Raw genomic sequence first — 230,686 nt, forward strand, 5'->3', positions numbered from 1 at the left:
GCTGTGCGACAAGCATGGCGTGGTGCTGATTTTCGACGAAGTGATGACCGGTTTCCGCGTTGCCCTCGGCGGTGCTCAGGCGTATTACGGGGTCAATCCAGACCTGACCACCTTCGGCAAGATCATCGGTGGCGGCATGCCGGTCGGCTGCTTCGGCGGCAAGCGTGAAATCATGCAGCGTATTGCGCCGCTGGGCCCGGTGTATCAGGCCGGCACGCTGTCGGGTAATCCGTTGGCCATGGCCGCCGGTTTGACCACGCTACGTTTGATCAGCCGTCCGGGTTTCCACGCCGAGCTGACCGACTACACCACGCGCCTGCTCGATGGCCTGCAACAACGCGCCGATGCTGCTGGCATTCCGTTCGTGACCACGCAGGCTGGCGGCATGTTCGGTCTGTACTTCAGCGGCGCCGACGACATCGTCACCTTTGAAGATGTGATGGCCAGCGACGCTGCCCTGTTCGGTCGCTTCTTCCACCTGATGCTGGAAGGTGGCGTGTACCTGGCGCCGAGCGCCTTCGAAGCCGGGTTTACCTCGATCGCCCACGGCGAAGCCGAGTTGAAACTGACACTGGACGCTGCCGAGCGCGCCTTCGCCGCACTGAAATAACTGCCGTACCGCTGACGTTGGCTATCGCCAGCGTCAGCATTCACCTACATCGACGCTGTTTTTCCGATGCTCCTGCTAAAAATCTCCCCTAAAGTGGGCGATATATTCCCCGCGCAGCAGAAAAACGAGTAAAGACTTTGTAAGGTTGGCCCTGCTTATTTCATAATGCGCGCTTATTGGATCCCTCGATGGGTCCGCGTGCCCTTCAGAGGTAAGTCGATTCCCATGAACCGCACCGGCCGCACCCTTGCCTTGGGCTGCCTGTTGCTCCTTCAGCCCCTGCTCGCGCATGCACAAGCAGGCGGCAACTCGTTGTTGATCCCGGCGATGGGTCGTTGCACCCTCAATACTCAGCCGCAAGACGTCACGCAGGCACTGGCCGCCTGCCAGAAAGCGGCGGACGAAGGGGATGCGCAAGCGCAATACGAGTTGGGTGAGTTCTACTACGACGGCAAGAATGCGCCGCGCGACCTCAATCAAGCCTTGAGCTATTTCGAAAAAGCCTCGCTGCAAGGCCACGCTCAGGCTCAGTTCAAGCTCGGCACCATGTTCTTCCACGGTGAAGGCGTGCAGGCCAACAATATTCAGGCGTACATCGTGCTGAAGATGGCCGCGGTCAACGGCGCTGAAGACGCGCTGGACACGGCCGACGAAGTCTCCGAAAAAATGTCTCGCGAAGACCTCGAAACCGCGACCCAGGTGCTCGGGCAAATTTTCCGTAAATACCTGATGGAACTGCAGAGCGCCGATGGGCGTACGCCGTTCTCGCCTCTTCCCTGATTTTTGCGCCGACCTTTCCGGCCCCTTCGCGAGCAAGCTCGCTCCCACAGTAGATCTCCAGTGTTCAGAAGATCCCCTGTGGGAGCGACGGTGCGACGATTCGACTTGCTCGCGAATGAGGGCGACGCGGTCTTGTGTTTTACTTCTCAGGCATCGGCATCGGAAACGGCATCACATTGCCGACCGCGCCGCGGGCTTCGCTGATTTTCGGGGTGCCCAGACGTTCCACTTCATCGATGCGCACAATCGAATGCATCGGCACAAAGCTGCGCACCACGCCTTCGAACTGCGCCTTGAGCTTTTCTTCGCTCGGATCGACGACCACTTGCGTGCGCTCGCCAAAGACGAACTCTTCCACTTCCAGAAAGCCCCACAGATCACTTTGATAGATCTGCTTGGCGTACATTTCGAACACCTGGCCCTGGTTGAGGAAAATCACCTTATAGATTGGAGCTTCGCGTTTGGTCATGGCGGGGGGATAACATCGGGGATAAAAATGAGGGCGCAAACTATAGCATAGCCACCGGACGCGCAGCGGTAGGAACCTGAAGGCTTGTTCCCTATAATGCGCGGTTCTTTGAATCACGTGATGACCCTAATCCATGGCCAAGAAGCTTTACATCGAAACCCACGGTTGCCAGATGAACGAGTACGACAGCTCGCGCATGGTCGATCTGCTGGGTGAACATCAGGCCCTGGAAGTCACCGCGCGTGCCGAAGATGCCGACGTAATTCTGCTCAACACCTGCTCGATCCGCGAGCGCGCCCAGGATCGCGTGTATTCGCAGCTCGGCCGCTGGCGCGAACTGAAACTGGCCAACCCGGAAATGGTGATCGCTGTCGGCGGTTGCGTGGCCAGTCAGGAAGGCGCGGCGATTCGTGATCGCGCGCCGTACGTCGACGTGGTCTTCGGCCCGCAGACCCTGCACCGCCTGCCAGAAATGATCGACGCCGCGCGCATCACCAAAATGCCGCAAGTCGACGTGTCGTTCCCGGAAATCGAAAAATTCGACCACCTGCCCGAGCCGCGTATCGACGGTCCGAGCGCCTATGTGTCAGTAATGGAAGGCTGCAGCAAGTACTGCACGTTCTGCGTGGTGCCTTACACCCGAGGTGAAGAAGTCAGCCGGCCGTTCGATGACGTGGTCGCCGAAGTCATTCACCTCGCCGAAAACGGCGTGCGTGAAGTGACGCTGCTGGGGCAGAACGTCAACGGCTATCGCGGTACGACCCATGACGGTCGTCTGGCTGATCTCGCCGAGCTGATCCGCGTCGTCGCCGCCATCGACGGCATCGACCGCATTCGCTACACCACTTCGCACCCGCTGGAATTCTCCGACAGCCTGATCCAGGCCCACGCCGACGTCCCGGAACTGGTCAAGCATCTGCATTTGCCGGTGCAGTCGGGTTCCGACCGGATTCTCGCGGCGATGAAGCGCAACCACACGGCGCTGGAGTACAAATCCAAGCTGCGCAAACTGCGTGCGGCGGTGCCGGGCATCTGTATCAGTTCGGACTTCATCGTCGGCTTCCCCGGCGAGACAGAGAAAGACTTCGAACAGACGATGAAGCTGATTGCCGATGTCGGTTTCGACTTCTCCTACTCGTTCGTTTACAGCCAGCGCCCAGGTACCCCGGCGGCCGATCTGGCCGACGAGACCCCGGAAGAGTTGAAAAAGGAACGCCTGAACGCCCTGCAACATCGCCTGAATCAGCAAGGCTTTGAGATCAGCCGACAAATGGTCGGCTCGATCCAGCGCATTCTGGTTACCGACTATTCGAAGAAAGACCCGGGCGAGCTGCAAGGGCGCACCGAGAATAATCGAATCGTCAACTTCCGCTGCGACAATCCGACCCTGATCGGCCAGTTCGCCGATGTGCACATCGACGCGGCGCAACCGCACTCGCTGCGCGGCTCGCTGGTCCAGTAACACTGCATTTCCCTGTGGGAGCGAGCCTGCTCGCGAAGGCTGCGACACATTAAACATTCATGTGTCTGACAGACCGCCTTCGCGAGCAGGCTCGCTCCCACATGAACCGTGGTGATTTAAGAGCTTTCGCACCCAGGCCTCTGGCGTTATCCTTGATTTCATCTTAATTGCCCCAGGGCGGCTAAATACGACCTTGAACGCACCCATAGAACCACATCGTTTTATCCTCGAGCCTTTTGAGGCTCGCCGCTTCGCCAATCTGTGCGGGCAATTCGACGAGCATTTGCGCTTGATCGAACAGCGCCTGACCATCGAGATCCGCAACCGCGGAAACCAGTTCGAGTTGATCGGCGACCCCAAGCACACCACGTCTGCGGAAAACCTGCTGCGCCGCCTGTACCGGGAAACCAAAGGTACCGAGCTGTCGCCGGACCTCGTGCACCTGTTCCTCCAGGAATCGGCCGTGGTCGAGCTGGACAATCACGCCCCCGCCGAAGCCTCTGTCGCCCTGCGCACCAAGAAAGGCATGATTCGCCCACGCGGCTTGAATCAGTTGCGCTACGTGAAGGAAATCCTCGGTAACGACATCAACTTCGGCATTGGCCCGGCCGGTACCGGCAAGACCTATCTGGCCGTGGCCTGCGCTGTCGATGCCCTGGAGCGCGAGCAGATCCGTCGCATCCTGCTGGTGCGTCCGGCGGTTGAAGCGGGTGAAAAACTCGGCTTCCTGCCCGGCGACCTGTCGCAGAAGATCGACCCGTACCTGCGCCCGCTCTACGACGCGCTCTACGAGATGCTCGGCTTTGAATACGTGGCCAAGCTGATCGAGCGTCAGGTGATTGAAGTTGCGCCGCTGGCCTACATGCGCGGTCGCACGCTGAATAACAGCTTCATCATTCTCGACGAAAGCCAGAACACCACCGTCGAACAGATGAAGATGTTCCTGACCCGGATCGGCTTTGGCTCCACCGCAGTCATCACCGGTGATATCACCCAGGTCGACCTGCCGCGTGGCACCAAGTCCGGCCTGCATCATGTGATCGAAGTGCTCAAAGACGTGCAGGGCATCAGCTTCACGCACTTCCAGCCTAAAGACGTCGTGCGCCATCCTTTGGTACAGCGGATCGTCGAAGCCTACGAGCGCTTCGAAAACCGTGACGATGCCCCCAAGGACACCTCGCGAAATGCTTGAGCTAGACCTGCAAATCGCGACTGACGCGAACGCGCCGAGTGAGGCCGACTTCCGCCTGTGGTGCGAACTGGCCCTGCGCCAGCGCACCGCCGACTCGGAAATGACCATTCGTCTGGTCGACGAGGAAGAAGGCCGCGAGCTCAATCACACCTGGCGCCACAAGGATTACGCGACCAACGTCCTGTCGTTCCCGGCTGAAGTGCCTGACGAGTTTCTCGACATCCCGCTGCTCGGCGATCTGGTGATCTGCGTGGCCGTGGTCGAGCGCGAAGCCGCCGAACAAGGCAAGGAACTAAAGGCCCACTGGGCACATCTGGTCATTCACGGCTGCTTGCATCTGCTTGGTTACGACCATATAGATGACGAAGAAGCCGAAGAAATGGAAGCACTGGAACGCGAGTTGCTTGCTGAACTGGGCTATCCCGATCCGTACGCGGACGACGAACCCGAAACATCCCCTATCGTTACAACAAAGGATTCAGAGTAATCGCTATGAGCGAAGATCGATCGAGCAACGGGCAGAAGTCATGGCTGGGTAAACTGACCCAGGCTTTTGCCCACGAGCCGAAGAACCGTCAGGAGCTCCTCGAGCTGCTGCGTGATGCACATCAGAACAAACTGCTGGACAGCGAAGCGCTGGCCATCGTCGAAGGCGCCATTCAGGTGGCTGACCTGCAAGTACGCGACATCATGGTGCCGCGTTCGCAGATGATCAGCATCAAGGCGACCCAGACACCCCGTGAATTCCTCCCGGCCGTGGTCGATTCGGCCCACTCGCGCTATCCGGTGATCGGCGAAAGCCATGACGACGTGATGGGCGTGCTGCTGGCCAAGGATTTGTTGCCGCTGATCCTCAAGGAGAACGGCGACAGCTTCAACATCAAGGATCTGCTGCGCCCGGCCACCTTCGTGCCGGAGTCCAAGCGCCTGAACGTGTTGCTGCGAGAATTCCGCGCCAACCACAACCACATGGCCATCGTCATCGACGAATACGGCGGCGTGGCCGGTCTGGTAACGATTGAAGACGTGCTGGAACAGATCGTCGGCGACATCGAAGACGAACACGACGTCGAAGAAGACAGCTACATCAAGCCGCTGCCCAGCGGTGACTTCCTGATCAAGGCCCTGACCCCAATCGAGAACTTCAACGAGTTCTTCGACAGCGAGTTCTCCGATGACGAGTTCGACACTGTCGGCGGCCTGGTGATGAGCGCGTTCGGGCACTTGCCAAAACGCAACGAAATCACTGAAATCGGCGCCTATCGTTTCCGCATCCTGAACGCCGACAGCCGTCGGATTCATTTGCTGCGACTGACCCCTATCGCCCGGTAAGAAATCTAAGGACTGAAATGCGCTGGACAACCCGCCCCGGCTGGCCCGGTAACCTGCTGGCCGTGGCGGCCGGTGCAATCACCACTTTCGCTCTGGCACCGTTCAACATCTGGCCGCTGGCTTTGCTGGCGGTCGGCTTGTTCTATGCCGGTTTGCGCGAGCTGAGTCCGCGTCAGGCACTGGGCCGTGGCTGGTGCTTCGGTTTCGGCCTGTTTGGTGCCGGCACCAGTTGGATCTATTACAGCATCCACCATTTCGGCGGCGCTTCGGTGCTGTTGGCCGGATTCCTGATGCTGCTGTTTACCGCGGCGATCGCCTGGTTCTTTGCCCTGCCGGCCTGGCTGTGGGCGCGCTGGTTGCGCCGTAACGAAGCACCTGTGGCTGATGCCTTGGCGTTCGCTGCCTTGTGGGTCGGCCAGGAAGCGTTTCGCGGCTGGTTCCTCACTGGTTTCCCGTGGTTGTACTCGGGTTACAGCCAGCTCGATGGCCCATTGGCCGGACTCGCTCCAGTGGGTGGCATGTGGCTGGTGTCGTTTGTTCTGGCACTGACCGCAGCACTGATCTACAACGCCCCACGCCTGCTGCAAACCGGCCGCAAAGGTTTTGTTGCCGCAGGTTTGGTGCTGCTGGTTGGCCCTTGGGTGGCCGGCATTGCACTCAAGGGCCATGCCTGGACCAGCCCCTCCGGCGCGCCGCTGAGTGTTGCCGCGATTCAGGGCAACGTCGCGCAAAGCATGAAATGGGATCCGGCCGAGCTCAACGCGCAGTTGGCTTTGTATCGCGATTTGAGCTTCCGCTCGAAACCGGTGGACTTGCTGATCTGGCCGGAAACCGCCGTGCCAGTATTGAAGGAGTCCGCCGAGGGCTACCTGACCATGATGGGTACCTTCGCCGCCGAGCGTAAATCGGCGCTGATCACTGGCGTACCGATCCGCGAAACCGTTCGTCACGAAAAACGCTTCTTCAATGGCATCACCGTGGTGGGCGAAGGCGATGGCACCTACCTGAAGCAGAAACTGGTGCCCTTCGGCGAATACGTGCCACTGCAGGATGTATTGCGCGGGCTGATCGCCTTCTTCGACCTGCCAATGTCCGACTTTGCCCGTGGCCCGGCCGATCAGGCGTTGTTGCAGGCCAAGGGTTATCAGATCGCACCGTTCATCTGCTACGAGGTGGTCTATCCGGAATTCGCCGCCAGCCTGTCGGCGCGCAGTGATTTGCTGCTGACGATCAGCAACGACACCTGGTTCGGCACCTCGATTGGCCCGCTGCAGCATTTGCAGATGGCGCAGATGCGTGCGCTTGAGGCTGGGCGCTGGATGATTCGTGCAACCAACAACGGTGTGACCGGACTGATCAACCCGTTCGGGCAGATCACCGAGCAGATTCCGCAGTTTGAACAGGGCATCCTCTACGGCGAAGTGGTGCCGATGCACAACCTGACGCCGTATCTGCAATGGCGCTCGTGGCCATTGATCATCCTGTGCGTTCTGCTGTTTGGCTGGGCACTGATGGCCAGCCGGATGTCGAAAACGCTTTAAAGCAAAGATCGCAGCCTGCGGCAGCTCCTACACGGGATTTGTATTTTCCCAAGGAGCTGCCGCAGGCTGCGATCTTTTGATCTTCAGCGGTAAAACAGCGAATACCCCACCTGCCCTACCGCTTCATTCAACAACTGCCCGCTCTGCCAGATCGACTTGAACTCCGGCAGCCAGCCACCAAACGGTCTCGCGTTATCGGTTCCGAGAAATCCGACCGGGGCCGGCACCACTTCAAAACCCGCCTGTTGAAAACTCCATACCGATCGCGGCATGTGCCAGGCCTGCGTCACCACGACCACGCGCTTGATCCCCTGCGGCAACAAGATATCGGCCGTGAACTTCGCATTTTCCCACGTAGTGCGGCTCTCGCCTTCCTGCCAGCGCACGGTCACGCCAAAATCGTCGCGCAATGAATCCGCCATCAACTTCGCCTCGGTCGGCGGCGTACCGTAATGCAGGCCACCCGTGGTCAAAATCGGCAAACCGGATGCCTTCGCCAGTCGAGCCGCATACCGCTGACGCTCAAGGCCCACGCCGGTCGGCTGATCCTCTCCCCAGGCCAGATCACCGCGCTCGCGGCCGGAACCCAGCACCACAATCGCGTCAGCGCGCTGCGCCAACGTCGCCCACTCTTCACGGGCCAGCGGTGGCTCGCGTTCCAGAGCTTTCGCGCCCCACTGCACGACCACCGGCAGGCTCATCAGCCACATTCCGCCAAAGCCAATGGCAAAACACAATCCAGCCAGGCGCGGCCGTGAGCGGCGCAGCCACCAAGCGGCCAGCAACAGCAGCAAAAGAATGCCGGGTGGTAACAAAAGTTGTTTGATGAAATAACGAAAAGGCATCGAGCATCTCCACAGATGCCCGAAGCCTAAGAGTGTTAATAAAGCGTTACAACCAATAGGTGGGATCCTGTTGAAAAAGATCCGGTTCTTGACCTGCCATGCGCTTACTTGGCCTGTACAGAGCGAACCTTGACGGTGTCTCTGCCGGGCGCCTTGTCCTTGAGCCAGATGACCTTGGCCGAATGTGCTGCATCGAGCTGCTTCACTGCCTGTGACAAGCATCCGTGCGTTTCACGTTCACTGCGATCCAGATAGGCCTTGACCAGTTTGAACTCGGCGGGGCTCAAGCCACGCAATTCCAGTTCCAGGGGCGCTCGTCGCGCAGCCGGTCAGCGGTTTTTAATGCGTCCAGGGCCATACCAAGACGATCGATCAATCTTTCGTACAACTCGGGTTTCGTCACGTTTTTTTGCCGTTGCTCCACCATCCCTCACCTCATTGAAGATAAGACTCACTCCCCAGTTAGAGCTTAGCTTCGCTGCACAAACCGGCTGCACGCCGCGACCAACGGCCCTCGCCACGGATTTGCCGGGACAAACAGCTGTAATCAGGGTTTCCCTAGGCCGAGCGCGGTCATGTATGCTACGGCGCTTCCTGTAATTCCACTTCCAGCTCGTCCGGGCCAACCCCGGCACCTGCGTTGAAGAGGATTAGGCCCCCCTATCCAGTACAAAAGTAGCCATGCACGAACAATATCAGCCCCGTGAAATCGAAGCCGCCGCCCAGTCGTTCTGGGACGAGCAAAAGTCCTTTGAAGTCAGTGAACAGCCAGGCAAGGAAACCTACTACTGCCTGTCGATGTTCCCTTACCCCAGCGGCAAGCTACACATGGGGCACGTGCGCAACTACACCATCGGCGACGTGATCTCCCGCTACCAGCGCATGCTCGGCAAGAACGTTCTGCAACCTATGGGTTGGGACGCGTTCGGCATGCCGGCAGAAAACGCCGCGATGAAGAACAACGTCGCGCCGGCCAAGTGGACCTACGAAAACATCGCCTACATGAAAACCCAGCTGCGCAGCCTGGGTCTGGCGGTCGACTGGTCGCGCGAAGTCACCACCTGCAAACCGGATTACTACCGCTGGGAACAATGGCTGTTCACTCGCCTGTTCGAAAAAGGCGTGATCTACCGTAAAAACGGCACCGTGAACTGGGACCCGATCGACCAGACCGTTCTCGCTAACGAACAGGTGATCGACGGTCGCGGCTGGCGTTCCGGCGCGCTGATCGAAAAGCGCGAAATCCCGATGTACTACTTCAAGATCACCGCCTACGCGGATGAGCTGCTGGAGAGCCTCGACGAACTGACTGGCTGGCCTGAACAGGTCAAGACCATGCAGCGCAACTGGATCGGCAAATCCCGCGGCATGGAAGTGCAGTTCCCGTACAACGTCGACTCGATTGGCGAAGCCGGCACCCTGAAAGTCTTCACTACCCGTCCGGACACCCTGATGGGCGCGACCTATGTCGCCGTGGCTGCCGAGCATCCACTGGCGACCCAGGCAGCGCAGAACAACCCTGAGCTGCAAGCGTTCATCGCTGAATGCAAGGGCGGCAGCGTCGCTGAAGCCGACGTCGCCACGCAAGAAAAGAAAGGCCTGCCGACCGGCCTGTTCGTCGAGCACCCGCTGACCGGTGAAAAACTCCCGGTCTGGGTCGCCAACTACGTGCTGATGCACTACGGCGACGGCGCAGTCATGGCTGTACCGGCGCACGACGAGCGCGATTTCGAATTCGCTCACAAGTACAACCTGCCGGTGAAATCGGTAGTGCGTACCAGCTCTGGCGACAGTAACCCGGCCCCGTGGCAAGACGCCTATGGCGAGCACGGTACGCTGATCAACTCTGGCGAATTCGACGGCCTCGACTTCGCTGGCGCGTTCGACGCCATTGAAGTGGCCCTGATCAAGAAAGAACTGGGCGCCTCGCGCACCCAGTTCCGCCTGCGCGACTGGGGCATCAGCCGCCAGCGCTACTGGGGCTGCCCGATCCCGATCATCCACTGCGATGCATGCGGTGACGTGCCGGTGCCGGAAGATCAACTGCCTGTGGTACTGCCGGAAGATGTGGTTCCAGACGGCGCCGGTTCGCCGCTGGCGCGCATGCCTGAGTTTTACGAGTGCAGCTGCCCGAAATGCGGCCAGCCTGCCAAGCGTGAAACCGACACCATGGATACGTTCGTCGAGTCGTCGTGGTACTACGCCCGTTACGCCTCGCCGCACTTTGAAGGTGGCCTGGTGGAAAAATCCGCAGCCGACCACTGGTTGCCTGTCGATCAGTACATCGGTGGTATCGAACACGCCATTCTGCACCTGCTTTACGCGCGCTTCTTCCACAAGCTGATGCGTGACGAAGGCCTGGTCAGCTCCAACGAGCCGTTCAAGAACCTGCTGACCCAAGGCATGGTGATCGCCGAAACCTACTACCGTCGCGAAGCCAATGGTGCTTACACCTGGTTCAACCCGGCAGACGTAGAACTCGAGCGTGACAGCAAAGCCAAGGTCATCAGTGCCAAGCTGAAATCCGACGGTCTGCCGGTGGAAATCGGCGGCACCGAGAAGATGGCCAAGTCGAAGAACAACGGCGTTGACCCACAGTCGATGATCGATCAGTTCGGCGCCGACACCTGCCGCCTGTTCATGATGTTCGCTTCGCCACCTGACATGAGCGCCGAATGGTCCGACTCCGGCGTCGAAGGTTCGCACCGTTTCCTCAAGCGCGTCTGGCGTCTGGCGCAAGCCCACGTCACTCAGGGCTTGCCGGGCAAGCTGGACATCGCCAGCCTGAATGACGAACAGAAGGCCGTGCGCCGCGCCATTCACGTGGCCATCAAGCAGGCCAGCCACGACGTCGGCCAGAACCACAAATTCAACACCGCCATCGCCCAGGTAATGACGCTGATGAACGTGCTGGAAAAAGCCGCGCAAAGCACCGAGCAGGATCGCGCGCTGATTCACGAAGGTCTGGAAGCCGTGACGCTGTTGCTGGCACCAATCACGCCGCACATCAGCCACGAACTGTGGAACCAGCTGGGTCACGCCGATGCAGTCATCGACGCCGGCTGGCCGGCAGTGGATGAAAGCGCTTTGGTGCAGGACAGCCTGACCCTGGTCATCCAGGTCAACGGCAAACTGCGCGGCCAGATCGAAATGCCGGCCAGCGCGACCCGCGAAGAAGTTGAAGCAGCAGCCCGCGCCAACGAAAACGTACTGCGTTTCGTCGACGGCCTGACTATTCGTAAAGTGATCGTTGTGCCGGGGAAACTGGTCAACATCGTCGCCAGCTAATTGGATCGGGCGTCAGGCTCGCCTGGCGCCAAGTAAAACCTTTCGGGCCGTACAGTCGGCCCACGTGGTTTCAAGGGGAGCAACACAATGATCAAACGCAATCTGCTGGTGATGGGCCTCGCCGTTCTGTTGAGCGCCTGCGGTTTCCAGCTGCGCGGTACCGGCACCAACGAACTGTCGATCAAGGAACTCGACCTGAGCGCCCGTAACGCCTACGGCGAGACGGTCACGCAACTGCGCCAGGTGCTGGAGTCGAGCGGCGTCAAGGTTTACAGCGGTGCTCCGTACAAGCTGTTCCTGGCTGACCAGCAAGAGAGCCAGCGCATCCTCAGCTACGCCGGTGCCGGTCGTACGGGCGAGTATCAAGTCAGTACTGTTCTGAACTACGAGATCCGTGGCGACAAGAACCTGCAACTGTTGAGCGACAAGCTTGAAGTTCAGAAAGTGTTTATTCACGACGGTAACAACCTCGTGGGCTCCGATCAGGAAGCCAACGACGCCCGTCGCGAAACCACTCGCGAACTGGTCCAACGCATGATGTTGCGTCTGCAGCAACTGACCCCGGGTCAACTGCAGCAGCTGCAGCAAGCCGCCAATGACCGCGCCAAGGCAGAAGCCGATGCGCTGCAAGCGGCACAAAAGGCTGAAGCGGAAACCCCGCGCCAGTCGCCGCTCGAAATACCGCAGCAGTAAGACGTTCGGGGCGCTCAGGCGCCCCGTTCGGCATTTCTTATGAAGCTCGCTCCCGCCCAACTCGGTAAACACCTGCAAGGTGCTTTGGCGCCTGTCTACATCATCAGCGGCGATGACCCGCTGCTGTGCCAGGAAGCCGCCGACGCCATCCGCAGCGCTGCGCGTCAGCAAGGTTTTGATGAACGCCAGGTCTTCGCCGCCGACGCCAATTTCGATTGGGGCACGTTGTTGCAGGCCGGCGCCAGCATGTCGTTGTTCGCCGAAAAGCGCCTGCTGGAACTGCGCCTGCCCTCGGGCAAACCCGGTGACAAAGGCGCCGCTGCATTCATCGAATACTGCTCGCGTCCCGCTGAAGACACGGTGCTGCTGATCAGCCTGCCGAAGATGGATGGCAGCGCGCAGAAGACCAAGTGGGGCAAGGCACTGGTGGAAGGCCAGCAGACCCAGTTCATCCAGATCTGGCCGGTGGACGCCAATCAGTTGCCGAGCTGGATTCGTCAGCGCTTGTCTCAGGCTGGTTTATCGGCCAGCCAGGACGCGGTCGAACTGATTGCTGCACGCGTCGAAGGCAACTTGCTCGCTGCCGCGCAGGAAATCGAAAAGCTCAAATTGATGGCCGAAGGTGGGCAGATCACCGTTGAAACCGTGCAGGCCGCCGTGGCCGACAGTGCGCGGTTCGACGTGTTCGGCCTGACCGATGCCGTGCTCAACGGCGAACCGGCTCACGCTTTGCGCATGCTTGAAGGCTTGCGCGGTGAAGGTGTCGAACCGCCGGTGATTCTCTGGGCGCTGGCGCGGGAGCTGCGCTTGCTGGCTAATATTTCGTTGCAATACAGCCAGGGTACGCCGCTGGACAAGTGTTTCAGCCAGGCGAAGCCGCCGGTCTGGGACAAGCGCAAACCTTTGATGAGCAAAGCCCTGCAACGCTACTCGGCGCAACGCTGGGCGCAGTTGTTGCTTGAGGCGCAGCGTATCGATGCGCAGATCAAAGGTCAGGCTGCCGGCTCACCGTGGATGAGCCTGAGCCGCTTGGCGTTGTTGATGGCTGGCCAGCGTCTGACACTCCCCGCCGAATAACCTGCTCTACCGCATAACGGCCATTCGCGAGCAAGCTCGCTCCCACATTGGAATGTATTCCAAATGTGGGAACGAGCTTGCTCGCGAAAGCGCCAGAACATTCCTACACAACAGAGACTGGACAGACGCCTGACATCGGCAGATTATTTCCCCCGCAAAACCCACCCAATCGAGAGAACCCTCATGAGCAAAAAGCCATCGAAACATGGCCCCAACAAGGCCAAATCCATCGTCGCCCAGCCCCTGTTCCGCAGTCGTCAGGAACGACCAACCAAGGGTAAAGGCAGCTACCGCCGCGAAGCCTTCCAGTCTGACAGCTGGGAGGCTTCTTACTTTCTGGCTGCCTGAAATTCACCCTTTTCCCTCCTCCCTTCCCTCGTTCCGGCTTCTTGTCTTCTGTTATTGAGTCTGGTCTGTCGCCTTAAAGATAAATGACGCTGATTGCTCAAGTGTTTGTGGCAGCGGGATGTAAATGATCGGAATTGTCACCCCTGTCAGTGCCCGGAAACGCCGCTGGTAAAGTTGTGCCCCCGCCAGACCAGTTGGCTTGGTGTAAAAAAAGGCTTCAATCGGCAATTGGCCCGGGATGTTCTGCGCCCAGGTTTTAAGCTTCGTGTCGTTGGGTGTGTTGAATGCATCTGGAGAAACCAGCCGGCCAGCACGCATACCTTCCAGAAACCGTCCAGCTGCTTGGTTATTGACAGAGTCACGCACATTAAATGAACACATTGACTCAAATTTATTGCCGCTAGCAGCGTCGTTTCGATACTTGCTCGCCCACTTGGCTGCCGTGTCAATTATCGGATTCTGTTCCTCGCAGCTTTTACTGGCTACCGGGTATCTGGGATGAGCCGCACAACCTCCATTGGGACGAGCATTTGATGAACCATCAACCGGAAAGAAACACAAAATCTCTATGAGCTGTTTGCCCGGTGGCGTGCTCAGGATGGGATAAAAGATCAATCCACTGTCATATGTATAAGCGAGGCGTTTGACTTTGTAATCCGATCGCAAATAGGTGAACGATACTCCACCGTTGGCAACTGACGTCGGGCTCGGGTTCCAGGCATCGAACTGCGTGGATGGCTCCGTGCCACGCACCAGCAACCCGGAACACAGGAAAGCAGGTTTCGACGCGGCGCCACAATTGTCACGTGTATCTCGATAACGTTTTTCCAACTCCACTGCCAACTGTGCTCCACTGACAGCATTGGCCGAGGCGCCAACCTCCACTGCGGCGCCATCAGAATGCTCATGCTGTTTTTCAAGGGTATTGGAGGAGGAGCATCCGGCCATCAATGCGAGCAACAGTATTGTTGAGAACCTTTTCATTTGAGCACCTGCATCCTAGAGAGATGAGACGCGCGACGGCTGAAGATGCGCGATACCAGGAGGATTAAACGCTTGAAAATATCCATAGAACAGCTGTTAGAACTGACAGTTGAGTGGGCAAGAAAAAGGGGCTACGATTCTCAGTCCGGCTGTGCGTGACAATGCAATTTCTGGCTGGGCAGCCGATTCATTCAGCAGGCATGTTAAGGTCTGCACCTGATTCGTTTTCCTGGAACTGTGCATGCCCCCAAGTCTTTCCCGTCGTTGGCCTGTTCGCCAACTGATCGCTGCCTCCAGCTTCATTCTGCTTGTCGCCTGCGCGGAAAAACCGACCGCCGCCGACGCGCAACCCCTTCAAGCCGCGCCTGTCGCAACGGCCCCAGCGATCATCCCGCCGGTAGTGCCGTCCGCCGACCCTCTCGACCTGCAACCGACTCAAACCTTCGCTGAATGGCAGGCCGGTTTCCGCAAGGATGCCCTGGCCGCCGGAATTCGCGCGGAGCTGTTCGATCGCGCGTTCGCCAATGTCAGCTTCGACGCCAGCGTGATTCGGGCCGACCGCAGTCAACCGGAGTTCTCCCGGCCAGTGTGGGAATACCTCGATGGCGCCCTCTCGCCACTGCGCGTGCGTAAAGGTCAGGCACTGATCAGTCAGTACGCCGACATCCTGCAAAGCATCGAACAGCATTATGGCGTTGACCGTCAGGCGCTGGTGTCGGTGTGGGGCATGGAAAGCAACTTCGGCCAGTTTCAGGGCAGCAAGTCGGTGATCAACTCGCTGGCCACCCTCGCTTACGAAGGCCGTCGGCCGGGCTTTGCTCATGCGCAATTGATCGCTGCGCTGCAGATCCTGCAACAGGGTGACATCACGCCAGAGAAGATGCTCGGCTCGTGGGCTGGCGCCATGGGGCAGACCCAGTTCATTCCGACCACTTACAACACTCACGCAGTGGATTTCGACGGTGACGGTCGCCGCGATATCTGGGGCAGTCCTGCCGATGCGCTGGCCTCAACTGCGCATTACCTGCAAAGCTCCGGCTGGCAACGTGGCCAGCCGTGGGGGTTTGAAGTGCAGCTGCCGAGCAGCTTCAACTACACCCTGGCTGATGGCGCGATTCGCAAGAGTGTCGCCGAATGGCGTCAGTTGGGCGTGACTCTGCCGAATGGCGGTCAGGTGCCAGCAGGCTCTGAACAGCTGTCTGCCGCCCTGCTGCTGCCGGCTGGTTATCGTGGGCCGGCGTTCCTGATCCTCGACAACTTCCGTGCGATTCTCAAGTACAACAACTCCTCGTCGTACGCGCTGGCAGTGAGCCTGTTGTCCGAGCGTTTCAGCGGTGGCGGCTTGATCAACGGCAGTTGGCCAAAAGATGACCTGCCGCTGAGCCGCACCGAGCGTATGGAGTTGCAGACCCTGCTGAGTGCGCGCAATTACGATGCCGGCACGGCGGACGGGATTATTGGCGCCAATACGCGCAAGGCGATTCGCAGTGCCCAGCAGTCATTTGGCTGGCCGGCGGACGGGTATCCGACGCATAAACTGCTGGAAAGCCTGCGTTCCCAGTAGTGGTCAGTTTGTATGGCTGATGGCGCCTTCGCGAGCAAGCTCGCTCCCACATTGGATATCTGTCATTCACAGAACCCTGTGGGAGCGAGCTTGCTCGCGAAGACTGACTGTCAGGCAACCGACTTCTAAGCCTTGATCACCACATCCTGCTCCAGCATCAATTCCTGCTTCCCGGCATCCAGCCGCACCAGCGCCCCCATCGGCAGTGTCAGGTTCGGATCGCAATGCCCGCTACGCCACCCCGATAACACCGGAATCCGCAATGGCTCGAAGGTCTGCTTGAGCAAGCGGTTCAGCGCTTCGACATCCACGCCAGCAATATCCCCAACCAACACCCCGCGCAACTTGGCCAACTTGCCGGCCAGACGCATCTGGGTCAGCAACCGGTCAATACGATATAGCGGCTCGTTGATGTCCTCGATCAGCAGAATCACCCCTTCGACATCAATTTCGTATGGCGTGCCCAGGGTTGCGGCGATCATCGCCAGATTACCGCCGAGCAAGCGCCCATGCGCGATGCCAGGTTCGACGGTAGTCAACGGATACGCCACCGGATGGCTCAACACACTCCCCGCCTTCAATTGCCCACGCAGCATGGCGAAGAACGAAGTCACCGTCGGTGGCTCCTTGTCGCCCAACAAGTCGGCGTTGAGCAGCGGCCCGTGGAAGGTCACGAATCCTGCGTAACGACTGATGGCCAGGTGCAGCGCGGTGATATCGCTGTAGCCAACGAATGGCTTGGCATGGCGGCTCAGCAGGTCGTAATCGATCCGGTCGAGCAAGCGCGGCGTGCCGTAGCCGCCGCGCAGGCAAATGATGGCATCGACCTCGGGATCAGCGAACGCCGCGTGCAGATCGCGCAAACGCACATCGTCACTGCCGGCCAGATAGCCGTCCTTTTCATAGACACCGGGAAACACCTTCAGCCCATAGCCACGGGCGCGCATCCATTGCACCGCCTTGTCGGTGTCCAGAGCACCGGGACCGGCAGGTGCAATAACACCGACCAGCCCCTCTGAAGGCAGTGCGGGCACGGCTCTGTGTGGACAAAGTGTGTGAGTCGGTCGAACGGTCATCCTTGGATCTCCCTGTGAAGTCATGCACACACAGTAGTCAGGTACGGCGGCAAACAGAAGAGGGTCAGCCACGCCGTGGATTGAAGGAAAAATCAGCAGCGAAGGTAATCCGGGCAAAAAAATGCCCGCCGGGCGTTAAAACCTCGGCGGGCATTTTTTCATTCAGCGCCGGATCAGGAACCCAGCAGCTCCGCCTTGACCAGCTTCGCTTGCTCGTCGGCGTGGTATGAAGAACGCACCAGCGGCCCCGAGGCAACGTTTTTGAAGCCCATCTTGTAACCTTCCTCGGCGAACCAGGCGAAGGTGTCCGGGTGCACAAAGCGCTGCACCGGCAAGTGACTACGGGACGGTTGCAGGTACTGGCCAAGGGTCAGCATGTCGATGTCATGTTCGCGCATGCGCTTCATGACTTCGATGACTTCCTCGTCGGTCTCACCCAGACCCAGCATCAAGCCGGATTTGGTCGGAATATGCGGCATCATCTGCTTGAAGCGTTGCAGCAAGGTCAGCGACCACTGGTAATCCGAACCCGGACGCGCAGCCTTGTACAGGCGTGGCACGGTTTCCAGGTTGTGGTTGAACACATCCGGCGGCTCGGCCGCGGTGATTTCCAGCGCGACGTCCATGCGGCCACGGTAGTCCGGAACCAGGGTTTCCAGCTGCACGTTCGGCGACAGTTTGCGGATTTCGCGGATGCAGTCGGCAAAGTGCTGGGCACCGCCGTCACGCAGGTCGTCGCGGTCAACCGAGGTGATCACCACGTACTTGAGCTTGAGGTCGGCAATGGCGATGGCCAGGCTTTGCGGCTCGTTGACGTCCAGTGGCTTCGGACGACCGTGGCCGACGTCGCAGAACGGGCAACGACGGGTGCAGATGTCACCCATGATCATGAAGGTCGCGGTGCCGCCGGAGAAGCACTCGCCGAGGTTCGGGCAAGACGCTTCTTCGCAGACGCTGTGCAGCTTGTGTTTGCGCAGCAGGCTCTTGATCCGGTCGACTTCCGGCGAAACCGGGATGCGCACGCGAATCCAGTCAGGTTTCTTCGGCAGTTCGGTGGTCGGAATGATCTTTACCGGGATGCGTGCAACCTTCTCGGCGCCGCGCAGCTTGACGCCGGCTTCTACCTTGGGACGCGGGGCCGGGCGCTCGGTCACGTCGAGCGTCGGGATCATGGTTTGCACTGCATCAGTAGTCATATCAGTCGATTCCGCCCGTCAGGGTCGTCTGCTCAGCATAGTCGAGGTGTTTGACGAGCTGCGCGCGCAGCCGGGCACTTACCTCGGCAAATTCAATCGATCCTGCGTGGTCGCTCAGCTGGGTCATCGCCAGCCCGGCATAGCCGCAGGGATTAATCCGTCGAAACGGTTCCAGGTTCATATCCACGTTCAGGGCCAGGCCATGAAAGGAACAACCGTGGCGAATCCGCAAACCCAGAGAAGCGATTTTCGCTCCATCGACATAGACGCCGGGAGCATCTGGCTTGGCGGCAGCGATTACGCCGTAGCTGGCCAGCAGTTCAATCAGGCAAAGCTCCATGCGGCTGACCAGATCGCGCACGCCGAAACCCAGCTTGCGTACATCCAGCAGCAGATAGGCCACTAACTGGCCGGGGCCATGATAAGTCACCTGCCCGCCGCGATCGACCTGCACCACCGGAATATCTCCCGGAAGCAACAAGTGTTCGGCCTTGCCGGCCTGGCCTTGAGTGAACACCGGTGGGTGCTCGACGAGCCAGATTTCGTCGGCGGCATCGCTGCCGCGTTCGTTGGTGAAGCGTTGCATGGCATGCCAGACCGGCTCGTACGCCATCTGGCCGAGCTCACGAAAGCCCAGCGTGCCCGGCATCACAACACCATGTGCACGAAGCCGGTCGCCCGCAGTTCGCTGTTGATGTCGTACAGCTGTTCCTGGGTTTTGGCAACGATGTGCAACTGAATGGTGGTGTATTTGCCGTTGCTGCTTTGACGCTCGTCGATGCGCTCATCATTGATGGTCGCGTGTTTCTTGACGATGTCGATGATCTTGTCTTTGTTGCCCACACCGGTATCGCTGATCACCTTAACGGGATAATCCGTGACAGGGAATTCGATCTTTGGCGCCTTTACTTCGGTATCGGTCATGGCGTAACGGCCTCTTGAGCGCAAGCCGTGATAACGCGCATGGCCCCGCACCAGATCGGGGCGGGGCCATGCAGGTCAACACAAATCAGTTGAACAAGCCGTAGAAGAATAGACGGATGCTATCCCACATGCGGCGGAAGATACCACCCTCCTCGACGCCATCCAGAGCGATCAGGTCAGCGCTGTGCACGACCTTGTCTTCCAGTTTGACTTCGACTTTACCGATCACGTCGCCCTTGGCGATTGGCGCGGTCAGTTGCGGGTTCATGGTCATGCTCGCAGCAAGCTTCTTCAGCTGGCCTTTTGGCAGGGTCATGGTCAGGTCTTCAGCCAGGCCGGCCTTGACTTGATTGGTGGTGCCTTTCCACACCGGGGCCTGAGCCAGTTCGGTGCCCTTCTGATAGAAGGTCTGGGTTTCGAAGAAGCGGAAGCCGTAAGTCAGCAGCTTCTGGGTCTCAGCGGCGCGAGCCACTTCGCTGTTGGTGCCGAACACCACGGCGATCAGACGCTGGCCGTCACGTACAGCCGAGGACACCATGCAGTAGCCGGCTTCGTCGGTGTGACCGGTTTTCAGACCGTCAACGGTCTTGTCGCGCCACAGCAGCAGGTTGCGGTTAGGCTGCTTGATGCCATTCCAGAAGAACTCTTTCTGCGAGTAGATCGCGTAGTGAGCCGGGTCTTCGTGGATGATCGCACGGGCCAGGATCGCCATGTCGTGAGCCGACGAGTAGTGCTCCGGGTTTGGCAGACCGGTCGGGTTCATGAAGTGGGAATTGGTCATGCCCAGATCAGTCACAGTCTTGTTCATCAGGTCGGCGAACGCGTCTTCGCTGCCGGCGATGTGCTCGGACAGCGCCACGCTGGCGTCGTTGCCGGACTGGATGATGATGCCGTGCAGCAGGTCGCTGACAGTCACCTGCGAGCCGACTTTGATGAACATCCGCGAACCGCCGGTGCGCCAGGCGTTTTCGCTGACGGTCACCGGATCGTTTTCACCGATCTGGCCGCGACGGATTTCCAGAGTCGCGATGTAAGCGGTCATCAGCTTGGTCAGGCTGGCCGGTGGCAGACGCTGGTCGCCATTGTTCTCGACCAGTACGTTGCCGCTGCTGGCATCCATCAGAACGTAGGCTTTGGCAGCCAGTTGCGGTGGCGACGGCATCATCTCGGCCGCGAAGGCGGCTGGCGAGAGGAGCAGCGGGACTAGCAGACACAGGCGTTTGGCAAAGGTGGTGATGTTCATCCGTCTCTCGAAATCGCTAATGGAAACTGTCCTTGCGGACAAAATTTAATCAGATGACTTTCTAACGAGTCATCGCGTGTTCAGTTGCTCACTCCAGTCACCCTTGCCGGGCTTTTGTTCTTCGACGAGCCAACAACCTGGTTCACCCCCCGATACCGCAAGTGAACCGTCAATCAAGTTCTACGTATTACTCGGTGACCACACTTGGCGAACCAAGGTTGGCCAGGCGCACGCTGTTCTGCACCTGGGCAATTTCACCCGGCGAGCCGATCGGCCCCAGGCGAACCCGGTGCAGGGTCTGTTGATTGCGCACGATCGAGCTGATGAACACCGGAGCGCTCACCATCCCGCTGAGCTTCGACCTCAGCAGTTCTGCAGCGTCCGGGTTGGCGAACGCGCCCACCTGCAGATACTGGCCAGACGCTGGTGCAGAAGCGTTTTTTTTTGCACTCATCGGCACAGGGACGGTGTCGGAGGCATGTTGCTGCGGTGGTGGCGTCCATTGCTCGACGGTGCCGGCCGAGGCCGTGATCACCGGGGCGCTATTCTGCGCGACTTGCGGCTCGTTGAGCATCAAAGGCGCCGGACGGCCCTTGGCGGCCCACCATTGCTGAGGATCGATGCCTTCGACCTTGACCCGCGCGGTGCCGATTTCGGCATAACCGAGCTTCTTCGCCGCAGCATAGGACAGGTCGATGATACGGTCGGAATAGAACGGCCCACGGTCGTTGACCCGCAGGATCACGCTCTTGTTGTTGTCCAGGTTGGTCACCCGAACGTAACTTGGCAGTGGCAATGTCTTGTGGGCGGCACTCATGCCGTAAAGGTCGTAGACCTCGCCGTTGGCCGTGTTCTGACCGTGAAACTTGGTGCCGTACCAGGACGCCGTGCCCGAAGCCACGTAGGTCTTCGATTCCTGCAGCGGGAAGTAGGTCTTGCCCAGCACCGTGTACGGGTTGGCCTTGTACGGACCGGTGTGCAGGGTCGGCGTGGCGTCCGGGATGCGCGACACATCGACGTCCCACCACGGCGCGCCATCTTTATGCGCACGGTTGATGTCCAGGCCCGGCTGGGCACGCACAGCGGTCGTGGTGGTTTTCTGAGTCGGCGAACGGCTGGTCGAGCAACTGGCGACCAGCACCGCCAACGCAGCGAATGCCACCAGCTTCAGGGGTTTATTGTTAGGCAATGCCCGCATTACTTGACGCCCCGTGCTTGTACCAGCTGTTCAGACAGTTGATGTACGGCCATGGCGTACATCACGCTGCGGTTATAACGCGTGATCGCGTAGAAATTCTTCAGGCCCATCCAGTATTCAGGGCCGTTGTCGCCTTCGAGGCGAAATGCAGTAACCGGCATATCATCGCGCAGCGCATCATGACTTGACCAGCCCAGCGCCCGCAACTCTCCAACGGTTTTCGTCGGCTCAATGCCGGTGGTCAGGCCTTCATCGACCTGCTCGCCGCGGACATCGGCACGGCTGACCACCGGCTCACCGGCGACCCAGCCGTGACGCTTGAAATAGCTCGCGACGCTGCCGATCGCATCATCCGGGTTGTTCCAGATATTGATGTGGCCGTCACCGTCGAAATCCACCGCGTAAGCGCGAAAGCTGCTCGGCATGAACTGCGGCAGGCCCATGGCCCCGGCGTACGAGCCTTTGAGGGTCAATGGATCGACCTGCTCTTCACGCGCCAGCAGCAGGAACTCACGCAGTTCCTTGCGGAAAAATTCGGCACGGGGAGGATAGTCGAAACCGAGCGTCGACAAGGCATCGATCACCCGGTAATTACCGGTATTACGTCCGAAAAAGGTTTCAACGCCGATGATCGACACGATGACTTGTGCCGGCACGCCGTATTCCTGCTCGGCCCGGGCCAGGGTGGCCTCGTGCTGACGCCAGAAGTCCACACCACGGGCGATACGCGCGTCGGTGATGAACATCGGACGGTATTCTTTCCACTGCTTGACCCGCTCGGCAGGCCTGGAAATGGCGTCGAGAATCGCCTGCTTGCGCTGAGCTTCGCGGAACACCGCCATCAGCTGCTCACCAGCAAAACCGTAGTCGCGGGTCATTTCACCGACGAACTCGGCCACCTGCGGCGAGCCTTCGTATTCGCCGGCCAGCGCTTCCTGCACGCTGCCCAGCAGGCCCATCAGGCCTACCAATGGCGCGCATCGAGTCGCCCAGCCACGCATAACTTGCATTGAACTCTTCACCTTATTCAAACCTGTGCGATCCACTTGCGATGGGTATGGATCGACATCAAAACCCCAAACGCTGACAGCAGCGTCACCAGCGAAGTTCCTCCGTAGCTAATGAACGGCAACGGCACCCCTACAACCGGCAACAGGCCACTGACCATACCGATGTTGACGAAAACGTAAACAAAAAACGTCATGGTCAACGCGCCGGCGAGCAATTTGCCGAACAGCGTCTGGGCTTGAGCGGTAATCACCAGCCCCCGGCCAATCAGCAACAGATAGATCAGCAACAGCGCGCAGATACCGACCAGACCGAACTCTTCGCCGAGTACGGCAATGATGAAGTCGGTGTGGCTTTCCGGCAGGAAGTCCAGGTGCGACTGAGTGCCGAGCAGCCAGCCCTTGCCGAACACGCCGCCGGAACCGATCGCGGCTTTCGACTGAATGATGTTCCAGCCGGTGCCGAGCGGATCGCTTTCCGGGTCGAGGAAGGTCAGGATTCGCTGCTTCTGGTAGTCGTGCATGATGAAAAACCACATCGCCACCGACACCGGGATCGCCGCCGCCAGCACGCTGAGAATCCAGCGCCAGCGCAACCCGCCCATGAACAGCACGAACGCACCACCGGCGAGAATCAGCAGCGAAGTGCCGAGGTCAGGCTGACGGACGATCAGGATGAACGGCACACCGATCAGCATCAGGCTGATGCCGACATGCTTGAGTTGCGGCGGCAACGTGCGCTTGGACAGATACCAGGCGATGGTCGCCGGCATCAGGATCTTCATGAACTCCGAAGGCTGGAAGCGGATCACCCCGGGGATGTTGATCCAGCGCGTCGCGCCCATGGCGTTGTGGCCCATGATGTCCACCACCATCAGCAGCACCACGCCAATCACATAACCGAGCGGTACCCAACGGGCCATGAAACGCGGTTCGAACTGGGCGATGACGATCATCGACACCAGACCGATACCGAACGAAGTGGCCTGTTTGGCCAGCAGATCCCAGCTTTTGCCACTGGCCGAATACAGCACGAACAGGCTGCCGGCGGCGAGGATCAGCAGCAGGATCAACAACGGGCCATCGATATGCAGTCTTTGCAGCAGCGTCGCGCGGCGACGCATCACATCCTCACTGGAGAGCATGCGATCAAAGTTATTCATCACGGGCCGTAGCCTCCGCACTGATTGGGCTGGCGTATTCGGCCTTCAAACGTCCGTCCTGATCGAGCAGCCAGGCATCCATGACCTGGCGCACCACCGGCGCGGCAACGCCGGAACCGGACTCACCGTTCTCGACCATCACCGATACGACGATGCGTGGATCGTCGGCCGGAGCAAAACCGACGAACAAGGCGTGGTCGCGGTGGCGCTCCTGAACCTTGGAACGGTCGTACTTCTCGCCCTGTTTGATCGCCACGACCTGCGCGGTACCCGACTTGCCGGCGATGCGGTATTGCGCGCCGATCGCCGCTTTGCGCGCGGTACCACGGGCACCGTGCATGACCTGCTGCATGCCGTGGTTGACCTTGGTCCAGTCCGACGGATCACGCAGGACAATGTCCGGCATCGGGTTTTCATCCACCGGCTTCACCCCTTCGAGGGATTTGGCCAGGTGCGGACGGTTCCACACGCCTTTGTTGGCCACCAGCGCTGTGGCTTGTGCCAACTGCAGCGGAGTCGATTGCATGTAGCCCTGGCCGATCCCGAGGATCAGGGTTTCGCCGGGGAACCACGCCTGCTTGCGCGTCGCCCGCTTCCACTCGCGGGACGGCATCAGACCTGGGGATTCTTCGAACATGTCCAGCGAGACCTTCTGGCCGATGCCGAACTTGTTCATGTAAGCCGACAGCCGATCGATGCCGAGCTTGTGGGCCAGGTCATAGAAGTAGGTGTCGTTGGACCGCATGATCGCCGTGTCGAGGTCGACGAAACCGTCACCGGTACGGTTCCAGTTACGGTACTTGTGGTCATAGTTGGGCAGCATGTAGTAGCCAGGGTCGAATACCCGGCTCGACGCAGTGACCACACCGGAATCAAGGCCAGCAATTGCCACCGCCGGTTTGATCGTCGAGCCCGGCGGGTACAGACCGCGCAACACGCGGTTGAAGAGCGGCCGGTCGATGGAATCACGCAACTCGGCATAGGCCTTGAAGCTGATCCCGGTGACGAACAGGTTCGGGTCGAAACTCGGCTGACTGACCATCGCCAGCACTTCGCCGGTCTTCGGATCGAGCGCAACTACCGCACCACGACGTCCACCGAGCGCAGCCTCCGCGGCTTCCTGCAACTTGATGTCCAGGCTCAGAACAATGTCCTTGCCGGGAATCGGATCAGTGCGCTTGAGCACGCGCAAGACGCGGCCGCGGGCGTTGGTTTCGACTTCTTCGTAACCGACCTGACCGTGCAATTCCGGCTCGTAGAAACGCTCGATGCCGGTCTTGCCAATGTGGTGGGTGCCGCTGTAGTTGACCGGATCGAGGGTCTTCAGCTCTTTCTCGTTGATCCGCCCCATGTAGCCGACCGAGTGCGCAAAGTGCGCGCCCTGCGGATAGTGACGAACCAGCTGCGCCACCACTTCTACGCCGGGCAGCCGGAACTGGTTCACCGCAATCCGGGCGATCTGCTCCTCGGTCAGCTCGAACAGGATCGGCACCGGCTCGAACGGTCGGCGCCCCTGACGCATGCGTTTCTCGAAGATCACCCGGTCCTCAGGCGTCAGCTCCAGCACTTCGACGATGACGTCGAGCACTTGCTGCCAGTCGCCGGAGCGCTCGCGGGTCATGCTCAGGCTGAAGCTTGGACGGTTGTCCGCCACCACCACGCCGTTGCGGTCGAAAATCAACCCACGGGTCGGTGGAATTGGCTGCACATGGACACGGTTGTTTTCCGAGAGCGTCGAGTGGTACTCGTACTGGATCACCTGCAAGTAATACAGCCGCGCGATCAACACGCCGATCAGCAACATGATCGCAATGGCCCCGAACACGACGCGGCTACGCACCAGGCGTGCGTCCTTTTCGTGGTCCTTGATGCGGATCGGCTGAGACATGTGGGCTGGATTACTTGTGGTAAGGGTGACCGGACAACACGGTCCAGGCACGATACAACTGTTCGCCGATCAGGATCCGCACCAACGGGTGCGGCAACGTCAGCGGCGACAACGACCAGCGCTGATCGGCACGGGCGCAGACTTCAGGCGCCAGCCCTTCCGGGCCACCGACCATGAAATTGACCGTGCGCGAATCCAGCCGCCAACGGTCGAGTTCGACCGCCAACTGCTCGGTGCTCCAGGGTTTGCCGTGGACTTCCAGCGTGACGATCCGCTCGTTCGGCCCGACCTTGGCCAGCATGGCTTCGCCTTCCTGGCGGATGAATCGGGCCACGTCGGCATTCTTGCCACGGGTATTGAGCGGTATTTCCACCAGTTCCAGCGCCAGCTCGGACGGAAGACGCTTGGCATATTCATGCCAGCCTTCTTCCACCCACTTGGGCATGCGTGAACCGACGGCGATCAGGCGCAGTCGCACAGCAATCCCTTACAGCTGGTCTTTGTTGAGCTTGGTGAAATGCTCGTGGGTGTTTTCCGGGCTGTGATGCTTGGCGTCGGCCGCGCGGCTTTGCTCGGCACCGGCCCACAGGCGTTCCAGGTCGTAGAACTGACGTGCCGAGGCGGTCATCATGTGCACGATCACCAGATCCAGGTCGAGCAGCACCCAGTCACTGTCGCCCTTGCCTTCTTCGCCCAGCGGCTTGGCGCCCTGCTTTTTGACTTCTTCGCGAACCTTGTCGAGCATCGCGTTGATCTGGCGGTTGGAAGTACCGGTGGCGATGATCATGTAGTCAGTGATGCTCTGCTTGTCGCGAACATCGATGATCTGGATGTCTTGTGCCTTGACGTCTTCCAGGGCAGCCACGGCCAGTTTGACCAACTCGTCGCCTTTCAGCGGCTCATTGGTGTTGACCGGTTCTGGCAGCGGGGCGCTCTTGAATGTGCCTTTGCGCTTTACTTTGGTTTGGTCTTTGTCAGTCATATAAAACTCGTTTTGCTCGTATATTCGGCGGCTTGGCGACACGTGGATTCGTATCAGTGAAGCACGCCTTGTTCAGTTCGACGCACGGTACAGACCGTGCGCATCGATGTAGGCCAGGACCGCGTCGGGCACCAGGAAACGTACCGACTTACCGCTGGCCAGCAGTTGACGGATCTGGGTGGCGGAAACCGCGAGCGGTGTCTGCCAGACGAATGCAATCTGTCCGCTCGGCCCTTTCAGGGCCAGCGGGTCGCTCACCGAACGCGCTGCCAGCAGGTTGCGCAAGGCATCCGGCGGTTCGCTGTCGGCGTCCGGGCGCTGTAGCACCAGGATATGGCAATGCTGGAGCAACTCTTCCCAGCGGTGCCAAGTGGGCAGGCCGCAAAATGCGTCCCAGCCCAAAAGCAGAAAAACCTGGGTCTCGGCGGGCATTTCAGCGCGCATCGACTCCAGGGTATCAATGGTCCAGGACGGTTTGTCCCGCTGCAATTCGCGGGCGTCCACCACCAGCGGCGGCAATCCGGCCACCGCACATTCGACCATCGCCAGTCGATCCTGCGCCGAGACCTGCGGCGTACCGCGATGAGGCGGCCGCGCGTTCGGCATCAGGCGCAACTCATCGAGCGCCAGCGCTTCGGCGACTTCCAGCCCACCGCGCAAATGGCCGATGTGCACCGGGTCGAACGTGCCGCCCAGGACGCCAATGCGCCGGGGGCGGGACTCGTTGCCGGTTTGCGGCGCTGTCAGGTCGAGGCCGGTCAAGTCAAACCGTCGCCTGGCCGCGCAACTGGCCATCACCGACCACAACGTACTTCTCGCAGGTCAGTCCTTCGAGACCCACCGGGCCGCGGGCGTGCAGCTTATCAGTAGAAATGCCGATCTCGGCACCCAATCCGTATTCAAATCCATCGGCAAAGCACGTCGGCGTGTTGATCATCACCGAGGCCGAGTCGACTTCCGCCACAAAGCGGCGGGTATCGGCGAGGTTTTCGCTGACAATCGAATCGGTGTGATGGGAGCCGTAATGGTTGATGTGTTCGATAGCCTGATCCAGACCGTCGACGACGCGAATCGACAGAATCGGCGCCAGGTACTCGGTGTTCCAGTCGTCTTCGCTGGCGGCAACGGCTTCGATGATCGCCCGGGTGCGCTCGCAGCCGCGCAGTTCGACGCCTTTTTCGCGGAACTGGGCGGCCATCGACGGCAGGAAATCCTTGGCAACAGTTTGATCGACCAGCAAGGTTTCCATCGCACCGCAGATGCCGTAGCGATAAGTCTTGGCGTTGAAAGCAATGCGTTGAGCTTTCGGCAGATCGGCGTGGGCACTGACGTAAACGTGGCAGATACCGTCCAGGTGCTTGATCACCGGCACGCGCGCGTCGCGGCTGATGCGCTCGATCAGGCCACGGCCACCGCGCGGCACGATCACGTCGACGTACTCGGGCATGGTGATCATCGCGCCAACGGCGGCACGGTCTGTGGTTTCAACCACTTGCACCACGGCAGCCGGCAATTCGGCCTCGGCCAGACCGCGCTGAATGCAGACGGCAATCGCCCGGTTGGAATGAATCGCTTCAGAGCCACCGCGCAGGATGGTCGCGTTGCCGGACTTCAGGCACAGGCTGGCAGCATCGATGGTCACGTTGGGTCGGGATTCGTAGATGATTCCGATCACGCCCAGCGGCACGCGCATCTTGCCGACCTGAATGCCCGACGGACGGAAGCTCATATCACGGATCGCACCGACCGGATCCGGCAATGCAGCGACCTGCCGCAAACCGACGATCATGCCGTCGATGCGCGCCGGGGTCAGCTCCAGACGCTCCAGCAGTGCCGGTTCCAGACCATTGGCGCGACCGGCAGCCAGATCCTGCTCATTGGCGGCGGCAAGCTCGGCGCGCGCGGCGTCCAAGGCATTGGCAGCAGCCTGCAAGGCGCGGTTTTTCTGCGCGGTGCTGGCACGGCCGATGACCCGGGAGGCTTCGCGGGCGGCGCGACCCAATCGGGTCATGTAGTCAAGAACGGACTCAGTCATGGTCTGCTGGGGTCTTGGCAAAGAGGAAAGCGGCAGATTATAGCTGTCGCGTCCCGGGACTAACAGCGGTGACGGGCGGATGGTCGAAATGAACGCGGATTCGCCGGCGTTCAGGCCCAATTAAGCCGCGCGTTGTTATCATCACGACCTCCTGAGCCTGGATAAACATTGCCTGCCATGTCCAACCTGACCGTTCGCAACCGCGCCGAACGCCTGCCGCTAGGGCTGCCGGACGCCTTTTTCGACCGTGATGCGCAAGTGCTGGCGCAGGATCTGCTCGGCAAAGTCATTCGTCACCGGGTCGGCGATCTGTGGCTGAGCGCGCGAATCATCGAAACCGAAGCCTATTACTGCGCAGAAAAAGGCAGCCACGCCTCGTTGGGCTACACAGAAAAGCGTAAGGCTTTGTTTCTGGATGGCGGCCACATCTATATGTATTACGCCCGTGGCGGTGATTCGCTGAATTTCAGTGCGCAGGGGCCGGGCAATGCGGTACTGATCAAATCCGCCTATCCGTGGGTCGATGAAATCAGCGGTCCGGCGAGTCTGGCGCAGATGCTGCTGAACAATCCCGACGCGCAGGGACGTGCGCGGCTTTCGCAAAAGCTCTGCGCCGGGCAAACACTGCTGTGCAAAGCGCTGGGTCTGAAGGTGCCGGTGTGGGATGCCAAGCGTTTTGATCATGAAGTCCTTCTGGTAGAAGACACCGGGCCGGCACCTTCGCACATCATTCAAACCACCCGCCTGGGCATCCCCCATGGCCGTGACGAGCACCTGATGTACCGCTTTGTCGACGCCAACTATGCGCAATGGTGCACGCGGAACCCGTTGCGACGGGGTCAGGTCGAAGGCCGGGATTATTTTCTGCTGTAACCACACACTCCTGTAGGAGCTGCCGAAGGCTGCTCCTACAGGAGGCCATTAATGATTTGGAGTTTTTCTGTATGGGCCCATGGCTCGATAGCATTACCGGGTGGCTGGCAGCCAATCCACAATGGCTGGCGGCTGCTGTTTTCATTGTGGCCTTTGTGGAATGCCTGGCGATTGCCGGTTTGATCGTGCCGGGCACCGTGCTGCTGTTTGCCGTCGCCGTGCTGGCCGGCAGCGGCGCCCTGTCATTGAGCGAGACTTTGTTGCTGGGCTTCCTTGGCGGGATTCTCGGCGATGCCGTTTCGTACTTCCTCGGTCGCCATTTCCACCAGAACATTCGGCGCCTGCCGGGGCTACGGCATCATCCGGAATGGATGGCCGGTGCCGAGTCGTATTTCCAGCGCTACGGCATCGCCAGTCTGCTGGTCGGTCGTTTCATCGGGCCATTGCGACCGATGCTGCCCATGGTCGCCGGCATGTGCGACATGCCTTTCCCGCGTTTCGCCGCTGTCAGCCTGCTGGCGGCCGCCGGCTGGAGTCTCGCCTATCTGCTGCCGGGCTGGGCCACCGGCGCGGCCTTCCGCCTGCCATTGCCTGAAGGGTTCTGGCTGGAGGCCGGCATTGTCGCTGGCAGCATCGCCGCAATGGTCGGTCTCAGCGTGAACAGCAGCCTGCGTCGCCACCGTCGCGCGACCATCTGGATCAGCAGCATGAGCCTGTTGATTCTGATTGGTCTGTTCATCGGCTATCCGTACCTGACAGCGCTCGATCAAGGGGTGATGACACTGGTGCAGGAACATCGCCAGCCAATGCTGGATGAAATTGCGGTCACACTGACCCTGATCGGTGAGTTCCGCAACATGCTGCTGTTCAGCGTCCTGCTGACCGGCCTGTTGCTGGTGTGCCGGCAATGGCGTCATGCGATCTTCGTTGGCGGTACGCTGCTGGTGACCGCATTGGCCAACACCGGGACCAAATACTTCTTCGCCCGGGTGCGTCCGGAAGTGCTGACCGACCCACTGACCACTTACAGCATGCCCAGTGGTCATGCCTCAGGTTCGTTTGCACTGTTTCTGACCCTGGCGGTACTCGCCGGCCGTGGCCAGCCGCCACGCATGCGCCTGACCTGGTTGCTGATCGCCTGTATTCCGGCCCTCTCCATCGCCCTGTCGCGGGTCTATCTGGGCGCTCATTGGCCAACCGACGTGCTGGCCGGCGCCATGCTTGCCGCCTGTGTCTGCGCTGCCGCCCTGTGGCTGAGCCAGCGTAAAACCCCACTCAATCCCATGCCGTTCAAGATCTGGTGGTTGATCCTGCCGGCAATGTTGGCGCTGTTCGGATTTTTCGTCCTGCGGCACTTGCCTCATACCTTGTTGCGTTACGCCTATTGAATCTGGCGATACACAAGCCTTAATCCTTCTGCGCTGCTCTTTTAGGAATTCTCCGACAAGAGCAGCGCTGTTCTCTTATTCAAACTTACTCGCCCACGGTAAGAATCCTTATTTACCAAACCGCAACTTCGCACACTTCAAACTAAAAACAACCGAAGTTACATATCAATTACGAACCCTCACGCCAGCGCCTTCCATAACTTGAAAAACCGGTTAGATTAAATCCACATATTTGAAACCCTTCGGCACATTCTCACCCATTAAAGTGAGACCGCCTGCACTTGCCTGCCCAACAATCAATTCAACTGACGAAGCGAGGGTTTCAATACATCAACTGATTTCGAGTACGCCATGAGTCCAAAGACACCGCGCAAACCACCCCAGACCTCAACGCAACAACCTGAAGCGAGCACATTCCCGCCCCTGCGTACCGAGACACCGTTCACTCCAGGTGGCCCTTCGATTTTCCGGCTACCGGGTTTGCCGAGTGGCCAGAATCCCGTTCACATCGCTGGCGGCCGGCCGGTCGCGGATGGACCCCCGCCTGCCGTGGTCATCCAACCGATGCAGGCGACGAACCCTGCCCGCCTCGCAAACGATAATTCCCCCGACACCTACTGGCTGCGTGACGACTTCCTGCGTGGAATGAAACCGGCGGAGGATGACGGTTTTCGCTGGATCGTCGGACGACAGTTTGTCGACGTCGAATATGAAGGCGACTTGCGCACCACCCATGTCGGCCAGGATGCCGATGGGGTTTATCGCTGCAAGATGGTCACCGAGCGGTCCGCGTCCGGACCGGCGCTGTACCGGAATGAAGGCCGGTTGACCTGGCGCCTGACGGAGCATCCGGCACCCGCCATGGCCTCGACAAAACGACCTGCGCCGCTACCGGGCGATCAACCGGGGATCAACCCCGGCGCGAAACGGCCTCGACCCGCCCACCTCGATTCGAATCTGTACAAGGCATCGCTGCGTTCACCGGATGCCCAAGGCTATTACGAACTGGCCCCCGCATTCGGGGCGAACAACGCGATCACGCAATTTGCCTTTATGGACGCTTTTGGTCACTGGATCCCGGTCGATCCGCCCGCAGACGGATTCGGTGCCCAGCCCACGCTCTTGAAGCATTGGACAGACCATGAGATCTGGCAGGTGTACAACATCCATGGCCAGGATCTCGTGCGTTTTCGCACCGAAGCCCAAGCCAGCGGCAAGAGTCCGCAATGGGCGATTCCCGAAGTCACGAACCCGCACCGCGACTTGCTACGCGACACCCTGCGCTGGCTGCACCCAAGCATGAATCCTGCACAGCGCGAAGCATTTCTGCAGTCCTATAACCTGCTGCCCAGCCAGCTGGCCCGCTTGCAACAGGACCTGAAGACCGAACTGAAAATGCCGCAATGGGCGCAGGCACACAAACACCTGATCGACGATCTCGACCATCCGCAGCGCCTCGAGCAACTGAGCCGCGAGGCTGTCGAGGAACTTAACCTCAAGCGTGATGCCCGGCATGACTGGTACAGCCCGGAATCCAGCATGACCGCGCCGGTGCGCGAAGCGCTGCTGGGCAAACTCGGGTATCTGCGCAACAAGAACAATTGCCTGTACCGCACCGACGTGCCGGCGCTGTTCCGTGGCGATGAACGCACACCGTTCGAGCTTGCCAATGACGGCTTCATGCTACCGCGCTACCAGCATAAACCGGGCGCCACCACGCATAAGCCGATGAGCGCAACCTTCAGCCTCAAAGAAGGCCTGGTGTACGCAAGGGAGCCTGACCCCGAGTACTTGCGGTTCAACAGCCAGACGAGCAAATACCCGGGGCGGGATGCTGACGATAGCGCCTCGGGCAGCGATGTCAGTGATACCGAGAGCAGCTCATCGTCCGAATGGTCCGACGCCACAAGCCCGGTGCCGTGGGATCGTGATCGCCGCTATGAATCAACACGCACACGTCAGCGGGAAATGTTTCTGTATGTGCTCGACACCCGCGAACTGGAAGTGGTGCCTCATGAAGAAAACATGAGTTTCAATTCAGCGGCCCGCGACACACCCCCCACCTGGTTTCCCTCCGATGACTTCGAAGGGCTGATATCAGTCAGCCGCAGAGGACTGGATGCCGAGCGTATCTGGCTGCTGAATTCGCACCTGAGCAAAGCCGTGAGGGTCGATGACCTCAAGGAACAGGCAGGCGCGAACGCTGAGCGCATCGAAGCCGCCACCCATGCCGGACACGAGAACAAATTCGCCTACGACCAGTTGATCGACAACGCCGAAGCCGCCGGCAAACCTGTGCTCAGTCTGTCGGGCAATGGCGACGAATTCGCCTACGCCATCCACTGGCCCGAGTCGACAACGCCGGCGGCTCGACATCAGTGACACACCGGTAGGAACACCGCTCAGGCGTTTTCATTAAAGGATTAATGACATGTCAAAACTTATCGCTCCGCCACTTCAAATCGCCAATAGCAGCGTCGTTCAGGTCAATCCCGTCAGCGTCTCGGCCAACCCCCATGCGCCGCCGGCGGGCACGCTCAACGCAGTGTTGCCAGACGACGCTGACGCCCCTTATCGACGCACACTCAAGTCCCTCGACAAACATTTCGGCCCCTTGCGCATCGGCGAAATACTCACCAGCCGCGTCGAACTCCTGGCCTTGGGCGCGACCGTGCACGGCCAAGCCATCAGCCCGGCGAATGCCGGCATGCAGCGCGTGGATCAACACTTTCTCGACGGACTCAATTTCGATGCAGACCGGGTGCAGGCGCGTCTGTTGTCCGTCGACAATCCGGACAGCAATGTAGCGGCGATGCTGTTTTATGAAATCGCCTGCAAGCGCTCGGTCGATGCCGGGCCGCTGTTCGTCGCCGATATAACCATTGCCACCGGCAGCGCGGTGGACCGCCTGAACCAGTTGGGCAAGGCTGCGCAAAAACTGGATATTCATCGCGCCGACGCACTGGAAAATGCCCCGGGCTGGATCAGCAAAAACAAAAGCTATTTGATGAGCGGCGCCGGGGTCGGCATGCAGGCGTTCGGCATCTACAGCGGCTACAAGGCGATGATTGATGCGATCAAGCACGGAGACACGCTGGAAGCGGTTTTCCAGGGTGGATCGATCGCCGCCGAGTTCGGCTCGCTGATCATCGAACGCGGGCTGACCAAGACCGGTGAGGCCATGCTCAGAAACGGCGGCAACGCGCTGAAGTATTTCCCGCTGACCTCGGTGGGCAAATACATGAGCCGCGGTGCCGGGATGTTCGCCAGCGCCATCACCTTGCCCTTCGACATTGTCGATGCCATCAAGTCGTTCAATGCCGCCGCCGCGGCGCAGGGCAAAGAGGCCCAGGATCATTACGTCAGCGGCGGTCTTAGCGTCGCCGGGGCGGGTATCAGCCTGGTGCTGGGCGTCGCCGCACTGGCCGGGTTTGGCAGCGTCGCCGGGCCGGTCGGACTGGTCGCCGCCGGACTGCTTATCGCCGCCTCGATGATCTACCAGGCCGCCCGAGTGGTGGACGACATCGATGACTACATCGAACTGACGTTTGAAGAACGCATGCGCTCGGGCTGGTTCGCCTTCACCAACAAGGAACTGGACCAGGACGTACTGGATCGCTTCAAGCTCGCCAAGGGCTATCGGGACCACCAGCGACAACTGCAGTTGTCGGCCAAGGACATGCTGGAGAACGCCTACAAACACACCATCGAACACGTGATCAACGGTGCCTTTCAGGTTGAATTGAAGCCCGTTGAAATCTGGCGCTACCAGTGGGACGAAAGCGCTGGCCAACAACCGTTCAAGCTCGACAACCAGGCCGTGGTTGTCGACGGCGATGACGTGATCGATGCCGGCAAAGGCCTGCCCGCCAACCTCAAAGGCAAAGTGTCGGGCAGTGCCGGTGATGACAAAGGCATTTTCTGGCGCTTGGGTGACGGCAATGACCGGGTTATCGGGGTCCGGGACAAGCCCAATCTGTTCACCTATCGCGCGGATCACAAGGCTTTGACCGGAGGCGACAGGGACGATGCGTTCTATCAGGACATTACCGAGCAGCAATTGAACCTCACCAGCAAACCGGCCCACCTCAATGTGCTGGACGGCGGCGCAGGTGCCGACACCCTGGCCTTCGAAGGCAGCCGCCCGCTCAGCGACACCCGCCATATCGGTCACGACATCAACCTGCACAGTGGCAGGGTGGCGCTGCGCGGTCTTGATCCTGAGGAAAATGCCGTTGACGTCGCGCAGCTCACGTCGATCGAAAACGTCTCGACCCTGCGCAGAGGCACCAGCCGCGTCAGCGGAAACGACGCGGCCAACCGGATTTCCGCCAATGGCTACGACCGCATCAGCGCCGGCGCAGGCGATGACACGATTGCCGTCTACGGAGTGGACTGCCGGGTGGACGGCGGCAGCGGCGCAGATCGTTTTTACATCGCCAGCAGCAACGCCCGCACGACCATCAACGAGGACGCTGAAGCGTCGAGTCTGATCGAGTTCGGCTGGCCGGCGGAGGTCATCCAGCGTTGGCAGATCGTCGGCACTGCGCTGGTGATCAGCTCATTGCGCGGCAAGGATGGTAACGACCCGGAACATGTACTGACACTCGAAAATGTCTACCAGTGGGTCGATGGCAAACGCCTGTTGAACAATGACCGTTTCCGTTTCAAGACCGAGGATGGCTATGAGCTGCTGGTCCAGCTACCCCAGCAGCCAGGTGAGGTGCTGCAGCAGGATATAACCCCCGTCGTTGTCGTCATCGGCCAACCCGCCGCTGCACCGCAAATCGTTAACGGCGGCATGATCGAGATCGCCGAACAGGGCTTGAAGCAGCACTTTGTTGCTCGCACCGAGCGTCCGGTGGAATTCGTTGCCCAGCGCAATACCGCCGAAACGTCCCGCACTGTTTATCTGGAATTCGACAACGCCGAAATCATCGATGTGCAGGTCAGTTATGAGGTGCAGGTGCGCAAAGGCGTCTCTGGGACGACCCACTTGTACTACACAGACTTCACCCTGTCGGTCTCCCTGCCGTCGAAATTGGTCATGTTCAAAGGTGTGGTCCAGCCCATCGCGGCAGCCACCGGTTACAGCGGCAGAAACAACCTGAAAGTCACCACCCCACGCCTGCAGCAGGATGTTGTGCTGGTGCTGCAGGACCAGGTTTCCTACCGCCTGCAAGTTCCCGCACTGGATTATGAAGACGATGTAAAAAACCCCGGCACCCGCGTACGCAGCACGCGAAGTTGCCTCAAGCAACGCAATGGCAACTATCGCTTTGTCAGACCATTGGCCAGCGTGAAACCGCTGATAACGGCAGAACCCAGTCGCATCACCATCGACACCGGTTCGCACACCGGCATCTATGTACTCGATGGCCAGAGCTCGATGTACGATGTCCATCTGGCCAGCAACACCATCATTCGCCTTTCGACGCCAGGCGCTGCAGCGAAAACCGCCGATGCGTCGACCTGGACGCTGTACACCGACAAAATGAAAGAAACGGTCACCCGCGACGACATCCAACTGGACGGCAATCGTCTGCACATCGCCAGCGTCACCGTCGAATTGCCCGATATCGAAGACGACGTCCCGGTGGAATCCATCAGCGTGGCCACTTCGGCCGGCCATATTTATGAAGTGTCGCTGTTGTTTGAAGTGCTGCAGCTTTACGTCATCGATGCACGTGGCTACGCCGATATCGAAGCTCTGTTGGCCGAGATCAATGCCCATCAACAGCGAAACGAACTGGCAGCAAGGGTTCATGTAACCCACGTCGGAATCGACGCCGGAACGATCGGTACGGTGGTTTACAACGCAGTAAGGAAACACTGGGCGCTGGCCAGCGATCCACAGATACGAATCAACCCGCAAGACCTGGTCTTTTCCAACGACAAGACCTGATCCTCGCCACGTGCCCGTATGGACCTGACGTCCACACGGGCACCCGTCCTCCTCAGCCTACGGACAGGCTGACTCGCAAAAAACGGAGTTTATTCATGCGTCAAAAACCCGGGCTACGGCCTAAATCACCTTCAGTCGAAACGCCCGCCACCTCAACACTGGCCTCCGCAGATCATTCGCCGAGCAGAGCGATAGTTGCAAACCCTGAAAACATTCCGGGGCCTATACCCGTCGAGGCGCCCTCTTCACCCAAGCGAGCTCGTCTGGAGGAACCCGGGACCTCCCAAGCAAAAACCTCACCCATCGAAGTGAGCGTCACATCGAGATCCCCCACAGACAGACAGGACTTTTCGATGATGTCGCTGGAAGATTTCGCCCATCCGTATTTCGGCGATCTGCCAGGTCCGAATGAAGCCGGTATCCGGCGTTATCTCGCCAAGGACTGGGTGGACGTGCGACTGCCAGGCTCAGAAGGCCGACACCACGTTTGTGTTCAATATGATGCCGACCTCAGGGCCTATCGGGCGATGTCCTCCTGGCGCCTGGCACCAGGCCCACCCATTTACCGGACCACGCAAGGCCATCTGTGGAGCCTGGATCGGCACCTCACCCTCCTCAACGTCGATGACTACACGTTTTCCGCGACACCGAATGCTGACGGTTACTACACCTTTCGCGCTCTCGAAACGAGCGGCGATGACGCCATCCTCGGCTATGCCATCAAGGATCCGGAGCATCACTGGATTGCCATCGATCCCGCGCAGGCAAAACGCGACAGGAAAGCCGATGCGCCACTTGCGCAATGGTCGAATCAGGACATCCAGCGCATGTACATTCTGGATGACACCCGGATTGCCGCCTTCCGCGCAGAAGCACAAGCGGCCGGTAAGCCACCGGACTGGGCTCTTCGCGCGCAGAACACCGAAGACCATCTGTTTGTCGCTGATTCTTTGAAGTGGCTGCATCCACACATGACCCTTGCCCAGCGCCTGCAATTGCAGCGCAGCTATAACCTGACCCAGAACCAACTGTGTCGGCTGCGCACAGAGTCGGGCGACGGCCAGATACCGCAATGGGCTGAACAGCACAAACGCCTGACGCTCGATGCGACCAATGAGCAGCGCTTCAAGCTGATCGGCGAGGAGCTGGAAAACTACGTTGAGGAATTACGGAGTCAAGGGCTGGCCCTCGCCCACCATTGGCCCGCCACCCGCTACAGCGACGCCTTTTTGGCCGACTACGCGACCCACCTCGGCTACCAGCGAACCCGCCACGGCATGTTATATCGCACCGACATTCCGGCGATGTTCCGCGGCGAAACCCGATTACCCTTCGAGTTGGCGCGGGATGATCGAATGATGCACCGTAAAGGCAATCCCAAGGGCACCACGAACAAGCGCGCATTGAGTGCAACGTTCGGACTGCATGACGCCACCGCCTACGCGGCGACCAAGGGCGGCTTCTATCACGAGCTGCATTACAACTCGCAGGCCAATCGCTTTCCCGGGGTGAATCCTCAAAGCTCGAAAACACGAACCGGCGAATCCTCCGACTCGGGCAGCAGTTCGGTGTCGGAGGGTAAACGAACCGGCGACGAGACCGACTCTGACAGCTCGTTCGTTTTCGATGATTCGAAAGATTATGTATCCACGCGCCGCCAGCAAACCACGTCATTCGTCTACGCCATTGATACCCGAGGCCTGGAAGTGGTGCCGGGGGCGGAAAACAAGGCATTCAACCCCGCTAACGGCACATTCCTCTTCGACGACCTGGAAGGGCATATCTCCACGCCCACACGCGGCATCAGTGCCGAGCGGATCTGGCTGGTGCGTTCCGACCTGACAAAAGCCGCCCGGGTCAAGGATGTGCTGACACAGGCGGGTGACCGGGTCGCGGCCATCGAGCAGGCCACCTGGGCGGGAACCGACAGTCGTGCTGCCGGGTATTTTGGCGCCAACGCCTATGACAGCCTTATCGATGAAATCGCCGGTTCTGGCGGCGTGATACTGGATCTGCCCAAAGGCGACAAGACGTTCGCCGACGACATTGTCTGGCCGTACCCGAGCACGACCGGCCCTGACCCTGTTCAGCCATTGGATGGCTGGCTCAACCACATGGAGTGACATTTATGCGCCAAAAACCCGGGCCGCTGCGCCCATCCCCCACACCCGAAACGCCCGGCACCTCGACCTCCCGGCCTGTGCCCTACGATCGTCCTGTCGAACTGGATTCCCGTCTACCTGGACGCATCAAACCGGACGGTTCAACCGAATCGCCGGGCATTCACTCCGACAGTCCTCACAGCAGCACCGAGAGAGTCGAGCACGGCATTACGATTACGCAAATGCCCGAAACGCAGACACCTCAACGTCGAGCAGCGACATCACCTCTGGAGCCCTATTTGCAGAATGTCGACGAGTCGTTGAGTCACAATGCCGAAGGATTGAAGGTGTACAAGGGTCGAACATTCGCTGACATCGCCAACGACGACGGGGCAGCCGCCGGACTGACGGTGATGGTGGCGTTTCACGATCTGATCAAAACCTACCGCGCCCGGTTACCCAGTGAGCGGGTGCCATCAGGACCTCCGCTTTATCGCGTGGCCGACAGTAATGTCTGGAGCCTGAACAAGCCGATCGAATACTACGACCCGATGCAATACGCCTCGTCTTATACCGTGGATGCACGGGGATACTACTCAGTTCACGAACACCGGGCGGTGGAGCACGCTGGCCCGTATGGCAAGTGGATTGAGTTCATCGTGGTGAAGCGAGAGGCAGGTTTCGCCTTTATCGATGAGCATCGACGCTTGATTCGGGTTGATCCGGACGAGGCACGGGGCGATACATCTGTCCCGCTCAAACTTGCGCATTGGAGCGATGGTGATATTTGGAGCCTATACCGCCTGAAGGGCGCGCAGGCCCTGGTCTTTCGAATCGAAGCAGAAGCCCTGGGAAAAGCACCAGACTGGGCCACGCGTTTCAACGAGCCGGATACGCGCAAATTTCTCAGCGACTCATCGAGATGGTCTTATCCACAGAAGTCCGAGACGGAACGTGCGCAAATCCTGCGCAGCTACAACTTGAGCATGGCTCAGCAAAACCGACTGCGACAAGACATGGAGCATGGGCGGTTCCCAGAATGGGCCGAACAGCACAAACGCCTGACTCAGAATCTGTCGGACGACAGCCGCTTTGAGCAGATTGCAGAAGAATTGCAGCCTCTTATTCTAAGAATGAGAGAGGGAGGCCAGACCCCTTACTTCGACTCGCATCCCGTTGAGCAGCGCTATGAAGAGAGCTTTCTGAAGAGCTATCTGGAACATGCCGGCTACCAGCGCAATCAGCATGACTACCTTTATCGAACGGACATTCCCGCCATGTTCCGCGCCGATTTGCGCACGCCCTTCGAACTGGCTCGGGACAAACGCTTGGTGAAGTTAAGGGGGAATCCCTCCGATTCCACGACCAAATCGGCCTTTAGCGCGACATTCGGTGCGGCCAATGCTTTGAGCTACACGGGATTTGATTACTACTCCAACCCTCGGCACTACAACACTCAGGCGAACCTGTATCCAGGGCATTTTTCTGACAGTGATTCCTCTAGCGGGTATCGACATAATTCGGCTGAAGAATCTGATACATCCTTTGAAATGGATCACTCGCGTGACTATCCATTGCTCCGTCGCAAACAAACATTGGGCTTTGTGTATGTCATCGACACCCGCGGCATTGAAGTGGTCCCGCGAGTCGAAAACATTTATCTGAACGACAAGGATTTTGACGGGGACAAACTGGAAGGCCGGATATCAATGCCCACACGTGGGATCAGTGCAGAGAGGATCTGGTTGGTGAACTCGGACCTGAGCCAAGCGGCAAGAGTCGAGGATATTTTGCGCGAGGCCGGGGACAACGCTGAGGCTATCGAGAAAGCCACATGGGCAGGAGCCGATTTCATGCGGTATGGCGCTACCGAATATGACCAGTTGATCAATCGAATAGCCCACGCCGATGGCGTTGTGTTGAAGCTGCCCAAAGGTGAAAACAGCTACTCCAACGATGTGACCTGGCCGGTACCCGAGCATTACCGAACCTGAAAAAAGGCGCCATTCATCCAGACATGAATGGCGCCTTTTTTATGGAGTAGCGGCTGGGCGCTATTGGATAACCTTGATCACAAATATTGCCGGTTTGTGATTGAAGGCGTTATGCCCCGTCCTGTTAGGATCGACGTCGAGGAATGTGCTCATTCCGCTGCTTATATGGCGATACAAGGGCTTGTCATCAGGTTCGCGGATCAACTCCAGATAGGCAGGACCGGATTCGATATCACTGAAGGAGGCCTTTGAAGCACCAGACTTGCTGATTGAAAAGTATTGCTCTGGCGCACGGGTACTGGCCAACAGATTATGAGTCTTGTCCTCTATGAATAACCGCGCACCATCGAATATTCCCGCGAGCACAAGGCTGATTGCATATACGTCACCCTTTGGGACGAACTTCAACAACAGTGGTGTGTCGTCATCATGGTCAGCCAGCGTTATGAAGCTGGACACGCGCGAATCCGCCAACCCCACTTCGGCATCCAGTTTTTCTGCCTTGGTTATGCGAAGGTCACGCAAAGCCTGTTGCAGACGTAGTTGATTAAGTACCACTGGCCGGCCATCAAGATAAAGATGCGCAGTGAATGTCTGGTTATTTGTTTTTGCTAAAGCCATGGGATTGCCCACCTGTAAACACCCCGCCGTCAATTAGCCACGACGACAGGCAATGCTGAAAAAGGAAATAATCAAACCGCAGTCGCAGTCACTACGCTGGTGGCGGACGCCGACATCCGTGGCACTTCGCCGCCAGGAACTTTTTCAGATTTTCGTTTACGCCGGGCTATTACCATCCGGTCCGCATAAGTGGATGCCGCCTCAATCACGTGGCTAACGTTATGATCCGTCTCGGCATGTTTCAAAATATACTTGCCGGCAATATCATCCCAAAACGCCCATTCATCTTCATAGACAGTCATGCTTTCATCCTTATTTTTATTCAAGTTATCCGCTTCCTGCGGACAACTTGAAATTAAGACAAAGACAAAAGCAAAACAATGCTGGCAGGCGCCATCAGTTAATTCAAAGTGCAACTAGGCGAACAATTCACCTTGTAGTTCGTCGAGCAGCGCATGAATTGCATCCAGCCGCTGCTGGGGATCATCGAGTTGTAACAGATCGATCTTGTCTTCTTCGGCGAAGGGCAGCAGATAGGCCAACTGATTGGCCAGCGATTGCTGACCCAGCGCTTCAGTGCCCATGTCCAGCGCTTCCACCATCGGGTGCTCGGCCAGTGCCTTGAGCAACGCCACCAGATCAGCATCCTCGTCCTGTAACGGTTGCTCGGGTTCGTCATCCAGCCAGTCGACATCGGCGAGGATCAACTGATCGCGCTGCACCTCGGTACGCAACACCGCGAACCGCCGCCCGCCCTGCACACGAATGCCGAGCAAGCCGTTGTCCTGCTGCTGAAAGTCGGTGATGCGCGCTTCGCAGCCGACCCGAGCAAAACCTTCTGGCGCGACGCCGACTTCGTGGCCATCAAGGATGCACACCACACCGAAACCGCCACCCTGCTTCATGCAGCGGCCGATCATGTCGAGATAGCGCGCCTCGAATATCTGCAAATCGAGGTTGCAGCCGGGAAACAACACGGTGTTCAGCGGGAAAAGCGGCAGACTCATAGACATTTCCTTACACCACCATCGACACCGCCAGCGGCAGGAAGACTGCCGTGGCCACGCCCATCAGACTCATCGCCAGCGCCGCAAACGCGCCGCACTCATCACTTTCCTGCAACGCCACCGACGTGCCGACCGCATGCGCGGTCATGCCCAGCGCCATGCCGCGCGCCTCGGGACTGTGCACGCCGAGGCGGGTCAACAACGCCGGGCCGAAGATCGCACCGATCACCCCGGTGATCAACACGAATACCGCCGCCAGCGCCGCAACGCCACCAATCTGCTCAGCCACCAGCATTGCGATCGGTGAGGTCACCGACTTCGGCGCCATGGTCATCAGAATCATGTGCTCGGCACCGAACCACCAGCCCAGCAACACGCCCATGCCCGTCGCGACCACCCCGCCTATCACCAGCGTAGTAAAAATCGGCCAGAACAATTGGCGAATACGCCGCAGGTTGAGATACAGCGGCACCGCCAGTGCCACGGTCGCCGGGCCAAGCAGAATGCTGAGGATCTCGGTGCTCTTGCGATATTCGGCATAGGTCAGGCCACAGCCGACCAGCACACCGATCACCAACAGCATGGAGACCAGCACCGGTTGCAGAAAGATCCAGCGGGTTTTCTCGAAAGCCGCCAGCACCAGTTGATAGGCGCCGAGGGTGATGCCGATGCCGAACAGCGGATGATGGATAACGGAGGCCCAGGCGCCCTGCCAGTCAAAGAGCATCAGGACTCCTCCGACGTGGGGGCGTGCCGTTTGACCAGGCGTTGCATCAGCACCCCGGCGAAGGCCATCGACAGGATCAACGACAGCACCAACGCACCGACAATCGCCCAGAAATCCGCGGCAATGTCGCTCGCATAAACCATCACGCCCACGGCCGGGGGCACCAGCAGCAATGGCAGATAGCGCAGCAGGCTGCCAGCAGCGAGGTTCAGCGGCTCCCCCACTTCACCGCGAACGATCAGGAAGACCAGCAACAGCAGCAGACCGATGATCGGCCCCGGCAGCACTGGCAAGAGCAAATGATTGAGCGCCGTGCCGAGCAATTGGAACAGCACCAGCAGGGTCAGGCCACGTAGCAACATCCGACATCTCCGTCTTACTTTTCACCCAGCAGGGGCTCGGCATTATAAGCACGCCTGCGCTATGGATCGGCATTCGCCAAAAGCATGGTCGGTTGACCGGAGCAAATCGCCATGATGATCTACAGTGGTTCGCAGGGCGGTCAAATCCCCCACCTGAAAAACTATAAAACCGATGAACCCAAGGAGAGTCTCAATGCCCTATGTTCCCGTTGCAGAGCTCAAAGATTATGTCGGCAAGGAACTCGGACGTTCCGAATGGCTCACCATCGATCAGGAACGCATCAACCTGTTCGCCGAAGCCACCGGTGATTATCAGTTCATTCACGTCGACCCGGTCAAAGCCGCGCAAACGCCATTTGGCAGCACCATTGCCCACGGTTTCCTGTCGTTGTCGCTGATCCCGAAATTGATGGAAGACATCCTGATTCTGCCGCAAGGCGTGAAGATGGTGGTCAATTACGGGCTGGACAGCGTGCGTTTCATCCAGCCAGTGAAGGTCAATTCCAAGGTCCGCCTCAAGGTCGATCTGGGCGAAGTGACCGAGAAAAAACCGGGCCAGTGGCTGCTCAAGGCCACCGCGACACTGGAGATAGAAGGCTCGGACAAACCGGCCTATATCGCCGAACCACTGTCGCTCTGCTTCGTCTGATGGTTCTGGATGCGAAGCAGCGCACGCTGTTTCGCGTCAACACTGTTTTTACCGGCTGCATTAGGTCACATAGCTGCGGCATACTCGGTCGCCTAATTGCCCGGATCCCGCTATGCGCTCACTCGCTCGTCTTGCACCCCTTGCCTTGACCCTGATGCTCACCGCGTGCGGCGACGGCGAATCGCTGCTGCCCCCGGATGCGCGCCTGCCCGACGGTGGACGCTATCGTGGTGAACTGGTCGATGGCTTGCTGCAAGGTCAGGGCCGCGTCGACTACCCCAACGGCAGCTGGTATGCCGGGCAGTTCGATAAGGGTCAGTGGCATGGTCAGGGCGAATGGCATGGCAGCAACGGCGAGGTCTATCGCGGACAGTTTCAGCAAGGCCTGTTCGACGGCCAAGGCAGCCTGACCACCAACGCCAGTAGTTACACCGGCGGCTTCAAACAGGGACGCCGCGAAGGCGAAGGCACCCTGAAAGAAAACGCCATGACCTACCGTGGCGAGTTCAAGGCCGATCAATATTCCGGGCTCGGCCGTCTGGAAATGGACGACGGCAGCTCCTATCAAGGCCAGTTCGCCCACGGCAAGCCCAACGGCGAGGGCCAGCGCGGCGATGCCAGCGGTAACTCGTTCAGCGGGCATTTCGTCAACGGTCAGCTGGAAGGCAAAGGCACCTTCAACAGCGCGGACGGCGATATCTACGTCGGCGGCTTCAAGAACAATCAACTGCACGGCAAAGGTCGCTACGAAAACGCCGACGGCGATGTCTGGCTCGGCCAGTTCAAGGAAGGCGCGCTGACCGGCAAGGGCGAACTGATCGGCGCCGACGGTAGCCATTACATCGGCACGTTCAGCGACTGGCGCTTCAGCGGTCAGGGCCGCTTGAACCTGTCCGATGGCAGCTTTTACATCGGCGGCTTCGACAACGACAGTTACTCCGGACGCGGCACCCTGGTGCTCACCGATGGCAGTGTGATGAGCGGCACCTGGGTCAATGGCCAGCGCGTGCGCGACGCCGACGGCAAGTTATTGCCCGATACGCTCGAACTCGGCTTGCTCGCTCAGGGCCGTCTGCTTGATGACGCGTTGGCCGCCATTCCCGCGTCGACCCCGGCGGTCGAGTTGTACACGTTGACCCTCGGCGGCGACGGCAAACAAAGCGTATTCCTGCGCGAATCCGACTACGTCGCCAACATGCTCAACACGCGCTTTGGCGCTTATGGCCAGGTCCGTCTGGTCAACCACCGTGACCACCTCGGCGACCGGCCGATGGCCACCCGCGAGAACCTGCGTCGTGCCGCGCAAACGCTGGCCGAACGCAGCGGCCCGGAAGATCTGCTGTTCATCTACCTGACCAGCCACGGCACCGCCGAGCATGAGTTGGTGCTCGACCAGCCGCGCATGGAACTGGCCGACCTGCCCGCCGATGAACTCGCCGCTGTACTGGCGCCGCTGAAAAATCGCGACAAGATCATCGTGATTTCGTCGTGCTACTCCGGCGGCTTTATCCCGGCGCTGAAAGACGAACGCACGCTGATCATGACCGCCTCGCGCGCGGATCGGGTGTCCTTCGGCTGCTCGGAAGAAGCCAACTTCACCTACTTCGGCGATGCACTGTTCGCCCAGGCGCTGAACCAGACCGATGATCTGGAGCAAGCCTTCAAACTGGCCAAGGCCACCGTCGCCGAGCGTGAACTGGCGGATAATTTCGAAGCGTCGGAGCCGCAGATCTGGGCGCCGAAAACCGTGCTGTCGCACTGGCAACTGCTGCGCAAACAGCAAGCCAGAAAAGCATTGCAGAGTGCTGCATTGAACGACGGAGCGACAAAGAGCAACTAAGCTGAACAGTATCAAGGGAGAGACACTATGTACTTGACGCCTCAGCACGTATTGCTTGCCGGAGCCACCGGTTTGACCGGTGAACATCTACTCGACCGTTTGCTCAACGAGCCGACGATTTCTCGCGTGCTCGCCCCTTCCCGTCGCCCCTTGGCCGAACATCCGCATCTTGAAAACCCGGTGGGCGATCCGCAGGTGTTTCTGCCGCAACTCAGTGGCCGCGTCGACATCGCCTATTGCTGCCTCGGCACCACCATCAAACAGGCCGGCTCTGAAGCAGCGTTTCGCGCGGTGGATCTGGACATGGTGGTGGCGTTCGCCAAACGCGCGCGGGAGATGGGCGCGCGGCATCTGATCGTGATCAGCGCAATTGGCGCGGATCCGAAATCGTCGGTTTTCTACAATAGGGTCAAAGGCGAAATGGAGCAGGCCTTGCGTGCGCAGGACTGGCCGCAATTGACCATTTGCCGGCCTTCGCTGTTGTTGGGTGAACGGACCGAACCACGTCTGGCCGAGCAACTGGCCGCGCCGTTGTCAAAGCTGATTCCGGGTAAATACCGGGGCATCGAAGCGTGCCAATTGGCGCGGGCGATGTGGCGGTTGGCGCTGGAAGAGCAGGATGGGGTGCGGGTGATCGAGTCGGATGAGCTGCGCAAGCTGGGCAAATAATCCATAGCGTCAGGAAGAAAGCTTTCGCGAGCAGGCTCGCTCCCACAATTGCACCGCTTCCCCTGTGGGAGCGAGCCTGCTCGCGAATAGAGTGCGCAGCACTCCCCTACAATCCACCAGTCGCCTGAAAACTCACGCCAATCACCGTGAGCAGTGACAACGGCAGCAACAACGTATCGAGTAATGCACTCGCCGGCAGATCCACCCCCGGATAGCTCGGCGCTTCAGCCCCGAACCGATCCATCGCGCAACACCCGCCATTCAATGCATACAAGTCCAGCCGCGTCCCGGAATACACCACCGGCGCGCCCGGTTTGGCGGCGTCGAGAGTGCGCGCAGTGGCGCAACCGGTCAGTTGCAGCGCCAGCAAAATCGCCAGCAGCTTATTCATCGCTGCTCAGATGATGCTCACCCCAACGCGGCAGCATGTCCTGGGGAATGCCGAGCAGATTGAGAATCCGCGCCACAACGAAATCGATCAGGTCATCAATGGTCTGCGGCTGATGATAGAAACCCGGTGAGGCCGGCAGAATCGTCACACCCATGTTCGACAGCTTGAGCATGTGCTCCAGATGAATACTCGAATAGGGCGCTTCGCGCGGCACCAGAATCAATTGGCGACGCTCTTTCAAAGTGACGTCGGCGGCGCGTTCGATCAGGTTGTTGCAGGCGCCGGTGGCAATCGCCGACAACGTCCCGGTGGAACATGGCACCACGACCATCGCTGCCGGTGCGCCGGAGCCCGAAGCCACCGGCGACATCCAGTCTTCCTTGCCGTACACGCGGATCTGCCCGGCGGCAGCTCCGGTGTATTCGGTCAGGAAGGCCTGCATCATTTGCGGCTTGGGCGGCAGCGTCACATCGGTCTCGGTGGCCATCACCAGTTGCGCAGCCTTGGAGATCAGGAAGTGCACCTCGCGATCTTCCCGCACCAGGCAATCGAGCAGGCGCAAGCCGTATTGCGCGCCAGACGCGCCGGTCATCGCCAGCGTGATGCGTTCGGGACCATTGCTCTCAAAACGAGTGTTCATTGCAGCGCCTCGGCGAGTTTGCCGTGCAGGCCGCCGAAGCCGCCGTTACTCATGATCACCACATGCGTACCCGGCTGCGCCTGGCTCTTCACGCGCTCGATGATGCCTTCCAGCGAGTCGCTGACGATCGACGGCACGGTGCACAACGCGGCAGTGCCGGCCAGGTCCCAGCCGAGGTTGGCCGGAGCGTACCAGATCACCTGATCGGCATCGACCACGCTGTCCGGCAAACCATCACGGTGCGCGCCGAGTTTCATCGAGTTGGAGCGCGGTTCGATGATCGCGATAAGAGGCGCGTCGCCGATGCGTTTGCGCAGGCCGTCGAGGGTGGTGGCAATGGCAGTCGGGTGGTGGGCGAAGTCGTCATAGATGGTAATGCCGCGTACTTCAGCGACCTTCTCCATGCGGCGTTTGACGTTCTTGAACGCGCTCAGGCCAGCGATGCCCATCGACGGCACCACGCCCACATGACGCGCAGCCGCCAAAGCAGCCAAGGCGTTGGCGACGTTGTGCTGACCGGTCAGCTCCCACTCGACGGTGCCTTGCGACACGCCTTCGAACATCACTTCGAACGCCGAGCCGTCTTCGCTGAGCAGTTTGACCTGCCATTGGCCGCCGGCACCGGTGGTCTGCACCGGGGTCCAGCAGCCCATTTCGATCACCCGTTGCAAGGCCGGCTCGGTGGTCGGATGGATGACCAGGCCTTCGCTCGGGATGGTCCGCACCAAGTGGTGGAATTGCCGCTCGATCGCTGGCAGATCCGGGAAGATGTCAGCGTGATCGAACTCAAGGTTATTGAGGATCGCTGTGCGCGGACGGTAGTGGACGAATTTCGAGCGCTTGTCGAAGAAGGCGCTGTCGTACTCGTCGGCCTCGATCACAAAGAACGGCGTACCGCCTAAACGCGCCGACACCGAGAAGTTCTGCGGCACGCCACCGATCAGGAAGCCCGGGCTCATGCCGGCGTGTTCCAGGACCCAGGCGAGCATGCTGCTGGTGGTGGTTTTGCCATGCGTACCGGCAACCGCCAATACCCAGCGACCTTGCAGCACATGGTCAGCCAGCCATTGCGGGCCGGACACGTACGGCAGACCTTTGTTCAGCACATATTCCACCGCCGGATTGCCGCGGGACATGGCGTTGCCGATTACCACCAGATCCGGTGCCGGATCAAGTTGCGCCGGATCGTAGCCCTGCGTCAGTTGAATGCCTTGGGCTTCCAGCTGCGTGCTCATCGGCGGATAGACGTTGGCGTCGGAGCCGGTCACGTGATGGCCCAGCTCTTTGGCCAAGACCGCCATCGAGCCCATGAAAGTCCCGCAGATACCCAGAATATGAATGTGCATAGTCGACCTCGTAAAACATGGCCGCAGGTTAGCGTAGGGAGGGGGAAATCGCACTCTTTAGGTGAGGGGCGGGACTGGTTGGCCGCAGTATCTCGGTTCGGCTGCTAATTGTCGCCCCTCACCCCAGCCCTCTCCCGAGGGAGAGGGAGCCGATCTCGGTCGCTTTCAAATCCTGAGTCCGGCTCGATATTTCAGGTCGGCGTAAATCGCCAAAACACCTCGATCAGTCACCTTTCCCCAGGGAGAGGGAGCCGATCTCGGTCGCTTTCAAATCCTGAGTTCGGCTCAATATTTCAGGTCGGCGTAAATCGCCAAAACACCTCGATCAGTCACCTTTCCCCTCGGGAGAGGGAGCCGATCTTGGTTGCCTTCAAATCCTGAGTTCGGCTCGATATGTCAGGTCGGCGTAAATCGCCAGAACACCTCGATCAGCCCCCGTTCCCCCAAGTAGAAAGAGCCAATCTCGGTCGCTTTCAAATCCTGAGTTCGGCTCAATATTTCAGGTCGGCGTAAATCGCCAAAACACCTCGATCAGCCCCCTTTCCCCCAAGTAGAAAGAGCCAATCTCGGTCGCTTTCAAATCCTGAGTTCGGCTCAATATTTCAGGTCGGCGTAAATCGCCAAAACACCTCGATCAGTCACCTTTCCCCTCGGGAGAGGGAGCCGATCTTGGTTGCCTTCAAATCCTGAGTTCGGCTCAATATTTCAGGTCGGCGTAAATCGCCAAAACACCTCGATCAGTCACCTTTCCCCTCGGGAGAGGGAGCCGATCTTGGTTGCCTTCAAATCCTGAGTTCGGCTCAATATTTCAGGTCGGCGTAGATCAGTAGACCGACTCGGTCAGTCCCCTCTCCCTCCGGGAGAGGGCTAGGGTGAGGGCCTTCTAACTGACCCGCCGCTCAATCCCATGCTTACGCAGCTTCCTGTAAAGAGTGTTGCGGCTGACACCCAGTTGCTGAGCCGTTTGGGTCATGTGCCAGCGGGTTTGCTCCAGCGTATTGAGCAGAGCCAACCGTTCGGCGTCTTCCAGCGGATGATCGGACTCCTTAACCGCTAATACTGTCGGACTCCCCTGCCTAATCATCACCGGTAAATCCTCAACCCCGATCCGCCCTTCATCACACAACGCCGCCAGCGTACGCAGCACATTGCGCAACTGCCGCACATTCCCCGGCCACTTGAAGGCCAGCAAAGCCTGACGCGCCGGCTCTTCGATCAGGATCGCTTCAGCGCCCGCCTCTTCAGCCAGCAGAAAATCCAGCAACTGCGATTTATCACTGCGCTCGCGCAAAGCCGGCAACGCCACTTCCAGGCCGTTGAGCCGATAATACAAATCCTCGCGGAAGCTGCCATCCGCAACCCGATCCAGCAGATGGCGGTGGGTGGCGCTGATGATCCGCACGTTGACCGCTTCCGGTTCGCCGCCAATCGGCACCACCTGCCGATCCTCCAGCACCCGCAACAACCGAGTCTGCAAGGCCAGTGGCATATCGCCGATTTCATCGAGGAACAACGTGCCGCCGTCGGCCTGTTGCAACTTGCCACGCATGCCGTCCTTGCGCGCACCGGTGAAGCTGCCCCCGCGATAGCCGAACAGTTCGCTCTCGATCAGGCTCTCGGGAATGGCCGCGCAATTAAGGGCAACGAAAGCTTTGCTCGAGCGTTGACTGGCCTGATGCACGGCCTTGGCGAAGGCTTCTTTGCCGGAGCCGGTTTCGCCGTTGATCAACAGTGGTACGTCGCGCTCGAAGACGCGCAAGGCTTTTCGGAAGTCAGCCTGCAACGCCTCATCACCGAGACAGATACCCGACAAGCGCGGCGCCTCAGCCACTACCGGCGTCGATAGCATCGGTACAGGTTTGCGCGATTCCCCGCGCAACACAGCAAACAAATGTCGCCCGTCACAGGTGCGCAGTGGCCAACTGGCACTGGCATTGGCACTCGCGCGGCCAAGCAACTCATTCAGTGAACAATCGAAAAACGCCTCCACCGGTTTACCCAGCAAACCACCGCGAATATGCCCGAGCAAATTCAGTGCACTCTGATTCACCGCGCTGATCCGCCCTTCCCCGTCAAACGCCAACAAGCCTTCGCTGAACAACCCGACCGATTCGGCCTGCAGATGAAAACGCAACAACCATTGGTTATCGAAACAACGCAGGAAGTAGCAACTCTCGATCATCTTCGCCGAGAGGTTGACCAGCGCCATGGTGTGAAACTGGCTCTGCCGCGAGACATCGTGACGCGCTGAAGACACGTCGAGCACCGCCAACAGTTCACCGTGCGGGTCGAACACCGGGCTCGCCGAACAGGTCAGGCCGGTGTGACGGCCGCGGAAGTGTTCGTCCTGATGGATGGTCAGGGCCTGACGCTCGACCAAGCAGGTGCCGATGCCGTTGGTGCCTTCGCAGGCCTCGCTCCAGTCAGCACCAAGCCACAGCCCGGCGCGTTCGAAGATCTTGCGTTCGGCCGGCGCGGTGACGCAGTTGAGGATCACCCCGCGCGCGTCGGTCAGCAGCACCGCGTGGCCAGCGCCGGAGAGTTGTTGATGCAGGCTGCTCATTTCATTGCCGGCGATCTGCAGCACTTGTTGCAGGCGTTCGCGGCTTTCCAGTACGCGTCCGTGTTCAAGCACGGTCGGCGCCATGCTTAGCGCCGGGTCGAGGTGATAGTCCTCAAGACAGCGCAGCCATGAACGGGCAATCGACGGATCGGCGCCGGGCCCGTGCAGGTGCGGTTTGCCCTGGGTCACGGTGAGAACCTGTTGGGCATGGCGACTCAAATGATTGTCGTGCATTTCTTATTGTTCTCCCCGAGGCTCGACGGCCCAATGCTGAGGTGATGCCCAGCATCCTCCAGCCATCGACGCATTGCAATGCTGGCAAGACTGTCCGGTCTCTGGCTGTGCCAAAAGCGGTACAAGCTGTCACCCCCGCTGTACCGAAACCGTCACAGGTGCCATCCGCCCGTCCGACAAAAACCTGCCAAACCCTTGATTTACCTGCCCTGCACGGCAGTGGCCCGACCTTTGCTCTACGCTTATAGCAAGCGCACTTGCGCGTTTCTCTAATAAGTACAAAGCCAAGGAGAACATCATCATGCGTTACGCTCACCCCGGTACTGAAGGCGCCAAAGTCTCGTTCAAAGCCAAGTACGGTAACTACATCGGCGGCGAGTTCGTCGCGCCTGTCAAAGGTCAGTACTTCACCAACACCTCGCCAGTCAATGGCCAACCGATTGCCGAATTTCCCCGTTCCACTGCCGAAGACATCGACAAGGCACTGGACGCCGCCCACGCCGCTGCCGACGCGTGGGGCGCGACCTCCGTGCAGGCGCGCTCGCTGATCCTGCTGAAAATCGCCGACCGCATCGAACAGAACCTCGAACTGCTGGCGATCACCGAAACCTGGGACAACGGCAAAGCCATTCGCGAAACCCTCAACGCCGACATCCCGCTGGCCGCTGACCATTTCCGCTACTTCGCTGGCTGCCTGCGCGCCCAGGAAGGCAGCGCTGCCGAAATCGACGGCAACACCGTGGCCTATCACATTCACGAACCGCTGGGCGTGGTCGGCCAGATCATCCCGTGGAACTTCCCGATCCTGATGGCCGCGTGGAAACTCGCGCCAGCGTTGGCCGCCGGCAACTGCGTGGTGCTCAAACCGGCCGAGCAAACCCCGCTGGGCATTACCGTGTTGCTGGAACTGATCGGTGATCTGCTGCCGCCGGGCGTGCTGAACATTGTTCAAGGCTATGGCAAAGAAGCCGGCGAAGCGCTGGCCACCAGCAAACGCATCGCCAAGATCGCCTTCACCGGCTCGACCCCGGTCGGCTCGCACATCATGAAGTGCGCCGCCGAAAACATCATTCCGTCGACCGTGGAACTGGGCGGCAAGTCGCCGAACATCTTCTTCGAAGACATCATGCAGGCCGAGCCGACCTTCATTGAGAAAGCCGCTGAAGGTCTGGTGCTGGCGTTCTTCAACCAGGGCGAAGTGTGCACCTGCCCGTCGCGTGCACTGGTACAGGAATCGATCTACGACGAGTTCATGGCTGTCGTGATGAAGAAAGTCCTGCAAATCAAACGTGGCGATCCACTGGACACCGACACCATGGTTGGCGCGCAGGCGTCCGAGCAGCAATTCGACAAGATTCTTTCGTACCTGGAAATTGCCAAGGGCGAAGGCGCTGAGCTGTTGACTGGCGGCAAGGTGGAAAAACTCGAGGGCAACCTGTCGACCGGCTATTACATCCAGCCGACCCTGCTCAAGGGCACCAACAAAATGCGCGTGTTCCAGGAAGAAATCTTCGGCCCGGTGGTGAGCATCACCACGTTCAAGGACGAAGCCGAAGCCCTGGCCATCGCCAACGACACCGAGTTCGGCCTCGGCGCCGGGCTGTGGACCCGCGACATCAACCGCGCCTACCGTATGGGCCGGGCGATCAAGGCCGGCCGCGTATGGACCAACTGCTACCACCTGTACCCGGCGCATGCCGCGTTCGGCGGGTACAAGAAGTCCGGCGTCGGCCGTGAAACCCACAAGATGATGCTCGATCACTATCAGCAGACCAAAAACCTGCTGGTGAGCTACGACATCAATCCGTTGGGCTTCTTCTAAAAACCCGGCGCAACACTGATGTTTCAGTGTTGCCCTATCGACCGCTATCGCGAGCAGGCTCACTCCTACAATTGCACCGTATTCCTCCTGTAGGAGTGAGCCTGCTCGCGATTGGCGTCCTCAATGACACAACACAAGGCCTGGCCGCTCTGGCACGGCCCTTGCGTACCCGTCATTCAGGTTTCGCACTAAAACTGCCGCTGCGTGAACAGCACTCATCCACCCAACTACTGCACCCGAAAGTCCAACAGATCGAACAATAAAAAAACAGAGAGGACTTATGACTTCCACCACACAGCTCAAACCCACACTCGGCACCCTGCATCTGTGGGGCATTGCCGTCGGCCTGGTGATTTCCGGCGAATACTTCGGCTGGAGTTACGGCTGGGGCACCGCGGGCACCCTCGGATTTCTGGTCACGGCGCTGATGGTCGCGACCATGTACACCTGCTTCATCTTCAGCTTTACCGAATTGACCACCGCCATCCCACACGCCGGGGGGCCGTTTGCCTACAGCCGTCGGGCGTTCGGCGAAAAAGGCGGATTGATCGCAGGCATCGCCACGCTGATCGAGTTCGTCTTCGCGCCACCGGCGATTGCCATGGCCATCGGCGCTTACCTGAATGTGCAATATCCGGAACTTGATCCGAAGATCGCCGCCGTCGGCGCGTATTTCGTCTTCATGACCCTGAACATCCTTGGTGTCAGCATCGCTGCGACTTTCGAACTGGTGGTCACCGTGCTCGCCGTCGCCGAATTGCTGGTGTTCATGGGCGTAGTCGCACCAGGCTTCAGCTTCAGCAATTTCGTGCTCAATGGCTGGTCGGGCGCCAACGAATTCACCTTGGGCTCGATTCCGGGGATCTTTGCGGCGATACCCTTTGCGATCTGGTTCTTCCTCGCCATCGAAGGTGCAGCCATGGCGGCCGAAGAGGCGAAAGACCCGAAACGCACGATTCCCAAGGCCTATGTCAGCGGCATTCTGACCCTGGTGTTCCTCGCCATCGGTGTGATGGTCATGGCTGGCGGTGTCGGCGACTGGCGCCAACTGTCGAACATCAACGATCCGCTGCCGCAAGCGATGAAAGCCGTGGTCGGTAATAACTCGTCGTGGATGCACATGCTGGTGTGGATCGGTCTGTTCGGGCTGGTGGCGAGTTTCCACGGGATCATCCTCGGCTACTCGCGGCAGTTCTTCGCCCTCGCCCGCGCCGGTTATCTGCCTAAAAGCCTGGCCAAGCTCTCGCGATTCCAGACGCCACATCGGGCAATTCTGGCCGGTGGCGTGATCGGCATCGCGGCGATTTACAGCGACGGCCTGGTCAATCTGCAAGGCATGACCCTGACGGCGGCGATGATCACCATGTCGGTATTCGGGGCGATCGTGATGTACATCATCAGCATGCTCAGCCTGTTCAGACTGCGTAAGACCGAACCGAATCTGGAGCGCACCTTCCGCGCCCCGGGCTATCCGGTGGTACCGGCGATTGCGCTGTTTCTGGCGGTGGTGTGCCTGATCGCGATGGCGTGGTTCAACACGCTGATCGGTTGTGTGTTCCTCGGTTTCATGGCCGCCGGTTACCTGTATTTCCAGCTGACCGCTAAGCAGCGCTCCGAAGCGCCGGCAGACGCTATGCTCGAAGGTATCTAGTTGCACCGGCACCGGGCCTTTCGCCCGGTGCCCGCTATATAGAAGTGCATGAAAATCCAATGTGGTAACGAGCCTGCTCGCGAAAGCGGAGTATCAGTCGACAATTGTTTTGAATGTCGGTCCGCTTTCGCGAGCAAGCTCGCTCCCACAGGGGACTGAGTTATCCACAGAATCAGGAGGACACCGCCCCATGGCCGCATTCGCCCATTCCGTCGGCGCCCAGACCTATCGCTTCGACAGCCTCAAGGACGTCATGGCCAAGGCCAGCCCGGCGCGTTCCGGGGACTTTCTTGCCGGCGTCGCCGCGCTCAACGACGGCGAACGCGTGGCCGCGCAAATGGCGCTGGCCGACATTCCGCTCACGCATTTCCTGCAAGAAGCGCTGATTCCCTATGAGGCCGATGAAGTCACCCGGCTGATCATCGACACACACGACAAGCAAGCCTTCGCCGTGGTCAGCCACCTCACGGTGGGCGGCTTCCGCGACTGGTTGCTCAGCGATGCTGCCGACGAAACCAGCCTGCGCGCCCTCGCCCCCGGGCTGACCCCGGAAATGGTCGCCGCCGTGTCGAAGATCATGCGCGTGCAGGATCTGGTGCTGGTGGCGCAAAAGATTCGTGTCGTGACCAAATTTCGCGGCACCCTCGGACTGCGCGGACGTTTGTCGACGCGCCTGCAACCCAATCATCCGACCGACGAACCGTCCGGCATCGCCGCGAGCATTCTCGACGGTCTGCTCTACGGCAACGGCGACGCGATGATCGGCATCAACCCGGCCACCGACAGCATCGCCTCGATCTGCGCGATGCTGGAAATGCTCGACGCGATCATCCAGCGCTACGACATTCCGACTCAGGCCTGCGTGCTGACCCACGTCACAACCTCCATCGAGGCGATCAACCGTGGCGTGCCGCTGGATCTGGTGTTCCAGTCGATTGCCGGTACCGAAGCGGCTAACGCCAGTTTCGGCATCAACTTGAACGTGTTGCAGGAAGGCTACGACGCCGGCCTGAGCCTGAATCGCGGCACGCTCGGACAGAACCTGATGTATTTCGAAACCGGTCAGGGCAGCGCCCTGTCGGCCAACGCCCACCACGGTGTCGACCAACAGACCTGCGAAACCCGGGCCTACGCCGTGGCGCGACATTTCAAGCCGTTTCTGGTGAACACCGTCGTAGGATTTATCGGCCCGGAGTACCTGTACAACGGCAAACAGATCATCCGCGCCGGCCTCGAAGATCATTTCTGCGGCAAGTTGCTCGGCGTGCCGATGGGCTGCGACATCTGCTACACCAACCACGCCGAAGCCGATCAGGACGACATGGACACCCTGCTGACCCTCTTGGGTGTCGCCGGGATCAACTTCATCATGGGCATCCCCGGCTCCGACGACATCATGCTCAACTACCAGACCACCTCGTTCCACGACGCCCTCTACGCCCGCCAGACCCTGGGCCTGAAACCGGCGCCGGAGTTTGAGCAGTGGCTGGCGAACATGGGCATCTTCACCCAAGCGGACGGCAAGGTTCGCTTCGGTAACAACTTGCCGCCGGCCTTCCGCCAGGCGCTGGCGCAACTGGGATGAGTCACATGGAAAAACCGCCCGTGGACCCGCAAAACCCTTGGCTGGAACTGCGCCGCCTGACCCCGGCACGGATCGCCCTCGGCCGTACCGGCACCAGTCTGCCGACCAGCGCGCAACTGGATTTTCAGTTTGCCCACGCGCAGGCACGCGATGCCGTGCATCTGCCATTTGATCATGCCGGACTCAGTGCGCAATTGACTGAACGCGGACGCGAAAGCCTGCTGCTGCACAGCGCCGCTACGGATCGAAACAGTTATCTGCAACGCCCGGATCTTGGGCGCAAGCTCAGCGATGAATCGGCGCAGGCCTTGCGTGAATACGCTGCGGCGCATCCGGGTGGTGTCGATCTGGCGATTGTCGTGGCCGACGGCCTGTCGGCACTGGCGGTTCATCGGCATACCCTGCCGTTTCTGACCCGACTGGAGGAGCAAATGAGCGCTGACGGCTGGTCGATGGCGCCCGTTATCCTGATGGAACAGGGTCGCGTTGCCGTCGGTGATGAAATCGGCCAATTGCTCGGTGCAAAAATGCTGGTGATGCTGATTGGCGAGCGCCCGGGCCTCAGCTCACCGGACAGTCTCGGTTTATATTTCACCTACAATCCAAAAATCGGCCTGACCGACGCCTACCGCAACTGCATCTCCAATGTGCGGCTCGAAGGCTTGAGCTACGGCATGGCGGCGCATCGCTTGCTCTATTTGATGCGCGAAGCCTGTCGGCGGCAGCTGTCAGGGGTCAACCTGAAGGACGAAGCACAGGTTCAGACGCTGGAATCGGACGCCGGTGTAGACATGAAAGGTAATTTCCTACTCGATCCGCCCACAACCTGAACCGTTTCCGCATTGCGTTTCTGCGCCGGTTTCAGGCAGGATCGATGCACGGCCGCACGGGTTTCCCATCGCCGTCAGAGCAGTTGAAGACAGCCACTTGAAGACGAGACCTATCATGCGGATTATTCAAGCGACCCTCGAACATCTGGATTTGTTGACTCCGTTGTTCGTCAAATATCGCGAGTTCTACGGTTCACTGCCTTACCCGGATTCCTCCCGTGCGTTCCTTGAAAAGCGTCTGCGCCGCAAGGAATCGGTGATCTACCTGGCCCTGGCCGACGATGACGACAAGAAGCTGATGGGCTTTTGTCAGCTCTATCCGAGCTTCTCCTCGTTGTCGCTCAAACGCGTGTGGATCCTCAACGACATCTATGTCGCCGAAGACGCGCGCCGGCAACTGGTCGCTGACAACCTGATCCGCACTGCGAAGAAAATGGCCAAGGAAACCCAAGCCGTGCGCATGCGTGTCTCCACCAGCAGCAACAATAAAGTCGCGCAGAAAACCTACGAGTCCATCGGGTTCAAGGAAGACACCGAGTTCAAGAACTACGTGTTGCCGATCAGCGAAGAGCTTTGACCGCGCATGCAGCCTGTGATGAGGGAGCCTGCTCCCTCAGCCACGTTAAATACATCCTGACAATTGTTCACACCCCGACATCCCCCGCGACAAAACCAACGCGCTTTTCATCTTTCAGACCGTATAATCCCGAGCTTTCCGGCTTGTAAGAAAAACTACACCCCGCTGTAGGCTTACACCCGAATCATCCGCACAGGCCTGCAGAGTCAGGCCGTCATACAGGTGCCCCCATGGATTTCAACCCGCTCGACCTTATCCTGCATCTCGATGTGTACCTCGATTTGCTGGTGAACAACTATGGTCCATGGATCTACGCCATCCTGTTTCTGGTGATTTTCTGTGAAACAGGTCTGGTGGTGATGCCATTCCTGCCGGGTGATTCGTTGCTGTTCATTGCCGGTGCCGTGGCCGCTGGCGGTGGCATGGATCCGGTGCTGCTGGGCGGCCTGCTGATGCTCGCGGCCATACTGGGCGACAGTACCAACTACGTGATCGGACGAACGGCGGGCGAGAAGTTGTTCAGCAACCCGAACTCGAAAATATTCCGTCGCGATTACCTGCAACAAACTCACGACTTCTACGACAAGCACGGTGGCAAAACCGTGACCCTGGCGCGTTTTCTGCCGATCATCCGCACCTTTGCACCCTTCGTCGCTGGTGTAGCGAAGATGCCCTACCCGCGTTTTTTCGGTTTCAGCGTGTTCGGTACGGTGTTGTGGGTTGGCGGTCTGGTGACATTGGGCTACTTCTTCGGCAACGTGCCGTTCATCAAGAAAAACCTGTCGTTGCTGGTCGTCGGCATCATTCTACTGTCGCTGGTACCGATGATTATCGGTGTGGTTCGCAGCCGCTTCGGCGGCACCAAAGCCCAATCGCACTAAGCCGATGTGGTCGCTGAGCGCCTGGCGTCGCCGGCGCACTCTGGCAAAGCACCCGATTGCCGACGACATGTGGCAACGGGTGCGCCATCACCTGAGCTTCCTTGACGGCATCAGCGCAGCCGAAGACCAGTGGCTGCGCGAAGCCAGCGTGCTGTTCCTTGCAGACAAACACCTGAGCACCCTGCCCGGCGTCGAACTGCATCAGGAACAACGCCTGTTGCTCGCCGCCCAGGCGCAGCTGCCGCTGCTCAATCTCGGCGATCTGAACTGGTATCAGGGTTTTCATGAAATCGTCCTCTACCCGGACGATTTCCTCAGCCCGCAACGTCATCGTGACGCCAGCGGTGTCGAGCATGAGTGGGACGGCGAACACAGCGGCGAAGCCTGGCAGCAAGGGCCGATCATTCTTGCCTGGCCGGGTGTGATGGCCAGTGGTGGCTGGGAAGGCTACAACCTGGTGATCCACGAACTGGCGCACAAACTCGACATGCTCAACGGCGACGCCAATGGCCTGCCGCCGCTGCATGCCGACATGCGTGTCAGCGACTGGGCCGACGTCATGCAAAAGGCTTACGACGACCTCAACCGTCAGCTCGACCATGATCCTGACGCCGAAACCGCCATTGATCCCTACGCCGCCGAAAACCCCGCCGAGTTCTTTGCGGTCACCAGCGAGTACTTCTTCAGCGCCCCGGATCTGCTGCACGAGGCTTATCCACAGGTCTATGCGCAGTTGCAGCTTTTCTACCGGCAGGACCCGCTGGGCAGGTTGCGGCAACTTCAGGCCACAGACCCGGTCTATCAGGCGCACGACTAAGGTCTGCACGACTTTCGGTACATGGCGTCGACGGCAGAATATGCCTATAATCGCCGCCACTTTTTGGTCAATCCGGCCAAGTGTTTTTGGTCAACTACGGGGGCAACGCCCAATGAGCTACAGCAAGATTCCGGCTGGCAAAGACCTGCCGAACGACATCTACGTCGCGATCGAGATCCCGGCCAACCACGCGCCGATCAAATACGAAATCGACAAAGACAGCGATTGCCTGTTCGTTGACCGTTTCATGGCCACCCCAATGTTCTACCCGGCCAACTACGGTTACATCCCGAACACCCTGGCTGACGACGGTGATCCGCTCGACGTACTGGTTGTGACCCCTTACCCGGTTGCCCCAGGTTCGGTAATCCGCGCGCGTCCAGTCGGCATCCTGAACATGACCGACGACGGCGGCGGCGATGCCAAAGTCATCGCAGTACCACACGACAAGCTGTCCCAGCTGTACGTCGATGTGAAGGAATACACCGACCTGCCGCCACTGCTGATCCAGCAGATCGAGCACTTCTTCGCGAACTACAAAGATCTCGAAAAAGGCAAATGGGTCAAGATCGAAGGCTGGGCCGGTGCAGACGCCGCCCGCGAAGCGATCACCAAGTCGGTTGCCGCCTACAAAGGCTAAGCAGTTGCGCTACGCGTGAGGCTTGAAGAAAACCCCGGTTGATCCGGGGTTTTTTGTGCTCGGGAAAAGCCGCCTTAAACAGAGTGTTTATGACGGACTACAGAAAAGTTTTATCTTGTGTAATTTCCCACAAGAACGTCTTACATCCCGTCGCAAAATTCAGCCCGTTTTTGAACGCCCGGTTTATTCAAACCGCTCTGGCACGGCCGTAGACTCCGTGTTTATGAGAAAGAACACTAGCGGTCCAAGATTCAAGGCACTCCTGGAAGCTGCGAACATCTCGACGACGGGTTTCGCAAAGTTCTGGGGCACGGAAGCCCAAAATGTCCACAACTGGTACACCCGGGGCGTCCCGGCGTATCGCATGGAAGAAGTCTCACGCCTGCTGTCCGTCAACAGCGAATGGCTGAAAACCGGACAAGGCACAAAAGAGCTGCCAAGCCTGACTCCGCCAGCCAGCAATGGCGACAGCTTCGACGCTCAGGATCCCCAAGGGTCCTATCGATTCATCCATCCCAACGACATCGAACTGGCCTTCTTCAAAGAAACACCCCTGACCAACGGCTCCGACAAAACCCACGTCATCCAGGACCCTGACCTGTCCATCCGCCTGCTGCGTGCACCACTGGATCAACTGGAAATCCGCCACGCCGACGCCATCTGCGCGCACATGATCGGCAACAGCATGGCCGAACGCATCGAAGACGGCTCCATCGTCGCTATCGACCGCAGCCTGACCCAGGTCGTCGACGGTGAGATCTACGCCATCGAACACGACGGCATGCTGCGCATCAAATACCTGCACCGCATGCCCGGCAACGGCCTACGCCTGCGCAGCCACAACAACGCCGAATACCCGGACGAAGTGTTCCGCCCGGCACAGATCGAGGAGCAAAGGATTCACATATTGGGCTGGGTGTTCTGGTGGTCGACCGTGAGCAAGCGGCGGCCGGTGGTGCCGTTTCTATGATCTCACGGCCTGCAAAGCCTCCTGTAGGAGTGAGCCTGCTCGCGATGAGGCCCTGATAATCGGTACAAATCTCGAATTTGTTCGACTGCGGTTGCTCTAAACCGCACTTCAGGCTGGGAATCCACAACAAAACTCAGTATCCTGCGCCCCACATTTGCGCATCGACCCGCCCCGCGGCTCAGATAGCGCCCGACGCGGCAGACCAACGTCTGACCAAGTCCCACAGCCGGACGCAGATCCGGATGTACGTTTTGAAGGCTGGCGCGGTTTACCAAAAATAAACCAAGCCAGTCCCCGAGAAGCCGGCCACAAGCCGGCTTTTTAATGCCTGAAATAAACCCGGCCTACCGTCTGAAACATAAATTCGCGCTTGTCGAACAGAAGAGCCTCTTGGTACCGTAACGACAAACGTCATTACAGGTATTTCATCATGGCCTCCATCAACATTCGCATCGACGATGATCTGAAGCAGCGCTCCTTCGCCGAACTGGAAAAGCTGGGAGTAACTCCCTCAGAGCTTTTGCGTCAGACACTCCAATACGTCGCCGAGCGAGGCAAGCTACCCTTCAAAGCAGCATTGCTCAGCGAGGAAGATGAAGTACTCATAGCCGTAGTCACCGAACGCCTCGCGGCACCTCAACGAGTCAAGGTAAGTCTGGATGACCTATAACCTTGAATTTGATCGTCGTGCTTTAAAGGAGTGGAACAAACTCGGCGATACGGTTCGCCACCAGTTCAAGAAGAAGCTCACAGAGGTATTGGAGAATCCTCGAATAGAAGCCAATCGACTTCGCGAGCTCCCGGATTGCTACAAAGTGAAGCTGAAAAGCGCTGGCTATCGCCTGATCTATCAGGTCCTTGATCAAGAGATTGTGGTGTTTGTAATCGCAATCGGGAAGCGAGAGAGAGAAGCTGCTTACGAGGTTGCGCAGGACCGTCTTTCGCTCCTGCCCTGAGTCGGTCCAATGTCTGCGACCTGAAATTGGGCAGCAACCCGCAGCCCAATTCCCTCACGGATAACTGAACGCCTTAACCAACGTCAACTCCCCCACCGCCCGCATCGGGATCAGAAACGTCTCCATCTTCTCGCTCGGCGTACCCTCTTCAGTAATCACCGTCACCTGCGCCGTGGTCAGTGCCTGTACCGCTTCATCCCCGCCCTCGTCATCCCCGCGATACCCACCGCCGTAATAATTCACATACACCAGATACTGCCCCTTGATCGGCGCCGGCATGGCGAAGATTTCCGGGCCATAACCGGTGGTGACGTCAACGTCGAGCGCGGCGCCGTTGGCGGCGCTGCGGTTGCCGTACCAGATGTGCGCGCCGTCGGGGGTGACGAGGTGCAGGTCGAGGTCGGTGCCGTCGCTGTCCCACGCCAACAGTACGCGCAGTTTTGCCGGGGTGGCGCCGCCGCTGGTGTTGAGGAATTGCGTGCGGTGGCGTTGCTGGCCGTCGGGACTGCGCACTTCGACGCTGTTGCTGCCGTTGGGGAAGGAGAACGGGCGGTCGAAGCGGCCGCTGTCGTCGATTTTCAGCGGCATGCTCACGCCGTTGACGATCAGGCGGCCGGGTTCGTTGTCCTTCCGCGCAGCTTTGATCTCGCCGCTGATGCGGGCAGTGTTGGCCTGGCCGACCGGGGTGTTGACCGATGAGGCCGGGTAATTGACGGTCTGGCGGAAGCTTTCACCCTCGCCTTCGGGGGCGCCGCTGCGCCAGCCGCCGATCGGGGTGTCGAGTTTGACGCCGTCGGCAGCGATGGCTGGCGAGAGCGCAGTCAAGGTGCAGAGCAGCAGCAAGACCTGTGGATAACGGAGTGTCATGGTCTATTCCAGCAAAAGGTGACGGGCGAGCCCTTCGATGTAGGTTTCATCCTGGCCGTTGGGGTGTGCTTCAAAGGCCAGGTGCAGATATTCGTGGGTCAGGTCGAGGCGATCCTGCAGGGTCAGTACGCCGCGTACGTAGATGCGTTGGCGTTCGCGGTCGACGAAGGGCCTACCGAAGGCCAGTTTGCACACGGCGAATGTGCTGACTTCGTTGTAGCCGGTTTCGCTTTCCAGCTTCGGGCGCCAGCCGCGTCGCTGTTTCTGCAGCCAGTCTTGCGCGGCGGGCAGTGCCTCGCAGGAGGCGACCGGATTGTCCCAGCGACTGAGGCTGGCGCGCGGATAGGCGTGCAGCAGAATGGCGTCGTAGCGCTGACCGGCATTGGCCTGCTCGACGGCTTGTTGCCAGGCGAGTTTGTCCGGGCCGGGTTGATCGGAGTGATAGGTGACGGTGCTACCGGCCAGTACCAGATCCGCCGTCCACGCCGCGATGTTGCGTGACTCGGCCGAGGCTGGACGCGGTGCGACGCGTTGGCGATTGCTGCTGTCGTCGATGCTCAGGCAATCGCCGTTGCGCGTGGCGTTTTGCAGCAGATAAGTGCGGATTGCCACGGCCAGCGCTTTGGCCGCTTCGGCGGGTTCCGGTTTGGCTTCGCGCTCAAGGACGCGAGCTACATATTCTTCGCGATCAAGCCTTGCGACGAGTTTGTCGTTGAGCAGAAACAGTTCGCCGTCACTGTGGATATCCAGCGCGTTGCCATTGGCGAATTCGACGCGGTAATCGCCCTGCAACGGGCCGGACGTCACCATCCGCTCACCATCCAAAACCCGCGTGAGCGGATAGCGCGAGAACAACCCGACTTCAACACAGCGCCCGGCTTCTGCCGGCCATGCGGCGGGCAACACCGTCGCCAGTGCCTGTCCGTAATGGCGCAAAACCATCTGACTGGTACCACGCCCACCCGCCCAGAGCGGAGATCCGTCCGCGGTCCAACCGGCGAAACCACCCTGGCGCGACTGCGGATCCTGATCGCCAAGCCAGCTCCAGGTTTTCACCCGCAAACGCCCGCCCAGTTCGCCGACGACATTACCGTCCGCCGCATTCAGCACCACATCGAGCAGCACTCGACGCGCTTGATCCTGCGCCGGCAAAGCAGCCAAGACCTTCAACAACTCGATCACGGAAACCCGTTGAGCCGGCTGCACCGACGGCAAATCCAGCAGCCACGATGGCGCCCGCCGCGCCTGCCAATACGTGCGCCAGTCGGCAGAAGAAAGCCCCAATCGCGCAGGCTCAAAGTACAACCCGCAGGATTTCACCAACGCCTGATCACGCTCGATCCTGCTACCCGCCGAGCAGCAATAAACCTCTTCCTTCGACTGTCCGCGACATTCATAAGCAGGCTCACGCGCACCGGTATCGACCAGCCATGCGTATACGAACAATTTCCACAGACTGCCCAACGGGGTATCGAGCGTCGGCGGCAAGGGCTCGCGGGCGATCAATTGCGTCTGACTCAGCGACAACAACTCGCCCTTATAGGCCACGCGCAACGGCTCATCCTGCGCCGTCGCCAGCGCAGGTATCACACACATCAGCAGCCACAGCAGCGGCCGGCTCATGTCAGTTGACCGTGACCTGACCAAGGGCGGCTTTCGCTTCCTGGGCCTGATGCTGCGGCGCGTAGACTTGCTTGAAGCGCACCGGCGGCAGGTTGAACTGGCCCTTCTGCGAGAAGCGCACCAGATGGCGCAGGCGCAACTCACCACTCAACGCATCGACCGGCACCGCGTACGCCAGTTGACCCGGTTCGAAGCGCGCCTTCTCCAGCGCGGTCGGCTCGGTGCCGTCCTTGCCCTGCAACTTGATGCCCCAAGTGGTGCGCTCGACATCGGCGCCCGGTGGTAGCGGCACTTCGAGCATGCCGTAGCGCAGCGGTTTCGGCGCTTTGCTGGTGAGGATCACTTCGTCCAGATACAGGCTGTCGCTGGACAGCGGCTTGCTGCCGATCGGCTCCAGTTTGAAGGTGAACGCTTCGTCGCCCGGCACCAGTCGCGACAGGCGACGGGTAATGGTCACGGCCATCGGATCGACTGCCGCTTGCTGGGTCTGGAAACTCAACGCCGCGCGCAGCGGACGCTCCTGCGTACCGGACACCGACAACACGCTCGGCACTGGCGTCGCGCCCTGCCACGTCCAGTACATCTCGCCGCTGGCTCCGTAGTTCTTCTTCCAGCCTTCACCCGGCGTCAGTGCAATGGTCGGCGACGCCTGGGCGATGCTGCGTTGCAGCCAGGTCAGCGCCAGCGCACGTTCGAGGGTCGATTGCTGCGGCAGCAAACGTTGCAACAACGCCGTAGCACGCGCCTGATCGAATGCTTGCAGCGACAGGTTCAGCGCCTCGGCGAACGGCTGCGAACTGACCGCCAGACGCTGTTGCGCAGCCCCCACCTGACGATTGAACGTTTCCGGCAAGGCAACCTTCGACTGCGTGGCCAACGCAGCGGTCAACACCCGCGCCGCCGCCAGACCGAGCGCCGAATCCGGGTCGCTCATCACCAGACTGTCTTCGCCGTCGTCCATCAGGGTTTCGGCGTTGCCTTCACCGGCCTTGGCCAGATCCTCCATCAAGCCGCTGAGCAAGGTGTTCACCGGCAAATGCATCTGCTTGGCGAACGACAGAATCAGCGCGCGCTGCAGCAACGGTGTGTTCGGCGCTTGCTTGGCGTAGACCTCCAGCACTCGCTGCCAATGTTCCGGCGGCAAGGTCAATTCCAGCACCTGGCTAGCGTTCCAGTCGGCGTAGTAAGCGTAAGCCGTGAGGAACGCATCCGGTTCACCGTCGTAGCCCCACCAGGTGAAGCTCGCCGACGGCCCGGCCATTTGCACCAGACGCAGACGGCTGTTCTGCATGATCAGACGCAAGCGATCACGAATCTGCGGATTCGATGCCAGCGATGGATAGGCAATGCTCAACGGCAGCAAACGGCTGGCAGTCTGCTCGACGCCGCCGTACGGATAGCTGAGCAGATCATCGAGTGCCGAGCGGAACAACGCTTGCGGGCTGTCATCCAGACGCAGGCGAATATCGGTGGCGTCGGCCGGCAGACTCAACGGTGTGTCACCGCTGGCCACGTCGAGGCTTTGAGTCTGAGTGACTTGCCAGCCGTCACCGGTCGCACTCAGGCGCACGGCGAGAGAGTCGGCGGTCTTGCCGTCCTGCACCAACTCCGCCGTCCATTCGCCGGAAGCCAATGAGAACGCCGGCAGCGGCAGATAATTGATGCCGTTGTTCAGGGTCACAGGCAGACGCTGTTCGGCGCCCGCATAGTGAGTCACCAGTTCAGCCTTGACCGGTTTCTCGGCCTGACTGAACGCAAACACGCCAAGTTGCGGCTGATCACCCTTGCGGAATTTGCTCGGCCCGCTCCACTTCAGGTACAGCGGTTTTTCCGAACGCACGAACTGCTTCTTCTGCCCGACCTGACCATCATCGGCAATTGCCCGCGCGGTGATGCGCCAGCGGGTCAGCGAGTCCGGCATCTTGAAGGTGAAACGGGTTTTGCCGTCGGCCCCGGTCAACAACTCTGGCTGCCACGCAGCGGTATCGACGTCCTCACGACGCGGCCGCTCCAGCACTTTCACCCCGCGCTCGCTGCGGTTGGCTTTGCCCGGTGCGCCGGGGCTGCCCGGCAACGCGACGTCGTAACTGATGAACGACAGGCTGGCACTGGTGCGCACGTTGTTACGGCGCGGGTGATAGAAGAACTGGTCGATGGTCGGCGCGACTTCCGGTTGCAGTGCGTAGACCATTTCGTCGACAACACTGAGGGTCAGATGCGCCGGAACCGCTTTGCCGGCGAACTGGGTGGTCAGATCAACCGTGACCGTGTCGCCCGGCAGGTACACCGCTTTGTCGGTGCTGATCGCCACGTCGATTTGCGGCGCAACCACTTTGATCCCGGCGTTCTGGAAGCTGTACTGACCGCCCTTGGTGTAGAGCACGGAGAAGGTCAGGTTCGGTGCAAAGTTGTCCTTCACCGGAATGCGCGCGCGGTATTGGGTGTCGCTGAGTTTTTCCAGTTTCAACCAGTCGCCGCCCTTGGCCAGCAGCGCGGTGGCTTCGACCTTGTCGCGTTCCAGCGAGAGCAACGCATCACTGACCGGCTCCGGGAAAGTGATCAGCGCCAGCGCTTCATCGCCGGCCTTGTACTCAGGCTTGTCGAGGACGATTTCCACAGTGCCCGGTACCGCTTTGACGCCGTCGCCAGTGACCGAATGCCCCGTGGCACCGAGGACGCGACCGTGTTGATCTTTCAAGGTCAGGTTGTAAGTGCCCGGGCGTTCGAAGGCCATGCTGAAGCCCTTGTCAGTCGCCACGAGCTTGCCTTCACCGGTGCTCTGGTCTTCCAGACGTACCCAGCCATAGGTGCTCGGCGTCACCGCTTTGCTTTGCTCGGTGCCGCCCTCGTTGGCGTAGCTGAATGCGACTTTGTCGCCGACCGCGCTGAAGCGTTGCGGCGCACTCAGACGGAAGCTCGCCGCGCCACGGTCGATAAGGATTTCCTTGGTGGTCTTGACCCGATACGCCGCGCCATCGCTGGCGAACACGGTGAGCATGTAGCGGCTCGGCTTGTCGGCGGCCGGCAGGTCGAGGCTCGCATTGCCTTTGCTGTCGGTGGTCAGTTCGGTGCTGGTCAGCTCCACCGGGAATTGCCCGAGGTATTGCAGCTCGTTGTCGACCATCGACAGTTGCTGGGCGCGCAGGCTCAGGGTCAACTTGGCGTTGACCACCGGTTTGCCGTCCGGGTACAGCAACAGCAGACTGCCTTTGACCGGCTCGCCAGTGCGGTAATCCTGCTTGGCCAGATTCAGCGAAATCTCGAAGTGCGGCTTGATGTACTCGGCCACGCGGAAAGCGCTGCTGTAAGCCTGGTCCTTATAGTTGAAACGGATCTCGTAACCACCGGCCACAGCGTTGTCCGGCAACTGGAAGCGGCCCTGAGTGCCGGCCTTCGAATCGAGCTTCAGGTCGAGGTGTTGCAACTCAGTGCCTGTGGCGTCAAGCACGCTGACCGTGACATCTGCAGCACCCGGCAACACCGAGTCCCGCGCATTCTTGAACTCACGACCAACGATTTTCAGCGACACCCAATCACCTGGGCGATACAGCGGCCGGTCGGTGAACGCGTAGAGTTTGGTGTCGTAGATTTCGCTGTCGTAATAGAAGTTCTCGGAGACGAACACCCCGCCTTCTTCGTCCTCGCCGATGACGAACGAACGCTCCGGGCTGACGTGTTTCAGGCGCAGCAAACCGTCAGTATCGGTGGCACCGCTGCTCATCACGCCGAGGCCGTCGGTCCACAGCACATTGACCTTCGGTACCGAACTGCCTTCGTGTTTGCGCGCGGCCCAGACCAGCAATTCATCACCGGCAATCTTGCTCACCGCGACGGTGTTGGAGACGAACACCATGGTGGTTGCGCGGTACTTGCCGATCAGCGCTTCGACCAGGTACAGACCCGGCTTCAGATTGCCCAACGGGATATAAACGTTACCCGGCGCGACGCTGACGAAATCGCTCGAAGACCCGGCCAGATTGACCCCTTCCGGCGGCTGAATCGGCTTGGCCTGCCACAGCGGATAACGGAACTGGCTGACCACCGGTAGACCCGGAATCAGCGCAAATTGCGGCTGCGCGTCGTACGGCGTCGGCGCTGCGATGGCGTTGCCCATCTTCAGTTCCGGCACTTCTTCGGTGACCTGTTTGCGCGATTCATAAGAGAACGCGCGCTGCATCACCCGTCGGGATTTGCGGTACCAGTTGTCCCACAGATACGCGAGGGTGTTGGACAGGCCTTCACCCTTGAACTGGCCGTCGCTGACCACGCGATGCAGATTCTTTTGACGCTTGAGGAAATCCAGCGGTTTGTCGATGCGGTACACACGAATATCCGCGCCGCCGTAAGGTTCCATGCGGAAACGACGATAGTCACGGCCCGGCGCTTCGAGACGGACCATTGCCTGTTCATCAGCAGCAAAACTGCTGTCGGCGAGCAGGAAAAAGCTTTCACCCGAGACCGGCGTGTAGCCGCTCGGCTCGACCGAATCTTCGGCGCTGACGGTAGCCACTGGCAGCAACAGCGCCAGCAGCAAAGGAATTCGGGAGCAGAGTCGCAACATGCGGGCACCGGTCATTGGGAGAGAAAGTTCAGTCGATAGACGCCGATGAAGTTGGGGTTGGCTGCGTCGGGTATCCATCGGGTGTCCTTCCATGTCATGAGTTGCTGCAGGCTTGCCGAACGCATGCCGTTGTCAGTGGGGGTGGTGGTGCCGGTGTGATAGGCGATGTAGCGGCCCATCCAGATCATCAGGTGCTGGTCGTCGCCCTGATCGAAAAACATCAAATCACCGGGCCGTGCCTGCGAGACGTCACGGCTGACCAGATGACTATTGAACTGAATCAGTTTGATCGCGTTGACGTAAGGCCCGACCTTGCCGCCGCCCTGCTGCCATTGCTGGGCGAGCTTGCGTTGCTCATCGCTGAGCGACAGCTCTGGCGGCAGGTAGCGATTGGACAGGCCATTGCTGCGCAGCCATTTGTCGTCGTGGACTTTCAGCGCTTCATTGGCGGCAAAACGCACCAGCCCGGCACAGTCCTGCTGATACCAGCGCGGACTTGGGCCTTGGCTCAACTGCTCTTGAGCGATGCGCACGAACCAGGCGCGAAACACCTGGGATTGCGCCAGATCGAGTGCGGGTGCTTCAACGGCGCGGGCGCCCGCACTGAGCAACAGCGCGAGCAGGCCGAGGCTGCGGATCAGTGTCGTCACAGCGCTTTCCATTCCAGCGGCAGCCACTGCCAGTGGCCGTCAGGCTCGCTGCCTTCAGGCAGCGTCAGCGCGTACTTGCCGTAGCCGCCGAGGGTGCGCAGCTTCGGAATCAGATAGGTTTGCGCGGCGTTGTAGAACACCGGCTCCATGTCCTGCGGCAGGCTATCGAGGGTTTCTTGCTGCATCAGCTGCGCCATCGAATCCGGGCCGAAATAGATCGGCATCAGCACGTCTTTGGGCAACACGTCGGCCATCGGCGGGAAGCGTTTGTCGAGGGTGCCGAGGGCCTTGTCGACGAGTTTGTCGTCGAGGGAAAACAGCAGCGTCGAACCGTGGCGAGCTAGGCTGACCTTCATGAAAGCCTTGCCGGAAATCGCGTCCGGGTTCTCCGCAGTTTTCGCCGCATACGGGCCGAAGTTGGAGCTGACCTGACGCTGCCAGACGTGGTTCTGGCCTTCCTGCTTCTCGACTACCGGGAACACGTTTACTTCAACGTTGGCTTCGAATGCACCGACCATCGAACCGAACAGTTTGCCAAGATCACCGTCGAGTTTGCTGCTGTCCTCGTCTTTCAGACTGGCCACCAGCAATGGCGTGTACAAACGCGAATCGGCGTACCAGCACAGGCCTGCCGCGCCGGCCACGTGTTCGGTGAGAGTTTGCGCCACGGTTTCTTCAGCGCCGAGTTTCACCAGCAATGGTTTTTGCGGTTCGGCCGCGACCGGAAGGGTCACGCAGGCACTGGCGCCCAGCGGCATTGCTTGCCAGACCGGTTTGAAATCGAAGTCGGGCTGGTTGTCCAGTTCGTCCATGGCGAGGTAGCTGTGCCAGCCCTTGTCATCCATGTCGAAGCGCAGCCCGGCGAAGTTCGGGATGAAACGTTGATAACCCATGGCCAGAACGCTGGAGTTGACCGACAGGCGTTGCTTGGTTTCCGGAGTTTTCGCCGGCAGGCCGAACGCTTCGGGGAACAGTTTTTCGCCATTGAGCAGCGCCGCCAGCGCTTGTGGCGAGACATGGCCGGATTCCTCGGAGGCGCCGCTTTCCGGGTCGTAATACTTGGCCGGGTTGGACAGCACCACCAGTTTGTCGCCGTGGGAGGCGAACAACAGGGCTTTGCTGGCGTTATAGGTCAGTTGATACAGCGGCACAGTGTCGCCGCCGACCTTGAGTTCGCTCATCTGACTGAGCTGCGTGTCATCCAGCGCAACCTTTGCCAATGGCTCGAGCAGTTTCGCCAGCCCACCACGATCCATCACCAAAAGGAAATCCTTCAAGCGCCCATCCGCGCCACGCCACAACGCAACGTCGGCCGGTTGATCGAAAAGCTGCTCGATCAGGCTGTCCTGCAACTTCAGATCATGCTCGTAAATGATCCGGCGCAGACTGCCAATCAGCCCCAGGCGGTCGGCGTGGGTTTCGTAATAAAAGACGAAATCTTCGGTGAGCGTGGCCTTGAGGAACGGCACCGTCAGCAAGTCCTTGGGCAACTGACTCAGCGAGCGGGTTTCCAGCAACGCATCCGGGCGGCTGAGGCCGAGCTTGTCACTGGCCAATTCCGCCGGCGGCGCCTTGGGCTTGAGCAGCAGCCAGCCAAAACCACCCGCTACACCGGCCACCAGGCACAACCCGGCCAGCAGCAAGGGCCAGCGCCGCGAAGGTTTGGCCGCTGGCGTGTCGGCAGCCGAAGTAACAGTGTTATCGCTCATCTTTTCGCTCATTTCCCAAAGCTCAGGATTTCATCCGTGGCGGAATGCTTAATAGTTGAAAGTCTTGACCAGCAGCAGATCACCGATCGCCCGCAGGGGCACGATGAACGTTTCGCGTTTTTCGTCGACGGTGTTTTCGTTGAGCACCAGCGTGATTTGCGAGGTGATCACCTCGTTCTGGTTGCTGGTCTCCTCGAAGTTATAGCCGCCGTTGCCGAAGTTGCCCCAATAGTTGACGTAAACCAGATAAGTGCCGTGCAGCGGCGCAGTCATGGTGAACATTTCCGGGCCGGGGCCGTCGACGCCATCCGGGTCGAGACCGCCGCCATTACTCAGCGCCGGCTGCGCCCAGAACGCATGCTGACCGTCGGGCGTGACAATGTGCAGATCGAGCTCGGCTTTTGGATCGTCCCAGCCCAAGACAAGACGAATTCGCGCCGGCGTGCGCAAATTGTTTGCTTCATAAAATTGCACGCGCTTGAGCGACTGGCCTTCGGCGCTGATCACTTCGACGCTGTTGGAGCCGGCGCCGAACGCGTAGGGCCGGGCGAAACGGCCCTGGTCGTCGGTGTACAGATTCAATGGATTGCCATTCACGGCGAGGCTGTGCGGCGGGCGCATGTGGCCGATGGCCTTGAGCTGGCCCTGGATCATCGTGCGATTGCGCTGAATGCCGCGATCAATCGGCGGCGTGGGATAGGCGACTTGCGGGTTTTCCGTGCGATCGAGCAAGCCGTGATAGCGCCAGCCGCCCACCGGTTCCGACAGTTCAGCGCTCGGCGCGGCCGACAGCGCGGGCGCGCAGGCCAGGCCGATCAGTAGCCAAAGAAATGAACGCATGTAATGCCTCCTGCCATGCCTGAACGAAACCTTGCACCCGATCCTCGGTACTTCACAGCGGTGAAAACTGCGTTTCGTCTGAAAGACCCGTGACTGTAGGGTCGTAGAAGGCGCGAAGATTAGCGATTCGGCGGTTTTTTAACAATCGGATACATGTGCAATCGCTGTAGGAAACCTGCTTTTCAAGGGGCGTGAGCCGAATAGAGAGATTATTCGGCTCACAAAATGAGCCGAATAGGTTTCAGCCATCCCGAATCGCCTCAGGAAAAAGGGCCGGTCGCACCCCGCTCATTTGCCCATAAACCCCCTATCTGCTAGTGTCGCGCCGGTTTAACGTCAACCGGAAATCGCCGCCATGGCCCGCAAAAAAGCTGCACTGGATTTCGAACAGTCCCTCGCCGACCTGCAAACATTGGTCGAGCGTCTGGAGAACGGTGAATTGTCGCTGGAAGACTCGCTGACCGCTTTTGAGCAGGGCATCGGTCTGACCCGTGATTGCCAGGCAGCGCTGGCGCAAGCCGAGCAGAAGGTGCAGGTGCTGCTGGAGCGCGATGGCGAACTCGCCGAGGAACCCTTCGACGCGGAACAGCCAGAATGATTGCGGCGTATACGGCGAGCAGCCAGACTCGGGTTAACGCGGCTCTGGAAACCCTGTTCAACGCGCCGTTACCGGAGTTGGCGCGGCTTTACGAAGCCATGCGCTACAGCGTGATGAATGGCGGCAAACGCGTGCGCCCGCTGCTCGCCTACGCGGCGTGCGAAGCGCTCGGTGGCAAGGCTGAACAAGCCAACGGTGCGGCCTGCGCGGTTGAGCTGATCCACGCTTATTCGCTGGTTCACGATGATTTGCCGGCGATGGACGACGACGATCTGCGTCGCGGCCAGCCGACCACCCACAAGAAATTCGACGAAGCCTGCGCGATTCTCGCCGGTGACGGCTTGCAGAGCCTGGCTTTCAGTGCCCTGCTCGACCCGCGCCTGAGCGATTGCAGCAGTGACATCCGCCTGCAAATGGTCACCGCGCTGGCTAATGCCGCAGGCCCGGCAGGCATGGTCGGCGGTCAAGCCATCGACCTCGGTTCGGTCGGCCTCAAACTCGATCAGAAAGCCCTTGAACAGATGCACCGGCACAAGACCGGCGCGCTGATCGAAGTCAGCGTCAAACTCGGCGCTCTGGCCAGCGGCCGTGCCGAGCAGGATGAACTGCGTGCCCTGCAGACTTATGCACAGGCCATCGGTCTGGCCTTTCAGGTGCAGGACGACATCCTCGACGTCGAAAGCGATACCGAAACCCTCGGTAAACGCCAAGGCGCCGACATCGCCCGCGACAAGCCGACCTACCCGGCGCTGCTCGGCCTCGACGCCGCCAAGGCTTATGCGCTGGAACTGCGTGATCAGGCTCTGCACGCCCTGCGACCGTTTGACGCGGCCGCCGAGCCCTTGCGCGAGCTGGCCCGGTATATCGTCGAGCGGCGCAACTGACGGCGTATCCGCCAAAAAAGACCAACGCGTGGGCAGGGGGCGATGCATCAGGTAAACTGCCGCATCTTCTATACCTATAACGATTCGCCTGATGCCCACGACGTTTCATGAGATTCCCCGCAAGCGCCCGACCACGCCCCTGCTCGACCGCGCGAACACGCCGGACGGCCTGCGCCGGTTAGGCGAAGCCGAGCTGGAAACCCTGGCCGATGAGTTGCGCCTGGAATTGCTCTACACGGTCGGTCAGACCGGTGGGCATTTCGGTGCCGGCCTGGGCGTGATCGAGCTGACCATCGCGTTGCATTACGTCTTCGACACACCGGACGACCGTCTGCTGTGGGACGTCGGGCACCAGGCGTATCCGCACAAGATCCTCACCGGTCGCCGCGAGCGCATGGGCACCCTGCGCCAGAAGGACGGCATTGCCGCGTTCCCGCGTCGCGCCGAGAGCGAGTACGACACCTTTGGCGTCGGCCACTCCAGCACTTCGATCAGCGCTGCACTGGGCATGGCCATCGCCGCCCGCCTGCAGAACAGCGATCGCAAGGCAATCGCGGTGATTGGTGACGGCGCGTTGACCGCCGGCATGGCTTTCGAGGCGCTGAACCACGCGCCGGAAGTCAACGCCAACATGCTGGTGATCCTCAACGACAACGACATGTCGATCTCGCGCAATGTCGGTGGCCTGTCGAATTATCTGGCGAAGATCCTTTCCAGCCGCACCTACGCGAGCATGCGTGAGGGCAGCAAGAAAGTCCTGTCGCGCCTGCCCGGCGCCTGGGAAATCGCCCGTCGTACTGAAGAATACGCCAAAGGCATGCTGGTCCCCGGCACCCTGTTCGAAGAGCTGGGCTGGAACTACATCGGCCCGATCGACGGCCACGACCTTCCAACCCTGATCGCCACCCTGCGCAACATGCGCGATCTGAAAGGCCCGCAGTTCCTGCACATCGTCACCAAGAAAGGCAAGGGTTTCGCCCCGGCGGAAGTCGACCCGATCGGCTACCACGCGATCACCAAACTCGAACCGGTCGATGCTCCGGCTGCTGCGCCGACAAAGGCTGGCGGTCCGAAGTATTCGGCGGTGTTCGGCGAGTGGCTGTGCGATATGGCGGCTGCTGACCCGCGTCTGGTCGGGATTACCCCGGCGATGAAGGAAGGCTCGGATCTGGTGGCGTTCAGTGAACGTTTCCCGCTGCGCTATTTCGACGTGGCGATTGCCGAGCAACACGCGGTGACATTCGCGGCCGGCATGGCCTGCGAAGGCGCAAAACCGGTAGTGGCGATCTACTCGACGTTCTTGCAGCGTGGTTACGACCAGTTGGTGCATGACGTCGCGGTGCAGAACCTCGACGTGCTGTTCGCCATCGACCGCGCCGGCCTGGTGGGCGAAGACGGCCCGACCCACGCTGGCAGCTTCGATCTGTCCTACCTGCGTTGCATCCCGGGCATGGTCATCATGACCCCGAGTGATGAAAACGAACTGCGCAAAATGCTCACCACCGGCCACCTGTACAACGGCCCGGCAGCTGTGCGCTATCCACGCGGCACCGGCCCGAACGCGACGATCGACAAAGACCTCGAGCCGATTGAAATCGGCAAAGGCATCGTCCGTCGCCAGGGCAGCAAAGTCGCTCTGCTGGTGTTCGGCGTGCAACTGGCCGAGGCGCTGAAGGTGGCTGAAAAACTCGATGCCACCGTGGTCGACATGCGTTTCGTCAAACCGCTGGATGAAGCGCTGGTGCGCGAGATTGCCGGCAGTCATGAGTTGCTGGTGACCATCGAGGAGAACGCGATCATGGGCGGCGCCGGTGGCGCGGTCAGTGAATTCCTCGCGCGGGAGAACATCCTCAAGTCGATGCTGCATCTGGGCTTGCCGGACGTCTACGTCGAACACGCCAAGCCTGCGCAGATGCTGGCCGAGTGCGGGCTGGATGAGGCAGGGATCGAAGCGTCGATTCGTGAGCGTCTGGAATTGCTCAACAAGTAATCGCAATACCTGTGCAAAACCCTGTGGGAGCGAGCTTGCTCGCGAATGCGGACTGTCAGTCGACTCACTCATGACTGACCCACCGCATTCGCGAGCAAGCTCGCTCCCACAGTGGTTTATGAACGTTCAAAATTGAATTCGCCCTACGCGTCAACGGACCACCGATGAACCTCTCGCGCCTCGCCCTGCCCTTCCTCCTGCTGCCAGCCGCCAACGCCCTCGCCGACACCTTCGAACGTGAGCAAGCCCTGAAACTGCCGGACATGCTGATCTCCGCCAACCGCCAGGTAGAAGCCCGCAACGACAGCAGCGCCGCCAACACGGTGTTCACCCGCGAAGACATCGACCGCCTGCAGCCGAGTGACGTGCCGGACCTGCTGCGTCGCGTCCCCGGTGTGCAAGTGGCGCAAGCCGGCGGACGTGGCAGTCTGCCGGGCATTTACATTCGCGGCACGCAGTCGGCGCAGAGTCTGGTGCTGGTCGACGGCCAGCGCATTGGCAGCTCCACTTCCGGCGACAGCAACCTGCAGCATCTGAACATCGAGCAGATCGAGCGGGTGGAAGTGCTGCGCGGTTCGCGTTCGGTGATTTACGGCAGCGATGCGATTGGCGGGGTGATTCAGATCTTCACCCGGCGCGGCACTGAGCAAGGTTTGCAGCCACGGATGCACGTCGGTTTCGGCAGCAACCAGACCTGGGAGCGCAGCCTCGGCTTGTCCGGGGGCGACGAGAAAACCCGCTTCAATCTCGGTGCCAGCCTTGATGAAACCGACGGAGGTGACCGTACTCACCAGTCGTACCCAAGCGATGCCGATCACGACGCCTACCGCAATCAGTCCGTTAGCCTGAGCCTCAGCCATGCGCTGAGCGATGACATCGAAGTCGGCGCCAATCTGCTGGATAACCGCGGCAAGAACGAGTTCGACAACCCGTTCGGCCGCTTCGACATGAACACCTTCGAATCGGTCCAACAGCAGCCCTACAGCGATTTCAACGTCAGCAGTGTCAGCAGTTACGTCGATGCTCGGGTCAACGAAACCTGGAAAACCCGGATCGAATTCGGCCATACCGAGAACCGCGAGAAGAGCCTCGACAAGCTCAGCGACGAACGCACGGTGTTCAACACCTACCGCGACTCGGTGAACTGGCAGAACGATCTGACGCTGGACGCACGCAACAGCCTGATTCTCGGCGGCGACTGGTACGAAGACCGGGTCAACAGCAGCACCGCATTCGACGAAGACAGCCGCTGGAACCGCGCCGCATTCATCCAGCATCGCTATCAGGCCGACAGCTTCTCCACGGAACTGGGTCTGCGTCACGACGACAACCAGCAATTCGGCAGCCAGAACACCTGGAGCGGCACGTTCACATTGCCGCTGAACCCGGACAACGACCTGTTGCTGAGCTATAGCGAAGGCTTTCGTGCGCCGACTTTCAACGATCTGTACTACCCCGACTTCAGCAACCCGGATTTGAAACCGGAAACCTCGAAAAGCTATGAGTTGCAGTGGCGCAGTCAGTTGACTGACAGCAGCCGTCTGGAGGCGTCGATCTATCGTACGGATCTGGAAGACGCGATCATTTTCGGCAGTAACTCACGCCCGGAGAACGTCGCGTCGGCGCGGATCAACGGTTTTGAAGCGGCACTGAAACAGGAACTGTTCGACTGGCAGAGCAACCTTGGCGTATCGATCATTGATCCGCGCGACCGTGATACTGGCCACACCCTGGCCCGGCGTGCGCGGCGCACGTTGAGTTGGGATCTGGATCGACAATTTGATCAAGTCAGCCTCGGCGCCAGTTGGCAGGCGGTCAGCAGCAGTTATGATGACCTGAAAAATGAAAACCCGCTGGGTGGTTATGCGTTGTTCGGCTTGCGCAGCAGTTGGGCGTTGAACCGCGAGATCAAGCTGGATCTGAAGATCGATAACGTTTTCGACAAAGGTTACAGCCGGGCGAATTACAGCTATGACGGCAGCCAGTATGGTTATCGCGAGGAAGGTCGGGTGTGGATGTTTGGGGTGACTTGGACTCCCCAGCTTTGATTTGAATCTTCGGTGATTTGACTGACCCCTTCGCGAGCAGGCTCGCTCCCACATTTGGAATGCAATCCTCCTGTGGGAGCGAGCCTGCTCGCGAAGAAGTCACCGCAATTTCAGCGGTCAGGCGCGATCAATTGGCAGAGTTTGGCGGTAGCGTTGATCATTTGGCCACTTGGGCGTTCGAGACCTTTGTCGGTGACCAACAGTAATTTTTCCTGCTTCACCGCCGCCACCTGTGGCCAGGCTTTCCACGCATTCAGTTGCGCCTGATCACTCGCCAGAATCACTTCAGGGTCGCGCTGCAACACTGCCTCAATACTCACCTGCGGCGCCGGCAGACTCAGGTCGGCGAACACATTGCGCGCCCCGCACACCTCAAGCGCATCGCTGATAATCTGCCCGCCACCGACGGTGTACAGCGGTTTGTCCCAGACCTGATAGAAGACCCGCAACGGCACGTCCCGGCGATAGCGCTGGCGCAACTCCACGAGTCGTTGGCGCAACGCCGCCGCCCGTTTCACCCCACGTTCAGGTCGCCCCAATTGCGCGGCAATGGCTTCAATCTGAGTGGCGAGTTGTTCAAGTGAATGCGGTTCGGCGACGAAGGTCGGGATGCCCAAGCGCTTCAGTTGATCACGCTGCGCCGGGCCGACACTGCCGGGCCACAGCAACAACAAATCAGGTTTGAGGCTCAGTAACCGCTCCATGTCGAGCTGACCATAGCGGCCGACAGAAGGAATGCTGGCAATCGCCGCTGGCCGCTCACCGGCATCAAGCACACCGACCAACAAATCAGCCGAATCCAGCTCAACGACAATTTCAGAAAGTGACGGCGCGAGGCTGACCACCCGCAGGCCCGCCAGCACCGGAGCCGAGACCGCTAGCAGCAGGACCGCCAGCCAGAGGCGGCGCATCAACCGAGTTGACGCGGGATACGGTAGAGATAAAACAGCACCGCCGTGGACAACGCCAGCAGCATCAACGGTACGGCTTCAAGACCGACAAACACCGCCAGTGCGCCGATCCACGCCGGCAAGGCTGCCGCGAGAAAAGCCGAACGACGACGTGCTGCAAGCGCAATCCACGCGGCCGGTTCATCCGGGGTATCGAGGGCTTTTTGCGTGGCGATCAGCGCATGTTTATAACGGCCAAAAAATTTCAGGCTGACAAACATCGATGCCACGCCGGCAATAAAGAACGGCATCGCCAGCACAGGGAGAATGCCTTCGCCCTGACCGAACAACGCGTTGAGTACGAACAGCGGCACCAGCGCCAGTGCGAGGTATTTCCACCAATCAACCGATAACCGGCGCCGCACCTGACCCCGCGTCACGCGCGATCGACCTCGCCCTGATGCTCGTTGCCCATCATGTGGTCGAGCTTGCTGGCCTTGGTCGCCAGATAGAGTTTGTTGTGGGGGTTGTGACCGGTGTGCAGCGGCACGCGCTCGGCGACAGTAATGCCCATATCGGTCAAGGCTTTGACCTTGCGCGGGTTGTTGGTCATCAGGCGCAGGGATTTCACGCCCAGATGCTCGAGCATCGGCAGGCACATGGCGTAGTCACGCTGATCAGCGGCAAAGCCCAGACGCTCGTTGGCTTCAACGGTGTCGGCGCCACCATCCTGCAACTCGTAGGCACGGATCTTGTTCAACAAGCCGATGCCACGACCTTCCTGACGCAGGTACAGCAACACACCACGACCTTCACGGGCGATGGCTTTAAGCGCGCCTTCCAGTTGCGAACCGCAGTCGCAACGCTGGCTGAACAAGGCATCGCCGGTCAGGCATTCGGAGTGCAACCGGCCGAGTACCGGGGCACCGTCGGCAATTTCACCCAGGCTCAGCACGACGTGCTCGCGGCCGGTGGCTTCATCGAGAAAACCGTGCATGGTGAATTGCGCAAAAGGCGTTGGCAGCTTGGAAGCGGCGACAAAGACGACAGGCACCGGTGTGCTCCTGATCTAAAGAGTCTGAAAATTCGCAGGCCGGCATTGTAACAGCAGGTTCCTACCGGCGCTTAGGCTGAATTATCGGGCATAACGATCAAAAAGTTTGATAACAACTGAGTTGCCTCGATCCCCTGTGGGAGCGAGCCTGCTCGCGAAGGCGTCGTGTCCATCGCCCCAATGCTGGCTGAACCACCGCTTTCGCGAGCAGGCTCGCTCCCACAGGGGTAAGTGGTCAGTTCGAGTTGAACGGATACGGCTGCTTCCACTTCTCGAAGATCGGCTTCAACTCGCCGCTCTTCACCAACTGCTCCATACGCTGGTCATACAGCGCCATCAGCGCTCGCGCCTGTGGCGTGTCGGCAAAGCCGAGAAACAGCGGCAGCTCGGCCAGGTGTGAATAGCGATACTGCGCCGGATCGGCTGCGGTTTTCACCACGGCTTCAATCTCGGTCAGCGCATCGATGTAGTAATCCGCCCGCCCCTGCTTGAGCATCGACAGGATCCCGCTACGCCGCTCGATCTGGTTGTAGCGCTTGATATTCGGCAAGAAGTTTTCGTAGCGATAACCGCGCACCCAGGCCAGGCGATACTTGCCCAGCGTCGCTTCGGTAGGCGCCGGATTACTCGCCAGGCCCAATGCGTAAATGTGGTCGGAATCGAAATTCCAGTGCGGGTACAGGACCTGCTCGGCTTCGTCACGGTAGGAGCCGACCAGCGCGTCGACTTCCTTCAATTGCACCAGCCCGACCGAGCGGGTGTAAGGCACGCTGCGAATGTCCAGCTTGACCCCGGCCGGTTCGAACACTTTGCGCAGCACGTCCCAGCCCAGGCCATGGCCGTCAGCAGCGGTGTAGTCTTCCCAGTCTTCGCTGGCCAGATGGATGACCGCCGGCGTCGGCGCAGCTTCCTGCGCACCGGCCACGGTGCTCAGTAAAGCCAAAACCACTAGCGCCAACCAGCGTCGAGCCATCCCTAGTCCCCTCACTTGACCCTGATATCCCTTGGACTCAGGCGAAAATCCACACCAGTCCCTGCATCGCCAGCCAGGCGAACACGCCGGCCAGCACGTCGTCGAGCATGATGCCGACGCCGCCATGCACGTGCCGGTCGATCCAGCGGATCGGCCATGGCTTGAGAATGTCGAAGAAACGGAATACGAGGAAACCCGCGAGCAACCAGTACCAGCCTTCCGGCACCAGCCACAAGGTGATCCACATCCCGACCATTTCGTCCCAGACGATGCCTTCGTGGTCGTGTACCCGCAGATCGTCAGCGACTTTGCCGCACAGCCAGAAGCCGAACAGCATGGTGATCCCGAGCATCAGCCAGTAACCCCAGTCGGGCAACATCTGCCATAACGGGATAAAGGGTAGCGCAACCAGCGAGCCCCACGTTCCCGGCGCCTTGGGCAGGGTGCCGGAACCAAAGCCGAACGCGAGGAAATGCCAGGGATTGCGCCAGACCGACGGCGGAACGAATTCGGCCGGAACCTGTTTCGGGTGATCTGTCACGGTGTCTCCTGAAAATGTTGATAACCCCGGATTTGCGGGGTGATGTCGTGACCTTCGCGATCCAGCAGGACCACGCCCTGACCTTCGGACACTCGACCGATCACATGGATCGGCCAGCCATTGGCCAGCAGCGCCGGCAACTCGACAGACGGCAAGGTGAACGCCAGCACGTAATCATCGCCACCGCTCAGCGCAGCACGCTCGGCGCCGCGCTGACCGAGAAACGCCACTAATGCATCCGACAGCGGTACGCGCTCGCGTTCAATCTCAAGTCGGACCTTTGAGGCCAGCGCGATATGGCCGCAGTCGGCGAGTAATCCATCGGAGATGTCCAGCGCCGAGGTGGCTTTGCCACGCAGGGCCTGGCCGAGGGCGAGTTGCGGTTGTGGCGACCAGTAATGATCAAGCAGCGGTTGGGCGACGTTCGCTTCGGCGTCACGCTGACCGAGCACCAGCGGCAAGGCGCCGGCCGCATTACCAAGTTCGCCACCGACACAGAGCAAGTCGCCCGCCTGCGCACCGCTACGAGTCAGCGCCTGACCCGCAGGCACGCGACCAAACACGGTCACCGTCAGGCTCAACGGCCCGCGCGTGGTATCGCCGCCCACCAGCGCAACGCCGCAGCTCTGCGCCATGCGGTTCAAACCGAGGGCATAGGCTTGCAGCCAATCGGCGGTCACCGTCGGTACAGTCAGGGCAAGGGTAAAGGCAACGGGCGTGGCGCCCATGGCGGCCAGATCGCTGACCGCAACGGCCAGCGAGCGCTGACCGAGCAGAAACGGATCGCAGGGGTCGGCGAAATGCACACCGGCCACCAACGTATCGGTAGAGATTGCCAACTGCTCCCCGGGGGGAACAGCGAGCAAGGCGCAGTCATCGCCGATCCCCAGCGCAACGCCTTCGCCGCCCTGCGCACAAGGCGCGGCGGCGAAGAAATTGCGGATCAGCTCAAACTCGCCCATGGCTGAGACAAAGTGTTCAAGCGCCGATCAGCGCTTGAACGCCTTCACTTCAGCTTCACGCAGGCGCGGGGCCAGCTTGTCGAGCACGCCGTTGACGAACTTGTGGCCGTCGGTCGAACCGAAGACTTTCGCCAGCTCGATACCTTCGTTGATCACCACGCGGTACGGCACGTCGACGCGCTTGAGCAGTTCCCAGGTCGACAGGCGCAGCACGGCCAGTTCAACCGGGTCCAGCTCTTCGATCGTCAGATCCAGGCAAGGCGTCAGAGCGGTGTCGATCTCGGTCTTGAACTGCGGAACCCCGTGGAGGATTTCGCGGAAGTAGGCACCGTCGACATCGGTGAAATCGTTATCAACGCGAAACTGCGCTTCGATCTCGTTCAGCGATTGCTTGGCCATGTGCCACTGGTACAGCGCTTGAGTCGCGAGCTGACGGGCTTCGCGACGCTTGACGCTTTTCGAGGGCTTGCCGGCATCCGCAGGTTTCGGATCGCGCGGGTTGAAACGATCGCTTTCGTCGCTAATCACTTGGCCTCCAACTGCGCCAGCAGGCTGACCATTTCCAGAGCGGACAGGGCAGCTTCGGCACCTTTGTTACCGGCCTTGGTGCCGGAACGTTCGATGGCTTGCTCGATGGAATCAACGGTCAGGACGCCGAAGGCAACCGGCACGCCGAACTCCATGGACACCTGGGCCAGGCCCTTGGTGCACTCGCCTGCCACGTATTCGAAGTGCGGAGTACCGCCACGAATGACCGCGCCGAGGGCGATGATGGCTGCGAATTCACCTTTCTGGGCGACTTTCTGCGCAACCAGCGGGATTTCGAAGGCGCCAGGTGCGCGGATGATGGTGATGTCGCTTTCGCTCACGCCGTGGCGAACCAGGGCATCAACTGCACCGCTGACCAGGCTTTCAACGACGAAGCTGTTGAAGCGGCCCACTACCAAAGCGTAGCGGCCTTTAGGGGCGATGAAGGTACCTTCGATGGTCTTCAGGGTCATTCGTCAGTTCTCTTAAAGAGCCGGGACGCGTCTGCTACGCGTCCCTCAGTGATTTATTTGCCGCGAATCGGAGACCGGAAACAACCGGTCATTATTCGGAGGGCACGTATTCTACAACTTCCAGATCGAAACCGGATATCGCATTAAATTTCATTGGCGCAGACATCAAACGCATTTTGCGCACACCGAGGTCACGCAGAATCTGCGAACCGGCACCGACGATGCTGTAAGTGGTCGGTTTTTTCGGCGCTGCCTGCTCACCCGTTTCACGGATATGTGCCAGCAGCACATCGCCATCGAGCGGGTGACCAAGCAACAACACGACACCGCTGCCCGCCTCGGCGACCGCAGCCATGGCGGCGCGCAGGCTCCAACGGCCCGGTTGTTTGACCATCAGCAGGTCGCGCAGCGGATCCATGTTGTGCACCCGAACCAGAGTCGGCTCTTCGGCGCAAACAGTGCCCAGCGTAAGGGCCATGTGCACATCGCCTTCCACCGAATCACGATAGGTCACCAGGTTGAATTGACCCAGTTCGCTGTCCAGTGGCTGCTCGGCAATCCGCTGAACGGTACGTTCGTGGATCATCCGGTAGTGAATCAGGTCGGCGATGGTGCCGATCTTGATGTTGTGCTCAGCAGCGAACGCTTCCAGTTCAGCGCGACGGGACATGGTGCCGTCGTCGTTCATCACTTCGCAGATCACACCACTTGGCTCGAAACCGGCCATGCGCGCGAGGTCGCAAGCCGCTTCGGTGTGGCCGGCACGAGCGAGGGTGCCGCCGGCCTGGGCCATCAGCGGGAAAATGTGGCCCGGGCTGACGATGTCTTCAGCCTTGGCGTCTTTGGCGGCCGCCGCTTGCACGGTGCGCGCACGGTCGGCGGCGGAAATGCCAGTGGTTACGCCTTCGGCGGCTTCGATCGACACGGTGAACTTGGTGCCGAAACCGGAACCGTTGCGCGGCGCCATCAGCGGCAGCTTCAACAGTTCGCAGCGCTCGCGGCTCATCGGCATGCAGATCAAACCACGGGCATGTTTGGCCATAAAGTTGATGTGCTCGGCCTGGCAGCATTCGGCGGCCATGATCAGGTCGCCTTCGTTCTCGCGGTCTTCGTCATCCATGAGGATGACCATCTTGCCTTGGCGGATGTCTTCAACCAGTTCTTCGATGCTATTGAGCGCCACAAGGCACCCCCTTCAGTCAGGATTTGAGGTAGCCGTTGGCGGCCAGAAAGCTTTCGGTGATGCCACCAGCGCTCGGCTCTGCGGCCTTGTCGCCGAGGAGCAGACGCTCCAGATACCGCGCCAGCAAGTCAACTTCCAGATTCACCCGGCGACCTGGCTTGTACGACGCCATGATGGTTTCACTCAGGGTGTGCGGAATGATCGTCAGCATGAACTCGGCGCCATCGACGGCGTTCACGGTCAGGCTGGTGCCGTCGACAGTGATCGAGCCTTTATGGGCGATGTACTTGGCCAGTTCCTTCGGCGCGCGAATGCGAAATTCCACGGCGCGGGCATTGTCGCTGCGCGAGACGATTTCGCCGACACCGTCGACGTGGCCGCTGACCAGGTGCCCGCCGAGACGGGTGGTCGGGGTCAGGGCTTTTTCCAGATTGACCGGGCTGCCGCTTTTCAGGTCGTTCATGGCGGTGCAGTCGAGGGTTTCACGGCTGACGTCGGCGGCAAAGCCGTCGCCCGGCAGCTCAACAGCGGTCAGGCAGACGCCGTTGACCGCGATGCTGTCGCCGAGTTTGACGTCGCTCAGGTCGAGCTTGCCGGTGGCGACGTGGACCCGCACATCACCGCCCTTTGGGGTCAATGCGCGGATACTGCCGATGGATTCGATGATGCCGGTAAACATGGGGTTCTCCTTGAGAACTGGGCCAGCGCTAACGCGATGGCCGGGAATTATACGCTCGCCGAAAGGACAGGGATGGCAGTGACTCGCCAGTCATCGCCCACCGCGCGAATTTCAGTGATTTTCAGCTCCGGCGCATCCTTCATATAAGCCAGCGGCCAGTCCAGCAGCGGACGCGCCGAAGAACCGAGGAACTTGCCGGCGATGAAGATCACGAATTCGTCGACCAGACCGAGCTGAGCAAAGGCACCGGCCAAGCGTGGGCCAGCCTCGACCAGCACTTCGTTGGTGCCTCGCTTGGCCAGTTCGATCAGCAATTGATGCAGATCGACCTGACCGTCATCACCCGGCACGATCAGGCACTCGGGGCCATGCGCGTATTGCTCTTCGATCGCGACACAGGTGGCAACCAATGCCGGGCCAGCCTTGAAGAACGGCGCATCCAGCGGCACCCGCAGGCGCCCGTCGATCAGCACGCGCAGCGGTGGTCGGCTCATGGCCAGCGCGGTTTGCTCGGCATCCAGACCCAACTCGTCGGCACGCACGGTCAAACGCGCGCCATCGGCCAGCACGGTGTCGGCGCCGGTCAGCACCACGGTGGCCTGAGCGCGCAAACGCTGAACGGCCGAACGTGCGGCCGGGCCGGTGATCCACTGGCTCTCGCCGCTTTCCATGGCCGTGCGCCCGTCGAGGCTCATAGCCAACTTGACCCGCACGTACGGCAAGCCGTGCTCCATGCGTTTCAGAAAACCTTGATTGAGCTGGCGCGCCTCGGCTTCGAGCACGCCGCTTTCGGTAGCAATGCCGGCATCGGCCAGGCGCTGCAGACCACGTCCGGCGACTTGCGGGTTCGGATCGCGCATCGCTGCCACCACCCGGGCAACCCCGGCATTCACCAGCGCTTCGGCACACGGCGGCGTGCGGCCATGGTGGCTGCACGGTTCCAGCGTCACATAAGCGGTCGCGCCCCGGGCCAATTCACCGGCGGCGCGCAGGGCGTGGACTTCGGCGTGCGGTTCGCCGGCGCGCTCATGCCAGCCTTCGCCGACGATCTGCCCATCACGCACCACCACGCAGCCGACCCGAGGATTGGGATGGGTGGTGTAATGACCTTTGCGCGCCAGTTCCAGCGCGCGAGCCATGAAGTGAGCGTCGAGGATGGCCTGCTCGCCGGCGCTGGTCATTCTTTCACCGGTTCGCGGGCGAGGCGGTCGATTTCTTCACGGAACTCGTTAAGGTCCTGGAAGCGTTTGTACACCGAGGCGAAGCGGATGTAGGCGACTTCATCAAGCTTTTGCAACTCAGCCATCACCAGTTCGCCGACCACGAGGGATTTGACCTCGCGCTCGCCGGTGGCGCGCAGCTTGTGCTTGATGTGAACCAGGGAGGATTCGAGGCGCTCGACGCTCACCGGACGTTTCTCCAGGGCGCGCTGCATGCCGGCGCGGAGTTTTTCTTCGTCGAACGGTTGGCGGCTGCCGTCGGTTTTGATCAGGCGCGGCAACACCAGTTCGGCCGTCTCGAACGTCGTGAAACGCTCGCCGCAGGCCAGGCATTCACGCCGGCGGCGCACCTGTTCGCCCTCGGCGACCAGACGCGAGTCGATGACCTTGGTGTCGTTGGCACCGCAGAAGGGACAGTGCATGGTGGCTGGCAACAAAAAAAGGGAGGGCCATGGTAGCGCATCCCGGTGGCAAGACAAGCCATAGGCTTTGCGGTATACAGAACGGCATGATCGTTTGATCCATGGATTTCATTTTGCTGGAGCATCCAATGCCGTTACGTCCGCTCGTTTTGCTCAGTCTTTTCAGCCTGCTGGTGGCCTGTGGCAGCGATGCACCCAAGCCCCAGCCGCCAACACCGGGACCTGCCCCGCAGCAAGCGCAGAAAAAAGCCAAAGAGGCTGCCGAACTTGGCCCGCTGCCGGCTTATCAACGGGAATTGAGCGGCACCCTGCAAGGCGTGCCGGCCGGTGCCGAAGTCGAACTGGCGCTGCTGGTGATCGACGAAAAGGATCGCCCGCAACAATTGCTCGCCAGTTCCAGCCTGATCGGCAACAACCAGATCCTGCCGTTCCGCCTGCGCTTCAACCCGGACGCGTTCCCGGCCGGCGCGCGGGTTGAGCTGCGCGGGCGCGCCAGCCAGTCCGGTCAATTGATCCTGCATCTGCCGTCGCAAACCATCAGCCAGCCGACCACCCAGGCGCTGGGCCAACTGCAATTTGTCAAAGCACCATGAATGCACCGCTCGACCTGCAACAGGCGTTAGGTGAATTGCTCGGCGACGCCAGACTCAAGGTCTGTGCGTTGCCGGACACTGATTTACAGCTATGGCTGATCGATGGCGACAACATGGATCGCGAATTCAGCCAGGAAGAAATTCAGCGAATTTTGCATGAGCCACCGTATTGGGGTTTCTGCTGGGCCAGCGGTCTGGCGGTGGCGCGTTATCTGACGGAATTTCCCGAGTGGGTGCGCGGCAAGCGTGTGCTGGATTTCGGCGCAGGTTCCGGGATTGCCGGGATCGCGGCGGTGAAGGCCGGGGCGCTGGAGGTGGTGGCGTGCGATCTCGATCCGCTGGCGATTTCCGCGTGTCGGGCGAATGCCGAGCTGAATGATGTACAGATGAGTTATTCGACGGATTTCTTTGCCGAAGCGGATCGGTTTGATCTGATTCTGGTGGCGGACGTGTTGTACGACCGGGCGAACTTGCCGTTGCTCGATGCGTTTTTAAGTCGTGGCCGTGAAGCGCTGGTGGCGGATTCGCGGGTTCGGGATTTTAGGCATCCATTGTATGAGCGCATTGAAATGCTTGAGGCGATGACCTTGCCCGATCTGGCGGAGCCGGAAGAATTCAGACATGTCAGCCTCTACCATGCGCGGCGCTAGCTAAAAGCTTCGCGAGCAGGCTCGCTCCCACATTTGGAATGCGTTTCCCTGTGGGAGCGAGCCTGCTCGCGAAGGCGTCCTGCCAGACAACACATCTCTGCCTTCCGGCCACCCCCCGCCAAGCCGTATAGTTGCCCCATTCACGCTTCTACGAGATCCCCCATGAGTGAGCAAACGCCGTACATCTTCGACGCCACGACGGCCGATTTCGACCAGTCGGTGATCGAGGCTTCCTTCAACAAACCGGTGCTGGTGGATTTCTGGGCCGAATGGTGTGCGCCGTGCAAAGCGTTGATGCCGATGCTGCAAGGCATTGCCGAGAGCTATCAGGGCGAGTTGCTGCTGGCCAAGGTCAACTGCGACATCGAGCAGGACATCGTCGCCCGCTTCGGTATTCGCAGCCTGCCGACCGTGGTGCTGTTCAAGGACGGCCAACCGGTCGACGGTTTTGCCGGTGCACAACCGGAATCCGCCGTGCGCGCCCTGCTTGAGCCGCACGTGCAGATGCCACCACCGGCCGCAGCCGATCCGTTCGAGCAGGCTCAGGCGTTGTTTGATGACGGCCGTTACGCCGACGCCGAGGCAGCGCTGGTGGGGATGCTTACTGAGGACAACACAAACGCCAAGGCACTGATCCTCTACGCGCGTTGCCTGACTGAACGCGGCGAACTGGATGAAGCGCAAACTGTGCTCGACGCGGTCAAGAGCGACGAGCACAAGGCTGCACTGGCCGGGGCCAAGGCGCAGATCAAGTTCCTCGGTCTGGCGCGTGACTTGCCGGATGCTGCCGACCTGAAAGCGCGACTGGCGAAAGATCCGCAGGACGATGAAGCGGTGTATCAACTGGCGATCCAGCAACTGGCGCGTCAGCAGTACGAAGCGGCGCTGGATGCTTTGCTCAAGCTGTTCGTCCGCAACCGCAACTATGCCGAAGGCCTGCCGCACAAGACCTTACTGCAAGTGTTCGAGCTGCTGGGCAATGATCATCCGTTGGTGACGATGTACCGCCGCAAAATGTTTGCTGCGCTTTATTAAGATCAAAAGATCGCAGCCTGCGGCAGCTCCTACATTGGGATCGTGTACACCCTTGTAGGAGATGCCGCTGGCTGCGATCTTTTGCGGTTCACTCGATCCAGCTGTAGAGCGGCGTATCCCCGCCGCTCACCACTTTCACGTCCGCACTGTGGCGCAGGCGCACCAACAAGCGTTTGCCCGCCACCGCGCTGCCGGTCAGCCCTTCCAGTTGATCAAGCAGATCCGGACCGCTGAGCTGCCCGGCCTTGCGCAACAGATCCTTGGCCAACTGCCACAAGGCATCGTCCTGATTCAGCGGTTTCGCCGCCGGGGCAGACGCGACCGCCTCAGATTGAGCAACCGGCGCCTGCCCATTCAGTGCCGAACCGAGCTTCGCCCAATCGCCGTCATCCAGCTCCACCGTCAAATCCACCGGCACGTCGCCGACGGTTCCGCGTATCCGCAACATTGAGTTCGCTCCTGCACTTTTCTGACGTGCATGCTCCCACGGGACTTGTGCAACGCCAAGCGCACGGGCAAACTCTGCGCACTTTCGTTATAAGATTACATAACAAACTCTTCACTTTACTTCCCGGAGACCGTCATGCGTCGTCTGCTGCTCGCTTTGCCGTTTGCCCTGTTGCCGCTGGCCATCGCCCATGCTGCCGATGAGCACGATCACGACCATGAACACGGCAGCCTCGGTGCGCATGAACATGGTGTTGGCCGTCTGAATGCCGCGCTCGATGGCCAGACCCTTGAGCTGGAGCTGGAAAGCCCGGCGATGAACCTCGTTGGTTTCGAACACGTTGCGACCACGGACGCCGACAAGGCCAAAGTCGCTGCAGCCCGTGCGCAACTGGAAAAGCCGCTGACCCTGTTCAGCCTGCCCACTGCTGCCGGTTGCAAAGTGGTCAGTCAGGAACTGGAAAGCCCGTTGTTCGGCGACAAGCCGGATGCCGATGACCATGACGACGATGAAGCGGACAAGGACGGTCACGAGCATCACCACGACCACAGCGAAATCCACGCGCATTACCAATTCAACTGCGCCACACCGGGTGCGTTGAAGACGCTGGATCTGGCTAACATCTTCAATACCTTCCCGGCGACGCAGAAAATTCAGGTACAACTGATCAGCGCCAGCGGCCAGCAAGGTACCGAAGTGACGGCCAAGGCTGCGTCGTTGAAATTCTAAGCCTCACCGGAATCCCCTTGTGGGAGCGAGCTTGCTCGCGAATGCGATTCGTCAGGCGCCTTTGAATTGACTGATCTGCCGCTTTCGCGAGCAGGCTCGCTCCCACAGGGGTTGTGTGTTCACCTCATGAAACTGGTGCCATGACCCAAGCACTCATCGAACTGTCCGACCTGGGCTTCAACTGGCCCGGTCATCCGCCGCTGCTGGACATTCCGGCGTTTCGTCTGGAAGCCGGTGAAACCCTGTTCCTCAAAGGCCCCAGCGGCAGCGGCAAGACCACCCTGCTCGGTCTGCTCGGCGGCGTGCAGAAACCCGGTCGCGGCAGCATTCGCTTGCTCGGCCAGGAGCTGACCGAACTCTCCGCCGGCGCTCGCGACACCTTCCGCGTCGATCACACCGGCTACATTTTCCAGCAGTTCAACCTGCTGCCGTTTCTTTCGGTACGCGAGAACGTTGAACTGCCGTGTCACTTTTCCAAGCTGCGCGCGCAACGGGCGAAACAGCGCCACGGCAGCGTCGATCAAGCCGCCGCCACCCTGCTCGCCCACCTCGGCTTAAAGGATGAAAGCATCCTCAGCCGTCGCGCTGACTCACTGTCAATCGGTCAGCAACAACGGGTCGCTGCCGCGCGTGCCTTGATCGGTCAGCCTGAGCTGGTGATCGCCGACGAACCGACCTCGGCACTGGATTACGACGCCCGGGAAAACTTCATCCGCCTGCTGTTCGCCGAATGCCGCGAGGCCGGATCGAGTCTGCTGTTCGTCAGCCACGACCAGAGCCTGGCGCCGCTGTTCGACCGTCACCTATCCCTGGCCGAACTCAATCGCGCCGCCACGTCTGCCGAGGTCTGAGATGTATCTGTTTCGTCTGGCCATGGCCAGCCTGGCCAACCGCCGCTTCACCGCTTTGCTCACGGCTTTTGCCATCGCCCTCTCGGTGTGTCTGTTGCTCGCCGTTGAGCGGGTGCGCACCGAGGCCAAAGCCAGTTTCGCCAGTACTATCAGCGGCACCGACCTCATCGTTGGTGCCCGTTCCGGCTCGGTGAACCTGTTGCTGTACTCGGTGTTCCGCATCGGCAACGCCACCAACAACATCCGCTGGGACAGCTTCGAACACTTCGCCAGCAACCCGAAAGTGAAGTGGGCGATCCCGATGTCCCTCGGCGACTCCCATCGTGGCTACCGGGTGATGGGCACTACCGAAGCCTACTTCGAGCATTACCAGTACGGTCGCCAGCAGCATCTGCAACTGGCGGACGGTCGTGCGTTTGCCACCGATCCTTTTGAAGTGGTACTCGGTGCGGAAGTGGCCGATGCGCTGCATTACAAGCTCGGTGACAAACTGGTGCTGGCCCACGGCGTGGCCGCGATCAGTCTGGTCAAGCACGACGACAAACCGTTCACCGTGGTCGGCATTCTCAAGCGCACCGGCACCCCGGTCGATCGCACATTGCACATCAGCCTCGGCGGCATGGAGGCGATTCACATCGACTGGCACAACGGTGTTCCGGCGCGTGGCAATGGGCGGATCACAGCGGATCAGGCGCGCAACATGGACCTGACGCCGCAAGCGATCACCGCATTCATGCTCGGCCTCAACAGCAAGATTTCCACCTTCGCCCTGCAACGCGAGATCAACGAATTCCGTGGCGAGCCGATGCTGGCGATTCTGCCGGGTGTAGCCTTGCAGGAGTTGTGGAGCCTGATGAGCACCGCTGAAAAAGCGCTGTTCGTGGTCTCGTTGTTTGTGGTGTTGACCGGGTTGATCGGCATGCTCACGGCGATTCTCACCAGCCTTAACGAACGGCGTCGCGAGATGGCGATCCTTCGTTCGGTCGGTGCGCGCCCTTGGCATATCGCGAGTCTGCTGGTGCTCGAGGCGTTTGCACTGGCGCTGACCGGGGTGATTGCCGGGGTGGCTTTGTTGTACATCGGCATCGCCGCCGCGCAGGGTTATGTACAGGCCAATTACGGTTTGTATCTGCCGCTGGCGTGGCCGAGCGAGTATGAATGGACGCTGCTCGGTGGCATTCTGGCGGCCGCGCTGCTGATGGGCAGCGTGCCGGCCTGGCGCGCTTATCGCCAATCCTTGGCCGATGGCCTGTCGATCCGTTTATGAGGATGTTCACCATGCCCCGCGCTGCACTCGCGCTGCTGTTGTTGATCGCCCTGCCCGTGTGGGCAGCGGCGCCGAAAGACCTGACGTGGTCGGAAATGATTCCACCGGACGCCGCGCCGGAAGTGCCGAACATGACCCCGCTGCACGACATGTCGAAGATGAGCGACGCGCTGTCCGCCGAGTCCGCGCCAGCGGCCAAGCAGGACCTGCCGAACGCGCCGGTGGTGAAGTCCCTCGACGGTCAGAACATTCGTTTGCCGGGTTATATCGTGCCGCTGGAAGTCAATGAAGAAGGACGCACCACGGACTTTTTGCTGGTGCCGTATTTCGGCGCCTGCATCCACGTGCCGCCACCGCCGTCGAACCAGATTGTGCATGTGAAAAGCGAGTTGGGCGTGAAGCTTGATGAGCTGTATCAGCCGTATTGGGTGGAGGGACCGTTGCAGGTCAAGGCGTCGAGCAGCGAACTGGCGGATGCCGGGTATCAGATGGATGCGGACAAGATTTATGTGTATGAACTGCCGGAGTAATTCCCGGTAATTTTGTGCTGTTGCAATGACCCCTTCGCGAGCAAGCTCGCTCCCACAGGTTTCGGTGGTGACCATAAATTTTGTGGTCGACTCGATCAATGTGGGAGCGAGCTTGCTCGCGAAGGGGCCTTCAAAGGTTCCACAGAAACCCGCCCCTTCACTGTTTCATTGAGCTGAGTCAAAAGACCGTATCAGTTGGCTTCGTACCATAGGACATCAGACATTTCTAACGTCCTTTCGGAGCCCCCATGAACAAGTCCTTGCTCAGCGCTTCGCTGTTTGCCCTCGCGCTCGCAGCCCCGCTCGCCCACGCCCACGAAGCCGGTGACATCCTCATCCGCGCCGGTGCGATCACCGTCAACCCGAAGGCCGACAGCTCCAGCGTCAAGGTCGATCAGGGTCCGTTGAGCGGCACCAATCTGGGCGGCAAAGCGACCATGAGCAGCGACACTCAATTGGGTCTGAACTTCGCCTACATGCTTACCGATCACGTCGGCCTCGAGTTGCTCGCGGCCACGCCATTCGAGCATGACGTCAAACTCAAGGGTACTGCCCTGCCAGCGGCCAACGGCAAGCTCGGCACCCTGAAACACTTGCCGCCGACTCTCAGCGTTGTGTACTACCCGCTGGATTCGAAGTCGCCGTTCCAGCCGTATGTCGGTGGCGGTATCAACTACACCTGGATCTATGACGAACACGTCGGCAGCGAAGCCAGCGCCAACGGTTTCAGTAACTTCAAGGCGAAAAACTCCTGGGGTCTGGCCTGGCAGGTCGGTGCCGACTACATGCTGACCGACAACATCATGCTCAACGCCCAAGTGCGTTACATCGACATCGACACCCGCGCCACCGTCGAAAACAACGCCGTTGCGCCGGGCACTCGCGCACGGGTGAATGTGGATGTGGATCCGTTCATCTACATGGTCGGTTTGGGCTATAAATTCTAAGTCGATTGACCGAACGTTCACGTGGTGGTGAATGAGGCTTGGTGGCGAGCAGGCATAGAACTGACGGCGACCGTACGCAGTTGATCGGGGGATAACATCCCCTTGCCACAGGAGTAGCGACATATTCCGGCCGTGAAAAAGGCGCCTGTCAAAGGGCGCCTTTTTCATGTCTGCCTGGAATGCGTGGTGAGTTTGTGATCTATCCCCCTCACCCCAGCCCTCTCCCTCAGGGAGAGGGGGAAAGGGAGCCGATTTGGGTGCTTTTCAAATTCGAGTTCGACTCGATATTTCAGGTCGATGTATCTCGCACAAACACCTCGGTCAGTCCCCTCTCCCCCCGGGAGAGGGTTAGGCGGGCGGCGTTCCGATGAGGGGCTCTTTTCAGGCACGCCCCAACAACCGCGCCAAACCCACGCTCATCGGCGTCTGCTGCGGCAGCTTGAAGCGCTCCAGCAAACGAGCGTTATTCGCCCGGGAATGACGGATATCACCGGAACGCGCCGGGCCATAGCTGATCGGCGGCAGTTCACCGACCACCGCTTGCAGTGCTTCAAGCATCTGCTTGAGGCTCATCGCCTGATTCCATCCAACGTTCACCGGACCGACTTCCACCTCAGGTTTTTCGATGCCCTGTACCAGCAAATCGACCAGGTCTTCGACATAGAGGAAATCGCGCGTTTGCTCACCGTCACCGAACACGGTAATTGGCAAGCCTTTCTGTGCGCGTTCGCTGAAGATGCTGATCACTCCGGAGTACGGCGAGGACGGATCCTGACGTGGGCCGAAGATATTGAAGAAGCGGAAAATCACCGGCTCCAGGCCATGCTGGCGGCGATAGAAATCGAAATAATGTTCGCCCGCCAGCTTGTCCGAAGCGTAAGGCGTCAATGGGGCTTTGGGCGTTTCTTCATCAATCGACTCGCCCTCGCCATTGTTGCCGTACACCGCCGCGCTGGAGGCGTACAACACCCGTTTGACCCCGGCCAGACGCATAGCTTCGCAGACATTCAGCGTGCCAATGAAGTTGCTCTGGTGAGTTTTCACCGGATCGTCCACCGAGGCCTGCACCGACGCCACGGCCGCCAGGTGAGCTACTGCGCTGCAGCCTTGCATGGCTCTGGCCACCAGCGCCGCATCGGCGACATCGCCAACAATCAGCTCAACCTTGGAGTTATCCAGCGGCAGGTTGCTGCGCTTGCCGGTCGACAGATCGTCGAGAATGCGCACCGAATGCCCCTTGGCAAGCAAGGCGTCGGTCAGGTGCGAGCCAATGAATCCGGCTCCGCCGGTGATTAAAACAGTCCCTTCAGCCATGACGGTAGAACCTATCCAGTAAGCCCGGGAGTGCGGCGCGCCAGGCGCGCGGTTTGATCCCGAAAGTGTGCAGAATTTTCTTGCAGGCCAGCACCGCGTGTTGCGGCTCTTCGGCAGCGTCCGGTCGCGCGGCGTGAGCCTGGGCGGTTGGTGCTTCGATCGCTAGGGCGTGCAGGCTGCGCGCTTCGGTCAGAATCGCTTGGCCCAGCGCCAGCGGTGTGGTCGCTTCGTGGCCGGCGTAGTGGTAAGTGCCCCACAGCGGCGCGGCGCAATCGAGTTGTTTGAGCACCGAAATGATCACTCGCGCGGCATCGTCGACCGGGGTCGGATTGCCACGGCGGTCATCGGCCAGCAGCAACTCTTCCGGTTGTTCGGCGCGGGCGAGGAAGCGCCCCAGAGTGCCGTCCGGGCTGTCATCGAGCAACCAGCCAAATCGTAGCAAAACGTGTTGCGGGCAAGTGGCGCGCACACTTTGTTCAATTCGCCACAACGCCTGACCGCGCAAACCCAGTGGCACCGGTTCGTCTTTTTCGCTGTACGCCGTGGCACGCGAACCGTCGAACACCCGATAACTGGAGGGCTGGACGAGGACGATGTTGTGGTGCTGGCACAGTTCGGCCAGACGTTCGATCGCACGTTCCTGCCCGGCCATGCGGCTTTCGCTGACGGTTTCGGCCTGGAACCAGTCGAAATAGTAGGCGAGATTGATCAATGCATCGGGACGGGTGTCGTCGAGCAATTGGGTCAGGCTCGCGGCATCCCAGCCGTTTTCGGGCGGGCGGGGGGCGAGGAAACCGATGTCTTCCTCTGCACCGAGGCGAATCAGCGCCTGCCCAAGGGCATTTCCGCCGCCCAGTAACATAAGGCGCATTCGCATAGAGTCAGCAGGCCCAGTCTGATTGGAACGATGGCTTTAGCGACGGCTCTTGTGAAACCGTCGTCGATAATTGCCGGAATCGTTGCATTTTGCGGGTTTAGTGCGCAACCGTCATCCGTAAAGTGCAGATCGCCGGGATTTGTGTCGTGGCCACTGGCCCCTTCGCGAGCAAGCTCGCTCCCACAAGGGATTTACGGCGCACACAAATCCACTGTGGGAGCGAGCTTGCTCGCGAAGAGGTCCGGCCAGACGCTGAAGATCCCAGCGGTACTTGCATCTTCACACCCGCGCCCGCATAACTTAAGCCATGAATCTGCCCATCCCCACGGACGCGGCCCTGGCAGGCTTTCACCCCGCCGTCAGTGCCTGGTTCAGCAACACATTCGCGACGGTCACCGCCGCCCAGGCCCGCGCATGGCCGTTGATCCGCCAGCGCCGTTCAACGCTGATCGCTGCGCCCACCGGCTCCGGCAAAACCCTCACTGCGTTTCTGGCCGTGCTCGACGACCTCGTCCACCGAGGCCTTGAAGATCCCGACGGCCTGCCCGACGAAACCCTGGTGGTCTACGTCTCGCCACTGAAGGCGCTTTCCAACGACATTCGCATCAACCTGCAAAACCCATTGGCGGGGATCACCGAACACCTGCGGCAGATGAATCTGCCTGGGCTGGCAATCACCACCGCCGTGCGCACTGGCGACACCCCGCAAAAAGAACGCGCGGCCATGCGCAAGAACGCGCCGCACATTCTGGTGACCACCCCGGAGTCGCTCTACGTGCTGCTCGGTTCGGAATCGGGACGAAAAATGCTCGGCACCACGCGCACGGTGATCATCGATGAAATCCACGCGATAGCCGCAGGCAAACGCGGCAGTCATCTGGCCCTCAGTCTTGAGCGACTGCAGGCGCTGTGCGGCGAACCGCTGACCCGCATCGGCCTGTCCGCCACGCAGAAACCGGTCGAAGCCGTGGCGCAATTTCTCGTCGGCCATGAGCGCCCCTGCGAAATTATCGACATCGGCCATGCGCGGCCACGGGATCTGGGCATCGAAGTGCCGCCCGTGCCGTTGTCGGCAGTGATGGCCAGCGATGTCTGGGAACGGGTCTACGACCGCCTCGCCGAACTTGCGCGCGAGCACCGCACCACGCTGATTTTCGTCAACACCCGGCGCCTGGCCGAACGCCTGAGCCGGCACCTCAGCGAACGCCTGGGCAAACACGCCGTAGCCGCGCACCACGGCAGCCTGGCCAAGGAGTTTCGCCTCGACGCCGAACAACGACTCAAGCGCGGCGAACTGCAGGTATTGATCGCTACCGCCTCGCTGGAACTGGGCATCGATATCGGCGAAGTCGATCTGGTCTGCCAGATTGCCTCACCGCGCTCTATCGCCGGTTTTCTGCAACGTGTTGGCCGCTCCGGGCACCAGGTGGGCGGCACACCCAAGGGCCGTTTGTTCGCCACCACCCGCGACGACTTGATCGAATGCACCGCCCTGCTCGACTGCGTGCGCCGAGGCGAACTCGACACCCTGCACATTCCTGTCGCGCCGCTGGATGTGCTCGCGCAGCAGATCATCGCCGAAGTCAGTTGTCAGGAATGGCCGGAGGACGCCTTGCTGGCGATGTTCCGCCGCGCCTCGCCCTACCGCGACCTCGACGAAAAACACTATCAAGCCCTGCTGAGCATGCTCGCCGAAGGCTACAACGGTCGCCAGGGCATCCGCAGCGCCTACCTGCACCGCGACGCCGTCAGCCGCACCTTGCGTGGCCGTCGCGGTTCACAACTGACCGCCGTGACCAGCGGCGGCACCATTCCCGATAACGCCGACTACAGCGTCATGCTCGAGCCGCAAGGCCTGAACATCGGCAGCGTCAACGAAGACTTCGCGGTGGAAAGTATTGCCGGCGACGTGTTCCAGCTCGGCAACACGTCCTATCGCATCCTGCGCGTGGAAACCGGCAAGGTCCGCGTCGAGGATGCCCACGGCCAGCCGCCGACCATTCCGTTCTGGCTCGGCGAAGCGCCGGGGCGCAGCGATGAATTGTCATCGGCTGTCGCACGTCTGCAAGCACAACTCGATGAACTGCTCAGCGCCAGCCCCGGCGATCTGCAACCGGCACTCGACTGGCTGACACAGACCCTCGGCCTCAACCTCGCCAGCGCCGAGCAACTGGTCGAGTACCTGGCCCGCGCCCGCCAAACCCTCGGCGCCCTGCCCTCGCAAGACACGCTGCTGATGGAGCGTTTTTTCGACGAATCCGGCGGCACGCAATTGATCATCCATTCGCCGTTCGGCAGCCGCATCAACCGCGCCTGGGGCCTGGCCCTGCGCAAGCGTTTCTGCCGCACCTTCAACTTCGAATTGCAGGCCGCCGCCAGCGAAGACGCGATCGTCCTGTCGCTGTCCACCAGCCACAGCTTCGAACTCGATGACGTCTGGCGTTACCTGCACAGCAACAGCGCCGAGCACATCCTGATTCAAGCCGTACTCGACGCGCCGCTGTTCGGCGTGCGCTGGCGCTGGAATGCCGGTGTGGCGTTGGCGCTGCCGCGCTTTACCGGCGGGCGCAAAGTTGCGCCGCAGTTGCAGCGGATGAAAAGCGAAGACCTGATCGCCAGCGTATTTCCCGATCAGATCGCCTGCCTGGAAAACCTTGCTGGCGAGCGCGAGATTCCCGAACATCCCCTGATTGAGCAAACCCTCGACGATTGCCTGCACGAGGCGATGGACAGCGAGGGCTGGCTCAATCTGCTACGGCGCATGGAGCGTGGCGACGTGCGCTTGATCAGCCGCGACTTGCCGGCGCCATCGCCGCTCGCTGCAGAAATTCTCAGCGCGCGGCCGTACACCTTTCTCGACGATGCACCGCTGGAAGAACGGCGCACGCAAGCGGTAATCAACCGGCGCTGGAGCGATCCGCAATCGACCGATGACCTCGGTGCGCTGGATGCGGACGCGATTGCCGCCGTGCGTGAAGAGGCGTGGCCGACGCCGAACGCTGTGGATGAAATGCATGAGGCGCTGATGAGCCTGGCGTGCATCAGCGATGAGGAGGTGCAAACGAACGAAGGCTGGCGTGCATGGCTGGAAAATCTGGCCAGCAGTGGTCGCGCCTGCCGTCTACAGATCGATGCCGAGTATGGCTTGTGGCTGGCCCGCGAACGCCTGACGTGTCTGCAAGCGCTTTATCCACAGGCCAAATTGCAAGCCGAACTGAAGGCGTTGCCGGGATTCGATGAGGCGTGGACGTTCGATGAAGCGCTGATCGAAGTGATTCGCGCGCGCCTCGGTGCCTTCGGACCGCTGCCGTTATCCGCGATTGCCGAACCGCTCGCGTTGCAGGCCACTGAAGTCCATCAAGCCCTTGCCCAACTGGAGCGCGAAGGTTACGTGCTACGCGGCCAGTTCACGCCCAAGGTCAACATTGAGGAATGGTGCGAACGGCATCTGCTCGCGCGCATTCATCGCTACACGGTCAAGCGCCTGCGCCGGGAAATCGAACCGGTCGCGCTGCAGGATTTCATGCGGTTTCTGTTCGACTGGCAGCATCTGTCGCCCACAACTCGCGGTCATGGCAGCGCCGTGTTGCCAGCGATTGTCGGCCAGTTCGAAGGCTACGCGGCGGCCGCTTCGGCGTGGGACAGCGACATTCTTCCGGCCCGCCTCAAAGACTACTCACCGAGCTGGCTGGATGATTTGTGCCGCAACGGCAAACTGGTGTGGACGCGCCTCAGTGCCCGGCAGAAAGTCAGCGGCACGGCGTTGCGCAGCACGCCGATCGTGCTGCTGCCACGTAGTCAGGTTGGTTTGTGGAGTGCGTTGGCCGAACAGACGCCGGTGAACGAACTGTCGCCAAAAACCCAGAAGGTCTTTGAAGCCTTGAGTCAACACGGCGCGCTGTTTTTTGACGAGCTGAGTCATGAAGCGCATCTGCTGCGCACCGAGCTGGAAATCGCCTTGCAGGAGCTGGTTGGCGCCGGGCTGGTAAATGCCGACAGCTTCGCCGGCCTGCGCGCCTTGATCACCCCGCCGAGCAAACGCCAGCAACGCAGCAGTCGTCGCGGGCGCGGGGCGTTTGTCGGTGGAATGGATGACGCCGGGCGCTGGGCGTTGTTGCGGCGCGGAACGGCTGTGGATAACAGCGAAACTCTGGAACACGTCGCGATGACATTGTTGCGCCGTTATGGCGTGGTGTTCTGGCGCTTGCTGGAGCGTGAGGCGGACTGGTTGCCGAGCTGGCGCGAATTGCTGCGCACGTTTCATCGGCTGGAAGCACGGGGCGAGATTCGCGGTGGACGATTTGTCAGTGGTTTGGCGGGGGAACAGTTTGCCTTGCCCGAGGCGATTCCATTGTTGCGCGAAGTGCGTCGGCGACCGCATGACGGCAGTCTGGTCGCGGTGTGCGGGGTCGATCCATTGAACCTGGCCGGGACGTTGTTGCCAGGGACGAAAGTGCCGGCGCTGGTGAGTAATCGGTTGGTCTATCGGGATGGGATTCCAGCGGCGGCGGAGATTGCCGGAAAGCAGCAGTTTTGGCTGGAGCTGGATCAGATCGGCATGGAGCAGGTGCGCGGCAAGCTGATCCGGCATTGAGGTTGGCGGGTCTGGCGCCATCGCGAGCAGGCTCACTCCTACATTTGGAATGCGTTCCCCTGTAGGAGTGAGCCTGCTCGCGATAGCGCTGGCATTCCCACCAAAAAACTACCCGTTAAGTCCGCGATTCCTGCGGCACCTCGCTCACCACCACCGCCCCTTCCTGCTGCCGCTTCGGCAACAAAACCTGCTGTGGATAAGTCTGCGCGAAATGCACCACCGGGCTGTTATCCACAAGCTTCTTCAAACGCTGATTGAACGCCCGGCTCACCGCATACTGCCCACCGGATACCGTGCGGAACTGCGCCGTCAGCACCACGCCGTTCAAATCCATCTTGTCGACACCAAACACATCCAGCGGCCCTTGCAGGTTGTACTTTAGGAACGGGTCTTCGCGGATCGAATCGCCGGTCTCGCGGATCAACTCGATGGCCTTATCCACGTCCGTGTCGTAGGTGAACTGCACCGAGAAAAACGCAAAGGCAAACTGCCGCGATTGGTTGGTCACTGCTTTGATCTGACCAAACGGCACCGAGTGCACAAAGCCCTTGCCGTCACGCAGACGCAGGGTGCGAATGGTCAGCCCTTCGACGGTGCCGGCATGGCCCGAATCGAGCACCACCCAATCGCCAATCGACAGGGTGTCTTCTATGATGATGAACAGCCCGGTGATCACGTCCTGCACCAGTTGCTGCGAACCGAAACCGATGGCCAGACCGACCACTCCGGCACCGGCCAGCAGTGGTGCAACGTTGATCCCCAGATTGGCCATAGTGGTGATTGCGCAGATCACCACGAGGATGATTTTGATCGCGTTGCGCAGCAGCGGCAGGATGGTTTTCACTCGCGTACTCGGCTGGCGCGCCGCGCGTTTGCTGAGCGGCGGTTTCAGTGCTTCCTGAATCGCCGTGTCGAGTACCACCCACAGCAACCACGTGACCAGGAAGATCAGGCCAATGCTGCTCAGCGCGTTACTGATGGCTCGTCCAACCGTGCTGCTCTGAGCGAAATCGAGCAACGAAACGCCCCAGATCCGCCCGAGAATATCGATGAAGGCGATAGCGATGACGATCCGCAGCAAGGCATGCAAGAGGCTGAGAAAACGTTCCTTGTAGGCGCTGCTGCGCTGGATCGCTTCGGCTTTTCGTGACTTGAACAAGTGCTGCAGGATCGTGCTGAGGAATACCGTGCCGATTAACAAAACCGTGGTGAACAACGCGCAACGCAGAGCTTTCTGATTGTCCTCGCCGATGCCGATCAGATTCACTGCCGAGACCAGCACCATCAGCACGATTGGCCAGTACCACAGCCCCGAGAAAATCCGCAGCGACTCCTGCAACGACGGTTGTTTCAGGCGCTGGCTCAGCGAACGATTGCGGATCAAATGCGCCACCGGGCGGCGCAGTCGAATCACCAGCAAGCCGAAAATGATCGAGGCGATCAGCCCGGTGAACACCGCGACGCTGCTGGTAATATTGCCGCCCAGTTGTCGGGCGATCTGCGGGCTGGTCAGCGCGTCGCTGAGAGCCGCGAGGAAACCGATCAGGAACAGCGGTCGTGGACAGTAGTTGCGGATGATCAGCGCCGCCGGACGTTTATGACCGACGTTGAACATCACCACCACGCACAACAACATCGAGGTGGAAAAGATGCCGCTGCTGGTGGCGTAGGCCAGACACAGCGCCAGCGCGCGGCCGACCGAAGCTTGCAGAAAATGGCTGACGTACAGCGTCAGCGGCAGGCAGATCAGCGCCGGCACGGTGTACGGCAGCAAGTAACCAATCAGATCCTGACTGCGCTGGCGGGTGCGCAACCAGCGGCCCTCGCGCAGACGCTTGGCCATCAAACTGCCGAGCACGGTCAACAACGCGAAACTGCCGAGCCAGACTCCCGACAGCGTAAGGAAGTCCCCGGTAATGCTCCAGCCCGAGCGGTTCGAGGGTTGGTTGACCAGTTTGTCGACTTCATCGGCGGCGCGATCGGCGCGCAGGCGCCAGGCGTCGACCAGGTGTTCGTTGAGATCGAGTTTGTCCTGCACATCATCGATGCTCGAACTGATCGCGCCGAGCAGACCGCCCTGCACAATCGGTTCAGGTTTTTCCGGCTCTTCGGCGGCGGCCGGGATGCCCGGCAACGCGGCGGCGTCGATTTCACTGGCGCCGAGAAACAGCAGTGCTCCCAGCACAATGGCGATCCTGAACTTGATCAAAACTCCGATCTCCCGTGGCTGAACCTGTAAGGAACTGATCGATATTTGTACGGCAAGTTCAAGAGCGCCCTCACCCCAGCCCTCCCGAAACGTCGGACCGCCCATAGGGAGAGGGAACTGACCGAGTTGTCTGCGAGAAGTACATCGACCTGAGTGTCCGGAGTCGAACTCAACCCCTGAAAACCCTGAAGATCTGCTCCCTTCCCCCTCGCCCCCTCTGGGGGAGAGGGTTGGGGTGAGGGGGAACGCTTTTGATCTTCGACTTGGACGTGACCGTCCGTAACGCCATCGAAACTTTCCCGAACCGCCCGCAGTCATCAAAGGATACCGGCAACACGAGGACTTTCGACGGAGGGCGGCATGGCAACGATCCACATCGGTATTTCCGGCTGGCGCTACGCACCGTGGCGCGGGGATTTCTACCCCAAAGGACTGGCGCAGAAACGCGAATTGCAGTTCGCTTCGCGGGCGGTCAACAGCATCGAAATCAATGGATCGTTCTACGCCCTGCAACGGCCCGAACGCTATTCGCAGTGGTACGCCGAAACGCCGGACGACTTCGTTTTCAGCGTCAAGGCGCCGCGCTTCATCACCCACATCCGCCGCTTGCGCGAGATCGAAAAGCCTCTGGCCAATTTCTTCGCCTCGGGGGTACTGGAGCTCAAGGAAAAGCTCGGGCCGATCCTTTGGCAGTTCCCGCCGAACTTCAAATTCGAGCCTGAGCGCTTTGAACATTTCCTCGCGCTACTGCCCCACGATACCGAAGCCGCCGCCACCCTCGCCCATCAACACGACTCCCACCTGCATGGCCACGCCAGCATGAAAGCCTGGCGCAAAAAGCCACTGCGCCATGCCGTGGAAATCCGCAACGATAGCTTCCTCGATCCCGACTTTGTGCGTTTGTTGAAACGCCACAACACCGCACTGGTGATCGCCGACACCGCCAATAAATGGCCGTACCGCGAAGACCTCACCAGCGACTTTGTCTACCTGCGCCTGCACGGCGCCGAAGAACTTTATGCCAGTGGCTACACCGCACCGGCACTCAAGCGCTGGGCCGAGCGCATCGACGCCTGGCACCACGGCGAGCAACCCAAAGATGCTCATCTGATCGCGCCACGCTTGAAGCCACGCGCACGCAAATCCCGCGAAGTTTTCTGCTATTTCGACAACGACATCAAAGTCCGCGCACCGTATGACGCTCGCGAGTTGCTGCATCGTTTCGAACTGGATAAAGACCTCGCCACCACCCCCGGCGAACCTGCTGGCGAAGGAGTGTTGGCATGAGCATTCCGGAACCGGTCGGTTTTACAGACGAAGGTTCGGTAGTCGCGCCATCGGTACGCACGTTCACCGTGCTGACGGTCAATACCCACAAGGGTTTCACCGCCCTCAACCGGCGTTTCATCCTGCCGGAGTTGCGCGAAGCAGTGCGCAGCGTCGCCGCGGACGTGGTGTTTCTGCAGGAAGTCCATGGCACCCACGAACAGCACCCCAAGCGCTACAACAATTGGCCGACGATGCCGCAGTACGAATTCCTCGCCGACAGCCTCTGGCCGCAGTTCGCCTATGGGCGCAACGCGGTGTACCCGGAGGGGGATCACGGCAACGCGCTGCTGTCGAAATTCCAGATCATTCGCCACGACAACCTCGACGTATCGATCAGCGGCCATGAGAACCGTGGCCTGCTGCATTGCGTCCTGCGCCTGCCCGGTGACGGCACCGAAGTGCATGCGATCTGCGTGCATCTGGGCCTGCGCGAGAGTCATCGCAACGCCCAGCTGGACTTGCTCATGCAACGCTTGGCGGAGTTGCCCGACGACGCACCAGTGATCGTCGCTGGCGATTTCAACGACTGGCGCCAGCGCGCCGATGCGCAGCTCAAACCCTGCGGCCTGCGCGAAGTATTCGCCGAGCACCAGGGCAAACCGGCGCGCAGCTTTCCCGCGCGCCTGCCAGCACTTCGGCTTGATCGTATTTACGTGCGCAACCTCAAGGCCAGCCAGCCGAAAGTCCTGGCGAACCGGCCCTGGTCGCACCTTTCCGACCACGTTCCTTTATCGGTAGAGATCGAACTATGAGCAGTGCGCCGCTGGAGAAATCCGCCGTGGAACCGATCGCCATCAACCCGCCGATACGCGAGCCCGGCCATGTTGATGTCGAGTACAGCTGGCAGGGCAACAATCGCGTTGAGTTGCTGGAGAACGGCGAGGAGTATTTCCCGCGGGTGTTCGACGCGATGCGCGCGGCGAAGAGTGAAATCCTCCTTGAGACGTTTATCGTTTTCGAAGACAAGGTCGGTGCCGAGTTGCAGGAGATTCTGATCGACGCCGCGCGACGAGGCGTGCGCACCACCGTGAGCTTCGACGGCTTCGGTTGCGGCGAGTTGAGCACCGGTTATCTCACCGCACTGAGCGAAGCCGGCGTACACCTGCAAATCTTCGATCCGGCACCGAAACGCCTGGGCATCCGCACCAACTGGTTCCGCCGCTTGCACCGCAAGATCGTGGTGGTCGACGGCCTGGTCGCGTTTATTGGCGGGATCAACTTTTCCGGCGATCACCTGGCCGATTTTGGCCCCGAAGCCAAGCAGGATTACTCGGTGCAAGTCCAGGGGCCGGTGGTCGCTGACATCCACCACTTTGCCCTGCTGCAAAGCGGTCGCCCCGGACGCGCACGCTTCTGGTGGCAACGCCGGCGCCAGCGCCGCGCGGAAATGGCGTTCAACGATCACGACGGTCAAGTACGCCTGGTATTCCGCGATAACGACCAGCACAACTCCGACATCGAAGACGTGTATCTGCAGGTGCTGCGGCGCGCCAAACGCCGGGTCGTGATCGCCAACGCCTACTTCTTCCCCGGTTATCGCCTGTTGCGGGAAATCCGCAATGCGGCACGCCGTGGAGTCGAGGTGCGCCTGATTCTGCAGGGGCAACCGGACATGCTGGTGGCCAAACTGGCGGCGCGCATGACCTACGACTACTTGCTCAAGGCCGGGGTGCAGATCCACGAATATTGCCAGCGCCCGCTGCACGGCAAAGTCGCGCTGGTCGATGAAGAATGGAGCACCGTCGGTTCGAGCAATCTCGATCCGCTGAGTCTGTCGCTGAACCTGGAAGCAAACGTGCTGATCCGCGACCGCGCGTTCAATCAGCATCTGTTCGAGCGCCTCGAAGACCTCAGCCAGAACCACTGCAAAGCCATGGACCCGAGCAAGTCCCCGCGTGGTCGGATCTGGCACATGACCGTGGGTTTTCTGGTGTTTCACTTTCTGCGGCATTTTCCGGCGATGGCCGGTTGGCTGCCGGCGCACAAACCACGGCTCAAGCCATTTCGAGGAAACACGCCATGAGCCATTCCGAAGCGCATTCGAGCAGCCATTCGGCACCAGCGACTCACTCGAAATGGAGTCGCTGGAAACGCCCGTTGAGCCTGCTGTTTTTCCTCGCACTGATCGTCTTGCTGACGCTGTTCGCCACGCGCATCGAGTGGGCCGAAGTGCTGCAAACCCTTGCCGACTTCAAGCTGCGCACACTGATCATCGCCGCCAGCCTGACACTGCTGAGTTTTCTCGTGTACGCCAGTTTTGATCTGATCGGCCGCACCTACATTCGTCAGGACCTGACCTGGAAGCAGATCCTGCCGGTGGGGATCATCAGCTATGCGTTCAACCTCAATCTCAGTGCCTGGGTCGGCGGCATTGCCATGCGCTATCGCCTGTATTCGCGACTGGGCGTGAGCAAAGGCAACATCGCCAAGATTCTCGGGCTGAGCCTGGCGACCAATTGGTTTGGCTACATGACCATTGCCGGCGTGGTGTTCAGCAGTGGATTGGTGACGATGCCGCCGGGCTGGAAAATAAGCAGCAGTGCGCTGCAAGGCATCGGCGTGCTGTTGCTACTGATCAGTGCCGGCTATCTCGCGGCGTGCCAGTTTTCCAAGCGCCGCGAGTGGTCGATTCGCGGGGTGGAAATCAATCTACCGTCGTTGCGCATGGCGGTCCTGCAACTGCTGTTGGGAGCGTTGAACTGGTCGCTGATGGCGGCGGTGATCTTCACGTTGCTGCCGAGCAAACTGGATTATCCGTTGGTGCTGGGGGTGTTGCTGATCAGCGCGATTGCCGGGGTCATTACGCATATTCCGGCGGGGCTTGGGGTGCTGGAGGCGGTGTTTGTGGCGCTGCTGCAACACGAGGCTTCGCGCGGCAGTCTGGTGGCGGGGTTGCTGGCGTATCGGGCGATTTATTTTCTGTTGCCGTTGTTGATTACGGTGGTGATGTATCTGGTGGTTGAGGCCAAGGCCAAGGCGCTTCGGATCGAGAAAAACCCCTCTTGAGTTAGTTTTTGAATTCGAAATCGCTATCGCGAGCAGGCTCACTCCTACAAGTGAACGCATTCCAAAATGTAGGAGTGAGCCTGCTCGCGATAGCGTTCGAAAGAACACTAAAAAATCATGCTGATTGAATAATGCTCAACCGCTCGCCCACCACCATCTCGGTAATCCAGTCCACCAGAATCGAGGTGTAGGCCTGCTGCGACACCGGTTCGCTCAACGCATGATCCGCGCCATCGATAATCCTGTGCGTCAGTGAATGGGTCTGCTGGCACGCCGCGCGGTAACTCATGATCGCCGCATGGGGCACGTAATCATCGGTTTCCGACTCCACCAGCAACACATCCCCGGTGAATTGTGAACAGGCATGCAGCGCGCGGTTAGTGTCCGCGCGCACCAGCGTGCTTCGATAATCACGCAAATCCGCCTTGTCCAGATCGCGCTTGGGTGTGTGCCATTGCTCATCGCGATACAGCGCCGGTACGCGCAGTGCCAGCCAGCGTACCGGGCGCAATGAGGTCAGGATGGCCGCCAGATACCCACCATAACTGGTGCCGACCACGGCGATAGCCGAAGTGTCGAGCGCCGGATGCGCGAGCAGACGATCGTACGCCGCGAGCAAATCACGCAGGTTATCTTCGCGAGTCACGCGGGTCAGCGGGATCCCGGTACCGCCGGTATGTCCGCGCAAGTCGAACGTCAGGCACACACACCCGAGACCGGCGATGCCTTTTGCCCGCTCCAGATCACGCTCCTGACTACCGCCCCAACCGTGGACAAACAACACGCCAGGCACTTTCGATTTGGGACTGAGAAAGGTCCCGCTCATCTGTTCATCATCAATGTCGATTTGAATGCTTTCGCTTCTAGCCGTCATAGGATTTGACCGTTACGTATTTGAGGAGAAATTCGCTGTTCTCAGCCGGGCCGCGATAAACCTCGATGGCATCCGCCGGCAACGGCTGATCGATGTAGGTTTCTACCGAAGACACACGGATCGCGCGCATCCCCGGATCGTTGACGAAGCTTTGCAACGCGGCAACTTCAGCACTGCTGGCACCGCCCATGCGCCACGATTGTTCGAGCACACCGCTGCGGTTTTTGCCGTTGCTGTCCAGACCTTGGGCGATGTCGTAGTTGCGCCGCGAAGCGTAAAAACGCGGATAGGCTTCATCCGCCGCACTGTCGAATACCTGTGCCTGCTCGATGGCCAGGCGAACATCGTCGGGCAATTCCAGCGCCAGCAATTCGTCGTAACCACCCTGCACTACCAGCAAGTTCGAGCCGCCGTAAACCTCTTCGCCGTGGGCGTCCTGGGTCAAGTATTGATCACCGCAGTAACTCAGCACTTTATCGCCGATGAACGACTGGCCGACGCTGTGGGTGACAACGTCGCTCAAGTCCTGCTCCAGCACCACGCCTTCGCTGAACTGCTTTGCAATGTCGGGTCGGGACAGGATTTCGTCGAAGGCATCAAGGCTCTTGATCACTTCCTGGCCTCGACCGGCGCAGGCGTGAACCGGCTTCATGCGTATCGGGCCGCTGTACAGCAGATGTTCGGCGGCGGGTCGTGCATCTTCCAGGGCAAACACGCTGAGGCCGTCGAGCACCACGTTGCGCACGCGCTCGGAAAACAATGGCGACCAGCCTCGCGGCGCGTGGGCCAGATGACTGCGCAGGCCGTGGCTGATGGCTTTGGTGCAGATGAAGTCGTGCTCGACGAAACCTCCCCACAGATCGTCCGGTCCTTTGATGCCGAGTTGCTGAGCGCTGGCCGTGCCGACAATGGTTTGCGTCGGCAGTAGATACAGCTCACGACCGCGATGTTTGTCCGGATCGTAACTGCCGCCGAATTTGCATCCGAGAATCTGCGCCAGCCAGCGCGCCAGGGCTTTATTGGTTTGCACTTCGTGCTGCGGCGCGTCAGGGCGCACCGAGTGGGCAACCACGATTTTCCTGCTGGGTGTCGGGGTCATGCGCCCCCCTTCCATCGGTTCGATAACTGTGGCGGTAAGAGGTGCAGAGATCAGGCCAACGGCTGCTCCACAAAAATCCTAGCCTAATCAGAAACTTGCCAGAATCGTACTGGCACCGCGCCTGTTTCAATCTGCACGACCGCGCGCCGATCCCCGGCAAATTGCACGATCTATGGCCCGGTGGAGTTCAATGTCGGAACGAGCCTGCTCGCGAAGGCGTAGTGCCAGCGAACAACAGTTTCGCAGATCCACCGCTTTCGCGAGCAGGCTCGCACACATTAGATATTCGTCGGCTTCGGGTTTGGGGACACACCAAACCGCGTCCGATAATCACTCGGCGCCAGCCCGGTAATCTTCTTGAATATCGCGCGAAACGCCCCCGGATCCTGATAACCCACCGTCCACGCAATGTGATCAATCGTGCCATTACTGAATTCGAGCATTTCCCGTGCCTTGCCCACCCGCAGATGCTGGCAGTACTCGGTCGGTTTCAACCCGGTTGCCGCACGGAACCGGCGCAGAAACGTGCGCTCCTCCAGGCCTGCCCGCTCGGCCATCGCCGTCAGCGAAACATCCGTCGCGCCGGTGCTTTGCAGCCAATGCTGAACCTTGAGAATCGCCGCATCGCCATGCCCGAGAATCGGCGCGAAATTACTGCCGCACTCACTGGCGCTGTCACTGTGCTCTATCACCAGAAATCGCGCGGTGCCGGTGGCAATGCTCGGCCCGAGCAACCTGTCGACCAGGCGTAATCCCAGCTCCGACCAAGCCATCAATCCGGCCGTGGTGATCAGGTCGCCGTCGTCGACAATCGGGGTATCAGCCTTGAGCTTGATCTTCGGGTAGCGCTCGGCGAAGGCCTTGGCCGAGGTCCAATGGGTGGTGGCGCTGCGGCCGTCGAGCAGACCGCTTTCGGCCAACATCAGCGAGCCTACGCAAACCCCGCCCAGCGTCGCACCGTGGGCATGTTGATCCCGTAACCATTGCATCAGGCTGGCCGGCGCTTGCGCCGCCGAGAACCCGCCGATCGATGGCGGAATCAGCACCGCCAGCAAAGCCCTGTCGTCACCCGCATGACTGGCGTAAGTGCGCGTTGGCGGCTGCTCACCTTCGACCTGCCAGTGACTGACCCGCAGCACCGGCAACTGCGCGGCCTGATGTTCGGCGGCAATCCGGTTGGCCACCGCAAACAGATCGGTCAGACCATGCACCGCCGCCATTTGCGCGCCAGGATAGATCAGCACACCCAATTCAGCGATGGCGGCACTTTCTGCGCCCATTGTCAGTTTTCCCCTGTCTATTGTCGGTGCGGCCAATCCCCGAATCGCTGATCAGCGCCAATACTGCAGCCACTTCCAGCCAATCCATCGAGGACACACCCATGGCCAAGCAAGCGCTCATCGTAGTCGATATCCAGAACGACTACTTCCCCCAAGGCAAGTGGCCGCTGGCCGGTGCCGACGCCGCTGCCGACAACGCCGCCCGGCTGATCGCCGCCTTCCGTGAGGCCGGCAATACGGTCATCCACATCCGCCACGAGTTCACCTCAGCGGACGCGCCGTTTTTCACCCCGGGCTCGGACGGCGCCAAGCTACACCCGAAAGTGCTCAATCGCGCCGATGAACCGGTAGTACTCAAGCACTTCGTCAACTCGTTCCGCGAAACCGAATTGCAAGCGATCCTCGACGAACAAGGCATCAAGGAGCTGGTGGTGGTCGGCAGCATGAGCCACATGTGCATTGACGGCATTACCCGCGCGGCGGCGGATCTGGGTTACGCCGTCACGGTGATTCATGACGCCTGCGCCAGCCGTGACCTGGCGTTCAATGGTCTGACGGTGCCGGCGGCACACGTCCATGCCGCGTTCATGTCGGCGCTCGGTTTCGCCTACGCCAGCGTGGTATCTACTGACGAATACCTCGCTGCCAAACACTGAGTCATTCTGCGAAAAACCTGGGCCCGCCTCGTAGCGGGCCTTTTTTCGTCTGTCATAAAAATCTCACGCGTGAGCCATTGATGGCACTTTGAATTGGTTGTAGTGTGGCTCACGCGTGAGATGTCCATAACCGAGCCATTGCCATGAAAAGCCGTTCCCCCACCGCGAAATCAGAGAGTCCCAAGGGGGATCGCGCAAAACCGTCTGCGAAAAAACCTTCGAGTTTCTATATGAAGCAGATGCGCGCAGGCCTGGCCGCAGCAGGTTATGTGAAACACGAAACTTGGGTGCTTCCCGAAAACCGAAGCTTGCTCAAGCAAATGGAGCAACAGCTACGCCAACCGATTCTGGCTGGCTCTTTCATGTCGGAGAATTACATGAGCGCAGGCAACAACTGGACCATCGATAGCCTCTTCAACGCCCTCAAGGCCCTCGACGAGGTGGCTTCGCAAGAAATCACGCTGTCGTTGATCCAGAGCTCCGAACCCAGCATCAAGCTGGAAATGAACGAATTCGGCGGTCTGCCGATTCACATCGCCCTGGCCGGCCAGCAGATCATCGTCGACACCGTGCTGGTGGACATCGATTCGATCAGCGACGTGCGCGCCTTCAACGATGCCGTGTTGCGCAGCCGGGAAATGTTCCCGCTGTCGTCGATCGGTATCGAGTCGATGCCGAACGGGCAGACCGTTTACAACATGTTTGGCGCCCTCAGCGCCGACTCGAGCCTGACCAACGTCGTCACCGAGGTGAAAACCCTGGTCGACAATGTGCAGCGCGCGAGCGAAGCCTTCGAACACTTCTTCAAGTAATCAACAGGGAATATCCAATGACTCAGTCCATCTGGAGCAAGTTGTTCACCGCACTGCGCGGCGGCGCCAATGAAGTCGGCGAAGCGATCGCGGACCAACAGGCCCTGCGCATCCTCGATCAGGAAATCCGCGATGCCGACAGCGCGCTGTCGAACGCCCGTCGCGAACTGGTCACCATCATGGCTAAACACAAACTGGCCGCCGACCGCGTAAGCGAGTACGACGCCAAGATCAAGGATCTGGAGGCCAAAGCCGTCTCGGCGCTGAACGCCGGCCGTGAAGACCTGGCACTGGAAGTGGCCGAAGCGATTTCGACCCTGACCAACGAGCTGGATGTTGAGAAAAAGCAGAGCGACGAATTCGGTACTTACGCCGAAAACATGCGCAAAGACATCAGCAAAGCCGAGTCGCGGATCAAGAGCCTGCGCCAGCAAGTGGACATGGCCAAGGCCCGTGAAAGCGTGCAGAAAGCTCAGGTCAGCGCTTCCATCGCCAGCGGCGGCGCCAATGGCAAACTGGAAACTGCCGTCGGTACGTTGAACCGTCTGCAGGCCAAGCAGCAGCAACGTGCGGCTGAACTCAGCGCGGCCGATGAGCTGGCTGACGCCTCGACCGGCAACGATCTGGAACGCAAACTGCGCGACGCCGGCATCACGCCGAACGAAGGCAGCGCCAATGCGATTCTTGAGCGTCTGAAGCAGAAGTCCTCGCAGTAAGCATTTGCACGAAACCTGTGGGAGCGAGCCTGCTCGCGAAGACGGAGTATCAGTCGGCATATGAGTCAGCTGACATGACGCTTTCGCGAGCAGGCTCGCTCCCACACGGTTTGTGGCGTGTCGTTGATCGCTCAGCCCGGTACACTAGCCACGCTTTTTTCGCCGACGAACACCTCCACCCGCTTCAAGGAACGTACCCATGGGATGGTTTAAAGACTTGCTGGGCACCAGCAACTGGCAGACCGCTGCGCCAACACCGACCGTTGCCAGTGGCCCACTCGGCATGGCGCAAGGCAAGGCCGTCAGGTTCGATACAACCCTGGCGCTGCTGCTCGATGGTTCGACCACGGTGCGCGTGCCCTTCGATCAGGCGATCTGGAGCCATGGCTGGGTCGACCTCGGCCAGTCCAACAAACTGCACCGCTATTACATGAACGACGAGGATTTCTGGCTGCAGATCCACGTCACCGGTGACGACCAGATCGAATCGGTCACCCTGTTCAACTACCTCAGTTACGTGACCGTCAACAGTGACGCCGAACTGCAGCGCCTGGCCGGCCCCGACAGCGCGATCGGCCTGCCGACCTACACCCACGAAGGTGTCGAATACACCCGCGAGTGGGGCACCGAACAAGGCCAGACCGAACTGGTACCGATGACCGAACAAGTGGTCAATCCGGACGAAAGCTACACCATCGAACACCACTCCATGCTTTATGCGCGCGAGACCGGCCTGACCGATCGCCGCGAATTGCTGCTGTTCTCCGTCGAACAGGACGAAGAAGGCACCGTCAGCCTGAGCACCTCGCTCGGCATCTCGCTGTATACGACAGATCTGAGCACCATTTAAAAAAGGAAGTTTTTCATGCTGGAAGTGCTGGCCGTTTCCCTGAACAAAACCGCGCTGGTCGGTTTCGTCGTCTACCTCATCGGCGCCGTGCTGCTGTTCATGCTGTTTCAATTTGTCTATACCCGCATCACGCCGCACAAAGAGTTCGAGCTGATCCGCTCCGGCAACGTTGCCGCCGCCATCGCCCTGTCCGGCGCGATCATCGGCTTCGCGATTCCGGCCAGTAACGTGATTGCGTTTTCGGTCAACGTCCTCGACTTCGTGCTCTGGGCGGTGATTGCCGCGGTGGTGCAACTGCTGGCATTCCTCGCCACGGGCCTGGTGCTCAAAGGCACATCCCAGCGCATCGCCAACGGCGAAGTGGCTTCGGGTATCTATGTCGCTGCGGTCGCGATCAGCGTCGGCATGCTCAACGCCGCGTGCATGACACCGTCCAACTGATCGGCAGGAAGCCTTAGATGAAACGCAGCAAATACGTTCAGTTGTCCCTCGCCGCCTCGGTGGCGATGGCCATTTCCGGCCAGGCGACAGCCGCAGATCAACCACGAAGTTTCCAGAATGTGGAACAGTGCGTCGACGCCGAAGTGGCCGCCGATGTCTGCTCCAACGCTTACGTCGCCGCCCTGACCGAACATCGGCGCATTGCCCCGGCGTACGACAACAAGGCCAAGTGCGACGCGGACTTTGCCGCTGACTGGTGCCAGAAGAATTCTGACGGCCGCTTCGTGCCGAGACTCGGCGGCTTCAAAGTGCCGAAAGACGGTGAGCCGGCGCAGAATCTTGACGCCATCGCCGGCGCGCAAATGCCTGCGGGTGATGCGGCGGCTGTGCAGAGTGTGCAAAACACTTCGCACACCTCCAGTGGCGGTGGCAACGGTTGGCTGACCGGCTGGCTGATCGGCAACGCGATGAGCAACAACGCCGAACGCACGGTTTACCGCGATCGCGAAACGCGCCAGCCGTACAACACCTCGACGCAGTACCGCAGAGCCGAAACCACGACGCGCAGCCAAACGGATTACGAGAGCAGCAAAAGCAAACCGGTCAACGTGGCTTCTTCGACCTCACGCGGCGGCTTCGGCAGCCAATCCAGTGCCCGTAGCGGCTGGGGTGGTTGGGGCAGCAGTTCTGGTTCTGGTCGTTCGAGCAGCTGACGATGAAGAAGATCCTCTGCGCCGAGCGCCCCGACTGGAAACAGACCGCCGAGAGCCTCGGTTTCATGTTTCACACCATCGACGATGAGCCGTACTGGGACGAAAGCGCGTACTACCAGTTCACGCTCGCGCAAATCGAAAACGATCTTGAGGACCCGACCACCGAACTGCACGAGATGTGCATGGATCTGGTCGACCGTGTAGTTAACAGCGAAGAGTTGCTGGATCGCCTGAGCATCCCGGCGGCGTACTACGACATGATCCGCACGTCCTGGCGGGAAGGTCATCCGCATCTGTATGGACGCATGGACTTTTCCTACAGCGGCAACGGCCCGGCGAAGCTGCTGGAGCTCAACTACGACACGCCGACCAGTCTTTATGAAGCGGCGGCGTTCCAGTGGGGCTGGCTGGAACAATGCATCGAGCGCGGCACGCTGCCGCGTCATGCCGACCAGTTCAACAGCATCGACACCCATCTGCATCAGGCCTTCGCCGAATTACAACTGAAGCGGCCGTTCTACTTTGCCTCGATGAAAGACTCGGTCGAGGACAAGGGCACAACGGATTATCTGCGGCTGATCGCCGAGAAAGTCGGCATCGAGTCGCGGCACATCGATATCGAAGACATCGGTTTGACGGCTGAAGGGCGCTTCGTCGACCTGGAAGATCGCTGGATCCCGCACCTGTTCAAACTGCATGCCTGGGAGTTCATCTTCCACGAGCCCTTCGGCGCGGCGATTGCCGAGTGCGATACGCAGTTTTTCGAACCGGCGTGGAAGGCGATTCTGTCGAACAAGGGTGCACTGCCATTACTGTGGGAACTGCACAAAGGGCATCCGAATCTTCTGGCGGCGCATCTCGATCCGAACCCGACCAATGCAGTGCCGAAAGGCTGGGTACGCAAGCCGTACTTTTCCCGCGAAGGGGCGAACATTGAGTTGCAAACGGCTGACGGTCTGATCGTCAAAGAGGACGGGCCCTACACGGATGCGCCATTTATCCTGCAGGAGTTTGCGCCGTTGCCGAAGTTTGGCGACAGCTACACGCTGATCGGTTCGTGGGTAGTTGGCGATCAGGCCGCAGGGATTGGGGTGCGGGAAGACAACAGTTTGATCACCAAGGATTCGAGCCGGTTTCTGCCACACCTGATCCTCGACTGACTTGCGCGGCAGAGGTCTGCCCGACACTAAAAAACCCCGCAGCGTTTGCGCGCTGCGGTTTTTTTCGTTGCTGTGCCGGGTCAGGCAATATCCACCGAGCGGGCAGGCTTTTCCACAGATGGTTTTTCTCTGGCCGTTTCGGTCGCGCTAACGCCGGCCATTCTGCGCCGGGCAATCTCTGCGCCACGGCGCCGCAACGGCGTTTCGACAAAGCGGAAATTGAGTTCACTGCATACGACCATGATCACCAGCGAGGTCAGCAGCAGCTCAACCGTGAAGGCAGCCCCCAGCTCCATGTCTCTGCTGGCGGCAACGCGCGTCCAGATCTCGGTGCTCAGATGGTAGGCAAAGATGTGCACCACGTATAACGCGTAAGAGCGCGAACCGAGCCACTGGAAAAGACCATTGAGCAGCGCCGGGCAGTAGATGTAGCCCTTCTGATAACTGGCGAGCCAGACAATGATCAACGCCGTGATCGCGATCAGACCGACGGCAATCGGCGCCATGATCATCTGACCGGCGATGGCGCCCATCATGTACAAAAGGAACAACGTGACGGCCAAACGCTTGAACCTGCTGCCGCCAAGCCCGACAGGCTCAATATCCTTGTATAACGAGGTGCGGGTAAACAGGCAAAGCAGAATCCCCCACATCATCGCGTCCAGGCGGAACGAGAAAAGCATCGGCGCGGGAGGGGCTGCGAAAGTATCGCGATTGAACGGAAATTGCGCCGCAATCAGCAAAATCAGAATCAGCACGCGCCAGCGGGTCGACGTCACCAGCAACAGAAACAACGGAAAGATGAAGTAGAACTGCTCCTCCAGCGCCAGGCTCCAATACACGGAGTTCGGCCCCAGCAACACACCGTACTGATTCGCCAGGTTGCCGGAAAACGTCGCCACCGCGGTGAAACTGCGCAAGTTTTCATACCAGGACTGGAACGCATTCGACTGGTTGAAAAAGATCGAGAACGCCAGCGGTATCAACACCCACAGCCAGGCTGTCGGCAAGAGACGGTAAGCCCGCCGAATCCAGAAAGACGTTGCCGCAAGGCCAAAGCGGTTCTGCTCGCGGTTCTTATCGAAGTAATCGAGATAGGCCTTGCTGACGACGAAACCGGAGATACAGAAGAACAGATCAACGCCGGTCCATGGCGCATACACATTGAACACCTTCAACAGGTACAGACCGAAGAACGGCAGCAACTGAGGGAGATGGGCAAAGATGGTCATGAGAATGGCCACCCCTCGCAGAAACTCAATTTCCTTGTTTTTAGTGCTGCTCATCGGTTTCTCTTGTTTTTGTGAATGAACAGGCACTGATCGTCGCGCAAACTGTTCTGGAGAAGATCGGCCGGTACTCCAGCCGCCGGCGCCGATCATGGAATGGCTTGCGATGGCGTTCAAGAGCCTTCGGCAAACTTTACCGACTCACGTGGAGACGCGAAGATTGGTTTTATGTTTCGCCAAAACGACAAAGCCCCCGCAATGCGGGGGCTTTGAACCTAAACCAGATGTCGGCTCAGGGAAAAATCAAAACGGAATATCGTCATCAAAGCTATCGAAATCCGGAGCAGGTTGCGGTGCGGCCTGCTGAGGAGCCGGGGCCGAACGCTGCTGTGGAGCCGACTGCTGCGGACGCGGAGCCTGCTGGCGTGGAGCCGGAGCCGACTGCTGGTAGTTGTTGCCACCGCCTTGTTGGTCGCCCTGTTGTGGACGGCCGCCGAGCAGTTGCATGGTGCCTTGCATGTCGACCACGATTTCAGTGGTGTAACGCTTGATACCGTCTTTTTCCCACTCGCGGGTCTGCAGCTTGCCTTCGATGTAGACCTGCGAACCTTTACGCAGGTATTCGCCGGCGATTTCCGCAACCTTGCCGAACATCGAAACACGGTGCCACTCGGTCTTCTCGACCTTCTGACCGGTTTGCTTGTCGGTCCATTGTTCGCTGGTGGCCAGACTCAGGTTGGTCACGGCGTTACCGTTAGGCAGGTAGCGAACTTCGGGATCCTGGCCGCAAGTGCCGACCAATATGACTTTGTTAACCCCACGGGCCATAACGTTCTCCTAGGCTTCGCAAGCAGCCCCGGCCGGGTTGTTCACCAGGCGTTCGAGGGTGTCGCGATCCACTAATTCTTTGTCCAGTTTGATGTAAACAGCCGCTTCATCAGCAACTATCACTGCATCGGTTACCCCTACGAGGGCCTTGAGGCGCTCGACCAGACCCGCTTCGCGGATCGCCTCGGGCGACAACGGCAAGCGCAGGCTCGTCACGTAGGGAGGTTCACGCATGGTAACAGCAAAGGCCAGCCAGATGGCAGCCAGACCCGCGCATCCGAGGAACACAACTGACAGACCGCCATGCTGAAACAGCCAGCCGCCGAGTATCCCGCCGAGTGCTGAACCGAGGAACTGACTGGTGGAATACACGCCCATGGCCGTGCCCTTCCCGCCCGCCGGTGAAACCTTGCTGATCAGCGACGGCAATGAAGCCTCCAGCAGATTGAACGCGGTGAAGAACACCACCGTACCGATCACCAGAGCCCGCAGGCTGTCACCGAACTGCCAGAAGAATAGCTCAGTCAGCATCAGCGTCATGACGGCGCCGAGCAAAACTCGTTTCATTTTGCGTTTCTTCTCGCCGTAGATGATGAACGGGATCATGGCGAAGAACGAAATCAGCAGCGCGGTGAGGTAGACCCACCAGTGCTGTTCCTTGGGCAAACCGGCTTTTTCCACCAGCGCCAACGGCAACGCAACGAAGCTCGACATCAACATGGCATGTAACACAAAGATGCCCAGATCGAGGCGCAGCAGATCCGGATGCTTGAGCGTCGGCATCAAGGCCTGACGCGCCACCCCGGACTCCCGATGCTGCAATGGCCCGGTGGAGCGCGGCACCATGAACATGATGATGGCAATACCGACCAGTGCCATGGCACCGGTGGCGAGGAACAGTCCGGACAGACCGAAAGCGCGGGTCAGCAAAGGCCCGACGACCATGGCCACGGCAAACGACAAACCGATGGTCATGCCGATCATCGCCATTGCCTTGGTGCGGTGCTGTTCGCGGGTCAGGTCGGAGAGTAGCGCCATCACCGCCGCTGAAATCGCCCCGGCGCCCTGCAGGATCCGCCCGGCGATCACGCCCCAGATCGAGTCTGCCTGAGACGCCAGCACGCTGCCGAGGGCAAAAACGATCAGCCCGAGGTAAATCACCGGACGGCGGCCAATGCGGTCGGAAATGATCCCGAACGGAATCTGGAAAATCGCCTGGGTCAGACCGTAAGCGCCAATAGCCAGCCCGATCAGGGCCGGGGTCGCTCCTGCCAGGTCCATGCCGTAGGTTGCCAATACCGGCAACACCATGAACATGCCAAGCATACGGAAGGCGAACACCAGGGCCAGACCGCTCGCTGCGCGAGTCTCGCTACCACTCATGCGTTCGCTGTGGGGATCGTGCATGGAAAAACCTCGTGTGAACCGGCGGCGATTCTACCAGTCCCATCGAAAGACGGGGTATATCGCGACGCTATGACGCGTATAGATGAAACTCTCTTCATGTAAGGTAAAAACCCTTCGCTTGATAGTGTGCATCCATCCAGTATTTGCCCGTATACTCCTACGTTTTCGACGCCCGCCGAGCGAGGCCACTTTGGACAAGATCCTGATACGTGGGGCCCGTACCCACAACCTGAAGAACATCGACCTGACCCTGCCACGGGACAAGCTGATCGTCATCACCGGCCTGTCCGGATCCGGCAAGTCGTCCCTGGCCTTCGATACGCTTTACGCCGAAGGTCAGCGCCGCTATGTCGAATCGCTGTCGGCCTACGCCCGACAGTTTCTGTCGATGATGGAAAAACCCGACGTCGACACCATCGAAGGCCTGTCGCCAGCGATCTCCATCGAACAAAAGTCGACCTCGCACAACCCGCGCTCTACGGTCGGCACCATCACCGAAATCTACGACTACCTGCGCCTGCTGTATGCACGCGTCGGTACGCCACGCTGTCCGGATCATGACATTCCGCTGGAAGCGCAGACCGTCAGCCAGATGGTCGACCTGGTGCTGGCGCAGCCGGAAGGCAGCAAACTGATGTTGCTGGCACCGGTTATTCGCGAGCGCAAAGGTGAACACCTTTCGGTCTTCGAAGAGCTGCGCGCCCAAGGTTTCGTTCGCGCCCGGGTCAACGGGCGGATCTGCGAACTGGACGAACTGCCCAAACTGGATAAACAGAAAAAGCACTCGATCGATGTGATCGTCGACCGCTTCAAGGTTCGCGCCGATCTGCAGCAACGTCTGGCCGAATCTTTCGAGACCGCGTTGAAACTGGCGGATGGCATTGCACTTGTCGCACCGATGGACGACGAACCGGGCGAAGAGATGATTTTCTCCGCGCGCTTCGCCTGCCCGATCTGCGGCCACGCGATCAGCGAACTGGAACCGAAGCTGTTCTCCTTCAACAACCCGGCCGGCGCTTGCCCGACCTGTGACGGCCTGGGGGTGAAGCAGTTCTTCGATATCAAACGGCTGGTCAATGGCGATCTGACCTTGGCCGAAGGAGCGATTCGCGGCTGGGACCGGCGTAACGTCTATTACTTCCAGATGCTCGGCTCACTCGCTTCACACTATGGTTTCAGCCTGGAAGTACCGTTCAACGAACTGCCGGCCGATCAGCAGAAATTCATCCTGCATGGCAGCGGCTCGCAGAACGTCGACTTCAAATACCTGAACGACCGTGGCGATATCGTCAAACGTTCGCACCCGTTCGAAGGCATCGTGCCGAACCTGGAGCGTCGCTACCGCGAGACCGAGTCGGCAAGCGTGCGCGAAGAGCTGGCCAAGTTTCTCAGCACCCAATCGTGCCCGGATTGTCGTGGTACCCGTCTGCGTCGCGAAGCGCGGCATGTGTGGGTTGGCGAGAAAACGCTGCCAGCGGTGACCAACCTGCCGATCGGAGACGCTTGCGAGTACTTTGGCGAGCTGAAGATGACTGGCCGTCGCGGCGAAATCGCCGACAAGATTCTCAAGGAAATTCGCGAGCGTCTGCAGTTCCTCGTCAACGTCGGTCTCGACTACCTGTCGCTGGACCGCAGTGCCGATACGCTGTCCGGTGGCGAAGCACAACGTATTCGTCTGGCCAGCCAGATCGGTGCCGGTCTCGTCGGTGTTCTGTACATCCTTGACGAACCGTCCATTGGTTTGCACCAGCGTGATAACGACCGCTTGCTCGGCACGCTCAAGCACCTGCGTGATATTGGCAACACTGTGATCGTGGTCGAACACGACGAAGACGCGATTCGTCTGGCCGATTACGTTGTGGATATCGGCCCGGGGGCTGGTGTGCATGGTGGGCAGATCGTGGCTGAGGGCACGCCGGCGGAAGTCATGGCGCACCCGGATTCCCTGACCGGTAAATACCTCTCGGGCCGCGTGAAGATTGAAGTGCCGGCCAAACGCACGCCACGCAATAAAAAGCTCAATCTGTCGCTCAAAGGGGCTCGCGGCAACAACCTGCGCAATGTCGATCTGGACATCCCGATTGGTCTGCTGACGTGCGTGACCGGCGTGTCCGGCTCGGGCAAATCGACGCTGATCAACAATACCTTGTTCCCGCTGAGCGCCACGGCCCTCAACGGCGCGACCACGCTGGAAGCGGCAGCGCACGACAGCATCAAGGGCCTGGAGCATCTCGACAAAGTGGTCGATATCGACCAGAGCCCGATCGGCCGTACACCGCGCTCCAACCCTGCTACCTATACCGGCCTGTTCACCCCGATCCGCGAGCTGTTCGCCGGCGTACCCGAGTCACGCTCCCGTGGTTACGGCCCGGGGCGTTTCTCGTTCAACGTCAAGGGTGGCCGCTGCGAAGCGTGCCAGGGCGACGGCCTGATCAAAGTGGAAATGCACTTCCTGCCAGACATCTACGTGCCATGCGATGTGTGCAAGAGCAAGCGCTACAACCGCGAAACCCTTGAGATCAAATACAAGGGCAAGAGCATCCACGAAACCCTCGAGATGACCATCGAAGAGGCCCGGGAGTTCTTTGACGCGGTGCCAGCACTGGCGCGCAAGCTACAGACATTGATGGATGTCGGCCTGTCGTACATCAAGCTCGGGCAGTCGGCGACCACGTTGTCGGGTGGTGAGGCGCAGCGAGTGAAACTGTCTCGCGAGTTGTCCAAGCGTGACACCGGCAAAACACTGTACATCCTCGATGAGCCGACCACCGGTTTGCACTTCGCGGACATCCAGCAATTGCTCGACGTGCTGCATCGCCTGCGCGACCACGGCAACACTGTGGTAGTCATCGAACACAACCTCGACGTGATCAAGACGGCTGACTGGCTGGTCGATCTCGGGCCGGAGGGCGGCTCCAAAGGTGGGCAGATCATTGCCACCGGCACGCCTGAGGATGTGGCCGAGATGAAGCAATCTCATACCGGTCATTACCTCAAGCCGCTGCTGATCCGCGATCGGGCTTAAACGCCAGGCATGAAAAAGCCCCTGTCACTTCATCAGTGACAGGGGCTTTTTGTATCGATTGCAATCAGGACGTGTGGGATTGCAGGTAGTTCTCAAGACCGATCAACTTGATCAGGCCCAACTGCTTTTCCAGCCAGTAGGTGTGATCTTCTTCAGTGTCGTTGAGCTGAATCCGAAGGATCTCACGGCTGACGTAATCCTTGTGTTGCTCGCACAACTCGATGCCTTTGCACAGCGCTGCGCGAACTTTGTATTCAAGACGCAGATCCGCTTCGAGCATCTCCGGCACAGTGGTGCCGACATCCAGATCATCCGGACGCATACGCGGCGTGCCTTCGAGCATCAGAATTCGGCGCATCAGCGCATCAGCGTGACCGGCTTCCTCTTCCATCTCATGGTTGATTCGCTCGTAGAGCTTGGTGAACCCCCAGTCCTCATACATCCGCGAATGAACGAAATATTGATCACGCGCGGCCAGTTCGCCGGTCAGCAACGTGTTGAGGTAATCGATTACGTCTGGGTGGCCTTGCATCGCCCTACATCTCCCTACTTGAAAGTCTGTAGTTTGAACCAAGCTGACCGGAAGGTCACCCGATTCGCGCAATAAAAGCGAAGATATTCTTAGAAAAGCAGCCTAAATAACGCAAAAACCGCCCAGATGAGGGCGGTTCTGCTTCTCGTTTAGACTTCGTTAAGCTGTACGTTGAGCAGCTTTGCGATTGCTTCTCCATACGCCGGATCGGCCTTGTAGAAGTGCTGCAACTGGCGATCGACGATATCAGTGGAAACGCCCGCCATGGCACCGGCGATATTGCTGACCAGCAATGCTCTCTGATCGTCGCTCATCAGGCGGAACAGCGCACCGGCGTGGCTGTAGTAATCGGTATCTTCGCGGTGATCGTAGCGATCGGCAGCACCGCTCAAGGCCAGCGCTGGTTCTGCGTAACGCGGAGCTTGTTTCGGTGCTTCGGTGTAGCTGTTCGGCTCGTAGTTAGGTGCTGCACCACCGTTACTGCCGAATGCCATCGAGCCATCACGCTGGTATGTGTTAACCGGGCTGCGTGGCGCGTTTACCGGCAGTTGCTGGTGATTGGTACCCACGCGGTAGCGGTGAGCATCAGCGTACGCAAATACGCGCCCCTGCAGCATCCGATCTGGCGACAGACCAACTCCCGGCACCATATTGCTTGGGCCGAACGCCGCTTGCTCGACTTCAGCAAAGTAGTTTTGCGGGTTGCGATTCAGCTCCAGTTCACCCACTTCGATCAGCGGAAATTCTTTCTGCGACCAGGTTTTGGTGACGTCGAAAGGGTTCTCATAGTGTGCCGCAGCCTGGGCCTCAGTCATGATCTGAATGCACACGCGCCATTTCGGGAAGTCACCGCGCTCGATGGCTTCGAACAGGTCGCGCTGGGCGTAGTCTGGATCAGTGCCCGCCAACCGTGCGGCATCGGCCGGTGCCAGATTCTTGATGCCTTGTTTGGTCTTATAGTGCCATTTCACCCAGTGACGCTCGCCTTGGGCGCTAATCAGACTATAAGTGTGGCTGCCGAAGCCGTGCATGTGACGGTAGCCGTCAGGAATACCGCGATCAGAGAACAGAATGGTGACCTGGTGCAGCGCTTCAGGCGAATGCGACCAGAAGTCCCACATCATCTGCGCGCTTTTCAGGTTGCTTTGCGGCAGGCGTTTCTGGGTGTGGATAAAGTCTGGAAATTTCAGCGGATCACGAATGAAGAACACTGGCGTGTTGTTACCCACGATGTCCCAGTTACCTTCTTCGGTGTAGAACTTCAACGCGAAACCCCGTGGATCGCGCTCGGTGTCGGCAGAACCGCGTTCGCCGCCTACCGTCGAGAAACGCAGGAACGTCGGGGTTTGCTTGCCAACAGCTTCAAACAGCTTGGCGCTGGTGTAATCCGTGATATCGCGGGTAACGGTGAATGTGCCGTAAGCTCCCGAGCCTTTGGCATGAACGCGACGTTCAGGAATGTTTTCACGGTTGAAGTGGGCGAGCTTCTCGATCAGGTGAAAGTCGTCGAGCAGCAGCGGGCCACGTGGGCCAGCGGAGCGAGAATTCTGGTTGTCAGCGACAGGTGCGCCACTGGCGGTCGTAAGCGTTTTGATCTGGCTCATACGGTCTTCTTCCTCTGTCAGTCTTGAAACTGCCGGCTAATCGGCTTGCTGGGAAGTATCGATCATCCATGTGACACCTACAAATTCATTAACTCGCAAGCTTCGATAGATAATTACTAATTATGTTTCCCGGCACATAGTGACAACAGAGACATGTCAGAAGCTTGTATGAACAGCGCATTTTCTTGCGGACACAAAAAACCGGGCACTAGGCCCGGTTTTTTGTTTCAGACTGACGTCTTACTCGGCGGATACAGCTTCGCCGGCAGTAGCACGATCAACCAACTCGACGTACGCCATAGGCGCGTTGTCGCCAGCGCGGAAACCGCACTTGAGGATGCGCAGGTAGCCACCCTCACGGGTAGCGTAACGCTTGCCCAGGTCGTTGAAGAGCTTACCAACGATAGCTTTCGAACGAGTACGGTCGAAAGCCAGACGGCGGTTAGCCAGGCTATCTGTCTTGGCCAGAGTGATCAGCGGCTCAGCAACGCGACGCAGTTCTTTGGCTTTTGGCAGAGTAGTTTTGATCAGCTCGTGCTCGAACAGCGACACCGCCATGTTTTGGAACATGGCCTTGCGGTGCGAGCTGGTGCGGCTCAGGTGACGACCACTTTTACGATGACGCATGGTTCATTCCTTACCAAACACTACGTTCGGTGATTACGACGATCAGGCAGTCGCCTTGTCGTCCTTCTTAAGACTTGCAGGCGGCCAGTTGTCGAGGCGCATGCCGAGGGACAGACCGCGGGAGGCCAGAACGTCCTTGATTTCAGTCAAGGATTTCTTGCCCAGGTTCGGAGTCTTCAACAGCTCTACTTCGGTACGCTGAATCAGGTCACCGATGTAGTAGATGTTTTCCGCCTTAAGGCAGTTAGCCGAACGTACAGTCAGTTCCAGATCGTCAACCGGGCGAAGCAGGATCGGATCGATCTCGTCTTCCTGCTCGACAACCACTGGCTCACTGTCACCTTTGAGGTCGACGAACGCAGCCAACTGCTGTTGCAGGATGGTTGCAGCGCGGCGGATAGCCTCTTCAGGATCCAGGGTACCGTTGGTTTCCAGATCAATAACCAGCTTGTCCAGGTTGGTACGCTGCTCGACACGGGCGTTTTCCACCACGTATGCGATACGGCGAACCGGGCTGAACGAAGAGTCAAGCTGCAAGCGACCGATGCTGCGGCTTTCGTCTTCATCGCTCTGACGCGAGTCGGCTGGTTCATAACCACGACCACGAGCTACGGTGAGCTTCATGTTCAGGGCGCCGTTAGACGCCAGGTTAGCGATTACGTGATCGGGATTAACGATCTCGACATCATGATCCAGCTGAATATCGGCAGCGGTAACCACCCCCGAACCCTTCTTCGACAAGGTCAGCGTAACTTCGTCACGACCGTGCAGCTTGATGGCCAGACCTTTAAGGTTCAACAGGATTTCAATTACGTCTTCCTGTACACCTTCGATGGCGCTGTACTCGTGGAGCACACCGTCAATCTCGGCCTCGACTACTGCGCAGCCGGGCATTGAGGACAACAGGATGCGTCGCAGCGCGTTGCCCAGGGTGTGGCCAAAACCACGCTCGAGAGGCTCGAGAGTGATCTTGGCGCGGGTTGGACTGACAACCTGCACATCAATGTGGCGGGGTGTCAGGAACTCATTTACCGAAATCTGCATGGATGCACCTATTTTCTAGCCCTTACTTGGAGTAGAGCTCGACAATCAGGCTTTCGTTGATGTCGGCGGACAGATCACTGCGAGCAGGAACGTTCTTGAAAACGCCCGACTTCTTCTCAGTGTCTACTTCTACCCATTCTACGCGGCCACGTTGGGCACACAGATCGAGAGCTTGGACAATGCGAAGTTGGTTTTTTGCTTTCTCGCGAACTGCAACCACGTCACCAGCACGAACCTGATACGACGGAACGTTTACGGTCTGACCGTTAACGCTGATCGACTTGTGCGATACCAGCTGACGGGATTCGGCACGAGTCGAACCAAAGCCCATACGGTATACAACGTTGTCCAGACGGCATTCGAGCAGTTGCAGCAGGTTTTCACCGGTTGCACCTTTCTTGCCAGCAGCTTCTTTGTAGTAGCCGCTGAACTGACGCTCGAGAACGCCGTAGATACGACGGACCTTCTGCTTTTCACGCAGTTGGGTGCCGTAATCGGACTGGCGACCGCGGCGTTGGCCGTGGATACCAGGTGCTGCTTCAATGTTGCACTTCGATTCGATCGCGCGCACGCCGCTCTTCAGGAAGAGATCGGTGCCTTCGCGACGAGCGAGTTTGCATTTTGGACCAATGTAACGAGCCATTCTTTACAATCTCCTGGATTACACGCGGCGCTTCTTCGGCGGACGGCACCCGTTGTGCGGGATTGGCGTCACGTCGGTGATGCTGGCGATCTTGTAGCCACAGCCGTTCAAAGCGCGGACTGCGGATTCACGACCTGGACCTGGGCCCTTGACGTTAACGTCGAGGTTTTTCAGGCCATATTCCAGCGCAGCTTGACCAGCACGTTCAGCAGCTACTTGAGCAGCAAAAGGCGTGGACTTGCGGGAACCGCGGAAACCCGAACCACCGGAGGTAGCCCAGGAAAGAGCGTTACCTTGACGGTCGGTAATGGTCACGATGGTGTTGTTAAAAGATGCATGGATGTGGGCGATGCCATCAACCACTGTCTTTTTAACTTTTTTACGAGGACGAGCAGCAGGTTTTGCCATGATTAAATTCCTGTCGATTCGCTGGGGCGATTACTTGCGGATCGGCTTACGCGGACCTTTACGGGTACGCGCGTTGGTCTTGGTACGCTGACCGCGTACTGGCAGACCACGACGATGACGCAGACCGCGATAGCAACCGAGGTCCATCAAGCGCTTGATTTTCATGTTGATTTCGCGACGCAGGTCACCTTCAGTGGTGAACTTCGCCACTTCGCCACGCAGCTGTTCAATTTGCTCGTCGCTCAGATCTTTGATCTTTGCTGCTGGGTTTACCCCAGTCACTGCACAGATCTTCTGCGCAGTAGTGCGACCAACACCATAGATGTAGGTCAGCGAGATAACAGTATGCTTGTTATCTGGAATGTTAACGCCTGCAATACGGGCCATTCAGTGGGACTCCAATTGACAGCTACCTACGCCCCGGAAGCCAAGAAATAGGGCGCGAGATAATATCGCTGTAATAACAAATAATCAACCCGGTAGCGCACTAGCTACCGGGCTTGAAGCACAATCACACTCAGCCTTGGCGCTGTTTGTGACGCGGTTCCGCGCTGCAAATTACTCGAACAACACCTTCGCGGCGAATAATCTTGCAGTTACGGCACAGCTTTTTCACCGATGCACGAACTTTCATCACCAACTCCTCGAACCTTATGGGTACTCAGCGCAACATGCCGCTGCCGTAACCCTTCAGGTTGGCTTTCTTCATCAGGGATTCGTACTGGTGCGAAACGAGGTGCGATTGTACTTGGGACATGAAGTCCATCACAACCACGACCACGATCAGCAACGAGGTCCCGCCAAGGTAGAACGGAACGTTTGCTGCAACCACCAGGAACTGGGGCAACAGACACACGGCCGTCATGTAAAGAGCACCGAACATGGTCAAGCGGGTCAGAACGCCATCAATGTAGCGCGCCGACTGCTCACCTGGACGGATGCCCGGAATAAAGGCACCGGACTTCTTCAGGTTTTCCGCTACGTCTTTCGGATTGAACATCAACGCCGTATAGAAGAAGCAGAAGAAAATAATCCCTGCACTAAACAGCAGAATATTCAACGGCTGACCAGGAGCGATCGACTGCGAGATGTCCTGCAACCAGCCCATACCTTCAGACTGACCGAACCAGGCACCCAACGAAGCCGGGAACAGCAAAATGCTGCTCGCGAAAATAGCCGGAATAACACCGGCCATGTTCACCTTCAACGGCAGGTGGCTAGTCTGCGCAGCAAAAACCTTGCGGCCCTGCTGACGCTTGGCGTAGTGAACAGCGATACGACGCTGACCACGCTCAATGAACACCACGAAACCGATAATCGCTACTGCCAGCAAACCGATGGCAACCAAGGCGAAGATGTTGATATCACCCTGACGCGCAGACTCGAAAGACTGCCCGATTGCTCTCGGAAGACCGGCGACGATACCCGAAAAAATCAACATCGAGATACCGTTACCTACACCACGCTCAGTAATCTGCTCACCCAGCCACATCATGAACATCGCACCAGCCACAAAAGTGGATACCGCGACGAAATGGAAGCCAAAGTCACCAGTGAACGCAACGCCCTGCCCCGCCAGACCAATGGACATGCCAATAGCCTGAACGAGAGCGAGGACGACGGTGCCGTAGCGGGTGTACTGGCTGATCTTGCGACGGCCAGCTTCACCTTCCTTCTTCAACTGCTCCAGCTGCGGACTGACGGCGGTCATCAGTTGCATGATGATCGATGCCGAAATGTACGGCATGATCCCCAATGCAAAGATGCTCATCCGTTCCAGCGCGCCGCCGGAGAACATGTTGAACAAGCTAAGAATGGTCCCCTCATTCTGTCGAAACAGGTCTGCGAGTCGGTCCGGGTTGATACCTGGAACCGGGATGTGTGCGCCTATTCGGTAGACGATAATCGCCAGGAACAGAAAACGCAGACGAGCCCAGAGTTCAGACATACCGCCTTTGCCGAGCGCAGAGAGAGCACCTTGCTTAGCCATTTATTCCTCGAACTTGCCGCCAGCTGCTTCGATAGCCGCACGCGCACCTTTGGTGGCGCCGATTCCCTTGCCGATAGTGACAGCGCGAGTCACTTCACCGGACAGCATGATTTTCACACGCTGTACGTTGACGTTGATCACGTTGGCATCTTTCAGGGACTGCACGGTGACGATGTCGCCTTCCACTTTAGCCAGCTCGGACAGACGCACTTCTGCGCGGTCCATGGCTTTCAGGGAAACGAAACCGAACTTCGGCAGGCGACGATGCAGCGGCTGTTGACCGCCTTCAAAGCCTGGAGCAATGGTGCCACCGGAACGGGAGGTCTGACCCTTGTGACCACGGCCACCAGTCTTACCCAAACCGCTACCGATACCACGGCCCGGACGATGCTTTTCGCGACGGGAACCCGGCGCTGGACTCAGATCATTGAGTTTCATCGATTAACCCTCGACACGCAGCATGTAGTAAGCCTTGTTGATCATCCCGCGATTCTCGGGAGTATCCTGGACTTCTACAGTGTGACCGATGCGACGCAGACCCAGACCCTTAACGCACAGTTTGTGGTTAGGGATGCGGCCGGTCATGCTTTTGATCAGCGTTACTTTAACGGTAGCCATGATCAGAAGATCTCCTTGACGCTTTTGCCACGCTTGGCGGCAATGGATTCAGGAGACTGCATAGCTTTCAAACCTTTGAAAGTGGCGTGAACCACGTTTACCGGGTTAGTCGAGCCGTAGCACTTGGCCAGAACGTTCTGAACGCCAGCAACTTCGAGGACAGCACGCATAGCGCCGCCAGCGATGATACCGGTACCTTCAGAAGCAGGCTGCATGTACACCTTCGAAGCGCCGTGAGCGGACTTCATTGCGTACTGCAGAGTGGTGCCGTTCAGATCAACTTGGATCATGTTGCGGCGAGCAGCTTCCATTGCCTTCTGGATCGCAGCAGGCACTTCACGCGACTTGCCACGGCCGAAGCCAACACGCCCTTTACCATCACCCACCACGGTCAACGCAGTGAAAGTGAAGATACGGCCGCCTTTAACGGTTTTGGCTACGCGGTTAACTTGAACCAGCTTCTCAATGTAGCCTTCGTCGCGCTTTTGGTCGTTATTTGACATAACTTAGAACTCCAGCCCAGCTTCACGAGCAGCATCAGCCAGCGCTTTAACGCGGCCGTGGTACTTGAAGCCAGAGCGGTCGAAAGCCACTTGCGAGACGCCAGCGGCCTTAGCACGCGTAGCGACCAGCTGGCCAACCTTTGTGGCCGCGTCGATGTTGCCAGTGGCGCCATCACGCAGTTCTTTATCCAAAGTCGAGGCACTTGCCAGGACTTTGTTGCCGTCGGCCGAGATGACCTGGGCGTAGATGTGCTGCGACGAGCGGAACACGCAGAGACGCACGACTTCGAGTTCGTGCATTTTCAGGCGTGCTTTGCGAGCGCGACGCAGTCGAGTAACTTTTTTGTCGGTCATTTGCTATGCCCTACTTCTTCTTGGCTTCTTTACGACGGACGACTTCGTCCGCGTAGCGCACACCTTTGCCTTTGTACGGCTCTGGTGGACGGAAGTCGCGGATCTCAGCGGCCACTTGACCTACCAGCTGCTTGTCGATGCCCTTGATCAGGATATCGGTCTGGCTAGGAGTCTCAGCGGTGATGCCTTCCGGCAGTTCGTAATCCACTGGGTGCGAGAAGCCAAGGGCCAGGTTCAAAACCGTGCCTTTTGCTTGCGCCTTGTAACCAACACCGACCAGCTGGAGCTTGCGCTCGAAGCCTTGGCTTACGCCTTGGACCATGTTGTTTACCAACGCACGCGTGGTACCGGCCATTGCGCGAGTTTGTTGATCGCCATTGCGAGCAGCGAAACGCAGCTCACCAGCTTCTTCAACGATCTCAACGGACGAATGGATGTTCAGTTCAAGAGTACCCTTGGCACCCTTCACCGAAAGCTGTTGGCCTGCGAATTTTACTTCGACACCGGCTGGCAGCTTAACGGGGTTCTTAGCGACGCGAGACATGCTTATCCCCCCTTAGAACACAGTGCAAAGAACTTCGCCGCCGACACCGGCAGCGCGCGCAGCACGATCCGTCATCACACCTTTGTTGGTGGAGACGATAGACACGCCAAGACCGCCACGAACTTTCGGCAGATCTTCAACGGACTTGTACTGACGCAGGCCTGGACGACTAACGCGCTTCACTTCTTCGATAACCGGACGGCCTTCGAAGTACTTCAGCTCGATGGACAACGACGGCTTAGCGTCGGTGGTGATCTGAAAATCCGCGATGTAACCTTCGTCCTTCAGGACTTTTGCTACAGCCACCTTCAGCGTGGAAGACGGCATGCTTACGACAGACTTTTCAGCCATCTGGGCATTACGGATTCGAGTTAGCATGTCCGCTAACGGGTCCTGCATACTCATGGGCTAGACGCTCCTAATACAGAAAAATTAGCCTTGCGGCTACTACTTGTCGCCGAGAACTTCCGGGCATGAAAAACACGGGCTCAGGCGAGCCGGTCATTCTAGACACACCCCAGAAATGAATCAAGCCCCAAAAGGGGCTTGATTCAGATTCAAGGCCACCGATGGTCAGGTTCTTGCGAACCCGAACATCGAGACTTTGACAGCAATTACCAGCTGGCTTTAACCAGACCTGGTACGTCACCACGCATTGCAGCTTCACGCAGCTTGTTACGGCCAAGGCCGAACTTGCGGTAAACGCCGTGCGGACGACCAGTCAGGCGGCAACGGTTACGCATGCGCGAAGCGCTTGCGTCACGTGGTTGCTTCTGCAGAGCTACGGTAGCTTCCCAACGCGCTTCTGGACTTGCGTTCAGATCAACGATGATAGCTTTCAGCGCTGCACGCTTGGTGGCGTACTTGGCAACGGTGAGCTGACGCTTCAGCTCACGGTTTTTCATGCTCTTCTTGGCCATTTTCCTACTCCAATCAGTTGCGGAACGGGAATTTGAAAGCACGCAGCAGAGCGCGGCCTTCATCATCGTTCTTGGCAGTGGTGGTCAGGGTAATGTCCAGACCGCGGAGAGCATCGATCTTGTCGTAGTCGATTTCCGGGAAAATGATCTGCTCTTTCACGCCCATGCTGTAGTTGCCACGACCATCGAAGGACTTGGCATTCAGGCCGCGGAAGTCGCGAACCCGAGGCAGGGAGATCGACAACAGACGATCCAGGAACTCGTACATACGCTCACGGCGCAGAGTCACCTTGACGCCGATCGGCCATCCTTCACGGACTTTAAAGCCAGCGATGGATTTACGAGCGTAGGTCACAACGACTTTTTGGCCGGTGATCTTTTCCAGGTCAGCAACAGCATGCTCGATGACTTTTTTGTCACCAACAGCTTCGCCCAGACCCATGTTCAGGGTGATTTTTGTAACGCGTGGAACTTCCATCACGTTCGAAAGCTTAAGTTCTTCCTTAAGCTTCGGTGCGATTTCCTTCCAGTAAATCTCTTTTAGTCGTGCCATGGTCTTCTACCTAGCAGTGTTCAAGCATCAACCGCTTTTTGGGTCGACTTGAAGACACGAATTTTCTTGCCGTCTTCTACTTTGAAACCAACGCGGTCAGCCTTGTTGGTTTCGCCGTTGAAAATGGCGACGTTAGAAGCGTCCAGTGGAGCTTCTTTTTCGACGATACCGCCTTGCACGCCCGACATCGGGTTAGGCTTGGTATGACGCTTTACCAGGTTCAGACCGCTGATAACCAGACGGTTATTAGCAAGAACCTTGAGCACCTTACCGCGCTTACCTTTGTCTTTGCCGGCGATCACGATGATCTCGTCGTCACGACGAATCTTTTGCATGTCGGATCTCCTTACAGCACTTCTGGGGCGAGCGAGACGATCTTCATGAACTTCTCAGTACGAAGTTCACGGGTCACTGGCCCAAAGATACGGGTGCCGATCGGCTCTTGCTTGTTGTTCAGAAGAACAGCAGCGTTGCCATCAAAGCGGATAATGGAGCCATCAGCACGACGTACGCCGTGACGAGTGCGGACTACAACAGCAGTCATCACTTGGCCTTTTTTCACTTTACCGCGAGGAATTGCTTCCTTCACGGTAACTTTGATGATGTCACCGATACCAGCGTAACGACGATGGGAGCCACCCAGCACCTTGATGCACATAACACGGCGAGCGCCGCTGTTATCGGCCACATCGAGCATGGATTGAGTCTGAATCATATAATTTCTCCGACCCCTAGTCCTTAGACTTCCACAGCGCGTTCGAGAACATCAACCAGCGCCCAAGACTTGGTCTTGGCCATAGGACGAGTTTCACGAATAGTGACTTTGTCGCCGATGTGGCACTGGTTGGTTTCGTCGTGCGCGTGCAGCTTAGTCGAACGCTTAACGTATTTACCGTAGATCGGGTGCTTTACGCGACGCTCGATCAGTACGGTGATGGTTTTGTCCATCTTGTCGCTGACAACACGGCCAGTCAGCGTACGGACAGTTTTTTCGGCTTCAGCCATGATCACTTACCTGCCTGCTGGTTGAGCACAGTCTTCACGCGAGCGATGTCACGTTTAACTTGCGAGAGCAGATGAGACTGCCCCAACTGGCCAGTTGCTTTCTGCATACGCAGATTGAACTGGTCGCGCAGCAAGCCGAGCAGTTGCTCGTTCAGCTGCTGTGCGGATTTTTCACGAAGTTCATTCGCTTTCATCACATCACCGTCCGTTTAACAAAGGCGGTGGCGAGCGGCAGCTTTGCAGCAGCCAGGGCAAAAGCCTCACGCGCCAGCTCTTCAGAAACACCCTCGATTTCATACAGGACTTTGCCTGGCTGAATCTGGGCAACCCAGTACTCCACACTACCCTTACCTTTACCCATACGAACTTCGAGGGGCTTTTTGGAAATAGGCTTGTCCGGGAATACACGGATCCAGATCTTGCCGCCACGTTTAACGTGACGGGTCAGAGCACGACGCGCTGACTCGATCTGACGAGCGGTGAGACGACCACGAGCTACAGACTTCAGCGCGAACTCGCCGAAGCTGACTTTGCTACCGCGCTGAGCCAGACCACGGTTGTGGCCTGTCATCTGCTTGCGGAACTTCGTACGCTTAGGTTGCAACATTTGGCGTACCCCTTACTTAGCAGCTTTTTTACGAGGCGCTGGTGCTTGTGGTTTCAGCTCTTCTTGGCGACCACCAATTACTTCGCCTTTGAAGATCCAAACCTTTACACCGATCACACCGTAAGTGGTGTGAGCTTCGTAGTTGGCATAGTCGATGTCGGCACGCAGGGTGTGCAATGGCACACGACCTTCGCGATACCATTCAGTACGTGCGATTTCAGCACCGCCGAGACGACCGCTCACTTGGATTTTGATGCCCTTGGCACCAATGCGCATGGCGTTCTGTACTGCGCGCTTCATAGCGCGACGGAACATTACACGACGCTCCAGCTGCTGAGCTACGCTCTGCGCAACCAGCATACCGTCGAGCTCCGGCTTGCGGATCTCTTCGATATTGATGTGCACAGGCACACCCATTTGCTTGGTCAGGTCCTGACGCAGTTTCTCAACATCTTCACCTTTCTTCCCGATAACGATACCCGGACGAGCGGTGTGGATGGTGATACGTGCAGTTTGGGCCGGACGATGGATATCGATACGGCTTACGGACGCGCTTTTTAGTTTGTCTTGGAGATACTCACGCACTTTCAGATCTGCGAACAAGTAGTCCGCATAAGTCCGACCGTCTGCGTACCAGACGGAGGTGTGCTCCTTGACGATTCCCAGGCGAATGCCAATGGGATGTACTTTCTGACCCATCTCTTCGACTCCGTTACTTGTCAGCAACCTTGACAGTGATATGGCAAGACCGCTTGACGATGCGATCAGCACGGCCTTTGGCACGTGGCATGATGCGCTTCAGCGAACGCCCTTCGTTGACGAAAACGGTGCTGACCTTCAGGTCATCAACGTCTGCGCCTTCGTTATGCTCGGCGTTGGCTACGGCCGACTCCAGCACTTTCTTCATGATCTCGGCGGCTTTCTTACTGCTGAAAGCCAACAAGTTGAGCGCTTCGCCCACCTTCTTCCCGCGGATCTGGTCGGCGACCAAGCGGGCTTTCTGGGCGGAGATTCGAGCGCCCGACAACTTAGCGGCTACTTCCATTTCCTAACCCCTTAACGCTTGGCTTTCTTGTCAGCCACGTGCCCGCGATAGTTGCGGGTACCGGCGAACTCGCCCAGTTTGTGGCCGACCATGTCTTCGTTAACGAGAACTGGGACGTGCTGACGACCGTTGTGTACTGCGATGGTCAGACCGACCATTTGTGGCAGGATCATCGAACGACGCGACCAAGTCTTAATTGGTTTGCGATCGTTCTTTTCCGCCGCCACTTCGATCTTCTTCAGTAGGTGAAGATCAATAAAAGGACCTTTTTTCAGAGAACGTGGCACTGTCGTATCCCTCTATTTACTTGCGACGACGGACGATCATTTTGTCGGTACGCTTATTACCACGAGTCTTCGCGCCCTTAGTCGGGAAGCCCCATGGCGATACCGGATGACGACCACCAGAGGTACGACCTTCACCACCACCATGTGGGTGGTCAACCGGGTTCATGGCAACACCACGAACGGTTGGGCGAACGCCACGCCAGCGCTTGGCACCAGCTTTACCCAACGAACGCAGGCTGTGCTCGGAGTTCGAGACTTCGCCCAGGGTCGCACGGCATTCAGCCAGGACTTTACGCATTTCACCGGAACGCAGACGCAGGGTAACGTAAACGCCTTCACGAGCGATCAGCTGAGCCGAAGCACCAGCGGAACGAGCGATCTGCGCGCCTTTACCTGGCTTCAGTTCGATGCCGTGTACGGTAGAACCGACTGGAATGTTGCGCAGTTGCAGAGCGTTGCCTGGCTTGATTGGAGCCAGAGCGCCTGCGATCAGCTGGTCGCCAGCACTCACGCCTTTAGGGGCGATGATGTAGCGGCGCTCGCCGTCTGCGTAGCAGAGCAGTGCGATGTGAGCAGTACGGTTTGGATCGTATTCGATACGCTCGACAGTGGCGACGATGCCATCTTTGTCGTTGCGACGGAAATCGACCATACGATAATGCTGCTTATGACCACCACCGATGTGACGCGTGGTAATACGGCCATTGTTGTTACGACCACCAGTCTTCGATTTTTTCTCGAGCAGCGGTGCGTGAGGAGCGCCTTTATGCAGCTCCTGGTTGACCACCTTGACCACAAAACGGCGGCCAGGGGAAGTCGGTTTGCATTTAACGATTGCCATGATGCACCCCTTCCTTACTCAGCACTGCTGCTGAAATCGAGATCTTGGCCTGGCTGAAGGGAGATAACTGCCTTCTTCCAGTCATTACGCTTGCCCAGACCGCGAGCAGTGCGCTTGCTCTTACCCAGAACATTCAGGGTAGTGACGCGCTCTACTTTCACGCTGAACAGGCTTTCGACGGCCTTCTTGATTTCCAGCTTGGTTGCGTCAGTAGCAACCTTGAAAACGAACTGGCCTTTCTTGTCTGCCAGAACCGTAGCCTTCTCGGAAACGTGCGGGCCAAGCAGAACTTTAAATACGCGTTCCTGGTTCATCCCAGCAGCTCCTCGAATTTCTTCACGGCCGACACGGTGATCAACACCTTGTCGTATGCGATCAGACTAACTGGATCGGAACCTTGAACGTCACGTACATCTACGTGCGGCAGGTTACGAGCAGCCAGGTACAGGTTCTGATCAACAGCGTCCGACACGATCAAAACGTCGGTCAGGCTCATGTTGTTCAGCTTGCCCAGCAGATCTTTGGTTTTCGGAGTTTCAACAGCGAAATCCTGAACCACGACCAGACGATCAGTACGCACCAGCTCAGCAAGGATGGAACGCATTGCTGCGCGATACATCTTCTTGTTCAGCTTCTGGGAGTGATCCTGTGGACGTGCTGCAAAAGTGGTACCGCCGCCACGCCAGATTGGGCTACGGATAGTACCGGCACGAGCACGGCCAGTACCTTTCTGACGCCATGGGCGCTTACCGCCACCACGAACGTCGGAACGGGTCTTCTGCTGCTTGGTACCTTGACGGCCGCCGGCCATGTAGGCCACGACTGCTTGGTGAACCAGCGTCTCGTTGAATTCGCCGCCAAATGTCAGTTCGGAAACTTCGATCGCTTGAGCGTCATTTACATTTAATTGCATGTCAGCTTCCCCTTAACCGCGAGCCTTGGCTGCTGGACGTACAACCAGGTTGCCGCCAGTAGCGCCAGGAACAGCACCCTTGACCAACAACAGATTGCGTTCAGCGTCCACGCGCACTACTTCCAGGGACTGCACGGTCACGCGCTCAGCGCCCATATGACCGGACATTTTTTTGCCCTTGAATACACGACCAGGAGTCTGGCACTGGCCGATAGAGCCTGGGACGCGGTGGGATACGGAGTTACCGTGGGTGTTATCTTGCCCGCGGAAATTCCAACGCTTGATCGTACCCTGGAAGCCTTTACCCTTGGACTGACCGGTTACATCAACCAGTTGACCAGCGGCGAAGATTTCAGCGTTGATCAGATCGCCAGCCTGGTACTCGCCTTCTTCAAGACGGAATTCCATGGTAGTGCGACCAGCGGCAACGTTCGCTTTAGCGAAGTGGCCAGCCTGAGCTGCTGTTACACGCGAAGCACGACGCTCGCCGACAGTGACTTGCACTGCACGATAGCCATCGGTCTCTTCAGTTTTGAACTGGGTGACGCGATTCGGCTCGATCTCAATGACCGTGACCGGAATGGAGACACCTTCTTCGGTGAAAATACGGGTCATACCGCATTTACGACCGACTACACCAATAGTCATGTTGTAAACCTCATGAGTGTACGGGGCTTTCACCCGCTATGGCCGCCCATTTCAGAGCGTTACACGACTAAGACCGAGTCTTAGCCGAGGCTGATCTGCACTTCCACACCGGCCGCAAGATCAAGCTTCATAAGAGCATCAACGGTTTTATCCGTTGGCTGGACAATGTCCAGAACGCGCTTATGAGTGCGGATTTCGTACTGGTCGCGCGCGTCTTTGTTGACGTGCGGAGAAACCAGAACGGTGAACCGCTCTTTACGGGTAGGCAGTGGAATTGGACCACGCACTTGAGCACCAGTACGTTTCGCGGTTTCCACGATTTCCTGGGTTGATTGGTCGATCAGGCGATGGTCGAAAGCCTTCAACCTGATACGGATTTGCTGATTTTGCATTGGATTTCAGACTCCGGCTGCTATTCCCACCGAGCGCAATACGCCCGTTAAAAGGAGGCGCAATTCTATAGACGCCCCAGATGGGTGTCAACCCAATAAAAAAGCCCCCGCTGAGCGGGGGCTTTTTTCAAAGCATCAAGCAAACTCTAAAAAAGAGAATTACTCGATGATTTTGGCTACGACGCCAGCGCCGACGGTACGACCGCCTTCACGGATAGCGAAACGCAGACCGTCTTCCATCGCGATGGTTTTGATCAGGGTAACAGTCATCTGAATGTTGTCACCTGGCATTACCATTTCAACGCCTTCTGGCAGCTCGCAGTTACCAGTCACGTCAGTAGTACGGAAGTAGAACTGTGGACGGTAGCCTTTGAAGAACGGAGTGTGACGACCGCCTTCTTCCTTGCTCAGAACGTAAACTTCTGCGGTGAACTTGGTGTGCGGCTTAACCGAACCCGGCTTAACCAGAACCTGACCACGCTCAACGTCGTCACGCTTGGTACCACGCAGCAGAACGCCGCAGTTCTCGCCAGCACGACCTTCGTCGAGCAGCTTGCGGAACATTTCAACACCGGTGCAAGTAGTAACGGTGGTGTCACGCAGACCAACGATTTCCAGCGGATCCTGAACGCGAACGATACCGCGCTCGATACGACCAGTCACAACAGTACCGCGACCCGAGATCGAGAATACGTCTTCGATTGGCATCAGGAATGGCTTGTCGATCATACGAACTGGTTCTGGGATGTAAGCATCCAGAGTCTCAACCAGTTTCTTGACGGCAGTGGTGCCCATCTCGTTGTCGTCTTTGCCTTCCAGAGCCATACGAGCCGAACCGATGATGATTGGAGTGTCATCGCCCGGGAAGTCGTAGGTGGACAGCAGGTCACGAACTTCCATCTCAACCAGTTCCAGCAGCTCTGCGTCGTCTACCAGGTCAGCCTTGTTCAGGAAAACCACGATGTACGGAACGCCTACCTGACGGGACAGCAGGATGTGCTCACGGGTTTGCGGCATCGGACCATCAGCGGCCGAGCAAACCAGAATAGCGCCGTCCATTTGAGCAGCACCGGTGATCATGTTCTTCACATAGTCAGCGTGACCTGGGCAGTCAACGTGAGCGTAGTGACGGATCTTCGAGTTGTACTCAACGTGTGCGGTGTTGATGGTGATACCGCGAGCTTTTTCTTCTGGCGCGCTGTCGATCTTGTCGAAGTCAACGATTGCGGAACCGAAAACTTCGGAGCAAACGCGAGTCAGAGCAGCAGTCAGAGTGGTTTTACCGTGGTCAACGTGACCGATGGTGCCAACGTTGACGTGCGGTAGGGAACGATCAAATTTTTCTTTAGCCACGACAATTAACTCCTAGCCTAAAGGGGCTGAATCAGCCTTGTTTTTTGGTTACGGATTCGACGATGTGCGACGGAGCCGTATCGTATTTTTTGAATTCCATAGAGTAGCTTGCGCGACCCTGGGACATGGAACGAACGTCGGTCGCATAACCGAACATCTCACCCAGTGGAACTTCGGCGCGGATAACCTTGCCGGACACTGTGTCTTCCATACCCTGGATCATGCCGCGACGACGGTTAAGGTCGCCCATTACATCACCCATATAGTCTTCAGGCGTAACAACCTCTACAGCCATGATCGGCTCAAGCAACTCACCACCGCCCTTCTGGGCCAGTTGCTTGGTCGCCATGGAGGCAGCCACTTTAAACGCCATCTCGTTGGAGTCGACGTCGTGGTAAGAACCATCGAACACGGTAGCCTTCAGGCCGATCAGCGGATAGCCGGCAACAACGCCGTTCTTCATCTGCTCTTCGATACCCTTCTGGATAGCCGGGATGTATTCCTTAGGAACCACACCACCTACAACTTCGTTCACGAATTGCAGACCTTCCTGACCTTCGTCAGCAGGAGCAAAACGGATCCAGCAGTGGCCGAACTGACCACGACCGCCGGACTGGCGAACGAACTTGCCTTCGATTTCACAGTTCTTCGTGATGCGCTCACGATACGAAACCTGAGGCTTGCCGATGTTGGCTTCGACGTTGAACTCACGGCGCATCCGGTCAACCAGGATGTCCAGGTGCAACTCGCCCATGCCGGAGATGATCGTTTGACCAGTCTCTTCATCAGTTTTAACGCGGAAAGACGGGTCTTCCTGAGCAAGCTTGCCCAGAGCGATGCCCATTTTTTCCTGGTCATCCTTGGTCTTAGGCTCTACGGCAACCGAAATAACCGGCTCCGGGAAGTCCATGCGAACCAGGATGATTGGCTTGTCAGCGTTGCAGAGGGTCTCACCAGTGGTGACGTCCTTCATGCCGATCAGGGCCGCGATGTCACCAGCGCGTACTTCCTTGATCTCTTCACGGGCGTTTGCGTGCATTTGCACCATACGACCCACGCGCTCTTTTTTACCTTTAACCGAGTTGATCACGCCGTCGCCGGAGTTCAACACGCCCGAGTAAACACGGACGAAGGTCAAGGTACCCACGAATGGGTCGGTAGCGATCTTGAACGCCAGAGCCGAGAACGGCTCCGCATCGTCTGCATGACGCTCCAGCTCGATTTCCTCGTTATCAGGGTCAGTACCCTTGATCGCAGGAATGTCGGTCGGTGCAGGCAGGAAGTCGATAACGGCGTCGAGAACCAGGGGAACACCCTTGTTCTTGAAGGAAGAACCGCAAACGGCCAAAACGATTTCGCCGGCGATAGTACGCTGACGCAAAGCAGCTTTGATCTCTTCGATCGACAGCTCTTCGCCTTCCAGGTACTTGTTCATCAGCTCTTCGTTGGCTTCAGCAGCAGCTTCAACCATGTTGTTGCGCCACTCTTCAGCCAGCTCTTGGAGCTCAGCAGGAATGTCCTTGCGAACAGGAACCATACCTTTGTCAGAGTCATTCCAGTAGACAGCTTGCATGTTGATCAGATCGATCTGACCCTGGAAGTTGTCTTCGGAACCGATGGCCAACTGGATCGGCACCGGAGTGTGACCCAGACGCTGCTTGATCTGACCGATCACGCGCAGGAAGTTGGCACCAGCACGGTCCATCTTGTTTACGTAAACAAGACGTGGAACGCCGTATTTGTTGGCTTGACGCCATACGGTTTCCGACTGAGGCTCAACACCCGAAGTACCGCAGAACACAACGACAGCACCGTCGAGTACGCGCAGGGAACGTTCAACTTCAATAGTGAAGTCAACGTGGCCCGGGGTATCGATCACGTTGAAGCGGTGCTCGTCCTTGTACTGCTTCTCGGAACCTTTCCAGAAAGCGGTGATGGCAGCAGAAGTAATGGTAATACCACGCTCCTGCTCCTGCACCATCCAGTCTGTGGTCGCGGCGCCATCATGCACCTCGCCCATTTTGTGACTTTTGCCGGTGTAAAAAAGGACGCGCTCGGTGGTGGTGGTTTTACCAGCATCCACGTGAGCGACGATACCGATGTTACGGTAGCGGCTAATCGGAGTAGTACGAGCCATAAAGCCCTCGCAAAATTAGTGAAGCTAAAATTAGAAGCGGTAGTGCGAGAAAGCTTTGTTGGCTTCAGCCATACGGTGCACGTCTTCACGCTTCTTAACAGCAGCACCTTTACCTTCAGCAGCATCCAGCAGTTCGCCAGCCAAACGCAGAGCCATAGACTTCTCGCCACGCTTACGGGCGAAGTCTACCAACCAGCGCATTGCCAGAGCGTTACGACGGGAAGGACGAACCTCGACCGGAACCTGGTAAGTAGCACCACCAACGCGGCGCGACTTCACTTCGACCAGCGGAGCGATGGCGTCGAGTGCTTTTTCGAAGAGTTCCAGGGGATCGGTGCCAGCCTTACGGGTCGCAACGGTTTCCAGGGCACCATAAACGATACGCTCGGCAACGGCTTTCTTGCCGCTTTCCATAACGTGGTTCATGAATTTGGCGAGGATCTGGCTTCCGTATTTCGGATCGTCCAGAATCTCACGCTTTGCTGCTACGCGACGTCTTGGCATGATAAGCCCTCAAGCGGTCTTCAGGTTAGCTCGGGACAGATCCAATGGATGCGTGCCCGACCTTACTCTTATCGACTCAATAAAATGAAAATCTGCAAAACGCCCGATTACTTCGGACGCTTGGTACCGTACTTCGAACGACCCTGGTTACGGCCTTTAACGCCGGAAGTATCCAAGGAGCCGCGAACGGTGTGGTAACGAACACCTGGCAAGTCTTTTACACGACCGCCGCGGATCAGTACCACGCTGTGCTCTTGCAGGTTGTGACCTTCACCACCGATGTACGAGGAAACCTCGAAACCGTTGGTCAGGCGCACACGGCATACTTTACGCAGTGCCGAGTTAGGTTTTTTCGGCGTAGTGGTGTACACACGGGTGCACACGCCACGACGTTGCGGGCAGTTCTGCAGCGCAGGTACGTCGGATTTCTCGACGATACGCTTACGCGGCTGACGTACCAGCTGGTTGATAGTTGCCATCTACTAGCTCCACTGTTGTCTTGCGACGCTATTGTCTTGCAAGAAAAGCAAAATGGCAGGAACGAATTCCCGCCAAATTTAGGGGATCAAGAGTCTAAAGAGGATCTTGCCCCCAGTCAAGGCAAGGCCCCGACCTCCCCGCCCTTCGAACCTCGACAAAATGTCTCGATTCGATGAACGGAGCGATCAGGGCCTTACGCTCATTTACCGCAGAACTCAGTTACCGCTCGAGTTCAGCGCTTCGGTCAGTGCAGCTTCCACTTCACTGGCGCTTACGCGCAACGGCTTGTCAGCATCACGGCGACGCTTGCGCTCGCTGTGATATGCCAGACCGGTACCGGCCGGGATCAGACGACCCACGACTACGTTTTCTTTCAGGCCACGCAGGTAATCGCGCTTGCCGGTGACTGCCGCTTCGGTCAGTACGCGGGTAGTTTCCTGGAAGGAAGCTGCCGAGATGAACGATTCGGTGGACAACGACGCCTTGGTGATACCCAACAGAACGCGAGTGTACTTGGAGACGAACTTGTCTTCGCCGCCCAAACGCTCGTTTTCTACCAGTACGTGAGTCAGTTCCATCTGGTCGCCCTTGATGAAACTCGAATCGCCGGATTCAGCGATTTCAACTTTACGCAGCATCTGACGCAGGATGGTCTCGATGTGCTTATCGTTGATCTTCACGCCTTGCAGACGGTAAACGTCCTGAATCTCGTTAACGATGTACTTGGCCAGCGCGCTCACACCCAACAGACGCAGGATGTCGTGCGGATCGCTTGGGCCGTCGGAGATAACTTCGCCGCGGTTTACCTGTTCGCCTTCGAACACGTTCAGGTGACGCCACTTCGGAATCAGCTCTTCGTACGGATCGCTACCGTCGTTCGGGGTAATAACCAGACGGCGCTTGCCTTTGGTCTCTTTACCGAACGCGATGGTGCCGCTGACCTCAGCCAGAATCGACGCTTCTTTCGGACGACGAGCTTCGAACAAGTCGGCAACACGCGGCAGACCACCGGTGATGTCACGGGTCTTCGAAGTTTCTTGCGGGATACGAGCGATAACATCACCGATCGCAATCTTCGCACCGTCAGCCACACCGACCAGGGCGTTGGCTGGCAGGAAGTACTGAGCGATAACGTCAGTGCCTGGCAGCAACAGATCCTTGCCGTTGTCGTCGACCATCTTCACTGCTGGACGGATTTCCTTACCGGCAGCTGGACGATCTTTCGCGTCGAGTACTTCAATGTTGGTCATACCGGTCAATTCGTCAGTTTGACGCTTGATCGTGATGCCTTCTTCCATGCCCACGTAGGTCACGGTACCTTTCATTTCGGTAACGATCGGGTGAGTGTGCGGATCCCACTTGGCCACGATTGCGCCAGCGTCGACCTTGTCACCTTCTTTAACCGAAATCACAGCACCGTACGGCAGCTTGTAACGCTCACGCTCACGACCGAAGTCATCAGCGATCGCCAGCTCACCGGAACGGGACACAGCAACCAGGTGACCATCCACTCGCTCAACATGCTTCAGGTTGTGCAGACGGACGGTACCGCCATTCTTCACCTGAACGCTGTCAGCTGCGGAAGTACGGCTAGCCGCACCACCGATGTGGAACGTACGCATCGTCAGCTGGGTACCCGGCTCACCGATGGACTGGGCAGCGATAACGCCGACCGCTTCACCGATGTTCACCTGGTGACCACGAGCCAGATCACGGCCGTAGCACTTGGCGCAAATGCCATAGCGGGTTTCGCAGCTGATCGGCGAACGCACGATCACTTCGTCGATGCTGTTCAGCTCGATGAACTCAACCCACTTCTCGTCTACCAGAGTGCCGGCAGGAACGATAACGTCCTCGGTACCTGGCTTGAATACGTCACGGGCAATAACACGACCCAATACGCGCTCACCCAACGGCTCTACAACGTCACCGCCTTCAATGTGCGGAGTCATCAACAGACCGTGTTCGGTGCCGCAATCGATCTCGGTTACAACCAGATCCTGCGCCACGTCTACCAGACGACGAGTCAGGTAACCGGAGTTCGCAGTTTTCAACGCGGTATCCGCCAGACCTTTACGAGCACCGTGAGTGGAGATGAAGTACTGAAGTACGCTCAAACCTTCACGGAAGTTCGCAGTAATCGGCGTTTCGATGATGGAACCGTCCGGCTTGGCCATCAGACCACGCATACCGGCCAGCTGACGAATCTGTGCTGCGGAACCCCGCGCACCCGAGTCGGCCATCATGTACATCGAGTTGAAAGACTCTTGATCGACTTCAACGCCGTGACGGTCGATAACCTTCTCTTTCGAGAGGTTGGCCATCATTGCCTTGGAAACTTCGTCGTTCGCTTTCGACCAAAGGTCGATCACTTTGTTGTACTTCTCGCCCTGGGTTACCAGGCCGGAGGCGTACTGGCTCTCGATCTCTTTCACTTCGTCGGTGGCAGCACCGATGATGCGGGCTTTCTCGTCAGGGATAACGAAGTCGTTAACACCGATGGAAACGCCGGAGATGGTCGAGTAAGCGAAACCGGTGTACATCAACTGGTCAGCGAAGATCACGGTCTCTTTCAGACCAACCACGCGGTAGCACTGGTTGATCAGTTTGGAGATCGCCTTTTTCTTCATCGGCAGGTTGACGACGTCGTACGACAGACCTTTTGGCACAACCTGGAACAGCAGCGCACGGCCGACAGTGGTGTCGACGATACGGGTGCCGCTTACGCTGTTGCCGTCACGGTCGTTGACGGTTTCGTTGATACGAACCTTAACCTTGGCGTGCAGTGCGGCTTCACCGGCACGGAACACACGGTCAACTTCCTGCAGATCCGCAAATACACGACCTTCGCCCTTGGCGTTGATCGCTTCACGAGTCATGTAGTACAGACCCAATACAACGTCCTGCGACGGAACGATGATTGGCTCACCGTTGGCTGGCGACAGAATGTTGTTGGTCGACATCATCAACGCACGCGCTTCGAGCTGGGCTTCCAGCGTCAGCGGTACGTGCACGGCCATTTGGTCGCCGTCGAAGTCGGCGTTGTACGCGGCGCAGACCAGAGGGTGCAGCTGGATAGCCTTACCTTCGATCAGTACCGGTTCAAACGCCTGGATACCCAGACGGTGAAGGGTCGGTGCACGGTTGAGAAGAACCGGGTGTTCGCGAATCACTTCAGCGAGAACGTCCCAAACCTCTGGCAGTTCGCGCTCGACCATTTTCTTGGCCGCTTTGATGGTGGTCGCGAGACCACGCATTTCCAGCTTGCCGAAAATGAACGGCTTGAACAGCTCGAGAGCCATCTTCTTCGGCAGACCGCACTGGTGCAGACGCAGGGTCGGGCCTACGGTAATTACCGAACGACCGGAGTAGTCAACACGCTTACCGAGCAAGTTCTGACGGAAACGACCTTGCTTACCCTTGATCATGTCAGCCAGGGATTTCAGAGGACGCTTGTTCGAACCAGTGATAGCGCGGCCACGACGACCGTTGTCGAGCAGAGCATCGACAGCTTCCTGCAACATACGCTTTTCGTTGCGCACGATGATGTCCGGAGCGGACAGATCCAGCAGGCGCTTCAAACGGTTGTTACGGTTGATCACTCGACGATACAGATCGTTGAGGTCGGAAGTCGCGAAGCGACCGCCATCCAGCGGGACCAGCGGACGCAGATCTGGCGGCAGAACCGGCAGAACGGTCAGCACCATCCACTCTGGCAGGTTGCCGGAACCCTGGAAGGCTTCCATCAACTTCAGACGCTTGGACAGCTTCTTGATCTTGGTTTCGGAGTTGGTTTGCGGAATTTCTTCACGCAGACGGCCAATCTCGTGTTCCAGGTCGATAGCGTGCAACAGTTCACGGACAGCTTCAGCACCCATGCGGGCGTCGAAGTCATCACCGAACTCTTCCAGCGCTTCGAAGTACTGCTCGTCGTTCAGCAGCTGACCTTTTTCAAGAGTGGTCATGCCTGGATCGATAACGACATAGCTCTCGAAGTAGAGAACGCGTTCGATATCACGCAGGGTCATGTCCATCAGCAAGCCGATACGGGACGGCAGCGATTTCAGGAACCAGATGTGGGCAACCGGCGAAGCCAGTTCGATGTGCGCCATGCGCTCACGACGAACCTTGGCCAGTGCAACTTCAACGCCGCACTTCTCGCAGATCACACCACGGTGCTTCAAGCGCTTGTACTTACCGCACAGGCACTCGTAATCCTTTACCGGGCCAAAGATCTTGGCGCAGAACAGGCCGTCACGCTCAGGTTTGAACGTACGGTAGTTGATGGTTTCCGGCTTTTTAACTTCACCGAACGACCATGAGCGGATCATCTCAGGCGAGGCCAATCCGATACGGATGGCGTCGAACTCTTCGACTTGACCCTGGTTTTTCAGCAAATTCAGTAGGTCTTTCAAGGCCTTTCCTCCTGGCGGAGCAGAGAGCGGGCAATCCTGCCCCGCTCTCGATTCGCGTCACGTGTTATTCGGTTTCCAGATCGATATCGATGCCGAGGGAACGAATTTCCTTGATCAACACGTTGAAGGACTCGGGCATGCCCGGCTCCATACGGTGATCGCCATCCACGATGTTTTTGTACATCTTGGTACGGCCGTTCACATCGTCCGACTTCACTGTGAGCATTTCTTGCAGAGTGTAAGCAGCACCGTATGCTTCCAGTGCCCAGACCTCCATCTCCCCGAAACGCTGACCACCGAACTGCGCCTTACCACCCAGCGGCTGCTGGGTAACCAGGCTGTACGAACCGGTAGAACGCGCGTGCATCTTGTCGTCTACCAAGTGGTTCAGCTTCAGCATGTACATGTAGCCAACGGTAACTGGACGCTCGAACTTGTTGCCGGTACGGCCATCAGTCAGCTGCATCTGGCCGCTTTCCGGCAGGTCTGCCAGTTTCAGCATGGCCTTGATTTCGCTTTCCTTGGCGCCGTCGAACACTGGAGTGGCCATTGGAACACCGCCACGCAGGTTCTTCGCCAGATCCAGGATTTCCTGATCGGAGAAGCTGTCCAGATCTTCGTTACGACCGCCGATCTGGTTGTAGATCTCGTCCAGGAAGGTGCGCAGTTCAGCGACTTTACGCTGCTCTTCGACCATCCGGTTGATCTTCTCGCCCAGACCTTTGGCCGCGAGGCCCAGGTGGGTTTCAAGGATCTGACCAACGTTCATACGCGAAGGTACGCCCAGCGGGTTGAGGACGACGTCGACCGGGGTGCCATTGGCATCGTGCGGCATATCTTCAACCGGCATGATCACGGAGACCACACCTTTGTTACCGTGACGACCGGCCATCTTGTCGCCCGGCTGGATGCGACGACGGATTGCCAGGTAAACCTTGACGATTTTCAGCACGCCTGGAGCCAGGTCATCGCCCTGCTGCAGTTTGCGCTTCTTGTCTTCGAACTTGTCGTCGAGCAGACGGCGGCGATCAACGATGTAGGCCTGAGCCTTCTCGAGCTGCTCGTTCAGAGCATCTTCAGCCATGCGCAGTTTGAACCACTGACCATGCTCAAGACCGTCGAGTACTTCGTCGGTGATGTCCTGACCCTTCTTCAGACCGGCGCCGCCTTCAGCCTTGTGGCCCACCAGAGCGGAGCGCAGACGTTCGAAGGTCGCGCCTTCAACGATACGGAACTCTTCGTTCAGATCCTTGCGGATCTCGTCCAGTTGGGACTTCTCGATCGACAGTGCACGAGCATCACGCTCAACGCCGTCACGGGTGAAGACCTGTACGTCGATGACAGTACCTTTGGTGCCGGTTGGCACGCGCAGGGAGGTGTCTTTAACGTCGCTGGCTTTTTCACCGAAGATCGCACGCAGCAGTTTTTCTTCCGGAGTCAGCTGGGTCTCGCCTTTCGGAGTGACCTTACCTACCAGGATGTCGCCAGCGCCAACTTCAGCACCTACGTAAACGATACCGGCTTCGTCCAGCTTGTTCAGCGCAGCTTCACCCACGTTAGGGATGTCCGCAGTGATTTCCTCTGGGCCAAGCTTGGTGTCACGGGCCACACAGGTCAGTTCCTGGATGTGGATCGTGGTGAAACGGTCTTCCTGAACAACACGCTCGGACAGGCAGATGGAGTCTTCGAAGTTGAAGCCGTTCCATGCCATGAACGCGATGCGCATGTTCTGACCCAGTGCCAGTTCACCCATGTCGGTGGACGGGCCGTCGGCCATGATGTCGCTACGCTGAACGCGATCACCCTTGCTCACCAGCGGACGCTGGTTGATGCAGGTGTTCTGGTTCGAGCGGGTGTATTTGGTCAGGTTGTAGATGTCGACACCAGCTTCGCCGGTTTCAACTTCATCATCAGCAACACGAACCACGATACGGCTGGCATCGACGGAATCGATTACGCCGCCACGACGAGCCACGACGCAAACGCCGGAGTCACGGGCTACGTTACGCTCCATGCCGGTACCTACCAGCGGCTTGTCAGCGCGCAGGGTTGGTACAGCTTGACGCTGCATGTTCGAACCCATCAACGCACGGTTGGCGTCGTCGTGCTCGAGGAACGGGATCAGCGACGCTGCAACCGAAACTACTTGCTTCGGCGAAACGTCCATCAAGGTGACTTCTTCAGGCGCCTTAACGGTGAATTCGTTCAGGTGACGTACGGCTACCAGTTCGTCGATCAGGACTTTCTGGTCATTCATGGTCGCCGAAGCCTGCGCGATCACGTGATCGGCTTCTTCAATAGCGGACAGGAACACGATCTCGTCGGTGACCACACCCTCTTTCACCACGCGGTACGGGCTTTCCAGGAAGCCGTACTGGTTGGTGCGAGCGTAAGCAGCCAAGGAGTTGATCAGACCGATGTTCGGACCTTCCGGCGTTTCAATCGGGCATACACGACCGTAGTGAGTCGGGTGTACGTCACGGACTTCAAAGCCTGCGCGCTCACGAGTCAGACCGCCAGGGCCGAGTGCAGAGACACGACGCTTGTGGGTGATCTCGGACAGCGGGTTGTTCTGGTCCATGAACTGCGAGAGCTGGCTGGAGCCGAAGAACTCTTTCACCGCTGCAGCCACTGGCTTGGCGTTGATCAGGTCCTGCGGCATCAGGCCTTCGCTTTCAGCCATCGACAGACGCTCTTTGACCGCACGCTCAACACGTACCAGGCCAACGCGGAACTGGTTCTCGGCCATTTCGCCTACGCAGCGAACACGACGGTTACCCAGGTGGTCGATGTCATCGACGATGCCTTTACCGTTACGGATGTCGACCAGAGTCTTCAATACCGCGACGATGTCTTCCTTGCACAGCACGCCCGAACCTTCGATCTCGGTACGACCGATACGACGGTTGAACTTCATCCGGCCGACCGCAGACAGGTCATAACGCTCAGGGCTGAAGAACAGGTTGTTGAACAGGGTTTCGGCAGCGTCTTTGGTTGGCGGCTCGCCTGGACGCATCATGCGATAGATCTCGACCAGCGCTTCCAATTGGTTGCTGGTGGAGTCGATCTTCAGCGTGTCGGAGACGAACGGACCGCAGTCGATATCGTTGGTGTACAGCGTTTCGATGCGAACAACACCAGCCTTGGCAATTTTTGCCAGGACTTCAGTGTTCAGCTCGGTGTTGCACTCTGCCAGGATTTCGCCGGTAGCCGGGTGCACGATGACCTTGGCGGTAGTACGGCCCAGGACGTAGTCCAGAGGTACTTCCAGAGTCTTGATGCCGGCTTTTTCGATCTGGTTGATGTGGCGCGCGGTAATACGGCGGCCCGCTTCAACAATGACCTTGCCCTTCTCGTCCTGAATGTCCAGAACCGCAATTTCACCACGCAGACGCGAAGCAATCAGCTCCAGGCTGAGGGTTTCGCCGCTCAGGTGGAAAACGTTGGTGGTGTAGAAAGCGTCCAGCACTTCTTCAGTGGTATAGCCGAGCGCGCGCAGCAGTACCGATGCCGGCAGCTTGCGACGACGGTCGATACGCACGAACACGCAGTCTTTCGGATCGAACTCGAAGTCCAGCCACGAACCGCGGTAAGGAATGATGCGCGCGGAGTACAGCAGTTTGCCGGAGCTATGCGTCTTGCCGCGGTCGTGGTCGAAGAACACGCCCGGGGAACGGTGCAGCTGGGAAACGATTACACGCTCGGTACCATTGATTACGAAGGTACCGTTCTCAGTCATCAGGGGGATTTCACCCATGTAGACTTCTTGCTCTTTGATGTCCTTGATCGCTTTGTTCGACGATTCTTTGTCGAAAATGATCAGGCGCACTTTTACCCGCAAAGGTACGGCGAAAGTTACACCGCGCAATACGCATTCTTTGACATCAAATGCCGGTTCGCCCAGGCGATAACCGACGTACTCCAGCGCAGCATTGCCGGAGTAGCTGATGATCGGGAAAACGGATTTGAAGGCCGCATGCAGGCCCACGTCGCGGAACTGATCTTTAGTCGCTCCCGCTTGCAAGAATTCACGATACGAATCCAGCTGGATGGCCAGGAGGTAAGGCACATCCATGACGTCCGGCAACTTGCTAAAGTCCTTGCGGATACGTTTTTTCTCAGTATATGAGTAAGCCATCAGCGTTCCCCAGCTTGGTCACCTGCTTGTTTGGCCCCTCCCGACGGGAGCAGCCAGAAAATCGTGCAAACCCCATGGTTTGCTCCACCGCATCGGGTGGTTACAGCGCCCTTATCAGCACCGACCCAGTCGGCTGCCAATAACGGAAAAAGGCCGGTGGCAAGAGCCACCAGCCATCAGCCTGTCGCTTGACGCTCGGGCTGGAGGAGCAAAGTCGATACTTATTTCAGCTCGACTTTAGCGCCTGCTTCTTCCAGCTTCTTCTTGGCGTCTTCAGCAGCTTCTTTCGAAACGCCTTCAGCTACAACCTGAGGAGCGCCGTCTACTTTCTCTTTGGCTTCTTTCAGGCCCAGACCAGTCAGTTCACGAACTGCCTTGATCACGTTAACCTTCTTCTCGCCAGCTTCCAGCAGAACAACGTTGAACTCGGTTTGCTCTTCAACAACAGCGGCAGCAGCAGCTGGACCAGCCGAAGCAGCAGCAGCGGTAACGCCGAATTTTTCTTCGAAAGCTTTGATCAGTTCAACAACTTCCATTACGGACATGTTGCCAACGGCTTCAAGGATATCGTTTTGAGAGATAGACATGAATCTAATTCCTGAATTGGGGGACGGCCTACGCGACCATCGAAAAAAACAAAAAACGCGAGAAGTTGACGAGCCTTAGGCTGCAGCAGCTTCTTTCTGGTCGCGAATTGCCGCCAGAGTACGAGCCAATTTGCTGGTAGCGCCTTGAATCACGCTCATCAGCTGAGAAATTGCTTCGTCACGGGTCGGCAGAGTTGCCAGTACGTCGATTTGGTTAGCTGCGAGGAACTTGCCCTCGAACGCAGCTGCCTTGATCTCGAACTTGTCCTGACCCTTGGCAAACTCTTTGAAGATACGGGCAGCAGCGCCCGGATGTTCGTTCGAGAATGCAATCAGGGTCGGGCCGGTGAACACGTCGTTGAGGACACTGTATTGAGTGTCAGCAACAGCGCGCTTGAGCAGGGTGTTACGTACAACACGTACGTAAACGCCAGCTTCACGAGCCTCTTTACGGAGTCCGGTCATTGCGCCTACTGTTACGCCACGTGCATCAACCACGACAGCGGACAGAGCGACTTTGGCAGCCTCGTTGACTTCAGCGACGATGGCCTTCTTGTCTTCGAGATTAATTGCCACGGGTTTAACTCCTGCTTGTTACCGTTTCATTCGATCGAAACCGAATGTCGTTTTGGTGTCTGATTCGGTAAGGAACCGGGAGCACCATCTGCGTAGGCTTATGGTTTAAGACTTGCGTCGCCTACGGTCTTGGATAGCCCCCGCCAGGCAGGGACCCCAATCTTTCGATTGGCGCGAACAATCGCGCCAACCTTTGTCTTACGCGTCCAGCGAGCTCTGATCGATAACCAGACCTGGGCCCATAGTGGTGCTCAGGGTAACGCGCTTGACATAGATACCTTTCGAAGAAGCTGGCTTGATACGCTTCAGATCAGCGATCAGGGCTTCAACGTTTTCCTTCAGCTTGACGGCGTCGAAGCCCATCTTGCCAACGGAGGTGTGAATGATGCCGTTTTTGTCGGTGCGATAACGAACCTGACCAGCTTTAGCGTTTTTAACCGCGGTAGCTACGTCTGGAGTTACGGTACCAACCTTAGGGTTAGGCATCAGACCACGTGGACCGAGGATCTGACCCAGTTGACCTACAACGCGCATTGCATCCGGGGATGCGATCACTACGTCATAGTTCAGGTCGCCGCCTTTCATTTCGGCAGCCAGGTCGTCCATACCTACACGGTCAGCGCCGGCAGCCAGAGCGGCCTCAGCAGCTGGACCCTGGGTGAACACAGCAACGCGAACGGTCTTGCCAGTGCCGTGTGGCAGCACAGTAGCGCTACGAACAACCTGGTCGGATTTACGCGGGTCTACACCCAGGTTTACAGCAACGTCGAACGACTCGCTGAACTTGACAGTCGACAGCTCAGCCAGCAGAGCAGCGGCGTCTACAATGTTGTAGGCCTTGCCTGCTTCGATTTTGCCGGCGATAGCCTTTTGACGCTTGGTCAGCTTAGCCATTACACACCCTCCACGTTAAGGCCCATGCTACGAGCAGAACCGGCGATAGTACGCACGGCTGCATCCATATCAGCTGCAGTCAGATCCGCGTTTTTGGTTTTCGCGATTTCTTCCAGCTGAGCACGGGTAACAGTGCCAACCTTAACGGTGTTCGGACGAGCGGAACCGCTGGTCAGACCGGCCGCCTTCTTCAGCAGAACCGAAGCAGGGGTGGATTTGGTTTCGAAAGTGAAACTACGGTCGCTGTAGACAGTGATGATCACTGGAGTCGGCAGACCTGCTTCAAGACCCTGAGTACGGGCGTTGAAAGCCTTGCAGAATTCCATGATGTTCACGCCGTGCTGACCCAGAGCAGGACCAACAGGTGGGCTTGGGTTAGCCTGAGCGGCCTTCACTTGCAGCTTGATGTAAGCGGTAATTTTCTTGGCCATGAGGCACTCCAATTACGGGTTCGAACGCCTCGGAAGGCTCCCCGGTTACTTGCGCGTTTATCCCAGTGACGACAAAACCCCACAGCCTAGGGCTGCGGGGTTGGGATGCTTGTCCAGTTAGACCTTTTCGACCTGACTGAACTCCAACTCTACCGGGGTAGAGCGACCGAAAATGAGCACTGCCACTTGGATCCGGCTCTTTTCGTAGTTAACTTCTTCAACAACGCCATTGAAATCAGCAAATGGACCGTCATTGACTCGCACCGTTTCACCTGGCTCGAAGAGAGTCTTCGGCTTAGGCTTGTCGCTACCATCAGCGACGCGACGCAGAATTGCTTCCGCCTCTTTATCGGTGATCGGCGCAGGCTTATCAGCGGTACCGCCGATGAAACCCATCACCCGAGGAGTATCCTTGACCAAGTGCCAAGTACCCTCGTTCATATCCATCTGAACCAGCACATAGCCTGGAAAGAACTTACGTTCGCTTTTGCGCTTCTGGCCATTGCGCATTTCAACCACTTCTTCAGTGGGAACCAGAATCTCGCCGAAGCCATCTTCCATGCCAGCCAGCTTTACGCGCTCGATCAGCGAGCGCATCACATGCTTCTCGTAACCCGAGTAAGCATGCACAACATACCAACGCTTAGCCACGGGACACCCTTAGCCGACAATCAAGGAAACAAGCCAGCCGAGCAGGGAATCAAGCCCCCACAACAGCAACGCCATAACCAGAACAACAGCCACCACAATCAGGGTGGTCTGCGTGGTTTCTTGGCGAGTTGGCCACACGACTTTACGAATCTCGGTGCGAGCTTCCTTAACGAGTACAAAGAAAGACTTGCCCTTAGCAGTCTGCAGACCTACAAAGGCAGCTACAGCAGCAATGGCAAGCAAAGCGAGTACACGGTACAGGATCGGCGAAGCAGAGTAATACTGATTGCCAACAACGCCAACAACCACCAAAGCGACAACTACAAGCCACTTGAGCAGATCGAAGCGAGAGCCTTGAGCTTCAGCTTTAGGAGTCATCTATGAAGATCCTGTGAAAAGAAAGCCAGACACACCAAGTGAATCTGGCAGGTCAGGAGGGAATCGAACCCCCAACCTACGGTTTTGGAGACCGTCGCTCTGCCAATTGAGCTACTGACCTAAAACAAAATCAGGCCGACCATTATGCCGGCCCGAAAAATACATTACAACTACTTACTCGATGATTTTAGCCACGACGCCAGCGCCGACGGTACGACCGCCTTCACGGATAGCGAAACGCAGACCGTCTTCCATCGCGATGGTTTTGATCAGGGTAACAGTCATCTGAATGTTGTCACCTGGCATTACCATTTCAACGCCTTCTGGCAGCTCGCAGTTACCAGTCACGTCAGTAGTACGGAAGTAGAACTGTGGACGGTAGCCTTTGAAGAACGGAGTGTGACGACCGCCTTCTTCCTTGCTCAGAACGTAAACTTCTGCGGTGAACTTGGTGTGCGGCTTAACCGAACCCGGCTTAACCAGAACCTGACCACGCTCAACGTCGTCACGCTTGGTACCACGCAGCAGAACGCCGCAGTTCTCGCCAGCACGACCTTCGTCGAGCAGCTTGCGGAACATTTCAACACCGGTGCAAGTAGTAACGGTGGTGTCACGCAGACCAACGATTTCCAGCGGATCCTGAACGCGAACGATACCGCGCTCGATACGACCAGTCACAACAGTACCGCGACCCGAGATCGAGAATACGTCTTCGATTGGCATCAGGAATGGCTTGTCGATCATACGAACTGGTTCTGGGATGTAAGCATCCAGAGTCTCAACCAGTTTCTTGACGGCAGTGGTGCCCATCTCGTTGTCGTCTTTGCCTTCCAGAGCCATACGAGCCGAACCGATGATGATTGGAGTGTCATCGCCCGGGAAGTCGTAGGTGGACAGCAGGTCACGAACTTCCATCTCAACCAGTTCCAGCAGCTCTGCGTCGTCTACCAGGTCAGCCTTGTTCAGGAAAACCACGATGTACGGAACGCCTACCTGACGGGACAGCAGGATGTGCTCACGGGTTTGTGGCATCGGACCATCAGCGGCCGAGCAAACCAGAATAGCGCCGTCCATCTGAGCAGCACCGGTGATCATGTTCTTCACATAGTCAGCGTGACCTGGGCAGTCAACGTGAGCGTAGTGACGGATCTTCGAGTTGTACTCAACATGTGCGGTGTTGATGGTGATACCGCGAGCTTTTTCTTCTGGTGCGCTGTCGATCTTGTCGAAGTCAACGATTGCGGAACCGAAAACTTCCGAGCAAACGCGAGTCAGAGCAGCAGTCAGAGTGGTTTTACCGTGGTCAACGTGACCAATGGTCCCAACGTTGACGTGGGGCAGGGAACGATCAAATTTTTCCTTAGCCATCGATATCACCCTCAACAGAAGAAATTAGACAAACAATATCAGCCATTAAAACAAAGGCAGATATTTTCATATCTGCCTTGTTATATGGAGCTCTTGAGCGGATTTGAACCGCTGACCTCACCCTTACCAAGGGTGTGCTCTACCAACTGAGCTACAAGAGCAAAACACTTTGCACAACCTGCAAACTTGGAGCGGGTAGCGGGAATCGAACCCGCATCATCAGCTTGGAAGGCTGAGGTTCTACCACTAAACTATACCCGCGGAGCCTGCAGCTCACGCTTAAATCTGGTGGAGGGAGAAGGATTCGAACCTTCGAAGTCGTAGACGTCAGATTTACAGTCTGATCCCTTTGGCCGCTCGGGAACCCCTCCTAATCAGGCCGGCATTCTATACTATGCCAAACCCCTGTCAAGCATTTTCTCATTTAAAAACCTGAGGTTAGCTGCGTTGACATCGCTTCATTTTGAATCCCTACTTAGGTCTTCGCTGTGGAGCGGGCGCCATTCTATGCAAACTATTCAGTAGGTGCAACCCCCTCACACAGCATTATTTTATGTTTTAACTCATTGAATTCGTTGGAAAGGTTTTGGAGCTGGGCATCCCCCAGCAAACGCTGGCCCTGAGGCGAAACAGACAACCAATAACCAGCCCCAGAAGAATCCCTCGACGAAGATTTTACATCGACTCCCATTTCAGCCAAACGCTGCTGGAGCGCCGTAATCGACTCCTGTCGAGAAAAACCACCAAGGAACAGACACTCTTGCCGACGCCCTCCCTGCCCCTCTCGAACATTGCTCGTCGTTTCACTGAGCAAGCGAATGTCTTGCTGGGAACCTCGATACAAACTAAGAGGCGTTACATCCTTCGCCCGCAAGGGCGCCTCCTGCTGATGCCAGACATAATAGAAAACATTAAGAACAAGAAGCAGGAGGAACAACCAACGCATACAAACCTCAGGAAAAAGGACACGCCATAGCCAGCCCCACAAACACCAGGTCAGGAACGACTCGGGCCTCAGGGGCGACAGCTGCAACCAATTCAGCATCCCCCCCAGTTATAAAGACTGCGAAGTCTTCTCTCCAGTAAGAGCGCGCCAGTTCCAACTGTGTCAATACGAAACCTCGCAACATCAATGAACACCCGCGCTCCACCGCCTCAGCAGTGGTCCGCCCAGGCGCATTGCTTGACAGCGCGCGCTCAGCCGCCAGATCTCCATAGCGAATCTTACGGGTATGCGTACGCAACTGATTTCGCATCAAAGGCATTCCGGGGCAAATAAAACCACCAAGATGCTTACCACCCGCAGCAATAAAATCTGCAGTCACTGCCGTACCGAAATCAAGCACCAGGCAAGCGCCGCCTGATGCGAGATGAAACCCGCCAAGCATGGCCAGCCATCGATCCAGCCCTAGACGCTCGTACTCTTCATAACCGTTTTTGACACCGGACATTTCACGTGCGGGCTTCGCGCACACCACCGAAATACCAAACTCACGCTCGATAATAGCGATCAAGGCATCAGTCTCCTCCGCAGTCCTGACACTGACCACGCGGCACTTACGAAGCTCAAGCCCATTGAGAGCTTTCAAACTGTCTAGCAATGCGAGATCAGAGTCGACAACCCCTTCGGAAAAGACAGCGCCAAGTGCAGCCTTCAGTACTCGCCACTTAATGAAGCTGTTCCCACAGTCGAGCTCAAGAATCATCACGCAACCTCAGGCTGAGCTCACCACCACTAAAGACTTTTTCCACACCATCCACCTTCAGGCGCAGCGCACCCTGACTATCGATTCCGAGCACAACACCATCTATCTGACTGGAACCCGCAATCAATGACACAGAGCGATCCTGCCACAAATGGTTCGCCTCCCATTCCGCCTGGAGAGCCGAAAAACCATCCACTTGATGGCGCCGGATATAAACACTTAACTGCTTACTAAGTTCTGCCACCAGGGAGTTACGGTCAGTACTCCTACCTGACTCAAGCCGAATCGAAGTCCATTGCTGGCCAACTTCATCAGCCACTTGCATGTTCACATTTACACCAATACCCAGCACCACATGGCAAACATCTGCCGGATCACCAACGAGTTCAAGGAGAATGCCGGCAATCTTCTTGTTACCCACCAAGACATCGTTGGGCCACTTCAATCCCGCACCTGGCACTCCAAAATTTCTCAGAGTCTGCAAGACAGCCAACCCAACAACAAGACTCAAGCCCTCGAGCTGGCGCATTCCACCATCAATACGCAGGACAAGGCTGTAATAAAGATTCTCTGCAAAGGGACTTACCCACTTGCGACCTCTTCGCCCACGACCAGAGACTTGGCGTTCCGCGAGCACCAAAAAGGGCGCCAAACTACCTTGGCCAATCGCCCGCAAGGCCTCAGCGTTTGTCGAGTCGACCGAATCCAAGACCATCACCGGCCAATCTGGCGCCATTGCCGATATTGCTCGAGAGTCGAGTAGCGTCAATGGAACAGCCAATTGATAGCCTCGTCCTCGCACTTTATGAATGGACAAGCCAAGCTCAGCCTCAAGATGCTGAAGCTGTTTCCATACCGCACTTCGACTTATTCCCAAGGCGGCGCCAAGATCCTGACCAGAATGGAATCGGCCATCTTTCAGGAGGTTCAACAACGTCAACATGCAGGTCTCGCCCTCACAATGAGGCCCGAATAATATCCATGACCCGGGCTGTTGCATAGAAATCAAGCAGATGCTTTTCCTGCGGGCAAAACAAAACCCCAACTGCTTTCGCAATTGGGGTTTCGGAATTTAATCTTGACGATGACCTACTCTCACATGGGGAAACCCCACACTACCATCGGCGATGCATCGTTTCACTGCTGAGTTCGGGATGGGATCAGGTGGTTCCAACGCTCTATGGTCGTCAAGAAATTCGGGTACTGACTCGTGACCTTGTGGCCTCGCTTCAGCAAATTGGGTATGTGACAGCTTTCGGTGTTTGTGAACATCGAACTTTCGGTTCGTTTCGTCTTCACACACCGCAATCTGGTCTCTTCGACGCAAATTGCTTGGGTGTTATATGGTCAAGCCTCACGGGCAATTAGTATTGGTTAGCTCAACGCCTCACAGCGCTTACACACCCAACCTATCAACGTCGTAGTCTTCGACGGCCCTTCAGGGAACTCAAGGTTCCAGTGAGATCTCATCTTGAGGCAAGTTTCCCGCTTAGATGCTTTCAGCGGTTATCTTTCCCGAACATAGCTACCCGGCAATGCCACTGGCGTGACAACCGGAACACCAGAGGTTCGTCCACTCCGGTCCTCTCGTACTAGGAGCAGCCCCTCTCAAATCTCAAACGTCCACGGCAGATAGGGACCGAACTGTCTCACGACGTTCTAAACCCAGCTCGCGTACCACTTTAAATGGCGAACAGCCATACCCTTGGGACCGGCTTCAGCCCCAGGATGTGATGAGCCGACATCGAGGTGCCAAACACCGCCGTCGATATGAACTCTTGGGCGGTATCAGCCTGTTATCCCCGGAGTACCTTTTATCCGTTGAGCGATGGCCCTTCCATACAGAACCACCGGATCACTAAGACCTACTTTCGTACCTGCTCGACGTGTCTGTCTCGCAGTCAAGCGCGCTTTTGCCTTTATACTCTACGACCGATTTCCGACCGGTCTGAGCGCACCTTCGTACTCCTCCGTTACTCTTTAGGAGGAGACCGCCCCAGTCAAACTACCCACCATACACTGTCCTCGATCCGGATAACGGACCTGAGTTAGAACCTCAAAGTTGCCAGGGTGGTATTTCAAGGATGGCTCCACGCGAACTGGCGTCCACGCTTCAAAGCCTCCCACCTATCCTACACAAGCAAATTCAAAGTCCAGTGCAAAGCTATAGTAAAGGTTCACGGGGTCTTTCCGTCTAGCCGCGGATACACTGCATCTTCACAGCGATTTCAATTTCACTGAGTCTCGGGTGGAGACAGCGCCGCCATCGTTACGCCATTCGTGCAGGTCGGAACTTACCCGACAAGGAATTTCGCTACCTTAGGACCGTTATAGTTACGGCCGCCGTTTACCGGGGCTTCGATCAAGAGCTTCGCGTTAGCTAACCCCATCAATTAACCTTCCGGCACCGGGCAGGCGTCACACCCTATACGTCCACTTTCGTGTTTGCAGAGTGCTGTGTTTTTAATAAACAGTCGCAGCGGCCTGGTATCTTCGACCGGCATGAGCTTACGGAGCAAGTCCTTCACCCTCACCGGCGCACCTTCTCCCGAAGTTACGGTGCCATTTTGCCTAGTTCCTTCACCCGAGTTCTCTCAAGCGCCTTGGTATTCTCTACCCAACCACCTGTGTCGGTTTGGGGTACGGTTCCTGGTTACCTGAAGCTTAGAAGCTTTTCTTGGAAGCATGGCATCAACCACTTCGTGTTCTAAAAGAACACTCGTCATCAGCTCTCGGCCTTAAGATCCCGGATTTACCTAAGATCTCAGCCTACCACCTTAAACTTGGACAACCAACGCCAAGCTGGCCTAGCCTTCTCCGTCCCTCCATCGCAATAACCAGAAGTACAGGAATATTAACCTGTTTTCCATCGACTACGCTTTTCAGCCTCGCCTTAGGGACCGACTAACCCTGCGTCGATTAACGTTGCGCAGGAAACCTTGGTCTTTCGGCGTGGGTGTTTTTCACACCCATTGTCGTTACTCATGTCAGCATTCGCACTTCTGATACCTCCAGCAAGCTTCTCAACTCACCTTCACAGGCTTACAGAACGCTCCTCTACCGCATCACCCGAAGGTGATACCCGTAGCTTCGGTGTATGGTTTGAGCCCCGTTACATCTTCCGCGCAGGCCGACTCGACTAGTGAGCTATTACGCTTTCTTTAAAGGGTGGCTGCTTCTAAGCCAACCTCCTAGCTGTCTAAGCCTTCCCACATCGTTTCCCACTTAACCATAACTTTGGGACCTTAGCTGACGGTCTGGGTTGTTTCCCTTTTCACGACGGACGTTAGCACCCGCCGTGTGTCTCCCATGCTCGGCACTTGTAGGTATTCGGAGTTTGCATCGGTTTGGTAAGTCGGGATGACCCCCTAGCCGAAACAGTGCTCTACCCCCTACAGTGATACATGAGGCGCTACCTAAATAGCTTTCGAGGAGAACCAGCTATCTCCGAGCTTGATTAGCCTTTCACTCCGATCCACAGGTCATCCGCTAACTTTTCAACGGTAGTCGGTTCGGTCCTCCAGTTAGTGTTACCCAACCTTCAACCTGCCCATGGATAGATCGCCCGGTTTCGGGTCTATTCCCAGCGACTAGACGCCCTATTAAGACTCGCTTTCGCTACGCCTCCCCTATTCGGTTAAGCTCGCCACTGAAAATAAGTCGCTGACCCATTATACAAAAGGTACGCAGTCACAGAACAAAGTCTGCTCCCACTGCTTGTACGCATACGGTTTCAGGATCTATTTCACTCCCCTCTCCGGGGTTCTTTTCGCCTTTCCCTCACGGTACTAGTTCACTATCGGTCAGTCAGTAGTATTTAGCCTTGGAGGATGGTCCCCCCATATTCAGACAAAGTTTCTCGTGCTCCGTCCTACTCGATTTCATGACTAAGAGATTTTCGCGTACAGGGCTATCACCCACTATGGCCGCACTTTCCAGAGCGTTCCGCTAATCTCAAAGCCACTTAAGGGCTAGTCCCCGTTCGCTCGCCACTACTAAGGGAATCTCGGTTGATTTCTTTTCCTCAGGGTACTTAGATGTTTCAGTTCCCCTGGTTCGCCTCTTGCACCTATGTATTCAGTACAAGATAACCATCTTATGATGGCTGGGTTCCCCCATTCAGACATCTCCGGATCAAAGTCTGTTTGCCGACTCCCCGAAGCTTTTCGCAGGCTACCACGTCTTTCATCGCCTCTGACTGCCAAGGCATCCACCGTATGCGCTTCTTCACTTGACCATATAACCCCAAGCAATCTGGTTATACTGTGAAGACGACATTCGCCGAAAATTCGAATTTCTCAATTAAGAGAACTCACAAATTTTACCTTAGCCTGATCCGTTACCAGTGAAAGTAACGTTCAGTCTATCTTTCTATCACATACCCAAATTTTTAAAGAACGAACTAGTCAAAGACTAGAAATCAACATTCACCATCATCATGATGGAATGCTCATTTCTAAGCTTTACACAAGAGAAGCAGTAGTGGTGGAGCCAAACGGGATCGAACCGTTGACCTCCTGCGTGCAAGGCAGGCGCTCTCCCAGCTGAGCTATGGCCCCGTATTTCTACAGGCGTTTCCCACACAAAATTGGTGGGTCTGGGCAGATTCGAACTGCCGACCTCACCCTTATCAGGGGTGCGCTCTAACCAACTGAGCTACAGACCCAATTTCGGGCTGCTTCTTTCGTCTTCTTCAATGAATCAAGCAATTCGTGTGGGAACTTATGGAGCAGCTGATGTCGTCGATTAAGGAGGTGATCCAGCCGCAGGTTCCCCTACGGCTACCTTGTTACGACTTCACCCCAGTCATGAATCACACCGTGGTAACCGTCCTCCCGAAGGTTAGACTAGCTACTTCTGGTGCAACCCACTCCCATGGTGTGACGGGCGGTGTGTACAAGGCCCGGGAACGTATTCACCGTGACATTCTGATTCACGATTACTAGCGATTCCGACTTCACGCAGTCGAGTTGCAGACTGCGATCCGGACTACGATCGGTTTTATGGGATTAGCTCCACCTCGCGGCTTGGCAACCCTTTGTACCGACCATTGTAGCACGTGTGTAGCCCAGGCCGTAAGGGCCATGATGACTTGACGTCATCCCCACCTTCCTCCGGTTTGTCACCGGCAGTCTCCTTAGAGTGCCCACCATAACGTGCTGGTAACTAAGGACAAGGGTTGCGCTCGTTACGGGACTTAACCCAACATCTCACGACACGAGCTGACGACAGCCATGCAGCACCTGTCTCAATGTTCCCGAAGGCACCAATCCATCTCTGGAAAGTTCATTGGATGTCAAGGCCTGGTAAGGTTCTTCGCGTTGCTTCGAATTAAACCACATGCTCCACCGCTTGTGCGGGCCCCCGTCAATTCATTTGAGTTTTAACCTTGCGGCCGTACTCCCCAGGCGGTCAACTTAATGCGTTAGCTGCGCCACTAAGAGCTCAAGGCTCCCAACGGCTAGTTGACATCGTTTACGGCGTGGACTACCAGGGTATCTAATCCTGTTTGCTCCCCACGCTTTCGCACCTCAGTGTCAGTATCAGTCCAGGTGGTCGCCTTCGCCACTGGTGTTCCTTCCTATATCTACGCATTTCACCGCTACACAGGAAATTCCACCACCCTCTACCATACTCTAGCTCGACAGTTTTGAATGCAGTTCCCAGGTTGAGCCCGGGGATTTCACATCCAACTTAACGAACCACCTACGCGCGCTTTACGCCCAGTAATTCCGATTAACGCTTGCACCCTCTGTATTACCGCGGCTGCTGGCACAGAGTTAGCCGGTGCTTATTCTGTCGGTAACGTCAAAACAGCAACGTATTAAGTTACTGCCCTTCCTCCCAACTTAAAGTGCTTTACAATCCGAAGACCTTCTTCACACACGCGGCATGGCTGGATCAGGCTTTCGCCCATTGTCCAATATTCCCCACTGCTGCCTCCCGTAGGAGTCTGGACCGTGTCTCAGTTCCAGTGTGACTGATCATCCTCTCAGACCAGTTACGGATCGTCGCCTTGGTGAGCCATTACCTCACCAACTAGCTAATCCGACCTAGGCTCATCTGATAGCGCAAGGCCCGAAGGTCCCCTGCTTTCTCCCGTAGGACGTATGCGGTATTAGCGTTCCTTTCGAAACGTTGTCCCCCACTACCAGGCAGATTCCTAGGCATTACTCACCCGTCCGCCGCTGAATCCAGGAGCAAGCTCCTCTCATCCGCTCGACTTGCATGTGTTAGGCCTGCCGCCAGCGTTCAATCTGAGCCATGATCAAACTCTTCAGTTCAAACATCTTTGGGTTTTTAAGAAACCCTAAACTTGGCTCAGCAATCGTTGGTTACATCTTTGATTTCTCGCGGAGTAACTTGTGATGCTGATAATCTTGTTGACTATCAGTCTGACTCCACAAGCACCCACACGAATTGCTTGATTCAGTTGTTAAAGAGCGGTTGGTTAAGATCTTTCGTCTCAACCGAGGCGCGCATTCTACAGCAGCCTCATTTGCTGTCAAGTGATTATTTTCAGAAGTTTTCGAAGAATTCTTCAACAACTTCAACCACTTGCGCTTCCGATCTCTCGTCAGCGGGAGGCGAATTCTACAGCGTTACACGCTGCTGTCAACACCTCTTTTTCAACTTCCTTCTGGCTTCGATGAACTGAAGCAACCTGCCGCCGAAACCTACATAACTCATTGAATCTCAAGGAGTTTTCCGTTTCGACTGCGCCGGAAGTGGGGCGAATTATAGACATCTGAAATTCGCCGTCAACACTTATTTTCAGAAATCACTCAGATTTCAGTGTGATACGCGCAAACGCCTTCTTGCCAGCCTGACAAACGTGGGTCGCGCCCAGTACATATATAAAGGAGCGATCAACGACTGCACCATCAATGCGCACACCACCAGACGCCAACAGATCACGCGCTGCCGCCGAGTTCTTCACCAACCCTGCCTTATTAAGGACAGCAGCGATCGGCATATCCTCAGTAGAGGCCAACTCGATCTCTGGCAGATCATCCGGCAACTCGCCATCTTTCATACGGTTACCCGCAGCACGATGGGCATTGGCAGCAGCCTCTTCGCCATGGAAGCGCGCAACGATCTCTTCAGCCAGTTTGATTTTGACATCGCGCGGATTAGCACCCGCCTCAACATCAGCGCGCAGTGCATTGATCTCATCCATCGAGCGAAAGCTGAGAAGCTCGAAGTAACGCCACATCAATGCATCCGGAATCGAAACCAGCTTGCTATACATGACGCCCGGCGCTTCCTGGATACCGACGTAGTTGCCCAAGGATTTGGACATCTTCTTCACGCCATCCAGACCTTCGAGCAGCGGCATGGTCAAAATGCATTGAGCCTCTTGACCATAACCACGCTGCAACTCACGCCCCATCAGCAAGTTGAACTTCTGATCGGTACCACCCAGCTCGACATCCGCCCGAAGCGCAACCGAATCGTATCCCTGCACCAGCGGATAGAGGAACTCGTGAATAGCGATTGGCTGATTGGTGGTGTAGCGCTTATCGAAGTCGTCACGCTCAAGCATACGCGCCACGGTGTACTGAGAGGTCAGGCGGATGAAGTCCGCCGGCCCCATCTGGTCCATCCAGGTGGAGTTGAACGCAACTTCGGTTTTCGCCGGATCAAGAATCTTGAACACCTGCGTCTTGTAAGTCTCGGCGTTTTCCAGAACCTGCTCGCGAGTCAACGGAGGACGCGTAGCACTCTTGCCGCTCGGATCACCGATCATTCCGGTGAAGTCACCTATAAGGAAGATAACCTGATGCCCCAGCTCCTGGAACTGGCGCAGCTTATTAATAAGCACCGTGTGACCCAAATGCAGATCAGGAGCGGTCGGATCGAAACCAGCCTTGATACGCAGCGGTTGGCCGCGCTTGAGCTTCTCGATCAGCTCGGACTCGACCAATAGTTCTTCCGCACCACGTTTAATCAGCGCTAGCTGCTCTTCAACCGACTTCATAACAGACCCGCAAGGCTCAGATTCAAAGGGAACCAACCATACAAGATCGTGCACCAATTACAAGTTTTGCCCGGCGCACGGACACCAATCCACAAACGCGGCGTCTGCAGACTTGCTTCAGAGATGATTTGGTTATATTTTATACAGTTATTTCATCTTCATCATGTCATTCATCTTTTCCAATTCATCTTTTTTCAAAGTCAAAATTACTTATGACCACAGAACCGTCTAAAGCGCCTCCGCTTTACCCGAAGACCCACCTGCTCGCCGCAAGTGGAATCGCCGCCCTTCTCAGCCTGGCACTCCTGGTATTCCCTTCCAGTGATGTTGAAGCCAAAAAGACGACCCTGAGCCTTGAACTGGAAAGTCCTGCTGAACAACTGACACAAGATCAAGACGCCGCTGACGCAGCTCAAGCCACAAATGAGCCCGTAGCTTCGCCATTTGCTCAAATCGAAAACAGTAGCGAAAACACCCCGCAAACCGCAGAGGCTGCACCTGCGCCAGCCTCCGAAAAGCCAAAAGCGCCTGGCCATCGCGAGGTCATTGTTGCCAAGGGCGATACCCTGTCGACCCTGTTCGAAAAGGTCGGCCTGCCTGCCGCCTCCGTTCACGAAGTCCTGGCCAGCGACAAACAAGCCAAACAGTTCAGCCAACTCAAGCATGGCCAGAAGCTCGAATTCGAATTGACCCCTGACGGCCAACTGACCAGTTTGCACAGCAAGGTCAGTGACGTCGAAACCATTACCCTGACCAAGAATGACAAGGGTTATGCCTTCAACCGGGTTACCGCAAAACCAACCGTTCGAACTGCTTACGTCCATGGCGTAATCAATAGCTCGCTCTCACAATCAGCAGCCCGTGCCGGTCTCTCCCATAGTCTGACCATGGATATGGCCAGCGTCTTTGGCTACGACGTCGATTTCGCTCAAGACATCCGCCAGGGTGACGAATTCGATGTGATCTACGAGCAGAAAGTGGTCAACGGCAAAGCCGTCGGCACCGGACCTATCCTGTCCGCTCGCTTTACTAACCGCGGCAAGACCTACACCGCCGTGCGTTACACCAACAAGCAAGGCAACAGCAGCTACTACACCGCTGACGGCAACAGCATGCGCAAGGCGTTCATCCGTACTCCGGTGGATTTCGCCCGCATCAGTTCGAAGTTCTCAATGGGCCGCAAGCACCCGATCCTCAACAAGATTCGCGCCCACAAAGGTGTTGATTACGCTGCGCCGCGCGGCACGCCAATCAAGGCTGCCGGTGACGGTAAAGTGTTGCTGGCCGGACGTCGTGGTGGCTACGGCAACACGGTGATCATCCAGCATGGCAACACCTACCGCACGCTGTACGGCCACATGCAAGGCTTCGCCAAAGGCGTGAAGACTGGCGGCTCCGTTAAGCAAGGCCAAGTCATCGGCTACATCGGCACCACCGGCCTCTCGACCGGCCCGCACTTGCACTATGAGTTCCAGGTCAACGGCGTTCACGTCGATCCGCTGGGACAGAAGCTGCCAATGGCTGATCCAATTGCCAAAGCCGAACGCGCTCGCTTCCTTGCACAGAGCCAGCCGCTGATGGCGCGCATGGATCAAGAGAAAGCCACCATGCTGGCTTCGAGCAAGCGCTAAGTCATGGCCCTGTATATCGGCGTGATGTCCGGAACCAGCCTCGACGGTCTGGACATTGCCCTGATCGAACAGACTTCGGCGATCAAACTGGTCGCCACCCACTACATCCCCATGCCTGAATCCCTGCGCGCCGAGCTGCTTGGCTTGTGCGCCAGCGGTCCTGACGAAATCGCCCGCTCGGCGATTGCCCAGCAGAACTGGGTGACACTCGCGGCGCAGGGCATTCATACCCTCCTCGATCAGCAGCGACTCAAACCGCAAGACATTCGGGCGATAGGCAGCCACGGCCAGACCATTCGCCATGAGCCTGCACGCGGTTTCACCGTGCAGATCGGCAACCCCGCTCTGCTGACCGAACTGACCGGTATCACCGTAGTCAGCGATTTCCGCAGTCGCGATGTGGCGGCCGGAGGCCAAGGCGCTCCGCTGGTACCTGCATTTCATGAAGCGTTATTTGAAGAGCGTACCGGTAACCAGGCCGTCTTGAATGTCGGCGGCTTCAGCAATCTGAGTCTGATTGAGCCGACCAAACCTGTAGCCGGTTTCGACTGCGGCCCCGGGAATGTGCTGATGGACGCCTGGATTCACCAGCAGCGCGGCGAAAACTATGATCGCAATGGCGACTGGGCTAAAACAGGTTCAGTCGAGCCGACACTGCTAAACGCACTCCTCAGCGATCCGTTCTTCGTCACCAAGGGGCCGAAAAGTACCGGCCGAGAAGTGTTCAACCTGCCCTGGCTGGAACAACATCTCTCGCACCTGCCAACCTTTGCTGCCGAGAACGTGCAAGCGACGCTGCTTGAGCTGACCGCGTTGACGATCATTGAATCTTTGCAAAACGCTCAAACCGATACTCAGGAACTGTTGGTCTGCGGCGGCGGCGCGCACAACGCCACGCTGATGAAGCGTCTGGCCGAGCTACTGCCGACCACCAAAGTCGCCAGCACTGCCACTCACGGCGTTGACCCGGACTGGGTCGAAGCCATGGCCTTCGCCTGGCTGGCCCATTGCTGCCTAGAAGGCATCGCCGCCAACCGCCCAAGCGTCACCGGCGCACGCGGGCTGCGGATACTTGGCGCTATCTACCCTGCTTAAAGATTAAGCACAGCAAAACGCCGCAGAACCGTGAGGCTCTGCGGCGTTTTGTTATCTGGAGCGAGGAGCGATCAGATCGAGAACGAAGACCCGCAACCACACGTCGTGGTGGCGTTCGGGTTCTTGATCACGAAACGCGAACCTTCCAGACCTTCCTGGTAGTCCACTTCAGCACCGGCCAGATACTGGAAGCTCATCGGATCCACCACCAGACTCACGCCTTCGCGCTCGACGATGGTGTCGTCCTCGGCCACATCTTCATCGAAGGTGAAACCGTATTGAAACCCTGAACAACCGCCGCCCGTAACGAATACGCGCAGCTTCAAGCGATCATTCCCCTCTTCATCGACCAGGCTCTTCACCTTGTGCGCGGCACCGTGGGTGAATTGCAAAGCCGTGGGGGTGAAGGATTCGACGCTCATGCTGACTATCTCCCGGCGTTACGCCGCCATAATGCGTGATGACGCGCATTATCCGCTTGTCCGAGAAAATCGGTCAACTATTGTTACGGTATATCAATAAACCCGACGAGCTGTTCAGAATGCAAAAAGGCCCGCTGAACGGGCCTTTTCGCTGTGCTGCTTAAAGTGTTACGGCAGCATACCGGCGTGGGACAGACCGAAACGCTCGTCCAGCCCGAACAGGATGTTCATGTTCTGCACCGCTTGACCCGACGCACCTTTGACCAGGTTGTCGATCACCGACAGCACCACCACCAGATCGCCATCCTGCGGACGATGAACGGCGATACGGCACACGTTGGCACCGCGCACGCTACGGGTTTCCGGATGGCTGCCGGCCGGCATTACATCGACGAACGGTTCGTTGGCATAGCGCTTTTCAAACAGCGCCTGCAGATCCACTGAGCGATCAACCACGGTCGCGTAGAGCGTCGAGTGAATGCCACGGATCATCGGAGTCAGGTGCGGAACGAAGGTCAGACCGACATCCTTGCCCGCTGCGCGACGCAGGCCCTGGCGAATTTCCGGCAGGTGACGGTGACCTTTCACCGCATAGGCCTTCATGCTTTCTGACGTTTCGGAGTACAGCGAGCCGACAGCCGCACCGCGACCGGCACCGCTGACGCCGGATTTGCAGTCGGCGATCAATCGCGAAGTATCCGCCAGACCAGCCTCGAGCAATGGCAGGAAACCCAGCTGCGTAGCGGTTGGGTAGCAACCCGGTACCGCGATCAGGCGAGCCTTCTTGATTTGCTCGCGATTGACTTCCGGCAGACCGTAAACCGCTTCATCCAGCAACTCCGGTGCGCCGTGCGGCTGACCGTACCACTTGGCCCACTCTTCAGCGTCTTGTAGACGGAAGTCTGCCGACAGGTCGATGACCTTGGTGCCCGCCGCGAGCAATTCACCGGCCAATGCGTGAGCCACACCGTGCGGTGTAGCGAAGAACACTACGTCGCAAGCGCCGAGGGTCTTGATGTCTGGGACGCTGAAGGCCAGGCCGTCGTAGTGTCCGCGCAGGTTCGGGTACAAGTCAGCCACGGCCAGACCGGCCTCGGATCGGGAAGTGATCACTACCACTTCTGCCTGCGGATGCTGCGCCAACAGACGCAGCAGTTCGACACCGGTGTAACCCGTGCCGCCGACGATACCGACCTTGACCATAACCTGCCCTCAAAGAACCCACTGGAAAGCCGTCGATAATAGGGGCCGCGCGGCCCTGCGACAACCGTCAAGGTGACGTGCGGACGCTCAAGCCTCTACTATCCGGCTTACCGTGAACCTGGAATAACTAAAAATGCTCTATCTATGGATCAAAGCTTTTCACATTGTCAGCATCGTTTGCTGGTTTGCCGGGCTGTTCTACTTGCCGCGTCTGTTCGTGTATCACGCGCAAAGCGAAGACACGATCAGCAAAGAGCGCTTCAGTGTCATGGAGCGCAAGCTGTATCGCGGCATCATGGGTCCGGCGATGATTGCGACGCTGATCTTCGGCGGCTGGCTGATTTACCTCAACCCGAGCATCTTCAGCATGGGCGGCTGGATTCACGCCAAACTGACCCTGGTCGTCTTGCTGATCGGCTACCACCACATGTGCGGCGCGCAGGTAAAACGTTTTGCCCGTGGCGAAAACACCCGCAGCCATGTCTTTTATCGCTGGTTCAATGAAGTGCCGGTTCTGATATTGCTGGCTATCGTAATTCTGGTCGTGGTCAAGCCGTTCTAACTTCAACAAGTACAGATCCTTGGGGTGTTCATAATGTCGCTGCCCGCTTTGCTCGAACAACGTCTGCGTCTGCCTGTAGTGGCGGCGCCGATGTTTCTGATTTCCAACCCTGAGCTGGTGCTCGCCTGCTGCCGTAATGGCGTGGTCGGCAGTTTTCCTGCGCTGAACCAACGCGAAAGCAGCGGATTCAAAGCCTGGCTGGAACAGATCGAAGCGGGCCTGGCGACACTGGACAACCCGGCGCCGTACGCGGTGAACCTGATCGTGCACAACAGCAACCCGCGCTTGCAGGCAGACCTGAACATCTGCGTCGAACACAAAGTGCCGATCGTCATCACCAGCCTCGGCGCGGTGAAGGAGTTGGTCGACGCGGTACACAGTTATGGCGGCCTGGTCTTCCATGACGTCACCACTCGCCGACATGCCGAGAAAGCGGCCGAGGCGGGTGTCGACGGTTTGATCGCCGTGGCGGCCGGCGCCGGGGGGCATGCCGGGACCTGGAGTCCGTTTGCGCTGATTGCCGAGATCCGTCAGTTCTTCGATAAAACCCTTCTGCTTGCAGGATGTCTTAACCACGGGCATGAGATTCTCGCCGCACAGCTGCTCGGCGCGGATCTGGCCTACTTCGGTACGCGATTTATCGGCACCACGGAAAGTCATGCGCCCGACGCCTACAAGGAGATGCTGCTGACAGCCAAGGCGTCCGACATCATCCATACTCCAGCGGTCTCGGGAGTGCCGGCGAGCTTTATGCGGCAGAGCCTGGAAGCGGCCGGGTTCGACATGGCCGCTCTGCAAGGCAAAGGCGAAGTGAATTTCGGTGACAAGCTCAAGCCAATCAATGATGAAGCCAAAGCCTGGAAGACTGTGTGGTCGGCCGGACAAGGCGTCGGACAGATCGATGACCTGCCGAGCGTAGATCAATTGATCGCACGGCTGGACGCTGAATACCGGAAAGCCCAGGAACACGCAGCACAATTGCCAAAACGCTGGCCGCGCGAATAAAACCGGGCCAGTCGACTCAAGACTGGCCTTACACTGACGACCTTTCAAACCATTCGCGACAAGGATGCCTCGGCCATGAGCGAACCCCGTTACAAGATCGTATTCGACGGTGCTTTGCAGCCCGGTGTCGATATCACTACCGCCAAGCTCAATCTGGCTGATCTTTTCAAAAGTGAAGTGGCCGCCATCGAACGCCTGTTCAATGGCCGCGCCGTAGCACTCAAACGCGACCTGTCCCACAACGATGCACAGGCTTATCTACAAGCTCTGAGCAAAACCGGGATTGATGCACGCATTGAAGCAGAGACGGCAATCGAACTGAATCTATCGGACGTCCAGGAACACTCCACTGTGGTGGCAGAACCGGACTCCCCGTATGCACCGCCTCGCGCCAATGTGGGGGAAAATCTTCCGGCGTTCGCCACGCTCAAGCCGTTCAGCGTCGAAGGGCGAATCGGCCGCCTGCGTTTTCTGGCATGGACGATGGTCCTGAGTCTGGTGACCCTGCCCATTGTCGGCGTGTTCGCCCTGCTGGCTCTGGGTCTGGTCAGCGGCGACTCCACCACCGGCCTGATCATCGGCGGAATTTTCGCGTTCTTCCTGTTTATCGCCTTCCTGATTGTCAGCATTCTGTTCAGCGTCCAGCGTCTGCACGACATTGGCTGGTCCGGCTGGCTCTGGCTGCTGAACCTGGTACCGTTCGTGGGCAGCTTCTTCCCGCTGGTGATCATGGTCGTACCGGGCAACACCGGCGCCAATCGCTACGGCCCTCCCCCGCCGCCAAACAGCACCGCCGTGAAAGTGCTGTGCTCCCTGTGGATCGTGTTCTTCGCACTGATTTTTGTCGGTGGAATGCTCGGCGGCATCTCAGCCATCCAGCAGGAATATGAAAGCAATCTGGAAAGCAGCTACGAAAGTGGCTCGGTGACCACTGACGAAGTCGAAGTAGAGGTCGAAACGCCTGCGGATTCCGCCGACGAGGCAGCCGAAGCGGCGCAGGCCCCTGTAGACTCTGCGAAAGAATGAACAGCGCTCCCCGCCGTGACACCCGCGTCGCCGGCGCGGAGCTGTTGCGATGGAGAATTGCATGACCCGTTACGCACTGATCACCGGCGCCTCCAGCGGCATCGGCCTGGCCATGGCCGAAGCTCTGGCCCGGCGTGGCCGCAGCCTGATTCTGGTGGCCCGACAGCGTGATCAGCTCGAAAGCATTGCGATCGAATTGACCCAGCGTTTTGGCGTCGAGGTACTGTTCCGCGCCTGCGATCTGGGCGAGCCATTGCGTCTGTCCGGCTTCCTGCTGGAACTGGAAGAAGGTGACCGACAGATCGACTTGCTGGTCAATTGCGCCGGCATCGGCACCTGCGGCCCGTTTCTCGCACAGGACTGGATGACCGAGCAGGATCTGATCGAAGTGAACATCCTCGCCCTCACCCGTCTCTGCCACGCCATCGGCAACAGCATGGCGCTGCAGGGCGGCGGGCAGATTCTCAACGTCGCCTCGGTGGCCGCCTTCAATCCCGGCCCATGGATGAGCACTTACTACGCCAGCAAGGCGTATGTGCTGCACTTCTCCGAAGCCTTGCGGGTTGAACTGAAACAAAGTGCGGTGAAGGTCTCGGTACTCTGCCCCGGCCCGACACGCACGGCATTTTTCCGCACGGCGCAGCTGAACAGCGACAAACTCAAAGACAGCAAGTTAATGATGAGCCCAGAGGAAGTTGCGCTGTACACCGTACGCGCCCTCGACAAGAACCGCGCAATCATCATTCCCGGACGACGCAACCGCTGGTTCGCGTTCTTGCCGCGACTGGGCTCGCGCTGGCTCAATCGCACCATCGTCGGTATGGTCAATAAAGCTTACTGCCCGCGCTGAAGAAACCGGATTCAACGCGGTACACTCGATTCAGCCCAAACAGCGGAGAAAACAGCAGTGGATACTCTGTTCACCAAGATCATCAACCGGGAAATCCCGGCCAAGATCATTTACGAAGACGACCAGGTTCTGGCCTTCCATGACATCGCCCCTCAGGCACCGGTGCATTTCCTGGTGATCCCGAAAAAACCGGTGCGCACCCTCAATGACCTGACCGAAGATGACAAGGCACTGGCCGGGCACATCCTGTTCACTGCGCAGCGTCTGGCACTGGAACTGGGTTGCGAAGAAGGTTTCCGCGTGGTGATGAACTGCAATGAAAAAGGTGGGCAGACCGTCTATCACATTCATATGCACGTACTCGGTCAGCGTCAGATGAACTGGCCACCGGGCTGATTCACGACAAAAACTGTGGGAGCGAGCTTGCTCGCGAAGGCGTCGGCAGATTCAAAACCTCCATTGCCTGACACTCCGCTTTCGCGAGCAAGCTCACTCCCACAAAAAAGCATGACCGCGCAGCAAATGACCCAACGCAAACCTTCCCCGGCCGATTCGGTTAAACTGGCCGCCGAGATTCTTCCCGGAGGTCAGCATGACTACCCAACGTCACTACTCGCCGATTGACCGTCTTCTGCTGCAAGCCGATGCTGCAATGCGTACTCTGCTGCCCTTCAGTGGCCAGCCGTACCGTCCGTCGCCGGCGATTTTGCAGCCGGACACGCAGATGAGCGACGAAGACACCCGCCACGTCGCCGGCCTGATGCGTATCAACCATACCGGTGAAGTCTGCGCCCAAGCGCTGTATCAGGGGCAGGCGTTGACCGCCAAGCTGCCTCAGGTGCGCGAGGCCATGGAGCACGCCGCCGAAGAAGAGATTGATCATCTGGTCTGGTGCGAACAGCGTATTCATCAGTTGGGCAGCCATACCAGCGTTTTGAATCCACTGTTTTACGGGATGTCGTTCGGGATCGGCGCAGTGGCCGGGTTGATCAGCGACAAGGTCAGCCTTGGATTCGTCGCGGCGACCGAGCATCAGGTGTGCAAGCACTTGAATGAACACCTGGAGCAATTGCCGGCCGAGGACGAAAAGTCCCGGGCAATTCTGGAGCAGATGCGCATAGATGAAGAACATCATGCGGAAAGTGCGCTGGAGGCTGGGGGTTTTCGGTTTCCGGCGCCGGTGAAGTTCGGGATGAGTATTCTGGCCAAGGTGATGACCAAGAGCACTTATCGGATCTGAGATCTGTGTAGGTGCTGAATCGCGAGCAGGCTCGCCCCCACAGGGTGCTTTGTTCCAGCAATAAAAAAGGCGACTGTCCTGAAACAGTCGCCTTTTTTGTGCCCGGGAATCTTAGGTCGGCATGTTGCGTGCGTAGAAGATTTCGAGCATTTCGTGTTTCACACGGTCGGTCACCTGAACGCGCTGCTCGGAGGACAGATTGCTGGTGGCGTCGCCGAACAGGTAGTTGTCCAGTTCGAAGTTCTTCAGCAGCATTTTGGTGTGGAACAGGTTTTCCTGGTACACGTTCACGTCAGTCATCTGGTACGCGTCGCGGGTGTCTTCGGAGAGGTAGTTCTGGATCGAATTGATCTCGTGGTCGATGAAGTGCTTGTTGCCTTCAACGTCACGGGTGAAGCCGCGCACACGGTAATCCACAGTCACGATGTCCGAATCGAACTGGTGAATGAGGAAATTGAGCGCTTTGAGCGGTGAAATGACACCACAAGTCGACACATCGATGTCCACACGGAAAGTTGCAATACCGTCATCCGGATGGATTTCCGGGTAGGTGTGCACCGTAATGTGACTCTTGTCGAGGTGGGCCAGGATAATTTCGGGCAACGGACCCGGCGACTCTTCGATCTGGCTTTCAGTCGGGGTTACCGGCTCTTCAGAAATCAGAATCGTGACGCTGGCGCCCTGGGGTTCATAGTCCTGACTGGCAATGTTCAGGATGTTGGCACCAATGATCTCGACAACTTCTGTGAGAATCTGCGTCAGGCGTTTCGCGTTGTACTCTTGATTGATGTACTCGACGTAAGCCTGCTGGTCTTGCGGGGTTTCCGCGTAGCAGATGTCATAGATATTGAAGCTCAAGGTCTTTGTCAGGTTATTGAACCCGTGGAGCTTGAGTTTGCTTTTCACCGTTAAAAACTCTCTATGTATGCGGCCCGGCCGCGTGATCAAGCATGCCCGTCAAGTGCGAACGACGCACCTGCGTAGGACGGTTAACACCTCTTCGCTATGGCGATTTTGGTTATCTGTTCAAGCGGTTGATCCGTCGGCTGACCGATCGCTGCCCTGAAAAAAGTGGCGCATTATGCAGACGTCAACGAGTGATCGTCAGAGTCTGCACTGCGTTTATGATAGTTGAATGTTGGTTCAACCGAGTTCGACGATTTCGTAGTCGTGGGTGATCGCCACGCCTGCCGCGCCAAGCATGATCGAAGCGGAGCAGTATTTCTCGGCGGACAGTTCAATGGCGCGCTTGACCTGAGCTTCTTTCAAGCCACGGCCCTTGACCACGAAATGCATGTGGATCTTGGTGAACACCTTCGGATCTTCGGTCGCGCGCTCGGCGTCGAGAAAGGCCTCGCAGCTTTCAACGGCCTGACGGGATTTCTTCAGGATGCTGACCACGTCGAAGTTGCTGCAACCGCCGACACCCAGCAGAAGCATTTCCATCGGACGAACACCCAGATTACGACCACCGGCGTCCGGCGGACCGTCCATCACCACGACATGACCGCTACCGGATTCGCCGAGGAACATGGCTTCGCCAGCCCATTGGATGCGTGCCTTCATCGCCCAGACTCCACTGTAAAAAAAAGGGTCGCCAGCTTAGCACAGGGCTTTGCCCGGACAGCGAGCAACGTTCCTAGGACACGATGCCTCAGCGCTGTAGGTAATTTCTCGAATTTGCGACGAAGTGTCTGTTAAGCTGGCGCCAATTCGCTGGCGCCCATGCCAGCCCGTGTAGCGACCGCCTTCAGCGCCTCATAAAAAATCAAACATCACCGTGCAGTCTTTTCGGGATACAACCATGGTTGCTATTACCCCCACATCCAAAATCAAGAATCTCGACAAGCTGTTGATGCATTGCCAGCGCCGTCGCCATGCGGCCAAGAGCAACATCATCTGTGCGGGCGATCGCTCGGACACGCTGTACTTCATCATCAAGGGTTCTGTGACGATCCTGATCGAGGATGACGACGGTCGGGAGATGATCATCGCTTACCTCAACGCCGGGGATTTCTTTGGCGAACTGGGCCTGTTCGAGCAAGCGGGACAGGAACAGCAACGCAGCGCCTGGGTGCGGGCCAAGGTCGAATGCGAAACAGCGGAAATCAGCTACGCCAAGTTCCGCGAATTGTCGCAGCAGGATCCGGACATTCTTTACGTACTCAGCGGACAAATCGCACAACGTCTGCGCAACACCACGCGCAAGGTCGGCGATCTGGCGTTCTTCGATGTAACCGGCCGAGTGGCGCGTTGCCTGCTGGAGTTGTGCAAGCAGCCGGACGCAATGACACACCCGGATGGCATGCAGATCAAGGTGACCCGTCAGGAAATCGGCCGGATTGTCGGTTGTTCGCGGGAGATGGTCGGTCGCGTGCTCAAGGATCTTGAGGAGCGCAACCTGGTCGATGTGAAAGGCAAGACCATGGTGGTCTTCGGTACGCGCTAAGCCCGATAGTCAGGCGTTGTAGATCTGCGCCAGCATCAAACGAAACAGTTCATCGAGACGCGCCAAAGCCCCAGGCGCGTTGAACTTTTCATGCAGGCCAATGTGGCTCTCCGCCCGCACCCGCAGCTCCAGGCCGCACGCTTCATTGAAGCGATTGACCGCCGCGACCATCGAGTCGCGCTCGTTATCCATCAGCATCGCACCGTGCACCAGGCCCACCGGACGTTGCCCGCCCTGACTCTGGCGCCAGCGCTGGGCCGTGCCGACCATTTTGCGACCGTCGAGGTTGACGTTGAAACGGCCGTCGCAGAATGCACCGTCGATTTCGCCAAGTGATGACGTGCCGCCCAACTCCTCCAGCAACTGACAGATCGGGTCGCAGAGACGGTGGTAGCCGGTTTCGATGCGGTTCAGGTCGCCTTCGCTGCGTGGTGGTGCATAGACCAGGGCGATGTTGATCGTCGCCGCTGATTGCGGGACGGGTTCGCCACCGGTTTCGCGTAGCAGGACGGGCCAGCCAGCGGCGGCTGAGACTTCGCAGGCGTGGTCGAACGTGGCGAGGCGATTGAGGCGGCGAGGCATGACCAACGCACGATCGCTGGGTTGCCAGAATAGAAGGCCGAATTCTGCATCACCGGCGCAGACCGAGGCCAGCAAGTCTTGTTCGGCTTGCAGGCCGGTTTCGATGGTCAGGGAGGTTGGCAGCGACATAACAGGCTCCGGCAACATGGAAATCTTTTGCGGTTTCGATGGCCCCTTCGCGAGCAAGCTCGCTCCCACATTGGAATGCATTTCCCCTGTGGGAGTGAGCCTGCTCGCGATGGTCTCGACTCAGTCTAGAGCGAATCAGTCGAGGGTCGAACCGCTGATGGAAGTCCCGCGCTCCGGGAAGAACAGACGCTGCAATTCAGTGCCAGGATTCTCGGCGCGCATGAACGCTTCACCCACCAGGAACGAATACACTTCGCTGATTTCCATCAACTCGACATCGGCACGATTGAGAATACCGCTCTCAGTGATGACCAGACGATCGCGCGGAATGCGCGGCAGCAGGTCGAGGGTGGTTTCCAGGCTGACGTCGAAGGTGTGCAGGTTACGGTTGTTGACCCCGACCAGCGGCGTGTCGAGGGTTTTCAATGCACGTTCCAGCTCATCGCCGTCGTGCACTTCGACCAACACATCGAGACCGACGCCTTTGGCGACAGCGGCCAGCTCGGCCATTTTCACGTCATCCAGTGCGGAGACGATCAGCAGCACACAGTCAGCACCCAGCGCGCGGGCTTCGACGATCTGGTAAGGATCGATCATGAAGTCCTTGCGAATCACCGGCAGTTTGCACGCGGCTCGGGCCTGTTGCAGATAAGCATCGGCGCCCTGGAAGTAATCGATGTCGGTCAGCACGGACAGACAGGTCGCCCCGCCCTTCTCGTAGCTTTTGGCGATGTCGGCCGGAATGAAGTTCTCGCGGATCACACCTTTGCTCGGCGAGGCCTTTTTGATTTCGGCAATGACTGCGGGCTGCTTCTTCTTGGCTTGCGCCAGCAACGCTTGGGCAAAACCACGGGGTGCATCGGCCGCCTTGGCCAGACTTTCCAGCTCACTCAGGCTCACACGGGCGCTACGCTCGGCGACTTCCTGAACCTTGCGGGCCAGAATGTTTTCCAGAACCGTCGGTACACTCATCCCTCATTCTCCACTTTGAATACCGCCGTAAAGGCACCCAGCTCCTCGAGTTTTTCTCGAGCGAGGCCGGTGTGCAGGGCGTCGTGCGCAAGCTCCACACCCTGTTTCAAACTACTCGCCACGTCAGCGGCATAAAGCGCCGCACCGGCATTGAGCACAATCATTTCGGCGGCTTTCTGGCCGTTTTCGGTCTTGCGCTTGCCGAGAGCATCACGGATCAGCGCCAGCGACGCCTCCGGGCCTTCGACCGACAGACCGTGCAGGCTCTGGCTCTTCATGCCGAGATCTTCCGGCTCGACCCAATACTCGGTGATTTCGTTGTTCTTCAACTCGGCAACAAAAGTCGGCGCGGCAAGACTGAACTCGTCCAGGCCGTCCTTCGAATGCACCACCAGTACATGCTTGCTGCCCAGGCGCTGCAAGACTTCGGCCAATGGCCGGCACAATGCCTGAGTGAACACGCCCACCACCTGATGTTTCACACCGGCCGGATTCGTAAGCGGGCCGAGCATGTTGAACAGCGTACGCAAGCCAAGATCGCGGCGCGGGCCGGCGGCGTACTTCATGGCTTTGTGGTGGGTCTGGGCAAACATGAAACCGATGCCGACGTTGTCGATGCAACGCGCGACTTGCACCGGCGTCAGGTTCAGATAGATGCCGGCGGCTTCCAGCAAGTCGGCGCTGCCGCTCTTGCCCGATACCGCGCGGTTGCCGTGCTTGGCCACGGTGCAACCGGCTGCCGCTACGACAAACGAAGAGGCGGTGGATACGTTGAAGATGTTCGCGCCGTCACCGCCGGTGCCGACCACATCGACCACGCCGTCGAGGGTCTTCAGTTCGACCTGATCGGCCAGCTCACGCATCACCGACACGGCGCCGACGATTTCGTCGATGCTCTCGCTCTTCATGCGCATGGCCATCATGAACGCGCCGATCTGCGCGTCGGTGCATTGGCCGGTCATGATTTCGCGCATCACGTCGCGCATTTCATCGGTGCTGAGGTCGAGGTGATCGACGATACGGCTCAGGGCTGTCTTGATATTCATGGGAAGTCCTTAGCGCGTGCCGCCGGTTTGTTTGAGGAAGTTGGCAAACAGCTCATGGCCCTGCTCGGTCAGGATCGACTCGGGGTGAAACTGTACGCCCTCAATGTTCAGGGTCTTGTGACGCAGGCCCATGATTTCGTCGACGCTGCCGTCATCGTGTTGCGTCCATGCGGTCAGCTCCAGGCAATCGGGCAACGTCGCATGCTTGACGATCAGCGAGTGGTAACGGGTGACGGTCAGCGGATGGTTCAGGCCAGCGAAAACGCCCTTGTCCTCGTGGAATACCGGACTAGTCTTACCGTGCATCACCTGCCGCGCACGCACTACGTCGCCGCCAAAGGCCTGACCGATGGACTGGTGGCCGAGGCAGACGCCGAGGATCGGCAGCTTGCCGGCAAAGTGCTTGATCGCTTCGATGGAGATGCCGGCTTCGGTTGGCGTGCACGGGCCGGGGGAAACCACGATGCGCTCAGGCTTGAGTGCTTCGATTTCGGCGATGGTCAGCTCGTCGTTGCGCACCACTTTGACTTCGGCACCCAGCTCGCCGAGGTATTGCACAACGTTGTAAGTAAAGGAGTCGTAGTTGTCGATCATCAGCAACATGGCGTGTCGAACCTCTTGAATTCTGATTTGAAAACAGCCTTCAGATCACTTGCCCGCAGGGCGCTGCACGATGTCGGACGCAGAAAGATGCGTCGGCACAGCGGCATTTCAAACAGGCAAGGAAGGCAAAGCGATAAAGATCCGGCGGGGCCGGCAGAAAAGATTCAGGCGCGCCAACGCCAGCGGGCGTGTGCCTTGATGACTTGATCCAGAAGTTTGCTGGTGATCAACACGGGGAAGGTCTCGTTCATACGTTCCGGCACAGTAACTTAGCTGGGCGGAGCGTGCAATATGGCCGGGGCTGCGGCAGATAAAACCGGGGGAGGATTCGCGACCGATGGCAAAACGCCGGGAGTTTTTGGTACTGTCGTTTCGTTCACCCACAATAATAAATAAACGGACTTGCTCATGATCAAACAGACGTTGTTTGTACCGCTGGCTGGCTGCCTGCTTGCACTGGCTTGTGCTCAGGCCAATGCTGCACCCAATCCCTATTCGAATTTCATAGTTTTCGGCGACAGTCTGAATGACGCCGGAACCTTCACCGACACTGGCGGACCAGCCGGCTCCACCGAGCGTTACACCAACCGGACCGGGCCGGTGTATCAGGATGGCAGCGGTGAACTGTATTCATTGAATTCCACGCAGTTGCTCGGCGGACGCCTTGGCTTTTCGCCAGACCAGACAGCCTCCTCCAGCTCTGCCGTGCGCGCCGAAAACGGCCAGCCGGACGGTAACAACTGGGCGGTCGGCGGTTATCGCACCGACCAGATCCTCGACTCGATCACCACGCAATCCGCAACCGGCGAACGCACCCGCGCCGGTTACCTGCCATCGAACGGCTTCCGCGCCGACCCGAAGGCGCTGTATTACATTTCCGGCGGCGGTAACGACTTCCTGCAAGGTCGCATTCTCAGCCTGCCGCAAGCCAACGCCGCCGCCGATCGACTGGCCGACAGCGTGCAGACCCTGCAAACCGCCGGCGCCAAGTACGTGATGGTCTGGCTGTTGCCTGACGTTGGCCTGACCCCGGCCATCAACGGTACACCGCTGCAAGCCTTCAGCAGCCAGCTCGCCACGCAGTTCAACAGCCAGTTGGTCACTCGCCTGCAAGGCATCAACGCTGAAATCATTCCGCTGAACATTCCGGTCCTGTTGTCGGAAGTGTTTGCCGATCCAGGACGTTTTGGCCTCGCAACCGATCAGAACCTCACTGCGACCTGCTTCAGTGGCAATAGCTGCACCGAAAACGCCCGTTACGGCATCAACAGCGCGACACCCGATCCGAGCAAGCTGATCTACAACGACGGCGTGCACCCGACCGAGGCCGGGCAAAAGCTGATCTCCGATTACGCCTATTCCCTGCTCGCCGCGCCGTGGGAGCTGACGCTGCTACCGGAAATGGCCCACGCCACCGTGCGTGCGCATCAGGATGAGCTGCGCAATCAATGGCAGGCGGACTGGGAGAACTGGCAAGCGGTAGGACAATGGCGCGCCATTGTTTCGGCAGGCGGCCAACATCTTGATGTCGACAGCCAAAGCAGCGGCGCCAGCGCCGATGGCAGCGGTTACAACCTCAACGTCGGCGGCAGCTACCGCTTGAATGAAGCTTGGCGCGTCGGTGTGGCAGGCGGTTTCTACCGGCAGAATCTGGAGGCTGGGCATAACGATTCCGACTACAAACTCAACAGCTACATGGCCACGGCATTTGCCCAATATCAGCAAAATCGCTGGTGGGCTGACGCAGCGTTGACCGGCGGCAAACTCGACTACGACAACCTCAAGCGCAAGTTTGATCTGGGCGTCAGCGAAGGTGCTGAAAAAGGCGACACCGACGGCAGCCTCTGGGCCTTCAGCGCCCGCGTCGGTTACGACATTGCCCAGCCGGGCAGCGAGTGGCACCTGTCGCCATTCGTCAGCGCCGACTACGCCAGCGTCGATGTCGACGGCTACTCAGAGAAAAGCAACCGCGCCACGGCGCTGACTTTCGATGATCAGACTCGTGACTCGAAACGCCTGGGGTTGGGCTTGCAGGGCAAGTACAACATCACCCCGCAAACCCAGATATTCGGCGAGTACGCTCACGAGCGTGAGTACGAAGACGACGTGCAGAAGGTCAACATCGCGCTCAATACCTTGCCGGCCAACGACTTCAAACTTGAGGGCTACACGCCGCAGAGTCATTTGAACCGTTTGAGCCTGGGCGTCAGCCACAAACTCACGGCGGATCTGGCGCTGCGCGGCGGCTACTCGCTGCGCAAGGATGATGACTTTACCCAGCAGGGCGTTAATGTCGGGGTTGTGCTCGACTTCTAAATCCCACGCATAAAAAAGCGGCGCCTTCACAGGCGCCGCTTTTTATTGCCGAACACAAAGCCCACTGTGGGAGCGAGCCTGCTCGCGAAGAGGGTGTGTCAGTCGCCTTTAATGTTTGCTGACACAACGCCTTCGCGAGCAAGCTCGCTCCCACAGGGAAGATCAGTGATCAGTCCGGGGTTTGCTCGGCCAGGGCCACGGCGCGGAACATCGCGCGGCGCTTGTTCAGAGTTTCTTCCCATTCCAGTGCCGGCACCGAGTCGGCAACGATGCCGCCGCCGGCCTGCACGTGCAGTTCGCCGTTCTTGATCACCGCCGTACGAATCGCAATCGCGGTGTCCATGTTGCCGTTCCAGGCGAAGTAACCCACCGCCCCACCGTAGACGCCACGCTTGACCGGCTCCAGTTCGTCGATGATTTCCATCGCGCGAATCTTCGGCGCGCCCGACAAGGTGCCCGCCGGCAGAATCGCTCGCAGCGCGTCCATTGCCGTCAGCCCGGCTTTCAACTGGCCGGTGACGTTGGAGACGATGTGCATCACGTTGGAATAGCGCTCGATGACCATCTTCTCGGTGAGCTTCACCGAGCCGATTTCCGAAACCCGGCCAGTGTCGTTACGACCCAGATCGATCAGCATCAAGTGCTCGGCGATCTCCTTGTCGTCTGACAGCAAGTCCTCTTCCAGCGCCACATCCGCTTCTTCCGTGGCGCCACGTGGGCGCGTGCCGGCAATCGGGCGCACGGTGATCAGGTTGTCTTCGACCCGCACCAGCACTTCCGGCGAACTGCCAACGACGTGGAAGTCGCCGAAGTTGAAAAAGTACATGTACGGCGTCGGGTTGAAGCAACGCAAAGCGCGGTACAGATCGATCGGCGCAGCCTTGAAGTCGATCGACATGCGCTGCGACGGCACAACCTGCATGCAGTCACCGGCAAGGATGTATTCCTTGATGGTATCGACGGCTTTTTCGTAGTCGTTCTGGGTGAAACTCGAACGGAACACCGGATCAGCCGACTGCTGCTTGCTGAAATCCAGGCCGCGGCGCGGGGTGATCGGCTGACGGAGTTTTTCCAGCAACGCCTGCAACTGTGCCTGACCTTGTTCGAAGGCATCCGCCTGCGCAGGGTCGGCCAGCACGATCGCGTGCATCTTGCCGGCGAGGTTGTCGAACACCACGACGGCGTCGGAAACCATCAGCAGAATATCCGGTACGCCCAGCGGATCCGGGTTCGGGCACTTGCCCAAGCGCTTCTCGACATAACGCACGCAGTCATAACCGAAGTAACCGACCAGACCACCGTTGAAACGCGGCAGACCGGCGATGGTCGGCACGTTGTAACGCGCCTTGAAGGTTTCGACGAAGGCCAGCGGATCTTCAACGTCGTGGCTTTCGGTCTCGACGCCATCAACGGTGATGCTGACGTGATGGTCATGAACCCGCAACACAGTGCGGCACGGCAGACCGATGATCGAGTAACGGCCCCATTTCTCGCCGCCCTGTACCGATTCGAGCAGGTAGGAGTTGGGCTGGTCGGCCAGTTTCAGGTAGATCGACAGCGGGGTGTCGAAGTCGGCCAGGGTTTCGCAGGCCAACGGAATGCGGTTGTAGCCGTCAGCGGCCAAGCGCAGGAATTCTTCGCGGATCATAAGGTGCCTCGTGGTGTGAGGGGCAAATCAGTCAGGTATGCAAACGCGCCGGCAGGCCGGCCAGGAACAAGTCAGGCGCGCCAACGCCAGCGGGCCAGGGCCTTGATGACTTTCATCCAGAGTTTGCGAGTGACCACCACGATGGCGTTTCCAGAATGGGATTGAGCAGCGTCGGGCAACGTTATCTCAGCGGCCGAACCGAGGCAACCGGGAATTAGCTTGCGCAGATCGTCGATCACCAGCGCCGGGGATTCCTCGGCGATCGGCCTGCCGTGGTTGTAGCCATAACTCAGCGCCACGCATTTGACCCCCGCCGCTTTCGCCGCCAGCACGTCGCTGCGCGAGTCGCCGACGAACAACGATTGCGAGGCCGGGATGTTGGCCATTTTCATCACGAAAAACAGCGCGGCCGGATCAGGCTTTTTCTGCGGCAGGGTATCGCCACCGATGATCCACTTGAAGTAGCGACCGATCTTCATCTGATCCAGCAGCGGCGCGACGAAGCGCTCCGGTTTGTTGGTAATCAGCGCCATGGCCACGCCTTGCTTGTGCAGCCACTTGAGAGTGTCGCGCACGCCGGGATAGACCACGGTCAGCTCATGGCTGGCGCCGTAGGCGTCCATGAATACTTCCAGCGCGTGCTCGGCTTCGACGTCATCCACCGCCGAATGATCGATACCACCGGCCAACGCACGGCGCACCAGTACTGGCGCGCCGTTGCCCACCCACTCGCGCACCGAATCGATGCCCGCCGGTTGCCGGCCGAGAGAGAGCAGCATGGTGTCCACGGCGGCTGCCAGGTCCGGAACCGAGTCGATCAGTGTGCCATCCAGATCGAACATCACCAGCCGTGGCAGTTTCCCCGGGAACAGCTGCTCAAACCCGCTCATGGGCGAGCCAGCGCCAGTTCGGAACGCATCTTGTCGATGACTTCCTGATAGTTCGGCGCATTGAAGATTGCCGAGCCGGCAACAAAGGTGTCAGCGCCAGCAGCGGCGATTTCGCGGATGTTGTTGACGTTGACGCCGCCATCGATTTCCAGGCGGATGTCACGGCCCGAGGCATCGATGATCGCCCGCGCTTCGCGCAGTTTATCGAGGGTGCCAGGAATGAACTTCTGCCCGCCGAAGCCCGGGTTGACGCTCATCAGCAAGACCATGTCGACCTTGTCGATCACATACTTGAGCACGTCCAGCGGGGTCGCCGGGTTGAACACCAGACCGGATTTGCAGCCACCTTCACGGATCAGCTGCAGCGAGCGATCGACGTGCAGCGTGGCTTCCGGGTGGAAGGTGATGTAGGTGGCGCCAGCTTCGATGAAGTCGCCGACAATGCGATCCACCGGGCTGACCATCAGGTGCGCGTCGATCGGCGCGGTAACGCCGTACTTGCGCAATGCCGCGCAGACCATCGGACCGATGGTCAGGTTTGGCACGTAGTGGTTGTCCATGACGTCGAAGTGGACGAAGTCGGCGCCAGCGGCGAGAACGTTGTCTACTTCCTCGCCGAGGCGGGCGAAGTCGGCGGAGAGAATCGACGGAGCAATTACGAAGGGCTGCATGACGCACCTTTTCTGAGCTAAATCACGATGGCGCGCATTGTATACCTCAAGTTTCCAAGCGCGCACCGTGACCGCGATGATTGGGTTATGCCATGACGGATGACCAGCGCTGACTCAATACGCCGCGCGGTAGATCTTCTCGATATCGACAGCACTGAGTTTGCGCGGGTTATTGCGCATCAGCCGCTCAATGCCCGCGGCTTCCACGGCCATCGCCGGGATCGCCTCTTCCGGCACGCCGAAACTACGCAGCCCGGCCGGGATTTCCACGGCCGCGCACAGATCGGTCATCGCCTGCACGGCTTTGTCCGCCGCCTCGGCTGCACTCAGATGAGCAGTCTTCACCCCCATGGCTTCGGCAATATCCTGCATGCGTTCGACGCAGGCCATCTTGTTCCAGGTCATGACATACGGCAGCAGCAAGGCATTGCTCACGCCATGGGCGATATTGAAACGCCCGCCCAGTGGATACGCCAGCGCATGCACCGCGCCAACCCCGGCATTGCCGAACGCCATGCCGGCCATCAGGCTGGCGGTGGCCATGTCTTCGCGAGCCTGCAGGTTGGCGCCGTTGGCATAGGCCTTGGGCAACGCTTTGGCGATCAGCTTGATGGCGCCGATGGCCAGCGAATCGGTGATCGGCGAGGCATTCACCGACAGATAGGATTCGATGGCGTGCACCAAGGCGTCGACGCCACTGGCGGCGGTGACGCTGCGTGGGCAGGTCAGGGTCATCTGCGGGCTGACCAGCGCCACGTCCGGTAACAGAAAGTCGCTGACGATGCCTTTCTTCAACTGCGCGACTTTGTCCGAGAGAATCGCAACATTGGTCACTTCAGAGCCAGTGCCGGCGGTGGTCGGGATGGCAATCAGCGGTGGGCCTTTGCGTGGCACCTGATCGACGCCGAACAGATCTTCCAGCGCGCCGTGGTAACCGGCGTAGGCGGCGACGCTTTTGGCGATGTCGATGGCACTGCCGCCACCGAGGCCGATCAAGCCGTCATGCCCGCCCTCGCGGTAAACGCGCATGCAGTCTTCGACGATGGCGATTTCCGGATCGGGCAGCACGCGGTCGAAAATCTCGTAGTCGCGCCCACCGAGTTGCACCAGCGCCAGCTCGACGGTGCCGGATTTGACCAGCGCGGCGTCGGTGACGATCAGTGGATTGTCGATGTCCAGGCGCGTGAGCTCAGCGGCCAGTTGTTCGATGGCGGCGGCGCCGGTGATCAGTTTGTGAGCGATTTTGAACTGGGACAGACTCATCGTGCGCAGCCTCTTATAGATGTGGGAGCTGGGCACAAGATTAGCTGGGGATTTGGGGTTGTCTGCTATTCAGGTGGTGAATGGTTGATCGGTTAGAAGATCAAGAGCCCCTCACCCTAGCCCTCTCCCGGAGGGAGAGGGGACTGACCGAGGTGGATGGGAGAGGTACACCGACGTGCGATACCGAGTCGAACTCGAGTTTTGAAAAGCACAACGATCTGCTCCCCTTTCCCCCCGAAGGTAAAAAGACTGACTGACCGAGGTGCATGGAGGAGATACACCGACTTGAGATACCGAGTCGTTCTCGGGTTTTGAAAAGCACAACGATCTGCTCCCTTTCCCCCCGAAGGTAAAAAGACTGACTGACCGAGGTGCATGGAGGAGATACACCGACTTGAGATACCGAGTCGTTCTCGGGTTTTGAAAAGCACAACGATCTGCTCCCTTTCCCCCTCGCCCCCCTGGGGGAGAGGGCTGGGGTGAGGGGGGTAAGCTTTTGATCTGGCCCTTAAACCTGAGCCGTACGCAGTTTTTCGCTACGCCCGCGCAGCCATTCCAGGGTCAGCAGCAAAATGACGGAGAAGGCGATCAGCAACGTGGCAGCAGCGGCAATCGTCGGACTCAGGTTCTCGCGAATCCCGCTGAACATCTGCCGTGGCAACGTCGCCTGCTCAGGCCCGGCAAGAAACAACGTCACCACCACCTCATCAAACGAAGTCGCAAACGCAAACAACGCCCCGGAAATCACCCCCGGCGCAATCAGCGGCAAGGTCACCCGGCGGAACGCCGTCAGTGGCGATGCACCGAGACTCGCCGCCGCCCGCACCAGGTTGTGGTTAAACCCCTGCAATGTCGCCGACACGGTGATGATCACAAACGGCACACCCAACACCGCATGCACCACAATCAGCGAGAAAAAGCTGTTGCCCAAACCCAACGGCGCGAAGAACAGATAACTCGCCACGCCGATGATCACCACCGGCACCACCATCGGCGAAATCACCAGCGCCATCACCAGCGCTTTGCCGGGGAAGTCACCGCGAGTCAGACCAATCGCCGCCAGCGTACCGAATATCATCGCCAGCACCGTCGCCGCTGGGGCAACAATGATGCTGTTCTTCAGTGCCCGCATCCATTCCGCCGAGGCGAAGAAGTCGTGGTACCACTGCAGCGAGAAACCCTGCAGCGGATAGACCAGAAAACTCCCCGAGTTGAATGACAGCGGAATAATCACCAGCACCGGCAGAATCAGGAACAACAGAATCAGGCCGCAGAGGATCCGCAGGCTGTAGAACCACACCCGTTCAATGGGCGACATGTAAGGACTCAGCATTTCGAATTCCCCTTAGCTCAGGCGCAGGCGACTGGCGCCGACCAGCCAGCTGTAAATCAGATAAAGCACCACGGTCGCCAGCAGCAACAGCCCGCCCAGCGCGGTGGCCATGCCCCAGTTGATGCTGGTGTTGGTGTAGAAAGCGACGAAGTAGCTGACCATTTGATCGTTCGGGCTGCCGAGCAGCGCCGGGGTGATGTAGTAGCCGATAGCGAGGATGAACACCAACAGGCAACCGGCGCCAACACCGGCGTAGGTCTGCGGGAAGTACACCCGCCAGAAACTGGCGAACGGGTGGCAGCCGAGGGAAATCGCCGCGCGCATGTAGGTCGGCGAGATGCCTTTCATAACGCTGTAGATCGGCAGGATCATGAACGGCAGCAGAATGTGCACCATCGAGATGTACACGCCGGTGCGGTTGAACACCAGTTCCAGCGGTTTATCGATGATGCCCATGGCCATCAGCCCACTGTTGATCAGACCGCCCGATTGCAGCAGTACGATCCACGCGGCGACGCGCACCAGGATCGATGTCCAGAACGGCAGCAGCACGAGGATCATCAGTAGGTTGCTTTGCCGCGACGGCAGATTGGCCAGCAGGTACGCCAGCGGATAAGCCAGCAGCAGGCAGATCACGGTGATGACCAGGCCCATCCAGAAGGTGCGGGCGAAGATGTCGAGGTAGATCGCCTGATCCGGGGTGGCCGGGGCGATTTCGCCGAGGTCGTCGATACGGTGATCGACCGCAGCCAGCAAGTAGTAAGGCGTAATGCTGCTGGTGTTGCGTTTGACCGCTTGCCAGTAGGCCGGGTCGCCCCAACGTTCGTCGAGACCTTCCAGTGCTTCTTTATAGGAGGCCGGTTCGCTGGCGAACGGCAGCGCCCGGGCGGTTTTGGTCAACAGGCTGCGATAGCCGGCCAACTCCATGTTCAAGCGCTTGGACAGATCGCCCAGCGTCTGGTTTTTGCGCGCTTCGGCGAGGTCTTCGCCGGCAGCCTTGTAGACCGGTTCAGCGGGCAGGCCACGGCCGTCCCAACTGGCGATGGCCGCCACGGTGCGCGGCATGCCGCCGACCACTTCGGGGTTGCCGACGCTTTTGTAGAGCAGCGCCACGATCGGCACCAGAAACACCAGCAACAGAAACAGCACCAGCGGCGCAATCAGCGCTTGAGCCTTCCAGCGGTTGACCCGCTCGGCGCGCTTGAGCTTCTGCTTCAAGGTGGGGCTGGTGCCCTCGTTCAGGGGAACGGCGATGGCCATGACGTACTCCGCAAATCTTTGATCGTTACAGAGGTGGCGAACCACCTCGATCGATTGATGCACACAGATCCAAATGTGGGAGCGAGCTTGCTCGCGAAGGCGGCGCATCAGTCGACATCAATGTTCAATGTACTGGCGCTTTCGCGAGCAAGCTCGCTCCCACAGGAGAGCGAGCCCTCGGTTATTTCGCAGCCCAGGAGTTGAAGCGCTGCTCCAGTTGCTCGCCGTTGTCAGCCCAGAAGCTGACGTCGATCTGCACCTGGTTGGCGATGTTTTCCGGGGTGGTCGGCATGTCTTTCAGAACATCCTTGGCCAGCAGCGGTACGGCTTGGGTATTGGCCGGGCCGTAGGCGATGTTTTCCGAGTAGGTTTTCTGCTGCTGCGGCTGTACCGAGTAAGCGATGAATTTCTTCGCCGCTTCGGCGCGCTTGGCGTCCAGACCTTTCGGGATGGCCCAGGCGTCGAAGTCGTAGATGCCGCCGTTCCACACCACTTTCAGGTTGGATTCCTTCTGCACGGCAGCGATGCGACCGTTGTAGGCCGAGCTCATCACTACGTCACCGGAAGCGAGGTATTGCGGCGGTTGCGCGCCGGCTTCCCACCACTGAATGCTTGGCTTCAGCTCATCAAGCTTCTTGAACGCACGATCCTGGCCACCCTTGCTCGCCAGCTCTTTGTAGACGTCTTTCGGCGCCACACCGTCGGCCATCAGCGCGAATTCGAGGGTGTACTTGGCGCCTTTGCGCAGGCCACGCTTGCCCGGGAATTTCTTGGTGTCCCAGAAATCGGCCCAGCTGGTCGGCGCGGTTTTCAGCTTGTCGGCGTTGTAAGCCAGTACGGTCGACCACACGAAGAAGCCCACGCCGCACGGCTGAATCGCGCCTTTGACGTAGTCTTCAGTCTTGCCGAACAGTGCCGGGTCGAGTTGTTCGAACATGTCTTCGTCGCAGCCACGGGACAGCTCTGGCGATTCAACTTCCACCAGATCCCACGACACGCTCTTGGTGTCGACCATGGCTTTGACCTTGGCCATTTCGCCGTTGTATTCGCCGGCGACGATCTTGCCGTTGCCCGCCGCTTCCCACGGTGCATAGAAGGCTTTGACTTGCGCCGCCTTGTTCGCCCCGCCAAACGACACCACGGTCAAATCCGGGCCGGCGGCCATCGCGCTGGCCGCACCCATCAGGCCCAGGGTCAGGGCGGTGAACTTCAGGGATCTCAACATTTATTGTTCTCTCCACGTGCAGGGTTGGTGTTGGTATTGCCGGGGCGATCAGTTCGCCTCTAAAAGCGGATCAAGCGCGCGTACGTGCTCGACCTGCCAGCCAAGCGGTACCACGTCACCGACGGCGAGCGCTGGATCGAGCTCGGCAATCGGTTGTTTCACGAAGAAGTCGGTCTTGCCGCAGACTTCCAGGCGCACCCGGACGTGGTCGCCCAGATAGATGAATTCCGCCACCCTCCCTGAGAAGCGGTTAACGCATTGATCGCTCGAACCGTTGAGGCTGACGCGCTCCGGACGGATCGACAGGGTCACCGGTTCGCCGGTCTGGCCGACGTTGACCGCCAGCGCCTCGACCTTTTCGCCACGGCCCAACTCGACCACGCAGCGCTCACCGGTCTGGCTGAGCAGGCGGCCGTTGAGGCGGTTGTTCTCGCCGATGAAGTTGGCGACGAAAGTGTTTTTTGGCTCTTCGTAAAGGGTGCGGGGCGGGGCGATCTGCTGGATTTCGCCTTGATGGAATACCGCCACGCGGTCGGACATGGTCAGCGCTTCACCCTGATCGTGGGTCACATAGACCACGGTCACACCGAGGCGCTGGTGCAGGTGTTTGATTTCCATCTGCATGTGTTCACGCAGTTGCTTGTCGAGGGCGCCAAGAGGCTCGTCCATCAGCACCAGTTGCGGTTCGAACACCAGCGCACGGGCCAACGCCACACGCTGTTGCTGACCGCCGGACAGTTGCGCCGGATAACGCGAGGCGAACGCGTCGAGCTGAACCATGCTGAGGACTTTTTTCACGCGGTCACTGACATCGCTTTTGTTCAGGCCACGGACGGTCAGTGGAAACGCGAGGTTTTCCGCCACGGTCATGTGCGGGAACAGCGCGTAGTTCTGGAACACCATGCCGATGTCGCGCTTGTGCGGCGGCACGTTGTTGATCGAGCGCCCGGCCAGCAGAATTTCGCCGGCGGTCGGTGTTTCGAAGCCAGCGAGCATCATCAGGCTAGTGGTCTTGCCGGAACCGGATGGCCCTAGCAGGGTGAGAAATTCGCCTTTGCGGATGTCCAGGTTGAGGTCTTTGACGATCAGGTTCTCGCCGTCGTAGCTCTTCTGCACTCCACGAAAGCTGACCAGCACATCACTGGCCCCTGCGTTTGTTTCGACCTGGCTCATACCCACACCTTTGTTGTTGATGACTGCTTGTGGATTAAGCCTAGTGGTTGCTGACAGGCACGCAAATCGGGGCGCAGGAGAGAATCGCCTCAGCCGGATGGAAGGTTGGGGGTAGGGATTGCCCTACAAGGATGGCGCTAATGGATAAGGCAATGGCGAGGGTTGAGCTGCAAGCTGCAAGAACAAGCAAAAGCGCCTGTCGTTAATGGATATGCGCACATCGAGAGCTGAACAAAGAACCCTGTGGGAGCGAGCTTGCTCGCGAAAGCGGTGGGTCATTCAACTCATTCTGTGACTGATACACCGCATTCGCGAGCAGGCTCGCTCCCACAGGGGAACAGTGCTGATCAGAGGAGTTTGTGTTCCATCGCGTACTTGACCAGTTCGGCCAGCGAGGTGATGTTGAGTTTCTGCATCAAACGCGCCTTGTGGGTGCTGATGGTTTTGCTGCTCAGCGCCAGTTGCTGGGCGATGTCATTGACGTTGGCGCCTTGGGCCAAGCGTTCGAACACCGAGAACTCGCGTTCGGACAACAAAGAATGCAGCGGCCGCGCATCGGTCAGGCCGACTTCGAAGACCATGCGATCCGCCAGATCCGGATCAATGTAACGCCCACCGGCCGCGACCTTGCGAATGGCGGTGAGCAACAACGCCGGATCACTGTCCTTGGTCGCATACCCGGCGGCGCCAACCTTCAGCGCCCGAGCAGCCATCTGCGCTTCGTCATGCATCGACAGCACCAGAATCGCTGGCGGATTGTTCAGAGCACGGATGCGCGGGATCGCTTCGAGGCCATTGACCCCGGGCATGGAGATGTCGAGCAGCACCACTTCGCACGGCACATTGCGCAGGGTTTCGAGCAGTTGCTCACCATTGCTCGCCTCGCCCACCACTTGCAGATCCTTGGCCAGGCCAATCAATTGCTTGATGCCTTCGCGGACAATGGTGTGGTCTTCGGCTACCAGTACACGGATCAAATCTTTTCTCCAGATTTCAGGTACACACCAATCCCTGTGGGAGCGAGCCTGCTCGCGATAGCGTCAGCCCAAACACCACAAATCTTCAAACCTCACTCACCGGCACCCGCACCACCAGACTGGTGCCCTCCCCCGGCTCACTCTCCAGCGTCAATCGCCCGCCCATGATCAGCACCCGTTCGCGCATGCCCACCAGACCAAACGAAGTCGGCCGACCTGCAGCGGCGACGAATCCTACGCCATCATCGGCGACCGTCAGACACAATTCGTCGCCTTCCAGCGCCAGCGTCAGTTCCACAGTATGCGCCTGGGCATGGCGCATCACATTGGTCAGCGCCTCCTGCAGGATCCGGAACAGGCCAATCGCCTTGGCATCACTGAGCGCCGGCAGATTGTCAGGCACCTGCACCAGGCATGGAATCTGCGTACGCGCCTCGAACCGCCGCGCCTGCCACTCGATTGCCGACGCAATCCCGGCATCGAGAATCGGTGGTCGCAGCGCCGTCGCCACATCACGCACCAATTGAAATAACTGGGCGATCAGGCGCTTCATGCTGTTCAACCGTTCGTTCAGACCGGGATCGAGTTGCGCGTAGGCCAGTTCGCACATCGATGTTTCCAGTTTCAGCACCGTCAACATCTGCCCCAATTCATCGTGAACCTCGCGGGCAATTCGCGCCTTCTCTTCTTCTCGCACGCTTTCAAGGTGCGCCGACAGTTCACGCAATTGCTCGCGGGAGGCCGCCAGTTCCAGCTCGATACGCTTGCTCTCGCTGATGTCCCAGACGATGCCGTCCCAGACATACGCGCCGTCCTCCAGTTGCCGGGTGATCGCTTTGATCTCGGCCCAGCGCTGCTCGCCCTGACGCGTGAGGATCCGGCCTTGCCATGACCAGTCACTGTCGGTGTCCAGCGCCTGATCCTGAGTGCAGTGATAACTCGCCTTATCGTCGGGATGCACCAGGCTGCGCAGGCCCATGTCGCGATGGGCAATGGCGGCCGGGGCATAGCCGACCAGACTTTCGCTGCCCTCGCTGATATAGGCAAAGTCGATCTGCCCGGTCACCGGCGCCCGCTCCAGACGGAACACCAGCCCCGGCACATTCGCCGCAATGCCTTGCAGTCGCGCCTCGCTTTCCTGCAACGCCGCCAGAGCCCGGCGGCGCTCGGTGACATCGGTGAGGTAAACCACCAGGTATTCGCTGTCGCGAAAGCGCAGGAAACTCAGCGACACGTCCGCGGGCAAAACACTGCCGTCGGCGCGCACGCAACTGGTTTCGAAACTCAGCGGCCCTTCTTCGCTGGCCCGCGCGCGCTTCCACAGATTGAGCCAGCGATCCATGTGCAGCCCCGGCTCGAAGTCGATCAGGGGACGCTCGATCAACCCGCCTGAGGGGTAACCGAGCATGTTTTCCGCCGCGCGATTGGCGTAGCGCACATGGCTGTCCCAGTTGACCCAGAGGATGCCGACGGTGCTTTGATCGATGGAGAACTGCGTCAACCGCAGCGCTTCTTCGCTGGCCGCGCGCAAGGCGATGTCCTCCCGGGCGGCCAGCAATCGCTGCTCCAGGCTGTGCTGTTGGCGGCGCTGCCAGAACACGATCGCGACACAACTGAGCAGCATCACCGCAAACAACAGACTGAGGTTCTGCCAGAAGCCGGGCGACTCCGACAGTCGCGGGTATTTCGGTTGCAGCCATTGGTTGTGCAGTTGCTCCAGATCTTTGGCCGGAATCGCGCGCAAAGCACTTTGCACAATACCGGCCAGCTCCGGCCAATCGCGGCGCGAGCCGACTCGCAGCAGTTGCGGCAGGCCGATATCGCCGACCACCACCAGTTCGGCGAACTCCGGCTCTACCGACAACCGCCCGAGTTGTGCCTCGTCGACCACGGCGTAGGCAGCCTGCTGCGTCAACAGCAACTGCAAGGCTTGACGCTCCAGCGGCACGCCTTGCAGGTTCAGATGTGGATAGTTGCTGCGCAGGTAATCGGCAGTACTGCTGGGCATGCGCACGGCGACGCGGACCTGGCTGTCGAGTTTCTCCAGATCGATCACGCCACTGGCCTTCTGATCACTGACCACCAGTTGCGGCACGCGCATGTAGGGATCGGAGAACTGCCACAGACGCAACGCACTCGGGGTTTGACTCAGGCCCGGAGCGATATCGATCTCGCCCTCGCGCACGGCGGTTTCCAGTTGTGCGAGATCCTGAAAGTTACGCCAGCTCAGTTCGACATTGAGCGTCTTGGCCAACAACTTCATCAGTTCGACATTGGCCCCGGACAGCCGCTGCAAACGCCGGTCGTATTGCGCATACGGTGCTTGCAGGACCAGACCGACGCGCAGTTCATTGTGCTGCGCCAGCCATTGCTGCTGGCCCGCCGACAATTGCGCAACGTGGGCCGGGGGCGCAGGCGCCGCCCAGCCCATCAAGGGAAACCACAAACAGCCGATAACCCACAGGCAGCAAAATCGCTTCATTGAAGTCTCATACACTGACAAATTCTGACCAACCCATTAGGCTGCCGGGATACTTTCTGGCCTGGAATAACCGATGCCCTCTGTTTACCGCCTGGCAATGCCAGCATTGTGCCTGTCGCTGATCCTGCCCTGTGCGTTTTCCGTCAACGCCGCCGACCCCACTCCTGCGGCGGAAAAACCGGCAGAAGAAAAACCGGCCGAACGTCAGCCACTGCTAGAGCGTAGTCAGGAAGAGGCCGCCGCACTGGAACGTAAAGTCCCGGCGCAAGAACAGCAACAATTGCAGGCCGGCAGCGACAGCTTCCTCGCCCTGTGGAAACCGGCCAACACCGCCGAGCCCAAAGGCGCGGTGATCATCATCCCTGGCGCCGGCGAAACCGCTGACTGGCCGCAGGCAATCGGCCCATTGCGGCGCAAACTGCCGGATGCAAAATGGAGCAGCCTGAGTATCACCCTGCCCGACCTGCAAAGCGACGCCATCGCACCGCGCGTGGTTGAAGCGCCGGTTGCGCCGAAAGCACCGGAGTCGGGTAGCAAGGACTCCACTACCGCGCAGCCAATTGAACAAGCCGCTGGCGGTGAAGCCGAAGTGGCGGATCAAGTGGTCGCCGAAACCACTGAAGAACAATCCAAGGCTGACGCCGAACGCATCTTCGCGCGCATCGACGCCGCGATTGCCTACGCCGAACAGCAGAGCGCACGCAGCATTGTCGTGCTCGGACACGGCACTGGCGCCTATTGGGCCGCGCGATACCTGGGCGAGAAACAAACCGCGCAGGTAGAGAAGTTCGTCATGGTCGATGCGCAGATGCCAGCCAAGGCCAAACCGCCACTGGCCGAGCTGACGCCAACGCTGAAGCTGCCGACCGCAGATATTTTCTACATGGACAAGCCGCTGGATCGCAACGCCGCGCTGGAGCGCATGCAGGCGAGCAAGCGTTTGAAGACTTCGGCGTTCAGCCAAGTGGCGCTCAGAGCCTTGCCAGACAACAAGGCTGAGCAGGAACAGTTGTTCCGCCGGGTGCGTGGCTGGTTGAATCCGCAGAACATGGACTGACCGAATAAGACCGAGTCGCCCGCATTCGCGAGCAAGCTCGCTCCCACAATGGATTGTGTACACAGATCCAATGTGGGAGCGAGCTTGCTCGAGAAGGGGCCATCACCGCCAACACAGCTCTAACGACTAGCGAAAATCCCGCCGCTCACGAATCAACGTATAAGCATTGTGCAGCTCCCGGGTTCTATCAGTCGCTTCACGCACCTGCGCTGGCGTCGCCCCCGTTCCGGCAATCTTGTCCGGATGATGACGACTGAGCAGGCGCCGATAGGCCCGTTTGATCTGCGCCGGTTCACTGGAGGCCGACACGCCCAATAAACGCATCGCCTCCTGATAGCTCACTGCAGCACTGACGATCGGACGCTTGCCCGGTTCGTAATCACTGGCCAGCGCCTGCACCTGATGCGTTGTCCAGCCCAGCCATTTGCCCCACTGCGCCAACAATTCACGCTCGCTGACGCCAGCACGACCATCGGCCCAGACCATCCGCCAGCACGCACGCAAGACACCCTCGGCCGCATGGGGCTGCGCGCTCAAGCGCCGCAGATAACCGCGCAGATTGTCATTTTCAGACTTGCCACGGTTGAATGCCGCGATGGCGCGGCGCGTTGCCGGCTCACTCATCTCCAGCGCACGCATCTCGTTGCGCGCCTGCTGGATATGCCCGTCGGTAACCCGACCATCACTCTTGGCCAGACGCCCGAGCAACACAAACAACAGTTCGTCGTTGCGCAGCATCGGCCGACCGCCGAGTTTTTCCAGCAAGTGTCCCCAGCTCTGCAAGTGCAGACGCCGATCCAGCGCCTGCCCCAACAATGCCCCAAGCATGGCCCCCGGAATGCTGGCGATTGCAAATCCCGCTCCGGCTCCAATCAGAGTCCCTGGCCACAACATGTCAGCGACTCGCTTCTATCAATGTTTCAGCTTCAGCCAGACGCTCATGCGTACCGACATCGACCCAGTGCCCTTTCAGGCGCTCGCCACTCACTTCGCCAGCCGCCATGGCTTTGCGCAGCAGCGGTGCCAGCTTGAACGCGCCGTCGGCGCAGCCATCGAACAGTTGCGGATGCAGCACAGCGATGCCGCTGTAGGTCAGGGTTGCAGCATCAGGCTGGCCATCGATCACCTGGCCGTCGGCTAACGTGAAATCACCGTTCGGGTGATGCGTCGGGTTGTCCGCAAGGACCAGATGCGCGAGTCCGTTGATCGGCTGGTGCAGGACGCTGAAGTCATAATCGGTCCAGATATCACCGTTGACCACCAGGAACGCATCATCGCCAAGCATCGGCAGCGCCCGGAAAATCCCGCCGCCGGTTTCCAGTGGCTCGCCTTCGGGCGAGTACTGAATGCTCACACCAAATCGCGAACCGTCACCCAGATAATCCTCGATCTGCTGACCGAGCCAGGCGTGGTTGATCACGATCTCGTTGAATCCTGCGGCCGCGAGGGCGCGCAGGTGATATTCGATCAGGGGAACACCGCCGGCACGCACCAGTGGTTTCGGCGTGGTCAGGGTCAGCGGACGCATGCGCTCGCCTTTGCCTGCCGCCAGAATCATTGCCTTCATGCTGTTGCTCCACCCCGCAGGCTGGTGAACAGCGCTTGCAGTTCGGCCAATTCAGGACGTCGCGCAATCACCGCTTCTATATAGGAGAAGAAACGTGGCACGTCGGCCAGATAACGCGGCTTGCCGTCACGGTGGCAGATGCGCGCGAAGATGCCGATAACTTTCAAATGGCGCTGCACGCCCATCAGATCGCTGGCGCGCAGGAAGTCTTCGAAGTCCGGCTGCACTGGAATGTTCAGCGCCGAAGCTTGCTGCCAGTAATTTTCCAGCCAGCCGCGCACGCGCTCTTCGGGCCAGCTGAGGAAGGCGTCCTTGAACAGGCAGGTCACGTCGTAGGTCACCGGGCCATAAACCGCATCCTGGAAATCCAGCACGCCGGGATTCGGTTCGCTGAGCATCAGGTTGCGTGGCATGTAGTCGCGGTGTACCAGCACTTTGGGTTGAGCGAGTGCGCTGTCGATCAGCAGATCACTAACCTGCTGCCACTGCTGTTGCTGAGTCGAATCAAATTCGACACCGAGTTCACGCGTCACATACCACTCGGGGAACAGTTCCAGCTCACGGCGCAGCAAGGCAACGTCGTAGCTCGGCAACGGTGCAACCATCGGCAACTGCTGAAAAGCCAGCAACGCTTGCAGGGCATCGGCGAACAATGCGTCGGCATTTTCGCCATCGATCACGTCGAGATAGGTCTGGTTGCCCAGGTCATTGAGCAAAAGAAATCCGCGCTCGAGGTCCTCGGCATAAATTTTCGGCACATTTATTCCGGATTTCGCCAGCAAAAAAGCGATATCCACGAACGGTTTGCAGTTTTCCTGGGGCGGCGGTGCGTCCATCACGACGAAGCTGCGCCCCTCGCCTTCCCAGCGGAAGTAACGGCGGAAACTCGCGTCGCTGCTGGCCGCAGTCAACGTGGCCGGGGGCACGGTGCCCCAGCCCTGATCTGCAAACAGGATTGCCAACTGCTCATCGAGCCAAACTTTCAGGTGTTGCAAGCGTACATCTTGGTCAGGCATTGCAAGGGTCTCCGACGGCGCTAGCCGTCAAGCGGGTCATGCTTTATTATCCAGCATCTTTTTCAGACCATCGAGAGGCGTGCGGCCCACACCGCGGGCAGATGGCACGCAGGAAGCCCGGACTAATAAGATGGCATTGAAATCCCCCGCGTTTCGTAAAAAATTTCCGTTGTTGGTAACCGGCAGTCTGCTGGCTATGCAACCTCTGGCCAGTCAATTCGTTGTTGCCGCCGAGCAGTATGACTGCTCCGTCTCGGCTTCGGGTGGTTGGGCCTGTGCGCCCAAATCAACCGCTGCTGCGTTGCCGCCGCGTCCAGTGCATGACGGCAGTGCCGTCAGCGCTACCGGCGAAGCGGCGACCGAGAACGGTTCGGCTGCCGACACAGCGCCTAAAACGGCGCTGGTCACCGAAGCCAAGGGCCGCGGTTTGAAATCCCGTAGCGAAGACTTCAGTCACCTCGACTGGGTTCCGCGCGAGAAGCTCACCGCCGCTCAATTGGCCGAGACCGGGCCTTACTGCTCTGGTGCCTACATCGAACCGATTCGTCCTGGCATGAATGACAAGACGAACAAAAGCGATGCTCCGACCTTTATCGGCGCAAAAGCCTCGCGCTATAACACCGATGATCAAGTCGGTACGCTGGCCGGTGATGTTGTCCTGCGTCAGGGCAGCATGCAGGTCGAATCCGACGAGGCCAGCCTGTATCAGGCCGAGAGCCGCGCCGAGCTCAATGGCGATGTACGTATCCGCGACAACGGCGCGCTGATCGTCGGCGACCACGCCGATGTGCAGCTCGACACCGGTGAAGCCAAGGTCGACAACGCCGAATACGTGATGCACAAATCGCGTATCCGCGGTAACGCGCTGTACGCCAAGCGTGCCGAGAACGCGATCATCCGTTTGAAGGACGGCACGTACACCACGTGCGAACCGAACAGCAACGCCTGGCAGCTCAAGGGCAACAACATCACCTTGAACCCGGCCACCGGTTTCGGTACCGCGACCAACGTGACGCTGCGCGTTAAAGACATTCCGATTCTGTACACGCCGTACATCTACTTCCCGATCGACGACCGTCGCCAGTCGGGCTTCCTGCCGCCGACCATTGGCAGCGGCAGCGATACCGGCTTCATGCTGGTCACGCCTTACTACTTCAACCTGGCGCCGAACTATGACGCCACGTTGTATCCGCGTTACATGAGCAAGCGCGGCATGTTGGTGGAAGGTGAGTTCCGTTACCTGACCAAGTCGAGTGAAGGTCAGTTCGGTGCGGCGTATCTGAACGATGACGATACCGAGCGCAGCAAGCAGACCGACTACGAAAAAACCCGTTACATGTACAACTGGCAGCACAAGGGCGGTCTCGACTCCCGCGTGCTCACCGAAGTCGACTACACCAAGATCAGCGATCCTTATTACTTCCAGGATCTGCAGACTGATCAGATTGGCGTGAAAAGCAGTGACTACGTGAACCAGCAGGGCGCGATCACTTACCGTGGCGACAGCTACACCGCCCGCCTGAATGCGCAGCAGTACCAGTTGGCAACCGTTTCCAACATTACGCCGTATGGCCGTCTGCCGCAGATCACCTTCAATGGTCAGCTGCCGTATCACCCGGAAGGTCTGAACTTCGACTACGAGACCGAGCTTGTCCGGTTTGATCGTGATCTGAAAACCGGCACTTTCACTCAGGAAGACGGTATTACGACTGAGTCTAGACTGGACAACAACGTTCAAGGCCTTGCACGCGCTAACGGCGACCGTCTGAACCTGAAGCCTGGTGTCAGTCTGCCAATGAACTGGACTTATGGCTTCCTGAAGCCGTCGCTCAAGTACCAGTACACCCAGTATCAATTGGATCTGGACGGTACCGGCAAATCCCAAATCGTTGATCAGCAAAATGCCGCAGCTGCGGCAGGTACTGATTACGTAGGCGGCAAGTTCGGCAGTAACCAGAACCGTGGCGTACCAATTGCCAGCATCGACAGCGGTCTGTACTTCGACCGCAATACGTCTTTCTTCGGCAAGAACTACCGTCAGACACTGGAACCGCGACTGTTCTACCTCTATGTACCTGAGGAGAATCAGGAAGATATTCCAGTATTCGACACCAGCGAATACACCTTCAACTACGCCTCGCTATTCCGCGACAACCGTTTCTCCGGCTCCGACCGTGTCGGCGACGAGAACAAGCTGTCGCTGGGCGTGACCAGCCGCTGGATCGAAGACGACGGTTTCGAACGTCAACGCATCAGTGTCGGCCAGGCTCTGTACTTCAAGGATCGCGAAGTTCAACTGCCAGGTATCGACGCCAAAACCCGTGACGATGCGAAGTCCAACGTTTCGCCATATGCACTGGAATACGAATACCGCTGGAACCGCGACTGGCGCACCACGGCCGACTACAACTGGGATCCGGACAGCCGCAGCCCACGTTCCGGCAGCGCGATGTTCCACTACCAGCCTGAAGACAACCCGAACAAGGTTATCAACGCCGGCTATCGCTATCGCAATGACCAGGTTCGTTACGACCAGAACACCGGTAAATGGTCGGTGGGCGGTGGTGACTACGGCACCCCTGGCCAGCCTGGCTACGTGAAGGACTACTACAAGATCCAGCAGCATGACTTCTCGGTCATCTGGCCGATCGTTCCGCAGTGGAACGCGATCAGCCGCTGGCAGTATGACTACAACCGTAACCGTACCCTGGAAGCCTTCGGTGGTTTCGAGTACGACAACTGCTGCTGGAAACTGCGCCTGATCAACCGTTACTGGGTTTCCTATGACGAGTTCAGCCAGGAAGCTCCGCAAAACGAAAAAGGCGACCATGGCGTCTTCCTCCAAATTGTTCTGAAGGGACTCGGCGGCCTCACTGGCGCCAAGGTAGAGAGCTTCCTCGACAAAGGCATTCAAGGTTATCGTGAACGTGAAGACCAAGCTTTCTGATTGTCTGCGCCCGCTGATGCTGGGCGCGCTGTTCCTGGGTACTGCGGCGAACGCCGCAGTTCAATCCATCGACAAAGTGGTAGCGATCGTCGACAACGATGTGGTCATGCAGAGCCAACTGGACCAGCGCGTCCACGAAGTGCAGCAGACCATCGCCAAGCGTGGTGGCGGCCTGCCGCCTCCTGGCGTACTGGATCAACAGGTGCTTGAGCGCCTGATCGTCGAAAACCTGCAACTGCAGATCGGCGAACGCTCCGGCATCCGCATCACCGATGAAGAACTGAACCAGGCGGTCGGCACCATTGCCCAGCGCAATAACATGTCGGTTGAGCAGTTCCGTGCTGCTCTGGCTCGCGACGGCCTGTCCTACGACGACGCCCGTGACCAGATCAAACGCGAAATGGTCATCAGCCGCGTACGTCAACGCCGCGTGGCAGAACGCATTCAGGTCTCCGAGCAGGAAGTGAAGAACTTCCTCGCCTCCGACCTGGGCAAGATGCAACTGTCCGAAGAGCTGCACCTGGCCAACATCCTGATCCCGACGCCGGAAAGCGCCAACTCTGAAGCGATTCAGAACGCTGCCCGTCAGGCCATGGAGGTTTACCAGCAACTCAAGCAAGGCGCTGACTTCGGCCAGATGGCCGTTGCCAAGTCCGGCAGCGACAACGCACTGGAAGGCGGCGACATGGGCTGGCGTAAAGCCGCGCAACTGCCTCCGCCGTTCGACCGCGAGTTGAGCAGCATGGCTGTTGGCGACATCACGCAACCTGCACGCACGCCGGGTGGTTTCATCATCCTCAAGCTGCTGGCAAAACGTGGTGGCGAAGCGCAGATGCGCGATGAAGTGCATGTACGTCACATTCTGGTTAAGCCGAGCCCGATTCGCGATGAAGCGAAGACCAAGGCACTGGTTCAATCCTTGTACGAGCGCATTCTGGCCGGTGAAGATTTTGCCACTCTGGCGAAAAGCTATTCCGAAGACCCGGGTTCGGCGCTCAACGGCGGCGACCTGAACTGGATCGACCCGAACGCACTGGTACCGGAATTCCGCGAAGTGATGGCCAAGACCCCACAAGGTCAGCTGTCCAAGCCATTCCAGACTCAATATGGCTGGCACGTTCTGGAAGTCCTTGGCCGTCGCGCCACTGACAGCACTGAACAGGCCCGCGAGCAGCAAGCCATGACCGTACTGCGTAACCGCAAATACGACGAAGAGCTGCAAACCTGGCTGCGTCAGATCCGTGACGAAGCGTACGTAGAGATCAAACTCCCTGGTGCAGACCAGGCAGCGCAGTGAAACCCAAGCGTTTCGCGCTGACACCCGGCGAACCAGCCGGCATCGGTCCCGACCTGTGCCTGCTGCTCGCCTCGCAAGCCCAGCCACATCCCCTGATTGCCATCACCAGCCGCGACTTGCTCCTTGAGCGGGCCGCGCAGCTGGGGCTGGCCGTCACTTTGCTGGATGTTGCGCCTGATCACTGGCCGGACGCTCCGGCGCCCGCAGGCAGCCTGTATGTCTGGGATACGCCGCTCAGCGCCCCCGTGGTTGCCGGGCAACTGGACAAAGCCAACGCCGCATTCGTCCTCGAGACCTTGACCCGCGCCGGCAATGGCTGCCTGAACGGTGATTTCGCCGGAATGATCACCGCGCCTGTGCACAAAGGCGTGATCAACGAGTCCGGCATCGCCTTTTCCGGGCACACAGAATTCCTCGCCGACCTGACTCATACCGCCCAAGTGGTGATGATGCTCGCCACGCGTGGTTTGCGCGTTGCACTGGTCACCACTCACCTGCCCCTGCGCGAGATTGCCGACGCAATCACACCAGAACGGCTGGAGCGCGTGACGCGGATTCTGCACAGCGACCTGCAACACAAATTCGGCATCGCCCAGCCACGCATCCTGGTCTGCGGACTCAACCCGCACGCCGGTGAAGGCGGCCACCTGGGCCATGAAGAAATCGACATCATTGAACCGACATTAGAGCGCCTGCGCGGCGAGGGCATGGACCTTCGTGGCCCGCTGCCTGCCGACACTCTGTTTACCCCCAAATATCTGGAGCACTGCGACGCAGTGCTGGCGATGTACCACGACCAGGGTTTGCCTGTGCTTAAGTACAAAGGCTTCGGCGCTGCCGTCAACGTGACCCTGGGTCTGCCGATCATCCGCACGTCGGTCGATCACGGCACCGCCCTCGATCTGGCCGGCAGCGGCAAGATCGACACCGGCAGCCTGCAAGTCGCCCTGGAAACCGCCTACCAGATGGCCGAGACCCGTTTATGACCGAGCAATACCAACACAAGGCGCGCAAACGCTTTGGCCAGAACTTCCTGCACGATGCCGGCGTTATCGACCGCATCCTGCGCTCCATCAGCGCCAAGTCTGAAGACCGCCTGCTGGAAATCGGCCCGGGCCAGGGCGCACTGACCGCCGGCCTGCTGTCCTCCGGCGCACAACTCGACGTGGTGGAACTGGACAAGGATCTGATCCCGATCCTCAACCAGCAGTTTGCCGGCAAGGACAACTTCAATCTGCATCAGGGCGATGCACTGAAGTTCGACTTCAACACGCTCAACGCCGCGCCAAACAGCCTGCGTGTGGTTGGCAACCTGCCGTACAACATCTCCACGCCGCTGATTTTTCACCTGCTGAACAATGCCGGCATCATTCGCGACATGCACTTCATGCTGCAAAAAGAAGTGGTCGAGCGTCTGGCCGCAGGTCCTGGCGGTGGTGACTGGGGTCGCCTGTCGATCATGGTTCAGTACCATTGCCGTGTGGAACACCTGTTCAACGTCGGTCCCGGCGCGTTCAACCCGCCGCCGAAGGTCGACTCGGCCATCGTCCGCTTGGTGCCGCACGCCGTACTGCCGCACCCGGCCAAGGATCACAAGCTGCTGGAGCGCGTTGTGCGCGAAGCGTTCAACCAACGCCGCAAGACCTTGCGCAATACTCTCAAGCAACTGCTCAGCAATGCCGAGATTGAAGCCGCCGGCGTCGATGGCAGCTTGCGTCCGGAGCAACTGGATCTGGCCGCGTTCGTACGTCTGGCCGACCAGCTCGCGGTACAAGTCCCGGCCTCCCCCGCCGCCGACTGATAAACGATGAACGCTATCGGGCAGGACGCCACTCTGGTTTACTGCCCGATACTTGCCTAGACTGAATCCCCATCAGCTACGCCCCGCGTTCCGCTTCGTTTAAGGCCTCTTGCATGTCCGATTCCCGTTACCAGGTCGATGTCAGCGTCGTCACCCGCTATCTGGCAGACCAATCGCAACCCGAGCACGACCGCTTCGCCTTCGCCTACACCATCACTGTGCAGAACAATGGCGCCATCCCGGCCAAGCTACTTTCGCGGCACTGGGTGATCACCGACGGTGATGGCCATGTAGAGGAGGTGCGCGGCGCTGGCGTGGTCGGCAAACAACCGTTGATCGAGGCCGGCGAAAGCCACACCTACAGCAGCGGTACAGTGATGACCACCAAGGTCGGCACCATGCAGGGCACCTACGAAATGGTCGCCGATGATGGCAAACATTTCGACGCCATCATCAAGCCGTTCCGCCTCGCCGTGCCCGGGTCTTTGCACTGATGGCGACGTATGCCGTCGGCGACCTGCAAGGCTGCCTTGAGCCGCTCAAGTGCCTGCTCAAGCAAGTAGCGTTCGACACGAAACTCGATCGGCTATGGCTGGTGGGTGATCTGGTCAACCGTGGCCCGCAATCACTGGAAACCCTGCGTTTTCTGTATGGCATGCGTGAATCGCTGGTCTGCGTGCTCGGTAACCACGACCTGCATTTGCTGGCAGCGGCTAAAAATATCGAGCGTTTAAAAAAGTCCGACACCCTGCGCGAGATTCTCGATGCCCCAGACAGCGCGGAACTGCTGGAATGGGTACGCCAACAAAAGCTCATGCACTACGACGAGCAGCGCGATGTCGCCATGGTTCACGCCGGCATTCCACCGCAATGGTCGCTGAGCCGCGCACTGAAGTGCGCCGCCGAAGTCGAAACGGCCCTGCGAGACGACAACATGCTGCTCGCCTACCTCGACGGCATGTACGGCAACGATCCAGCGAAATGGGACAACGATCTCAAAGGCGTGACTCGTTTGCGCGTCATCACCAACTACTTCACGCGCATGCGCTTCTGCACCGCCGAAGGCAAACTCGACCTCAAGAGCAAGGAAGGCCTCGACACAGCACCCGCCGGATATAAACCGTGGTTTCAGCACAAGGATCGCAAGACCAAAGGCCTGCGCATCATCTTCGGCCACTGGGCGGCACTCGAAGGCAATATCCATGAGCCAGGTATCTCGGCGCTCGACACCGGTTGTGTCTGGGGCGGCAGCCTGACCCTGATGAATGTCGACAGCGGCGAACGGCTGTCGTGCAAATGCGACGAACACGGCGGACTCGCGCCAACTGTCGCACCACTTATCCCCGAAACTTCGCCAGTCAGCGCACCGCGTTAGACTGCGCTTTCAGCCGAGCAACAGGAACCCGCCATGAGCGAATTCAAACGAATCCCCCCGGAACAGGCCCAGGCCCTGCGTGAACAAGGTGCTGTCGTCGTCGACGTGCGCGACCCGGCGACTTTCGCCGCCCTGCACATCCGCGGCTCGAAGCATCTGGACAACCATTCCCTGCACGCTTTCATTCAAGGCGCTGACCTTGATGCGCCGACCGTCGTCGTCTGCTATCACGGCAACTCCAGCCAGGGTGCTGCGGCCTACCTGATCAGCCAAGGCTTCTCCGACGTCTACAGCATGGACGGCGGCTTCGAGCTGTGGCGTACGACTTATCCTGCGGAAACTGCGCAAGGCACCGCCGAATAATTTTTTGTCACGCGCAGGCCCCGGCTGCCGTGGGCCCGCGCTGGCAGACGAACGGTCTTGCCACAACTAATTACGTATCTCGCCTTTACCTCCCGAATTCCCAACTATCCTTAAGCCCAGGCCATCCAAAACAGGGGAGAGCCGGTACACCGGCGCACGGGTCATCGGGAGTGACTTTCACGATTGTCGATCGTGAAAGTGTTCTGGGGGTAAACAAACAGCTGCCTAAACGGTTGTTTGCCAGCATCGACTGAGTGATCCGGCGTCGGCTCCACGTATCGAGCGAGGTGACGTCATGAGTATCTTTAGCCACTTCCAACAACGCTTCGAGTCCACACGCCAGGAAGAACTCTCGCTGCAAGAGTACCTGGAGCTGTGCAAAAAAGACCGGAGCGCCTACGTTTCTGCCGCCGAGCGTCTATTACTGGCCATCGGTGAACCGGAACTGCTCGACACCTCGACCAATTCGAGGCTGTCACGCATCTTCTCCAACAAGGTGATCCGCCGCTATCCGGCCTTTGAAGACTTCCACGGGATGGAAGAATGCATCGACCAGATCGTTTCGTATTTCCGCCATGCCGCCCAAGGCCTGGAAGAGAAGAAACAGATCCTTTATCTGCTCGGTCCCGTCGGTGGCGGTAAATCGTCCCTGGCCGAAAAGCTGAAACAGCTGATTGAAAAAGTGCCCTTCTACGCCATCAAGGGCTCGCCAGTATTCGAATCGCCTCTGGGTCTGTTCAACGCCACCGAAGATGGCGCGATCCTCGAGGAAGACTTCGGCATTCCACGGCGCTACCTGAACACCATCATGTCGCCTTGGGCGACCAAGCGCTTGGCCGAATTCGGCGGCGACATCAGCCAGTTCCGCGTGGTCAAACTGTACCCGTCGATCCTCAACCAGATCGCCGTAGCCAAGACCGAACCGGGCGACGAGAACAACCAGGACATCTCCGCACTGGTCGGTAAAGTCGACATCCGCAAACTCGAGGAATACCCACAGAACGACGCCGACGCCTACAGCTACTCCGGTGCGCTGTGCCGTGCCAACCAGGGCCTGATGGAATTCGTCGAAATGTTCAAGGCACCGATCAAGGTGCTGCACCCATTGCTGACCGCGACGCAGGAAGGCAACTACAACAGTACCGAAGGCCTCGGCGCGATTCCGTTCACCGGGATCCTGCTCGCCCACTCCAACGAATCGGAATGGCACACTTTCCGCAACAACAAGAACAACGAAGCGTTCATCGACCGGATCTATATCGTCAAAGTGCCGTACTGCCTGCGCGTCAGTGACGAAGTGAAGATCTATGACAAACTGCTGTTCAACAGCTCCCTGGCCAAAGCGCATTGCGCGCCGGACACCTTGAAGATGCTCGCGCAGTTCACTGTGCTGTCGCGCCTCAAGGAGCCGGAAAACTCCAACATCTATTCGAAGATGCGCGTCTACGACGGCGAAAACCTCAAGGACACCGATCCGAAGGCCAAGTCGATCCAGGAATACCGCGACTCGGCAGGCGTCGACGAAGGCATGAACGGTCTGTCGACCCGGTTTGCCTTCAAGATCCTGTCCAAGGTCTTCAACTTCGATCCGCATGAAATCGCTGCCAACCCGGTGCACCTGCTCTACGTGCTGGAACAGCAGATCGAACAGGAACAATTCCAGGCCGAAACCCGCGAGCGCTACCTGCGCTACCTGAAGGAATATCTGGCGCCGCGTTATATCGAATTCATCGGCAAGGAGATCCAGACCGCGTACCTCGAGTCTTACAGCGAGTACGGCCAGAACATCTTCGACCGCTACGTGCTGTACGCGGACTTCTGGATTCAGGATCAGGAATACCGCGATCCGGAAACCGGCGAGATTCTCAACCGCGTCGCGCTGAACGAAGAACTGGAGAAAATCGAAAAACCGGCCGGCATCAGCAATCCGAAGGATTTCCGCAACGAGATCGTCAACTTCGTACTGCGCGCACGCGCCAACAACAACGGCAAGAACCCGACCTGGCTCAGCTACGAGAAACTGCGGGTGGTCATCGAGAAGAAAATGTTCTCGAACACCGAGGACCTGCTGCCAGTCATCAGCTTCAATGCCAAGGCCAGCAAAGAGGATCAGCAAAAGCACAACGACTTCGTCACTCGAATGGTCGAACGCGGCTACACCGACAAACAGGTACGGCTTCTTTCCGAATGGTACCTACGGGTACGGAAGTCGCAGTGAAGCAGCTGCAAGCTTCTAGCTACGAGCTGCAAGAACAAAGCGCGTAACCCACTGATGCCCGGGAACCTGCTTTTACTTGCAGCTTGAAGCTCACAACTTGAAGCTGCCCGGAGGGCTTCCTATGAGTTATGTGATCGACCGACGTCTCAATGGCAAGAACAAGAGCACGGTGAACCGTCAGCGCTTCCTGCGGCGTTACCGTGACCACATCAAGAAGGCTGTCGAAGAGGCGGTCAGCCGGCGCTCCATTACCGATATGGAGCACGGCGAACAGATCAGTATTCCCGGTCGCGACATCGACGAACCGGTGCTTCACCATGGCCGCGGCGGCAAGCAGACCGTGGTGCATCCGGGCAACAAGGAGTTCACCGCCGGCGAACACATCGCCCGCCCGCCGGGAGGCGGTGGCGGACGCGGCCCGGGCAAGGCCGGCAACTCCGGCGAGGGCATGGACGAATTCGTCTTCCAGATCACTCAGGAAGAATTCCTCGAATTCATGTTCGAAGACCTCGAACTGCCGAACCTGGTCAAACGCAACCTGAGCGGCACCGACACTTTCAAAACCGTGCGCGCCGGGATCAGCAACGAAGGCAACCCGTCGCGCATCAATATCATCCGCACCCTGCGTTCGGCTCATGCGCGACGCATTGCCCTGTCCGGTAGCAGTCGGGCAAAACTGCGCGAAGTGAAAGAAGAACTTGAGCGTCTGAGACGCGAAGAGCCGGACAACTTCGGCGATATTCAGGAACTCGAGGCGGAAATCGAAAAACTCAGCGCGCGCATCCATCGCGTGCCGTTCCTCGATACCTTCGACTTGAAGTACAACCTGCTGATCAAGCAGCCCAACCCCAGTTCAAAAGCGGTGATGTTCTGCCTGATGGACGTCTCCGGCTCCATGACCCAGGCGACCAAGGACATCGCCAAACGCTTTTTCATCCTGTTGTACCTGTTCCTGAAACGGAACTACGACAAGATCGATGTCGTGTTCATCCGCCACCACACCAGCGCCCGGGAAGTCGACGAAGAGGAGTTTTTCTATTCACGGGAAACCGGCGGCACCATCGTTTCCAGTGCCCTGAAACTGATGCAGGAGATCATGGCCGAGCGTTACCCGAGCAACGAGTGGAATATCTACGCGGCGCAGGCTTCCGACGGCGACAACTGGAATGATGACTCGCCAATCTGCCGCGACATCCTGATCAACCAGATCATGCCGTTTGTGCAGTACTACACTTATGTGGAGATTACCCCGCGCGAACATCAGGCCTTGTGGTACGAGTACGAACGCATCGCCGAAGCCTTCTCTGACACTTTTGCCCAGCAGCAACTGGTCTCGGCCGGGGATATCTATCCGGTCTTCCGTGAACTCTTCCAGCGCAGGTTAGTGACATGACCGCCAAAGAGCAGAAGCGCCAACCCATTTCCACCGGCTCCGAATGGACGTTCGAGCTGATCCAGACCTATGACCGCGAAATAGCCCGGATCGCGGCCCGCTATGCGCTGGATACCTACCCCAACCAGATTGAAGTGATCACCGCCGAGCAGATGATGGATGCGTATGCCTCGGTGGGCATGCCACTGGGCTACCACCACTGGTCCTACGGCAAACACTTCCTCAGCACGGAAAAGTCGTACAGCCGTGGGCAGATGGGCCTCGCCTACGAAATCGTGATCAACTCTGACCCGTGCATTGCCTATCTGATGGAGGAAAACACCATCTGCATGCAGGCGCTGGTAGTTGCGCATGCCTGTTACGGGCATAACAGTTTCTTCAAGGGCAATTACCTGTTCCGCACCTGGACCGACGCCAGCTCGATCATCGATTACCTGGTGTTTGCCAAGCAGTACATCATGCAGTGCGAGGAGCGTCACGGCATCGATGCAGTAGAAGACCTGCTCGACTCCTGCCATGCGTTGATGAACTACGGCGTCGACCGCTACAAACGTCCTTACCCGATTTCCGCCGAAGAAGAACGGCGTCGGCAGAAGGATCGTGAAGAGCACATGCAAAAGCAGATCAACGATTTGTGGCGCACCATTCCCAAAGGCGCGGATAAATACAGCGACAAGGACAACGCACGCTTCCCGGCCGAGCCGCAGGAAAACATCCTGTACTTCATCGAAAAACACGCGCCGTTACTGGAACCGTGGCAGCGCGAGATCGTGCGGATCGTGCGCAAGATCGCCCAGTACTTCTACCCGCAACGCCAGACCCAAGTGATGAACGAGGGCTGGGCAACATTCTGGCACTACACGCTGATGAACGACCTGTATGACGAAGGGCTGGTTACCGACGGCTTCATGATGGAATTTCTCACCTCGCACACCAGCGTGGTGTTTCAGCCAGGTTTCGATAGCCCTTACTACAACGGCATCAACCCCTACGCGCTGGGTTTCGCCATGTATCGCGACATCCGGCGCATGTGTGAAGAACCTACCGAAGAGGATCGTCACTGGTTCCCGGAAATTGCCGGGAGCGACTGGCTGTCGACCATCAAATTCGCCATGAGCAGCTTCAAGGATGAGAGTTTCATCCTGCAGTATCTATCGCCGAAAGTGATCCGTGACCTGAAACTGTTCAGCATCATGGATGACGATCAGAAGGACGACTTGTTGGTGCCTGCGATTCATGACGAACCCGGCTACCGGATCATCCGCGAAACACTGGCCGCGCAATACAACCTCGGCAATCGTGAACCGAACGTGCAGATCTACAGCATCGATCGGCGCGGCGACCGCTCACTGACCTTGCGTCACCAACAGCACGATCGCAAACCGCTGGGAGACTCCACTGACGAAGTGCTTAAACATCTGCATCGCTTGTGGGGCTTCGATATCCATCTGGAAACCCTGCAAGGCGACCAGATCATGAAAACCCACCACGTACCGCCACGCAGTGAACACAGCGAAGGGGATTACGGTCGACTTGACCTTGCCGTCATTCATCTTTGATCCGGTTTCGGCCTCCGAAAGTCTGACGCAAGGGTTATTCTGTCGGGCTAACGGAGGTTTTTTATGCAGATTTTCAAGGTTGGCGGTGCCGTACGTGATCGCTTGCTGGGCAAACCAGTCACCGACATCGATTGGGTCGTAGTCGGTGCCAGCACGGAAGAAATGCTCGCCCAGGGTTATCGCCCGGTTGGCGCGGATTTCCCCGTGTTTCTTCATCCCAAAAGCGGCGAGGAGTACGCCCTCGCCCGCACCGAACGCAAGAGCGGGCGCGGTTATGGCGGTTTCACTTTTCACGCCAGCCCCGAAGTGACGCTTGAGGAAGACCTGATTCGTCGCGACCTGACCATCAACGCCATGGCCGAGGACAATGAGCACAATCTGACCGATCCCTACCATGGCCAGCGCGATCTTGAAGCCCGGATTCTGCGTCACGTTTCTCCGGCGTTCGCCGAAGATCCCCTCCGCGTATTGCGCGTTGCCCGCTTCGCAGCGCGCTATGCCGGGCTGGGTTTTACTGTCGCACCGGAGACGCTGGAATTGATGCGTCAGCTCAGCGAGTCCGGTGAGCTGGAGGCGTTGACCGCTGAACGTAGCTGGAAAGAAATCTCCCGGGCACTGATGGAAGATCAGCCGCAAGTGTTCATTCAGGTGCTGCGCGACTGCGGCGCACTGAAAGTACTGATGCCAGAAGTCGACGCGCTTTTCGGTGTGCCACAACCGGAAGCGCATCACCCGGAAATCGATACCGGCCTGCACACCCTCAGCGTCCTGGAGCAATCAGCGCTGCACAAACAACCGCTGACGGTACGCTGGGCTTGCCTGCTGCACGATCTCGGCAAAGGTCTGACCCCAGAGGAAGAGTGGCCGCGACACATCGCCCATGAGCACACGGGATTGAAGCTGATCAAAGCGGTCAACGAACGCTTTAAGGCACCAAAGGATTGTCAGGAGTTGGCCTTGTTGGTCGGCAAGTACCACACCCACAGCCACCGGGCGCTGGAGTTGAAGGCCTCGACGCTGCTTGAGCTGTTGCAGAGCTTTGATGTGTATCGCCGACCGCAGCGGTTTGAAGAGTTTATCGCGGCATGCGAAATGGACGCCCGAGGCCGTAAAGGGCTGGAGCAGAGAAGTTATCCACAGGCGGATTATTTGCGCGGTGCGGCGAAGGCTGCGCGAGAGGTTGCGGTGCAGCCGTTACTGGAGAAGGGATTCAAGGGCCCGGAACTGGGCGAAGCGCTGAAACGTGAGCGACTGAAGGCGTTGAAGGCTTACAAAGAGAACGCCTGAAGCAAGATCAGAAGATCGCAGCCTGCGGCAGCTCCTACAGAGAAACGCATATTCCCGTGTAGGAGCTGCCGCAGGCTGCGATCTTTTGCTTTTAAAGATTCGGCGGGGTTAACTGCTCACCCCGCCATTCGAACGGCACCGGCGCCAGCACCTGATCAATCTGCGCTTCAGCCCACAAAGTCGCGAAGCTCTTTCCCACCCCCGGATGCACGCGATCCGGCGCAATCAGCGACAGCGGCCACAGCACAAAAGCATTTTTCAGAATCTCCGCGCGCGGCAGAACCAGTCCGTCGAAATTCCCCGCCAGATCACCATACAACAGCACGTCGATATCCAGCGGCAAGCCCTTGCGATCAGGCGCATAGCGACCGTTATCCGCCTCAATGAATTTCAAGCGGCGATCCAGTTCCATCAACGGCAGGTCGGTATACGCCGACACCACGAAATTGAAGAACGGCCCGCTCTTGATGCCCACAGGCGCGCTTTCGAACACCGCCGAACAGCGGACATCCACCAGAAACGTCGCCAAAGCGTCGAGTCCAGCGCGCAAATGAGTTTCGCGCTCGATATTGCTACCGAGCCCGAGGTAGACCTGAGTCAGCGACATCCGCGCTCGATCTCCACACCCACGCCGCCCTTGGCAGCCGGAACGGCGCCGGGTTTGGTCAGCTTCAGGCGTACCCAAGTGATCTTGAATTCGCTCATCAGCACTTCAACCAGACGTTCGGCGAAGGTCTCGACCAGTTGAAACTGCGCTTGCTCGGCAAACGCCTGAATTCGCGTGGACACGCTGGCGTAGTCGAGCGCCAGGGTCAGGTCATCACCGGCGGCGGCCGGGCGATTGTCCCAGGCGAAGCTCAGATCAAGGCGCAGGCACTGGCGGATGCCGCGCTCCCAGTCGTAGGCACCAATCACGGTGTCGACTTCCAGGCCTTCGATAAACACTCTGTCCAAGCACTTCTCTCCGCTGCACGACAAGGGCGCAATGCGCCGTTAGAATCAGGGCGTCCTCGCCCGGAATAGTTAGCATGTTTTGGTTACTGGCGACTCTCGCCTACCTGCTCGGCTCGCTGTCCTTCGCCATTTTGCTCAGCCGCCTGACCGGAAACCCGGATCCGCGAATGAGTGGCTCGGGTAATGCCGGTGCCACCAACATGCTGCGCCTGGCCGGTCGCAAACTGGCGATCCTGACCCTGCTGGGTGATCTGTGCAAAGGCCTGGTGCCGGTGCTGATCGCTTCGACTGCCGGCCTTTCGCTGCAGGATCAGGCGTGGATCGGCGTGTGCGCCGTGATCGGTCACCTGTTCCCGCTGTACTTTCGCTTTCGTGGCGGCAAGGGTGTCGCCACCGCTGCCGGCATGCTGCTGGGCCTGTATCCGCCCGCCGCGCTGCTGGCAGTATGCGCCTGGTTACTGACGTTTTACCTGACCCGCACCAGCTCGCTCGCAGCACTGATCGCAACCCCCTTGACCCTGCCTTTGCTGGCCTGGCAGGAACCGGAAGCGCTGCTGCCGATGAGCGCGCTGACACTGCTGATCGTCTGGCGCCACCGCGGCAATCTACGCGACCTGTTTGCCGGGCGCGAACGGCATTTTTAAATACCGGCCATGAGCGCCACTCATCACAACGCCGACAATTGCTCCATCGGCCAGCGCGCCTGCACGCTGATCGCCAGACTTTCCTGCTGACCGGCCTGCAAACGCTGGCAACCGGCAAAGGCGATCATCGCGCCATTGTCGGTACAGAACTCCGGGCGTGCATAAAACACATCGCCCTTCATGTCGCCGAGCATCTTTTCCAGCGAAACACGCAACGCCTTATTGGCGCTGACGCCGCCCGCAATCACCAGACGCTTCATGCCGGCCTGCTTCAGGGCACGCTTGCACTTGATGGTCAAAGTCTCCACCACGGCCTGCTGGAACGCCAGCGCGATGTCGCAACGGGCTTGCTCGCTGTCGTCCCCGGCGTTGACGCACTGCTGCCAGGCGTTGAGCGCAGAGGTTTTCAGACCACTGAAGCTGAATTGCAGACCCGGGCGATCACACATCGGACGCGGGAAGGTAAAACGTCCTGCGACGCCCTTCTCGGCCAGCTTGGCGATTTCCGGCCCACCCGGATAATTGAGACCCATCATCTTCGCGGTTTTGTCGAATGCCTCACCGGCGGCATCATCCAGCGTCTCGCCGAGCAAACTGTATTGGCCAATGCCATCGACCTGAACCAGCTGCGTATGACCACCGGAGACCAACAAAGCGACGAACGGGAATTCGGGCGGTTTCGGCTCCAGCATCGGCGCCAGCAAGTGGCCTTCCATGTGGTGCACGCCGAGCGCCGGAATGCCCCAGGCAAACGCCAGTGCCTGAGCGCAGGAAGCGCCGACCAGCAATGCGCCAACCAGGCCAGGACCCGCGGTATAGGCGATTGCATCGATCTCGGTCGGTACGCAGTCAGCCTCGGCCAACACCTGACGGATCAAGGGCAGCATGCGTTTGACGTGGTCACGCGAGGCCAGCTCCGGCACCACGCCGCCATAAGCGCGGTGCAGGTCGATCTGGCTGAACAGTGCGTCGGCCAGCAGGCCGCGTTCGCTGTCATATAATGCGACGCCGGTTTCGTCGCAGGAGGTTTCTAATCCCAGTACTAGCATGGGTTTGCGCCTTGTTTAGGCTGAATTCGAAGGCGCGCATAATAGTCGCCGCGTGATGCCCCGACCAGCGGTTTTCGATCAGAGGCTTTGCATTCCGAGCGATGAGGGGTTAACATCCGCAACCCTTAAAAACCGACGTCTTCAAGTGCTCTTTTGCCGCGAGGATGTTGACCCCGGTAATGAATGAAGGTAGCTCTGGATGCCAGCCGTCAAAGTTAAAGAGAACGAACCCTTCGACGTAGCTCTGCGTCGTTTCAAGCGCTCCTGCGAAAAAGCCGGTGTACTGGCTGAAGTTCGTAGCCGCGAATTTTACGAGAAGCCAACTTCTGAGCGTAAGCGCAAAGCAGCAGCCGCTGTTAAGCGTCACGCCAAGAAAGTTCAGCGCGAACAGCGCCGCGCCGTTCGTCTGTACTAATACACAGACGTTCGTAGCAAGCTTCTTGCCTAAGCCCGGCTCTCAGCCGGGCTAATGGCATTTGCGTAAAACGCTTGATGCTTCACCGTCGAAGCCGCACACGCGACCAAGACGAATCTGCTTCACACGTCAGACCTGGCTCTTTTGCCAGCGGTGCACGTCTTTTCTGACGAGCCTTTCAAGGCTACTGACGAGCACACCCACTGATTCCTCTTACGACGATCAGCCCAAGGCACCTGCATGCGTGCCCGCTTTATTGAGCGATCCGAGGCCCTGAACCGGCCGTCAGCGGATTCAGCGCAACACTTTCAAATAGTCGACGACTGATGAGTACTAACGTCAGTGGATTTTCGGCAGATACACTTCCCGACAGCGATTACGCAGACGACACCGGTCGAGCCGCACATTTTGCGTGCTTCAAACAATGACCCGCGTCCGGCAGCCTTTCGCATCGGACTTATTACAGCGCAGACGACGAGAACGCCATGGCCGGGCTGATTCCCCAGAGCTTCATTGACGACCTGCTGAACCGCACCGACATCGTCGATGTGGTCAGTTCGCGCGTGCAATTGAAGAAGGCCGGCAAGAACTACACCGCCTGTTGCCCGTTTCACAAAGAGAAAACGCCGTCTTTCAGCGTCAGCCCCGACAAGCAGTTCTATTACTGTTTCGGCTGTGGCGCCGGCGGCAATGCCCTCGGCTTTCTCATGGATCACGACAACCTGGATTTCCCCCAGGCTGTCGAAGATCTGGCCAAAGCCGCCGGTATGGAAATCCCCCGCGAAGAAAGCGGCCGCGAGCGCAAGCCACGGCAGCCGACCGATTCGCCGCTGTATCCACTGCTCACCGCCGCCGCCGACTTTTACCGGCAGGCGCTCAAGAGCCATCCGGCACGCAAAGCTGCAGTGGATTACCTCAAGGGACGCGGCCTGACTGGCGAGATCGCCCGGGATTTCGGCCTCGGTTTCGCGCCGCCGGGCTGGGACAATCTGTTCAAGCACTTGAGCAGCGATACATTGCAGCAGAAGGCCATGATCGACGCAGGCCTGCTGATCGAGAACGCCGAAACCGGCAAACGCTATGACCGCTTCCGCGATCGCGTAATGTTCCCGATCCGCGACACCCGCGGGCGGATCATCGCTTTCGGCGGCCGCGTACTCGGCGACGACAAGCCGAAATACCTGAACTCACCGGAAACCCCGGTATTCCATAAAGGCCAGGAACTCTATGGCCTCTATGAAGCACGCAAGAACAACCGCAACCTCGACGAAATCATCGTCGTCGAAGGTTACATGGACGTCATCGCCCTCGCACAGCAGGGGCTGAAGAATGCCGTCGCGACGCTGGGCACCGCGACCAGCGAAGAACATTTGAAGCGCCTGTTCCGCGTCGTACCGAACGTGTTGTTCTGTTTCGACGGCGACCAGGCCGGCCGCAACGCCGCGTGGCGCGCCCTGGAAGCAACGCTTTCAAGCCTGCAAGACGGCCGCCGGGCGCGCTTTTTGTTTCTGCCCGAAGGCGAAGACCCGGATACCCTGGTGCGCGCCGAAGGCACTGACGCCTTCAAGGCCCGGATCAATCAGCACGCTCAGCCACTGGCGGATTATTTCTTCCAGCAATTGACCGAAGAAGCCGATCCGCGCTCGCTCGAAGGCAAGGCCCACATGGCCACCCTCGCCGCACCACTGATCGATAAAGTGCCGGGCGCCAACCTGCGTATTCTGATGCGTCAGCGCCTGACCGAAATTACCGGCCTGAGCAGCGAAACCGTCAGTCAGCTGGCACAAAGCGCACCGCAGGAAGCGCCTCCTGCCTACGATCCGGGCATCGATTACGATGCGATGCCGGACTACAGCGACTACCATCAGCCGCAGGCACAGGACATGTATGTGCCGCAGCAGGAGTGGACGCCGAAAAAGCCCGGTGCTGGCGGCAAGAAGTGGGACAAAAAGCCCTGGGACAAGAACGGCAAACGTGGCGGTGATCGCGATCAGCAGCGCCCGCGCACACCGATTGGCGTCGAGTCGCCAACCCTGACCGCCCTGCGCACACTGCTTCATCACCCGCAATTGGCCAAGCGCGTCGAAGATGCCGGGCACATTGCGGACGAGAATCAGACCAACGCCCAGTTACTTGTGGCCCTGCTCGAAGCTGTACAGAAGAATCCCAAGCTAAACTCATTTCAGTTGATCGCGCGATGGCACGGCACTGAACAGGGACGCTTGCTCAAGGCTTTGGCAGAAAAGGAGTGGCTGATTGACGGCGATAACCTTGAACAACAGTTTTTCGACACCATTACTAGCTTGTCAGCCCGCCAACGCGAGCGAAATCTGGAACAGTTGCTCAGGAAAGCGCGTCAAAGCGAACTGAGCGTTGAAGAGAAAAACCAACTGCGCGACCTACTAAGTCGCAATGTTTCCGCATCAAACCCGACCTCAACTGGCGCGTGAGGTCATAGCTCAGGTATAATCCTCGGCTTGTTTTTTGCCCGCCAAGACCTTCAGTGGATAGGGTGTTATGTCCGGAAAAGCGCAACAGCAGTCTCGTATTATTGAGTTGATCAAACTGGGTCGTGAGCAGAAGTATCTGACTTACGCCGAGGTCAACGACCACCTGCCCGAGGATATTTCAGATCCTGAGCAGGTGGAAGACATCATCCGCATGATTAACGACATGGGGATCCCCGTACACGAGAGTGCTCCGGATGCGGACGCCCTTATGTTGGCCGACGCCGATACCGACGAGGCCGCTGCGGAAGAAGCAGCCGCTGCGTTGGCAGCGGTGGAGACCGATATCGGTCGCACCACTGACCCTGTGCGCATGTACATGCGTGAAATGGGTACGGTCGAGCTTCTGACTCGTGAAGGCGAAATCGAAATCGCCAAGCGTATCGAAGAGGGCATCCGTGAAGTGATGAGCGCAATCGCGCACTTCCCTGGCACGGTTGACCACATTCTCTCCGAGTACACCCGCGTCACCACCGAAGGTGGTCGCCTGTCCGACGTTCTGAGCGGTTATATCGACCCGGACGACGGCATTGCGCCGCCTGCCGAAGTGCCGCCGCCTGTCGAAGCTAAAGTGGCGAAAGCCGACGACGACACCGACGACGATGAAGCCGAATCTTCCGATGACGAAGAAGAAGCCGAAAGCGGTCCGGATCCGGTCATCGCTGCCCAGCGTTTCGGCGCCGTGGCTGACCAGATGGAAATCACCCGCAAGGCCCTGAAAAAGCACGGTCGCAACAACAAGGCAGCGATTGCCGAGTTGCTCGCACTGGCCGAACTGTTCATGCCGATCAAACTGGTGCCGAAGCAATTCGAAGGCCTGGTCGAGCGTGTCCGCAGTGCCCTGGATCGTCTGCGTCAGCAAGAGCGCGCGATCATGCAACTGTGCGTACGTGATGCACGTATGCCACGCGCCGATTTCCTGCGTCAGTTCCCGAGCAACGAAGTCGACGAAAGCTGGTCCGACGCCCTGGCCAAAGGCAAGAGCAAATACGCCGAAGCCATTGGTCGCGTGCAACCGGACATCATTCGTTGCCAGCAGAAATTGATCGCGCTGGAAACCGAAACCGGTCTGACCATCGCAGAAATCAAGGACATCAACCGTCGCATGTCGATCGGTGAGGCCAAGGCCCGCCGCGCGAAGAAAGAGATGGTTGAAGCCAACTTGCGTCTGGTGATCTCGATCGCCAAGAAGTACACCAACCGTGGCCTGCAATTCCTCGATCTGATCCAGGAAGGCAACATCGGTCTGATGAAAGCGGTAGACAAGTTCGAATACCGTCGTGGTTACAAGTTCTCGACTTATGCCACCTGGTGGATCCGTCAGGCGATCACTCGCTCGATCGCCGACCAGGCCCGCACCATCCGTATTCCGGTGCACATGATCGAGACGATCAACAAGCTCAACCGCATTTCCCGGCAGATGTTGCAGGAAATGGGTCGCGAACCGACCCCGGAAGAGCTGGGCGAACGCATGGAAATGCCTGAGGACAAGATCCGTAAGGTATTGAAGATCGCTAAAGAGCCGATCTCCATGGAAACCCCGATCGGTGATGACGAAGACTCCCATCTGGGTGACTTCATCGAAGACTCGACCATGCAGTCGCCAATCGATGTCGCCACTGTCGAGAGCCTGAAAGAAGCGACTCGCGAAGTGCTGTCCGGCCTCACTGCCCGTGAAGCCAAAGTACTGCGCATGCGTTTCGGTATCGACATGAACACCGACCACACACTCGAAGAAGTGGGCAAACAGTTTGACGTAACGCGTGAGCGGATCCGTCAGATCGAAGCCAAGGCGCTGCGCAAGCTACGCCATCCGACGCGAAGCGAGCATCTGCGCTCCTTCCTCGACGAGTGATACCAGAACCCCCGGCCCAGGCCGGGGGTTTTGTTTATATGGCAGATTAAATCCCTCGCAACACCCCTCCCCCGCATACCCCGTCTACACTCGAAACAATCATCCCCGAGCCATAACGAGAGCGTTATGCCCAGATTGGCGTCCGTGCTTTTTTTGCTGTCACTGATGATCTGGACCGCAACGGCTGACGCGCTGACTCTGACCGATGAAGAACGTAGCTGGCTGGCGGCTCACCCGGACTTGCGCCTGGGTGTCGATGCGTCGTGGCCGCCCTTTGAGTTTCGCGACGATCAGAGCCGCTATCAGGGCCTGGCTGCCGACTATATCGACGTGATTCGCCAACGCTTGGCAATCAAATTGACGCCCATTGAACCGGTGAGCTGGACGGTGGTGCTCGAACAGGTCAAATCGGGCAAGATCGACCTCCTGCCCGGCATCATGTCCACCCCCGAGCGTCAGACCTACCTGTCGTTCACCCGCCCGTATCTTGATTTTCCGATCGTCATTCTCGCCCACATCGGCGGCGCGCAACCGCGCAAGCTCGACGACTTGTACGGCTTGAAGATCGCCGTGGTGGAAAACTACGCGCCCCACGAACTGCTGCGCACCCACCACCCCGATCTGAACCTGGTGGCCATGCCCAATGTCAGTTCGGCATTGCAGGCGTTGGCGACCGACGAAGTGGACGCCGTCGTCGGTGACCTCGCGTCCAGCGTCTGGAGTCTGCGCCAGCTCAAGCTCGACGGTCTGTACGTCAGCGGCGAAACCCCTTATCGCTACCAACTGGCGATGGCCGTCCCCCGCGCCAACAAGGTACTGGTGGGAATTCTCGACAAAGTCCTCGCTGACATGAGTCCTGATGAAATCAGTAGTATTCAGGAGCATTGGGTCGGCAACGTCCTTGATCATCGGACATTCTGGTCAGACCTGCTGATCTACGGTTTACCGGGTCTGTTGCTGTTGGTGACGATTCTCGCCGTGGTGATCCGCATCAACCGTCGCCTGAGTTCGGAAATCGCCCGACGTATCGACCTCGAACAGGAACTGCGCAGCAGCGAATACCACTATCGTGGCCTGGTCGAGAGCCTGTCGGCCATCGCTTGGGAAGCACGGATGAGCGACTTCACCTACAGCTATGTGTCGCCCCACGCCGAAGACCTGCTTGGCTATCCACAATCCCATTGGTTGATTCCCGGTTTCTGGCACAACATCATTCACCCGGCCGACCTGACCCGTACACAAAGTTACTGCAAAGAAGCGCTTCGCCAGGGTCGCGATCACATCGTCGACTATCGGGTGATAACCGCTGATGGCCGCTGCCTGTGGGTGCGCGACATCGTCAGCCTGATCGAGCATGGCCATGAGCCGGTGATGCGCGGCCTGATGATCGACATCAGCGAAATCAAGCGCACCGAAGAGGCGCTGCGACTCTCGGAGCAAAAGTTCGCCTCGGTGTTTCAGCAATGCCCGGACATTCTGGTGATTGCACGGCTGTCCGATGGCTGCCTGCTGGAGGTCAACGAAGCGTTTGAAGAACAGATCGGACTGAAAGCCGAAGAAGTGCTGGGCCAAACGGCGACCGAGCTGAATATCTGGGGGATTCCCGGCGTCGGTCCCGGACTGCTGCAGCGCCTGCAGGCAGGCAGCATTCGTAATCTGGAGATGCCGTTTCGCCGCAACAATGGCCAACTGTTTACCGGCCTGATTTCCGCCGAGCCGTTTGATCTGGACACTACACCCGCGCTTGTCGTCGTAGTACGAGACATTACCCAACTCAAGGAAACCCAACAGCAACTGCAAACCTCCGAAGAGAAATTTGCCAAAGCCTTCCATGCTTCGCCGGACGGTTTGCTGCTGTCACGCCAGAGCGACGGCCTGCTGCTGGAGGTCAACGAAGGATTCAGCCGTATCACCGGTTTCAATAGCGCCATGTCGGTGGATCGCTCGGCACTGGATCTGGGAATCTGGGTCAACCTCAACGAACGCAAACAGATGCTCGATCTGTTGCATCGCGACGGCTTCGTCCGTGACTTCACCTGCCATATCCGCCGCAGTGACGGGCAGATCCGCCTCTGTGAAGTATCTAGCCGTCCGCTGCCGATTGGCGAAGATGACTGCATGCTGACCATCGCCCGCGACATTACCGAGCGGCATCTGATGCAGGAAAAACTGCAGCAGGCCGCCACCGTGTTCGAAAGTACCGCTGAAGGCGTATTGATCACCGACACCCAACAACACATCAGTGCGGTCAATCGCGCTTTCACCGAAATCACCGGCTACAGCGAAAGCGAAGCGCTCGGGCATACACCGCGTCTGCTCGCCTCCGGCCTGCATGACAGCGCGTTCTACGCGGCAATGTGGCACCAGTTGACCGATGAAGGCCACTGGCAAGGCGAGATCTCCAACCGGCGCAAGAACGGCGAGCTGTACCCCAGCTGGCTGACCATCAGTGCTGTGCGCAATCGCGACAAGTTCATTACCCACTTTGTTGCGGTGTTTGCCGACATCTCCAGCCTCAAACATGCACAAGCCAAACTCGACTATCAGGCGCATCACGACCCGCTTACCGGCCTGCCGAACCGCACGCTGTTCGAAAACCGCTTGCTGATGGCACTGAACAGCCAGCAGGAAAACGGCAGTCAGGGCGCCGTGCTGTTTCTCGATCTCGACCGCTTCAAACACATCAATGACAGCCTCGGCCACCCGGTCGGCGATCTGCTGCTCAAGGGCATCGCCGTGCGCCTGAAGGAGCAATTGCGAGACATCGATACCGTGGCGCGTCTGGGCGGTGACGAATTCATCATTCTGTTACCCGGCCTGCAACAGGCCAGCGACGCCGATAACATCGCAACCAAACTGCTCAACTGCTTCGGTGCGCCATTCCAGGCCGGTGAACATGAATTCTTCATCAGTGCCAGCATCGGCACCAGCCTCTATCCTCGAGACGGTTGCGACGTCGCCACACTGGTGAAAAACGCCGACGCGGCGATGTACCGCTCCAAGGCCAAGGGCCGCAACCGCGTCGAGAGCTACACCCGCGACCTCACCGCCCAGGCCAGCGAGCGCATTGCGCTTGAGCATGAACTGCGTCGGGCCATTGAACGTGATGAACTGTTTCTCTACTACCAACCAAAAATCAGCCTCGACGATCATCGTCTGGTCGGTGCCGAAGCGCTGATCCGCTGGCGTCACCCGACCTTCGGCGACGTGCCACCAGAACACTTCATTCCGCTGGCCGAAGAGAACGGCATGATCCTGCAGATTGGTGACTGGGTGCTCGAGACGGCGTGCCGGCAAATGTTCGAATGGAGTCAGGTCTACGACAGCCTCGGCCCGCTGTCGGTGAACCTCGCCGGTGCGCAATTGCGTCAGCCGAATCTGCTCGGACGCATCGAACAGCTGCTCAACGACAACCGCCTGCAACCGGATTTACTGCAACTGGAAATTACCGAGAACTTCATCATGAGTCAGGCCGAAGAGGCGTTGGCGGTGTTACACCAGCTCAAACACCTCGGCGTTCAATTGGCGATTGATGACTTCGGCACCGGATATTCTTCGCTCAGTTACCTCAAACGGCTGCCGCTGGACATCCTCAAAATCGACCAGTCGTTTGTCCGCGGACTGCCCGATGACCCCCACGATGCGGCCATCGTCCGGGCGATCATCGCACTGGGCCGGAGCATGCAGTTCACGGTTATCGCTGAAGGTGTGGAAACCCAGGCACAACAACAATTTCTCGCCGCCGAAGGCTGTGAACAGATCCAGGGCTACATCGTCAGCCTGCCGCTGCCGCCGGAAGAATTCGCAGCAACGTTTCTTCGTGTAACCGTATCGGATTTTTCGGATAGCACAGCCGAGAAACCGTCGCTATAATCCGCGACCTACTGAGGGCCTATAGCTCAGTTGGTTAGAGCAGAGGACTCATAATCCTTTGGTCCACGGTTCTTATGTGGTATGAATACCAGTGTGGTATTTGAAGCGTGGATTTGATAGCTTCATGATGTACTTTGGGCCTCTAGCTCATGTTGGTTAGAGCAGCGGACTTAGCAGATCAGTACCTAACCCCTTTGGGCATGGTACTGAGCGAATGGGTTGCCTTGGGGTAAGTTAACTCTGTCCCTTGGTAGAATCGCTCAAATTCGGGGAAGCCTCTGTTTCGACGTGGTAATCCCGAGCCAAGCCTCGCAAGAGGAAGGTGTAGAGACTGTACGGGCGAGCCGTAAAGGCAAGAGACAGTCCAGACCACAAACCCGAAAGGGGCAGTGAAAACTGTAGCTGGTACGCATAATCCGTTGGTGCCCGGTTCGACTCCGGGGAGGCCCACCAATCTTAAAGCCAGACCACTAGGTCTGGCTTTTTTCGTTTCTTGCAAACGAAAACGTCTTGCCCAGGGTGCCGACATCACCCTCCAAACCTCGAAACCCACTGACCAATCGCCTAGCTGTCTTCTGCTGATGATGGGAAGCCGAAAGCCCGAAGAAATCGCTTGCGAACAATTTTGTTGACACTTGAACCGTCCTTGCACAATGCTGAAAAAAAGGTGTGGCATTTGGAATACGGTGCAAATGAAGAACTTCATCCTGGTTGATGCCCCTCAGACAAGCGAAGCTCGCTACCTACTACTCCACATCAACCCGGACTTGCCCGACGAAGCACGAGAGCTCAAACCGTTCTCCCATTACACGCTATGGCTGGCACGTCAGGGTTACGCCCTCAACACCGCGAAGGTCTACGCCGAACACGTAGCCCGATTCGTTGACTATGTGTACGAGGCATCACAGACCCAATTCCCTGCAGATGTCGAGGTCACCATCGAGACCATCATCTACAGCTACCAGGCATTCCTGCTGTTCGGGAAGGGGGCTGCTAATCCAATAGCCAGCAGATTGGCCAGCAGCCTCGGGAAGGAGAGAATCACCAGCCACAACTCGCTCTCGCAGACAATCGAGTCGTCGATCCGCTGGTTCCTACAGGTCGCAGAGTCTAAAAATAAAGTCTCACCAGACCAGTTGTTTGGCGCGTTTTACACCAACCAAGCTGAGTATCGAAGCCAATACGAGATATCTGCGCAAAAGGCCAACTCATGGCTGGCCGGGGTCATCCGCGACTCACTAAACGCCGTGCTGCCTAAGCGGAAACGGGAGACGCTGTTCCCTCAAGCCAAGCGAAGGGACAGGAAAAACGACAAGCAGCCGTACAAAACCGTCGCATTCCCCATCGAACGATCTGTTGATCTGGTCAGACAGGCCAAACCAAACAAGGCCAAGACTTTCTATCGTGACATGACTATCTACGCCCTTCTCGGTGCAACGGGTGCTCGATCAAGTGAGGCCTTGCAGATTCGGATGTGTGATATTGAGAGTGACGACTTCGCTGTGTTCCTTAGAGATCCCTTTGCTCGAAAGACGCCAGGCCTCACTGAGGATGAGTACAAGCTTCTGGCATGGAAGGGGCGCGACACCGAGCTGACCTACATGATTGAGCCGTTTGCTCGGATTTTCTGGGAGAATCTTGAGAAGTACCTCACTCTGGAATACAACTCCAGCGTCGACCATGATTTCGTCTTTCAAAGCTCAGACGGAAGACCCTATTTTGCCAGTGACAGAAGCAGTCGTGACAAGACCTTCAAGAGCTATGCCAAGAAGGCTGGCATAGCGAATCTGACAGGGATTAGCATGCATTCTCTGAGGCACATGTATGGCACCTACACGCTTAACTACATGCCAGTTCCAGGCCAAGCGGCCACAGGTTTTCCTATCACATATGTGAAGATCCTAATGGGCCATTCTAGCGTCACATCGACGATGAAATATGCCAAGCACGATACGGACATCATCGACGCTTACTTGCAACACGCAAATCAATACGTAACGCAACGCGGAGAAGATTCAATGAAGACAATCCGCGAAGAATTCCACTCTCGACAACTTGAAATATTACGGAACGAAGCCGCTAGAATCGAAGGAAAGAAGCATGATTAACCTCACCAAAAACATTGTTTTCATACAAACCGGTGAGGTATTGGAGGCGTCAATTAAAGAAGCGATCACAAAAGCCAAAGAATGCGTCTGCAAGGATCTCTTCAATACCAACCATATACCTCCAAGCAAAATAACAAGCTCTTCTCGAAACGAATACTATAACGCATCTATTGTAAAGTTGTTCGATGAACATCTAAACGACTTGACCGCACCCACTTATGATGAAGCATGGGTGAACAGGATACTTGTTTGTTCAAAAAAAACGCCAGATATCGGAATTGCAAGGGAGGTGGTTCCTAAAACTTCCCATTACTGGCTTAACAAGTCATCACTGGAACGTCTTAGCAGAGACTGCCTTCTTATTCTGCATTTCCTCTGGCTGGGTCGGGCAATACTCCTTCCGGCAGACGTGAGAAAACCTATATCTAGCAACTCCGATGTAAGCGCAAATTATTATGAATTCGCCGCAAAATCTTACTCAGAAGTATTGGCATTGGTGAGCCTACCATTTATCGCTCACCTATCTGACAAAAGCATCCCCGACATTACTACCGTTATGAAGCCTGGCGCCGAGAAAAATTTTAAATGGTACGCATGGCGGATGATTCGGTGTACCGACTGGCATCAAATCGAAGATATTGATCCCGAAGAGGTTTCGGCTTTTTCTGATCATGTCGCTTTAGCACGAAAGGGTGATAGAGATTGGTTCCGATACCCAATATCTCCTGCCGCATTCTGGAGCTACATACAAAAACTGTACCCTGAAAGATGCCGCTCAGGTACTGCAATCGTCAAGAACGACATCAAAGCCAGCAAAAAAGCATTGACTTCAGGTGAATTCGCCTATCCAGACGAGCACAAAAGCAGTATTGATGCGTGGTTAAAATATCAAGATAAGTTTGTACAGTTGCAAAAAGCACGTGGGATGAAATCATACCATCATTATGATAAAACCTTTGCGACTCTTAATACATTCTTGTTTGACGTATATCCTGCGGCCACAGGAAACCTCCCTCCACCTCCAAAAGATCTCAATAGAAATCATATGGAGGGTGATGGTTATGAAGGTTTTTTCAGCTACCTGCGGACTGGCCGGTCGAACGCCACAGTTCAAACCATGCTTTACCACATAGAGGCCTTGTTTGATTATTTAGTTGTAAGTTCAAAAGCTGACAACAGCCTTACCGGCTTCGTTAATCCCATACTCGAAATTGACTACCCAGTAGTCAAAAGAAACTCCAGCTCAAATAAACCGGCCTTTAGCTCTGAGCACTTCCCCTACCTTCTTCAATACTGTTATGCAATCGAATCATTTTCGACCTTTCTCGCCGAAAAAGTTCATTTCGAACAGATAAATATATACGACAAAGAATACAGACCTGATTTCGAGACTCCCAACTGGAATCAAGCACACAAAGTCATTCAGACTGAGAACCATGGCTACGTGCCAGTTGTTTTTTACCGAAACCCACTATTTGACGCTTCACAACCAAAATCCGATATTAATCGTCCCATGAAATACGAGCGTCTGAACTTTCTGCCTAGGTTCGCCGTGCCAATCATGGAGCATGCCAGAGAGCGTGAAGGCAAATGGGTTTTCTACCCACAGCTAAACTATATTCGCCACAACATTGTCGCTCTTGAAACGGGCATTCGAAGCATTCACATTCGCTGGCTAGATAAGCGTACGTACGACACACACGTGGATCGCTCTCGCCCCCTACCGCCAATATGCAAGCTCCGTGTCAATACCGACAAGGTGAATGGTGCTTGGGATGCTACAGTCTCTAGTAGCGTGATATCGCTCCTGGATCGCCAGAAAGAAATGCTTAAATGGTTTAATGATCCATCCATAGATGAGCCTGTGTGGTATGACTATCATGAAGACAGTATCTTTGGAAAAATAATATCTATATTTCCACGAGGTGAAACACCAGGGGTGCTGACACCCGCTGTTTACGCAAAATATTTCAAGAGGTTAGTATATTCTTTTGACCTATTCTGCAGATTCCAACTTGGAATCAATACAACCAACTCCATGCCTGAAGCTTTAGGGGATTTTATTTCGCTTGAGACCCCTCAGGACTACTTAGCCGCAGTGAAACTCGAATCGGAGGCCTGTAAACTGATTGAGCACACTCCGCACTCCTGCCGCGTGTCAGTTGTATCTGAATATATAAGAGTTCTTCCGCCTCATATTATTGGCGCACACGTTACAGGACAGGCTACCGAAGCACACGTTATGTATTACGCCAAAGTCGATCCAGCTTACTTAAAAACGGTAGCTGAATATCAAAAAATGAGCGTAGAGCATGGGTGGAGCTTGGATCTTCCGGCTTTTTCCTCCATAAAGGCCGAAGATGTCGCCTCCAAGCTTCAGCAGGCATTTCGTCGTAACAAAGACCAAGCCTTGGTCGATTTCGGGGCAATCTCATTTGACCACGAAACCAAAGATGATGTTTTGTCTGGAGTTAAGACTGCTAAGCAGCGACCTATCGACTCGCTTTCGTTTATGCCAACTCACATATGCCCATTTGGCAATAACTGCCCTTCGGACATAGTGAGAGATT

The 230,686-nt window shown here is 58.4% G+C and carries 210 protein-coding genes, 6 tRNA genes, 3 rRNA genes and 1 pseudogene (2 of these 220 running past the window's edge); 86 read left to right on the top strand and 134 right to left on the bottom strand.

Annotated features, from left to right (window positions below):
- Both hemL and AB4O01_RS16340 read left to right on the top strand, forming a co-directional pair.
- Window positions 1-610: the 3' portion of a glutamate-1-semialdehyde 2,1-aminomutase gene (gene hemL, locus AB4O01_RS16335; RefSeq protein WP_460089043.1), read on the top strand. It extends 674 nt beyond the left edge of the window; 610 of the gene's 1,284 nt are visible here — the last part of the coding sequence; the start codon falls outside the window, past its left edge; its stop codon occupies window positions 608-610.
- A 225-nt stretch (window positions 611-835) separates the two neighbouring features.
- The gene (locus tag AB4O01_RS16340) at window positions 836-1,390 is read left to right on the top strand and encodes a tetratricopeptide repeat protein (protein WP_003228518.1); all 555 of its coding nucleotides are present in this window, start codon (window positions 836-838) and stop codon (window positions 1,388-1,390) included.
- 139 nt (window positions 1,391-1,529) lie between these two features.
- Here the strand turns inward: AB4O01_RS16340 and AB4O01_RS16345 are convergent, their stop codons facing one another.
- On the bottom strand, window positions 1,530-1,859 hold the full coding sequence (locus AB4O01_RS16345) for a DUF1820 family protein (RefSeq protein ID WP_003185742.1): 330 nt from the start codon (window positions 1,857-1,859) through the stop codon (window positions 1,530-1,532).
- Window positions 1,860-1,992: 133 nt separating this feature from the next.
- On the opposite strand from AB4O01_RS16345, the gene miaB reads away from it, so the two are divergent.
- From miaB to lnt, 5 genes are all read left to right on the top strand, one after another.
- Window positions 1,993-3,321 carry a tRNA (N6-isopentenyl adenosine(37)-C2)-methylthiotransferase MiaB gene (gene miaB / locus AB4O01_RS16350; protein ID WP_460089044.1) on the top strand — a complete coding sequence of 443 codons (1,329 nt, stop codon included), beginning with the start codon at window positions 1,993-1,995 and terminating at the stop codon, window positions 3,319-3,321.
- 193 nt (window positions 3,322-3,514) lie between these two features.
- Window positions 3,515-4,513, top strand: coding sequence for a PhoH family protein (locus tag AB4O01_RS16355; protein WP_460089045.1), 999 nt, complete (start codon window positions 3,515-3,517; stop codon window positions 4,511-4,513).
- Window positions 4,506-5,000 carry an rRNA maturation RNase YbeY gene (ybeY, locus tag AB4O01_RS16360; RefSeq protein WP_095122053.1) on the top strand — a complete coding sequence of 165 codons (495 nt, stop codon included), beginning with the start codon at window positions 4,506-4,508 and terminating at the stop codon, window positions 4,998-5,000. The genes AB4O01_RS16355 and ybeY overlap by 8 nt, the downstream gene beginning before the upstream one ends.
- Before the next feature lie 5 nt (window positions 5,001-5,005).
- Window positions 5,006-5,845 (top strand): HlyC/CorC family transporter, encoded by an 840-nt coding sequence (locus AB4O01_RS16365; protein WP_007909641.1) that lies wholly within the window; start codon window positions 5,006-5,008, stop codon window positions 5,843-5,845.
- 17 nt (window positions 5,846-5,862) lie between these two features.
- A complete protein-coding gene (gene lnt, locus AB4O01_RS16370; RefSeq protein WP_099757263.1) occupies window positions 5,863-7,386 on the top strand; it encodes an apolipoprotein N-acyltransferase in 1,524 nt (507 codons plus the stop codon).
- An 83-nt stretch (window positions 7,387-7,469) separates the two neighbouring features.
- Here the strand turns inward: lnt and AB4O01_RS16375 are convergent, their stop codons facing one another.
- Window positions 7,470-8,231: a YdcF family protein gene (locus tag AB4O01_RS16375; protein WP_095125492.1), complete on the bottom strand. Its 762-nt coding sequence runs from the start codon at window positions 8,229-8,231 to the stop codon at window positions 7,470-7,472.
- 104 nt (window positions 8,232-8,335) lie between these two features.
- A pseudogene (locus AB4O01_RS16380) lies at window positions 8,336-8,658 on the bottom strand (hypothetical protein).
- Window positions 8,659-8,912: 254 nt separating this feature from the next.
- Here AB4O01_RS16380 and leuS point away from each other — a divergent pair.
- The 4 genes from leuS (at window position 8,913) to arfA (ending at window position 13,637) form a co-directional block, all read left to right on the top strand.
- Window positions 8,913-11,519 carry a leucine--tRNA ligase gene (leuS, locus tag AB4O01_RS16385; RefSeq protein ID WP_257356227.1) on the top strand — a complete coding sequence of 869 codons (2,607 nt, stop codon included), beginning with the start codon at window positions 8,913-8,915 and terminating at the stop codon, window positions 11,517-11,519.
- Window positions 11,520-11,606: 87 nt separating this feature from the next.
- Complete coding sequence (locus AB4O01_RS16390; protein ID WP_093434604.1) at window positions 11,607-12,212, top strand: LPS-assembly lipoprotein LptE; 606 nt, start codon at window positions 11,607-11,609, stop codon at window positions 12,210-12,212.
- A gap of 39 nt (window positions 12,213-12,251) precedes the next feature.
- Window positions 12,252-13,289 carry a DNA polymerase III subunit delta gene (gene holA, locus AB4O01_RS16395; protein WP_093434601.1) on the top strand — a complete coding sequence of 346 codons (1,038 nt, stop codon included), beginning with the start codon at window positions 12,252-12,254 and terminating at the stop codon, window positions 13,287-13,289.
- 183 nt (window positions 13,290-13,472) lie between these two features.
- A complete protein-coding gene (gene arfA / locus AB4O01_RS16400) occupies window positions 13,473-13,637 on the top strand; it encodes an alternative ribosome rescue factor ArfA (RefSeq protein WP_016986126.1) in 165 nt (54 codons plus the stop codon).
- Window positions 13,638-13,688: 51 nt separating this feature from the next.
- Here the strand turns inward: arfA and AB4O01_RS16405 are convergent, their stop codons facing one another.
- Window positions 13,689-14,621, bottom strand: coding sequence for a hypothetical protein (locus AB4O01_RS16405; RefSeq protein WP_093434598.1), 933 nt, complete (start codon window positions 14,619-14,621; stop codon window positions 13,689-13,691).
- A 241-nt stretch (window positions 14,622-14,862) separates the two neighbouring features.
- Here AB4O01_RS16405 and AB4O01_RS16410 point away from each other — a divergent pair, with 241 nt between their 5' ends.
- The gene (locus tag AB4O01_RS16410) at window positions 14,863-16,185 is read left to right on the top strand and encodes a lytic murein transglycosylase (protein WP_460089046.1); all 1,323 of its coding nucleotides are present in this window, start codon (window positions 14,863-14,865) and stop codon (window positions 16,183-16,185) included.
- Window positions 16,186-16,310: 125 nt separating this feature from the next.
- On the opposite strand, the gene AB4O01_RS16415 is transcribed toward AB4O01_RS16410, so the two are convergent.
- The 13 genes from AB4O01_RS16415 to AB4O01_RS16475 all read right to left on the bottom strand — a co-directional run bounded on the left by AB4O01_RS16415 (window position 16,311) and on the right by AB4O01_RS16475 (window position 28,897).
- The gene (locus AB4O01_RS16415; RefSeq protein ID WP_460089047.1) at window positions 16,311-17,261 is read right to left on the bottom strand and encodes a S66 peptidase family protein; all 951 of its coding nucleotides are present in this window, start codon (window positions 17,259-17,261) and stop codon (window positions 16,311-16,313) included.
- Window positions 17,262-17,434: 173 nt separating this feature from the next.
- Window positions 17,435-18,433 carry a lipoyl synthase gene (gene lipA, locus AB4O01_RS16420; protein ID WP_167394918.1) on the bottom strand — a complete coding sequence of 333 codons (999 nt, stop codon included), beginning with the start codon at window positions 18,431-18,433 and terminating at the stop codon, window positions 17,435-17,437.
- Between the two features lie 25 nt (window positions 18,434-18,458).
- On the bottom strand, window positions 18,459-19,106 hold the full coding sequence (gene lipB, locus AB4O01_RS16425; protein ID WP_460089048.1) for a lipoyl(octanoyl) transferase LipB: 648 nt from the start codon (window positions 19,104-19,106) through the stop codon (window positions 18,459-18,461).
- Window positions 19,106-19,381, bottom strand: a complete 276-nt coding sequence (locus AB4O01_RS16430) for a DUF493 domain-containing protein (protein ID WP_099757269.1) — start codon at window positions 19,379-19,381, stop codon at window positions 19,106-19,108. The genes lipB and AB4O01_RS16430 overlap by 1 nt, the downstream gene beginning before the upstream one ends.
- Window positions 19,382-19,466: 85 nt before the next feature.
- The gene (locus tag AB4O01_RS16435) at window positions 19,467-20,624 is read right to left on the bottom strand and encodes a D-alanyl-D-alanine carboxypeptidase family protein (protein WP_038361911.1); all 1,158 of its coding nucleotides are present in this window, start codon (window positions 20,622-20,624) and stop codon (window positions 19,467-19,469) included.
- A gap of 187 nt (window positions 20,625-20,811) precedes the next feature.
- On the bottom strand, window positions 20,812-21,822 hold the full coding sequence (locus AB4O01_RS16440) for a septal ring lytic transglycosylase RlpA family protein (RefSeq protein ID WP_093434584.1): 1,011 nt from the start codon (window positions 21,820-21,822) through the stop codon (window positions 20,812-20,814).
- A complete protein-coding gene (gene mltB / locus AB4O01_RS16445) occupies window positions 21,822-22,832 on the bottom strand; it encodes a lytic murein transglycosylase B (RefSeq protein ID WP_093434581.1) in 1,011 nt (336 codons plus the stop codon). Before mltB ends, AB4O01_RS16440 begins: the two co-directional genes overlap by 1 nt.
- A gap of 17 nt (window positions 22,833-22,849) precedes the next feature.
- The gene (gene rodA / locus AB4O01_RS16450) at window positions 22,850-23,953 is read right to left on the bottom strand and encodes a rod shape-determining protein RodA (RefSeq protein ID WP_175559619.1); all 1,104 of its coding nucleotides are present in this window, start codon (window positions 23,951-23,953) and stop codon (window positions 22,850-22,852) included.
- A 31-nt stretch (window positions 23,954-23,984) separates the two neighbouring features.
- The gene (mrdA, locus tag AB4O01_RS16455; RefSeq protein WP_093434576.1) at window positions 23,985-25,880 is read right to left on the bottom strand and encodes a penicillin-binding protein 2; all 1,896 of its coding nucleotides are present in this window, start codon (window positions 25,878-25,880) and stop codon (window positions 23,985-23,987) included.
- A 10-nt stretch (window positions 25,881-25,890) separates the two neighbouring features.
- On the bottom strand, window positions 25,891-26,358 hold the full coding sequence (gene rlmH, locus AB4O01_RS16460) for a 23S rRNA (pseudouridine(1915)-N(3))-methyltransferase RlmH (protein WP_003185785.1): 468 nt from the start codon (window positions 26,356-26,358) through the stop codon (window positions 25,891-25,893).
- Between the two features lie 9 nt (window positions 26,359-26,367).
- The gene (rsfS, locus tag AB4O01_RS16465) at window positions 26,368-26,862 is read right to left on the bottom strand and encodes a ribosome silencing factor (protein WP_016986117.1); all 495 of its coding nucleotides are present in this window, start codon (window positions 26,860-26,862) and stop codon (window positions 26,368-26,370) included.
- A 72-nt stretch (window positions 26,863-26,934) separates the two neighbouring features.
- A complete protein-coding gene (gene nadD / locus AB4O01_RS16470) occupies window positions 26,935-27,657 on the bottom strand; it encodes a nicotinate-nucleotide adenylyltransferase (protein WP_093434574.1) in 723 nt (240 codons plus the stop codon).
- Window positions 27,626-28,897: a glutamate-5-semialdehyde dehydrogenase gene (locus tag AB4O01_RS16475; protein WP_460089049.1), complete on the bottom strand. Its 1,272-nt coding sequence runs from the start codon at window positions 28,895-28,897 to the stop codon at window positions 27,626-27,628. Before AB4O01_RS16475 ends, nadD begins: the two co-directional genes overlap by 32 nt.
- 177 nt (window positions 28,898-29,074) lie before the next feature.
- On the opposite strand from AB4O01_RS16475, the gene AB4O01_RS16480 reads away from it, so the two are divergent.
- From AB4O01_RS16480 to AB4O01_RS16505, 6 genes are all read left to right on the top strand, one after another.
- Window positions 29,075-29,770 (top strand): DNA-3-methyladenine glycosylase, encoded by a 696-nt coding sequence (locus AB4O01_RS16480; RefSeq protein WP_093434571.1) that lies wholly within the window; start codon window positions 29,075-29,077, stop codon window positions 29,768-29,770.
- A gap of 71 nt (window positions 29,771-29,841) precedes the next feature.
- Window positions 29,842-31,158: a bifunctional DedA family/phosphatase PAP2 family protein gene (locus AB4O01_RS16485; RefSeq protein ID WP_186621790.1), complete on the top strand. Its 1,317-nt coding sequence runs from the start codon at window positions 29,842-29,844 to the stop codon at window positions 31,156-31,158.
- Between the two features lie 549 nt (window positions 31,159-31,707).
- On the top strand, window positions 31,708-33,540 hold the full coding sequence (locus AB4O01_RS16490; protein WP_460089050.1) for a hypothetical protein: 1,833 nt from the start codon (window positions 31,708-31,710) through the stop codon (window positions 33,538-33,540).
- Between the two features lie 49 nt (window positions 33,541-33,589).
- Window positions 33,590-37,063, top strand: a complete 3,474-nt coding sequence (locus tag AB4O01_RS16495; protein ID WP_460089051.1) for a calcium-binding protein — start codon at window positions 33,590-33,592, stop codon at window positions 37,061-37,063.
- A 353-nt stretch (window positions 37,064-37,416) separates the two neighbouring features.
- On the top strand, window positions 37,417-39,186 hold the full coding sequence (locus AB4O01_RS16500; protein ID WP_460089052.1) for a hypothetical protein: 1,770 nt from the start codon (window positions 37,417-37,419) through the stop codon (window positions 39,184-39,186).
- Between the two features lie 5 nt (window positions 39,187-39,191).
- Window positions 39,192-41,159, top strand: coding sequence for a hypothetical protein (locus AB4O01_RS16505; RefSeq protein WP_460089053.1), 1,968 nt, complete (start codon window positions 39,192-39,194; stop codon window positions 41,157-41,159).
- Window positions 41,160-41,219: 60 nt separating this feature from the next.
- Here the strand turns inward: AB4O01_RS16505 and AB4O01_RS16510 are convergent, their stop codons facing one another.
- The 5 genes from AB4O01_RS16510 to AB4O01_RS16530 all read right to left on the bottom strand — a co-directional run bounded on the left by AB4O01_RS16510 (window position 41,220) and on the right by AB4O01_RS16530 (window position 43,876).
- Entirely contained in the window at window positions 41,220-41,780 is a 561-nt protein-coding gene (locus tag AB4O01_RS16510) for a hypothetical protein (RefSeq protein ID WP_460089054.1), read from the bottom strand.
- 71 nt (window positions 41,781-41,851) lie between these two features.
- Window positions 41,852-42,082 (bottom strand): hypothetical protein, encoded by a 231-nt coding sequence (locus AB4O01_RS16515; RefSeq protein WP_093434550.1) that lies wholly within the window; start codon window positions 42,080-42,082, stop codon window positions 41,852-41,854.
- A 114-nt stretch (window positions 42,083-42,196) separates the two neighbouring features.
- A complete protein-coding gene (locus AB4O01_RS16520) occupies window positions 42,197-42,787 on the bottom strand; it encodes an LON peptidase substrate-binding domain-containing protein (protein WP_460089055.1) in 591 nt (196 codons plus the stop codon).
- A gap of 10 nt (window positions 42,788-42,797) precedes the next feature.
- Window positions 42,798-43,514 (bottom strand): LrgB family protein, encoded by a 717-nt coding sequence (locus AB4O01_RS16525; protein ID WP_053124192.1) that lies wholly within the window; start codon window positions 43,512-43,514, stop codon window positions 42,798-42,800.
- Complete coding sequence (locus AB4O01_RS16530) at window positions 43,514-43,876, bottom strand: CidA/LrgA family protein (RefSeq protein ID WP_093434544.1); 363 nt, start codon at window positions 43,874-43,876, stop codon at window positions 43,514-43,516. The genes AB4O01_RS16525 and AB4O01_RS16530 overlap by 1 nt, the downstream gene beginning before the upstream one ends.
- A gap of 193 nt (window positions 43,877-44,069) precedes the next feature.
- Between AB4O01_RS16530 and AB4O01_RS16535 the strand changes: the two genes are divergently transcribed.
- The 3 genes from AB4O01_RS16535 to AB4O01_RS16545 all read left to right on the top strand — a co-directional run bounded on the left by AB4O01_RS16535 (window position 44,070) and on the right by AB4O01_RS16545 (window position 47,034).
- Window positions 44,070-44,525 (top strand): MaoC family dehydratase, encoded by a 456-nt coding sequence (locus AB4O01_RS16535; protein ID WP_007909575.1) that lies wholly within the window; start codon window positions 44,070-44,072, stop codon window positions 44,523-44,525.
- Between the two features lie 112 nt (window positions 44,526-44,637).
- Window positions 44,638-46,365: a C13 family peptidase gene (locus AB4O01_RS16540; protein WP_099757277.1), complete on the top strand. Its 1,728-nt coding sequence runs from the start codon at window positions 44,638-44,640 to the stop codon at window positions 46,363-46,365.
- A 27-nt stretch (window positions 46,366-46,392) separates the two neighbouring features.
- Complete coding sequence (locus tag AB4O01_RS16545) at window positions 46,393-47,034, top strand: oxidoreductase (RefSeq protein WP_093434538.1); 642 nt, start codon at window positions 46,393-46,395, stop codon at window positions 47,032-47,034.
- A 106-nt stretch (window positions 47,035-47,140) separates the two neighbouring features.
- Here the strand turns inward: AB4O01_RS16545 and AB4O01_RS16550 are convergent, their stop codons facing one another.
- The 4 genes from AB4O01_RS16550 to AB4O01_RS16565 all read right to left on the bottom strand — a co-directional run bounded on the left by AB4O01_RS16550 (window position 47,141) and on the right by AB4O01_RS16565 (window position 52,208).
- Complete coding sequence (locus AB4O01_RS16550; RefSeq protein WP_007909569.1) at window positions 47,141-47,425, bottom strand: YceK/YidQ family lipoprotein; 285 nt, start codon at window positions 47,423-47,425, stop codon at window positions 47,141-47,143.
- Entirely contained in the window at window positions 47,418-48,065 is a 648-nt protein-coding gene (ubiX, locus tag AB4O01_RS16555) for a flavin prenyltransferase UbiX (RefSeq protein ID WP_007909567.1), read from the bottom strand. Before ubiX ends, AB4O01_RS16550 begins: the two co-directional genes overlap by 8 nt.
- Complete coding sequence (gene mpl / locus AB4O01_RS16560) at window positions 48,062-49,411, bottom strand: UDP-N-acetylmuramate:L-alanyl-gamma-D-glutamyl-meso-diaminopimelate ligase (RefSeq protein WP_007909560.1); 1,350 nt, start codon at window positions 49,409-49,411, stop codon at window positions 48,062-48,064. The genes ubiX and mpl overlap by 4 nt, the downstream gene beginning before the upstream one ends.
- An 883-nt stretch (window positions 49,412-50,294) precedes the next feature.
- Window positions 50,295-52,208, bottom strand: coding sequence for a sigma-54-dependent Fis family transcriptional regulator (locus AB4O01_RS16565; RefSeq protein ID WP_093434532.1), 1,914 nt, complete (start codon window positions 52,206-52,208; stop codon window positions 50,295-50,297).
- Window positions 52,209-52,509: 301 nt separating this feature from the next.
- Between AB4O01_RS16565 and exaC the strand changes: the two genes are divergently transcribed.
- From exaC to AB4O01_RS16620, 11 genes are all read left to right on the top strand, one after another.
- Complete coding sequence (exaC, locus tag AB4O01_RS16570; protein ID WP_016984137.1) at window positions 52,510-54,030, top strand: acetaldehyde dehydrogenase ExaC; 1,521 nt, start codon at window positions 52,510-52,512, stop codon at window positions 54,028-54,030.
- A 280-nt stretch (window positions 54,031-54,310) separates the two neighbouring features.
- On the top strand, window positions 54,311-55,681 hold the full coding sequence (eat, locus tag AB4O01_RS16575) for an ethanolamine permease (protein ID WP_093434529.1): 1,371 nt from the start codon (window positions 54,311-54,313) through the stop codon (window positions 55,679-55,681).
- A 190-nt stretch (window positions 55,682-55,871) separates the two neighbouring features.
- A complete protein-coding gene (locus AB4O01_RS16580; RefSeq protein WP_454563301.1) occupies window positions 55,872-57,266 on the top strand; it encodes an ethanolamine ammonia-lyase subunit EutB in 1,395 nt (464 codons plus the stop codon).
- Entirely contained in the window at window positions 57,263-58,096 is an 834-nt protein-coding gene (eutC, locus tag AB4O01_RS16585; RefSeq protein WP_371914441.1) for an ethanolamine ammonia-lyase subunit EutC, read from the top strand. Before AB4O01_RS16580 ends, eutC begins: the two co-directional genes overlap by 4 nt.
- A gap of 115 nt (window positions 58,097-58,211) precedes the next feature.
- The gene (locus AB4O01_RS16590) at window positions 58,212-58,673 is read left to right on the top strand and encodes a GNAT family N-acetyltransferase (protein WP_460089056.1); all 462 of its coding nucleotides are present in this window, start codon (window positions 58,212-58,214) and stop codon (window positions 58,671-58,673) included.
- 230 nt (window positions 58,674-58,903) lie between these two features.
- Window positions 58,904-59,554 carry a DedA family protein gene (locus tag AB4O01_RS16595; RefSeq protein WP_064118832.1) on the top strand — a complete coding sequence of 217 codons (651 nt, stop codon included), beginning with the start codon at window positions 58,904-58,906 and terminating at the stop codon, window positions 59,552-59,554.
- Between the two features lie 4 nt (window positions 59,555-59,558).
- Window positions 59,559-60,371, top strand: a complete 813-nt coding sequence (locus AB4O01_RS16600) for a M90 family metallopeptidase (protein WP_320336268.1) — start codon at window positions 59,559-59,561, stop codon at window positions 60,369-60,371.
- A gap of 112 nt (window positions 60,372-60,483) precedes the next feature.
- Window positions 60,484-61,011, top strand: coding sequence for an inorganic diphosphatase (gene ppa, locus AB4O01_RS16605; protein WP_003205933.1), 528 nt, complete (start codon window positions 60,484-60,486; stop codon window positions 61,009-61,011).
- Between the two features lie 223 nt (window positions 61,012-61,234).
- Window positions 61,235-61,981, top strand: a complete 747-nt coding sequence (locus AB4O01_RS16610; protein WP_093434520.1) for a S24 family peptidase — start codon at window positions 61,235-61,237, stop codon at window positions 61,979-61,981.
- 430 nt (window positions 61,982-62,411) lie between these two features.
- Entirely contained in the window at window positions 62,412-62,651 is a 240-nt protein-coding gene (locus tag AB4O01_RS16615; RefSeq protein WP_016984130.1) for a type II toxin-antitoxin system RelB/DinJ family antitoxin, read from the top strand.
- Window positions 62,641-62,937 carry a type II toxin-antitoxin system RelE family toxin gene (locus tag AB4O01_RS16620; protein ID WP_016984129.1) on the top strand — a complete coding sequence of 99 codons (297 nt, stop codon included), beginning with the start codon at window positions 62,641-62,643 and terminating at the stop codon, window positions 62,935-62,937. The genes AB4O01_RS16615 and AB4O01_RS16620 overlap by 11 nt, the downstream gene beginning before the upstream one ends.
- Window positions 62,938-62,991: 54 nt before the next feature.
- Here AB4O01_RS16620 and AB4O01_RS16625 read toward each other — a convergent pair whose 3' ends face one another.
- Genes AB4O01_RS16625 through AB4O01_RS16650 form a run of 6 tightly spaced genes read right to left on the bottom strand, consistent with a single transcriptional unit; the run spans window position 62,992 to window position 73,187 of the window.
- Window positions 62,992-63,804, bottom strand: coding sequence for a YfaP family protein (locus AB4O01_RS16625; RefSeq protein WP_460089057.1), 813 nt, complete (start codon window positions 63,802-63,804; stop codon window positions 62,992-62,994).
- A gap of 3 nt (window positions 63,805-63,807) precedes the next feature.
- On the bottom strand, window positions 63,808-65,427 hold the full coding sequence (locus tag AB4O01_RS16630; RefSeq protein WP_460089058.1) for a DUF2300 domain-containing protein: 1,620 nt from the start codon (window positions 65,425-65,427) through the stop codon (window positions 63,808-63,810).
- A gap of 1 nt (window position 65,428) precedes the next feature.
- The gene (locus tag AB4O01_RS16635) at window positions 65,429-70,003 is read right to left on the bottom strand and encodes an alpha-2-macroglobulin family protein (RefSeq protein WP_460089059.1); all 4,575 of its coding nucleotides are present in this window, start codon (window positions 70,001-70,003) and stop codon (window positions 65,429-65,431) included.
- Window positions 70,000-70,650, bottom strand: a complete 651-nt coding sequence (locus tag AB4O01_RS16640; protein WP_460089060.1) for a DUF1175 domain-containing protein — start codon at window positions 70,648-70,650, stop codon at window positions 70,000-70,002. Before AB4O01_RS16640 ends, AB4O01_RS16635 begins: the two co-directional genes overlap by 4 nt.
- On the bottom strand, window positions 70,635-72,347 hold the full coding sequence (locus AB4O01_RS16645; protein ID WP_099757288.1) for a DUF2138 domain-containing protein: 1,713 nt from the start codon (window positions 72,345-72,347) through the stop codon (window positions 70,635-70,637). Before AB4O01_RS16645 ends, AB4O01_RS16640 begins: the two co-directional genes overlap by 16 nt.
- Window positions 72,348-72,395: 48 nt before the next feature.
- Window positions 72,396-73,187, bottom strand: a complete 792-nt coding sequence (locus tag AB4O01_RS16650; protein ID WP_093434504.1) for a YfaP family protein — start codon at window positions 73,185-73,187, stop codon at window positions 72,396-72,398.
- Window positions 73,188-73,542: 355 nt separating this feature from the next.
- Here AB4O01_RS16650 and AB4O01_RS16655 point away from each other — a divergent pair, with 355 nt between their 5' ends.
- The 4 genes from AB4O01_RS16655 to AB4O01_RS16670 all read left to right on the top strand — a co-directional run bounded on the left by AB4O01_RS16655 (window position 73,543) and on the right by AB4O01_RS16670 (window position 78,707).
- Entirely contained in the window at window positions 73,543-73,785 is a 243-nt protein-coding gene (locus tag AB4O01_RS16655; RefSeq protein WP_003228627.1) for an exodeoxyribonuclease VII small subunit, read from the top strand.
- Window positions 73,782-74,669: a (2E,6E)-farnesyl diphosphate synthase gene (gene ispA / locus AB4O01_RS16660; protein WP_099757289.1), complete on the top strand. Its 888-nt coding sequence runs from the start codon at window positions 73,782-73,784 to the stop codon at window positions 74,667-74,669. Before AB4O01_RS16655 ends, ispA begins: the two co-directional genes overlap by 4 nt.
- Before the next feature lie 91 nt (window positions 74,670-74,760).
- On the top strand, window positions 74,761-76,659 hold the full coding sequence (dxs, locus tag AB4O01_RS16665; protein ID WP_116255920.1) for a 1-deoxy-D-xylulose-5-phosphate synthase: 1,899 nt from the start codon (window positions 74,761-74,763) through the stop codon (window positions 76,657-76,659).
- A 164-nt stretch (window positions 76,660-76,823) separates the two neighbouring features.
- On the top strand, window positions 76,824-78,707 hold the full coding sequence (locus tag AB4O01_RS16670) for a TonB-dependent receptor domain-containing protein (protein ID WP_460089061.1): 1,884 nt from the start codon (window positions 76,824-76,826) through the stop codon (window positions 78,705-78,707).
- Window positions 78,708-78,817: 110 nt separating this feature from the next.
- On the opposite strand, the gene AB4O01_RS16675 is transcribed toward AB4O01_RS16670, so the two are convergent.
- The 12 genes from AB4O01_RS16675 to nrdR form a co-directional block, all read right to left on the bottom strand.
- A complete protein-coding gene (locus AB4O01_RS16675; protein WP_460089062.1) occupies window positions 78,818-79,618 on the bottom strand; it encodes a cobalamin-binding protein in 801 nt (266 codons plus the stop codon).
- A complete protein-coding gene (locus tag AB4O01_RS16680; protein ID WP_322844955.1) occupies window positions 79,618-80,037 on the bottom strand; it encodes an MFS transporter in 420 nt (139 codons plus the stop codon). The genes AB4O01_RS16675 and AB4O01_RS16680 overlap by 1 nt, the downstream gene beginning before the upstream one ends.
- On the bottom strand, window positions 80,034-80,651 hold the full coding sequence (gene ribA / locus AB4O01_RS16685) for a GTP cyclohydrolase II (RefSeq protein ID WP_016984117.1): 618 nt from the start codon (window positions 80,649-80,651) through the stop codon (window positions 80,034-80,036). Before ribA ends, AB4O01_RS16680 begins: the two co-directional genes overlap by 4 nt.
- A 235-nt stretch (window positions 80,652-80,886) precedes the next feature.
- Window positions 80,887-81,624, bottom strand: a complete 738-nt coding sequence (locus AB4O01_RS16690) for a substrate-binding periplasmic protein (protein WP_093434489.1) — start codon at window positions 81,622-81,624, stop codon at window positions 80,887-80,889.
- A gap of 37 nt (window positions 81,625-81,661) precedes the next feature.
- A complete protein-coding gene (locus AB4O01_RS16695) occupies window positions 81,662-82,165 on the bottom strand; it encodes a phosphatidylglycerophosphatase A family protein (RefSeq protein ID WP_007910933.1) in 504 nt (167 codons plus the stop codon).
- On the bottom strand, window positions 82,162-83,127 hold the full coding sequence (gene thiL / locus AB4O01_RS16700) for a thiamine-phosphate kinase (RefSeq protein WP_460089063.1): 966 nt from the start codon (window positions 83,125-83,127) through the stop codon (window positions 82,162-82,164). The genes AB4O01_RS16695 and thiL overlap by 4 nt, the downstream gene beginning before the upstream one ends.
- A 27-nt stretch (window positions 83,128-83,154) precedes the next feature.
- On the bottom strand, window positions 83,155-83,655 hold the full coding sequence (nusB, locus tag AB4O01_RS16705) for a transcription antitermination factor NusB (protein ID WP_008053839.1): 501 nt from the start codon (window positions 83,653-83,655) through the stop codon (window positions 83,155-83,157).
- Complete coding sequence (gene ribH / locus AB4O01_RS16710; RefSeq protein ID WP_003228649.1) at window positions 83,652-84,128, bottom strand: 6,7-dimethyl-8-ribityllumazine synthase; 477 nt, start codon at window positions 84,126-84,128, stop codon at window positions 83,652-83,654. The genes nusB and ribH overlap by 4 nt, the downstream gene beginning before the upstream one ends.
- Window positions 84,129-84,219: 91 nt before the next feature.
- On the bottom strand, window positions 84,220-85,311 hold the full coding sequence (gene ribBA / locus AB4O01_RS16715; protein WP_039761895.1) for a bifunctional 3,4-dihydroxy-2-butanone-4-phosphate synthase/GTP cyclohydrolase II: 1,092 nt from the start codon (window positions 85,309-85,311) through the stop codon (window positions 84,220-84,222).
- Window positions 85,312-85,327: 16 nt separating this feature from the next.
- Complete coding sequence (locus tag AB4O01_RS16720; protein ID WP_093434480.1) at window positions 85,328-85,990, bottom strand: riboflavin synthase; 663 nt, start codon at window positions 85,988-85,990, stop codon at window positions 85,328-85,330.
- A 47-nt stretch (window positions 85,991-86,037) separates the two neighbouring features.
- A complete protein-coding gene (gene ribD / locus AB4O01_RS16725) occupies window positions 86,038-87,171 on the bottom strand; it encodes a bifunctional diaminohydroxyphosphoribosylaminopyrimidine deaminase/5-amino-6-(5-phosphoribosylamino)uracil reductase RibD (RefSeq protein WP_460089064.1) in 1,134 nt (377 codons plus the stop codon).
- Window positions 87,168-87,632 carry a transcriptional regulator NrdR gene (gene nrdR, locus AB4O01_RS16730; protein ID WP_007910946.1) on the bottom strand — a complete coding sequence of 155 codons (465 nt, stop codon included), beginning with the start codon at window positions 87,630-87,632 and terminating at the stop codon, window positions 87,168-87,170. The genes ribD and nrdR overlap by 4 nt, the downstream gene beginning before the upstream one ends.
- Before the next feature lie 128 nt (window positions 87,633-87,760).
- On the opposite strand from nrdR, the gene AB4O01_RS16735 reads away from it, so the two are divergent.
- The 3 genes from AB4O01_RS16735 (at window position 87,761) to trxA (ending at window position 89,910) form a co-directional block, all read left to right on the top strand.
- A complete protein-coding gene (locus tag AB4O01_RS16735) occupies window positions 87,761-88,225 on the top strand; it encodes a YbaY family lipoprotein (RefSeq protein WP_053124259.1) in 465 nt (154 codons plus the stop codon).
- A complete protein-coding gene (locus AB4O01_RS16740) occupies window positions 88,222-88,875 on the top strand; it encodes a class I SAM-dependent methyltransferase (RefSeq protein ID WP_460089065.1) in 654 nt (217 codons plus the stop codon). Before AB4O01_RS16735 ends, AB4O01_RS16740 begins: the two co-directional genes overlap by 4 nt.
- Before the next feature lie 162 nt (window positions 88,876-89,037).
- Window positions 89,038-89,910 carry a thioredoxin gene (trxA, locus tag AB4O01_RS16745; protein ID WP_460089066.1) on the top strand — a complete coding sequence of 291 codons (873 nt, stop codon included), beginning with the start codon at window positions 89,038-89,040 and terminating at the stop codon, window positions 89,908-89,910.
- Window positions 89,911-89,998: 88 nt separating this feature from the next.
- Here the strand turns inward: trxA and AB4O01_RS16750 are convergent, their stop codons facing one another.
- Complete coding sequence (locus AB4O01_RS16750; RefSeq protein WP_099757297.1) at window positions 89,999-90,358, bottom strand: hypothetical protein; 360 nt, start codon at window positions 90,356-90,358, stop codon at window positions 89,999-90,001.
- A gap of 135 nt (window positions 90,359-90,493) precedes the next feature.
- Here AB4O01_RS16750 and AB4O01_RS16755 point away from each other — a divergent pair, with 135 nt between their 5' ends.
- The 5 genes from AB4O01_RS16755 to AB4O01_RS16775 all read left to right on the top strand — a co-directional run bounded on the left by AB4O01_RS16755 (window position 90,494) and on the right by AB4O01_RS16775 (window position 94,682).
- On the top strand, window positions 90,494-91,087 hold the full coding sequence (locus AB4O01_RS16755; protein WP_460089067.1) for a DUF2796 domain-containing protein: 594 nt from the start codon (window positions 90,494-90,496) through the stop codon (window positions 91,085-91,087).
- Between the two features lie 140 nt (window positions 91,088-91,227).
- Window positions 91,228-91,938 carry an ABC transporter ATP-binding protein gene (locus AB4O01_RS16760; protein ID WP_016984101.1) on the top strand — a complete coding sequence of 237 codons (711 nt, stop codon included), beginning with the start codon at window positions 91,228-91,230 and terminating at the stop codon, window positions 91,936-91,938.
- A gap of 1 nt (window position 91,939) precedes the next feature.
- Window positions 91,940-93,205, top strand: a complete 1,266-nt coding sequence (locus tag AB4O01_RS16765) for an ABC transporter permease (protein WP_093434459.1) — start codon at window positions 91,940-91,942, stop codon at window positions 93,203-93,205.
- A gap of 11 nt (window positions 93,206-93,216) precedes the next feature.
- Entirely contained in the window at window positions 93,217-93,735 is a 519-nt protein-coding gene (locus AB4O01_RS16770; RefSeq protein ID WP_093434953.1) for a DUF3299 domain-containing protein, read from the top strand.
- 248 nt (window positions 93,736-93,983) lie between these two features.
- Window positions 93,984-94,682: an OmpW/AlkL family protein gene (locus tag AB4O01_RS16775; protein ID WP_007910962.1), complete on the top strand. Its 699-nt coding sequence runs from the start codon at window positions 93,984-93,986 to the stop codon at window positions 94,680-94,682.
- A gap of 381 nt (window positions 94,683-95,063) precedes the next feature.
- Here the strand turns inward: AB4O01_RS16775 and AB4O01_RS16780 are convergent, their stop codons facing one another.
- On the bottom strand, window positions 95,064-95,996 hold the full coding sequence (locus AB4O01_RS16780) for an NAD-dependent epimerase/dehydratase family protein (RefSeq protein ID WP_320336257.1): 933 nt from the start codon (window positions 95,994-95,996) through the stop codon (window positions 95,064-95,066).
- Window positions 95,989-96,873 carry a sugar nucleotide-binding protein gene (locus tag AB4O01_RS16785; RefSeq protein ID WP_049802170.1) on the bottom strand — a complete coding sequence of 295 codons (885 nt, stop codon included), beginning with the start codon at window positions 96,871-96,873 and terminating at the stop codon, window positions 95,989-95,991. Before AB4O01_RS16785 ends, AB4O01_RS16780 begins: the two co-directional genes overlap by 8 nt.
- 307 nt (window positions 96,874-97,180) lie before the next feature.
- On the opposite strand from AB4O01_RS16785, the gene AB4O01_RS16790 reads away from it, so the two are divergent.
- Window positions 97,181-101,467 carry a DEAD/DEAH box helicase gene (locus AB4O01_RS16790; RefSeq protein ID WP_460089068.1) on the top strand — a complete coding sequence of 1,429 codons (4,287 nt, stop codon included), beginning with the start codon at window positions 97,181-97,183 and terminating at the stop codon, window positions 101,465-101,467.
- A 115-nt stretch (window positions 101,468-101,582) separates the two neighbouring features.
- On the opposite strand, the gene AB4O01_RS16795 is transcribed toward AB4O01_RS16790, so the two are convergent.
- A complete protein-coding gene (locus tag AB4O01_RS16795) occupies window positions 101,583-103,676 on the bottom strand; it encodes a mechanosensitive ion channel family protein (RefSeq protein WP_460089069.1) in 2,094 nt (697 codons plus the stop codon).
- Window positions 103,677-104,036: 360 nt separating this feature from the next.
- On the opposite strand from AB4O01_RS16795, the gene AB4O01_RS16800 reads away from it, so the two are divergent.
- Genes AB4O01_RS16800 through AB4O01_RS16815 form a run of 4 tightly spaced genes read left to right on the top strand, consistent with a single transcriptional unit; the run spans window position 104,037 to window position 108,011 of the window.
- The gene (locus AB4O01_RS16800) at window positions 104,037-104,963 is read left to right on the top strand and encodes a DUF72 domain-containing protein (protein WP_460089070.1); all 927 of its coding nucleotides are present in this window, start codon (window positions 104,037-104,039) and stop codon (window positions 104,961-104,963) included.
- Window positions 104,960-105,757, top strand: a complete 798-nt coding sequence (locus AB4O01_RS16805; protein WP_095048826.1) for an endonuclease/exonuclease/phosphatase family protein — start codon at window positions 104,960-104,962, stop codon at window positions 105,755-105,757. Before AB4O01_RS16800 ends, AB4O01_RS16805 begins: the two co-directional genes overlap by 4 nt.
- On the top strand, window positions 105,754-107,028 hold the full coding sequence (gene clsB, locus AB4O01_RS16810) for a cardiolipin synthase ClsB (protein WP_099757301.1): 1,275 nt from the start codon (window positions 105,754-105,756) through the stop codon (window positions 107,026-107,028). The genes AB4O01_RS16805 and clsB overlap by 4 nt, the downstream gene beginning before the upstream one ends.
- Window positions 107,025-108,011: a lysylphosphatidylglycerol synthase domain-containing protein gene (locus AB4O01_RS16815; RefSeq protein WP_460089071.1), complete on the top strand. Its 987-nt coding sequence runs from the start codon at window positions 107,025-107,027 to the stop codon at window positions 108,009-108,011. Before clsB ends, AB4O01_RS16815 begins: the two co-directional genes overlap by 4 nt.
- A 115-nt stretch (window positions 108,012-108,126) precedes the next feature.
- On the opposite strand, the gene AB4O01_RS16820 is transcribed toward AB4O01_RS16815, so the two are convergent.
- The 3 genes from AB4O01_RS16820 to AB4O01_RS16830 form a co-directional block, all read right to left on the bottom strand.
- Window positions 108,127-108,885, bottom strand: coding sequence for an alpha/beta hydrolase family protein (locus tag AB4O01_RS16820; RefSeq protein WP_093434434.1), 759 nt, complete (start codon window positions 108,883-108,885; stop codon window positions 108,127-108,129).
- Complete coding sequence (locus tag AB4O01_RS16825; RefSeq protein ID WP_460089072.1) at window positions 108,875-109,984, bottom strand: DUF3182 family protein; 1,110 nt, start codon at window positions 109,982-109,984, stop codon at window positions 108,875-108,877. Before AB4O01_RS16825 ends, AB4O01_RS16820 begins: the two co-directional genes overlap by 11 nt.
- A 278-nt stretch (window positions 109,985-110,262) precedes the next feature.
- Window positions 110,263-111,264, bottom strand: coding sequence for a GlxA family transcriptional regulator (locus tag AB4O01_RS16830; RefSeq protein WP_460089073.1), 1,002 nt, complete (start codon window positions 111,262-111,264; stop codon window positions 110,263-110,265).
- Window positions 111,265-111,365: 101 nt separating this feature from the next.
- Between AB4O01_RS16830 and AB4O01_RS16835 the strand changes: the two genes are divergently transcribed.
- From AB4O01_RS16835 to AB4O01_RS16865, 7 genes are all read left to right on the top strand, one after another.
- Window positions 111,366-111,920: a cysteine hydrolase family protein gene (locus AB4O01_RS16835; protein WP_460089074.1), complete on the top strand. Its 555-nt coding sequence runs from the start codon at window positions 111,366-111,368 to the stop codon at window positions 111,918-111,920.
- 143 nt (window positions 111,921-112,063) lie between these two features.
- Entirely contained in the window at window positions 112,064-112,732 is a 669-nt protein-coding gene (locus AB4O01_RS16840) for a YjfI family protein (protein ID WP_186621718.1), read from the top strand.
- 17 nt (window positions 112,733-112,749) lie between these two features.
- Complete coding sequence (locus AB4O01_RS16845) at window positions 112,750-113,448, top strand: PspA/IM30 family protein (protein WP_016983574.1); 699 nt, start codon at window positions 112,750-112,752, stop codon at window positions 113,446-113,448.
- Between the two features lie 199 nt (window positions 113,449-113,647).
- Window positions 113,648-114,298 (top strand): DUF2491 family protein, encoded by a 651-nt coding sequence (locus tag AB4O01_RS16850; protein ID WP_460089075.1) that lies wholly within the window; start codon window positions 113,648-113,650, stop codon window positions 114,296-114,298.
- Window positions 114,299-114,313: 15 nt separating this feature from the next.
- On the top strand, window positions 114,314-114,739 hold the full coding sequence (locus AB4O01_RS16855) for a DUF350 domain-containing protein (protein ID WP_007917221.1): 426 nt from the start codon (window positions 114,314-114,316) through the stop codon (window positions 114,737-114,739).
- A gap of 17 nt (window positions 114,740-114,756) precedes the next feature.
- Window positions 114,757-115,452: a DUF1190 domain-containing protein gene (locus AB4O01_RS16860; protein ID WP_099757306.1), complete on the top strand. Its 696-nt coding sequence runs from the start codon at window positions 114,757-114,759 to the stop codon at window positions 115,450-115,452.
- A gap of 2 nt (window positions 115,453-115,454) precedes the next feature.
- A complete protein-coding gene (locus tag AB4O01_RS16865; RefSeq protein ID WP_093434414.1) occupies window positions 115,455-116,612 on the top strand; it encodes a glutathionylspermidine synthase family protein in 1,158 nt (385 codons plus the stop codon).
- A gap of 80 nt (window positions 116,613-116,692) precedes the next feature.
- Here AB4O01_RS16865 and AB4O01_RS16870 read toward each other — a convergent pair whose 3' ends face one another.
- The 3 genes from AB4O01_RS16870 to AB4O01_RS16880 all read right to left on the bottom strand — a co-directional run bounded on the left by AB4O01_RS16870 (window position 116,693) and on the right by AB4O01_RS16880 (window position 120,076).
- Window positions 116,693-118,018, bottom strand: coding sequence for an acyltransferase family protein (locus AB4O01_RS16870; protein WP_286079721.1), 1,326 nt, complete (start codon window positions 118,016-118,018; stop codon window positions 116,693-116,695).
- A 126-nt stretch (window positions 118,019-118,144) separates the two neighbouring features.
- The gene (locus AB4O01_RS16875; protein ID WP_008081898.1) at window positions 118,145-118,669 is read right to left on the bottom strand and encodes a single-stranded DNA-binding protein; all 525 of its coding nucleotides are present in this window, start codon (window positions 118,667-118,669) and stop codon (window positions 118,145-118,147) included.
- A 9-nt stretch (window positions 118,670-118,678) separates the two neighbouring features.
- Window positions 118,679-120,076: an MFS transporter gene (locus tag AB4O01_RS16880; protein ID WP_093434412.1), complete on the bottom strand. Its 1,398-nt coding sequence runs from the start codon at window positions 120,074-120,076 to the stop codon at window positions 118,679-118,681.
- 190 nt (window positions 120,077-120,266) lie between these two features.
- Here AB4O01_RS16880 and uvrA point away from each other — a divergent pair, with 190 nt between their 5' ends.
- Window positions 120,267-123,101 (top strand): excinuclease ABC subunit UvrA, encoded by a 2,835-nt coding sequence (uvrA, locus tag AB4O01_RS16885; protein WP_093434409.1) that lies wholly within the window; start codon window positions 120,267-120,269, stop codon window positions 123,099-123,101.
- Between the two features lie 64 nt (window positions 123,102-123,165).
- Here uvrA and bfr read toward each other — a convergent pair whose 3' ends face one another.
- The 56 genes from bfr to tyrS form a co-directional block, all read right to left on the bottom strand.
- Window positions 123,166-123,633, bottom strand: a complete 468-nt coding sequence (gene bfr / locus AB4O01_RS16890) for a bacterioferritin (RefSeq protein WP_047303712.1) — start codon at window positions 123,631-123,633, stop codon at window positions 123,166-123,168.
- A 149-nt stretch (window positions 123,634-123,782) separates the two neighbouring features.
- Entirely contained in the window at window positions 123,783-125,237 is a 1,455-nt protein-coding gene (locus tag AB4O01_RS16895) for a catalase (protein WP_093434406.1), read from the bottom strand.
- 240 nt (window positions 125,238-125,477) lie between these two features.
- Complete coding sequence (gene rplQ / locus AB4O01_RS16900) at window positions 125,478-125,864, bottom strand: 50S ribosomal protein L17 (RefSeq protein WP_003176402.1); 387 nt, start codon at window positions 125,862-125,864, stop codon at window positions 125,478-125,480.
- A 42-nt stretch (window positions 125,865-125,906) separates the two neighbouring features.
- Window positions 125,907-126,908 carry a DNA-directed RNA polymerase subunit alpha gene (locus AB4O01_RS16905; RefSeq protein WP_003186012.1) on the bottom strand — a complete coding sequence of 334 codons (1,002 nt, stop codon included), beginning with the start codon at window positions 126,906-126,908 and terminating at the stop codon, window positions 125,907-125,909.
- 22 nt (window positions 126,909-126,930) lie between these two features.
- Window positions 126,931-127,551 (bottom strand): 30S ribosomal protein S4, encoded by a 621-nt coding sequence (gene rpsD / locus AB4O01_RS16910; RefSeq protein WP_003176404.1) that lies wholly within the window; start codon window positions 127,549-127,551, stop codon window positions 126,931-126,933.
- Between the two features lie 18 nt (window positions 127,552-127,569).
- Complete coding sequence (gene rpsK / locus AB4O01_RS16915) at window positions 127,570-127,959, bottom strand: 30S ribosomal protein S11 (protein ID WP_002555466.1); 390 nt, start codon at window positions 127,957-127,959, stop codon at window positions 127,570-127,572.
- Between the two features lie 30 nt (window positions 127,960-127,989).
- Complete coding sequence (rpsM, locus tag AB4O01_RS16920; protein WP_003186020.1) at window positions 127,990-128,346, bottom strand: 30S ribosomal protein S13; 357 nt, start codon at window positions 128,344-128,346, stop codon at window positions 127,990-127,992.
- 130 nt (window positions 128,347-128,476) lie between these two features.
- Window positions 128,477-128,593, bottom strand: a complete 117-nt coding sequence (rpmJ, locus tag AB4O01_RS16925; protein ID WP_002555468.1) for a 50S ribosomal protein L36 — start codon at window positions 128,591-128,593, stop codon at window positions 128,477-128,479.
- Window positions 128,594-128,620: 27 nt separating this feature from the next.
- Window positions 128,621-129,949 (bottom strand): preprotein translocase subunit SecY, encoded by a 1,329-nt coding sequence (secY, locus tag AB4O01_RS16930; protein WP_003228718.1) that lies wholly within the window; start codon window positions 129,947-129,949, stop codon window positions 128,621-128,623.
- Window positions 129,950-130,387 (bottom strand): 50S ribosomal protein L15, encoded by a 438-nt coding sequence (rplO, locus tag AB4O01_RS16935; protein ID WP_003228720.1) that lies wholly within the window; start codon window positions 130,385-130,387, stop codon window positions 129,950-129,952.
- A 3-nt stretch (window positions 130,388-130,390) separates the two neighbouring features.
- Window positions 130,391-130,567 (bottom strand): 50S ribosomal protein L30, encoded by a 177-nt coding sequence (gene rpmD / locus AB4O01_RS16940; protein ID WP_003176408.1) that lies wholly within the window; start codon window positions 130,565-130,567, stop codon window positions 130,391-130,393.
- Window positions 130,568-130,569: 2 nt separating this feature from the next.
- Window positions 130,570-131,070: a 30S ribosomal protein S5 gene (rpsE, locus tag AB4O01_RS16945; protein ID WP_003186035.1), complete on the bottom strand. Its 501-nt coding sequence runs from the start codon at window positions 131,068-131,070 to the stop codon at window positions 130,570-130,572.
- 3 nt (window positions 131,071-131,073) lie between these two features.
- Window positions 131,074-131,424, bottom strand: a complete 351-nt coding sequence (gene rplR, locus AB4O01_RS16950) for a 50S ribosomal protein L18 (RefSeq protein WP_003186037.1) — start codon at window positions 131,422-131,424, stop codon at window positions 131,074-131,076.
- Between the two features lie 10 nt (window positions 131,425-131,434).
- Window positions 131,435-131,968: a 50S ribosomal protein L6 gene (gene rplF / locus AB4O01_RS16955; protein ID WP_003176412.1), complete on the bottom strand. Its 534-nt coding sequence runs from the start codon at window positions 131,966-131,968 to the stop codon at window positions 131,435-131,437.
- A gap of 12 nt (window positions 131,969-131,980) precedes the next feature.
- Entirely contained in the window at window positions 131,981-132,373 is a 393-nt protein-coding gene (gene rpsH / locus AB4O01_RS16960; protein WP_007918458.1) for a 30S ribosomal protein S8, read from the bottom strand.
- A 209-nt stretch (window positions 132,374-132,582) separates the two neighbouring features.
- Complete coding sequence (gene rpsN, locus AB4O01_RS16965) at window positions 132,583-132,888, bottom strand: 30S ribosomal protein S14 (protein ID WP_003228726.1); 306 nt, start codon at window positions 132,886-132,888, stop codon at window positions 132,583-132,585.
- A 13-nt stretch (window positions 132,889-132,901) separates the two neighbouring features.
- Complete coding sequence (gene rplE / locus AB4O01_RS16970) at window positions 132,902-133,441, bottom strand: 50S ribosomal protein L5 (protein WP_003176415.1); 540 nt, start codon at window positions 133,439-133,441, stop codon at window positions 132,902-132,904.
- Between the two features lie 20 nt (window positions 133,442-133,461).
- Window positions 133,462-133,776: a 50S ribosomal protein L24 gene (gene rplX, locus AB4O01_RS16975; RefSeq protein ID WP_008081905.1), complete on the bottom strand. Its 315-nt coding sequence runs from the start codon at window positions 133,774-133,776 to the stop codon at window positions 133,462-133,464.
- An 11-nt stretch (window positions 133,777-133,787) separates the two neighbouring features.
- A complete protein-coding gene (gene rplN / locus AB4O01_RS16980) occupies window positions 133,788-134,156 on the bottom strand; it encodes a 50S ribosomal protein L14 (RefSeq protein ID WP_002555479.1) in 369 nt (122 codons plus the stop codon).
- A 23-nt stretch (window positions 134,157-134,179) separates the two neighbouring features.
- Window positions 134,180-134,446, bottom strand: coding sequence for a 30S ribosomal protein S17 (gene rpsQ, locus AB4O01_RS16985; RefSeq protein ID WP_003194644.1), 267 nt, complete (start codon window positions 134,444-134,446; stop codon window positions 134,180-134,182).
- Between the two features lie 2 nt (window positions 134,447-134,448).
- Window positions 134,449-134,640 (bottom strand): 50S ribosomal protein L29, encoded by a 192-nt coding sequence (gene rpmC, locus AB4O01_RS16990; RefSeq protein WP_002555481.1) that lies wholly within the window; start codon window positions 134,638-134,640, stop codon window positions 134,449-134,451.
- The gene (gene rplP, locus AB4O01_RS16995) at window positions 134,640-135,053 is read right to left on the bottom strand and encodes a 50S ribosomal protein L16 (protein ID WP_007896757.1); all 414 of its coding nucleotides are present in this window, start codon (window positions 135,051-135,053) and stop codon (window positions 134,640-134,642) included. The genes rpmC and rplP overlap by 1 nt, the downstream gene beginning before the upstream one ends.
- 12 nt (window positions 135,054-135,065) lie before the next feature.
- Window positions 135,066-135,752 (bottom strand): 30S ribosomal protein S3, encoded by a 687-nt coding sequence (gene rpsC / locus AB4O01_RS17000; protein WP_003176422.1) that lies wholly within the window; start codon window positions 135,750-135,752, stop codon window positions 135,066-135,068.
- 13 nt (window positions 135,753-135,765) lie between these two features.
- A complete protein-coding gene (rplV, locus tag AB4O01_RS17005; protein ID WP_003103908.1) occupies window positions 135,766-136,098 on the bottom strand; it encodes a 50S ribosomal protein L22 in 333 nt (110 codons plus the stop codon).
- Between the two features lie 11 nt (window positions 136,099-136,109).
- Entirely contained in the window at window positions 136,110-136,385 is a 276-nt protein-coding gene (gene rpsS, locus AB4O01_RS17010) for a 30S ribosomal protein S19 (RefSeq protein WP_011336172.1), read from the bottom strand.
- Between the two features lie 16 nt (window positions 136,386-136,401).
- The gene (rplB, locus tag AB4O01_RS17015) at window positions 136,402-137,226 is read right to left on the bottom strand and encodes a 50S ribosomal protein L2 (RefSeq protein WP_003228734.1); all 825 of its coding nucleotides are present in this window, start codon (window positions 137,224-137,226) and stop codon (window positions 136,402-136,404) included.
- A gap of 14 nt (window positions 137,227-137,240) precedes the next feature.
- Window positions 137,241-137,540 carry a 50S ribosomal protein L23 gene (gene rplW, locus AB4O01_RS17020; RefSeq protein WP_002555488.1) on the bottom strand — a complete coding sequence of 100 codons (300 nt, stop codon included), beginning with the start codon at window positions 137,538-137,540 and terminating at the stop codon, window positions 137,241-137,243.
- Window positions 137,537-138,139, bottom strand: coding sequence for a 50S ribosomal protein L4 (gene rplD / locus AB4O01_RS17025; protein WP_007918468.1), 603 nt, complete (start codon window positions 138,137-138,139; stop codon window positions 137,537-137,539). The genes rplW and rplD overlap by 4 nt, the downstream gene beginning before the upstream one ends.
- A 12-nt stretch (window positions 138,140-138,151) precedes the next feature.
- Window positions 138,152-138,787, bottom strand: a complete 636-nt coding sequence (rplC, locus tag AB4O01_RS17030) for a 50S ribosomal protein L3 (RefSeq protein WP_003228738.1) — start codon at window positions 138,785-138,787, stop codon at window positions 138,152-138,154.
- An 80-nt stretch (window positions 138,788-138,867) separates the two neighbouring features.
- Window positions 138,868-139,179 carry a 30S ribosomal protein S10 gene (gene rpsJ, locus AB4O01_RS17035; RefSeq protein ID WP_003186070.1) on the bottom strand — a complete coding sequence of 104 codons (312 nt, stop codon included), beginning with the start codon at window positions 139,177-139,179 and terminating at the stop codon, window positions 138,868-138,870.
- A 159-nt stretch (window positions 139,180-139,338) separates the two neighbouring features.
- On the bottom strand, window positions 139,339-140,532 hold the full coding sequence (gene tuf, locus AB4O01_RS17040) for an elongation factor Tu (protein WP_064361246.1): 1,194 nt from the start codon (window positions 140,530-140,532) through the stop codon (window positions 139,339-139,341).
- A gap of 31 nt (window positions 140,533-140,563) precedes the next feature.
- Window positions 140,564-142,669: an elongation factor G gene (gene fusA, locus AB4O01_RS17045; RefSeq protein ID WP_016984188.1), complete on the bottom strand. Its 2,106-nt coding sequence runs from the start codon at window positions 142,667-142,669 to the stop codon at window positions 140,564-140,566.
- A gap of 30 nt (window positions 142,670-142,699) precedes the next feature.
- Window positions 142,700-143,173 (bottom strand): 30S ribosomal protein S7, encoded by a 474-nt coding sequence (rpsG, locus tag AB4O01_RS17050; RefSeq protein ID WP_007916467.1) that lies wholly within the window; start codon window positions 143,171-143,173, stop codon window positions 142,700-142,702.
- A 107-nt stretch (window positions 143,174-143,280) separates the two neighbouring features.
- Entirely contained in the window at window positions 143,281-143,652 is a 372-nt protein-coding gene (gene rpsL / locus AB4O01_RS17055; protein ID WP_003186084.1) for a 30S ribosomal protein S12, read from the bottom strand.
- A gap of 216 nt (window positions 143,653-143,868) precedes the next feature.
- Complete coding sequence (rpoC, locus tag AB4O01_RS17060) at window positions 143,869-148,068, bottom strand: DNA-directed RNA polymerase subunit beta' (RefSeq protein ID WP_034156498.1); 4,200 nt, start codon at window positions 148,066-148,068, stop codon at window positions 143,869-143,871.
- A 64-nt stretch (window positions 148,069-148,132) separates the two neighbouring features.
- Window positions 148,133-152,206, bottom strand: a complete 4,074-nt coding sequence (gene rpoB, locus AB4O01_RS17065; protein WP_093442653.1) for a DNA-directed RNA polymerase subunit beta — start codon at window positions 152,204-152,206, stop codon at window positions 148,133-148,135.
- 221 nt (window positions 152,207-152,427) lie between these two features.
- Window positions 152,428-152,793 (bottom strand): 50S ribosomal protein L7/L12, encoded by a 366-nt coding sequence (gene rplL, locus AB4O01_RS17070; RefSeq protein ID WP_460089076.1) that lies wholly within the window; start codon window positions 152,791-152,793, stop codon window positions 152,428-152,430.
- Window positions 152,794-152,868: 75 nt separating this feature from the next.
- The gene (rplJ, locus tag AB4O01_RS17075) at window positions 152,869-153,369 is read right to left on the bottom strand and encodes a 50S ribosomal protein L10 (RefSeq protein ID WP_008081912.1); all 501 of its coding nucleotides are present in this window, start codon (window positions 153,367-153,369) and stop codon (window positions 152,869-152,871) included.
- Between the two features lie 198 nt (window positions 153,370-153,567).
- Window positions 153,568-154,263, bottom strand: coding sequence for a 50S ribosomal protein L1 (rplA, locus tag AB4O01_RS17080; protein ID WP_007916481.1), 696 nt, complete (start codon window positions 154,261-154,263; stop codon window positions 153,568-153,570).
- Window positions 154,263-154,694 carry a 50S ribosomal protein L11 gene (rplK, locus tag AB4O01_RS17085; RefSeq protein ID WP_003228756.1) on the bottom strand — a complete coding sequence of 144 codons (432 nt, stop codon included), beginning with the start codon at window positions 154,692-154,694 and terminating at the stop codon, window positions 154,263-154,265. The genes rplA and rplK overlap by 1 nt, the downstream gene beginning before the upstream one ends.
- A 117-nt stretch (window positions 154,695-154,811) precedes the next feature.
- A complete protein-coding gene (gene nusG, locus AB4O01_RS17090; protein ID WP_007957598.1) occupies window positions 154,812-155,345 on the bottom strand; it encodes a transcription termination/antitermination protein NusG in 534 nt (177 codons plus the stop codon).
- A gap of 9 nt (window positions 155,346-155,354) precedes the next feature.
- Window positions 155,355-155,723: a preprotein translocase subunit SecE gene (secE, locus tag AB4O01_RS17095; RefSeq protein ID WP_009045851.1), complete on the bottom strand. Its 369-nt coding sequence runs from the start codon at window positions 155,721-155,723 to the stop codon at window positions 155,355-155,357.
- Between the two features lie 45 nt (window positions 155,724-155,768).
- Window positions 155,769-155,844, bottom strand: a tRNA-Trp gene (locus tag AB4O01_RS17100).
- A gap of 53 nt (window positions 155,845-155,897) precedes the next feature.
- Complete coding sequence (gene tuf, locus AB4O01_RS17105) at window positions 155,898-157,091, bottom strand: elongation factor Tu (RefSeq protein ID WP_064361246.1); 1,194 nt, start codon at window positions 157,089-157,091, stop codon at window positions 155,898-155,900.
- An 85-nt stretch (window positions 157,092-157,176) separates the two neighbouring features.
- Window positions 157,177-157,252, bottom strand: a tRNA-Thr gene (locus tag AB4O01_RS17110).
- A 26-nt stretch (window positions 157,253-157,278) separates the two neighbouring features.
- Window positions 157,279-157,352: transfer RNA gene (locus tag AB4O01_RS17115), tRNA-Gly, on the bottom strand.
- Between the two features lie 25 nt (window positions 157,353-157,377).
- Window positions 157,378-157,462 (bottom strand) — tRNA-Tyr (locus tag AB4O01_RS17120).
- Between the two features lie 143 nt (window positions 157,463-157,605).
- Window positions 157,606-158,037 carry a hypothetical protein gene (locus tag AB4O01_RS17125; RefSeq protein ID WP_093434400.1) on the bottom strand — a complete coding sequence of 144 codons (432 nt, stop codon included), beginning with the start codon at window positions 158,035-158,037 and terminating at the stop codon, window positions 157,606-157,608.
- Window positions 158,038-158,044: 7 nt separating this feature from the next.
- The gene (locus AB4O01_RS17130; RefSeq protein ID WP_460089077.1) at window positions 158,045-158,797 is read right to left on the bottom strand and encodes a pantothenate kinase; all 753 of its coding nucleotides are present in this window, start codon (window positions 158,795-158,797) and stop codon (window positions 158,045-158,047) included.
- A complete protein-coding gene (gene birA / locus AB4O01_RS17135; protein ID WP_460089078.1) occupies window positions 158,787-159,740 on the bottom strand; it encodes a bifunctional biotin--[acetyl-CoA-carboxylase] ligase/biotin operon repressor BirA in 954 nt (317 codons plus the stop codon). The genes AB4O01_RS17130 and birA overlap by 11 nt, the downstream gene beginning before the upstream one ends.
- A gap of 133 nt (window positions 159,741-159,873) precedes the next feature.
- Window positions 159,874-159,989, bottom strand: a 5S ribosomal RNA gene (rrf, locus tag AB4O01_RS17140).
- Between the two features lie 151 nt (window positions 159,990-160,140).
- Window positions 160,141-163,034 (bottom strand): 23S ribosomal RNA (locus tag AB4O01_RS17145).
- A gap of 246 nt (window positions 163,035-163,280) precedes the next feature.
- Window positions 163,281-163,356: transfer RNA gene (locus AB4O01_RS17150), tRNA-Ala, on the bottom strand.
- Window positions 163,357-163,386: 30 nt separating this feature from the next.
- Window positions 163,387-163,463 (bottom strand) — tRNA-Ile (locus AB4O01_RS17155).
- Between the two features lie 81 nt (window positions 163,464-163,544).
- Window positions 163,545-165,081: ribosomal RNA gene (locus AB4O01_RS17160) — 16S ribosomal RNA — on the bottom strand.
- Together the 16S, 23S and 5S rRNA genes with 2 tRNA genes alongside form the textbook arrangement of a ribosomal RNA operon.
- A gap of 497 nt (window positions 165,082-165,578) precedes the next feature.
- Window positions 165,579-166,778, bottom strand: a complete 1,200-nt coding sequence (gene tyrS, locus AB4O01_RS17165) for a tyrosine--tRNA ligase (RefSeq protein WP_093441830.1) — start codon at window positions 166,776-166,778, stop codon at window positions 165,579-165,581.
- A 212-nt stretch (window positions 166,779-166,990) separates the two neighbouring features.
- Here tyrS and AB4O01_RS17170 point away from each other — a divergent pair, with 212 nt between their 5' ends.
- Window positions 166,991-168,409, top strand: coding sequence for a peptidoglycan DD-metalloendopeptidase family protein (locus AB4O01_RS17170; RefSeq protein WP_460089079.1), 1,419 nt, complete (start codon window positions 166,991-166,993; stop codon window positions 168,407-168,409).
- Window positions 168,410-168,412: 3 nt separating this feature from the next.
- Window positions 168,413-169,504, top strand: a complete 1,092-nt coding sequence (locus tag AB4O01_RS17175; RefSeq protein WP_093441839.1) for an anhydro-N-acetylmuramic acid kinase — start codon at window positions 168,413-168,415, stop codon at window positions 169,502-169,504.
- A gap of 71 nt (window positions 169,505-169,575) precedes the next feature.
- On the opposite strand, the gene erpA is transcribed toward AB4O01_RS17175, so the two are convergent.
- A complete protein-coding gene (gene erpA, locus AB4O01_RS17180) occupies window positions 169,576-169,926 on the bottom strand; it encodes an iron-sulfur cluster insertion protein ErpA (RefSeq protein ID WP_008077999.1) in 351 nt (116 codons plus the stop codon).
- 168 nt (window positions 169,927-170,094) lie between these two features.
- Window positions 170,095-171,129: an N-acetyl-gamma-glutamyl-phosphate reductase gene (argC, locus tag AB4O01_RS17185; protein ID WP_460089080.1), complete on the bottom strand. Its 1,035-nt coding sequence runs from the start codon at window positions 171,127-171,129 to the stop codon at window positions 170,095-170,097.
- A 133-nt stretch (window positions 171,130-171,262) separates the two neighbouring features.
- Here argC and hemJ point away from each other — a divergent pair, with 133 nt between their 5' ends.
- From hemJ to coq7, 6 genes are all read left to right on the top strand, one after another.
- Entirely contained in the window at window positions 171,263-171,691 is a 429-nt protein-coding gene (hemJ, locus tag AB4O01_RS17190; RefSeq protein WP_034155111.1) for a protoporphyrinogen oxidase HemJ, read from the top strand.
- Window positions 171,692-171,724: 33 nt separating this feature from the next.
- The gene (locus AB4O01_RS17195; protein WP_099757314.1) at window positions 171,725-172,696 is read left to right on the top strand and encodes an NAD(P)H-dependent flavin oxidoreductase; all 972 of its coding nucleotides are present in this window, start codon (window positions 171,725-171,727) and stop codon (window positions 172,694-172,696) included.
- Window positions 172,697-172,771: 75 nt separating this feature from the next.
- On the top strand, window positions 172,772-173,722 hold the full coding sequence (locus AB4O01_RS17200; protein ID WP_093441849.1) for a DUF805 domain-containing protein: 951 nt from the start codon (window positions 172,772-172,774) through the stop codon (window positions 173,720-173,722).
- Between the two features lie 61 nt (window positions 173,723-173,783).
- On the top strand, window positions 173,784-174,572 hold the full coding sequence (locus AB4O01_RS17205) for an SDR family NAD(P)-dependent oxidoreductase (protein ID WP_093441854.1): 789 nt from the start codon (window positions 173,784-173,786) through the stop codon (window positions 174,570-174,572).
- Between the two features lie 57 nt (window positions 174,573-174,629).
- Window positions 174,630-174,968: a histidine triad nucleotide-binding protein gene (locus tag AB4O01_RS17210; protein ID WP_003228789.1), complete on the top strand. Its 339-nt coding sequence runs from the start codon at window positions 174,630-174,632 to the stop codon at window positions 174,966-174,968.
- Between the two features lie 196 nt (window positions 174,969-175,164).
- The gene (gene coq7, locus AB4O01_RS17215) at window positions 175,165-175,812 is read left to right on the top strand and encodes a 2-polyprenyl-3-methyl-6-methoxy-1,4-benzoquinone monooxygenase (RefSeq protein ID WP_008077993.1); all 648 of its coding nucleotides are present in this window, start codon (window positions 175,165-175,167) and stop codon (window positions 175,810-175,812) included.
- 111 nt (window positions 175,813-175,923) lie between these two features.
- Here coq7 and speD read toward each other — a convergent pair whose 3' ends face one another.
- Together speD and AB4O01_RS17225 are read right to left on the bottom strand one after the other, a co-directional pair.
- The gene (gene speD, locus AB4O01_RS17220) at window positions 175,924-176,718 is read right to left on the bottom strand and encodes an adenosylmethionine decarboxylase (protein WP_194935305.1); all 795 of its coding nucleotides are present in this window, start codon (window positions 176,716-176,718) and stop codon (window positions 175,924-175,926) included.
- A 237-nt stretch (window positions 176,719-176,955) separates the two neighbouring features.
- A complete protein-coding gene (locus tag AB4O01_RS17225; RefSeq protein WP_016772921.1) occupies window positions 176,956-177,378 on the bottom strand; it encodes an OsmC family protein in 423 nt (140 codons plus the stop codon).
- Window positions 177,379-177,616: 238 nt separating this feature from the next.
- Here AB4O01_RS17225 and crp point away from each other — a divergent pair, with 238 nt between their 5' ends.
- The gene (gene crp / locus AB4O01_RS17230; RefSeq protein ID WP_093441863.1) at window positions 177,617-178,261 is read left to right on the top strand and encodes a cAMP-activated global transcriptional regulator CRP; all 645 of its coding nucleotides are present in this window, start codon (window positions 177,617-177,619) and stop codon (window positions 178,259-178,261) included.
- A gap of 9 nt (window positions 178,262-178,270) precedes the next feature.
- Here the strand turns inward: crp and AB4O01_RS17235 are convergent, their stop codons facing one another.
- The 4 genes from AB4O01_RS17235 to AB4O01_RS17250 all read right to left on the bottom strand — a co-directional run bounded on the left by AB4O01_RS17235 (window position 178,271) and on the right by AB4O01_RS17250 (window position 181,593).
- The gene (locus AB4O01_RS17235; protein ID WP_460089081.1) at window positions 178,271-178,972 is read right to left on the bottom strand and encodes a lipoate--protein ligase family protein; all 702 of its coding nucleotides are present in this window, start codon (window positions 178,970-178,972) and stop codon (window positions 178,271-178,273) included.
- 135 nt (window positions 178,973-179,107) lie between these two features.
- Window positions 179,108-179,944 carry an indole-3-glycerol phosphate synthase TrpC gene (trpC, locus tag AB4O01_RS17240; RefSeq protein ID WP_093441870.1) on the bottom strand — a complete coding sequence of 279 codons (837 nt, stop codon included), beginning with the start codon at window positions 179,942-179,944 and terminating at the stop codon, window positions 179,108-179,110.
- Window positions 179,941-180,990, bottom strand: a complete 1,050-nt coding sequence (trpD, locus tag AB4O01_RS17245; RefSeq protein ID WP_095050325.1) for an anthranilate phosphoribosyltransferase — start codon at window positions 180,988-180,990, stop codon at window positions 179,941-179,943. The genes trpC and trpD overlap by 4 nt, the downstream gene beginning before the upstream one ends.
- A gap of 9 nt (window positions 180,991-180,999) precedes the next feature.
- The gene (locus AB4O01_RS17250; protein ID WP_186619856.1) at window positions 181,000-181,593 is read right to left on the bottom strand and encodes an aminodeoxychorismate/anthranilate synthase component II; all 594 of its coding nucleotides are present in this window, start codon (window positions 181,591-181,593) and stop codon (window positions 181,000-181,002) included.
- Between the two features lie 408 nt (window positions 181,594-182,001).
- Between AB4O01_RS17250 and estP the strand changes: the two genes are divergently transcribed.
- On the top strand, window positions 182,002-183,909 hold the full coding sequence (gene estP / locus AB4O01_RS17255) for an esterase EstP (protein ID WP_460089082.1): 1,908 nt from the start codon (window positions 182,002-182,004) through the stop codon (window positions 183,907-183,909).
- A gap of 169 nt (window positions 183,910-184,078) precedes the next feature.
- Here estP and trpE read toward each other — a convergent pair whose 3' ends face one another.
- The 10 genes from trpE to AB4O01_RS17305 all read right to left on the bottom strand — a co-directional run bounded on the left by trpE (window position 184,079) and on the right by AB4O01_RS17305 (window position 196,831).
- Window positions 184,079-185,557, bottom strand: a complete 1,479-nt coding sequence (trpE, locus tag AB4O01_RS17260; protein ID WP_460089083.1) for an anthranilate synthase component I — start codon at window positions 185,555-185,557, stop codon at window positions 184,079-184,081.
- 71 nt (window positions 185,558-185,628) lie between these two features.
- Window positions 185,629-186,447 carry a phosphoglycolate phosphatase gene (locus AB4O01_RS17265; RefSeq protein ID WP_034155098.1) on the bottom strand — a complete coding sequence of 273 codons (819 nt, stop codon included), beginning with the start codon at window positions 186,445-186,447 and terminating at the stop codon, window positions 185,629-185,631.
- Entirely contained in the window at window positions 186,444-187,118 is a 675-nt protein-coding gene (rpe, locus tag AB4O01_RS17270) for a ribulose-phosphate 3-epimerase (protein ID WP_007918813.1), read from the bottom strand. Before rpe ends, AB4O01_RS17265 begins: the two co-directional genes overlap by 4 nt.
- A gap of 114 nt (window positions 187,119-187,232) precedes the next feature.
- Window positions 187,233-188,381, bottom strand: coding sequence for an iron-containing alcohol dehydrogenase (locus AB4O01_RS17275; protein ID WP_093441891.1), 1,149 nt, complete (start codon window positions 188,379-188,381; stop codon window positions 187,233-187,235).
- Window positions 188,382-188,889: 508 nt separating this feature from the next.
- Window positions 188,890-189,714 carry an ABC transporter permease gene (locus AB4O01_RS17280; RefSeq protein WP_008084123.1) on the bottom strand — a complete coding sequence of 275 codons (825 nt, stop codon included), beginning with the start codon at window positions 189,712-189,714 and terminating at the stop codon, window positions 188,890-188,892.
- Window positions 189,715-189,726: 12 nt separating this feature from the next.
- Window positions 189,727-190,974, bottom strand: coding sequence for an ABC transporter permease (locus AB4O01_RS17285; protein WP_093441896.1), 1,248 nt, complete (start codon window positions 190,972-190,974; stop codon window positions 189,727-189,729).
- Window positions 190,975-191,155: 181 nt separating this feature from the next.
- Window positions 191,156-192,199 (bottom strand): ABC transporter substrate-binding protein, encoded by a 1,044-nt coding sequence (locus AB4O01_RS17290; RefSeq protein WP_008085222.1) that lies wholly within the window; start codon window positions 192,197-192,199, stop codon window positions 191,156-191,158.
- A 48-nt stretch (window positions 192,200-192,247) separates the two neighbouring features.
- Window positions 192,248-193,372, bottom strand: a complete 1,125-nt coding sequence (locus tag AB4O01_RS17295; protein ID WP_194935294.1) for an ABC transporter ATP-binding protein — start codon at window positions 193,370-193,372, stop codon at window positions 192,248-192,250.
- Window positions 193,373-193,719: 347 nt separating this feature from the next.
- On the bottom strand, window positions 193,720-194,349 hold the full coding sequence (locus tag AB4O01_RS17300) for a response regulator (protein WP_093441901.1): 630 nt from the start codon (window positions 194,347-194,349) through the stop codon (window positions 193,720-193,722).
- 85 nt (window positions 194,350-194,434) lie between these two features.
- Complete coding sequence (locus AB4O01_RS17305) at window positions 194,435-196,831, bottom strand: PAS domain-containing sensor histidine kinase (protein ID WP_460089084.1); 2,397 nt, start codon at window positions 196,829-196,831, stop codon at window positions 194,435-194,437.
- A 73-nt stretch (window positions 196,832-196,904) separates the two neighbouring features.
- Here AB4O01_RS17305 and AB4O01_RS17310 point away from each other — a divergent pair, with 73 nt between their 5' ends.
- On the top strand, window positions 196,905-197,888 hold the full coding sequence (locus AB4O01_RS17310) for an alpha/beta hydrolase family protein (RefSeq protein ID WP_460089085.1): 984 nt from the start codon (window positions 196,905-196,907) through the stop codon (window positions 197,886-197,888).
- Window positions 197,889-198,014: 126 nt separating this feature from the next.
- Here AB4O01_RS17310 and AB4O01_RS17315 read toward each other — a convergent pair whose 3' ends face one another.
- From AB4O01_RS17315 to AB4O01_RS17325, 3 genes are read right to left on the bottom strand one after another with little or no spacing between them, the layout of a single operon-like run.
- Window positions 198,015-198,782 carry a TerB family tellurite resistance protein gene (locus AB4O01_RS17315; protein ID WP_460089086.1) on the bottom strand — a complete coding sequence of 256 codons (768 nt, stop codon included), beginning with the start codon at window positions 198,780-198,782 and terminating at the stop codon, window positions 198,015-198,017.
- A 1-nt stretch (window position 198,783) separates the two neighbouring features.
- Window positions 198,784-199,455: an N-acetylmuramate alpha-1-phosphate uridylyltransferase MurU gene (gene murU / locus AB4O01_RS17320; RefSeq protein WP_186619870.1), complete on the bottom strand. Its 672-nt coding sequence runs from the start codon at window positions 199,453-199,455 to the stop codon at window positions 198,784-198,786.
- A complete protein-coding gene (locus tag AB4O01_RS17325; protein ID WP_460089087.1) occupies window positions 199,452-200,471 on the bottom strand; it encodes an aminoglycoside phosphotransferase family protein in 1,020 nt (339 codons plus the stop codon). The genes murU and AB4O01_RS17325 overlap by 4 nt, the downstream gene beginning before the upstream one ends.
- A 130-nt stretch (window positions 200,472-200,601) precedes the next feature.
- On the opposite strand from AB4O01_RS17325, the gene AB4O01_RS17330 reads away from it, so the two are divergent.
- The 11 genes from AB4O01_RS17330 (at window position 200,602) to AB4O01_RS17380 (ending at window position 214,711) form a co-directional block, all read left to right on the top strand.
- Window positions 200,602-203,418 (top strand): LPS-assembly protein LptD, encoded by a 2,817-nt coding sequence (locus tag AB4O01_RS17330; RefSeq protein ID WP_093441930.1) that lies wholly within the window; start codon window positions 200,602-200,604, stop codon window positions 203,416-203,418.
- Window positions 203,399-204,715, top strand: coding sequence for a peptidylprolyl isomerase SurA (gene surA / locus AB4O01_RS17335; RefSeq protein WP_147307367.1), 1,317 nt, complete (start codon window positions 203,399-203,401; stop codon window positions 204,713-204,715). Before AB4O01_RS17330 ends, surA begins: the two co-directional genes overlap by 20 nt.
- A complete protein-coding gene (gene pdxA / locus AB4O01_RS17340) occupies window positions 204,712-205,701 on the top strand; it encodes a 4-hydroxythreonine-4-phosphate dehydrogenase PdxA (RefSeq protein WP_093441935.1) in 990 nt (329 codons plus the stop codon). The genes surA and pdxA overlap by 4 nt, the downstream gene beginning before the upstream one ends.
- Entirely contained in the window at window positions 205,698-206,516 is an 819-nt protein-coding gene (gene rsmA / locus AB4O01_RS17345) for a 16S rRNA (adenine(1518)-N(6)/adenine(1519)-N(6))-dimethyltransferase RsmA (RefSeq protein ID WP_093441939.1), read from the top strand. The genes pdxA and rsmA overlap by 4 nt, the downstream gene beginning before the upstream one ends.
- 113 nt (window positions 206,517-206,629) lie before the next feature.
- A complete protein-coding gene (gene apaG / locus AB4O01_RS17350) occupies window positions 206,630-207,010 on the top strand; it encodes a Co2+/Mg2+ efflux protein ApaG (RefSeq protein ID WP_116254383.1) in 381 nt (126 codons plus the stop codon).
- Entirely contained in the window at window positions 207,010-207,891 is an 882-nt protein-coding gene (locus AB4O01_RS17355) for a symmetrical bis(5'-nucleosyl)-tetraphosphatase (RefSeq protein WP_460089088.1), read from the top strand. The genes apaG and AB4O01_RS17355 overlap by 1 nt, the downstream gene beginning before the upstream one ends.
- Window positions 207,892-207,924: 33 nt before the next feature.
- The gene (gene glpE, locus AB4O01_RS17360) at window positions 207,925-208,254 is read left to right on the top strand and encodes a thiosulfate sulfurtransferase GlpE (protein ID WP_108592089.1); all 330 of its coding nucleotides are present in this window, start codon (window positions 207,925-207,927) and stop codon (window positions 208,252-208,254) included.
- 295 nt (window positions 208,255-208,549) lie between these two features.
- Complete coding sequence (locus AB4O01_RS17365) at window positions 208,550-210,472, top strand: PrkA family serine protein kinase (protein ID WP_007910115.1); 1,923 nt, start codon at window positions 208,550-208,552, stop codon at window positions 210,470-210,472.
- Between the two features lie 121 nt (window positions 210,473-210,593).
- Window positions 210,594-211,865 (top strand): YeaH/YhbH family protein, encoded by a 1,272-nt coding sequence (locus AB4O01_RS17370; RefSeq protein ID WP_007910114.1) that lies wholly within the window; start codon window positions 210,594-210,596, stop codon window positions 211,863-211,865.
- On the top strand, window positions 211,862-213,424 hold the full coding sequence (locus AB4O01_RS17375) for a SpoVR family protein (RefSeq protein ID WP_093441957.1): 1,563 nt from the start codon (window positions 211,862-211,864) through the stop codon (window positions 213,422-213,424). Before AB4O01_RS17370 ends, AB4O01_RS17375 begins: the two co-directional genes overlap by 4 nt.
- A 63-nt stretch (window positions 213,425-213,487) precedes the next feature.
- The gene (locus tag AB4O01_RS17380) at window positions 213,488-214,711 is read left to right on the top strand and encodes a multifunctional CCA addition/repair protein (RefSeq protein ID WP_099757327.1); all 1,224 of its coding nucleotides are present in this window, start codon (window positions 213,488-213,490) and stop codon (window positions 214,709-214,711) included.
- A gap of 91 nt (window positions 214,712-214,802) precedes the next feature.
- On the opposite strand, the gene folK is transcribed toward AB4O01_RS17380, so the two are convergent.
- The gene (folK, locus tag AB4O01_RS17385; RefSeq protein ID WP_460089089.1) at window positions 214,803-215,318 is read right to left on the bottom strand and encodes a 2-amino-4-hydroxy-6-hydroxymethyldihydropteridine diphosphokinase; all 516 of its coding nucleotides are present in this window, start codon (window positions 215,316-215,318) and stop codon (window positions 214,803-214,805) included.
- A complete protein-coding gene (gene folB, locus AB4O01_RS17390; RefSeq protein ID WP_064390789.1) occupies window positions 215,309-215,665 on the bottom strand; it encodes a dihydroneopterin aldolase in 357 nt (118 codons plus the stop codon). Before folB ends, folK begins: the two co-directional genes overlap by 10 nt.
- Window positions 215,666-215,739: 74 nt before the next feature.
- On the opposite strand from folB, the gene plsY reads away from it, so the two are divergent.
- Window positions 215,740-216,309, top strand: a complete 570-nt coding sequence (plsY, locus tag AB4O01_RS17395; protein ID WP_093441972.1) for a glycerol-3-phosphate 1-O-acyltransferase PlsY — start codon at window positions 215,740-215,742, stop codon at window positions 216,307-216,309.
- Window positions 216,310-216,332: 23 nt separating this feature from the next.
- Here the strand turns inward: plsY and tsaD are convergent, their stop codons facing one another.
- Window positions 216,333-217,358: a tRNA (adenosine(37)-N6)-threonylcarbamoyltransferase complex transferase subunit TsaD gene (tsaD, locus tag AB4O01_RS17400; protein WP_093441977.1), complete on the bottom strand. Its 1,026-nt coding sequence runs from the start codon at window positions 217,356-217,358 to the stop codon at window positions 216,333-216,335.
- 199 nt (window positions 217,359-217,557) lie between these two features.
- Between tsaD and rpsU the strand changes: the two genes are divergently transcribed.
- From rpsU to AB4O01_RS17430, 6 genes are all read left to right on the top strand, one after another.
- The gene (gene rpsU / locus AB4O01_RS17405; protein ID WP_002551877.1) at window positions 217,558-217,773 is read left to right on the top strand and encodes a 30S ribosomal protein S21; all 216 of its coding nucleotides are present in this window, start codon (window positions 217,558-217,560) and stop codon (window positions 217,771-217,773) included.
- Window positions 217,774-218,258: 485 nt separating this feature from the next.
- A complete protein-coding gene (gene dnaG / locus AB4O01_RS17410) occupies window positions 218,259-220,223 on the top strand; it encodes a DNA primase (RefSeq protein WP_093441982.1) in 1,965 nt (654 codons plus the stop codon).
- Window positions 220,224-220,290: 67 nt separating this feature from the next.
- Window positions 220,291-222,135, top strand: coding sequence for an RNA polymerase sigma factor RpoD (gene rpoD / locus AB4O01_RS17415; protein ID WP_093441990.1), 1,845 nt, complete (start codon window positions 220,291-220,293; stop codon window positions 222,133-222,135).
- A gap of 126 nt (window positions 222,136-222,261) precedes the next feature.
- Complete coding sequence (locus AB4O01_RS17420) at window positions 222,262-226,008, top strand: bifunctional diguanylate cyclase/phosphodiesterase (protein ID WP_460089090.1); 3,747 nt, start codon at window positions 222,262-222,264, stop codon at window positions 226,006-226,008.
- Window positions 226,009-226,700: 692 nt separating this feature from the next.
- A complete protein-coding gene (locus tag AB4O01_RS17425) occupies window positions 226,701-228,116 on the top strand; it encodes a tyrosine-type recombinase/integrase (RefSeq protein ID WP_460089091.1) in 1,416 nt (471 codons plus the stop codon).
- A protein-coding gene (locus tag AB4O01_RS17430; RefSeq protein WP_460089092.1) for a hypothetical protein crosses the window boundary here: on the top strand, window positions 228,109-230,686 show its 5' portion. It continues 659 nt past the right edge of the window; the window shows 2,578 of its 3,237 coding nt (coding positions 1-2,578); the start codon lies at window positions 228,109-228,111; its stop codon lies off the right edge, out of view. Before AB4O01_RS17425 ends, AB4O01_RS17430 begins: the two co-directional genes overlap by 8 nt.

It is taken from the genome of Pseudomonas sp. S2_E02, assembly GCF_054668355.1.

Excerpts from the sequence above, each read along its gene's own strand:
- AB4O01_RS16760 (WP_016984101.1), top strand. The coding sequence starts at position 91,228 with ATGACCCAAGCACTCATCGAACTGTCCGACCTGGGCTTCAACTGGCCC.
- rodA (WP_175559619.1), bottom strand. The coding sequence starts at position 23,953 with ATGCGTCGCCGCGCGACGCTGCTGCAAAGACTGCATATCGATGGCCCG.
- AB4O01_RS16675 (WP_460089062.1), bottom strand. The coding sequence starts at position 79,618 with ATGCGCCGCCTCTGGCTGGCGGTCCTGCTGCTAGCGGTCTCGGCTCCG.
- arfA (WP_016986126.1), top strand. The coding sequence starts at position 13,473 with ATGAGCAAAAAGCCATCGAAACATGGCCCCAACAAGGCCAAATCCATC.
- AB4O01_RS16500 (WP_460089052.1), top strand. The coding sequence starts at position 37,417 with ATGATGTCGCTGGAAGATTTCGCCCATCCGTATTTCGGCGATCTGCCA.
- AB4O01_RS17265 (WP_034155098.1), bottom strand. The coding sequence starts at position 186,447 with ATGAGCGGGTTTGAGCAGCTGTTCCCGGGGAAACTGCCACGGCTGGTG.
- AB4O01_RS17195 (WP_099757314.1), top strand. The coding sequence starts at position 171,725 with ATGTCGCTGCCCGCTTTGCTCGAACAACGTCTGCGTCTGCCTGTAGTG.
- AB4O01_RS16785 (WP_049802170.1), bottom strand. The coding sequence starts at position 96,873 with ATGCGAATGCGCCTTATGTTACTGGGCGGCGGAAATGCCCTTGGGCAG.
- AB4O01_RS17310 (WP_460089085.1), top strand. The coding sequence starts at position 196,905 with ATGCCCTCTGTTTACCGCCTGGCAATGCCAGCATTGTGCCTGTCGCTG.
- lipA (WP_167394918.1), bottom strand. The coding sequence starts at position 18,433 with ATGATCCCGACGCTCGACGTGACCGAGCGCCCGGCCCCGCGTCCCAAG.
- AB4O01_RS16480 (WP_093434571.1), top strand. The coding sequence starts at position 29,075 with ATGTCCAACCTGACCGTTCGCAACCGCGCCGAACGCCTGCCGCTAGGG.
- AB4O01_RS16860 (WP_099757306.1), top strand. The coding sequence starts at position 114,757 with ATGAAACGCAGCAAATACGTTCAGTTGTCCCTCGCCGCCTCGGTGGCG.
- rpsU (WP_002551877.1), top strand. The coding sequence starts at position 217,558 with ATGCCAGCCGTCAAAGTTAAAGAGAACGAACCCTTCGACGTAGCTCTG.
- bfr (WP_047303712.1), bottom strand. The coding sequence starts at position 123,633 with ATGCAAGGCCACCCAGACGTAATCGATTACCTCAACACGTTGCTGACC.
- AB4O01_RS16430 (WP_099757269.1), bottom strand. The coding sequence starts at position 19,381 with ATGACCGATACCGAAGTAAAGGCGCCAAAGATCGAATTCCCTGTCACG.
- rsmA (WP_093441939.1), top strand. The coding sequence starts at position 205,698 with ATGACCGAGCAATACCAACACAAGGCGCGCAAACGCTTTGGCCAGAAC.
- AB4O01_RS17325 (WP_460089087.1), bottom strand. The coding sequence starts at position 200,471 with ATGCCTGACCAAGATGTACGCTTGCAACACCTGAAAGTTTGGCTCGAT.
- rplO (WP_003228720.1), bottom strand. The coding sequence starts at position 130,387 with ATGAAACTCAATGATCTGAGTCCAGCGCCGGGTTCCCGTCGCGAAAAG.
- AB4O01_RS17175 (WP_093441839.1), top strand. The coding sequence starts at position 168,413 with ATGGCCCTGTATATCGGCGTGATGTCCGGAACCAGCCTCGACGGTCTG.
- apaG (WP_116254383.1), top strand. The coding sequence starts at position 206,630 with ATGTCCGATTCCCGTTACCAGGTCGATGTCAGCGTCGTCACCCGCTAT.
- AB4O01_RS16845 (WP_016983574.1), top strand. The coding sequence starts at position 112,750 with ATGACTCAGTCCATCTGGAGCAAGTTGTTCACCGCACTGCGCGGCGGC.
- thiL (WP_460089063.1), bottom strand. The coding sequence starts at position 83,127 with ATGGGCGAGTTTGAGCTGATCCGCAATTTCTTCGCCGCCGCGCCTTGT.
- AB4O01_RS16740 (WP_460089065.1), top strand. The coding sequence starts at position 88,222 with ATGAATGCACCGCTCGACCTGCAACAGGCGTTAGGTGAATTGCTCGGC.
- rpsL (WP_003186084.1), bottom strand. The coding sequence starts at position 143,652 with ATGGCAACTATCAACCAGCTGGTACGTCAGCCGCGTAAGCGTATCGTC.
- rplD (WP_007918468.1), bottom strand. The coding sequence starts at position 138,139 with ATGCAATTAAATGTAAATGACGCTCAAGCGATCGAAGTTTCCGAACTG.
- ribH (WP_003228649.1), bottom strand. The coding sequence starts at position 84,128 with ATGACCCTGAAGACCATCGAAGGTACCTTCATCGCCCCTAAAGGCCGC.
- rpsQ (WP_003194644.1), bottom strand. The coding sequence starts at position 134,446 with ATGGCTGAAGCCGAAAAAACTGTCCGTACGCTGACTGGCCGTGTTGTC.
- AB4O01_RS16475 (WP_460089049.1), bottom strand. The coding sequence starts at position 28,897 with ATGACTGAGTCCGTTCTTGACTACATGACCCGATTGGGTCGCGCCGCC.
- ubiX (WP_007909567.1), bottom strand. The coding sequence starts at position 48,065 with ATGAACACTCGTTTTGAGAGCAATGGTCCCGAACGCATCACGCTGGCG.
- rpsG (WP_007916467.1), bottom strand. The coding sequence starts at position 143,173 with ATGCCAAGACGTCGCGTAGCAGCAAAGCGTGAGATTCTGGACGATCCG.
- AB4O01_RS16545 (WP_093434538.1), top strand. The coding sequence starts at position 46,393 with ATGTACTTGACGCCTCAGCACGTATTGCTTGCCGGAGCCACCGGTTTG.
- rplN (WP_002555479.1), bottom strand. The coding sequence starts at position 134,156 with ATGATTCAGACTCAATCCATGCTCGATGTGGCCGATAACAGCGGCGCT.
- AB4O01_RS16525 (WP_053124192.1), bottom strand. The coding sequence starts at position 43,514 with ATGCTCTTTGACTGGCAGGGCGCCTGGGCCTCCGTTATCCATCATCCG.
- AB4O01_RS17315 (WP_460089086.1), bottom strand. The coding sequence starts at position 198,782 with ATGTTGTGGCCAGGGACTCTGATTGGAGCCGGAGCGGGATTTGCAATC.
- AB4O01_RS17170 (WP_460089079.1), top strand. The coding sequence starts at position 166,991 with ATGACCACAGAACCGTCTAAAGCGCCTCCGCTTTACCCGAAGACCCAC.
- AB4O01_RS16595 (WP_064118832.1), top strand. The coding sequence starts at position 58,904 with ATGGATTTCAACCCGCTCGACCTTATCCTGCATCTCGATGTGTACCTC.
- ybeY (WP_095122053.1), top strand. The coding sequence starts at position 4,506 with ATGCTTGAGCTAGACCTGCAAATCGCGACTGACGCGAACGCGCCGAGT.
- AB4O01_RS16410 (WP_460089046.1), top strand. The coding sequence starts at position 14,863 with ATGCCCCCAAGTCTTTCCCGTCGTTGGCCTGTTCGCCAACTGATCGCT.
- AB4O01_RS16505 (WP_460089053.1), top strand. The coding sequence starts at position 39,192 with ATGCGCCAAAAACCCGGGCCGCTGCGCCCATCCCCCACACCCGAAACG.
- AB4O01_RS16435 (WP_038361911.1), bottom strand. The coding sequence starts at position 20,624 with ATGAACATCACCACCTTTGCCAAACGCCTGTGTCTGCTAGTCCCGCTG.
- glpE (WP_108592089.1), top strand. The coding sequence starts at position 207,925 with ATGAGCGAATTCAAACGAATCCCCCCGGAACAGGCCCAGGCCCTGCGT.
- rpoD (WP_093441990.1), top strand. The coding sequence starts at position 220,291 with ATGTCCGGAAAAGCGCAACAGCAGTCTCGTATTATTGAGTTGATCAAA.
- eutC (WP_371914441.1), top strand. The coding sequence starts at position 57,263 with ATGAGTCACATGGAAAAACCGCCCGTGGACCCGCAAAACCCTTGGCTG.
- AB4O01_RS17200 (WP_093441849.1), top strand. The coding sequence starts at position 172,772 with ATGAGCGAACCCCGTTACAAGATCGTATTCGACGGTGCTTTGCAGCCC.
- estP (WP_460089082.1), top strand. The coding sequence starts at position 182,002 with ATGATCAAACAGACGTTGTTTGTACCGCTGGCTGGCTGCCTGCTTGCA.
- trpE (WP_460089083.1), bottom strand. The coding sequence starts at position 185,557 with ATGATCCGCGAAGAATTCCTGCGCTTGGCCGCTGACGGCTACAACCGC.
- rpsD (WP_003176404.1), bottom strand. The coding sequence starts at position 127,551 with ATGGCTCGTTACATTGGTCCAAAATGCAAACTCGCTCGTCGCGAAGGC.
- AB4O01_RS17420 (WP_460089090.1), top strand. The coding sequence starts at position 222,262 with ATGCCCAGATTGGCGTCCGTGCTTTTTTTGCTGTCACTGATGATCTGG.
- AB4O01_RS17355 (WP_460089088.1), top strand. The coding sequence starts at position 207,010 with ATGGCGACGTATGCCGTCGGCGACCTGCAAGGCTGCCTTGAGCCGCTC.
- AB4O01_RS16345 (WP_003185742.1), bottom strand. The coding sequence starts at position 1,859 with ATGACCAAACGCGAAGCTCCAATCTATAAGGTGATTTTCCTCAACCAG.
- secE (WP_009045851.1), bottom strand. The coding sequence starts at position 155,723 with ATGACTCCTAAAGCTGAAGCTCAAGGCTCTCGCTTCGATCTGCTCAAG.
- AB4O01_RS16610 (WP_093434520.1), top strand. The coding sequence starts at position 61,235 with ATGAGAAAGAACACTAGCGGTCCAAGATTCAAGGCACTCCTGGAAGCT.
- hemJ (WP_034155111.1), top strand. The coding sequence starts at position 171,263 with ATGCTCTATCTATGGATCAAAGCTTTTCACATTGTCAGCATCGTTTGC.
- rplE (WP_003176415.1), bottom strand. The coding sequence starts at position 133,441 with ATGGCACGACTAAAAGAGATTTACTGGAAGGAAATCGCACCGAAGCTT.
- exaC (WP_016984137.1), top strand. The coding sequence starts at position 52,510 with ATGCGTTACGCTCACCCCGGTACTGAAGGCGCCAAAGTCTCGTTCAAA.
- AB4O01_RS17235 (WP_460089081.1), bottom strand. The coding sequence starts at position 178,972 with ATGTCGCTGCCAACCTCCCTGACCATCGAAACCGGCCTGCAAGCCGAA.
- rpsC (WP_003176422.1), bottom strand. The coding sequence starts at position 135,752 with ATGGGTCAGAAAGTACATCCCATTGGCATTCGCCTGGGAATCGTCAAG.
- AB4O01_RS17275 (WP_093441891.1), bottom strand. The coding sequence starts at position 188,381 with ATGAGTCTGTCCCAGTTCAAAATCGCTCACAAACTGATCACCGGCGCC.
- AB4O01_RS16765 (WP_093434459.1), top strand. The coding sequence starts at position 91,940 with ATGTATCTGTTTCGTCTGGCCATGGCCAGCCTGGCCAACCGCCGCTTC.
- rsfS (WP_016986117.1), bottom strand. The coding sequence starts at position 26,862 with ATGACTGACAAAGACCAAACCAAAGTAAAGCGCAAAGGCACATTCAAG.
- folK (WP_460089089.1), bottom strand. The coding sequence starts at position 215,318 with ATGTCGCTGACTCAGGTCTACCTCGGGCTCGGTAGCAATATCGAGCGC.
- AB4O01_RS16905 (WP_003186012.1), bottom strand. The coding sequence starts at position 126,908 with ATGCAGATTTCGGTAAATGAGTTCCTGACACCCCGCCACATTGATGTG.
- AB4O01_RS16825 (WP_460089072.1), bottom strand. The coding sequence starts at position 109,984 with ATGACCCCGACACCCAGCAGGAAAATCGTGGTTGCCCACTCGGTGCGC.
- AB4O01_RS16650 (WP_093434504.1), bottom strand. The coding sequence starts at position 73,187 with ATGCGTTCATTTCTTTGGCTACTGATCGGCCTGGCCTGCGCGCCCGCG.
- rplP (WP_007896757.1), bottom strand. The coding sequence starts at position 135,053 with ATGTTGCAACCTAAGCGTACGAAGTTCCGCAAGCAGATGACAGGCCAC.
- ribD (WP_460089064.1), bottom strand. The coding sequence starts at position 87,171 with ATGACCAGCGCCGGCGAGCAGGCCATCCTCGACGCTCACTTCATGGCT.
- rplW (WP_002555488.1), bottom strand. The coding sequence starts at position 137,540 with ATGAACCAGGAACGCGTATTTAAAGTTCTGCTTGGCCCGCACGTTTCC.
- rpsJ (WP_003186070.1), bottom strand. The coding sequence starts at position 139,179 with ATGCAAAATCAGCAAATCCGTATCAGGTTGAAGGCTTTCGACCATCGC.
- tuf (WP_064361246.1), bottom strand. The coding sequence starts at position 157,091 with ATGGCTAAGGAAAAATTTGATCGTTCCCTGCCCCACGTCAACGTTGGG.
- AB4O01_RS16895 (WP_093434406.1), bottom strand. The coding sequence starts at position 125,237 with ATGAGCCAGATCAAAACGCTTACGACCGCCAGTGGCGCACCTGTCGCT.
- rplX (WP_008081905.1), bottom strand. The coding sequence starts at position 133,776 with ATGCAAAAGATTCGTCGTGACGACGAGATCATCGTGATCGCCGGCAAA.
- rplK (WP_003228756.1), bottom strand. The coding sequence starts at position 154,694 with ATGGCCAAGAAAATTACCGCTTACATCAAGCTGCAAGTGAAGGCCGCT.
- AB4O01_RS16590 (WP_460089056.1), top strand. The coding sequence starts at position 58,212 with ATGCGGATTATTCAAGCGACCCTCGAACATCTGGATTTGTTGACTCCG.
- AB4O01_RS16530 (WP_093434544.1), bottom strand. The coding sequence starts at position 43,876 with ATGTTGCTACGTGGCCTGACCCTGCTGGTGCTGTTCCAATTGCTCGGC.
- trxA (WP_460089066.1), top strand. The coding sequence starts at position 89,038 with ATGAGTGAGCAAACGCCGTACATCTTCGACGCCACGACGGCCGATTTC.
- AB4O01_RS16820 (WP_093434434.1), bottom strand. The coding sequence starts at position 108,885 with ATGACGGCTAGAAGCGAAAGCATTCAAATCGACATTGATGATGAACAG.
- AB4O01_RS16550 (WP_007909569.1), bottom strand. The coding sequence starts at position 47,425 with ATGAATAAGCTGCTGGCGATTTTGCTGGCGCTGCAACTGACCGGTTGC.
- AB4O01_RS16880 (WP_093434412.1), bottom strand. The coding sequence starts at position 120,076 with ATGCACGATCCCCACAGCGAACGCATGAGTGGTAGCGAGACTCGCGCA.
- AB4O01_RS16780 (WP_320336257.1), bottom strand. The coding sequence starts at position 95,996 with ATGGCTGAAGGGACTGTTTTAATCACCGGCGGAGCCGGATTCATTGGC.
- rplQ (WP_003176402.1), bottom strand. The coding sequence starts at position 125,864 with ATGCGTCATCGTAAAAGTGGTCGTCACCTGAGCCGCACCAGCTCGCAC.
- dnaG (WP_093441982.1), top strand. The coding sequence starts at position 218,259 with ATGGCCGGGCTGATTCCCCAGAGCTTCATTGACGACCTGCTGAACCGC.
- rplA (WP_007916481.1), bottom strand. The coding sequence starts at position 154,263 with ATGGCTAAGCTGACCAAGCGTCAAAAGGCTATCGCCGGCAAAATCGAA.
- AB4O01_RS16405 (WP_093434598.1), bottom strand. The coding sequence starts at position 14,621 with ATGAAAAGGTTCTCAACAATACTGTTGCTCGCATTGATGGCCGGATGC.
- AB4O01_RS16835 (WP_460089074.1), top strand. The coding sequence starts at position 111,366 with ATGGCCAAGCAAGCGCTCATCGTAGTCGATATCCAGAACGACTACTTC.
- AB4O01_RS17365 (WP_007910115.1), top strand. The coding sequence starts at position 208,550 with ATGAGTATCTTTAGCCACTTCCAACAACGCTTCGAGTCCACACGCCAG.
- AB4O01_RS16855 (WP_007917221.1), top strand. The coding sequence starts at position 114,314 with ATGCTGGAAGTGCTGGCCGTTTCCCTGAACAAAACCGCGCTGGTCGGT.
- plsY (WP_093441972.1), top strand. The coding sequence starts at position 215,740 with ATGTTTTGGTTACTGGCGACTCTCGCCTACCTGCTCGGCTCGCTGTCC.
- AB4O01_RS16390 (WP_093434604.1), top strand. The coding sequence starts at position 11,607 with ATGATCAAACGCAATCTGCTGGTGATGGGCCTCGCCGTTCTGTTGAGC.
- rplL (WP_460089076.1), bottom strand. The coding sequence starts at position 152,793 with ATGTCTATCTCTCAAAACGATATCCTTGAAGCCGTTGGCAACATGTCC.
- rplV (WP_003103908.1), bottom strand. The coding sequence starts at position 136,098 with ATGGAAGTAGCCGCTAAGTTGTCGGGCGCTCGAATCTCCGCCCAGAAA.
- AB4O01_RS17305 (WP_460089084.1), bottom strand. The coding sequence starts at position 196,831 with ATGAAGCGATTTTGCTGCCTGTGGGTTATCGGCTGTTTGTGGTTTCCC.
- AB4O01_RS17125 (WP_093434400.1), bottom strand. The coding sequence starts at position 158,037 with ATGCGTTGGTTGTTCCTCCTGCTTCTTGTTCTTAATGTTTTCTATTAT.
- AB4O01_RS16635 (WP_460089059.1), bottom strand. The coding sequence starts at position 70,003 with ATGACCGGTGCCCGCATGTTGCGACTCTGCTCCCGAATTCCTTTGCTG.
- trpD (WP_095050325.1), bottom strand. The coding sequence starts at position 180,990 with ATGAATATCAAGACAGCCCTGAGCCGTATCGTCGATCACCTCGACCTC.
- AB4O01_RS17130 (WP_460089077.1), bottom strand. The coding sequence starts at position 158,797 with ATGATTCTTGAGCTCGACTGTGGGAACAGCTTCATTAAGTGGCGAGTA.
- rplC (WP_003228738.1), bottom strand. The coding sequence starts at position 138,787 with ATGACTATTGGTGTAGTCGGTCGTAAATGCGGTATGACCCGTATTTTC.
- nrdR (WP_007910946.1), bottom strand. The coding sequence starts at position 87,632 with ATGCACTGTCCCTTCTGCGGTGCCAACGACACCAAGGTCATCGACTCG.
- AB4O01_RS16805 (WP_095048826.1), top strand. The coding sequence starts at position 104,960 with ATGAGCATTCCGGAACCGGTCGGTTTTACAGACGAAGGTTCGGTAGTC.
- AB4O01_RS17250 (WP_186619856.1), bottom strand. The coding sequence starts at position 181,593 with ATGTTGCTGATGATCGACAACTACGACTCCTTTACTTACAACGTTGTG.
- secY (WP_003228718.1), bottom strand. The coding sequence starts at position 129,949 with ATGGCTAAGCAAGGTGCTCTCTCTGCGCTCGGCAAAGGCGGTATGTCT.
- rpsM (WP_003186020.1), bottom strand. The coding sequence starts at position 128,346 with ATGGCCCGTATTGCAGGCGTTAACATTCCAGATAACAAGCATACTGTT.
- AB4O01_RS16520 (WP_460089055.1), bottom strand. The coding sequence starts at position 42,787 with ATGAGTCTGCCGCTTTTCCCGCTGAACACCGTGTTGTTTCCCGGCTGC.
- AB4O01_RS17370 (WP_007910114.1), top strand. The coding sequence starts at position 210,594 with ATGAGTTATGTGATCGACCGACGTCTCAATGGCAAGAACAAGAGCACG.
- rpmD (WP_003176408.1), bottom strand. The coding sequence starts at position 130,567 with ATGGCTACCGTTAAAGTAACGCTGATCAAAAGCATGACCGGCCGCATC.
- AB4O01_RS16815 (WP_460089071.1), top strand. The coding sequence starts at position 107,025 with ATGAGCCATTCCGAAGCGCATTCGAGCAGCCATTCGGCACCAGCGACT.
- AB4O01_RS16625 (WP_460089057.1), bottom strand. The coding sequence starts at position 63,804 with ATGACACTCCGTTATCCACAGGTCTTGCTGCTGCTCTGCACCTTGACT.
- AB4O01_RS16375 (WP_095125492.1), bottom strand. The coding sequence starts at position 8,231 with ATGCCTTTTCGTTATTTCATCAAACAACTTTTGTTACCACCCGGCATT.
- AB4O01_RS16670 (WP_460089061.1), top strand. The coding sequence starts at position 76,824 with ATGAACCTCTCGCGCCTCGCCCTGCCCTTCCTCCTGCTGCCAGCCGCC.
- murU (WP_186619870.1), bottom strand. The coding sequence starts at position 199,455 with ATGAAGGCAATGATTCTGGCGGCAGGCAAAGGCGAGCGCATGCGTCCG.
- AB4O01_RS16750 (WP_099757297.1), bottom strand. The coding sequence starts at position 90,358 with ATGTTGCGGATACGCGGAACCGTCGGCGACGTGCCGGTGGATTTGACG.
- tyrS (WP_093441830.1), bottom strand. The coding sequence starts at position 166,778 with ATGAAGTCGGTTGAAGAGCAGCTAGCGCTGATTAAACGTGGTGCGGAA.
- AB4O01_RS16510 (WP_460089054.1), bottom strand. The coding sequence starts at position 41,780 with ATGGCTTTAGCAAAAACAAATAACCAGACATTCACTGCGCATCTTTAT.
- leuS (WP_257356227.1), top strand. The coding sequence starts at position 8,913 with ATGCACGAACAATATCAGCCCCGTGAAATCGAAGCCGCCGCCCAGTCG.
- AB4O01_RS16630 (WP_460089058.1), bottom strand. The coding sequence starts at position 65,427 with ATGAGCCGGCCGCTGCTGTGGCTGCTGATGTGTGTGATACCTGCGCTG.
- AB4O01_RS17280 (WP_008084123.1), bottom strand. The coding sequence starts at position 189,714 with ATGCTGAGTCCTTACATGTCGCCCATTGAACGGGTGTGGTTCTACAGC.
- argC (WP_460089080.1), bottom strand. The coding sequence starts at position 171,129 with ATGGTCAAGGTCGGTATCGTCGGCGGCACGGGTTACACCGGTGTCGAA.
- AB4O01_RS16600 (WP_320336268.1), top strand. The coding sequence starts at position 59,559 with ATGTGGTCGCTGAGCGCCTGGCGTCGCCGGCGCACTCTGGCAAAGCAC.
- AB4O01_RS16655 (WP_003228627.1), top strand. The coding sequence starts at position 73,543 with ATGGCCCGCAAAAAAGCTGCACTGGATTTCGAACAGTCCCTCGCCGAC.
- AB4O01_RS16840 (WP_186621718.1), top strand. The coding sequence starts at position 112,064 with ATGAAAAGCCGTTCCCCCACCGCGAAATCAGAGAGTCCCAAGGGGGAT.
- rpmC (WP_002555481.1), bottom strand. The coding sequence starts at position 134,640 with ATGAAAGCGAATGAACTTCGTGAAAAATCCGCACAGCAGCTGAACGAG.
- ispA (WP_099757289.1), top strand. The coding sequence starts at position 73,782 with ATGATTGCGGCGTATACGGCGAGCAGCCAGACTCGGGTTAACGCGGCT.
- AB4O01_RS16800 (WP_460089070.1), top strand. The coding sequence starts at position 104,037 with ATGGCAACGATCCACATCGGTATTTCCGGCTGGCGCTACGCACCGTGG.
- AB4O01_RS17295 (WP_194935294.1), bottom strand. The coding sequence starts at position 193,372 with ATGAGCCAGGTCGAAACAAACGCAGGGGCCAGTGATGTGCTGGTCAGC.
- AB4O01_RS16495 (WP_460089051.1), top strand. The coding sequence starts at position 33,590 with ATGTCAAAACTTATCGCTCCGCCACTTCAAATCGCCAATAGCAGCGTC.
- birA (WP_460089078.1), bottom strand. The coding sequence starts at position 159,740 with ATGTTGACGTTGTTGAACCTCCTGAAAGATGGCCGATTCCATTCTGGT.
- lnt (WP_099757263.1), top strand. The coding sequence starts at position 5,863 with ATGCGCTGGACAACCCGCCCCGGCTGGCCCGGTAACCTGCTGGCCGTG.
- AB4O01_RS16850 (WP_460089075.1), top strand. The coding sequence starts at position 113,648 with ATGGGATGGTTTAAAGACTTGCTGGGCACCAGCAACTGGCAGACCGCT.
- AB4O01_RS16755 (WP_460089067.1), top strand. The coding sequence starts at position 90,494 with ATGCGTCGTCTGCTGCTCGCTTTGCCGTTTGCCCTGTTGCCGCTGGCC.
- AB4O01_RS16340 (WP_003228518.1), top strand. The coding sequence starts at position 836 with ATGAACCGCACCGGCCGCACCCTTGCCTTGGGCTGCCTGTTGCTCCTT.
- holA (WP_093434601.1), top strand. The coding sequence starts at position 12,252 with ATGAAGCTCGCTCCCGCCCAACTCGGTAAACACCTGCAAGGTGCTTTG.
- AB4O01_RS16515 (WP_093434550.1), bottom strand. The coding sequence starts at position 42,082 with ATGACTGTCTATGAAGATGAATGGGCGTTTTGGGATGATATTGCCGGC.
- AB4O01_RS16775 (WP_007910962.1), top strand. The coding sequence starts at position 93,984 with ATGAACAAGTCCTTGCTCAGCGCTTCGCTGTTTGCCCTCGCGCTCGCA.
- rpsN (WP_003228726.1), bottom strand. The coding sequence starts at position 132,888 with ATGGCCAAGAAGAGCATGAAAAACCGTGAGCTGAAGCGTCAGCTCACC.
- AB4O01_RS16540 (WP_099757277.1), top strand. The coding sequence starts at position 44,638 with ATGCGCTCACTCGCTCGTCTTGCACCCCTTGCCTTGACCCTGATGCTC.
- clsB (WP_099757301.1), top strand. The coding sequence starts at position 105,754 with ATGAGCAGTGCGCCGCTGGAGAAATCCGCCGTGGAACCGATCGCCATC.
- AB4O01_RS16620 (WP_016984129.1), top strand. The coding sequence starts at position 62,641 with ATGACCTATAACCTTGAATTTGATCGTCGTGCTTTAAAGGAGTGGAAC.
- AB4O01_RS16580 (WP_454563301.1), top strand. The coding sequence starts at position 55,872 with ATGGCCGCATTCGCCCATTCCGTCGGCGCCCAGACCTATCGCTTCGAC.
- AB4O01_RS17225 (WP_016772921.1), bottom strand. The coding sequence starts at position 177,378 with ATGAAGGCACGCATCCAATGGGCTGGCGAAGCCATGTTCCTCGGCGAA.
- AB4O01_RS16735 (WP_053124259.1), top strand. The coding sequence starts at position 87,761 with ATGCCGTTACGTCCGCTCGTTTTGCTCAGTCTTTTCAGCCTGCTGGTG.
- AB4O01_RS16485 (WP_186621790.1), top strand. The coding sequence starts at position 29,842 with ATGGGCCCATGGCTCGATAGCATTACCGGGTGGCTGGCAGCCAATCCA.
- dxs (WP_116255920.1), top strand. The coding sequence starts at position 74,761 with ATGCCCACGACGTTTCATGAGATTCCCCGCAAGCGCCCGACCACGCCC.
- AB4O01_RS16770 (WP_093434953.1), top strand. The coding sequence starts at position 93,217 with ATGCCCCGCGCTGCACTCGCGCTGCTGTTGTTGATCGCCCTGCCCGTG.
- trpC (WP_093441870.1), bottom strand. The coding sequence starts at position 179,944 with ATGAGTGTACCGACGGTTCTGGAAAACATTCTGGCCCGCAAGGTTCAG.
- tsaD (WP_093441977.1), bottom strand. The coding sequence starts at position 217,358 with ATGCTAGTACTGGGATTAGAAACCTCCTGCGACGAAACCGGCGTCGCA.
- rplB (WP_003228734.1), bottom strand. The coding sequence starts at position 137,226 with ATGGCAATCGTTAAATGCAAACCGACTTCCCCTGGCCGCCGTTTTGTG.
- miaB (WP_460089044.1), top strand. The coding sequence starts at position 1,993 with ATGGCCAAGAAGCTTTACATCGAAACCCACGGTTGCCAGATGAACGAG.
- mrdA (WP_093434576.1), bottom strand. The coding sequence starts at position 25,880 with ATGTCTCAGCCGATCCGCATCAAGGACCACGAAAAGGACGCACGCCTG.
- AB4O01_RS16640 (WP_460089060.1), bottom strand. The coding sequence starts at position 70,650 with ATGGAAAGCGCTGTGACGACACTGATCCGCAGCCTCGGCCTGCTCGCG.
- mpl (WP_007909560.1), bottom strand. The coding sequence starts at position 49,411 with ATGCACATTCATATTCTGGGTATCTGCGGGACTTTCATGGGCTCGATG.
- crp (WP_093441863.1), top strand. The coding sequence starts at position 177,617 with ATGGTTGCTATTACCCCCACATCCAAAATCAAGAATCTCGACAAGCTG.
- AB4O01_RS16690 (WP_093434489.1), bottom strand. The coding sequence starts at position 81,624 with ATGGCTCGACGCTGGTTGGCGCTAGTGGTTTTGGCTTTACTGAGCACC.
- AB4O01_RS16875 (WP_008081898.1), bottom strand. The coding sequence starts at position 118,669 with ATGGCCCGTGGGGTTAACAAAGTCATATTGGTCGGCACTTGCGGCCAG.
- AB4O01_RS16535 (WP_007909575.1), top strand. The coding sequence starts at position 44,070 with ATGCCCTATGTTCCCGTTGCAGAGCTCAAAGATTATGTCGGCAAGGAA.
- AB4O01_RS16865 (WP_093434414.1), top strand. The coding sequence starts at position 115,455 with ATGAAGAAGATCCTCTGCGCCGAGCGCCCCGACTGGAAACAGACCGCC.
- AB4O01_RS16720 (WP_093434480.1), bottom strand. The coding sequence starts at position 85,990 with ATGTTTACCGGCATCATCGAATCCATCGGCAGTATCCGCGCATTGACC.
- AB4O01_RS16565 (WP_093434532.1), bottom strand. The coding sequence starts at position 52,208 with ATGCACGACAATCATTTGAGTCGCCATGCCCAACAGGTTCTCACCGTG.
- AB4O01_RS16830 (WP_460089073.1), bottom strand. The coding sequence starts at position 111,264 with ATGGGCGCAGAAAGTGCCGCCATCGCTGAATTGGGTGTGCTGATCTAT.
- rpsE (WP_003186035.1), bottom strand. The coding sequence starts at position 131,070 with ATGTCAAATAACGACCAAAAGCGCGACGAAGGCTACATTGAGAAGCTG.
- eat (WP_093434529.1), top strand. The coding sequence starts at position 54,311 with ATGACTTCCACCACACAGCTCAAACCCACACTCGGCACCCTGCATCTG.
- rplF (WP_003176412.1), bottom strand. The coding sequence starts at position 131,968 with ATGTCTCGCGTCGCTAAGAACCCCGTTAAGCTGCCAGCCGGTGTCGAA.
- rpsK (WP_002555466.1), bottom strand. The coding sequence starts at position 127,959 with ATGGCAAAACCTGCTGCTCGTCCTCGTAAAAAAGTTAAAAAGACAGTG.
- rpe (WP_007918813.1), bottom strand. The coding sequence starts at position 187,118 with ATGCAGCCCTTCGTAATTGCTCCGTCGATTCTCTCCGCCGACTTCGCC.
- AB4O01_RS16615 (WP_016984130.1), top strand. The coding sequence starts at position 62,412 with ATGGCCTCCATCAACATTCGCATCGACGATGATCTGAAGCAGCGCTCC.
- lipB (WP_460089048.1), bottom strand. The coding sequence starts at position 19,106 with ATGCCGGGCACGCTGGGCTTTCGTGAGCTCGGCCAGATGGCGTACGAG.
- rpoB (WP_093442653.1), bottom strand. The coding sequence starts at position 152,206 with ATGGCTTACTCATATACTGAGAAAAAACGTATCCGCAAGGACTTTAGC.
- mltB (WP_093434581.1), bottom strand. The coding sequence starts at position 22,832 with ATGCAAGTTATGCGTGGCTGGGCGACTCGATGCGCGCCATTGGTAGGC.
- AB4O01_RS16415 (WP_460089047.1), bottom strand. The coding sequence starts at position 17,261 with ATGACCGTTCGACCGACTCACACACTTTGTCCACACAGAGCCGTGCCC.
- nadD (WP_093434574.1), bottom strand. The coding sequence starts at position 27,657 with ATGGCCAGTTGCGCGGCCAGGCGACGGTTTGACTTGACCGGCCTCGAC.
- AB4O01_RS16790 (WP_460089068.1), top strand. The coding sequence starts at position 97,181 with ATGAATCTGCCCATCCCCACGGACGCGGCCCTGGCAGGCTTTCACCCC.
- AB4O01_RS17285 (WP_093441896.1), bottom strand. The coding sequence starts at position 190,974 with ATGGCCATCGCCGTTCCCCTGAACGAGGGCACCAGCCCCACCTTGAAG.
- AB4O01_RS17425 (WP_460089091.1), top strand. The coding sequence starts at position 226,701 with ATGAAGAACTTCATCCTGGTTGATGCCCCTCAGACAAGCGAAGCTCGC.
- fusA (WP_016984188.1), bottom strand. The coding sequence starts at position 142,669 with ATGGCTCGTACTACTCCGATTAGCCGCTACCGTAACATCGGTATCGTC.
- AB4O01_RS16645 (WP_099757288.1), bottom strand. The coding sequence starts at position 72,347 with ATGAGCGATAACACTGTTACTTCGGCTGCCGACACGCCAGCGGCCAAA.
- AB4O01_RS17380 (WP_099757327.1), top strand. The coding sequence starts at position 213,488 with ATGCAGATTTTCAAGGTTGGCGGTGCCGTACGTGATCGCTTGCTGGGC.
- coq7 (WP_008077993.1), top strand. The coding sequence starts at position 175,165 with ATGACTACCCAACGTCACTACTCGCCGATTGACCGTCTTCTGCTGCAA.
- rpsH (WP_007918458.1), bottom strand. The coding sequence starts at position 132,373 with ATGAGTATGCAGGACCCGTTAGCGGACATGCTAACTCGAATCCGTAAT.
- ppa (WP_003205933.1), top strand. The coding sequence starts at position 60,484 with ATGAGCTACAGCAAGATTCCGGCTGGCAAAGACCTGCCGAACGACATC.
- rpmJ (WP_002555468.1), bottom strand. The coding sequence starts at position 128,593 with ATGAAAGTTCGTGCATCGGTGAAAAAGCTGTGCCGTAACTGCAAGATT.
- AB4O01_RS17330 (WP_093441930.1), top strand. The coding sequence starts at position 200,602 with ATGGCATTGAAATCCCCCGCGTTTCGTAAAAAATTTCCGTTGTTGGTA.
- AB4O01_RS17205 (WP_093441854.1), top strand. The coding sequence starts at position 173,784 with ATGACCCGTTACGCACTGATCACCGGCGCCTCCAGCGGCATCGGCCTG.
- AB4O01_RS17375 (WP_093441957.1), top strand. The coding sequence starts at position 211,862 with ATGACCGCCAAAGAGCAGAAGCGCCAACCCATTTCCACCGGCTCCGAA.
- erpA (WP_008077999.1), bottom strand. The coding sequence starts at position 169,926 with ATGAGCGTCGAATCCTTCACCCCCACGGCTTTGCAATTCACCCACGGT.
- rplR (WP_003186037.1), bottom strand. The coding sequence starts at position 131,424 with ATGACCGACAAAAAAGTTACTCGACTGCGTCGCGCTCGCAAAGCACGC.
- AB4O01_RS16365 (WP_007909641.1), top strand. The coding sequence starts at position 5,006 with ATGAGCGAAGATCGATCGAGCAACGGGCAGAAGTCATGGCTGGGTAAA.
- AB4O01_RS16440 (WP_093434584.1), bottom strand. The coding sequence starts at position 21,822 with ATGCGGGCATTGCCTAACAATAAACCCCTGAAGCTGGTGGCATTCGCT.
- AB4O01_RS17290 (WP_008085222.1), bottom strand. The coding sequence starts at position 192,199 with ATGTTGAGATCCCTGAAGTTCACCGCCCTGACCCTGGGCCTGATGGGT.